Consider the following 176,475-nt stretch of genomic DNA (forward strand, 5'->3'; position numbering starts at 1 on the left):
CCACACAGGCCATGCCGAAAGTAGAAGGACACACGCCCTGGCTGACCATCACCGACGCGCAGGGCCAGCAATTTTCGGCCATCTACACCCATGACAAAGGCGGCGTGGCCTCAGCGCCCTTCCTGTTCGAAACCGGCCCCGACGACGAAGCCTACTGGCTGTTCAATCCCTTCGAGTTTATCCAGCAGGCCTTCAGTGCACCTGCCATGCCGGTAATTGATACCACCACGGAGAATGGCCGCCGCATACTCACCGCCCACATTGACGGCGATGGCTTCGTCTCGCGGGGGGAATTCCCCGGTAGCCCGTTGGGCGCCCAGGTCATCCAGGATGAGATTCTGTCACGGTATGAGGTGCCCCATACCGTTTCGGTCATCGAAGCGGAAGTTTCACCCGAGGGCCTATACCCGCGCGCCAGTAAAGAGGCGGAACGCATCGCCAGGGCCATATTCAGATTAAATTCGGTGGAAGTTGCATCTCATACCTACAGTCATCCGTTCTTCTGGCAATCGATAGAAGGTGGCACCGCCCCGAGGCTTGAAAACACACTGTATGGCTATTTCATGAACATCCCGGATTACCAGGCTTCGCTTGAACGCGAAATCGAAGGCTCGGTGCGATACATTAATCAACGTCTGGCCCCGGCGAACAAGCCCGTATCGGTGTTCCTCTGGACAGGCGACGCCCGGCCCGGCGCCAATGCCTTGAAACGGGTTCGGGAAGCTGGCCTGGTCAACGTTAATGGCGGCAACACCAAGCCATTGCCCTACGCTTCCGAGCTGGCGGAAACCTGGCCTGACGCCCGCCCCGTAGGCGATGAACTGCAGGTGTACGCACCGGTGATGAACGAAAACGTCTACACCAACAACTGGACAGGCCCTTACTATGGCTTTCGCAATGTGACGGACACTTTCCGCATCCTCGAAGTCAAAGGCCGACTAAAGCCTATGGGCATTTACTACCACTTCTATTCGGGCACCAAACCCGAGGCCCTCGGAGCCTTACATGAGGTCTACAAATACGCCCTAGATCAACCCGTCACACCGCTCTATCTCAGCGACTACGCCAAGCGCGTGCAAACCCTCTATTACTCGGCGTTGCTCAGGGACGATAACGGTGGCTGGCACTGGCGCGGTATTGGCCAACCCCACACCGTCACCATTGAGCAGGACCGGTTTCCCGACCTAGAGAGAAGCACTGGCGTCGCCGGTTTCCACGATGCTGCCGGCCACCGCTACGTGCATCTGACCGGTGATTCGCCCCGCCTGCTCCTGACCGACTCCGCCCCGAAAGGCCCCTGGCTGGCCCACGCCAATGGGGTACTTACCCAATGGCAGCGCGAGCAGGTAGCCGGGAAATGGCGGATAACGCTGGGTTTGCAAAGCCATCGGAACGTGGAATTCACCCTTGCCGGAACCCGCCGATGTACAACCAGCGGCGGTTCGGCACGGATGTCACGGTCGGGTGAACAGGTGCGGATTGTTCTCAGCAGCCGGCAAACAGAATCCCTGATGCTGGAGTGCCAATAGCGTTATGCGTCGGAACAGGGAGTCCTTTTTCAGCTTGCCCGCGCTGGTCCTTATGGGAGCGCTTATCGCGCTGGCGTTGTATCTGCTGTTTCCGCGACAGGCAGTGTTCGAGAACCCGGAGTACCTTGAAACGCCAGACGCCCTTTCCATCGCCTATCTGGAAGTGCTACTGCGTTCGGATTCAGACAACGTTCCCTTACGCCTCAGCCTGGCCCGGGCCCTGAGCACAACCGGCCAACTGGAACGCGCAGACCAGGTACTGGCCCCCTTGATGGCACAACAGACGGTGCCGGAGGAGGCCTTTGAGTTTTACCTGGAACTGCAGGCTCAACGCCTGTTTGCAATCCCAGAAGGCCCCCGGAGGGAGGCCCGGAAAGACCAACTCTTTGCCGACGCCCAGGCGCTGGTCCGCCAATCCTATGAACCGGAACGCATTCTGGAGCTCTTAAGGCCAGCCTCCAGCTGGCTGAGCCAGCCCCGTTACCTGACACTGCTGCAAGGCGTCGAGGACCGGATGACCAGCCCCGGCCAACGGCTTCAACTGGCCCGTGAAATCGCTCGGCTGGAGGAAGCAGAGGGTCGGCCTGGAATGGCTGCAGCGACCTTGCGCCCTTATATTGACACCGTCCGCCCCGAGGCCCGCGATGAGTTCATCGACAACATCATTCGCCTGGAGCTTGCCGGCGGCAATCCAAAAGCGGCGCTGGCACTCTTCAAGCAAAAGCTCCCGGACACCCGGATGTCGGAACCAGCACAGACCGAAGGTATCCGGCTGGCAAGACTGGCTGGTTCGGCTACGGACGAAGCCACCTGGATTCGGCAACGGGCGGACCGGCATCCCGACAACACAGAGTTCCAGCGAGAATTGCTGGCCTTTCAACTCGCCGCCGGGAATCTGAAAGCAGCGCTCAATACTATCCGGAGGCTACAGAAGACACCGGACAGACTCACTCGCGAAGATCGGCAAACCATTGCTCAAGTGCTGGAGTGGAACGGCCTGCCGCAGGAAGCGCTGCCTGTATGGGTGTCCCTCTATCAACAAACCGGTTCCGCGCAAGCCTTTCAACGATCGGTGGATCTGGCGCGCGGGCTCTTCCAGTGGGACACACTGCGAATGCTGTTAACCGAGGGGGCCAGGCAGGAGCGTTTGCAACCGGAAGGCTATATCACCCTGGCCGACGCATTGGTGGGTTCCGGGCGTTTCAATGATGCAAGGGAATGGCTAACGGAAGGCCGATCACGATTTCCCCGGTCCGACACGCTTAGGGAACGACTACTGACGCTGCTGGTTAACCTGCGTGATTTCCCCGCCGCCATTGAACTGCTGGAAAACGAGCCACGGTTATCCGACGCCGACCGCATACAACTGGCCTCTCTTTACTGGCGCACACGGCAACCTGAACGCGCCCTGGCGCTGTTGAATTTCGAGCCGCAAGACCGGCAACTGGCCGAGACAGTTCAAATCATGCGGATGGACCTGGCCAACAGCCTGGGTAGAACCGACATCCTGAAGCGGGATTATGAAAGTCTCCTGGCCAGAAGCGACTCTGAGCTTACGCCGAATTTAAAGGAGCGCCTGCTCAACCTGGCAGCCCTTTTCGAGGACTACCCAAGGGCCCTGTCGTTGAGCGAACATCTTTTCCTTGAAACCGGGGAACCCCGGTTCCTGGCCGCTATCGCTGAATACCAGTTGGCGCTCGGGCAATGGCAGGAACTGGAGCAAACCCTCGAACGCTGGCAAACGGACGTTCCCACTGCCCGCAACAACCCGCGCTACTGGTCACTTCGGGCATTGATTCACCAGCGCAACGACGAGGTCCTGGCAGCAAACGATGCCTACCGCGCCGCGTGGGAGTTGGCACCCGACGATGAGAACCTGATGATCAGTTGGGCCTGGCTGCAACTTGCCAATGCGGAACAGTTCGCCGACACCCTTCCGGCCCTGCTGGCCCGAATCGGTGATACACCTTCTCCCGCCGCCTATCCGGTCCTGGCCTACGGTTACAGTGCCCTGGGCCAGCCAAGACGGGCTCTGAACTGGTTTCGTCAGGGTATGGATACCCGCAGTGATGACATTGAGTGGCTTCTGGCGACGGCAAGACTGCTGGATCAGACCGGTGCACCCGGCACCGCAACCGATCTTCGCCAAAAGGCCGCGAAAAGATTACAGGAAGACCCATCCACCCGCTCCAGCCGCTCCAGCCGCTTTGCGGTGTACAGTGAGGAAGGGTTGCTCAAACTGGCCTGGCAAACCTTGGCGACCTTTCCCCGCAGCGGCGAAGTCGACGACCCTGACCAGAGGGGATTACGCGAAACCCTGGCGTACTTTGCGTCCAATCAGGGTGACACGCTGGTCGCGGAGGCCCTGCTACCGGCACCGGACGGCCGAAACGCAGCGGTGCGCCAACGCATCGGACAAACCCTACGGTCTGCGCCGGAAAACCGCGAACAACAGACAGGCCGCTATGTTCGGCAGCTTGATCGACTCAACAGTCCGATGACGGCGGAACAACAGAGGGTGACGATGCAGGACACGGTAAATCTACACCAGACGTTCAACCGTGCCATTCAAGTGGGCAGCCGCTGGCAGAACCTGGGTAACTTTACCGTTCAGCGCAGCGGGATAACCGGGCAGTTCAGCGAAGACGAGTTTCGCTGGAAATTGTCTGCCAGCACTCTCAAGGCGAGCGATTCCGGGCGACTGATAAGCACCCCCGGTCGCAGCAGTGAGACTTCTTTCGAGGTGGACAGGCGCTCAGGCAATAGCGCCTGGTCGCTATCGGTCAGCCAGTTGCCACGCTACCAGCAGGATGACCTGGCCATCAGCGCTGCCTTCGACCAGCAATGGTCTGACCGCATCGCCTTCGGCGCCGGCTACCATTTCCAGGAACGCACACCGGACAGCGCCGAAGCCTGGTGGCTGACCCGCCGCGACCGCGCCTACGCCAGCGCCAGCTACACCCCTTTCTCCCGGCTTAACCTGAATGCCCAACTTGAGCAACTGACGGTCAACAGCCTGGAGAACGATCAACTGGCGGACGGCTACGGGCTGGACCTGAATGCCACCTACACCATTTTTCGCAATGACCCGGCCTGGATTATCAGCGCCGGTTATCGAAACCAGCAGCTATCCCTGGCCGAAACCCTGCCCTCATCCACCCTTGCGGCACTGGATCAGCCACTGGAAACCGCCAGCCTGCTGACCGAGGAGTATGAACGTATCGGTGTGGGCACACGTTGGTTCCATGGCTCACCCCACGCTCTGTATCGCTCGACACCCTCACCCCGCGCATTTCTCGGTTTGGACGCCGGTTATGTATTATCCACTTCAACGGCGGAAATCGGTGTGGAAGTGGGCCTGGGTTGGCGGGTGCTGGGGGATGATGAACTAGCCTTGTCTGGACGCTGGTCGTCGGAAGGGCTGGACGGCAACGGCCGAACCGAATTCAATCTTACATACACGATTTACCCTGGTCGCTGAAGGAGACCGTTATGAAAACACTACGCCATAGCCTCTGGCTCACCCTGTTACTTCTGGCTGGCTGTTCGGTTATCCAGAGCCAGGAGGGCTCGCCGATTCCGGAGGATGGACAGTTTGCGGTGCTGCCGCTGATCAACCTGTCACAGACACCCCAGGCCGGAGACCAGGCCGCCAGTGTGCTGTCCGCGATCCTGAGAGCCAAGGGCAGCGAAAACGTGACCCTCTACCTGCCCGATGACCGCAACCCCTTGCTGTACGAAAGCAGTGAACGACAGCAAACAGCTCTCGCCACGGCCCGCAACGATGGCGCGGACTACCTATTCACGGGCACCGTGGAAGAATGGCGCTACAAAAGTGGGCTGGATGGCGAGCCCGCCGTAGGCATTACCCTGGAAATACGCAACGCAGACGACAATCGCGTCGTCTGGTCCGGCACCTCGGCCCGCACGGGATGGGGTCGTGAAAGCCTGAGCGTGGCGGCCCATAAGGTTCTGGACGAGCTGGCCAACGCCATGCCACTGATCGAAAGCCAATAATACCGCCTGAGCAACAGGGTTCACTATGGACGAAGCAGAGCAGATAACGGGCGAGAAGGTACGGGTACCCATTGCGCTGAAGTGGCTGGAAACCCTGCTGATTACCGCGTTTTTCCTGGCCTTTAGCGTTTGGCACCGGCCGGATGATCCGTTCTATCTGACGGGAAACTTTCCCTGGCCCGTGCTGGGACCGCTACTGGTAGGCCTGAGGTACGGCTTTTTCATGGCGCTGATTTCAGCCCTGATCATCATCGCCGCCCTGGGTTTTCACTTGCGGTTTGAGATCACCAGCGGCACCCGTGATTTTCCCTACGTGTGGACCACCGGGGTACTCGGCATCAGCCTGTTGGCGGGTGAGTTTCGGGACTACTGGGGCCGCCAGCAGCAAAAACTGGAAGCGAGCAACGACTACCGCGGTTCCCGCCTGGAAGAGTTCACCCGCAACTACTATCTGCTCAAGGTGTCCCATGACCGACTCGAGCAACAACTGGCCGGCAGCTCCAGCAGCCTGAGAGAGGCGCTTAGACGCCTGTACGCGCAGATTGGCGAAGCCGGTCAGGCCGGCCTGAATCAGGAGACGGCCTCATTGATGCTCCAGCTACTGGGGCGTTACGGACAACTGCAGATTGCCGGCATCTACGCCGTCAATAATGGCGTACCCGAACCGGAACCACTGGCAACGGTCGGTCGCTTCCGCAAGGTGGACCTGAAAGATCCACTGCTGCTGCACGCACTGGCGGAACGGAAACTGGTGTCGGTGCAGACTGAGTTCCGCCAGCGTATGGGCGACCTCGACACCGATCTGCTGGCAGCCATTCCCCTGATTGACTCCGAAGATCGCTTTATCGGCCTGTGTGTTATCGAGGCCATGCCCTTTTTCAGCTTCGAGGCTCGCTCGTTGCGACTGCTGGCGATCCTGGCCGGGCACATGGCAGACATCGCCCATGAACACTCGGAAATACAGGCCGGCGGATCACCGGAATGGCGTTACTTCCGGCGCCATCTGGCCCGTGCAGGCCGCGACGCGGAATTCTTCAACCTACCCGCAGCGATGGTGGGCTTGCCGCTGGCCGACAGCCGCAATGGCCAGTTGATTGCCGACCATATTCAAAAAGTCCGCCGGGGCCTTGATGTGATTGCCGAGCATCGGGCCGGCAATCAGCGCTACATCGTTGTTTTGATGCCGCTCACCGATGAACTGGGCCTGGCCGGCTATCTACAACGGCTGGACGACGGACTGAGGGAACAGCTGGGGTTGCATGCCAGTGACCTGGTGACACCGCAAACCCTGCAAGTCCGTAATCGGGCCCAGGCCGATGAGTGGGTGCAGGCCTTCCTGTTCGACAACCAGGGAGAGCACAACCAGGGAAAGAACAGCCATGGCCAATAGCTGGTTTGCACTGCTCGCCCTGGCGCTGGAAACCGGCGGCGTCACCGGACTGCTATCACCCACCGCCGGCAACCTTGAGCTGGCCGCTTACCTGATCGCCCATGCCATGGCCTGTGCGCTGCTCACCCTGATCCTGCTGCCATTGATGCCGTCGCGCTATCGCGGGCAGCCCATTACCACAGGTGTCTTCCTGTTCACCCTGCAGTTTGCCATCCCTTTCATTGGCAGCGTGGGCCTGGTACTGGGCATGTTGCTGGCACTGTATCTACCGCGGTCCAGTCGCGACATACCCTGGCAGGAAGTGGACATCCCCGAACTGCCATTCCAGCCGATCGATATGGATCTACAGGTGGTTTACAGCCAGGGCGGCCTTCGCCAGGTACTGCGCGAAGCCATTAGCACCGACAAACGCCTGAAAGCACTGATGGCCACTCGCCAGATGAACGACCGGGACGCCATTGAAATTCTGCGTGAAGCTCTGAAAGACCCGTCTGACGATGTGCGATTGCTGGCCTATTCCATGCTTGAGCAAAAAGAGAAAACCCTGGCCCAACGGGCCGGCACTCTCCAGCAGTCACTGCAGAACGCCGACGACCTGACCAGTGTTTCCCTTCAGCGGAGGCTGGCACAGGTTTGGTGGGAAATGGCTTATCTGGGCCTGGCCCAGGGCGGCCTGCGACACTACTACCTGGACAGTGCGGGGAAACTGCTACGACGACTGGTGGCCCGACGCTCCCAACACAACGACTGGCGCCTGCTCGGCCGTGTGGAACTCGCCCTGGGTAACATCGACAACGCGGAAGAGGCCTTCCGTTCGGCGCTTGCCGGCGGCTCGTCACCGGAATTGATCATGCCCTACCTGGGGGAAGTCGCGTACCTGCGCCGGGACTTTGCTCAGGTGCGCCAACATCTTTCGGCCTGCCCTCTTGAGCGTTTCCACCCCGCCAACCGACCGGTTATCGAGTCATGGTTATGACATTACCCAAAACCAGCGTAACCCCCAAAGCTGACATCGCCCTGTTGCTGGAAGGCACCTATCCGTTCATCCGGGGCGGGGTGTCCTCCTGGGTGCACCAGGTCATTACCGGCTTGCCGGAATACACCTTCGCCCTGATCTTTCTGGGCGGCGACCGCGCACATTACGGCGAGCAACAGTATGTCCTGCCAGACAATGTCACTCACCTGGAATGCCACTACCTGATGGACACCGAAGCTGCTGGCAAACCCCGGCCACGTCGGGGTAACAAGGCCGCCTTCGAGGCCCAGAAGTGCCTGCACGAGCAGTTCAAGTCCGAAAAGTCAGTACCGCCAGACATCCTCCACAAGGTGTTTGCCGACCTGGGCCAGAAGCAGGGTATCAGCCGTGACGACTTCCTCTACAGTGAAGAAAGCTGGGAGATGATTGACGAGAACTACCGTAAATACTGTACGGAGCCGTCCTTTGTCGACTATTTCTGGTCGATCCGTATCATGCACGCGCCATTGTTCCAGCTCGCCGAAGTGGCGCGAAAGATGCCGGCCGTGCGCATGCTGCATTCCATTTCCACCGGTTACGCGGGCTTGCTCGGCGCCATCGCCAGCGAGCAGCGGGGCATTCCCTTCGCGCTCAGTGAACATGGCATCTACACCAAGGAACGCAAGATTGACCTCTCCCAGGCCCAGTGGATTCACGACCCCACGGACCAGGTCAGCGGTACGCTGAATGAGCAGTTGGGATACATTCGCCGGCTCTGGATCCGTTTTTTCGAGGCCCTTGGACGACTGGCCTACCAGCAGGCGGACCCGATCGTGTCGCTATACCAGGGCAATCAGCAACGGCAGTTTCAGGACGGAGCACCGCCTGAACGTACCTGTATCATTCCCAACGGCATTGAGCCCACCCGCTTCGACGCCGCAAGGAAGGCCCGCCCCGACCACATCCCGAAAGTGCTGGGACTGGTCGGGCGGGTCGTTCCCATCAAGGATATAAAAACCTTTATCCGTGCCATGCGCTCGGTCAGCGAAACCATTCCCGACGTGGAGGGCTGGATCGTCGGTCCGGAAGACGAGGACGAAACCTACGTACGCGAGTGCAAGGAACTGGTGGATAGCCTGGGCCTCAACCAACGAGTGAAATTCCTGGGATTCCAGAACGTCAACGACATTCTTCCTCAGCTTGGGCTGATGGTACTGACGTCCATTTCCGAAGCGTTGCCGCTGGTAATCCTGGAGGCCCACGCTGCGGGCCTGCCCTGCCTGGCTACCGATGTGGGCGCTTGCCGCGAATTACTGGAAGGCGCCAGCGACGAAGACCGTGCACTGGGCGCCAGCGGTGCTGTGGTGCCCATCGCAGATCCTGAAGCGACCGCGCGGGAAGCGGTGCGGCTGCTGTCGAACCCCGAGCAATGGCAACAGGCTCAGAAAGCGGGGCTGGAGCGGGTACAGAAGTTCTATACCCTGGAAAGCATGTTCGGGGCCTACCGCTCCATTTACAACAAGGGGCTGAACGGCTAATGGCAGGCATCGGTTTCGAGATACGCCGCATCCTCAAGCGCGACAGTTTCCTGAACCTGTTCGAGGCCTACGGCCTGGCCGGTATCATCAGCTCCGGCCCCTGGGTGCTGTCGGTGCTCGGCGTCATGATGATCGGGGTGATCAGTTTCACACTGGCGGTATCTGATACCGAGGTGGTTCAGTTCCTGGTATCGGTGACCTACCTGATGGCCGTCTCCCTGACCCTGTCGGGCCTGTTCCAGCACGTCTTCACCCGCTGGGTGGCAGACCGGCTGTACGCCAAGCGCAATGACCTGATCCTGCCCAATTTGATGGGGCTGATCTGGGTCACTACGGTACTGTCATTGGGGCTGGGGTTGATGGCCATGGTGCTGTTCTTCAGCGACACTTCGGTGCTGTACCGCCTGCTGATGCTGGCCAACTTTGTCGTGCTGTGTAACCTGTGGCCGGTGACAATCTTCCTGTCCAGCATGAAGTCCTATCGTCGCATTGTGGTGGTGTTTGCGCTGGGTTACGCCACCGCCGTAGTCAGCTCCATGGTGCTGTCACAATTTGGCCTTGAGGGGTTGCTGGCCGGCCTTCTTCTGGGCCACAGCCTGCTTTTCTTCAGCTTCTTCTACACCATTATCCGGCAGTATCCGGGTGACCACTTCATCCGATTTGATTTTACCCGGCGGCGGCAGATTTTTCCGGCGCTGATCCTCACCGGCCTGCTGTTCAATGCGGCGGTGTGGGCCGACAAATTCATCTTCTGGTTTCACCCGGACACCTCACAGCCTATTATCGCCAGCCTGCGCGCGTCGGTGATCTACGACTTGCCCATCTTCCTGGCTTACCTCTCGATTATCCCCGGTATGGCGGTCTTTCTGGTTCGCATGGAAACCGACTTTGCCGAGGCCTACGAGCGTTTCTACAACGCGGTACGGGAGGGCGACACCCTGGAACGGATCAATCGCTTCCGGGACCAGATGGTCATCGTGGCCCGCAACGGAATCTACGAGATCTTCAAGGTGCAGGGGCTGACGGTCATCGTAATCTTCCTCTGGAGCGAGGAAATCCTGGCGGCCATCGGAATATCCCCTCTGTACCTGCCGCTATTCCACATTGACCTGGTCGCCGTTGGCATCCAGTTACTGTTGCTGGCGATCCAGAACGTGCTGTTCTACCTCGACGCACGAGGCATTAACGTCACTCTTTGTGCACTGTTTTTCTTCGGCAATATTGCGTTTACGTTCATCACCATCGAACTGGGAGCGTCTTTCTATGGCTATGGTTTTGCCGCCGCAGGCCTGCTCGCAGCGCTGACCGGCCTGTGGCTGCTGTCGCGCAAGTTCGACAAGCTGGAGTACGAAACCTTCATGTTGCAGGGACGGTAGCGCATGCTAGGCTGAAATGACCGGCACGTTTTCTTTTGGTTACAGCATTTGACACTATTTTAGGATTCAAGCGATACACGGGCGGAGCGTTCACTCATACTTTGGTTGGGGCGCACAAACCCGGAGTTTGATCGGGCGATCGCGCCAATCCTGGCTTCGAGAAAATCTACTATGCCAATGGGCCGCGAAGACATCGTAGAGACTGAAATTCCGGTATCCCAACTGGCAATAGGGATGCATGTGATTCGTCTGGACCGGCCGTGGGAGGATACCGATTTCCTGCTGCAGGGCTTCATTCTTCAGACTGAGGAAGATGTGCTTGCCGTGCAGCAACAGTGCGAAACGGTCATCGTGGAAGGACGTGTACAAGTCGCTCCAACTGCCGAGAGACACGCGCCGCTGAGCCGACGTAAAACATCAACTAAAACCAGCAAGCCCAACGTTTCTCAACAGCCTTCGGCCATCCCCAAGCGGAAAGTCACCTACGTCAATAAAGTGGACGCCAGCCGAGAAATGGCAACGGCACGGATGAACTATGCCGATGCCAAAGCCACGGCTAAAAACATCATGTCCAGCCTGCGGCTCGGGCGGACCCTGGAAATGAACCAGATCCACCAGGTGGTGGATGATTGCGTGGATAGCGTACTGCGCAACGACAATGCTCTGCTACTGCTCACCAAGATCAAAAACAAGGACGAATACACGGCCGAACACTGCATCAACGTATCAATCCTGTCAGCTGCGTTTGCCAAGCACCTGGGGCTGCTGGAAGGTGAGATTCGCACTGTGGCACTGTGTGGCCTGCTTCACGATGTCGGCAAGATGCGCATTGATGACGAGATCTTGAACAAGCCCGGGGCCCTCACGCCCGAAGAGTTCGCGGTGATGAAAAACCACACCACTTTTGGTCGCGATGTGCTTGCGGCACTCCCCCGACTGGCACACGCGGCCGTTGATGTTGCTTATTCCCATCACGAACGAATGGATGGCAAGGGCTATCCACGAGGCCTATCCGGGCAGCAGATTCCACTGTTCGCGAAAATCGTGGGGCTGGTCGACACCTACGACGCCATCACCAGCTCCCGGGTTTACGACAAGGGGCGGGCGTCCATGGAAGCGTTGCAGATTATCCACCGCAACAAGGGCGCCCAGTTCGATGCGGAGCTGGCGGTGGAGTTTATCCGCATGGTTGGCGTTTACCCGCCCGGATCCATCGTGGAAATGACCAACGGTGAGGTAGGCATCGTAGTGGCCACCCATCCCACCAGTAAACTCAAACCGCGGGTGCTGCTTGTGCGAGACGCAAACAAGCAGCCGCTGGCCATCTTTCGCGAAGCAAACCTGTTAAAAGAAACGCAGGACAGCTCCGGACAACCCTACAAGATTGCCCGGGAAGTGCCGGACGAGAGCTTCGGCATCGTAATGAAGGACTTCATCGAACAGGGCATTCTCAACCGTAAAGCACCGGACGTGTCAGCTTCGGTCGATGACGGCCATGGTGAGTCTTGAGATACAGGTCAGCTTGCCTTCCTCGTTTTCCAGCTTTATTTCCCAGACCTGCGTTGTGCCGCCGATATGAACCGGGCGTGCGGTTCCGTATACCCAGCCCTTGGTAACGGAGCGGATGTGGTTGGCGTTGATGTCCAGCCCCACAGCAATCTGGTTCTCCTTGCGCAAGCAATAATTGGCCGCCATGCTCCCCAGGGTCTCCGCCAACACCACTGACGATCCACCATGGAGAATGCCAAACGGCTGAACCGTGCGTTCATCGACCGGAATCCGGCCAATCACGTAGTCATCACCAATCTCCACGTATTCAATACCCATGGTCTCGACAGCGGTGTTTTTACTGGCTTCGGCCATTTGTTCGAGGGTGGGGATACTGCGGGTCCAGATTGCCATCGACTGCTACCTCCTAGTGTTGTGGGCCCTGTAAGCTGAGGGGCCCCAAAGCTCTTTAGTGTATACAGATAGGTAGCGAACGACCATAGGGTGGGTATCCAATAAACGTATGCCATCAGGCAAGATCAACCACACTCCAAATTGTTATTGATAATCGTTTGCATTAAAGATTATTACTGCTAGTCTTTCAGTGAGTCGATGCAAACAGGAGACGGTGTGATGAGCCGAGCAGCAACTCAACTGGCCGGCAACGCCAGCAGCATTTTTCAGGCGTGGCTGGATCTGAAACAGCAGTCCCGCCACGACACGAAGCGCCCAGCCACCCAGGCCAGTCACTCGACCGGCGTCAGAGCTCTTCCCAGGCCGGGAACGGATCGTTGAGCGTTTGCCAAAACGCCTTCCCTGCCAACAACTGCTCCTGATCCACCAGTAGGTCAGTCACACTTCGCTTTTCTTCTTCCCCAAGGTCTATCTCTGGATTGAGCACAAAGGGAGAAAGCTTGGCTTTCGAGTTTATTATGTTATAACATAACATTAATGTCGAAATCGGCAACTGAATGGGTAATGAAGGGAAAGGGCTGGTCCACAGGTCGCCTTCACCTAGCCGCCATCCACGGTTGGTTCTGGCGCTGGACTGGCTTTGAGCTACCTCTGAAACGCAATGTTATAACATTTAACACAACAAGGAGTTTGGAATGACAATTCAAGACAATTCGAAAGCCGAACGGAATTGGGCTCTTTCAGGCCGTTCATCCATGGCCATCGCCTTTTCCGCCATCCTGATCGCAGGGTGTGGCGGCAGCAGTTCGGATGACGATGATTCCCATGAGCATACCGACATCGATAACGCCGGCCGTCTAGCGCTGTTCGATACTGACGCTAATGCCGTAAAGGTGTTGGACATCGACGACAACGGTCAAACCCTGGCCACGTTTGAACTGACGGGGGAAGCCCCCAGACTGTTCAGCAGCCCCGATAGCCGCTATGGGGTCGTTATTCAGCGTGGCGACGATCTGGTTTCTTTTTTCGACAGTGGTCTGTATACCGAGGACCACGGCGACCACATGCATGATTACGCGGAAACGCCAACCATGCTCAACCTGACGTTGAACGATAACCGCCCCACTCACTACTCGCTGGGCGACGATCGGGGCATCGTTTTCTTTGATGGCTCAGACGCCGCCAGCTCCAAAGTCACCGTGTTCACCGACGAGTCGCTGGGAGGAGGAACCGCCGAAGCCTCCCTGGATCTGGACAACAACATGCACGGCGTTGCCAAACTTGCGGATAGCAAACTGTTCGTTACCTACCGCGATGCCTCTGTCACCGACACCACCTTGCCCAGCCAGGTCGAGCGCTACGATTTCGCCAACGGCGCATTCGCGTTCGAGGAACGCTACAGCGAAACCTGCCCCCGGCTCCACGGTGCAGCGGCCAACGATCACGTTGTCGCCTTTGGGTGCAGCGATGGCGTCCTGGTAATTGATCTGCACGGCGTCTCTTATCCGGCGACCAAGCTTGGCAACCCTGACACCCTGGAAAACGGCAGCCGGATCGGCACACTGGCGAGCCATCACAACGTTGAGGAAATGGTCGGCATTGCCGGTGATCAACTGTTTGTGATCGATGCCGAAGCGGCCACGGATAACTACAGCGAACTCGCGCTTGAAGACGGCGTTGGCCGTATCGCCCAGGGCTTTGATGCCCACGGCGAGGTTTTCTATGTCATGGGCGACGACGGCAAGCTGCGGATTTTCCATCCGTCCGACGAATGGGCCCTGGCCGCAACCCTTGATATCACGCCCCCTCTGGCGGAGACGGATGCGGCTCCAGCCATCGCACAGTCCGCGTCGGAAGACCGCTTGTTCGTGCTGAACCCCAACGATCAGACCATCATCGAGATCGACACGCACGATGGTGACATCGTTCGCACGATCACTCTGGACTTCGCCGCATCCGGACTGGTCTGGCTTGGCTTGCCAGACCACGATCACGATCACGATCACGATCACGATCACGAAGAATGACACCAGAGAACGCTCCATCCGCACACAATCCTGCAGTCAGAGGACCTCTATGACACACCGATACATTGGTGCCAGCGCTCTCGCGCTGGCCCTGTTCCCGCTCGCCACCATCCAAGCCAACCAGGCCAACGAACTGAACCCTGACGTCAGCGTGATCCTGGACGGCTATTACAAACAGAACCAGACGGCCCTGTCACACCGTGATCAAGGCTTTGGTCTTGGTCATACCGAACTGTCCCTGTCTTCGCCCATCGATGATCTGTTCGAGGGCCGTCTGACAGCGGTTCTGGAAGATCACGAAGGTGAAACCGAACTGGAGCTTGAAGAAGCCTTCCTGCAGACCACCGGCATGCCCTACAACCTTAGTGTTCGCGGCGGGCGGTTTCTGTCTCAGGTGGGTTACCTGAACAGTCGCCACCTCCACGAGGACGACTTCGTCGAACGCCCTGCCGTGTATCGAGCCCTGCTGGGAAGCCATTATTTCGACGATGGCCTGCGCCTCAACCTGTTACTTCCCACGCCTTTCTATTGGCAGATTGGCGCTGAGGCCTTTGATGGCGGCAGACTCTCTGAGGGTGACGAAGACATCGGCGTGTATACCGTCAATACACGAGTCGGGGGCGACCTCTCCCGGTCACAGAGTTGGCAGGCGGGCTTCTCGTATCTGAACAACCGTCAGACTCACAGCGAAGCCCACGAGGAGCACGACGACCATGATCATGAGGGAGACCACTGTGGGCACTCTCATGGTGCCGGCTACACTGGCGAAAACCTCTACATCACCGATCTGGTGTGGAAATGGGCCCCCGGAGGCAACAACCGCCAGCAGCAACTGACCCTGAGTGGTGAATACCTGTACGCCGACAACCTGAACGAGCATGCCACCTCGAACGATGTTCATGAAGGGTGGTATGCGTCGGCGGTATACCAGTTCGCCCCCCAGTGGTCCACGGGTGCCCGCTACGGACAGGTGGAACTCCAGGACGCTCACGGCGACCACTTTCATCATCAGGAACTGAAGGAAACGGACGTCATGCTGGCCTGGTCACGCTCGCACTTCTCAACGGTAAGGCTGCAGTACACGCACCAGGAGGCAGAAGGATTTGAGCAAGCCGACAATACCGTCATGCTGCAATACGTAATGAGCTTCGGAGCGCATGGTGCCCATGGATTTTAAGCGGTTACTATCGGGCGTCCTGCTGGGGCTGGTCATAACGCCAGCCCAGGCAACTCTCAACGTGTTTGCCTGCGAGCCGGAGTGGGCAAGCCTTGTACGGGCCCTGGTTCCGGATGCGGACATTCACACGGCGACCACGGCCATGCAGGATCCCCACTATATTGAAGCCAGGCCAAGCCTGATTGCAGCCATGCGACGTGCCGACCTTGCCGTCTGTACCGGCGCGTCGCTGGAGGCCGGCTGGCTTCCAGCTTTGATCAGCAGGGCATCCAACCAGGACGTGCAACCCGGGAAACCGGGATTGTTCTTTGCGGCAGAACAGGTCCACCTGCATCAGCCTCACCAACATGTAGACCGCAGCATGGGCGACGTCCATCCGGAAGGTGATCCACACATCCATCTGGACCCACAACGTGTGCCAGTGATCCTGAATGCACTGGCAGACAGAATCGTTGATCTTGCGCCCGAACAAACCAATGGTATCCGTTTGCGCCAGCAACAATGGAAGGTTCACTGGCATCTGAAAACGACGCAATGGCGTAATGCAGCGAGGCATTTGGAAGGCATGTCTGTGGGGGTTCAACACTCCACCTTCGGATACCTTCTGCGTTGGCTTGGCATTGACACTGCCATTGACCTGGAACCTAAACCGGGGCTGCCTCCAAGCGCATCCCACCTGAGCAATGTGCTTTCAGACCCGGCGATTCCAGAACTGGCGTTGATCCTGATTGCCACTTACCAGGACGAGCGTCCCGCACACTGGCTAGCCGAGAAGGTCGATCTTCCGGTTGAAGTGCTCCCCAGCACCGTCACCAATGACGCGGACACCGATCACCTTGCGGCGCTGATCAGCCACATCATTGGTCGCCTGGAACATTATCGTTCGCAGCGCCCGAACGAGAGTGCCAGCAATGACTAGCTGGTTGTGGCTACTGACACCCCTGGGGGCAAGCATGCTGATGGCCCTGAGCCTGGTCCCCCTGGGCTACCGGGTACTGGCGCGGGGCGTGGTGTTTGCAGACCTGGCGATTGCCCAGTGGGCGGCCCTCGGGTCGCTGGCCGGGATGTCACTGTTACCGGATCACACCGTTGCAGGTCTTCCTGCCAGCGGGCTGTTATTTGCGTTCATTGCCGTCGCGATGGTGCACCTGATTCTGAAATGGGTCCCCGAACACCGCGAGGCCATGATTGGCATTCTCTATGTCGCCGGGGCAAGCTTCGCCACTCTGGTGGTCAGCAACGATCCCCATGGGGCGCAGCAACTGGCCAGGACATTGAATGGGGATCTACTGTGGGTCACCGGCCCGGCGCTGATACCGCTGGTCACCATCACCGGTGCCGTGTTGTTGTGGCAGAGTACAGCGTCGGAACGCACACGCTCGTTGAGCTTTCTACCTTTGTTTGCGGTGGCCGTGACCACGACCGTCAACATGGCGGGAATCTACGTCGTGTTTGCAACCCTGATTGTCGCGCCGCTGATGCTTTGTTTTCTTCGTGGACATGGCCTTTTCGCAGCCGCAGCATACTGTTTTTCAGGACACAGCGTCGGGCTTTGGTTATCCGCCAGCCTGGATATCCCGGCGGGGCCTGCAATCGTGGTTTCTATTATTGCCTGCAGTCTGTTCGGAGCGATCGCTACCCAAAAGCTCCCTTCACTCCGTTCCTCTATATAGCCGGGTGTAGTCATGAATCAACTGCCTGGCCCGGCCCGCACTCACCAGTTTGTACAATCGGTCGGCTATGGCTTCCCGTAACTCAAACGTGTTACACGGTGATGCCTTTGAGAACGTAAAGAATAGGCCCTCCCTGCTGACAGGAGGCTCCAGCGCCTCAAACCGGTCCGCAACACCCAGGCTGTCCAGCTTCACCTGCCCCTGCAGCACTTCGTAGAGAACATAATCCACCCTGCCGGCAAGTGCCATTTTGAAAGATTGCTCGATGCTTCTGACCCCTTCGATTTGAAGGTTGTTGTCTGCGTAACGATCAAAGTTCTGCCCAAAGCTGTTGTTGATCAGCGTGCTGCCGCGCTTCCCCAGCAAGTCCGGCCAGTGGCGGTAGATGAATTCACCACCCTTGGGAACCCAGACAGCCGTGGGGAGATGTGTGATCGGAGGGAGCAGGTAATCCATGTAGCCGATACGCTCTGAGGTAATGAACGCGCCCGCGACCATATCGATATCACCCTTGCGAGCCATATGCTGAACCCGGGCCCAGGACCCCAGGTCCCGGACCACAACCTCCAGCCCCATGGGCTCGACGATTTCCCGTAACAGCGCCGATACGGCACCAACCAGAACCCCCTCCTTCTCTGTGCTTCGCCACAGCAGGGGTGGGTATTCGGGGTTACCACTCACCGTCAGCGTCTTGCAGTCGGTGTCCTCAGACGCCTGGACAGAAACTGGCACGGTCAGCACCCCAGTCCAGACACAAAGCGCACAGAACAGTCGCAACGTTGGTTCAAACAGTTTTTTCAACATCATTCCGCCATGAGTGTTCTGGTGCGATCGCTCGTCCACACGGTTGAATTCCAGCCGGATCACCGCAAGTAAGAAGGTTATAAGGCAGTTGTCAGAATACATCCCTTGATCAAAAAGGACAGGTTACATGAAAGTACTGATGGTTCTCACCTCGCACGATCAGATGGGAGATACCGGCCACAAGACCGGTTTTTGGCTGGAAGAGTTCACCGCCCCCTATTACGTTTTCAGGGATGCCGGCGCAGACATCACCATTGCCTCTCCCAAGGGTGGGCAGCCACCCGTCGACCCCAACAGTGAAACTGAGGATGCACTGACGGAAACCACCCATCGTTTCCAGCAGGACGCCCATGCCAAGGAAGCGCTCGCCAGCACGAAGAAACTGGCGGATGTGGATATGAACGACTACGACGCCCTGTTTTACCCCGGAGGCCATGGCCCATTGTGGGACCTGGTCAACGATGACAAGTCCGTCGCTCTGATCAAGGCAGCCTACGAACAGGACAAGGTCATTGGCGCCGTATGCCATGCCCCGGCGGTCTTCAGAGACGTCGAGATCAAGCCAGGGCAGAACCTGGTCGGCGGTCGCAACGTGACCGGTTTCAGCAACAGTGAGGAAGAGACCGTTGGCCTGACCAACGTGGTGCCATTCCTGCTGGAAGACATGCTGAAGGAGAAAACCGCCACCTACACCTGCGGGGATGACTTCACGCCGCACATCGTGGTGGACGGCAAGCTGATTACCGGGCAAAACCCGCCCTCCTCGGAAGGCACCGCCAAGGCGGTGATGCAGGCCTTGCAGCAGGGCTGATCAACGATCCTGAACCTGCTCCCCGGCGTGACTGATCAACACGCCGGGAGCGCCTTCCTCCAGCGTTTTCCGGATTGCGTCTGGCACTGGCGTCTTCGTCATTGTCGACGGCTGGATCAACACGTAGGTGATATCAGCCTCTGCCACCAGCAATCCATCTCCGTACCGATAGAATTCAAGGTGCACTGTGAATGAGGTGTTACCAATCCGGCCAGCTCGTATCCTGGCTTCCAACACATCATCAAATCGCGCCGGTGCCCGATAGTTCACGGTGAGACTCACTACCTGAATGTCCAGATCCTGATCCAGCAGATTCTGGTAATCCCCGAACAGAACGCGGATATATTCATTAACGGAAATGTCCACGTAATCCGCGTAGCGTGCATTGAACACCACACTCTGGGCATCGCATTCACCGTAGCGGACGCGAAACCGAAACCGGAATGGCAGGTCGGTCGATTCAGTCATGGTCACTCAGCCCCAAAACCCGAGAAGCCCCCAGCCTACCCCATCCAGAAATCATTTTCTGCCGGTACTGCCATTCAGCACCAGGTAGCAACCATAGCCGATCACAACACCCCAGAACGCAGACGACAGCCCGAACACCGACATGCCAGAGGCCGTCACAATAAAGGTGATCAATGACGCTTCACGATGGCTGGCATCTTCCAGCGCGGAAAACAGGTTGCCCGCAATAGCCCCCAGCAACGCCAGCCCCGCAAGTACCGCAACAAAGGCCGCAGGCAGTGAGGTGAACAGACTGACGATGGTACCGGCAAACAGGCCACCCACCAGATAGAACACGCCGTTAAACACACCGGCAACGTATCGACGGGAGGGGTCTTCGTGGGCATCCTTACCCGTGCAGATGGCGGCGGTGATTGCCGCCACCACCGTGGTGATACCGCCAAAGAACGCCATCGGCAGCGATACCAGGCTGGTCACCCCGATGATCGGTTTGGCCCTGACGGAGTACCCTGCCCCCTGCAAGATTGCCATGCCTGGGAGGAATTGCCCGGTCAGGCTTACCAGTACCAGCGGAATCGCCAGGCTCAACGTTGATCCCAGGTTCCACTCCGGCTCAATGAACTGTGGGACTGCAATACTCCAGCGCACGCCAGACAGTGATGCCCCTTCCAATACCACCGCCAGAATCACACCGGCAATCAACAGCAAAACCAGGGTGTACTTGGGAAACAGACGACGGAACACCACGTAGGAAAGCAGCATGCCAATCGCCAGCGCCGGGGTTGTTTCAATCGCGGTAAACGCCCCCACGCCGAACTGGAACAGGATGCCAGCCATCATGCCCGCCGCAATGCCCTTGGGAATGGCACGAACGAACGTGTCAAAGGTGCCTGAGACACCAATGATAAAAATGATGACCGCCGCCGTAATATAGGCGCCTACGGCCTCGTTCAGCGACAGTTCCGGAAACAGCGCCACCAACAACGCGGTGCCGGGCGCCGACCAGGCAGTGACGACCGGCGCCTTGAGCCAGATCGACAGAATGATGCCGGAGATCGCCGCCCCCATGGAGATTGCCCAGACCCAGGACGTCATCATCTGGTCGGAAATACCAGCACTTGCTCCGGCCTGGAAGAGAATGGCCAGCGGACCGGAGTAGGACACCAGAACGGCCAGAAACCCGGCCACAATGGCCGGCAGAGAAAGGTCTTTCAGAAATCTCGACATAAGCGCAATCCATTGTTGGTTTTATGATTCTGCTTAACGAAAAAGGGCCCCAGGCGCTTACACGCCGGGGCCAAGGAGGGTCAGACTGACTGTCTACCCTGGGGTCACATCAACACTCCAACGCTTTAGCTACCGCTAACAGCCATACCGTCGCTCGGAGCCACCGGCTCACGCCGGAAGCCAAATCCACGACTACCGACCAGAGCAATGGCCACCGTGGCAATGGCACCCGGCACCGCCAATGCGAGGAAGTTCATCTGGTGCGGCAGCGCCATGGCCAGCAGCGCGCCACCTAACAGTGGCCCGACAATAGCACCATTGCGACCAATGCCGGATGCCCAGCCCAGCCCGGTGGAACGGATACTGGTCGGGTAGTACTGGGCAACATAGGCGTAAAGCAGGATCTGGGAGCCGATGGTTGTCGCACCGGCAATGCCCACCAGGATATACAGGAACCACATCGGGCTTTCGTACCCCAACAGCACCAGTGACCCGGAGCCCAGAATAAAGAAAGACACCAGCACCGAGCGCAGCGACAGTCGGTCGGCCAACCAGCCACCGCCGACGGCACCTATGATCGCCCCGACGTTCAATACCATCAGGAACATCAGGCTGGAGCTCAGAGCATAACCGGCATTGGACATCAGCTTCGGCAACCAGGAACCCAGCGCGTACACCATCAGCAGACAGCAGAAGAACGCCACCCAAAACATCATCGTGCTCATTGCCCGCCCATCGCGAAACAGCTCGAGCACCGGGGCCTTGCTGTCGGTGGTTGGCGGCACCGTCAACACGTCCTGTTCGTTGATGTGCTTGAGCGGAGCTACCTGGGTCAGGATATCGCGGGCTTCACCCTCGCGTTTCTGTGCCATCAGGAAGGCCACCGATTCCGGCAGGAATTTCAGCATGAACGGCAGCATCAGCATCGGCACCACCGCCAGATAGAACATGATTTCCCACCCGTAGTTGGGCACGATCCAGATGCCCAGGCCGGCAGACATCATGCCGCCTACCGCATAGCCACTGAACATCAGCGCCACCAGAGTGCTGCGACTCTTCTTGGGTGAGTATTCACTCATCAGGGACACCACATTCGGCATAACACCGCCAATACCGAGGCCGGCAATAAATCGCAGGATACCGAACTGCCAGGGCGTGGTGGCAAAACCGTTAATAACCGTGGTCACACTGAACAGCACCACACAGGTGATGATGACTTTCTTGCGCCCGAGCCGGTCCGACAGCATGCCGAACCCCATGGCCCCGAACATCATGCCAAACAGAGCGCTGCTGCCGAGCAAACCGGCTACGTATGGGTTCAGGTCCCACTGGTCCATCAGGATGGGAAGCACCACCCCGTAGATCACCAGATCATAGCCGTCGAAGACAATAATCAGAGTGCACCAGAAAAGGACTTTCCAGTGGAATTTGTTGAATGTGGCGTTATCAATAACGTCGTTTACGTCGATGTTTCTCATGATCTCTCACTTCCGCTCTTGTTCTTGTGCGGAGCTGTGTAATGGGTTATCCCAGGTCACCACCTGCCACAGGCAGCACGGTACCGGTCATATAGGAAGACGCATCCGATGCCAGGAACAGGATAGGTTCGGCCTGTTCGTCCAGGGTTCCATAACGATTCATGAAGCTGTTTTCCGTGGTCTGGTCAATCAGCGTCTGATACCAGGCCTTCTCCTGCTCACTCTGCTCTTTTGCATTGCGCGGCGTCAGGCGCGGGGGCGCTTCTGTGCCTCCGGGGGCGGCGGCATTTACCCGAATATTGTGCGGCGCGTATTCATAGGCCAGGTTCACCGTCATCGCGTTCACGCCGCCCTTGGCCGCGCCATAGGGCACACGCATCAGCCCGCGCGTTGCCACCGACGATACGTTCACGATGACACCACCCTTCTGCTGAAGCATATGAGGCAGAACCGCCCGGCAGCACCACAACGTGGTAAACAGTGAACGCTGGATCTCCTTCTCGATCTGCTCCGGGGTGTAGTGTTCAAACGGCTGCGCCCAGATCGTACCGCCGACATTGTTGATCAAAACATCGATGCGACCGTACTGCTTCTGCGCTTCTGCCATAACGCTTTCAGCACCGTCCCAGGTTTCCAGGTTGGCCTGGACAGCCACGGCATCAGCACCCTGGTCACGCAACTCGGCGGCAACGCCCTGAACGTAATCCGCAACATCAACCAGAAGCAGCCTGGCGCCCTCGGCGGCGGCCAGTTCGGCCACGCGCTTGCCAATCCCCTGGGCGGCGCCGGTAATCACCATGACCTTGTCGGTGAAGCGGTCTTTCATGCGACCTTCTCCCTGGCCGACGGTGCACTGGGTGTGAACTTCTCGTAGTGGAAGGAGTTCGGTTCAATGCCCTTCTCACGGAAGAACCCGAGCACGGAATCCACCATGGGAGGGGGACCACAGAGGTAGACATCCACGTCGCCGTCGTTCACCGGCGCTTCGTCCATATGCTGAGTGACATACCCCTTTCGCGGATGGTCACTTTCTTCGCCGGAAACAACCGTCACGTAGCTGAAGTTATCCAGCTCCGCGGCAAAACGGTCCAGAATATCCAGGCACACCAGGTCATCGTCATTACTGACGCCATACACCAGATGAGTTGGCTGATCACAGCCATTGGCTTTCAGGTATTCCAGTTTTGCCAGCATGGGCGCCAGGCCGGTGCCACCTGCCAGCATCAGTATCGACCGTTCAACGGGACGCAGGTAGAAGCTGCCCATGGGGCCGGTCAGGGTCACCTTGTCACCGGTGCGGGCCTCGCCCACGAGCCACGAACTCATCAGCCCGCCCGGCACGTTGCGAATCAGGAAACTGAGATCACGGCTGCCAGGTGGCGAGCTGAAGGAGTAGGCCCGGGTCTCTTCGGAGCCCGGAACCTGAATATTCACGTACTGTCCCGGCAGAAAGGCAATGTCTTCATCGGCCGTGATTTTCAGCTCGATCGACGTGGGCGAGATCAGGTTCACCTCGGCCACCGTCCCCGCCACTTCCGCATTGCCGGTCTTGCACATGGTGGAAGCGACAGGCACTTCCACCACACAATCACTGGAGGGCACCATCTGGCAGGTCAGCACCATGCCCTGCTCGGCTTCCTCGTCAGACAGCGCTTCGTCAATGTATTCATCACCCATGTCGAACTCGCCCTGACGACAGGCACCCTTGCAGGTGCCGCAGACGCCATCGGAGCAGTCCATGGGCAGATTGATCTGCGAACGGTAGGCGGCGTCCAGAACCGTCTCGCCTTCGTTGCAGGACACAAAACGGGTAACGCCGTCTTCAAAGTTAAGCGCGATGTTATAACTCATGATGATGCTCTCCCCATCAATTACAGGTGATAAACGTCCAGCACCTGATTGATGCAATCGTTGTTCAGGACCATCCTCTTCTCCCGGATCAGCGGCTGGTCGCCGGTGACATCCAGGGTGTAGAAAGACGTTCCAAAGAATTCCGCTGTTTTCTTGTAGCGATAGGACTTGGTCAGCCAGTTAAACCGCAATGTCACTTCACTCTCGTTCTGGGACAGAATCTCCAGATTGCTGGTGAAATGGGTCGTGCGCGGCTCGGGCATGGAACTGGCGCCGGAACGCTCGGTTTTGATCCGGTAGATCCGGTCTTCCAGACCTTCCTTGTTGGGGTAATAGATGAGCGAGATCTCGCTTTGCGGATCTTCTGTCAGCTCATCGTCATCGTCCCAGGCCGGCATCCAGTAGGTGACGTCCTCGTGGTAGCACTCCAGCCACTTGTCCCACTCCCGGTCGTCCAGAAAACGGGCCTCACGGATGATGAACTGTTCGATATCGTGATAGCTCAGGCTCATGCGGAAGCCTCCTCTGAATCTGTTGAACTCGAAGCCAAAGGAATGAAACGGGCACGCTCGGCCTCGATGGCGCGAGTCATCTCAACCTGCCAATGCTTGTGGTGATTCACATACAGGCCTTCGTCGTCCGGGCGGGCGCCGCTCATGGTCGGCTTCATGTCGATCTGGTCGGCGTGCTCATCCGGGCCGTCGATCCAGTGAGCGGCACCGCGGCTCATATCGTTCCAACGCATGTCCTGGGCTTCGTAACCGTTCTGGCAGGCACGGAATTCTTCCAGATCGTCCGGAGTGCCCATACCGGTCACGTTGAAGAAGTCCTCGTACTGACGGATGCGCTTGGCGCGCAGCTCTGCCGGCTCATTCTTCGGGCCAAAGGCGTAAATGGTGACTTCCGTCTTGTTGACATCGATCGGCCGGGTCACACGGATCTGAGTCGAGAACTGGTCCATCAGGTAGACGTTCGGGTACAGGCACAGATTTTTGGTGGTACGAACGATGGAATCGGCGCGAGCTTCGCCGTAGGTTTTCTCCAGACGTTCCAGCTGGCTGAAGATCGGACGCACTTCCGGGTTCAGCAAGCGGGTCCACAACATCATGTGGCCGTTCTCGAAGGAGTAGAAACCACCCTCGGCAGACCAGCTCTTGGCATCCACCGCTTCGGTGCCGCCCTTGTCGTAATTACGCTGCCCCATGGTGGAGAGGTAGTTCCAGTGGACGGTGCCCACGTGGTAGCCGTCCGCACCGTTTTCGGCGGTCAGCTTCCAGTTACCTTCATAGGTGTAGGTCGAACTGCCCCGCAGAATTTCCAGGCCGTCTTCCGACTGATCCACGATGTTGTCGATGATCTTGGTGGTTTCACCCAGATGTTCCTCGAGCGGAAGCACATCGGCATTGAGGCTGCCAAACAGGAAGCCACGGTAATTGCCGAACTTCGGCATCTGCTTCAGATCGTGGGAGCCGTCGGTATTGAACTGCTCCGGGTAACCGCCCTTCTTCTGGTCTTTCGCCTTCAGCAACTGGCCGTCGTTCCGGAAGGTCCAACCGTGGAACGGGCAGGTAAAGGAGGTCTTGTTGCCACGCTTCTTGCGGCAGAGGGTGGCGCCACGGTGCGAGCAGGTGTTCAGTATGGCTTTGAGCTCGCCATCCTTGGTGCGGGTGATTACTACCGGCTGGCGACCCACGGTCACGGTGAAGTAATCGCCCGGCTCCGGAATCTGGCTTTCATGGGCGAGGTACACCCAGTTGCCTTCAAAGATGTACTTCATCTCCAGGTCAAACAGTTCCTGGTCGGTGAAGATACCCCGATCACACTGATAACGGCCGGTTTCCGGATCCGCGATCACCGCGTCGCGTACTTTGTCTGCAAGCTTGTCGAGTTTGCTAGTCATGTCGTTCACTCCGTCTTGTTCTTGGGTGGCGCTTAGGCAACGTCGGTTTCCAGGGCGCGACGGCGTGCGTGGCGTTCCTGGAGCTCGGGCTTGTCTGTCGCAACCAGAGTGACGTTGAACTCAACCTCGGTAATCGGTCCGTTCACGCCATGCTGTGCACCTGTTTCCGACTGCTCAACACGATTGGCGGCAACCACCAGTTCTTCGCGGGTGGCAAATGCAAAGTCGTCGTAGGTGTACTCGTCACCGGCAATGTTGATCTGCGTCGTCAGGTGCTTGTAACCCGGCTTCGACACAAAATAATGAATGTGCGCGGGGCGTTGACCGTGACGGCCCAGATGATTCAGCAACTGCTGAGTGGAGCCTTCCGGCGGGCAACCGTAACCGGACGGCATGATGCTCTGGGCGGCGTACCGGCCTTCGGCGTCGGTTTTGATACGACGGCGCAGGTTGTACTCGCTCTGCGATTGGTCGAAATAGGAGTAGGCACCCTTGGTATCCGCGTGCCAGATATCCACGACCGCGTTCGCCAGCGGCTCACCGTTTTCATCGGTGATTCGGCCCTTGATCAGGATGGCTTCGGCGTCCTTGTCGGAGCCGTCGTCCATGCGATCAAAGCCTTCGCTCATGGGGGCGCCGGCAACGTACAGCGGGCCTTCGATGGTGCGCGGCGTACCGCCGGTCAGGCCGGCCTGCTCGTCTTCGGCGTCCTGGCGAATGTCCAGGTAACGGTCCATACCCAGGCCCGGCGCCAGCAGGGCTGCCTCCCCATTTGCGCCCAGTTCACCCACGTAATATACGGCGCTCCAGAACTCCTCGGGCGTGACATCGAAATCTTCCACGATCTGGAAAATATCGTGCATGACGCGATGAACGATCTTCTTCATACGCTCATTGCCACCGTCCTTGTCGAAGCCGGCTACTTTCTCCAGCAGTTCCTTCACATCTGCGGATTGCATGGTCTTAACGGTCATTGTTGGTCTCCTCGGTCTTTTGTTGTTGTTGCTCCAGACATCCCAATCAATTGGCAACAAGTTCTGTGTGGCGCCTGAAAACATTGGGCGCCGGTATTGGCTGATTACGCCCGTTAGCGGTCATCCTCGCGAATGGATGACGGGTGACGGCACAGGGGCGCAACGGTGATATCCATGTACGGGAACAGCGGAAGGTTGCCGACCAGGTCCTGCAGCTCGGCGTTGTCCTCCACATCAAAAATACTGACGTTGGCGTAGCTACCCGCCACACGCCACAGGTGGCGCCATTTGCCCTTTTCCTGCAGGTCCTGGGCGTAAGCTTTTTCCCGGGCCTTGATGTCCGCTACCACATCGGCGGGCATGTCGTGGGGGATGTTCACTTTCATCTCAACTTTGAACAGCATGTGCTTTCCTCCGTTATCCATTCTTGCGGCGTACTTACGGCCGGCGCCCTATGCGTCTCTGCGATAGACCGCCAGCTTGTCTTCATCAATCTCGACACCCAGGCCCGGGCCCTGCGGCAGGTCCACGCCGTTGGAGTGGAAGTTCAGCGGGCGCACCACGATGTCGTCTTTCATCAGTAGCGGGCCGAACATCTCTGTTCCCCAGTGAAGGGTTTCCAGCGTGGACCAGGCGTGCAGGGACGCGGCGGTACCGATGGTGCCTTCCAGCAGGGTGCCGCCGTACAGTCCAAGCCCCGCAGACTGGGCAACCGTCGCCTGTTCCAACGCTCGGATCGGACCGCCTGCCTTGGCAATTTTCATGGCCACCGCACCGGCGAATCCTCCGGCCGCCAGGGCAAACAGATCCTTGGCGTCGGCTACGGATTCATCGGCCAGAATCGGGATATGGAATTTTTCGGACAGTCGTACCAGGGCTCCGAAATCCTTCATCGGAGTCGGCTGCTCCACCAGATCAATGCCCGCGGCTTGCAACTCAGCCATACCCTTGGCTGCCGTGGCTTCATCCCAGGCCTGATTGACGTCAACACGCACACTGGCCTGCTCCCCCACGGCTTCTTTGATAGCCGCCACATGGCGCACATCATCCATCACCGCGCGAGAACCAATTTTCAGCTTGAAATCGCAATGGCGTTGTTGCGCGATCAGACTGTGCGCCTCATCGATATCTTTGGCGGTATCACCACTGGCCAACGTCCAGAGCACCGGAATGTGCTGATGCAGAGCGCCGCCGAGCAGATCGGAAACCGGACGATTCAGGCGCTTTCCCTGCAGATCCAGCAGCGCGGTTTCAATGGCGGACTTGGCCAGGTTGTTTCCGCGGGTCGCACGGTTTAGCCTTACTCTAAGAGTATTGATGGCATCCGCTGGTTGATCGATCAGCAGTGGCTTGAAATACGTGTCGATGGTAAGTTTCACGCTTTCGGGGCTTTCCGGGCCGTAGGCCAGGCCGCCAATCGTGGTGGCTTCACCCAAACCTTCCAGGCCATCGGAGTCCTTCATCCGCACGATCACCATGGTCTGAACCCCCATGGTTGTCATGGATAGTTTGTGCGGCCGAATGGTCGGGATATCGACCAGGATGGCTTCAATGGACTGAATGGTGGCGGACATGTGCTCTCCGAATCGCAAGTTAAAATGCCTGTCATTCGGACAGTACGAAGTTTCACGTATGGGAACCAATATTGATTAAGTACGAAGCGATACCCTGGAGGTATGGATGGAGCTGAGACACTTGCGCTACTTCGTGGCGGTGGCAGAGGAACTGAACCTCACTCGTGCTGCGGAAAAGCTGTTTATCGCCCAGCCACCTCTGACCCGTGCCATCAAACAGCTGGAAGAAGAAGTGGGGGTTGCGCTGTTCATTCGGAAGCCCCGGGGGCTGGTATTAACGACCGGCGGTGAATACTTTCTTGAGCAGGCACGGCAGATTCTCGACAAGATGGCCGCAACCGTCAGCGACACCCGCCGGATCGCCCAACACCGCAAAACCGTTTTTTCCATCGGCTTCGTACCCTCCGTGTTCTACGGGCAACTGCCACTGATGGTCCGGCGCCTGCGGCGCAACAAGAACCTGGAAATCATCCTGCACGAACTGAAAACACGGGAGCAGGTAGATGCGCTGAAATCGGGGAAGATTGATATCGGTTTTGGCCGGGTGCGCATCGAAGACCCGGATGTTGATCAGGAACTGTTGTTCGACGAACCCATTATCGCGGCCATTCCCGCCGGCAACCCCCTGACCCGGCACCCACCGTCCATGAAGGAGCTGTCGGAATGGCCGATGATCACCTTCCCGTCCGGCCCGGGCCCGAACTTCGCCGATCTGACCCAGGGCCTTTTCCACCGTCGCGGGTTGCGTATCAACGTGATGCAACAGGTCAACGACCTGCAGACGGCGCTGTCACTGGTGGCTTCGGATATGGGGTTTACCCTGGTGCCAGAGCAGGTCCGACGGCTGAACCGGGAAGGTGTGGACTACATGCCTCTGGAAGATGACAACATCAGCGTACCGGTCATTGCGTCACGGCGACGGGGAGAAAACCCCAATGCGGTGATGCGGCTGGCGAACACGATTCTGGATGAGCTGGTGGAAAACCGGCTGACGGGCCGGTATCCGTGATTTCAGCGGGTCGTTCGCCGTACAGCCTCGGCCGCCTGCTGCAACCGGGGCAAATACACCCCCACCAGTGTTTCCATATCCACCCGCGCCGCATTGGTACTGATATTGATCGCGCCCAGCAGCTCGCCATTGCCGGCAAACACCGGCACCGCAGCGGAACGAAGGCCTGAGTCGAGCTCCTGATCCACAATCGAATAGCCCTGCTCCCGGACCTTCGCAATGTCTTTCTTCAGGGCATTGGCATTGGTAATGGAAGAAGCGGTATAGGGCTCGAGCTTCACGCGAAGAAGAAACGTCTCCAGCTCCGCTTCCGGCAACTGCGCCAGCAGCACCCGGCCCATAGAGGTATAGGCCGCCGGAAGTCGTGTACCCACCGAGAGGGTAATCGCCATCAGCCGGTGTCGGGCCGAAGAGCGCACCACGTACACCACATCGTCACCATCCAGCACCGCCAGCGAGGACGACTCCCCGAGTTCCGCCGTGATGTCCTCCAGGTATTGCTGGATGACCGCCCGATATTGGTTCGAGGCCTGGTAAGCATAACCCAGCTGTAAAACCCGGGGCGTCAGTTCGAACTGCCGGCCGTTGCGCTTCACGAATCCCAGTGCGTGGAGAGTGAGCAGGAAACGCCGCGCCTTGGCCCGGTCCATATCCGTCCGTGTCGCCACCTCGCTCAGGGTCATCCGTGGATGCTCAGCGTCAAACGCCTGCAACACTTCCAACCCTGACGCCAGTGCGCCTACATAATCCCGGTCTCCGGGCCTGAGAACCTGATCGTCCATTCCTACTCCTTACTCGCCTGAACACAGCCTGTTCGAATGGTAACAGCTCGTTCGCTATCCGAACATCCGTGCATTTTTATCAACTGGTGAAAATTTGTACTTGACGACGACAAAACCTTCGAGTCATTATGTTCGCATATTAAACTTATGTTCGTATATCGAACTTTTCAACAATGCACTGCACTGGAGATTCTGTAATGGCTGAATTTCTCTCTCTCAAGGAAGCCGTGAGCCGCTATATCAGCAACGGCGACACGGTCTGTATGGAAGGCTTTACACACCTGATCCCCTTCGCTGCGGGCCACGAAATCATCCGCCAGGAAAAGCGCGACCTGACGCTCATCCGCATGACACCGGATCTGGTGTACGACCAGATGATCGGTGCGGGTTGCGTCCGGAAACTGATCTTCTCCTGGGGCGGAAACCCAGGCGTGGGCTCACTGCATCGCCTGCGAGATGCCGTCGAGAAAGGCTGGCCGAATAAACTGGAGATCCTGGAGCACAGCCACGCTGCCATGGCCTGCGCCTATGAAGCCGGTGCTGCTGGCCTGCCACTGGCAGTGCTCCGTGGCTACGTGGGCAGCGATCTGCCAAAGGTGAATGACCAGATCAAATTCATCGAGTGCCCGTTCACCGGAGAGCGCCTGGCCGCCGTGCCATCGGTACGTCCGGACGTTGCTGTGATTCATGCCCAGCGGGCCGACCGCAAAGGCAATGTACTGATAGAAGGCATTGTGGGTATCCAGAAAGAAGTGGTTCTGGCCGCCAAGCGCAGCATCGTGACCGTTGAAGAAGTGGTGGACGATCTGGGCGCTTCGGTGAACGCCTGCGTGTTGCCGTCCTGGGCGGTTACGGCCATTGCCGAGGCCCCGAAAGGCGCCAGCCCGTCCTATGCGCTGGGCTACTACGACCGCGACAACGCTTTCTACAAAGAGTGGGACGGCATTGCCCGGGACCGGGAAACCTTCCAGAGCTGGCTGAAAGACAACGTATTTGAAAAAGGAGCTGCGTGATGAGCCTTGAATTTACCTCTTCGGAAATGATGAGCGTCACTGCCGCCCGCGCACTGACCAACGACATGACCTGTTTCGTCGGTATCGGCCTGCCCAGTGAGGCCGCCAACCTGGCACGCCTGACCCACGCGCCCGACGTCACCCTGATTTACGAATCCGGCACCCTGCAGACCAAACCGGACGTTCTTCCACTGTCCATCGGTGATGGCGAACTGTGCGAATCGGCGTTGACCACCGTCGGCGTTCCGGAGATGTTCCGCTACTGGCTCCAGGGCGGCCACATCAGTGTCGGCTTCCTGGGCACCGCCCAGATCGACCGTTTCGCCAACCTCAACACCACCCTGATTGGAGACTACCGCGAACCGAAAGTGCGACTGCCAGGCGGTGGCGGTGCCCCTGAAATCGCCACCAACGCGAAGGAAGTGTTCATTACCGTGAAGCATTCCAAACGCACCTTCGTGAAGGACGTGGACTTCGTCACCACCGTTGGCTTTGGACGTGACGGCACCGCACGGGATAATGTCCCTAATATCGGTCGCGGCCCCACGGTGGTGATTACCGATCTGTGCATTCTCAAGCCCGATCCGGACACCAAAGAACTGGTGGTCACATCCTTACACCCGAACGTAACCCGGGAAGAAGTGATCGAAGCGACTGGCTGGGAGATCCGGTTTGCGGAACAGCTGGAAACAACGCCGGAACCCAGTGCCAAAGAGCTGGACATCCTGCGTGACCTGAAAGCGCGCACCAACGCGCATCATGCCGGCCAACAGTGAGGACTATCATGACTGACGTTTATCTCTGCCACCCCCGCCGTTCGGCCATTGGCCGTTTCGGCGGCACCCTGGCCAGCGTTCGCCCCGATGACCTCGCGGCACATATCTTCAAGGCTGTACTGGAACAGGCCCCGGAACTCGACCCCGCCGCCATCGACGAAGTGATGATGGGGTCTGCAAACCAGGCCGGTGAAGACAACCGCAATATTGCCCGGATGTCTGCCCTGCTCGCAGGCCTGCCCACCTCCGTGCCCGGCACGACCCTCAACCGCCTGTGTGGCTCCGGCATGGACGCAGTGGGCACCGCCTTTCGCGCCATACGCGCCGGCGAAATGGAGCTGGTACTGGCCGGCGGCGTGGAATCCATGTCCCGCGCGCCCTATGTGATGGGCAAGGCTGACTCGGCTTTTTCACGGGATCAGAAGATCGAAGACACCACCATCGGCTGGCGCTTCGTGAACCCACTGATGAAGAAGCAATACGGCATCGACTCCATGCCGGAAACCGCGGAAAACGTCGCCGAGCAGTACCAGGTGTCGCGGGAAGATCAGGACCTGTTTGCCTTCCGTTCCCAGGAAAAAACCGCCCGGGCACAGAAGGAAGGCCGCTTCGCAGAAGAAATCGTGCCGGTATCCATTCCGCGCCGAAAACAGGACCCACTGGTATTCGATGCCGACGAACATCCTCGTGCAAGCACCCTGGAGAAACTCGCCTCCTTGCCAACCCCTTTCCGGGAAGGCGGAAGCGTGACCGCCGGCAATGCCTCCGGCGTCAACGATGGTGCTGCGGCTATGCTGGTTGCCAGTGAAAATGCGGTAAAAGCCCACGACCTAAAACCCATGGCCCGAATCCTGGGCATGGCCACGGCCGGCGTGGAACCGCGTATTATGGGCATTGGCCCGGTCCCCGCCGTTCGAAAACTGCTGGAGAAGCAAGGCATCGGCATTGACGACATCGACGTGATCGAACTGAACGAAGCCTTTGCAGCGCAAGGACTGGCCGTACTACGGGAACTGGGCGTTGCCGACGACGATCCCCGGGTCAACCCGAACGGCGGCGCCATCGCCCTTGGGCATCCACTGGGCATGTCTGGCGCACGACTGCTGCAAACGGCAGCCCACCAGCTGCAACACACCGGCGGCCGATACGCGCTTTGCACCATGTGTGTTGGCGTCGGCCAGGGTATTGCAACACTTATCGAACGCGTCTGAGGCAAGGAGCTACCATGGCTTTTCTGAAACACAACGGCCGCACTGTCTGTTACCGCCTGCTCGGTGACAGCACAAAACCGCTGCTGATGCTGGCACACCCTCTGGGCATGACGCAGGCCGTGTGGGACGACATGATCCCCGCACTGCTGAACAGCTTCCGGGTACTCACCTGGGACTTGCCAGGACATGGCGCCAGCGCGGCCTGGCCAGAGGCCAGTGACCAGATCACCCCTGAAGACTTGTCACAGGAGGCCCTCGTACTCGCCACTGCCGCCGAGGCACAGCGTTTCCACTTCGCGGGCACGTCCATCGGGGGCGTGATTGGCCAACAGCTCGTCAGCAAGCATGCAGACCGATTGCTGTCCGCCACACTCACCAACACCGGAGCCGTCATCGGCACCCCCGATGCATGGAACACCCGTTCTGCGAGCGTTCTGGAACTGGGCCTGAGCACCATGGCGGTGGATATTGTGCCGCGCTGGTTCGGCCCCAGCGTCTGCGAACAGCAACCAGCGCTGGTGGAAGGCTGGCGCGTGATCATGGGGCGCGGCGATAACCGTAGTTATGCCCTGCTGTGCGAAATGCTGGGGCGGGTCGACTTCCGCGAAATGCTCAGCGAGCAACGCGTACCACTCCGGTTAGTGGGAGGGTCCGACGACGTGGCCACACCGCCAGACACCCTGAGGGCGCTGGCCGACGCCAGCGGCGCGGCGGAGCCGGTCATTCTGGAGCAGGTTGGCCATGTGCCTTCCGTTGAGTGCCCGGACAAGCTAACCCAGATCCTGGTCAACAACCTGGCCTGATCGACATACAAGCCAGGCCCGTTCGTCTCCCGGCCTGGCTTTTACTCTCGCCAGCACCCAACTTCATTATACGGACACACCTCTGCACTCAGCGGATAGTGGCGCCGCCAAAAAAGCCTTAGCGTTTCAGCACAATCAGAACTATTGCCCTGCGGAAACACCACTATGGCCGACACCCTCGCGTTCGAACAGGAACCGACACACTCCGGAACTTCCAAAACCCCCATCTACGGCGCACTGATCCTGGCGTTAGTGGGCATCGTATTGTTGCTTGCCACGGCAGGCAGCCTCCTTCAGGTTGTTGCCGCAACTCTGACCCTGGGCCTTGTTGCCGCCGCTCTCGCCCTCTGCGTGAAATGGCAGCCAGAGGTTATCACCGTCCGTGAGGAAATACCGGTGCCCGTACCGGAACCTGTCGCAGAGCCGGTGCCGGAAACCAACCTGCAAGAACAACCGTTAGCCCCCGACCCCATGCTCATCAGCCACCTCGACGATTTGCGCAATAATGTCGAGGTCATCCTGGAAGAAATGGGCGAGGCCGGCAAACTCGCCAAGGCATCGGGCGCCAAAGTCACCCACAGCGCCAGCTGCATTTCCGACTCCGAAGCCTCCATCCGGGAACTGGCCGATTTCATGGGACGCATTGACGAGGTCTTCACCCAACTGGGTACACAGTCCGAGGAAATTGGCAGCATCGTCGGCAACATTCAGGATATTGCCAAACAGACCAATCTGCTGGCCCTGAACGCTTCCATTGAAGCCGCCCGGGCGGGGGAACATGGCAGAGGGTTCGCCGTGGTGGCAGACGAAGTGCGCCATCTTGCGGTTCGTGCCAACGAATCCAGCGAAGGCATTCGCGCCATCGCCAACAGCCTGACAACCACGTCGGTGGACGCGGGCAATGGCATGGAGAGAATCCGCGAGTCGTGCAACCAGTGCCTGGGCCAGTCCGGTGAAGCCTTACAGGCAATGAAGGATATTCAGGCCGGGGCCGTGGCCCGAATGGAAGTGGTGCAGGGAATTACTGATCGTCTACAAGTTCAGCGTGAGCTGACCCATCAGCTTTATACCGACCTCAGTACTGCACGCTGATCCGTGTTTCCGGGCCCTCCCTCCGCCGAGTGACAACCACAGACACTAGGGCCCGTTCTCACTGCCGGCTTTGAAGCGGCGATACAGTGTCGCTCGACCAATGCCCAGCCGTTTCGCTGCCCGGCTGACATTGCCCCCCTCAATAGCCAGCGCCTCGTCAATAACAGCACGTTCCAGGCTCTTGAGGGTACCGCCTCTATTCACCGTACGATTGCTTCCAACGGCCACGGTTGTCGGGGCCGCTATTTCTTCCGGAAAATGGCAAAGTTCCAGCACTTCATCAGGCTCCGCCAGTGCGTCGGCATGGGTCAGAGCGTAAATGAGCTCACGGACATTTCCCGGCCAGTCGTAACGGATCAATCCATCCAGACAGTCTTGTGAGAGCTCGCGACTGCCCTGTGTCAGAACCCGGCACCGGTCGACAATGAAGTTTTTCAGGTCCGAACGTTCCGCCAGCCTTGGCAAGCGTACTGTCATACCTTTAATGCGATAGAGCAGGTCTTCGCGGAAATCCCCGTTTTGGGCGGCTTCCGATAGGTTCCGATGGGTTGCGCAGATCAACTGGAAACGGACCGGCTTTGGTGTTGCACTTCCGAGACGGGTCACTTCCCGAGTTTCCAACACTCTCAATAACCGCGACTGAAGTCCCAACGGCATGTCACCAATTTCGTCCAGAAACAGGGTGCCACCATCCGCATGCTCAATCTTGCCAGGAGCACCCCCTCGCCGAGCACCCGTGTAGGCGCCCTCGGCATGGCCAAACAATTCGCCTTCAATCAGCGACTCCGGGATGGCGGCGCAGTTGATGGCAACGAACGTGCCGGAGGAAGACATGCTGCCACTATGAAGCGATTTCGCCATCACTTCCTTCCCGGTTCCGGTCTCTCCCAGTATCAGCACCGGCAATCCCTTCTCCATCGCTCTGCCTGCAAGGGTGGCCTGACGGCTGATGGCAGGATCACCAAAATCCGTGGAGTCCGGCAAACGCTTCGCCGGAGGATTCGCAGAACTGCGCCTGACGGTTTTTCGAGCATCGGTATTCACCGGGCGAAGCGAAAATGACAGCCCGGAGTGCATCCTGGCCGTCATCGGCTGCTTCCGACCACGAAACCCATCGACCAGCTCATCAAAGCGCAGGTCAAACAGATCCTGAAAGCACAACCTCTCATCCGTTGAGGCCAGCCCCGTCAACTCACGCACCCGCGGCGACAGGCCCAGCACCTGCCCCTCCTGCCCAAGCGCTACCAGTAGATCACCAGAGGCACGAAGATCATTCTGCTCCCAACCTAGGCTGACCATGAGCCAGGGCGACAACATCCCCATCAACTGGCGTTCGACCCGAGCCGAACACTGTTGCACCAACGAAAGAGCGCTTCCCGGCTCCAGCGGATTACCACGAGTAATATCGATGGCACCTAGTACCCGGCCCATGGGGTCGACAATGGGAGAAGCCGCACAATTGAATACCCGGTTGGCATGCAGGTAGTGCTCAACTCCAGAGACCAGTACAGGACGCCGTTCTGACACGGCACAAGACATCGCAGAAGTGCCGATGGTCGCCTCGGAAAGGTTGACGCCCTGCCGGAACGCACCGTTAATCAGAGTGTTAGCGCATCGCCCCGAACGTCGCGCCGCTAGAGCAACCCCTTTGTCATCCGTCAGTAGGACGGAATAGCCGGCGCCATTAACGGTCTGGCCTAACTGTTCCAACGGCTGGGTGGCCGCCTCCAGCAGGATTTGGTTGCTGTCCATGAGCTCCAACAGACCACTTCTGGACACAGTGTCGAATTGAACCCGTTCACTGACGTTTTTGCTCGCTGCGGAACAACGCTGCCAGGAATTGACAATAGCATCGTCAATCAAGCCCGTTGGAATCTGACCATGTTCGAAAAACGTTTCACGTGCCTTGGCTCGCCTGTGGTCGGCAGGAATAATGGCGTTCATAATGTTACCTCTCTCGCAGGGCTGATTATCTTCGTTTGATGCGACCCTGCGTTCTGGCCATGTCGGCTCTTGTTGTCATACCCGTGAAACTTTAACACGTTTATTTGTAACGATTGCGCGGAAATTCGTTGGTATGCCACGCACTGTCTCATTATGAGACAGTGTCTCCATGTTTCCCGAATTGAGACATTCATGACCCTACCCAACCCTGCCCCAGAAATAGCGATAAATACTTAACTAACTGTATATAAGATATTTTTTTGAAAATCCGATTTTCTGGCACGATCGTCGCTATCCGTTTTCGCGTTGACAAAAACAACACGATATCTGGAGACCAACCATGCGATCGACGCTGAAGAACACACCGTTCAAATCATTGGCCATGGGTTCTGCCCTGGCACTTACCACCGGCTTTTTCTCCGCCACGACCCAAGCAGCCGAAATTGCCACTGACCCAGGCGACTACACGCCACTGCCTGCGGGCGTGAACCTCGGCATCCTCTATGGCCAGTACGCAACCCGCGATACTGTCTACGCCGATGGCGACAAGGTACCGGTGGATGCTGGACTAAATACCATCATCGGCCTCGCCCGTTTCGTTCACTACATGGACATTGGCGGTGTGATCGTGGACCCACAGATCATCGTGCCTTTCGGCAAGGTGGAACTGGAGGAGCCGTTTGGCCCGCTTCAACCCACCTCGGAAAGCGGCGTCGGCGACCCCATCATTGGCGCAACTGCCTGGGTTCTCAACAACCCCGACGATCAACAATGGGTTGGCCTGTCCGCTTTCGCCTCCGTACCTGTCGGCCAGTACGATGACGACAAGGGACCAGTGAACATTGGCGAGAACCGCTGGAAGGGCATTTTTCAGGCGGCCTATGTCAAGCATTTGAGCAACAGTGTGGTTCTGGATCTGATCGCGGAGTATTCCGTGTACGGAGACAATGATGATTTCCTGGGCTTTAAACGCGAACAGGAAGACGCCCAGAGCCTGCAAGGTCACCTCCGCTACCTGTTATCCAAGCAAAGTCATGTGGCGCTTTCCTACTACCATTCCTTTGGAGGAGAAACCACCGTTGGCGGACAGGATCAGGACGACCGCGTCAACACCAACCGCTGGTTGGCCACCTATGCCACCTTTGTCGACCCGACCGTGCAACTGCAGGTCCAGGCCGGCCAAGACATTAACGTGGAAAACGGTTTCGAAGAGGATACCCGCGTGAACTTTCGCGTACTGAAGGTATTCTGAGCCCATATTCACAAGTAAGAGCCTGCTAACCCAGGCAATGATTCCGGAGAAGACTATGAGTCAGATGAGCGATCAAACAAAAGAAGCCATCGACCAGATCAACGGCCTGAGCCGCCGCAGCTTCCTGAAGGCCGCCAGCGGCCTCGCGGTGGCGGCTTCCGTAGGCACCGGGCTTCTCGGTGCTGCGAATGCCTTCGCCTCAATGCCAGAGGGCATTAAGGTAATGTCCGCCAGCGAATACCAAGTCATGCATCGGCTCATGAAGGTCATGCTGGTAACCGAAGGAACTGGCTTGGTTCCCGCCAGCGAAATTCCGGTCATGCAGACACTGGACGCCGCGCTGCTGGCCACCATGGAACCTCATATCCTTGAAGGCCTGAAAGGCGGTATCGCCTATTTCAACGACGGCCCCAAAGCCGAGTATGGCAAGCCCTTTGTGGACTTATCCGACGAGCAGGCCGCTACCTTCTGTGACACCTGGGCCGATTCCGATGAGGTGCCTCATCGGGCACTGGCCATGGGCCTGAAAAAACTGGTTGGCCTGTCCTACTGGGCGAACCCGCCAACTTGGGCACCTCTGGGCTACGGCGGGCCCGTAACGGATAAGTGGAACCTGGAATCGTTGGGCAACGCCCCTCTACCGAAAAGCTGAAAGGCGGGAGTAGACCATGCAAGAAACAATCAAAGCTAAAACGGTGCCTGCCCATGGTTTGCAGGTCACCCAAGCGTCAGATGTCACCAATGACAACATCGAACTCAATGCTGACGCCGTCATCATCGGCTCGGGTGCCGGTGGTGCCATTGCCGCCTACGAGCTGGCGAAAGCAGGCAAAAAAGTGGTGGTACTGGAAGCCGGCCCTTACGTGCCTTCCGAGAAATTTACCGAAATGCACGCTGTGTCTATGGACACCCTCTATGCCGATCATGGCGGCCAGTCCAATTCCGCGGGCGACATATCGATTCTGCAGGGTGCCTGTGTTGGTGGCTCTACCGTCGTCAATGCGGCATTGTGCTTTCGCACTCCGGACTACTATCTCGATCGATGGGCGAAAGAGTTCGGTCTAACCAACCTGACGCCCAAAGTCATGGCTCCTTACTTTGACAAAGTCGAAGCCAACCTCGGCATCGCCCCCAATAAGGCGTTTGAAACCAGTGCCGGCGCCCAACTGCTCAAAGGAGGCATGAAAAAACTGAACCTTCCCGAGGGCAACGCCAAACGCAATATCCGTAACTGCGCCATGACCGGCTTCTGTTTCGCTGGCTGCAAGTCAGACCGCAAACAGTCCATGCTCATTACTTACCTGCCCTGGGCCGTAGCCTATGGCGCTACGATTTATTCCGATACGCGAGCCACTCAGATCCTGGCCAACAACGGCAAGGCAACGGGCGTACTGGCGGAAATCGTCGATCAACAGAGCAAAACGGTTAAAAGCAAACTCAGGGTCAACGCGCCGATTGTGGTCGGTGCCGCCGGCCCGATCCAGATGCCGATCCTGCTGCAGAAAAGCAATCTGGCCAACGGTAACGGGCAGGTTGGCAAGAATTTCGCCTGCCATCCCACCATGTCAGTCACCGGCATGTTCGATGAGGATATCGATAATTTCTACGGCGCCACCCATTCCCTATACATGGACAAGCACACCATGCCAAAAGACGGTGGTTACCTGCTTCTGGACGCCATTCAGGATCCAGTAGAAGCCAGCTTCCAGGTGGAGCCTGGCACCGGAAAACCCTACGCGTCCTACATGTCCAAATACCGGAACACCGTTCGCCTGATCACCCTGATCCACGACCAGAACGTGGGCGAAGTGAACTGGAAAAACGGCGCCAAGGAGATCAAGTACTTCGTTGATGATGGCGATTTCGACATCATGAAGGAAGGCCTCAAGACCAACGCGAGAGTACTGTTTGCGGCCGGTGCCAAGCAGCTTTATATTCCTACTTCCCAGAAACTGACCATCGACAGCGTCGATCAGATCGATGCCGTGATCGACAGCCTCGACAACGAGCCCGCTCGCTATCGGTACACGTCGTTCCACCCCCAGGGCACCTGCCGCATGGGCGCGGACCCCAAGACCACCGTGGTTTCACCCATGGGCGAAACCCACGAGATAAAGAACCTTTACATCGTGGATGCGAGCCTGCTGCCTACGTCGATCGGCTACAACCCGTCGGAAACCGTGTACGCACTGGCACATTACATCAGCGACCAGATCAACCGGGCCCACGCCTGATCACGACGGAAACATTAAGGAGGACAGATCATGGATATGCCAGCAAACCCCGTGTGGCAGCAGCGCCTGTTCCTGGGATCATGGAAGAGCGGGAACGGCGAGCAGATCAACGTTACGGAACCCGCGACCGGAGAGGTTATTTCACAGCTGAAAGCCGCGACGCCGTCTGACGTTGACCGGGCTGCAACCACTGCCAGGGACGCCCAGACGCAGTGGGTGGCGGTTCCCTTTGATCAAAAAGCCGAGATCCTGCGTAAAGCCGCCACCCTGCTCAAGGAACGCGCGGATGAAATCAACGGATGGAATACCCGTGAGTGCGGCTCCATCGGTCCAAAGGCGGACTGGGAGTTGCAGGCCACCTATGAACAGGCTCAGATGGCGGCGGCCCTGCCAATGCAACCCAGTGGCGAAATCTTCCCGTCCAATATGCCAGGAAAACGAAACTACTGGAAGCGTGTGCCCATTGGTACCGTGGGCGTTATCGCCCCCTGGAACTTCCCTATCCTTCTTGCCATGCGGTCCGTATTTCCGGCGTTGGCCATGGGTAACTGCGTGATACTGAAGCCCGATCCCAAGAGCAGTATTTGTGGTGGTGTGCTGATGGCAAAAATTCTGGAAGATGCCGGGCTCCCTGAAGGAGTATTCCACGTGCTGCCTGGTGGCCCCGACGTCGGCCAGGCACTGGTTGAGCATCCGCTGGTCAAGATGATCTCATTCACCGGCTCAACCGCCGTGGGCAAGAAGATCGGTGAAACCTGTGGGCGAATGCTGAAGAAAGCGGCACTGGAACTCGGCGGCAATAACGCCCAGGTGGTGCTTGAGGACGCAGACTTGGACATCGCCAGCTCCTGCGGGGCCTGGGGCTCGTTCCTGCACCAGGGGCAGATCTGCATGCAGACGGGGCGTCACCTGGTGCATCGCTCGGTGGCGGATGAGTACATTGAGCGTCTGGCCGCCCGTGCTGGAAACCTCGCTTGCGGTAATCCTGCACAGGAGCAGGCTCACCTTGGCCCCCTGATCAATGAGGCTCAGGCAAAACGCGTCGAAGACATCGTCAATCGCTCGGTCGAGATGGGTGCCAGAATTGTCGTCGGCGGAAAACGCAACGGCAACTATTACGAGGCTACCGTCATGTCCGACGTTACCCCGGACATGCCGGTTTTCTCCGAGGAAGTCTTTGGCCCGGTAGCACCTGTGATGACCTTCGACTCTGATGACAACGCCTGCAGTCTGGTCAACGAATCACTCTACGGCCTGGCGGCAGCCATCCACTCGAGATCGACAGAGCGCGCCCTGCAAATCGCCAACCAAATCCAGGTGGGAATGATCCATATCAACGATCAAACGGTGAACAACGAGTTCCAGGTGCCCTTCGGCGGCCTGGGCAGTTCCGGCAACAGCGGCCGCTTTGGCGGACCTGCCAACATTGAAGAGTTCACCACCAGCCAGTGGGTCAGTGTGATGGAGGAAGGTATCCAATACCCCTTCTGATACTCGACCTGAACCTCGCTTTCCTTGTTGAGTGGCGATCCCTGAGGGGATGATCTGCTCTTGCCCGAGGAGCTCCCCTGCTCTTCGGGCTTTTTTATCCTTCAAATACCTGAATTTCAAAGTGTCGTTAATAGCGCTGCAACCACAGGACACCGGTGTGCAGAAAACGGATATTGCTCTTTCGCCTCGAAGACTCTAATGACAGAACCGCAAAACAAAAATTTCGAGGTGTTGAAATGAACAGGACCAAATCCCTTGCCAGCGCTGTACTGGCAACTACCCTGACCGCAGGCATGAGCCTTGGCGCACATGCCGCCGGCGATCCGGTAAAAATTGGCGTCATGCTGCCGTTCAGTGGCATCTACGCACAACTGGGCGAAGCCGGGCGCGACGGCCTGAAGCTGGCGCTGAAGGAAAACGCCGCCAACCTGCACGGCGCGGACATTGAATTTATTGAGCTGGATACCGAAGCCAAACCATCACGGGCTCCGGAACTGGCGTCGTCTCTGCTGAACCAACACGAAGCGGACTTTATAATTGGCCCGGTTCATTCCGGTGTTGCCATGGGCATGATCAAGATGCTTCGTGGCAAGGACACCGTGATGATCATTCCGAACGCAGGTGCGGCAGCGGCCACAGGCCCATTGTGCTCGCCCAACATGTTCCGGACGTCCTTCTCATCCTGGCAGCCATCCTACCCCATGGGCAAAGTCGCTCTGGAAAAGGGGTACAAGAAGGTTTATGCCATCAGCTGGAACTACGGCATGGGCCGCGAGAGCCTGGACGCTTTTGAAGAGTCGTTCACTGCCGGTGGTGGCGAGATTGTCGAGAAAGTGCTCCTGCCCTTCCCATCTACCAACTTCCAGTCCCACGTGAGCTCCATCGCGGATACAAATCCCGATGCTGTATTCACCTTCTTCGCTGGCGGCGGCGCCATCAAGTTCGTGAAGGACTACGATGCCATGGGCCTGCGCGGCAAGATTCCGCTGCTGGGGTCCGGCTTCCTCACCGAAGGCACTCTGCAGGCGCAGGGCGACGCTGCCGAAGGCGTGATGACCGGTCTGCACTATGCAGAGCAACTGGATGTTCCCAAGAACCGGGAATTCCGCGAAGCCTTCAATACCGAATACGGCCACTACCCGGACATCTACGCCGTACAGGGCTATGACGCGGGGCAGGCTATCGCTAACACCATCGACCAGCTCAAGGGTGACATTTCGGACAAGCAGGCCGTGATCAGCACCATGGAAAAGCTGACCATCGACAGCCCGCGTGGAGAATTCACCTTCTCCAAGGCCCACAACCCGATCCAGAACGTCTATCTGAGGAAAGTGAAGGACGGCGTGAACGTGGTGCAGAGCATCGCCGCCGAAGCGCTGGAAGACCCTGCCCGTGGCTGCAAGCTCTAAGCACGGGTTCTGAATCCCCCGGCAAAAGCCGGGGGCTCATCTGAAGCTCCCTTGCCCACACCTGAACTGACTTATCCGTAAAACCGTTGGGTATCACTATGTCTACCGAACTTTTCTTCGTGCAACTTATTAATGGTCTCCAGTATGGGTTGCTTCTGTTTTTGATCGCCTCCGGCCTGACCCTGGTGTTTGGTGTCATGGGCATCCTTAACCTGGCCCATGGCTCCATGTACATGGTCGGTGCCTATCTGGTGTGGTACTTCGTTGCGGTAACCGGCAGCTTTACGGTATCCGCCATTCTCTCGGCTGTCATCGCCCTCGGCCTGGGCATACTGATCGAACGGGTATTGATACAGCGGTTGTACAACCGCAACCACCTGGATCAGGTACTGCTGACCATCGGCATGATCTTCGTGTTCAACTCGCTGCAAAGCATTCTCTGGGGCAACGACCCTTATGGCGTCGCAGTTCCTGACGCGCTGAGCGGTTCCGTACCCTTCACCGACAACTCCAGTTACCCGGTTTACCGCATCTTTGCGGCATTCATCTGTATCGCCATCGCCGCCGCGCTTTATTTCGTGGTGAGCAAGACCCGCCTGGGCATGCTGATCCGTGCCGGAGAATCCAACCGGGAAATGGTGGAAGCCCTGGGCGTCAATATCAAAAGCCTCTACACCATCGTGTTTGCGATTGGCGTCATGCTGGCCGCGGTGTCTGGCATTATCGCCGCTCCCATGCGCTCCATTGTTCCGGGTATGGGCGAAAGCGTCCTGATTACCTGCTTCGTGGTGGTGGTCATCGGCGGCATGGGTTCGATCAAAGGCGCCTTTGTGGGAGCCCTCCTGGTGGGAGTTATCAGCACATTTGCTGCGGTACTGATGCCCACCATGTCCAACATGATTATCTACATCTTTATGATCCTGGTGCTGCTGGTGAAGCCCCAGGGCCTGTTCGCCAAGTAAGCGGGAGCCGAACATGATTTTCGAGAAACGCACCGAGCGCATCTTTCTGGCGATCTTCTTTGTGATCGCCCTCTGTATTCCTCTGTTCCTTGAGGACAATTCGTTCTTCGTCGGCAAAGCCACCACCATCCTGATCCTGGCGGTGTTCGTGATGTCACTGGATTTTCTGGTAGGGCGTGTTGGCCTGGTGACCTTGGGGCACGCACTCTTCTACGGCTTGGGCGGTTACTTGTTCGTGATCGTTACGCCGGAATACGAAGCCGTCAATTTCTGGCTCTACGCCCTGTACATCATGGGTATCAGCGCTGTGGTCGCTCTGGTTGTCGGTGTTGTGGTGCTGCGAACCTCTGGCATCTATTTCATCATGATCACCCTGGCGATATCGCAGATGGTGTACTACTTCTTCTTCGACTCCCTGGAGTTCGGGGGTAACGACGGTCTGTTCATTTTCATGAAGCCGGAAACCAGCATCTTTGGCCTGAACTTCCTGAACCTGGATAACCCCACGCACTTCTATTACCTGTCGCTGCTGGCGGTGTTGGTCACCCTGCTGGCCATCAAGATCATCCTGCGTTCGCGCTTTGGCCGCATTGTGGAAGCCAGCCGCCTGAATCCGGAACGCACCGAGGCCCTGGGCTATAACATTTTCGCGTTCCGTCTGATCAGCTACATCATTGGCAGCACCCTGGCGGCTTACGCCGGACTGTTGTTCGCCCTGCAGTATGGCTACGTCAATCCGCAATTCATGACCTGGGAAATGTCCGGTACCGCCCTGGTGATGTCCATCCTCGGTGGTATGGGCACCATCTACGGCGCCATTCTCGGCACCATTACCTATGAAGGTCTGCAGTATTTCTTCGAGCACATGAGCGAAGACTGGATGCTGTTCATGGGCGGCGCGATCATCCTGATGGTCCTGCTGCTGCGCAAAGGCCTGGCCGGTTACCTTGAAAAGCTGCTGGAGAAATAATCATGGCCAACGACATCATTCTGGAAACCGAATCCCTCAGCAAACACTGGGGCGGCATCAAGGCACTCAACGACATTTCCCTGCAGTTTCATGACCGACAACTGCACGGCGTGGTCGGTCCCAACGGCGCGGGCAAAAGTACGCTGCTGAATATGCTGTGCGGCACACTGAAACCGACCAGCGGCTGCATTTTCCACAAGGGCGATCAGATTGAGGGCATGAAACCCTGGAAGTTTGTGCGCCGGGGCATTGGCCGCAGCTTCCAGAAAACCAACATCTACGCCGATGTCACCTGCCTGGAAAACTGCGCCGTGGCCGCTCAACGCCGCTTCACCGGCAGCTTCAATCTGTTCGCGTCGCGTCATTCCAACAAGCTGGTTCGGGAAGCGGCTGAAAAAGCGCTGTGCCAGGTGGGGCTCGAAAGCCGCATCCACACCGTCGCAGCGGAAATATCCTACGGTGAGCAACGCCAGCTTGAGTTGGCGATGGTGCTGGCAACCGACCCCTGCATCCTGCTGCTGGATGAGCCTATGGCGGGGATGGGTCACGAGGAGTCCCAGCGCATTATCGAACTGCTGAACGAACTCAAGCAGACCTACAGCATTGTGCTGGTGGAACACGATATGGATGCCATCTTCGAGCTCTCCGACCAGTTGACCGTACTGGACAACGGCACCCATCTGATCACCGGCACCGTGGATGAAGTACGTAACGAGCCCCGGGTGAAAGAAGCCTACCTGGGCAAGGAAGACGAGGAGGAAGCGGCATGAGCAACAGTCTTCTGGAAGTTAAAAACCTCAACACCCTGTATGGCCGAAGCCACATCCTTCACGATCTGTCGTTCCGGCTGGATAAGGGGCAGTCCATGAGCCTGATGGGGCGTAATGGCATGGGCAAGACCACCACGCTCAAGTCCATTCTTGGCATCGTGCCGCCCCGCAGTGGTCATGTGTATTTCGACGGACAGGACATCAGCAACCTGCCGACCTGGAAGCGGATGCGCCGCGACATAGCCTATGTTCCCGAAGGCCGGGGCATGTTCCACAATCTGACGGTGAAGGAACACCTGCAAATGGCCGCCCGCCCCGACAGCAACGGCAACACCGGCTGGAATTTCGATCGGGTCATGGATACCTTTCCGCGCCTTCAGGAACGCCTGTCAAACCTGGGTACGGAGTTGTCTGGGGGCGAGCAGCAGATGCTAGCGATCGGCCGCGCGTTGGTCACCAATCCCCGACTGATGATTCTGGACGAGGCGACCGAAGGTCTGGCGCCGCTGATCCGCCAGGACATCTGGAACGTGATTGCCACCATCCGTGAGTCGGGCATTTCCACACTGATCGTGGACAAGAACATCAAGGCACTGAAAAAGCTCTGTGACCGTCATGTGGTGGTGGTGAAAGGACAGGTTCACTTTGATGGCAGCTCCGAAGAGCTGGACCAGAATCTGGAAAAGGTCGAAACCGCGCTCAGTGTCTGAATACCCTGATTGGGCTTAGCCCCAATCAGGCGTTTGGCACGCCCAGTGAATCCACAAAGTAGTCCAGCAGCATTCTCACCTTTGGCGACAGGTGACGGTTATGGGGATACACCGCCCAGATACCGTCATCGTCTTCCTGGTAATGAGTCAGAAGAGGTATCAGTGTACCCGCGTCGAGTGCCGGCCCAACGTAATAATCCGGCAGCTGGACAATACCAACCCCCTTCAGCGCTGCATCCAACAAGGCTCTGCCGCTGTCACAACGCACATTTCCACGAATCCGGACATTGCGGGGATGACCCGCATCCTGAAATCGCCAGTAACCCAGATTCCCCTGAAGGCAATTATGGTGTTCCAGCTCAGACAGAGAGTGCGGGGTGCCATGGACAGCGAGATAAGCTGGCGAGGCGCATACATACAGAGTCCGGGAAGCAAGACGCCTGGCCATCAGGCTCGAATCGTCCAGTTTACCAAGCCGTACCGCAAGGTCGTAACCTTCCGCCACCAGGTCCAGTTGCTGATTGGTCAGTTTCATTTCAACGTCGAGTTCGGGATACCGCAGTACAAAATCGTTGACCAGCGGTGCGATCGACTTCTCTCCGTAGGTTACCGGCGCCGTCAGTCGCAGCCGGCCCTGGGGCACCAGCTGCATATTGGTCATAGAGCGCTCCGCCTGTTCAAGGGCGTCCAGTATCTGGCGACAATGCTGATAGTAGATCTGCCCGGCCTCGGTAGTGGAGACGCGCCGGGTCGTTCGATAGAACAGACGGGTGGATAACCTGTCTTCGAGCGCGCTGATCTGTCGGCTGACGTGAGCGGTCGAGACGTCCAGGCGTTTTGCCGCCCGGGTGAAGCTCTCCGTTTCAGCCACCGCCACGAATTCGTTTACACCTTCCCAGCGCTGCATGTCACCACCCTACTTTTGCTTCAGCAATTCTGATTATTACACATGAGTAAAAGTGATTTCACGAACACGGTCATTATCAACATATGTGCAGCAAATATAATGACCAGATCATTCGGGCAGTGTCCAAATACAGATGCATCACAAACGGAGAGAATTATGAGCGAGATGATCAAATCAAAAGCAGCCATTGCCTGGGGACCGGGGCAACCACTCTCCATTGAAGAAGTGGATGTAATGCCGCCGAAAGCCGGTGAGGTTCTGGTGCGGGTGATCGCTACCGGCGTCTGTCACACCGACGCGTTTACGCTTTCCGGAGACGATCCAGAAGGTAATTTCCCCGCGATTCTGGGCCATGAAGGCGGCGGCATCGTTGAGGCCATCGGCGAAGGTGTCACGAGTGTCGAGATTGGAGATCACGTTATTCCCCTGTACACGCCAGAGTGTGGAGAATGTAAATTCTGCCTCTCCGGTAAAACCAACCTGTGCGGGAAGATCCGGGAAACCCAGGGCAAGGGCCTGATGCCCGATGGCACCAGCCGTTTCTACAAGGATGGCCAGCCAATCTATCACTACATGGGCTGCTCCACCTTCTCCGAGTACACCGTGCTGCCGGAAATCTCTCTGGCCAAAGTGAACAAAGAAGCGCCACTGGAAGAAGTGTGCCTGCTGGGCTGCGGAGTAACCACCGGCATGGGCGCCGTCATGAACACTGCCAAGGTGGAAGAAGGTGCCACCGTGGCGATCTTCGGCCTGGGCGGCATCGGCCTGTCTGCCATTATTGGCGCTACCATGGCCAAGGCCAGCCGCATCATTGCTATTGATATCAACGACAGCAAATTTGACCTGGCAAAGCAGTTGGGCGCGACCGACTGCATCAATCCGAAAAACTATGACAAACCCATTCAGGAAGTCATTGTCGAACTGACAGATGGCGGCGTGGACTACTCCTTTGAGTGCATTGGCAACGTCGACGTGATGCGTTCTGCCCTGGAATGCTGCCACAAGGGCTGGGGCGAATCCGTCGTCATCGGTGTCGCAGGTGCTGGCCAGGAGATTTCCACCCGCCCATTCCAACTGGTGACCGGTCGAGTCTGGAAAGGCTCCGCGTTCGGCGGCGTCAAAGGCCGCTCCGAGCTCCCTGGAATTGTCGAGCGGTATCTGCAGGGCGAGTTCAAACTCAACGATTTCATCACCCACACCATGGGGCTTGAAGACATTAATGAGGCGTTCGAACTGATGCACGAAGGAAAGAGCATTCGTAGCGTGATCCATTTCGATAAGTGACCGGCGCGGTCGCCTGCCGCCCATGGCAGGCGACTCACCCACGGAGTTCTTGATGAGCATCGAAAACCTGAGCAGCAACAAAAGTTTCGGTGGCTGGCACAAGCAGTACAGCCATCGGTCCGACACCCTTGGTTGTGTCATGCGTTTCGCGATTTACCTGCCACCACAGGTGGCTAGTGGGCAAAAGGTACCCGTCGTTTACTGGCTATCGGGCCTGACCTGCACCGACGAAAACTTCATGCAGAAAGCGGGCGCCCACCGCGTAGCCGCCGAACTGGGCATTGCCATTGTGGCCCCGGACACAAGCCCCAGAGGCGACGACGTCGCCAACGATGACGGTTACGATCTTGGCCAGGGGGCGGGGTTCTATGTGAATGCTACCGAGAGCCCCTGGAACACGCATTACCGCATGTACGATTACGTGCTGAATGAACTACCGGCACTGGTGGAGTCGGTGTTCCCAGTGACCGGCCAACGCTCTGTCGCGGGACATTCCATGGGCGGGCATGGCGCCCTGGTGCTGGCATTGCGCAATCCACAGACATACCAGTCGGTGTCTGCCTTCAGCCCGATCAGCAATCCGGTCAGCTGCCCGTGGGGCAAAAAAGCCTTTGCCGCCTATCTCGGCAACGATACCGGGCGCTGGGCTGCCTACGATGCCAGCTTGTTAATGCGCAAGGCACAGAAATTCGTGCCGGCCCTGGTGGATCAGGGTGACGCTGACAATTTCCTGGCCGAACAGCTTCGCCCCGAAGCCCTTGAGGCGTCAGCCCATATCAGCGGTTATCCGCTGGAACTGAATCTGCGCGAGGGCTACGACCACAGCTACTACTTCATTGCCAGCTTCATTGAGGACCATCTGCGATTCCATGGTCGTCATCTGGAACGGTGACGGAACCCTGCACCGTGCCGGAGATAAGTACAAAAAACGGATAGGGATGTTCATTAACCGGATATTTGCCCACGCCTGAATAACCGATAGTTCAAATGCCAAACAACAAGGAGAAGGCAAATGAACTATCGACATTCATTACTAGCGCTCGCTATTGCATCCGGTCTCAGCGCGGCCCCCGCCGTTCACGCTCTCGAACTCGGCGAGTTCAACGACACCAAATTCAGCATCGGTGGCTATTTCAAAGCCGAAGCCATCTATGAAAAAGTCGATGATGGGGATTCCCGCATCTTCGGCCGTTCCAACCAGTCCCGCGTTAACCTTAAAACAGTCACCCAGAAGGAAGGCCATACGATTGTCGGCTTTGTGGAAGGCGACTTTTACGGCGGCACCTTTCCTGGCGAGAATAACGACCTACGGCTTCGCCACGCCTTCATCAAGGTGGATCAGACCACCGTGGGGCAGACCTGGACCGGCCAGTTCTGGGCCGTTGCCTATCACGATTACCTGGATTTCCTGGGCGGGCCGCGAGGCACCCTGGGCGGGTTCAACTTCCGCACAAACCTGATTAGTCACGAGGTTGCCGGCTTCCGTTTTACTGCACAGGACCCGGTCAACAACGACGCCGACACGCCTGATCTTGCGGTTAACTACAACCTGAGTCTCGACGGTGGTCACCGTGTTATCCTCACCGCATCAGGTCGCGAAGTTGAAAATGGCGACTTCGTGGGTGGCGGCGCCATCGGCTCGAAGTTCATGATCGGGCCTCACAGCCTGAACGTGAATGCTCACTACGGTGAAGGACTTGGTGCATTCACCGGTGTTGGCGTAAACAACAGCCTGTCGTCACCGGATGTCGAAAACGACGACGCTGTCAGCCAGGCAGGGTTTGACGTTGGCTTTCGCTACGTCATCAACAACGAGTGGCGGGCAAACGTCGCCTATACAGCCGTCGAAGTGGATGACGACGCCGACACCAACTACGAAGCCCATCGCGTCAACCTGATCCATAACATCACCCAGGATCTGGAAGCCGGGATAGAGTGGCGAAAGTACAATCTCGCCTTCGGCCCGCTATTGCCGGAAGGCCAGCAGGTTGAGGTCATGGCCAAGTACAAATTCTGATCCGGACCTTCAGAATTGGTATCCTTGCCAACAACCCGAAAAACAGGTGCCCGCCGTCTCCAGGGTGCCTGTTTTCCGCTGGTACACGGCAGCACCAGTCATTCGAAAATGGTAACGTCCATGGCAGAAGAAAGCCCAAAGCGGCAAGGAATCGGTTCGCTGGAAATCGGATTGCATATCCTCAATTATATTTCCACAGCGCCAAAGCCACCCACCCTCAAGGAACTGTCGGGCGCCCTGGATCTGTCACCTAGCCGCGCCCACAAATACCTGGTCAGTTTGCTGCGAGAGGGCTACATCAATCAGGTGAATCACACCCAGTACACCCTGGGCAATTCCAGCCTGACCCTGGGCATTTCAGCACTCCGGCGCATCAACCCGATTCAGCTGAGTTACGAAGCCGTTGACCGGCTCAATGAGGAAACCGACAAAACCGTGTCGGTCACCGTCTGGAACGGCAACGGCCCACTGATCATCAAGTGGCTGGACTCAAGCCAGCCAATCTCGGTCAACGTGAGGCTGGGCGCCGAGCTATCGCCACTGAACTCAGCCTCAGGCAGGATTTACCTGGCCCACCTGCCAGCGAAGCGACGCAAGGAACTGGTGGACCAGTATTACAAGAACGCCAAGTCACTCCCGAAACATCGGGGCAAACCCATCACCCGGGAGGAACTGCAACCTCATCTGGAAACCATCAAACGGGATAACTACTGCGCGTTTTTCAGTGATTACCTCCCCGAAATCAATGTGCTCAGCCGCCCTGTATTCGATATCAACGGCAGCATTGTCACCGTCATCACCCTGTTGGGTCTTGATCGGGACACCGACATCAGCGAAGGCTCATTCCTGTTCGAACAGGTCCGGGAATGCAGTGACCGGGTTACCCGACAGATCTGCGGGCAACAACGGGAAGGTAATGGCCGGGATTAACCGGCCATTCGCAGGGTTTCAGAGGGCAACTCGCCGAAGGATTTTCGATAATCCGAAGAAAACCGGCCCAGATGACTGAAGCCATATTCCAGGGCGATCTCGGTGACATTCCGGCACTTTCCCTGCAAAAGGTCTTCCCGCAACTTCTGTAACTTCAACTGCTTGATGTAACACTTGGGGGTCGTCGCGAAGGCCTTGGAGAAAGCATTGTAGATGGATCGAACACTCATATTGGAGACACTGGAAAGCTCTTCTATATCGATGTTGCGATGCACGTTCTGTTCAATGTACCGCAGCATTTTACCCAGCATGGGCGTACAGGCCGCACCGTTCTCCTGGCTGGACCAGTTACTGGGAAATACTTTCAGCAGTTTCTTGAGGATAATTTCACGATAGGCGCCGCAAACCGGGTTTATGTCCTCGTCTTCGGCATCATCAAGCTCGGACAGCACCGCCTCCATGATATTGATCAGGGCAGGACATAGCCGAAGCTCCACGGGCGCCCGGGTAAAGCGAATGCCATCCTCCGGCAACCGACCGTGTGATAACTCACGGGCATTATTGAGTACATGCTCGGGAACCTTGATGATCAGCTTTTCGCAATCATCCGAATACTCCAGATCAATCTTTTCATAAGGGTTCACCATAACCGCCTGACCACTGCGAACCTTCATGCGCTCGCCCGCCTGATGCCAGACACACTCACCCCGAGTGACCACCTGAAAGTGATAGATGGACTCAAGTTCGGGGCTTTTTACCCGTACATGGTTACCGTAACTGAGTTGGGACATCCCGAACCCGGCAAATTCCCTGAAGCTGAGACTGGACTTCCGTTTCTGCTCTCCAAGCATTTCCAGGCGATGCTGCCCGATATGCTGGTTAACAAACGAAGACACCTCTTCCGGATGTGCCCCCTGAAGGACGGTAGCGCCCGCAAGTGATTGACCAAACATCTCTCGCCTCATTTACTTATTGTTAATGAGTTCACTTTATATAAATTCAGGTGATCAATCAACAACCAACAAAGACACCACCGAAACAGCATGCGTTAGGTCATCAAAGAAGAACGCGAGCATGAGAAATAACTGGGTATACGAGAGCGGCAAGAGCACCAACTCACAGCGGGAAGTCAGGAGGCCTGTTGCTTCAACAAAGTGGCGATGGTCGACGTGTATGGAGCATCGATGCCAAGATTGGCGCAACGTTTAAGTACAGCGCCCGCAATACTGTCCAGTTCAAGGGGGCGCCCCTTCTCCCTGTCTATCAGCATGGACGTTTTGATTGCATTGAAGGAACTGATCAACTCGAACATTTCGTGGAGATCTTCCTTCGTGAGGTTTACATCATCGGCCCTTGATGCCTCAACGGTTTCCGCCATCATGCCATACACAATCCTGCTGAACTCGGGACGATGAGTCAGGCTGCGGGTATCCAATCCTGTCAGTGCCGAGAGGGGATTTACACCATTGTTGATCACCAGCTTACGCCATAGCTCGTAGCGAACGTTGTCGGAAAGCGTGGTGGGAATACCCGAGCCGTCGAATGCCGCCGCGAGTTTCTCCAGCAGCAACGAGCGCGCGCTGCCGGGCTTACGCGCCGCAGGCCATTCGCCCATCACGATCTCAGCAACGCCCTCTGCTTCGACAACACCTGGCCGCACAATATGCCCGCCGATCCGCACCGCAAGCCCGCCGATGATCCGCTCGGCCCCGATGGCTTCTGCCAGCAATGGCTCATTATCAACACCATTCTGGAGGGACAATACAGGAACCCGGCCCTGCCTCAGCCAGGCTCCGAGCTCATCCACGACCGACTCGGTGGCTGTCGACTTCAGGGCAATGACAATGACGTCAAAGTCGTCAGGATGGAATCGGGCGACCAATTGCTGGTGGCTGAAGGCCTCTGGACGATGAATCAGTTCCCTCCCCCCGTAGTGGACCTTCAGGCCGTTGCTGACAAGGGCATCCAGATGGGCTCCGCGAGCAGTGAGCACCACCCGGTGCCCCGACTCCAGAAGCCTTGCTGCGTAGTAGCTTCCAATACCACCGGCCCCAACCATCAGTAGTTTCAGCATTCACGGAATCCTCTGCGTTTTCGACAGATTATTGCATCCATCCATAACCTGCGAGGGACTGGCTATTCTCATTCAGAGAGAAGCCAAACAGGCGCTGAGGTGCCTGCATTCCACCTAGACTGAAGGCGGTATTGAGCACACATAACGTTGGGTCGGCAACGGGGGCTTCGGCCCCCGGAGTAGAATGAGAGGCGCGCAGGTCAGATTTCGACATGGCTTTTACCCATCTGTGCTCATCTTCCCACTGACGAATCAGATTACGGAGATAACTGTCATGTGGCTGAGGATGATCCTCGTTATTGCCGACGTTTTCCAGCCGGTCCAGGCATATCAGCAACACACCCTGGTCTCTCAAGGCTTCCAGGCAATGACCAATATCCCTGTAGTGTTCACTGGTCATACCGGTGTTGAGCCGCAGTTCAATCACCTCCTCAGGCGCAAGATGCGTCATGCTTTCAGCCAGTTCCTTCAAACCCTGTTCCCGAGACCCGCTAACGGCGACATCAAACCCCCGTTCCGCCATTCCGGATTGCAGGCGTCTGGCAAGAATCCCCTCACCACACTGGTGAAAGATTTCCGGCTGTGCGCCCCCTTTTTTCGAGGTAATAAATGCCACGTTGACAACTACGAGATCGGGCCGTATCAGGCGGCGCAGGCTGGCCTGCCCTTTGGGGCCTGTCAGCGCTTCTGTTTCACAGGACAAGTACAGCACGGGCAGCTTGGTCATGTTACTCACCGGCAATAGGCGTTGGTTCGAGGACAGCGCTAGGGCCGTACTTTGCTGGCCGGCTCACCGGCTATCCCAAAATGGCTTTTAGGCATTTCGGTAATGATCACCCGTACGCGTTCAATCGGTGAATCAATTGAGCGTGACATGGCTTCCGACACCTCACGAATAAGGCGCTCTTTCTGTTCGTCCGTGCGACCTTCAAGGATATACAATTGGGCTATCGGCATTATGGTTCCTCACGCAAAATCAACAAGAATGTTCCTGACCCGCTCAGGGCTCGAGGACAAGAAAGCCGGGTGGATGGCCTGGCGACCAAACCATTGGCGAGTTCGAGGAAAATCAGCAGGGATATCCACGCCATAGAGCAGAGCCAGGGCAAACCTTGGGAACAGGGCGCACTCGGCCAAGGTTGGCCAGTTTCCGAGAAGGAAGTTTTCGTCTCGCAGCGCCATCTCCAGTGCGGGCAGCCCACTCAGGAATCCGCGTGTACCCCTGCGAATCCTGCCTTGGTCCCATTCGCTCTCCGGTTTATCGCGTTTCTCAAAAACCACTTCCCGCAGGGATCGCCCCAGAACATTATCCCCATACACAATCCAGCTTCGTGCTTCCGCCCTTCGGCGTGGAAAATCCGGGAGCAAAGCCGAGCCAGTTTCGGCCAGGTACTCAAGCATCGGGCCGGAGTCGGTCAGTACCAGGTCATCCTCAATCATCACTGGCACCGTTTGACTCGGCGATAACCGCTGCCACTCGACGAGAACATCCGGGTCTGACCTGTCCATGCTGTGCATCGCCCGCCCTTGCAAAGCCGCGGCAATCCGGACTCGCCAGCAAAACGGGCATTCGGGCTTATCAATCAGTCGTATCCTGCTCATTGGCGTGCCGCTCCCAAATCCCTCAGGTGCTCCCCCACAAAATCCAGCCTGTCCTGACCCCAGAAAATCTGGTCGCCGATAACAAACGTGGGAACACCCAGGGCACCTTTTTCCTGTGCTTCCTGCCAGTTCCGGTCAAGTTGGGTATGGAGTTCGGGATCATCGACCGCCCTGGCGAACGCCTCCCTGTCTAGTCCAACGCTTTCGGCAACTGAGGACAGGACCGCTGCATCCCCTATGTCCAGGCCGTCCGCCCATTCGGCGCGCATCACTGCCACCACATAGGGTTTGAGCAGTCCTTCCTTCTCTGCCAACAGTGAACCAGCCCCGGCACGGGTAGGATCCGTACTCTTCGGAGGTGGGGTCAGAGGCATGCCAAACCGACGTGCCCAGCGTGCCACGTCCTGCCTGGCGATAGGCATCTTGACCTTTGCCCGGTCCGGATCCGAGCGACCGTGCCATCCTCCCAGAGGCCTCCAGAGCAGATTGACTTGGTACTGGTCAAACAGCTCGAACATACGCTCGCTGGCCAGATAGCAGTACGGGCTGCGAAAGTTGAAATATAAACGTAGATCAATGGTATCGCTCATAATTCCCTGCTCCGTTGGCAGTGCCTTTGAGGCTTAGATAAACCTTCCGGTTACGGTCCCCAGCCCCTGATAACGCACGGTGATATTATCCCCAGGCTCCACCGTGATGGCGGCGGTTATGCCACCGGTCATGATGAAGGTGCCCGCGGGAATGTGCTCACCCCGCTCTGCCAGCAGATTCGCCAGCATCGCCACGCTGGAGGCCGGATGGCCGAGCACGGCGGCACCCGCGCCTACATCGACAACTTCACCGTTCTTCTCGACCACCACGCCCAGGGTTTTCAAATCCACATCCGCCACATCGGCCATCTGGCCGCCGGTGATAAACCGGGTTGATGAGGCGTTATCCGCCACGACACTCACCAGGTCGAACTTGAAGTTCTCATAGCGGGAGTCAATAACTTCCACGGCGGGAATCACAAAGTCCGTCGCCGCCAGCACTTGGCCGATATGGCAGCCGGGGCCTTTCAGGGGTGCCTTGGTGACGAAGGCAATCTCGGCTTCGATTTTCGGATGGATCAATTCCTGGGTGTTGACCACGCCGCCGTCCGGCACACTGAAATAGTCTGCCAGGAAGCCATAGATCGGAGTCTCCACACCCATCTGGGCCATCTTTGCCCAGGAGGTGAGGCCCATTTTCATGCCAACGATCTTGTTGCCACGCTCTTCCTTGCGGCGGCGTATTTCCCACTGCACGTCGTAGGCATCCTCGAAGGTCATGTCCGGGTAGTCATTGGTGACCTTGGTGATGTCGTGGGCCTGCAACTCGGCGTTTTCCACGTGTTCGGCCAGGGCCAGCACCTGTTCACGGCTCAGTGTCTTGCTCATGCGTTCTGCTCCTTTTGCGCCGCCAGCAGATCCAGCGCCACATCCACAATCATGTCTTCCTGGCCACCCACCATCCGGCGTTTGCCCAGTTCAACGAGAATATCCACAGTCTTCAGGCCATACTTCTGCGCTGCTACCTCCGAGTGGCGCAGGAAGCTGGAATAGACTCCGGCGTAGCCAAGCGCCAGGGTTTCACGGTCCACCCGAACCGGGCGGTCCTGCAGCGGCCGCACAATGTCATCAGCGGCATCCATCAGTGCGTACACATCGGTACCGTGCTCCCAACCCATCTTGTCGAAGGCGGCAATGCACACTTCCAGCGGGGCGTTACCCGCACCAGCGCCCATGCCGGCGAGGCTGGCATCGACACGGTCACAGCCTTCCTCGACAGCCACGATGGAGTTGGCCACGCCCAGCGCGAGGTTATGGTGGGCGTGGATGCCCGTCTGGGTTTCGGGCTTCAGGACGTCTTTCAGCGCCCGGAAGCGGTCGCGGATGTCGTTCATGTTCATGGCGCCGCCGGAGTCGACGACATAGAGGCAGGTAGCCCCGTAGTCTTCCATCAGCTTGGCCTGTTCCGCCAACCCTTGCGGGGTCTGCATGTGGCTCATCATCAGGAAGCCGACGGTGTCCATGCCCAGTTTGCGGGCGTGCTCGATATGCTGCTTCGACACATCCGCTTCGGTGCAGTGGGTGGCCACTCTGACGATTCTTGCGCCGGCGCTGTAGGCATTGTCCAGGTCGTGGACGGTGCCGATGCCGGGCAGCAGCAGGGTGGCGATTTTCGAGTGGGTGACTACGTCCGCCACCGCTTCGATCCACTCCAGGTCCGTGTGGGCGCCGAAGCCGTAGTTGAAGCTGGAGCCCTGCAGGCCGTCGCCGTGGGCTACTTCAATACTGTCGACTTTTGCCTTGTCCAGGGCCCGTGCAATGTCCTGCACGTTCTTGATGGAGTACTGGTGACGAATGGCGTGGCTGCCGTCCCGCAGGGTCACGTCGGAGATGTAGAGTTTCTTGCCGGGGTTATAAGTCATGGTTCAGTCTCCTCACTTGACCAGCGATTCGGCGATGCGCTCGGCAGTACCAAGAGCCGCGGAGGTCATGATGTCCAGGTTGCCCGCGTAGGCCGGCAGGTAATGGGCAGCACCCTCCACTTCCAGGAAGATGGAGGTCTTCAGGCCGCTGAACTTACCCAGGCCCGGGACGTTCATGGGCTGGTCTTCAGGAATCACATCAAACTGCACTTTCTGCTTGAGGCGATAGCCGGGCACATAGCGGTTCACCGCCTTCACCATCTCCTCGACGGAGGCTTCCACTTCGGCTTTGTCGGCGGCATCCGAAAGCACGTACACCGTGTCCCGCATCAGCAGGGGTGGTTCGGCCGGGTTGAGGATAATGATGGCCTTGCCCTTGCCGGCACCACCGACCACTTCGATGGCCTTGGAGGTGGTCTCCGTAAACTCATCGATGTTGGCGCGGGTACCGGGGCCGGCGGATTTACTGGAAATGGATGCCACGATTTCCGCGTAATGAGCCTTGGCGACTCGGGACACCGCCGCGACCATGGGAATGGTGGCCTGGCCACCGCAGGTGACCATGTTGACGTTGCCCTCGGCCAGATGTTCCTCCAAATTAACCACGGGCACGCAGTAGGGGCCGATGGCCGCCGGAGTCAGGTCGACCACGCGGATGTCGGGTTTGTGTTCCCGCAGCAGTTTGTCATTGTGAACGTGGGCGCCGGCCGACGTGGCATCAAACACAATGCCGATGTCGGCGAACTCGGGCATCTTCACCAGCCCTTCCACACCCTCGGCGGTGGTGGCCACGCCCATACGTTTGGCACGGGCCAGACCATCGGACTCGGGGTCAATCCCGACCATCACCCCCATCTCGATGTGCTCGGCGGTGCGCAGGATCTTGATCATCAGGTCGGTGCCGATATTGCCCGAGCCGATGATCGCCGCTTTGATTTTGTTGCTCATGATGTTGTCCTCTTCAATCCGGGTCAGGCGAAGCGCACGGAAGCACTGCCGATACCACCGATATCCACACGCATGTAATCACCGGCCTTGACCGGCTCCAGCGGAACCAGGGAACCGGACAGGATGACTTCACCGGCTTTCAGGGTGATGCCGAACTCGCCCAGGGTGTTAGCCAGCCAGGTCACGCAGTTCACTGGGGAACCCAGGGCCGCGGCACCGGCCCCGGCGCTCAGCACACTGCCGTTCTTTTCCACCACCATGCCGCAGGTCACGAGATCGACCTTGCGGGGAGAAACCGCCTGATCGCCCAACACAAACAGGCCACAGGAGGCGTTATCCGCCACCGTGTCCTGGATGGCGATCTTCCAGTCCTGGATGCGGGAATCGACGATCTCGAAGCAAGGCATCACACACTCGGTGGCGGCCAGCACATCGGCATTGGTTACCCCGGGGCCGCTCAGGTCTTTCTTCAGGATGAAGGCAATTTCGCCCTCGGCGCGGGGCGCAATCAGCCGGTCACTGATGGGCATGACTTCACCGCTGTTGAACACCATGTCGTCGGTCAGGTACCCGAAATCCGGCTGGTGCACGTTCAGCATGTTCTGCACCGCCTTGCTGGTGACACCGATCTTCTTGCCGATGACGGAGGCGCCATCCGCCAGCCGGCGTTCCAGCATGCGCAGGGAAATGTGGTAGGCGTCGTTGATGGTGATGTCTTCGCCACGGTCGGTCAGCGGTGCGACCGCCTCCCGGTTCAGCATGGCCTGGTAAAGCTCGTCACCGAAGGCCTGGATGCGTGTCTGTTCCATTACTCTGCTCCTGAAGCCACTTGATCGGCCTCGGTCAGGAAATCGTTCACCAGCCGGGCAAACCGGTTGGCATGTTCAATCTGGGTCCAGTGGCCGCAACGCCCGAATACATGCAACTGGGCTCGGTCGATCAGTTCAGCCAGTTTCAGTGAGGCGGCCAGCGGTATCACCTCATCTTCGCGGCCATGAAGAACCAGGGTTTCGTGGGGCAGCGCCCGGATGTCCTTCTCCTCGCTGGCCAGGTTGTCGACCCAACGCTGACGCGGTGCCGGGAACATGGCGGCAAAGGATTCCTGGAAACCGGGGCGGATACTGGCCTGATAGCGCATCTCCGCCAGTTCGTCGGTGAGCAGGCCTTTGTTGAAGGCAAACACATCCATCAGGCGACGCATGTTTTCAAGGGAAGGCTGGTAGCCCCAGACGTCATCCAGGCCCTCGGTGATCGGAAAGCTGACGCCGGCGGAGCCCATCAGCACCAGACGACGAACCCGCTCCGGGTACTCGATCGCCAGCGCCAGCGCCAGGCCGCCACCGAAGGAGTTGCCGACCAGATCCACCTGTTGCAGATCCAGTGCATCCATAACGCCGATGGCATGGGCCACCCAGCGCTCCCGGTTGTAGGTGTTGTCTTCCGGGCGTTGGGTATACCCGAAGCCGAGCATATCCGGCGCCACCACACGGCGATTCTTCGCCAGCTCCGGAATCACCAGGCGCCAGTTGGCCCAGGCGGTCACGCCGGGGCCGGAGCCGTGGATCATCATGACAGGAACACCGCCCTTGCCATGGTCATGGACGTTGGTGCGGTAGCCGGCGGCGGATATCTCACGCCCGATTTCCGGGCTGTTTTCAGGTGCAGTCATGGTTAGCTCACAATTTCACACAGATGTTTTTCATCTCGGTGTAGAACTCCAGGGAGTGCACACCACCCTCGCGGCCAATGCCGGACTGTTTGCTGCCACCGAAGGGTGTGCGCAGATCCCGCAGGAACCAGCTGTTGACCCAGATGATGCCAGCTTCGATCTGGCCCGCGACCCGGTGGGCGCGGGTAATGTTCTCGCTCCAGATTGCTGATGCCAGTCCGTAGGGAAGGCTGTTGGCCAGTTCGATGGCTTCCTCTTCGGTGTCGAATGGGCACAGGTGGACACAGGGGCCGAAGATTTCATCGGTAATCACCGTCGAACTTTCCGGCAATCCGGTCCAGATGGTGGGCTGAACCCAGGCACCACCGGCCAGCTCGGCCGGCATATCGGGAACACCACCACCGGTCACCACCGTGGCACCGTCATCAACGGCTTTCTGGTAATAGGACAGAACCTTCTCCCGGTGTTTGAGGCTGACCAGCGGACCCATATCCGCCTCGGCATCATCCGGCGGACCAATCTTCATGCCTTCCGCGGCTTCTTTCAGTCGGCCAACGAACTCGTCGAAGATGGAACGTTCTACATAAACCCGCTCAGTGCCAAGGCAAACCTGGCCACAGTTGGCGAAGGCTGAGCGCATGGTGCCCTCGATGGCCTTGTCCATGTCGCAGTCGGCGAACACCAGGCCGGCGTTCTTGCCACCCAGCTCCAGGGAGATATCCCGGATGCCCTTCGCGGCTGCCTTCATGATGACTTCGCCGGTGCCGGTTTCGCCGGTAAAGGTGAAACCATCCACTAGCGGATGCTCGGTGAGGAAAGCGCCGGCTGAATCCCCACCGAAGCCGTGAACCACGTTGAACACCCCGTCCGGTACGCCGGCGTCTTTCATCACTTCGCCCAGCAGGGCGGTGGTGGTGGGGGTTTCCTCGGAGGGTTTGACCACCACGGTGTTGCCACAGGCCAGAGCAGGCCCGACTTTCCAGGTCATCAGCAGCAATGGCAGGTTCCACGGGCTGATCACCCCGATCACGCCCTTGGGGCGGCGTACGGCGTAGTTCAGCGCGCCGGTACCGTCCGGCGTGGGCATTTCGAAGGATTCCGTGGGCACGTTCTTGATCATGTCCGCGAACACCTTGAAGTTGGCCGCGCCCCGGGGAATGTCGATGTGGCTCGCCAGGGATTTGGGCTTGCCGGTATCCAGGCATTCCGCTTCCAGGAACTCGTCAAACCGTGCGTTGATGCCGTCAGCCACCTTGTGCAGGATGCCGGTGCGTTCCTCCAGTGTCATCTTGCCCCAGGGGCCGCGCAGGGCCGCTTTCGCGGCTTTGACTGCGGCGTCCACCTCGTCACGTCCGGCTTCGTGAACTTTGCTGATCACCTTGCCGTTGGCCGGGTTGACGTTGTCGAACAACTTGCCGCTGGCCGAGCCAACATACTGCCCATTGATGTAGTGCTTGATGTCTTTCATTGCTGCCTATCCTGTTAAATTAGCCCTGTTGAGTCGGATATCAATCAGGTCAGAACCGTCAGGAACCGTTCGTTCAGTACCCGGTCGTGGTAGAAGATGGCCTTACCCAACTGCTCGGCCTGCCAAGTCACCGGTTTGTGATCCGGGTAGATGTAGTCACCACCACAGAACACCTCATTACGGTTACCGGACGGGTCGAAGAAGTAGATAGTCTTGCCGTGGGTCAGGCCGTGACGAGTCGGGCCGATATCGATGGAGGTATCAGTCATGGAGATCAGGTCCGCGGCGCGCAGTACGTCTTCCCAAGTCTCCAGGAAGAAAGAGGCGTGGTGGAACTTGCCCTTCTCCTCGTGGTGAATGAAGGCAATGTCGTGCTCCTTCATGGACACGGTCAGGAACTGGGCAATACGAGTGCCGTCGCCATCCAGAACCTGCTCTGCGAGATGGAACCCGAGCACGTTCACGAAGATGTCGTACACCGCCGCCAGTTCAGGCCCGTAAAACAGACAGTGATCAAACCGAACGGCCTTCATACCGTCCAGGCCACGGGGCCATGCTTCAGGGTTAACGTTATTGATGCCCCATTTGCCGGTGTAGAGCTTGTCGGCATAGAGTTCGAAGGCGTGACCGGAAGGCACGGTAAAACGAACCCGGCGGCCACAGTCTTTCAGATCACCTTCGGGAACCTGCTCAACATCAACGCCGAAGTCCACCAGGTCTTTCTCCAATTGAACCAGAGCGGCTTCGTCCACAACCTTAAAGCCCATAAAGTCACAGCCAGGCTCGTCCGCCTCGCGAAGTACCACGGAAAACTTGTCCACTTCGGTCCAGGCTTTGAGATACACACGGCCCTGGTCGTCGCGGTCGGTTTCGATAAGACCCATCAGGTCCGTGTAGTGTTTGACGGCTTCATCCATATCGAGAACACGGATCTGGACGTGGCCGGGACGCATTACACCTTTTTTCATGACAGTTACCTCAACGCTGTTGTTTTTGTCTGCTTGCTTGCGAGACCGGGCTGCGATGGCGGCCGGCACTCGATGGTCAAATCAGTCAGGGGATACACCCGGCAGGCCAGGACCTCCCTTTTTTTCAGGGCTTCCGGCGGAACATGGACCTTGCTCATCTTTCCGCACTCGAACTCTCCTGCCAGAACCTGGATCTTGCAGTAGCCACAGCCACCGCCCCGGCAGCCCACGGGCACGCACTTCATGCCCCGTTGTTCCATGGCCTTGAGCACACTCTGGCCTGCCTCGCACTCAAAGGACTTGCCGCTGCACTGCTCGGTAATCCGATAGACCTGAGCCATGCTTCACCTCCGGTCAGATCTTCTTGAACAGGGCCGAGCGCTGGGTTTCTTCCGCGCCGTCTGCCGCTGTCAGGAACTTCTCCATGAAGATGTCCCGCTCAAACAACCGGCCCTGCATCAATGCGGTAATCGCGGCATCGATCATCGGCGGCGGCCCGCACAGATAGGCCTTGTGCTCGGCAAAACGACCACCGAAGTGTTCCCTGGCCGCATCGTGTACATAGCCCCTGAATCCAGACCACTCACCGTCTTCGTCCGCCTGGCTCAGCGCCGGTACGTAGGTGAAGTTGTCGTTGTCCCGGGCCAGGCCTTCGAACAGCTCGCGGTTGTAGAGCTCGGCAAGGTTACGGGCGCCCTGGAACAGGGTGATCTGGCGGTCGTCGCCCTGCTCCAGCAGGTCAATGATCATGGATTGCGGGCTGGAGAGACCGGAGCCGCCGGCAATGAAAATCAGGTTGCCGGGCTGCGAACTGCGCACGAAGAACTGGCCGTATGGACCTGACAGATGCAGTTGCTCACCCACGTTCAGTTGCTGGTGAATGTAGGTGGTTGCGGCACCCCCCTCGACCAGTCGCACATGAAGCTCTACCTCACCCGCCTTGCTCGGCGGATTGGCCAGGGAGAACGCCCTCGCGCCATCCACACCGGGCAGTTCGATATTGATGTACTGGCCGGCCTGGAAGGTCATCTGGCGGTCCAGCTTCAGATGGATGCCCTTGATGGTTGGAGACAACTCGACGATGTCTGTGACGGTTGCGGTGTAGTCCTCCACCGGATAGCCCTCGAAGTCTTCGTCGACATCGATATCCGCCTCGATGGTGACGTCGCTTTCAACTGTGGCACAGCAGGCCAGCACCTTGCCTTCGTCCCGTTCCACATCCATCAGGGCAAACGGCGAGGCATCGCCGATTTCAACATCGCCCTCGATGACCTGGACCTTGCAGGTGGCACAGGTGCCATGGCCGCAGGCAAAAGGCAGCCAGACACCCTGGCGCAGGGCGGCGGCAAGGATGGTCTGGCCATCCTCGACCTCGATCTGCTCACCAATGGGTTCGATAGTAACGGTGTGACTCATAGCGCTACCCTCAGAATCCGGCGCCGGCAAGGCCGTTAAGGCCCGGCGTGGTTACCGTCAGCATGCTCTTGTGATCGATGCCGTTGTCTATAAGGCTGGCATCTGCATCCGGCGTAAACGGTTCATCATTCAGCAGCCACTGCGCCGCCAGGAAGTCAGCGTTCGCTGCATCCGGATGGGATGCCGTGGCCGGTTTCAGGATCTCTTCAACCATGGCTCCGAAGGTCATGTCCGGTTGCACCAGCAGGGCAAACGGAGCACAGAACATCAGATGATTCGGCCAGAGCACATACAGCAACTGCATGCCGTTGAAGTTCTCGACCTTATCCCGTGGTTCAAACTTGTAGTCGTATAAAGCGTTAACACTCATGGTGGTCACCTTGTTGTTTTTTGCGGGCGAATCACCCGGCGTCAGATGACACCGGGTAATCTCCGTATCAGGCCGCGTCCTGCTTGGACCCTTCAGCCTTGTCATCAGACGACTTGCCCTTGATGGACAACCAGCGTTTGTGGTCCGGCGAGCCGACATACTCGAAATTGTCCTCGCCAATATTGATGTGGTAGTACTTCTGAACCACCGTCTCGACGTCGCCGCCTTCACAGTTGCCCTGGTAGATCTGGTGTACCGGCAACCACGCCTGAACGTACTTCTCCGGCTCGTGCTTGAAGATGTCGCAGCAGGCTTCCGAGCAGAAGTGGTAACGCTCACCTTCGTAGTTCATCTGGCGGTGGCTGAGCTTGGTGGGCTCGCCCATCTCGGTAAACAGCGTCGGCACCTGGCATACCTGGCACAGTTGCGGCAGGGTGTTGTTGTAGAAGCGGCGGCCTTCAGCATGCTCTTTGGCCCAATGCTCGTAGCGCGGGCGGTAGTACTTGTCGAAAGTCTCCGGGTACTTCTCGGACATCCAGTCCATTTCTTCCTTGCCGGGAATCCAGGTATGGAAGTTGGTGGCCTGACTGTACTGGTAGAACGTGCCCCATAGCTGATGGCTGATGTGGTGCTTGGCATCGTTGGCCACATCCTGATATTTGGGCGGGCGGATGCCGTAGCGCTCAAGGTCTTTGAACAGGGCGCCGCCGTTTTGCTCGTAATACACTTCCCAGGCTTCCGACCAGGACATGACCTTGTTCGGCAGCATGTAGTCCATCATCATGCTGACCAGGCTCAGCAGGCGGAAACCGCGCCAGAACCATTTGTCGATCCAGCGCTGGACGATGGGCACGTTGTCCTCGTGCTGCTCGAGGATGAACTTGATCACCTCAAGACCCAGGGTCATGTGCCGCGCTTCGTCGGACTGCGCCGAGAAACCGAAGGTGACGGTGGCCATGTCGCCGTTGTAGGCAGCGCCGGACATGAACGGCACGAACAAAAGGTTAGTCAGCACATACTCGAAGGAGAACGAGATCGCGGTCAGGAACTCGAACGGACCGGCCGAACGGGCATCATCGAAGAACGACTTGGGCACCGACAGGAACCACACCCGGTCGTGCATGTAAGCCGCATCGTGCAGGCCATTAAAATGCTTGTTGTAATGGCTCATCGCATGCTGCTGGGTCTGGGAGTGGCGCAGCTCATCAATCGCCTGCATCTGACAGGCAACACGCGCCCCGGCCCCACTGAACTGGCGACCCACTTTGGCGTAGCCCTGGAAAGCCGCGTGTTCCAGGGGCGACACACCGGTCAGGAACAGTTTCAGCGCATTCACATAACGGGCGTCCGAGATGTTCTGGTGGCCGTTGTTCTGGGCAAAGGCATCGAAAATGGCGTACAGCTTTTTCTCTTTTTCAGCCTGGTACTTCCAGTAGGCGTCCATGGTCAGACGGAACGGATCTTCCCATTGGGACCAATCGGTAATCTTGATACCTTCAAAGTCCTCGTCCGGGAAAATGTCCTTCTTCTTTTGATAGGTTGGTTCCCAGGCCATGTCCCGGGTCAGGTACTGGTACTTGTCCTTGAGATTCAGCTTCTTGTTTTTAACAGCCATGATAAGTCTCCCAATTAGGTCCACTGAAGAATGAAGTGGTCGTCGTCTTCGTCGACATTGCCGCCGATACTGATCACGTCGATGAGCATTTCCTGAACATCCCATTCGCGACCGAGCTTCTCTTCCATCGTTTCCCGGTTGATCACCAGGCGCTTCTCGGCCTGGATCCGGATCATTGCCGGCTGGTGCTGAACTTCCGCTTCCGGATTGTCTTCGGCGATGGCTTCCACCAGGTAGCGGGCGTTGTCGTTGTCCTGAAAGGCAATAAATACGAGCTGGCTCATGCGGATACTCCCTGGCTCTGCAGCTGGAATTTCTTGAGACGGGTGGAGAGTTGAGCCCGGGTTTCATCCAGGGCCTCAATGCCGGTGCTGGCCTCGGCCAGGGGCTTGAGTGCGCTGTACACCTGAGGTTCCCACTGATCGATCCAGGCCTGGAGCTGTTCGCGGTTGGCATCGCTTTCCGCTGCCACAACCTTGATCATGGCGTTGGTCCAGCGCAGGGATTCCTTGTACCAGTCCCGCATGAATTCGGTGAGCATGGAAACATCTTCGGCATCCTGCTCGCCCAGCCACTGGTCCATCCTCTCGTACACCAGGGGAAACAGCAGGCCATCCACCAGCACGTTCTGGACCAGCGTCAACTCGAACCAGTCATCCACCACCAGGGTGTCTTCCACCAGCTTGCGCATTGGCTGCCACAGCTCGTCATCCATCCAGTAGCACTTGGATTCGTCCAGTGCTGCACCGGTACTGCCATCCAGCATCAGGGCAATTCGAGACAGGTACTGGCCAATGCCCAGGCGATCCATGGCGGTATATATGTGCATCTGCGAGACCGTCGTGGCGTTAACATCGCCCGCGATCTTGCTGTTGTTCATGTTGGCACCCAGCTCCACGTGGCGCAGAGGCACCAGCAACCTCAGGATCTGCTTCTGAGTGGCTTCGGGAAGTCGGGTCAGCAGATTGCGCTTTTCGCAGAACCCGAAGCTGGTCTCCGCGGCCTCCTGCATCTTGGCCCGGTTACCAACATAGGCGCCGTAGTAGAACTGGCGGGGATCGGTGACGGCGTACCAGTCTTCCATGCGGATCGACGTGCGTGTGGGGTCGTTCAGCGTGTGCTTTGAATCCCACAGCGGGCGGTAGTGAAAGTTGGTTTTGGCTTCCAGGTCATAGCTGGCTTCCTGGTAGCGGGAGGCCGGCTTGTCGCCGAAGCGACGGGCGATGTGCCCGTATGTCTGGCGGATGGGTTCCACCGAATTGGTTTTGATCTCAATGCTCATATCAACTTACCGTTTGTTGTTTTGAGTGGATGATCGATTTGGTGACGTTCAGCGGTGACCCTTCTCGCCGAAGCGCCACTTGACCATGTCCGCATCAATCTCGCGGATCATGTCGGAATCCATGTGAACGACATTGTTGTGCTTGCAGAAGATTTCGAACGCTTCGCGGGGAAGGACAAGCTCAACAAACAGTTCGGGATGTCCGATGGCAAAATCGAACTCTACGAATCTGTCCTCTGGCCCACTTCGGACCCGGATGTAGCGGGTCAGCTCGTCGAAGCTTTTTGCATGCTCAGTCATCGTTGACACCCTTGTGTTTGTTATGGGTTGCCACAGCTGGAGCAACCGCTGTGCCAAGCATCGAAACCTGCCGTCAATAAAAACCCAGACTTCTGTTTTAAAAGGCTTTATATAGAAAGGCGGGCGCTGATACAGAGTGGATTATCGAAGGGTGAGATCAGGAAGCCAGACGAATTTTTCATCATTTGATCAACATGAAATCGTGATCTGAGCAAATGCTCAGATCAGCAGCCAACCGTGACTTTCGCCTGAAATTTCATCATTTGATTGATTTGTGACAAGGATAGGGTGTTATATGAAAAAGGCGGCGTTCGGCTGCCTTCGCGCTGGACGACCTTTCCAGGACGCGACCCCATACAATTACAAACGGGGCTCCTGAGTATGGCTATTACCTACAAACCACAATTGCAGTATGTGGATTTTCAGGATCTTACGGAGCAGATCCGGTTCCAGAGCACGGAAGGCAAAATCTGGTTTGGCGAGCAACGCATGCTACTGATGCAAGTCAGTGCCATGGCCGCCTTTCGTCGCGAAATGGTGAATACCATGGGTATTGAGCGCGCGAAGGGCTTTCTCCTGCGCCTGGGATACCAGTCCGGACTGAAAGACGCCGAACTGGCCCGGAAGCTTCGCCCGCACTGCAGTGAACTCGACATCTTTCTCGCTGGCCCCCAACTGCATTCACTCAAGGGCATGGTCAAAGTCGTTCCCATGGAGATCGACATTGATCACGACTCCGGCAGCTTCTATGGCGAGCTGGAATGGGTTGATTCGTTTGAAGTGGATATCTGCCAGACAGAACTTGGGCAGATGGATGAACCGGTCTGCTGGTCACTGCTTGGATACGCCTGCGCCTACACCTCCTCGTTTATGGGCCGGGAAATCATCTTTCGCGAGGTCAGCTGCCGTGGCTGTGGTGACGAAAAATGCATGATCGTGGGCAAGCCTGCCGAGGAATGGGAGGACGCCGCCGAATTTGCCCAATACTTCAAGGCAGACACCATCATGGAAGAACTGTATGACCTCCAGAGCCAAGTCAGTTCTTTACGCAGCAGCCTCGAAAAGCAGGAGGGGCAGTATTACGGCATAGGCCAGTCCGCCTCCTACAACAAGGTCTGCAAGATGATCGACAAGGCCGCTCTGGGTAAAGTGTCGGTCTTATTGCTAGGCGAAACCGGCGTAGGCAAGGAAGTGATTGCCCGCAGCGTTCACCTTCGCAGTGAACGAGCCGAACAACCCTTTATCGCGGTCAATTGCGCCGCTATTCCCCCGGACCTGATCGAAGCGGAACTGTTTGGCGTGGAAAAAGGCGCCTACACCGGTGCCAACCAGTCCCGGCCGGGCCGGTTTGAACGAGCCAACACCGGCACCATTTTTCTCGACGAGGTGGTTGAGCTCACGCCCCGGGCTCAGGCCACACTGCTGAGGGTGCTGCAGGAAGGGGAGTTGGAGCGCGTGGGTGACAACCGCACACGGGCGGTCGATGTCCGGGTTATTGCGGCTACCAACGAAAGCCTTGAAAAAGCCGTGGAAGAGGGCCGTTTCCGCTCTGATCTGTTTTATCGCCTCAATGTCTTCCCCGTGAAAATTCCGCCGCTCAGGGAACGGCTGGAAGACCTGCCGCTGCTGGCCGAACATTTCCTCAATAAATTCCACTCTGAGTATAACAAGCGCACGCTCGGGCTCTCCGACAAGGCCCTTGAACTCTGCCTGCACTACCATTGGCCGGGAAATATCCGGGAGCTTGAAAACGTTATCGAGCGTGGCGTCATCCTGACCGACAACAATGAGTCCATCAGCCGCGAATCCCTGTTTGCAGGTGTTCCCGAGCCGCAACCTAGCCAGCCCCAGGGTATTGTCGACAGCCACGGACAACTTGTTGAAAAGACATCTGAAACGTCCAGGGGCGACTGGGCCAGCCAGATACTGGGCAATGGCATCGGCCTGGACGATGTCGAGGAAACGCTGATGCGGCGTGCCATGGAAGAGGCCAACCAGAACGTTTCCGGCGCAGCGCGTATCCTTGGTCTGAGCCGCCCCGCTCTCGCCTACCGGCTCAAGAAATCCGGCATTCTCGCCGAAAGCTGAACCACAACCGTCGCGCCATGACAGGGATGTCCACGGTTCGTTTTCTGGTTTGACGATATCAACAAACGCCCCACCCGTTTCATCATTTGATAAATCTCAATCCTATTAACTGCCCCACCAAACTTCCCTAAAGCTCTCTAAAACCGTCACCTTCACCATTAAATACAGACAGTTAACAGCGCGAAAACGTGCATGGCACACGCGTTGCTAAATCACCGTCAGTCGCGTTATCCACAAAAACAAAGACGGTGACATAAAATGCGAAATGCCCCCCTGCGCAAATGGCGCACTACCGGCGCAGCCGTATCGCTGGTCGGATTGTTTTCGGTTCTGTTAACGGGTTGCGAAGCGCCCCTGGATCTTGACGCGGTTCGAGATCAGTCGGGACAGGCCGTTAAACGGACCGATTTCTATCAAGCCATTGCTCGCAATGACGAGGTTATCGTGCTGACTGGCAACAACGGTGTTGTGTTGGTCAGCTCAGACAACGGAGAAAGCTGGAAACGGCAGACGCCAACGTCGGAAAGCTTCCTTGCGTTGGACGTATGCCCGGACAACAGCTTTATTGCGCTGACGTTCAACAACGAAATCTGGCATGGCGATACCAGCGGAGATAACTGGACGGCGCATTCCCTGCCCAGCCAGGAACAGATGATGACCGCCGCTTGCGCTCCGGACGGCAACTGGTGGGCAGCAGGTGCTTTCACCACTATTCAGGGCAGCGCTGACCAGGGTGAGACCTGGACTGAGACTTCACTCAACGAAGACGCCATCCTCAACAACCTCCAGTTCATCGATGCCGACCATGCTTTCATAACCGGTGAGTATGGCCTGGTACTCAAAACCACGGACGGCGGAGAGAACTGGGACTATGCCGGCTACCTTCCGGATGAGTTTTACGCCCATTCCAGCTATTTCCGTTCAGACAATGAAGGTTGGGTTGGCGGCCTGAACGGTTTCATCTACCACACCGCCGACGGCGGAGAGAACTGGGAGAAATCCCCCACCGGCATCAACGCCCCGATATTCGGTTTCGTTGCCGGCCCTTCAGGGTTATACGCCCTGGCGGATAACGCCACCGTATTGCAGCAGACGGGGCGATCCTGGCAGAAGATCTCCGCGTCCGACCAACCCCTGTATTTGCGTACCGGCCTGATTCTCCCCGACCACCGACTACTCGCCGCTGGTGGCCGTGGCCTGCTGCTGAACCTTGAAACTCCCGTGGCCCACTCGGCCAGCACTGACTGAGGAACTCCGCCATGCCTGGACTGCATCGATTCACCCATCTCCTGCATTCGCTGGAGCTATGGATCTTCAACAACCCGCGCAAGGTATTGAGCGTGATCGCCATCCTCACGCTGGCGTTCGCCCTGCGTATCCCCGGGCTGAAAATCTACACCGACTTCGCCGACCTGCTGCCGCAGCAACATCCCTATATCGAACTGCACAACAGCATCAAGGACAGCTTTGGCGGCGCCAACGTTCTTACGGTGGGTGTCGAATTCGAAGATGGCGACATTTTTACCAACGAGAATCTCGCCAAGATCGACCGAATCACCCAGGCCGTGGACAACCTGCCCGGGGTTAACCACAACCTTGTGTCCAGCGTGACTCACCGGAATTCCCGCAAAATCTGGCTTACGGAAGTCGGCAGCATCAACTCGGAACCCTACTACGACTCCACCTCCGGCGAGTACTCACGGGAAGCACTGGCTGCCATGAAAGCCGATGTGGCGGCCAACCCACGGGTGTACGGCCCCCTTGTGTCTCCAGATATGAAAATGGCCCTGGTCAAGGCGCAACTGATTGAAGGCAAGCTGGATTACGAAAAGACGTTTGCACAGTTACAACAGCTGCGTGAAGCGGAGGAAAGCGCGGGAGTCAGGATCTACGCCACGGGACAGCCAGTCCTGGTGGGGTGGGCCTACACGTACATGGAGCAGATCCTCCAGATCTTTATTTTCACCGTAATCACCATGCTGGCCTTACTCGTTTTCCATTTCCGCAAGGCCTACGGTGTGCTGATCCCCCTGGGCGGCGTTTTGGTCTCCACGATCTGGGGGCTTGGGATCATCAGCCTGCTCGGTTACAACCTGGATCCGCTCGGGCTGGTGATCCCCTTTTTGATTGCAGCCAGGGCGATGAGCCATGGCGTACAGCTCGTTGAACGCTACTATGCGGAAACCCGCGAACTGGGTAGTGGCCCCAAAGCCGCAAAAGCGACCTTTGACAGTCTTTTCCGCCCTGGTTCCCTGGGTGTTGTGTCGGATGCTATTGGCCTGTCGCTCATTGCCATCGGGTCCATTCCGTTGAATACCCATCTGGGCATCTATGCTTCCCTTTGGGCGATCACTGTTGTGTTCACGGTGCTGATCGGCGTGCCACTTCTGTTATCCATTCTGCCAACGCCCAAAGACCCGAACCTGCGCGAAACCGCCCTGCGCCATATCGGCGCCAGTTGCTCACGCACGGTTGCACGGCCAGGCGCGGCGAAAGTGGTGCTGAGTGTCGCGGCACTGGCGATGGCCGCAGGACTATTAGCGGCGTCCAACGTGCAGATTGGCGACTCGGAGCCAGGCTCTCCCATCCTGTATCCCGACCACGACTACAACGTTTCTTCCCGCGTGGTGAATGAGCGCTTCCCGGGCTCCGAGGAGCTCTACATCGTGGCGGAAACCGAAGAGAAAGGGGGCCTGAAACGTCCGGAGGTACTGGCTGCCCTTTCTGATCTGCAATCCCACATGCTGAAGGACCCGGAAGTGGGCGGCAGCAAAGGCCTGCCCGACCTCGTTAAGCAAGTTAACCGCCTGATGCACAACGACGACCCCCGTTGGTACCAGATTCCTCACGATGCGGGCTATGTCGGCGGGCTGATGTTTACCTACATGGCCTCCAGCCCGATTCCCGGGGCCCTTGATGAATTCAACGACACCGACGACCGCGTTGCCAACTTGGTGTTCTATTACAAGGACCGCCAGGGCGAGACCATCCGCCGTGCCATTCACATGGCCAAGGAATGGATCGCGGAGAACGGTGACAGCGTTGAGGGCCTGACCATCAAACTCGCGGGGGGAACCCTTGGTGTTGCCGCCGCAATGAACGAATCAGCCTTCGAGACCAATGTCATTGTTCTGCCACTGGTTTTCCTGCTGATCTTTGCCTTTGTCATGCTGTTCTACACCTCATTACACGCCGGGCTGATGATGCTGTTGGCGATGATTTTCGCAACCACTCTCACCTACGCCTATATGGGCTTTAATGCGCTCAATATCGACATCAATACCGTGCCGGTGATTGCCGTGGGTATCGGCGTCGGCATCGATTATTCCATCTACATGATGGACCGGATACGGGAAGAAATGGCCCGACTTGGCAACCTGAGGGACGCCGTCAGGCGAGCCATATCCACCACCGGCATGGCCATCAGTTTCACCGCGCTGACGTTGATGGCGGGCATCATCATGTGGGTCATTTTCTCAGACCTCCGATTCCAGTCTGATGCAGCATTGCTGCTGTGCGTCATGATCGTGATCAACGGCATCGCGGCCATGCTTCTGGTGCCTTCCTGGGTACTGGTCTTCAAGCCTCGCTTTGTTACCGATGTTTACGCCGACGAAGACGGCATTCTCCATGCTGATCGTCATCCACCAACACCATCTCCATCGTCCGGTTCCCCACGGGAACAAGAGGATGGGTTCGTGCCGGGAGAGCCGTACCGGGCCTGAGCCCGGTAGGACACTCCACTAAAACCTGTAACGAGGACATGCCATGCAAACAACAATAAAAGGCCTGAGGCTCTGGTGCTATACCCTTGCGGGAAGTGCCGGCCTGGCGCTGTTACCAATCAACTCCGCCGTCGCCCAGGAAGATACCCGGGTAAACGGCTTCTACGAGAATGCAACCTACGGCCGGGATGGCGTAGGGCTTTCAAAATTCCGCAACACACTACAGCTGGAAGCAGAGAAACGGGCTGGAGATGTCGGCATTTTCAGTAATGTCTCCGTCAACGCCACGCTCCGTGGTAGCTATGACGGTGTTTACGACCTTAATGATGACGAATACGGCCGCAATGCCGGTGGACCGGTCCGCCTGGAAAACCGGGCAGCGGGACCCAACGCCACCGTGCCCCACGGTGGCGGCCTGAAGCTGCCGAACTCCTTCAGTGAAGCGAACAACCCCAACGAAGGCATGATCGTGTTGGGTGAAAACCTGCATGATACCGACGGCGGTGTAGCCTTCGGCGTGCCGGTTCGCCCCTGTGACGAGGACGAACGAGGGTGTATCGACGGTTATTTGGACAAAGACACCAACGACATGCGATTCCAGGAGTTCAACGACCGCGCCGATTTCATCCGCGAACTCTACGTGGATTTCGATTACAACTTCTCGAACGGTAATATCCTCAGCACCCGATTGGGCAAGCAGCAAGTCATCTGGGGACGTACCGACCTTTTTCGGGTGTTGGATGTGATCAACCCGGTGGATTACTCCCGCAACAATATCTACGACGAACTGGAAGACATCCGGATTCCCATGTGGATACTCCGGACCGACTACCGCATGGGGCCAACCGAGGTGTTCGATGGCCTCGCCTTCGACGACCTTAATTTCCAGCTGGTATGGAACTTCGACAAGTTCCGCCCGCACGATATCGGCCAGTGCGGTCAGCCCAACGTTATTCTCGATGCCGGCTGCTTCTTCCGCGGCATGAACAGCCTCTGGGAAAATGGTGGCACAGTGGCCAACTTCGCAGGCGGCGAAGCGGCAACGGATTTCGGCCCCGGCCAGATCGGTATCCGCGAAGCGCACATGCCAAGCTGGAGCCTGGCGAATACCCAGGTCGGCCTCAAGATGGAAGGCGTTTATGGTGATCTGGGCTTCTCGCTCAACGCCCTGACCTATCGCTCCCAACTGCCCTCTCTTCGGGGCGGTATTCCCGCACAAAACGGCTTTACCGGTGAAACCGGTATATGGCCAAGCCTGATTGCCTTCGATATCCACTTCCCGAGGGTCAACCTGTTCGGTGGCTCCCTGGATTATTACGCCCAGAGTGTTGATACCGTCCTCAGGCTTGAAGCGGCCTATACCACCGGCGAGGAATTCGCCAATACGCTGGAGGAAGATCTCTACTCCGAGAGCGACGTGGTTCGCTACGTGGTCGGCGCTGACAAGAACATCTTCATTCCCCTCCTGAACGAACACCAGGCATTCCTGTTCTCCGGCCAGGTATTCGGTCAGCACATCCTGGATCACGAGCGCGAGCAGCGTCGGTTTGGTGAAGCCGGTATTCCCGACTGGAAAGAAAACTGGACAGGCACCCTGCTGATCAAAGGCTTCTACATGAATGGCCGCCTCAGCCCGCAGATCATCACCGCACATGATTTCCGAGCCGGGGCAACCGCGATCGCGCCGTCTGTTGAGTGGCTGGTCAGTGACAACTTCCGTGTCACGGCCGGTGCAAACATCAAGGTGGGTACCGGCGCGCGCAAATTCGATGACTGCCGTAGCTGCAACCCCTGGGATCCGTTCACCGCCACCTATCCGGGGCAACCGGCCGGGGAGTCTGCCGGCCTGGGTGGATACGAGCCGCTGGGCCGCTTCCAATCTGGCCCCATTGGAATGGCTCAGGAAGAAGACGAGCTTCAACTGACCATGCGTTACAGCTTCTGATATAGAGGAAACATCATGAAACGAGCATTCCGAAAATCCGTGTTTAATGGCCTGGTGATCGGTCTTACGGCGGGCGCCTTCTCCGCTGGCGCCTTTGCCAGTGACAAGGTCATCAACGAATCGTTCCATCCATACAAGGATCAAATGCCAAGCCACGAAGGGCTTAGCGCCGGCATGACCATCGACGAATCCAACGTGGCACAGTTCAAGGACGTGATCGATCCGGCCTTCTATACCTTCATCGAGAACGGCTGGACATCCATTGCCGTGGGAAAGACCACGTCCTTCGACCTGCACCCTGCCTATGTGGACGCAACCCGCAACGCCCTGGGTGAGGTTTCCCTGGGTGAGCAGGTCGGGGAAATTAACGGCTGGAAAGCCGGTCGCCCGTTCCCGCAGGAGCCGGATGCGGATGACCCCCGCGCCGGCGAAAAACTGGCCTGGAACTACAAGTACGGCTACAACTGGGGCGACAGTGCCGCCATCATGCCGTTCTACTGGAAGTACCGGGACATGGAATCAGCCAAGGTGGAGCGGACCATCAAATTCAACTTCCACTTCCTGAATTACAAGGGCCGAGTGATACAGGAACCCACCCCGGAAATCACGCCCAACCCGTCTGACCTGTTCCGCGCCATCTATGTACAGGTACTCGACCCAGCGGACGTCCGCAATACGCAACTTCTGATTCACCGGGCCGCCGACGACCTCAAACGTGATAACTCCTGGCTCTATTTGGGCTTCCAGCGCCGCGTGCGCCGCCTGGCCACAGGCCAGGTTACCGATGCCTTTCTCGGTTCGGACCTGATGATCGAAGACTTCGAGGGCTACAACGGCCGCATTTCCGACATGGACTGGACCTATAAGGGCACCCGTTACATGCTGATGCCGTTCTACAACCACAACGAGCTGAAGCTGGACGAAGAAACCCACAGCGACAGCAATGGTTACCAGGTGGTGGCTTTCAGTGGCAAGGGCGGCTGTTTCCCGGACATCACCTGGCAGCTCAGAAAGGTGTACGAAGTGGAGGCGAAACCGGTGGATGAAAGCCATCCGCTGTCGAAACGTATCCACTACATGGACGCCCAGACGTTCACCATTCCCCGCACCGTCGCCTATGACCGTAAGGGCAGCCTGTGGAAAACCTTCACCATCGGACAGGCCCATCCAGACCACCACCTGCCCAAGAACGAGGGTACCGGTGTATCCATTGACGACAGCTTCAGCATGATCGACGTGCAGGCCAGCCACTGCACCACCGGCCAGTTCAAGGGCCAGGTCGACCCCGAGCTGTCCCCCCCCAATATGTTCAACGTGCAGCATCTCCGCGCAACCGGCAGCTAAGCCTGGTGCTAGCCCTTGGGCCCGCTTTGGCGGGCCCCTTTTTGGTTTCGGAGGATAAGATTTATGTCCCGATATGAGCCCCTACCCGACGCCCTCCACGAAGACGACCAACTGCTGGTACTCACTGACAGCAAGGGTGCCATTACCTACGCCAGCAACGCCTTTTGCAGAACCTGCGGCTTCTCGAAACAGGAACTGAAAGCCATGTCTTTCAGCAAACTGCGGCACCCCGACATGCCCGGAGCGCCGCTGAACGACCTGTGGGAAACCATTGGCCGCGGAGAATCCTGGATGGGCATGATCCGCAACCGTAGGGCAGATGGGACCAACTGGTGGCTGGATGCCTTCGTTAGCCCGATTACCGACACGGACGGAACACTGTTGGAATACCAGGCCATTTACCGGTTACCCGATGAAGCCACCATTCGGAGAACCGAACAGGTTTACCATGCCCGCAGCCAAGGCCGGCAGCCCCTTGCCCTCAGGATTCCACGGCTGCCCCCTGCTACCCTGCAGTGGCTGGTCGCCAGCCTCTGTTTTGCCCCCGCCACAATGGCTGGAATGTTCGGCACTCCAACGCTGGCGGTCCTCTTGTTCCTTCTTGGCAGCACACTCTCCCTCGGCCTCTTCTACCAACTCAATCGCCCACTGGCGCGGCTGTTCACGCGTTGTCGAGCTGTTGTCAGCCATCCCATCAAGCAACTGGTCTACACCGGAAACGCCGGCGTCGCGGGCCAGATTGAGCTAGCTATGCGGCTGGTGGAAGTCCGGCTGAAGGTCATGGTGGCACGTATCAGCGACAGCGGCGGACAGATCGAAGACAATGTCCTGCGGGCCAACTCTCTGCTACAAGGCGGTTCCGAGGCCTGCGGTCAGCAGCAATCAGCACTCTCCTCCGTGGCGACCTCCATCGAGGAATTCACCGCTACCATTCGCGAAGTTTCGGAGAATACCCAGCAGGCTGCTGGTCTCAGTGCGCGAAACCGTGATTCCGGGGAAAACAGCGCCCGTTCTGCAGCCGCCGCGCGCGACAGTATTCTTGCCCTGGCGAGTGAGCTCGAGGAAACCAGCCAAACCGTGGAGGAACTTGATCAGAACAGCCAATCGATTGGCCGGATTCTGGATGTGATCGTCGCGATCGCTGAACAGACCAATTTGCTGGCCCTGAATGCCGCCATTGAGGCCGCCCGGGCCGGCGAAAGTGGGCGCGGTTTTGCGGTGGTTGCCGATGAAGTTCGTTCCCTGGCAAAGCGCACCCAGGAATCCACCAATGAAATCCAGCAAATGATCACTGCCTTGCAGGAAGGCTCCCGCCGGGTGGTCGAATCCATCGCACAGGGAAAACAGCAGTCCGAGAGGAGCGTGGAGCAGGTATCCGCCACCGCAGAGGCAATCCGTAATATTGTGGCGGGCATTGCCGAAAGCGACGGCCTGAACCAGCAGATTGCGGCTGCCAGTGAGCAACAGAGCCAGACCGTTTCACAACTGAACGAGGAAATTCACGACATCCATCAACTGGCCATCAAGACAAGCGAACAGCTTCAGGATACCGTCGAAGCAGGCCAGGCGGTTGGCTACCATGTGGGGCGCCAGCAGCTGTTAGTACGACACCTGGTACCTGGGCGGAGGGGCTAACCGAAATGCGTAGAAATCTGGAATACGGGCGTCCCTGCCCGGACTTTAAGAATGGTTTTGTGCCCTATCAGAAATGAATCACCGACCGAATACTCTTCCCCTCATGCATCAACTCAAACGCCTCGTTGATGTCCTCCAGGGTCATGTTGTGGGTGATGAACACATCCAGCGGAATATCCCCTTTCTCGGCCTTTTCCACAAAACCTGGCAGCTCCGTCCGGCCCTTCACGCCACCAAACGCGGAGCCTTTCCAGACCCGGCCGGTGACCAACTGGAACGGCCGGGTGCTGATTTCCTCACCGGCACCGGCCACGCCGATGATGATGGATTCACCCCAGCCTTTATGACAGCACTCCAGGGCTGAGCGCATCACGTTGACGTTGCCGATACACTCAAAGGAGTAGTCCACACCGCCGTCTGTCATTTCAACGATGACTTCCTGAATCGGCTTGTCGTAGTCCTTGGGGTTCACTACGTCCGTGGCGCCCAGCTGTCTGGCGATATCGAACTTGCCGGGGTTGATGTCGATGGCGATGATGCGGCTGGCCTTGGCCATGGTGGCGCCAATAATCGCCGCCAGGCCGATTCCGCCGAGACCGAAGATAGCGACCGTCGCGCCTTCTTCCACCTTCGCTGTGTTCAGCACCGCGCCGATACCGGTAGTGACGCCACAGCCCAGAAGGCAGACTTTGTCCAGTGGTGCATCCTTGGGTATCTTCGCCAGGGAAACTTCCGGCAATACCGTGTATTCCGAGAAGGTGGAGCACCCCATGTAGTGATAGACAGGCTCACCCTTGTAGGAGAAACGGGAGGTACCGTCCGGCATCACTCCCTTGCCCTGGGTTTCGCGCACGGAACCACACAGGTTGGTTTTGCCGGACGTACAGAACTTACATGTTCCACATTCGGCGGTATAAAGAGGGATCACGTGATCACCCACTTCGACGGAGGTGACACCTTCACCAACCGCCTCAACAATGCCGCCGCCTTCGTGGCCGAGGATGGCCGGAAAATTCCCTTCGGAATCGGCGCCGGACAGCGTGTAGGCGTCCGTGTGGCAGACGCCGGTGGCGACGATACGCACCAGCACTTCCCCTTTCTGGGGCGGGGCGACGTCAACGTCCACAATTTCCAGCGGTTTGTTGGGGGCAAACGCCACCGCAGCACGGGATTTAATCACTGGCAGACTCCTTGAACGTGGTTCGGAATAAAATGTCTCGGGTTTTACGGGTTTGACGCTTACTAGACGACCGGTCTAATATACCAGCCATGACATCGAACGACACCCGCAATCACATCATCCACACCGGCGCCGACCTGATTGGTCAAAAAGGCTTCGGCGCGACGGGCATCAATGCCGTGCTGACCGCCGCCGGTGTACCCAAAGGGTCGTTCTACCATTACTTTAGCAGCAAGAACGATTTCGGGTTGGCTGTCATCGACACCTTTGCGCAGGAATACGACACCAAGCTGGATCGGATTCTGAACGACCACACCCGCTCGGCGGTGGACCGCCTTAGGGCCTACTTCGACACTGGTCTGGAAACCATGACCAGCTGCGAATTCACCCGGGGCTGCCTGATTGGCAATCTTGGCCAGGAACTGGCCGGGCAGAACGAAACCTTCCGCAGGCGCCTGGACACCGTTTTCCAGGGTTGGGAAAAACGCTTTGAGCGTTGTGTTGAAGAGGCTCGCCAGGCCGGCGATATCGATGCATCCATTGATCCTGCCGACGTCGCCAGCTTTCTGCTTTCCGGCTGGGAAGGCGCCATCCTCAGAGCCAAGGTTCTGAAGTCTACCGAGCCTATGGAGCGGTTTGTGCGGGTCTTTTTCCGCCAATGTCTTGGCCTTCACTGAACGCCCACATTTTTTTCAGTCATTACTAGTAGACTGGTCTAATTACACTCAGTTAATCCTCAAGGAGAGTGATCAATGAACAACGTAAACGACGCACTGTTTCAACCGCACGATCTCGGCACCCTGACGCTGCCCAACCGCGTTCTGATGTCTCCCCTGACCCGTTCGCGCTCCAGCCAACCTGGAGACGTACCGAACGACATGAACGCGCAGTACTATCAGCAGCGTGCCGGTGCAGGACTGATCATCAGCGAAGCAACCCAGGTGTCACCTCAGGGTAAGGGCTATGCATTCACGCCAGGCATCCACTCGGAGGAGCAAATCGAAGGCTGGCGCAAGGTCACCAGTGCGGTGCACATGGCGGGCGGACGCATTCACATGCAGCTCTGGCACGTTGGCCGAATTTCCCATACGGCGCTGCAGCCGGATGGCAACAAGCCTGTAGCACCATCGGCGATCAAACCCGAGGGCGCCAAGACCTTCATCAGCGCCGACTCCGGCATGGTGGACGTGCCCGAGCCCAGGGCTCTTGAAGCCGGCGAAATGGCGGACATCGTGGAGCAGTATCGCCAGGGCGCGCTGAACGCCAAAGCGGCCGGGTTTGATGGCGTTGAAGTACACGCCGCCAACGGATACCTGCTGGACCAGTTTCTCAAGAGCGGCAGCAACCACCGCAGTGATGAGTTTGGCGGCTCCGTTGAAAACCGGATGCGCCTGCCACTGATGGTGATCGAGGCCGTGATCGACGTCTGGGGCAAGGACAATGTCGGCGTTCGGGTCAGCCCGACCGGCAGCTTCAACGCCATGTACGACGAGGACCCGGTCGAAACCTTTGGTGAATTCGCGAAGCGGCTGAACGACCTGGGCATCAGCTACATCGAGGTCGTGGAAGACTCGTTCCAGGGCAACCATGCGAACGGCCGCCCGGAATCGGTGATCGATGCCATCCAGGCTGGATTCCACGGCACTTACATCGCCAACGGCGCCTACACCGCTGAGGAAGCTCGCAAACGGATCGGCAATGACCGCTGTGATCTGGTGACCTTTGGCCGTCCATTTATCGCCAACCCCGATTTGCCCGAGCGTTTCCGCCAGCATGCGGAACTGAACAAATGGGATGACAGCACCTTCTACGGCGGCGATGAGCGCGGCTATACCGATTACCCGACGCTGAAGGAACTTGAACCCAGCGTCTGAACATCACTTTCACACGAGTAAGGAGTCAAACCATGAGCAATACCAACGACCCAATCAATAGCAAAGTCGTGATTATCACCGGCGCCAGCAGTGGCCTGGGTGAGGCAACTGCCCGCCGCCTGGCAGCGCGAGGAGCCCGGCTGGTGCTTGCAGCCCGTCGCGAAGACCGCCTGTCCAAACTGGCAGAAGACCTGAAAGCCGAGGGTGCTGAAGTCACCTGGAAGGTTACCGATGTGACTGACCGAAACCAGGTGGAGTCACTGGCTGCCACCGCGAAAGAAACCTTCGGCCGGATCGACGTACTGATCAATAACGCCGGCCTGATGCCACTGGCACCGCTGGACGCCCTGAAGGTCGATGAGTGGGACCAGATGGTGGACGTCAACATTAAAGGCGTGATGTATGGCATCGCGGCTGTGCTGCCGACCATGCGGGAACAACACAGCGGGCATGTGATCAACCTGTCGTCCGTTGCCGGACACAAACTGTTCCCCGGCGCCGCTGTGTACTGTGCCACGAAATACGCGGTGAAGGCGCTGTCTGAAGGCTTGCGCATGGAAGCCGGCGACGAGATCCGCAGCACCAATATCTCACCGGGCGCCATCGACACCGAGCTGACCAGCACCATCACTGACCCGAACGCCAAACAGGCAGCGGATGAACTCTACAAGGTGGCGATTGATTCCGATGCGGTGGCGCGGGCCATCGTCTATGCCATCGAACAGCCTGCGGACGTGGATATCAACGAAATTATCCTGCGGCCAACGGCTCAGGAGCTCTAAGGCTGTTGCTTGCTGAACGCTGTCGGCGTGCATCTGGTTGATGCCGCCGACAGGCGGGTGTGATACTGGTTGTTCCATTCCAGACGGACACACCAAACATGACCACTGTGCAGCAGGCCCTGGCCCGCATTATCGATACCTGCCAACCGGCCACACTGGTGGTTTGCGGCGAGATCGCTGGTGAGGTTGGGGATCACTGGTGCCGGCACCACAGCGAGTCGGCCATGACCACCCTGGATACCAGCGCCCCCAACGATGCCTTCCCTCTGCCCGAGACCCAGGACCTGGCCCTGGTGACCAACACGCTCGAACACCTGAACCACGACGAGGGCCAAGTACTGCTGGGCCAACTGCGCAACTACGGCACCCACCAGATTGCCGTTGTGGTGAAAGACTGCCCCGGTTGGTCGTTTACGGACTTCATCGGGCTGGGCTTCCGCCGGCAGGCTGAGCTTGGTGACGAAGACAGCCCACTCACGCTCTACACCTACAACATCGACAGCTACAACCACAAACGCGCCTGGAACAATCCCGACAACTGGGCCAATCCTGAAATGTGGGACAAGGCCTGGTGGTAGCGGCCACGCTTACAGCGAGGCCACCACGTCAAGGTTGTGGCGACAGGCGCTCAGATAGGATGCCCCGAAAAGGTTGTAGTGATTGAGGGTGTGGTACAGGTTGTAGGTGGCCCTCTTGGTGTCGTAGACATCCGTTCTGGGGTAGACCCGGTCATAGGCACGATAAAAAGCCGAGGAGAAGCCACCAAACAGCTCTGTCATGGCAATGTCCGCCTCCCGGTCACCGTAATAAACCGCCGGATCAATGAGCCAGGGCCCGGCGCTGTCGAACAGGACATTCCCGGACCATAGGTCGCCGTGGAGCAGGCTTGGGTGTTCGCAATGCTCATTCAGAAACCGGGCGAGCTCGTCGCCCTGACGCTCAAGCACCGCTTCAAACTCTTTCCGGACATGGTCATTGCGGATCATGCCTACCTGCACACCCAGTCGATCTCTCAGGAAAAACGCCCCCCAATCGTCCGTCAGGCGGTTCTTCTGGGGTGACATCCCAATCATGTTGTCGGCGTCGAATCCGTACTCGGGCTGACGTACCGCATGCATTTGCGCCAGGCCTTCGCCAAGCGCGGCCATGGCTTCCTCGCTCGCCGGGCCGGAGTGGATCTTCGGAATCACCAGTTCGTGGGCTGAGACAGCTTTCACCTCCGGCACACGCAATCCGCTGACACCGGCCGCCCTGAGAGTGCCTGCCAAAACCTCAAGACCTCGCGCTTCGCACAACAGCGCATCGGGAAAGGACGAGGGATTCTGTTTCACGAAATCGGTCATACCACCAGTATAACCATGATCGGAAATCGCCTCGCAAACATCCTTGGCTTTGTCACAGGCTTCATGGATCATGGAGCTGCAAGGCCATCCCACACAGGAATAGCCCGATGACAGGTTTTAGCAAGCGCACGGCAAACGAACAGTTGAATCAAGAGGCGGACAAGGTTCACCGCAGAGATGTGGGCGCCCTGCTCGACCGCCAGCAGGCCATCGAGGACAAAGTCAGGAACAGTGGCAAACTGAGCCGGTTCAGCACTGACATCCGGCTGATGTTTTCCATGCTCAGGGACTACTGGCAGGGCAACTATCGCGAAGTACCCTGGAAAAGCATTGCGGCGATCGCCGGTGCCCTTGTTTACGTACTCAATCCCCTGGATTTGATTCCGGACCTGCTGCTGGGATTCGGCCTGCTGGACGACGCCGGTGTGGTGGCCGCATGCCTGGCCCTGGTGGAATCCGACCTGCTTCGTTACGCAGCGTGGAAAGATCTTAAAATAGAAACACAAACGCTTACGGATAGCGATTGATTCAATAGTGGACTACCGTTAATCTTCGAAAGCCCTCTGAATCACAAAACCCTTTGGAGCTAATGTGGATTTTGCCACCCTGATCGGCCTTGTTGGGGCCATCCTGCTTATAGCCTCAGCCGTCATTCTTGGCGTGTCGCCGGATGTTTTTATCAATCCCCCCTCCATACTGATTGTGGTCGGTGGCACCATGCTGGTTGTGCTGGCGAAATTCAGCTTCAACCAGTTTTTCAGCGCCTTCAAAGTGGCCGCTCGAGCGTTCAAATTCCGTTTGCCGGACACCCGTGAAAGCATTGATGAACTGATTGAGGTAGCCAATGTTGCCCGCAAGCAAGGCATGCTCGGCCTGGAAGAGCGCGAAGTTGGCTCGCCGTTTCTCGGCCAGGGAATACAGATGCTGGTCGATGGCCAGGATGCTGAAACCATCAAACACCTGCTGTCCAAGGAGCGCCTACTGACGCTGGATCACAACCGGTCTGGCGCAAAAGTCTTTACGGCAATGGCCGATGTGGCCCCTGCCATGGGGATGATCGGAACCCTGATCGGGCTGGTGCAGATGCTGTCCAACATGGAAGACCCGAAATCCATCGGTCCTGCCATGGCGGTTGCCCTGCTAACCACACTCTACGGCGCAATGATTGCCACCATGATCGCCACCCCCATCGCGGACAAACTCTCGCTGCGAATGACTGAGGAAGCGCGTCTGCAATCGCTCTATATTGATGCGCTGGTTGCTATCAAGGAAGGCACCAATCCGCGGATTATCGAACAGATGCTGTCGAGTTACCTGACCCCGAAAGAACGTGAGAAAAACTCAGAAGCCGAGACCGCAGGCGTTTAGCCATGGACGAATTACCAGAAGAGGAAAAAGCGGGCATTCCCGCCTGGGTAGTGACATTCGCGGACCTGATGTCGCTGCTGATGTGCTTTTTCGTCCTGCTGTTGTCGTTCTCCGAGATCGACGCACAGAAGTTCAAACAGATCGCTGGTGAACTGTCGAAAGCGTTTGGTGTGCAGCGCGAGGTGCCCGTCCTTGAGGTACCCATGGGCACCAGCCCGATTTTCGATCAGTTTTCTCCGGCACCGCCCGAGCCCACCGTCGTCAACGAAGTCAAACAGACAACCACCGACGAGCAGCCCGAACTGGAAACCCTGAAAAGCCCTACGGATGTGGCTGTGGAATCCGCCATCCAGGAAGAGCTCGAGAAGACCCTGGAACAGGTTCGATCGGTTCTTGAGACAGCCATCGAAGACGGCCGGGTCAACCTCATCCAGGACAATCATAGAATCATTGTTCGCGTTGAGGAGAAGGGGGCGTTCCCCTCCGGTTCGGCGGACCTGACCTGGGAGTTTGAAGGTCTGTTGCTGGAAATGGCCGACATACTGGTGCAGATCCCCGGCAAGCTGACCATCGAAGGCCATACCGACGATGTTCCCATCCGTACGCAGCGGTTCTACAGCAACTGGGATCTATCCGCCGCCCGGGCGGCAGCGGTTGCCAATGCGCTCCTCGCCGAGGGTAATCTGAAGCCTGCCCGGCTGGCGGTCACCGGTCTCGCTTATACCGAGCCACGAGTACCAAACACCTCTTCGGAGAACCGCGCCAAAAATCGCCGGGTGGAAATCATTATCGATCTGTCCGGACCGATCGAGGAACAGGAGATGCGGTTAAGGGAACTCATGAACCCCGAAGCCGATGTGTCTGCTGCACCGGATTCCCGCAGTTCCGACGACTCCGACCAGGACGAATTACTGTGGTAGACGGCCATATTGGTGCACTCGGCCCATCAATGCACCATTAAAGAGCGCAAACACCCCGTCTTCAACTCAACCCCGCCCAATTTCAGAGCGGAAAATCACCTAATCGACTACCCGCTCTGAATTTGCCTCAAAATGGAACACTCCTTGCTTGGTGTGCACGCTATCAATGCACAACCCGCCCGTGACAGGTGGATAAAACCAAAAAATCAGGAGCAACCAACCCGTGGACATCACGAGTGCAGTACATACCCTGACCGAAAGCGCCAACACACTGTTCATTCTGATCGGTGCCATCATGGTACTGGCCATGCATGCTGGCTTCGCCTTCCTGGAAGTCGGCACCGTGCGCCACAAGAACCAGGTGAATGCCCTGGTAAAAATCATGACCGACTTCGGCATCTCCGCCGTGGCCTATTTTTTCATTGGCTACTACATCGCCTACGGCAGCCACTTTATGGCCGGCGCTTCAGAGCTAACGGCCGCAAATGGCTATGACCTGGTCAAGTTCTTCTTCCTGATGACCTTTGCCGCCGCCATTCCCGCCATCGTCTCCGGCGGTATCGCCGAGCGTGCGAAGTTCTACCCCATGCTTATCGCCTCCGGGCTGATCGTGGCATTTGTATATCCCTTCTTCGAGGGCATGATCTGGAACGGCAACTACGGCTTCCAGGCCTGGCTGGAGAACCAGTTTGGTGCAGCCTTCCACGACTTTGCCGGCTCGGTCGTGGTGCACGCCGTGGGCGGCTGGATCGCCCTGGCCGCCGTGCTCCTGCTGGGCGCACGTAAAGGCCGTTACCGCAATGGCCGCGTGGTGGCGTTTGCCCCCTCCAACATTCCATTCCTGGCGCTGGGCGCCTGGATTCTCACCGTCGGCTGGTTCGGCTTTAACGTGATGTCCGCCCAGACCCTGGATGGCATCAGCGGCCTGGTGGCGGTGAACAGTCTCATGGCCATGGTGGGTGGCGTTCTGGTGGCCATGCTGGTCGGCCGCAAGGACCCGGGCTTCATCCACAACGGACCGCTCGCCGGCCTGGTGGCGGTGTGCGCCGGTTCGGACCTGATGCACCCGGTCGGTGCGCTGATTACCGGTGGCATCGCCGGCGCCATCTTCGTGTACATGTTTGAGTGGGCCCAGGACAAGATTGAGCGCCTGGACGATGTATTGGGTGTATGGCCCCTGCACGGTGTGTGCGGTGTATGGGGTGCCATTGCCGCCGGCATCTTTGGCCAGGAAGCGTTCGGGGGCCTGGGCGGGGTCAGCCTGATGTCGCAGATCATCGGTTCGGTTGCCGGTGTTGTGGTGGCTTTTGTCGGCGGCCTGATCGTCTACGGCATTGTTAACGCCATCTCCGGCCTGCGTCTCACAGAAGAAGAGGAATTCAACGGTGCGGATGTCAGTATTCACCGCATTGGCGCTACGTCCCTGGAATAACCCTTGCCCGCCAGCCGCCTTTCCCGGCGGCTGGCAATGCTTTTTATTGACACTTCCCTCCGTCTGGCCTTTGCTTAAATAACCCGTTCCGGTGATAAACCCACGGTTTGCCGCCAGAGTGGCCTGCCTTTTGCTGTTCCTTTACATCATGGGAATGGCTGAATACCGACCGCCCACATCCGGTGGACGGCGTGTTCAGGAGAGGGTCATGGTTATGTTGATACAAACCCCACCCGAGGGTATCTACGACGAACTGTTCGACCAGAATAATCGGGTACGACCCAGCTGCAGGATGCTGGAGGACTGGCTGATCCGATCCGACGAAGCCCTGTTGGCCGAGAAGCGCCGCGAGGCAGACGTGCTGTTCCAACGCCTGGGCATCACCTTTAACGTCTATGGCGAAGACCAGGGGGCCGAACGGCTTATCCCGTTTGATCTGATCCCACGAGTAATCTCCGCCAGCGACTGGCAACGTCTGCAAGCTGGTTTGCGCCAGCGGGTGCAGGCGCTGAACCGCTTCCTGTTCGATATCTATCACGAGTTCGAGATTATTCGCGCCGGTGTCATCAGTGCTGAGCAGGTATTCGCCAATCCCCAGTACCAGCCCGGCATGCAAAACCTCAAGCTGCCACGTAATCTGTATTCCCACATAGCCGGCATCGATTTGATCCGCCACAACGACGGCGACTTCTACGTGCTGGAGGACAATCTCCGCTGCCCCAGCGGTGTCTCCTACATGCTGGAAAACCGGCGCATGATGATGCGCCTGTTTCCAGAACTGTTTGCCAAGGCCCCGGTAGCACCGGTTGAACATTACCCGGCCCTGTTGGGCGAAACACTGCGCGCAGCGTCGCTAAATCCCAACCCCACCGTGGTGGTGCTAACCCCCGGTCGTTTCAACAGTGCCTATTTTGAACACGCCTTCCTGGCCCGGCAGATGGGTATCGAACTGGTGGAAGGGGCGGACCTGTTTGTACGTCGCAATAAGGTCTACATGAAGACCACCGTCGGCCCCCAGCAGGTGGACGTGATTTACCGGCGGGTCGACGACGACTTCCTCGATCCGCTGGCTGGCAACCCGGATTCCATGCTGGGTGTCCCCGGGCTCTATGCAGCCTACCGCACCGGCAATGTGGTGCTTGCCAACGCCATGGGCACCGGCGTCGCCGACGACAAGGCCATTTACCCCTTCGTACCCGAGATGATCCGCTTCTACCTGGGTGAAGAACCGATCCTGAAAAATGTCCCCACCTGGCAGGGCCGCAAGCCAAAAGACCTCAAGTACATCCTCGACAACCTGCCAGACCTGGTGGTCAAGGAAACCCAGGGCGCTGGTGGCTACGGCATGCTGATCGGCCCCAAGGCCAGCAAAAAAGAGCTGAGCCATTTCCGCTCGCTGTTGCGGGCCAGGCCAGACAACTACATTGCCCAGCCCACACTGAGCCTGTCTACCTGCCCGACGTTTGTAAACGAAGGCGTAGCGCCCCGACACCTCGACCTGCGGCCTTTTGTGCTTTCGGGCAAGAAAGTGCAGATGGTACCTGGTGGATTGACCAGGGTGGCCCTGAAAGAAGGGTCGCTGGTGGTGAATTCATCCCAGGGCGGTGGCACCAAGGACACCTGGGTACTGGAGGGCGAGGAATGCTGAGCCGAGCTGCATCAAGTCTGTTCTGGATGGCCCGCTATCTTGAGCGGGCGGAAACCCAGGCCCGTCTGCTGGACGTCAGCCTCACGATGGCGTTGATCGACGTTCCCGAAGACCGCGAGGAACAGCTATCCGTGCCATTGCTGGTGACCGGTAGCCGCGAAACCTTTCACGAGCTCTACCCGGAAATCACCCCCCAGAACCTGATTGATTTCCTTCTTCTGGACGACCGCCACCCTGCCAGTGTGTTCAGTGTGATCCGCAGCGCCCGAGATAACGCCCTGCACGTGCGAGGCAATCTCTCCGCAGATGTCTGGGAGAGCATTAACCTGGCCTGGATGGAGCTGAAGGAATTACGCCATAAAGGGGTGACCGAATCCAACGCCAGCCGGGTGTTTGACTGGACCCGCGAACGCTCAAACGTGTTCCGTGGTGCAGCCTATGGCACCCTGCTGCGCAATGACGCCTTCCATTTCCTGCTCCTGGGTACGTTTATCGAGCGTGCAGACGCCACCGCCCGCGTGCTGAACATCCGCCACCACATGGCCACCAAATCCCTGGAAGGGCACCCCACCCAGTCGTTCTTCGAATGGACGGCGCTGCTGCACTCGTTGGCCGCCTTTGAGGCCTACCAGAACACCTACGGCCACAATATCGAACCGATGAATGTGGCCGAACTTCTGATTCTCAAACCGGATGTTCCCCGTTCGCTCCACGCCTGCCTGGAGGAAATCGCGGATCTTCTGGAGCAGATCGAAAGCGGCGAGGCCCGCCGGGCCCGGCGCCTGGCCACAAGCCTGTATGCCAACATCCGCTACGGCGACCGCGAGTACATTGCCGAGCGCGGCCTGAATGAGTATCTGACCGACTTCCTGCAACGCATTCAACGTATCGCCGGCCAGATCCAGAAAGACTACATGGGGTGGAAACAATGAAGCTGAATATCCGCCATGACACCACCTATAGCTACGACGAACCCATGCACAAAGGCATCCAGTATCTACGCCTGACACCCCGTAACACACCCCAGCAGAAGATACTGGAGTGGCACCTGAGTGCCCCCGGCGAAACCAGCCAGATGACAGACGGCTTCGGCAATATTGTTACCGTCATGACCATGGACAAAGCGACCAGGGAGATCACCCTGACTGCGGAGGGCGTGGTTGATCTTACGGGCAAACCATTGACCAAAGACGACTCACCGTTTCCGCCCGAGGTGTTCCTGCGCCACACCCCATTAACCGACGCCGACAAGGCCATAAAGGCCTTCGCAAGCCAGTTCTCCGCCAACAAGCGCAGCCTGGTGCGAATGATGAACCGTATCCTCGAGCACATCGAATTCACGCCCGGCGTCACCACGGTGACCCACACCGCCGCCGAAGCCTTTCAGCAGAAGGCGGGTGTGTGCCAGGACCATACCCATGTATTCATCTCCTGCTGCCGCCACATTGGGGTGCCGGTGCGGTATGTCAGCGGTTACATCCACACGTTCAGCGATGACCACCTGGCCACCCACGCCTGGGCCGAGGCCTGGCTGGGCCACAACTGGCATACCTTTGATGTGGTGAACCTGCTCAATGTTGCTGAAAGCCATATCAAGCTGGCAACCGGACTGGATTACCGGGATGCAGCACCGGTGCGGGGTATTCGCAGCGGCGGCGGCATGGAGCACCTGCAGACCCGTGCCTGGGTCACCCTGGCCGGGGAAAGCCAGTAACAAAAAGCTGTGCAAATTCCACACGCCGCTCCATGCTTTCTGCGCAGAAACGGGTAAACTGAGCGCATTCAGTACGACCCGAGGGTAGCCCCATGACCTATTGTGTGGCGATGCGCCTGGCCGACGGCCTGGTTTTCGCATCCGACTCCCGCACCAACGCGGGCTTTGACCAGATTTCGACCTTCCGCAAAATGCATGTCTTCGAACAGCCGGGGGAACGGGAACTGGTGATTCTATCGGCGGGCAACCTGGCCACCAGCCAGAGCGTTATCAGCCTGCTGGAAAAACGCGCCGGCTCCGAAGACCCCAATGTGTTCTCCACCGCCTCCATGTTCGAGACGGCAGAGGTTGTCGGCAGAACCATCCGCGAGGTTATTCACCGCGACAACCCCGAGGGCAAAGTGAACCATGTGGACTTCAGCTGTTCACTGATACTGGGCGGCCAGATCCGGGGCGAACAGGTACGCCTGTTCAACATCTACCCCGAAGGCAACTTCATTGAAGCCACTGAAGAAACGCCTTATTTCCAGATTGGCGAGTCGAAATACGGCAAGCCCATCCTCGACCGCGTCGTGAACTATAATTCCTCGCTGGACCGGGCCTACCAGTGCGCCCTGATTTCCTTCGACTCCACCATGAAGAGCAACCTGTCGGTGGGGATGCCGCTGGATGTCGCCATATACCGCAACAACGAACTGAAGCCCTGCTTCGTCGACCGGGTGGACGAACACAACGATTACTTCCACCAACTCCGCCAACAGTGGCACCGGGGCATCCAGGAACTGATCAGCGGTCTGCAGCCGCCGGCGATCCGCTAGCTCAGTTGCGGTAACCGGTCAGTTCCATATACCCCACACCATCGTGGGAACCTGTCACCGTCACCGGGCTTTCCCAATACGGGTAGAGCCCGGCGTTCCAGTAGTCGCCGGGCGGCGCGGCAACCTGTATATCCACGTTTTGCTGTGGCATCCGCAGATGCCACTCCACAGGAACCCTGCCCTGCGGCGAGGATTGCCAGTCGAGTGGGCTCAGGCTGATGTCGTTTCCGTTCAACGTTTCAACCTGCCCATTGGCGTTTATCCAGCTGCCAGACACGAAGGCGCCTTGGTCTTCCCGCAGGCGAAACGCCATCAGTTTATGGCCGTCATCCAGATGCAGGGCGAACCAGTCCCAGCCCTGCTGGCCAGCCTTCAGGAACTGACTGCTCCACTCGCGATCGAACCAGCCCTTGCCGGAAACGGCCAGGGTTTCATCGCCAAGGGTCACCGTACCCTCAATGTGCAGATCCACCAGGCTGAAATACATTGAGCCCTCGCCACTGGCGGATTTGGCACTGAACCCGTTTTTCCCATGGGGTACCGGTTTGCCGGTGTTGCTCAGGCGCAGATCGTAGCGCCAGTTACCGCCCTCAACCTGCAAATGCCACTGTTCGGAATCCGGTTGCGATACCAGCCGCCAGTCATCCAGCCATACCTGTAACGGGTCCGCCCTGGCCCCGGCATGCCCCAAATCACCCCGGGCCAGCTTTTCTTCAAACCAGTGCTCACCCTCAAATGACACGGCGGCGTGTGCCATCCACGCCGCGTCCAGGGGCCAGGCACTGGCCTCTGGTGGTTCCGCATTGGCGGGTCGCGGTTTCAAAGCCTGACGGAACTGTGTCCACTGCAGCCCCAGCGGTCTGCCGTCCTGGGTTTCCAGGTTAGCGGTCAGGTACCACCATTCAATACGGTGTTGCGGATGGGGCCCCCAGTCCTCGGGAAAAGTCAGGGGGTCGCCTGGCTCCGGCTGCTGGAATTGCGATTTCTCCACCTCGCCTGTCTGCTGCGCAAGCCCGGCGAATCCGGTGTCGTTCTCCAAATCCGTACAGCCCGCAAGGACGACCGCCAGTAGGCCGGCAACAACGCCGGTTTGGATATTCATGGCTCCACCTGTTTAATGCTGTCCATGTGGCCAAGCTGCCGGCGCATCAGATGGGCGATTATCAGCCCTGTCGCCACGGCCACCAAACCCAGTTCAATCCAGAACAACGGGTACAGGTCCATCGGCAATGACCACCCAAAAGCCAGCGGGTTGATGCGACTGACCAGCACCCAGGTCAGCCACACGCCCAGCGGTAGCGCAGCAATGGTCACCGTGAGGGTCAGCGCCACCGACAGGCGCCGGAGCTGACGCCTGACCTTCGATGCAGGCAGTCCCCAAACGCCCAGCAGCTGAAAGTATTTCACCCGGGTGGTGAAAAAGACCCATCCCATAATCAGCAGGGCCATCGCCGCCAGCAACAAGGTCAACAGGCTGATGGCGCGAGTAAGCAGGAACGTCTGACTGAAGACCTTCGACGCCAGCGCGCGGATGTTGTTGTTGTCCCTGATGGTGAGTTCCGACGTCTGCCAGGTGTCCGACAGGCGCCCGCGGATGTCGGACATCGCCACGCTGCCGGGCGTCACCGAAAAGCTTTGGAAGTGGGGCTTGAATGCCGCCGGCAGCGCAGAACCAGCCATCAAAATTTCCCCCGCAGGCCGCCCGTAGTCGGCGTAGATAGCCACCACTTCTGCATTGCGATTGGTATCCGCTACTCTGATGTCGAGCATGTCGCCCACCTCAAGCCGGTAGCGCCGGGCCAACTGCTCATTGATCATTACGCTATCGGTCTCAAGCTTTTGCCAGGGCTCCTCAACACTTTCCAACAGAGACCATTTTGTCACCAGATCACTGATTGGCATCAGGGCAAACAGGTCCACCGCAATACGCTCATCGACAAGGCCGCGTTGGCTCCCGGAATCCGCCCTCGCAATGTGTGCCTGGCCACGAATCACACGATGCCACGGCCCGATACCGTCCAGGCTCTGCAATTGCGCAGCCGCCATGTCGGCGTCTGCATTCGCAGGCACCTCCACATAGAACTCCGCTTCCAGGCGCTGGGCCAGCCAGGTTTCGAAGGTGCCCTCAAAGGTCGTCACCAACGCCTGCACCGCCAGCACCGTGGCCATGGCAAATTGCAGTGCCACCACCGGCAACGCCAGGTGCCGGAACATCACCGCCAGTTCCCGTTGCCGCCAGCGGGCAAGTGGGTCTTCTCTTCGTGAGCCAGTGCGATTGGAAAGCCGTTGGGCAAGCAGCGCCAACCATCCAGGTGTCAGCCAACCGGCGCCCGCGAACACCATCGCCGTCGCGACAAAGACCCAGGCCAGGGCCGGGGCCAGGGCAACCCCCACCAACCCGACCAGAAACATCAGGAAGGCAATCGTTCGCCCCCGGCCCTGGCCAGCCATCGCCCGCCAATGCGCCGGGACCACCCAGTCCACCAGACAGACCGCCAACACCAGAAAGACCACGATGGCGGCGGCCCTCCAGGGCAGTGCTTCTTCAGCACCGGCATAGACGGCCACATCAAACAGGCTGTCGAGGGCCTGGCCGAAACCGCTACCCAGCATCCCGGCAAGCCTTGCCCCCAACCATAACCCCGGCACAACGCAAATACCGGTCAGCACCAACAGCTCCAAGGTCAGCCACTGCGTTATCCGTTGGCGAGGCACTCCGAACCGGTGCAGCAGGGAAAAGCTGCCGTGCCGTTGAGCAATCCCCAATCGATGTACGCTGCGCACCAGAAGGCCCGTAATCAGAAGCACCAGGAGGCTCAGGGCATCCAGATTCAGCAGGAAACTGTCCGCCAGTTCACCGGTGGGTGGGCCCATGGAAAATTCACGCAGAATATAACCAGTTGGTAAATCCCTGTTCTCATCCCGCGCCAGCAGGTAAAGCCGGCTGCCGTACCCTTCTTTCGAAAGTTCTGCGGCCTCGCTGATATCGAGGAAAGGCGCACCATCCAACGTGTCGGCACCACTGCCGAGGCCAGTGTCACCGAAACACCCCATCGCCAACGGGTCGATGCCGATCACCCGCCCTTCCGGCGGCGGTCGCTGCAGCTCCAACCAGGGCGCCACACACACGCCGGCCATACGCAGGGCAGCAAAGTCATCCACACCCACCGGTCGCCCATCCGAGCGAATCACATGAGCGCGAGCCGCCACCGCATTCTCGCTCTGCAACAGACTATTGCGGGCCTGGTCGGTCAGTACCGTCACCCCGGTCCAAAGCATGGTTGCCAGCACAATCATCAACGCCAGAGCCAACAGCTGGATGGGGTGGCGGCGGTAGTGGCTGACGAAGGCGCGCGCAAGCATCATTGGTCAAACAGTCGTGCTGAGATCAAGCAAGTGGTCGCAGCGGGACGCCAGCTCCCTGTCGTGGGTAGCAAGGACCAGTGCACAACCGGTTTGCTGTTGCACAGTGAACAGGCAGTCCGCCACCTCATCAGCGGTGTGACGATCAAGGCTGCCGGTGGGCTCGTCCGCCAGAATCAACGCCGGAGCCATGGCGAATACCATGGCCAGTGCCGCTCGCTGGGCCTGGCCACCTGACACCTGATCCGGGTAACGGTCAGCTTCGGCCCCCACACCCAGGCGCTCCAGCCACTCACGCTCGCCGCCAGCATCGTGGCCGGCCAAATGGGAGCGCAGGCGAACGTTGTCCAGCAGCGAGAGCGCGGGCATCAGATTAACGTCCTGGAACACCACGCCAATGGTGCGCCGGCGGAGTTCTGCCCAGCGCACTTCGGCGCCTGCGCCAGTTGCTGCAAAGGACTCACCCGCGACGGCGATGCGTCCGTCATCCAGTGTCTGCAGGCCACACAACAGGTTCAACAAAGTGCTCTTACCGGAACCTGATCGTCCCACAACCGCCAGGGACTCCCCCGAACAAACCGACAGGGACAGATCCGCCAGCACGGACACCCGCTGGCGACCGCTGATATAACCTTTACTTAACCCTTCAACGGCCAATACCGGACTTCCCATCATGCGCTCCGCTGGACAGTATCTTTAAGTACTATACAACCCGAATGCCCTTATGGATCCGGGCCGGGACGTTGGTGAATTTGGATTTAGAGGCAGAAATGCTACGACTTTAGTCTTAACTCCCCTCACTTTTTTGTTGAAAATCTGATCTAATTCGCCCCTCTTTACTTGTGCTTACATTACCTACATATTTTTACCGCCTGGATACATTGAGTTACCGGGCCACCAAAGATCTCGCCTCATGGATAGCTACAAAGAACCCCTGAAAGCCCTGGCTCGCCCCTATCGCAAGGCGGTATTAAAGGCGTTGCTGGTTCTCACCATGCTCGGGGGCGCCCTGTTTGCCATGCTCAACCTGCTCACAGGCAGTTATCCGTTAGCCATCGTCGAACTCGCAATGGGTGCATACGCCATTCTCGTTTACAGGGCGGTACGCAACACACAGCATCTTGAGCGCTGGATCATTGCTTACGCCATCCCGTTTTTCACCGCCATGATGTTCGCCATGACCATCCCCAGAGCCTCGGCCACCGTACACGCCTGGGTGCTCCTGATTCCGATCGTCTCTCACCTGCTGATGGGCCGTCGACTTGGCCTGGCTATATCCGTGTTCTACATGAGCGTCGCCGGCATTATTTTCCTGCTCAGGTATCACGATGAGCCGGCCATGATGCAAGCGCTGCCAGTTGCCAACATTGCCGTCATCTCCCTGTGTATCCTGGTGTTCTCCCACGTCTACGAAGTGACCCGGGAACAGTCACAGCGCCAACTGCTCAAGATTGCCCAGACCGACACCCTCACTGGCCTTGCCAACCGGGCCAGGCTCAGTGACATCTTCAAACGGGAGCAACAGCGCAGCCGACGCTATAACACGCCGATGACCCTGCTCGCGCTCGACCTCGATCATTTCAAAGAGGTCAACGACCGCTATGGCCACGACACCGGCGATCTGGCCCTGCAACACGTTGCCCGTATTTTCCGGGAATGCCTGCGTGCAACCGATCTGGCGGCACGCCTGGGAGGGGAAGAGTTTGGCATACTGCTGACCAATACCAATGGCCAGCAAGGCCTGGAGGTGGCTGAAAAAATCCGTATTGCGGTCGCCTCTACCCCATTGACCGTCAACAACGACGTTATCCGTCTGACTCTCAGTGGTGGCGTCGCGGAGTTCGGGCCAGACGGCGAAACGCTGCGCCAGTTGGTAAGAGAAGCCGACAAACGTCTGTACGAAGCAAAGGACCGGGGCCGCAATCTGATCATCCCGGCGGAGACAACCGCCAGCCTTCTGGAACCGCTGGAGTCAGACACCCACCGCGCATGAGACAGAATGCCGCATCCGACTGAAGACATTCCCGCAGTAGCACCGTCGAAAACCCGCTAGAATGCATGCCATGGAATGGCTGACTCACTCACAAACCGGTTTTCAACAGGCGGCGCGCTACCTTCTCACCATGCGTCTGGCCATCGTGGTCATTCAGTTGGTCGCCGTTGCCATCGCCGACACCATGGTCACCCTGGCCCATCGGCCAGAAGCCCTGTTGATCTGCCTGCTCTACACCGTACTGGCAACCCTTGGCTGGCTCTGGTTTACCCGCCGGCCTCCCCGTTTGACGGTTACGGTCAGCCTCGGGCTCGCCCTGGATCTTTTCCTGATCAGCGCCTGGCTATTCCTCACAGGAGGCTATACCAATCCGCTTGTCTCGCTGCTGCTGCTTCCCATTGCCGTTGCCATCATCCTGGTCCCCTTGCGCGAAAGCATTGCTCTGACGGTCATCGGTTTTGGCTTCTACACCGCCATGGTGCTGTGGCACACGCCGCTTACCCACGAACATCACAACGCCAACCTGACCCAACTGCACCTTATGGGCATGTGGGCCACCTTTGCCATCACTGCCACCATGCTGTTGCTGGTGGTTGGCTCACTGGCCCGTCGGTTGCGACAGAAACAGGGACAACTGGCCGAATTCCGGGAGAACCGGCTCAGGGATGAACAGGTGATTGCCCTGGGCCTGTCCGCCGCGGCGGTGGCGCATCGGCTGGGTACGCCGCTGAACACCATGGCCCTGCTGGTGGACGAAATGAAATCCGTGCACACCGACCCTTCGCTTGCAGACGACCTTGGGTTGATGGAGAAGCAACTGGGCCTTTGCAGCAACCACCTGCACCAACTGTCTACTGCCGCCATGCAGGCCAAGGCCGCGCAGCAGGAAATCCTTCCGCTGCACTTCTGGATGATGCGGCTGCGGGAGTCAGCCACGCTGTTGTGGCCGGCGTCGCCCATCCACTGGCAGGCGCCATTCCCCGACCAGCCCGTCGCCGTGGATGCCACCCTGGACCAGGCCATACTGAACCTTCTGGCCAACGCCCTGACGGCCAGCCCATCGTGGGTCGCGGTCAGCGCGGGGGACAGCGACGAGGGACGGGTCGCAATCGTGGTTGAGGATCATGGCAAGGGTCTGGAACTCTCACTGCAGAACACCGCCGGCGATGGCGTTGTAGACTCCGAACATGGCCTGGGCGTAGGGCTGTTCCTCTCCAACGCCACCATCCAGCGCCACGGCGGCACCCTCAAAGCCAGGGCCGACCGCACGGGCACCACCATGATCATCGACCTGCCACAAGCGCAAGCCCATACCCAGGGCGACAAGGAGGCGGAATGAACGGCCAGCCGACCTGGTTGCTGATCGACGATGACGAAGCCTTCGTGCAGGTGCTACAGCGTTCCCTGAAGCGCCAGAACATCGAGGCCACGTGTGCCCTCAACCGTCTGGAGGCCATAGCAGCACTGGAATCACAGACCTTTCATCGCTGCGTGCTGGATCTCAACCTGGCCGGCGAAAGCGGCCTGCAATTACTGCCGGAGCTGCTGGCCCTTCAACCCGAACTGGAGGTGCTGGTACTGACGGGGTATGGCAGCATCGCCACCGCCGTGGAAGCCATGCGCCGGGGTGCCGTCAACTACCTGTGCAAACCGGTCACACTGAGCCAACTGACGGCCGGTTTCAGCCCACTGGACGGCCCACCGGCAACCCGTGAAGAACCCCCAACGGTGGAGGAAATGGAGTGGGAACACATTCAACGGGTGCTGAACGAGCACGACGGCAATGTATCCTCAACGGCCCGGGCGCTGAACATGCACCGGCGAACCCTGCAACGGAAGCTTCAGAAGCATTCCCGCTGGCGGAATCAGTGATGCTATGAACACGCAGCGTTGGGTGCGGGTTAAACGGCGTCAGGCCAGGCGCCGTAGCCAGGTTTCACGCTGCAGGTAGATCACCATGATAACGGCTTTCACCACTTCATCCGCAACAAAGCCGGCAAACACACCCCAAAGGCCAAACCCAAGATAGAGCCCAAAATACCAGGCCACGGGCACCCCGACACCGGCAAAGCCAATCAGGGTGATCACCATCGGTGCGCGGGTATCGCCACCGGCCCTCAGAATGCCCGGAATAATCATGGTTAACGCCGTGGCACCGCTGTAAAGAACGCTCAAGGCCACCATCCAGATCACCCGCTCCCGGGTTAAATCGCTGATTTCGTAGAACTGCAGGAACAAGGGGGTAAGCAATGCCACGATCAATGTCAGCAACGGCAGCACCAGCAACACCATGCGGATACCCATGGCGGTGTAGGCTCGTGCCCGCTGCGGATGCCGGCCGCCCAGCGATTCCCCCAGGGCAATGCTAACGGCCTGCTGCAATCCGACACCCGGAGCCAGCGAAAACCCACGAATAATCGACGCCACCAAAAAGGCCGCGTAAGCTTCCGCACCCACCCGGTTAAACATCATGGTGTAAATAAACGCCGACCCTTGCCACAAAAAACCATCCACGGACAGCGGATACCCCAGGTACAGGATTCGCCTGAGCCGTTGCCACGCCAGCCCGGAGACGTCCCTTACCCGGGCATTGACCGCCGGATGGCGGAGAACGGCGCGTAGCATGAACACCGCCTGAAACAACCACGCCAGCACAGTGGCGATTGCAACACCGGGAAGCCCCAGAGGCGGAAACAGGGGCTCGGTTACGCCCTGAATGGCACCGCCAAACAGCAACAGGTAGTTACCCAGGGCGTTAAGCACATTGCCATACAGGGCCAGTCGCATGGGGGTGCGGGTGTTGCCGAGGGACTGGAGCACATACATGGCCACATGGGCAATTACCAGCGCAGGCAACCCCAGCCCGATGATCCACAGATAGCCATAGCCAATGCCCGGCAGCCCGGAGCGCTCCGTCGGAGCACGGAACAGGTCCGTAGTCAGCAAAGCCAGAAGCGACTCGCCAAAGACAATATAGAGAGCCCCAATGGCCATGCCCGTAAACAGGCCGGCGGTCAGCAGGGTTGCCAGGGTCTCACGGATCTCGGCGTGCTTCCGGGCGCCACGCAACTGGGCGGTAATCACGGCACCACCCTCGGTCAGGGCCGCGTAGCAAAGTACCACCAGGAAATTCAGCTGCAGGCAGATTCCCAGCGCTGCGATGGTCTGCTCACCGAACTGACCCACCATCAGGTTGTCCACCACGCCGGTGAGCTGAAACAGATAGAACTGGATAATGATGGGCCAGGCCAGGGTCATCAACCGCTGGCGCACGGGGCCTGAACTGGGGACCATAGGCCGTTCCGGAAAGGGTATTGCCAGATACTAACAAGCCGGGGCTGGCTTGCAGTCCTCCCCAAACGCCTTTTGGGGGGCGTAGGTTGCTCCTGGGCTATCGGTTGCTGAAAACAACACCCAGGATTCCTCACCGCCGCTTTTGCGGCAGTTTTTCCGACAGTCGCGATTGTGGCGCCGTGGGTGCGGCGGGTCGTTGGGCGACTGACCGCTTGAATAGTGAGTTTCAATCCACGACGAAGAGCTTTGCGCCCCGCTCGGTCGAGGAGCGATGAAGCTCGGCGTTGTCCGCTACCTGATAACTAGAACCCGGCTTGAGCACAAAGCAACGACCGTCCTTTAACTCAGTATGGAGCTCACCTTCCAGGCAGAGCAGGATATGCCCTTTGGCGCACCAATGATCAGCCAGATAGCCGGGGCTGTACTCGACCATACGAACCCGGATATCGCCGAAAGTGCGGGTCTGCCAATAAGCAACTCCCTGCTCCCCTGTGTGTTCAGTCCTCTCAACTTCAGACCAGTCAGTAACCCCAAAGGGTAGATCCCTTATGTCCAATTTGCTTCTCCTTAAGCACATGACGTGAAGCTGTGGGAAAATTATCCGGCAATAGCGGCTGGGCTTTTGGCTTGAGGCCGCTGGAGGCCAACTTTTTACACATTTCTAGGCTTGTTTGGTGTAAACCAATTTCCATGTCACCAGTCCAGCTCCTCATCGCATTCATCCACGGAGTTGTCTATCCCCTCCCGAATAGACTCCCGCATACCTGGTACGGAGAGCAGACAAAGTGATTCCTGAATTGCCGACCAGTCTTCCTCGGAAACCAGGACGGCTTTGTTCCGCTTACCCATGATAACGATTGGTTGGTGGGACTCGGCAGTCTCGTCGATCAACCGATATAGGTTGTTACGCGCCTCAGTTGCTGTGATTCCGGTCATGACGCACCTTTTGTGTATTCAACTTTTAACCAACCGTACGCCTTTGGGTACGTACGCCAAGACGAACGTCCTGTATTTCAGTAAGCTCACGCTCATCACGACAACGCCAAAGATATCGCCTGTAAGACGCTCACAACTGTCAGGAACCCACCAATTACGGTAAGCCTTCTGTTAGAGAGATCGACCCCTTGAATCAGGATAAAGCTACCAACCGCGCCGCTGAAAAAACCTCCACTGAACTGAGAACCACCAACCGCAAAGACAAACACCAAGTAAACCACTGCCAGGAAATACAGCAATACTCGTAGCGATTTGACCTCAAAACGCTTGTAGTAGGCCTTGTCTTCTGGGGAAAGTTCTTCCTTGCTCACTGAAAACTCCCTTGAGCCTCTAACTCTGAGGTGACCGGCGCCAGAGCGTCAGCGGGCGAACGCCGTCGACGCGAACAATACACGTCACTTGTTACATGGCACACGGACTCCACACAACAAAGACCTTAAGCGCCGCACTGCTTTTGCATGTCTTCAACTTGTTTCTCAAGGCTTGGAATCTGAAGAGTGACACCGTCGTGATAAATGGTCTTGCCTTTCCATTCAGGCTTTTTATCAAGTGCTGTGCGAAGAGCAGAATCCAATTTTTTGAGTGATTTTGATTCTGTGCAGAGACACTCATAGAGGTTGGCATCAGTACTACGGCACTCCCCGGCAGCGCCCATCAGGGCAGACAGCCCATCATCAATCTCTTGGAGTAAAAAAGCGTCTTCATCCTTGACCTGAATGGTCTTCCCGGCGGCATTAGCGAATGCTGGCAGAAGGGCAACCAAGAAAATAAGACCTAAACGCAAACTGAATCCCATACTCAACTAACTCCCTGTTTAAATTGATCTCAAAAGCATCAATGACTATGCAACGTAACAACTCTTTAGAAGCCGGGTTACCCGGCAATTTGTTGCAGCCTCCAATACTGAATGCCAACTCCCAATATTTTTGGCAAACCGCGCCCACACACCAAACCCAAGAGCGCCGGAGACAGGCATTTAACGCTGAGCGCACCGGTGGCCTTTTTGGAGCAACGCGGAGAAAGGGACATCCGCGTGGCACGCCTTGTTACCTGCATTTTTCGCATTTACTCACAGTAGTTCCGACTCAATACATCAAACTATTTCTAACAGGAACTCCGAATTCTTGAGCTACTTTTCCAGCCAGCAATTCGGCATCTTCCGCATAGTCCGTGCTGGGGAAGCCGCCAATCACCCAAGAGTTTGCACCGGGATAGAAATGTCGAGAATCCTTTTTATGCCTCACTCTTACGAGAACGCCGGGGCCGGTTGCCTCGATTCCACGCTGATTAGTCATTGGCATGGCCATGATTTGGACTTCTCCGAAATCCAGGATGGGGACTTTTTTGGAAGGCTTAAACTCACTACCCGGCCACCTCATTTCATTCACAACCATTTGAGTAGCGGGGTCCCAACGTTTTCGACGTTCTTTAAACACCAGAGTAATTCCAGCTACGAAAGGCGCCAACCAAAACGCGATTACTAACAACAAAGCTGGCCAGGGTGCTGCAAAAATACCGAAGACGGGGAGTAATGAGGCAATCAAGAGCATCCACCCTAGCAGCTTATAGTTATCCTGATAGGCGACTACTTGATGATTCGGAATGTCCATTTCCAATCTGACGTCATTGTTCAGCGGATTCGTCACTTGATCCATTCCACAAACTCCACTCGTGGTCATTGCTCATCATTACTTGGTGCAACGCGATATGATTGCCAGTCAATCTATTGCGGACATTGTTTTCGGATTCTAGCCGGGCAAACGAACGTCTGACGCTTTTTCGCAATCAAATCCTCAAGTCCCCATGTTTCTGTATAAACGTAACGCCCGACATCACCGGTGACAAAACCAGAGCGAAGCGAAGGTTTTGGTATTCGGTGCACGGCCTGGTTACACCTCACTTTGGTCAGTGAAGCTGGCTAAAAACTTCCGGGTGTTGCTCAGCTATGCGCAGAAGCGCAACCGCAGGACCCTGTGGCTCGCGCCGCCCCTGTTCCCAATCCTGAAGGGTTCGCACACTCACGCCCATAAGACCGGCAAATGCTGACTGCGACATGTGCAATTTCAGCCTGATCTCTTTGGGTGGTGAAGGTTCTGAAAGCTCATGCGTTCGTAGAGCCAATTTACCCTTCTTGAACTGCTTGATTTCATTAATACCATCGAGAATCTCTGCCCCAAGGTTCCTGTCACCCATTTTTGATTGCCTCCGCTATCTGCTTGAGCGTATGGCCAGGAATGCTGGCGCGCTCTGATTTACTGTACAGCGTGAGCATCCATATCTCGTGGTCAGACTTCTTCCAGTAATAAATGGCTCTGATACCACCGCTCTTTCCCGAACCCGCCGGTGCCCACCGAACCTTGCGAACACCACCTGAACCTTTAATCAGATCCCCGGCATCCGGCTTCTGCAAAAGGTAGCTCTGAAGTCCTCGGTACTCTTCATCCGTGAGGTAGTTCGACAACAACTTGGTGAACGTTGAGGTTTCGATGCATAGCATGACCAAAATATACGGCAATGCCGTATAATAATCAAGACTGCATCAGTGAGGTGTAACGCTGAGGTAACCGACGCCGGAGCGCCAGCGGAGGGCACCATAAGCGGTACGCTTTTGGTGCCCTCCGCTGGAAAAAATGCTTTTAGTGGCAATGATAGGGCTGTGAGCCTGCGTGACAGCATTGCCCGGGAGGACTGTCTTTCCGGCAACCGCCCCCATGGGCGAACGCCGTCGTCGCGAATAATACAAGAACCAAAGTTAGCATTATTTTTTTCATGGCCATTCTCCAGGATTAAAGTGCTAGCGCACCGAAAACCTCCATGTTTATTGCCCTCCAACTATATTGGCACCACCTGAAAAATGTAGACGAAATATACGTAAAGCACCATAACAGCGGCTTTGCGCAGCGAAGAAAAAGCCTTCCTGTGGAGGTCCAGACAAAACATCCCAGAAAATTAAGGACTAGCTAGTCCGGCGCTCTCAGCTTCTGGAAATGTCCACCATGGAAAAAACCGTATCCAGATACTCCCGAAAACCCTTCATCGCTCCATTAAAAGCTTGCTAAAGATATTGCAGGCTCAGATCGAAACCATCACCCGACAGATCGAACGGGAAGTCGCCAAGGTAGACCGCTGGCGTATCAAAACGGAGATCCTGACCAGCATGCCGAGCGTCGGCAAAGTCCTCGCCTACGCCCTGCTCAGTGAGCTTCCAGAACTCGGTTCTCTCAATCGAAAAGAGATAGCTGCACTGGTCGGTGTCGCGCCCATCAACCGGGACAGAGGTAAGCTCAATGGCAAACGAAGAATACGGGGAGGACGCCATAGAATCCGCACAGTCATGTTCATGGCCATGCTCTCATCCATCCAATGCAATCCGGGTTTCAAACGCTTCTACGAGCGTCTGAAGGCTCAGGGAAAGATCCCAAAAGTCGCCCTCGTTGCCTGTATGAGGATGATGATTGTGGTGCTCAATACCATGGTCAAAAACCAGGAATCCTGGCGGAGCGAAATGGCTTAATTTATGGAATTGACACCACAGTCACTTGTTACAGCGACCGCAGCACTTGCGCTTAGTGCGTCGAAATGATTATCGCTGATCTCCAGTTGTATGCCATAACGACTTTACAAGCTAATCCGTCAAACTTTATGCGCTTTGATTCAAGCTCACTCCTCAATTTTGAAAGAATCTGTCGCAGCCACCCCCTTACAAAAAGGCCAGCACCACCGATCAGTCCTACAACCAAAGAACGCATGTTGGCATTGCACCGAACTAATGTTTCAAGGGCCTCTTCGACAGCTTCAACCGTTCTCACGCTGAATGAGTCTTTTAACCTTGCAATTTCAGAATCATGGCCAAACAACACTTCAATAATTTTGAGCAGATCTTCTTTTTCCGAATTAGACAACGACATTTTAAATCACTCCATTGATTATAAGTCTTTCAATCCTTTCTCCCGAAATACTTTCTGTTTTTATCACTAGAATTTGATCCGATTTATCTTTGTCAACAAGGACGATAAACGATTTTTTCTTCCCAAATGCCCAGTATCCAGTACCACTGGAAGTGTCAAAAATTCTAACCTCCTCGGGAGATATATCGAGATCAATAACAAACTTCTTAGATTTTTTTAATTCAGATATGTAGCTTTCTGGCTCAGGCCCGCTTTCTTTGATGCCAAATAAATACAAAGGCCAACTACGAATATCGACTCCTTTATAACCGAAGTCTTCGCTTGTCAAAATTTCAAGGGAAAAATACGAGCGGTCGGGGAACATCACAGTTATGCCAGCGCCTGGAATTATTTTTGCGCCTTCTAATTCAGCAACCGGAACATTTAAGCGACCGACGAGGCCAGAGGCTAACATTAAGGTTGGCCCGTAATCCTTTTTCTCGTACTGAAACTTTATAGCCTCATTGCCTAAGGCGGAATTGAGAGAAAGACAAAAAAGCAGAAAAAAAAGTGCAGAACGGTAGATCATTGAAAACTCCTTTTTCAATTTAGCACGCAATATTATTGAAAGCCGGAAAGGATCGCAACCTCACCCTGTCAACTCCAGTTCCATTGAGTCGCTGTAACGCCGAACGAAGCGGCGCGTCTCACGCGTCCGCCTTCCGTGCCTTGTTAAATTTTCAATGTTGGAGGTCGTTCTTCATTTCCTCTAAGACTTTCTTTTTAACTTCCATGAGATCTTCCGCGCTTCTCTCAGAATCTCTGGCAACCCTTAAGGTTTGGATTATTGCTTCTGAAGCATCACTCTCTGACAATATAAGGGCACTATAAAATGAAGGCATGAGATCAGATAGCTCTGGGTTTTTTCCGCCAACATAGAAGTCTAGGTCAGATAAGTATCTCGAATATGCAATTCTACGTTCTGTTAACAAGTCGTGCCCTTGCGCACTATCCAGCTCCATTCTCTTCAACGATCTCTGGTTTTTCGACCTCTTATCCTCAAGAAAATAATTTGCTAGTTGGGTCAAAAAAACGCCTCCAAGGGCTCCGATCAATGTGTACATTGCAGAATCCATACACCTCCCCAATTTAACGCCCGGCTCACGCGCCGGTTTGGAGCCGCGAAGCGGCGGAAAATCGGTCGCAGTGCAGCCGATTGTTAGGCATAGTTCCAAGGAGTAGATTTCGATATTTCAGCCCATGGGTCTGTACCATTGAAGCCACCGACATATAGAACCTCGTTGTTCCTCACCACCCACTGCATGCCATGCTCCTGCTCCCACTCACAGTTTAACTCCATCCAGATAACAGGCTCATCGCCATACTCTGGTTCCGGAATGATCAAAGTCGATGGATAAATCAACGAAAGTACAGACTTGTAGTTATCGAATGACTTCAATGGCTCACCAATATCGGCCAAAAACCCATTGCAGTAACGTATTGAGGCCTCGCAAAGGTCCTTTATAGTCGCCTCCGGCAAGGCATTCAGATACTCCGCACAGGCTTTGACATACTCAAGAGTAGCCTCCTCTTCTACACCGAACTGGATATACTTGCCGAAGAGCTCAAACCAGACTTCGCCCTGCGGGCCTGATACAGAGCTTTCATAGATATTTCGTAAGAGTTCCATCGAGCTCTCCCTTGCCTAACAGCGTATTATACGAACCCGTTCGTATATCACCCATTCGTATAACTCCAATTCCGGCCGCCCCTTCCAATCCAATAAATTTCTTTAGAATCAACATCTAAACAGGAAACACCACGGCTACCGCCGGTGTTATACGCCCTCCTTGGTCTCTAACGCACCCACGAATAAGGGCGTATAACTCCACAATGCTCTAAACCAGCTTCAACAGTATCAGATACTTATAACGATTTGCCGCCCCTTGCCTGGAGTTTTGCGAACCGGTTCGTATAACTCCAGGCTGCGAGGTCGATTTTAGACCAAGCCCGTTCGCCAATCAGGGGCCATGGGTAACGCCGAATTTCCGGTGTGGAACAGGCTCACGCAACGATAATGCTAAACTGGCCGCAGACTCACACCATCTCCAAAGGCAGGACAGCGCATTGAGCCAACTGAAACCTCTCGTTTCCAGGGAATGGCAGGCCTTCTGGCTGGCCATCGGTTTCCTGACACGCATCCCCATGCTGGTGCGTATCGACTATTCCCCCCGCCTGATGAATCAGTGCAGTGTCTATTTCCCTCTGGTTGGGCTGGTGCTCGGCGTCATTTATGCGGGGCTGTACATGGCTGTGGTGCAGCTTTGGAGCCCGCTGGTCAGTCTAATTCTTATTCTGGGTTTTCACCTGTGGATTACCGGCGCGTTCCACGAGGATGGATTGGCCGACAGTGTCGATGCGTTGGGCGGCGGGTATACCCTGGAAGCCAGGTTGCGGATCATGAAGGACAGCCGCATCGGCACCTACGGTACGGTGGCGCTGGTGGTTGCGTTGGTGCTGAAACTTGCGCTGCTGGATGAAGCTCAACCGGTGTGGCTGGCGCTGATCCTGGCCCCGATGGTGTCGCGTCTCGCGCCACTGATGATCATGGGCTTCCTGCCGTATGTGACCGACCCGGACAAGAGCAAGAGCAAACCGGTGGCCGAAGATTTCTCGCGTTCACGGCTGGCGATTGCCACCGTGTTCACCGCGATTGTCTCTCTGGCCCTTATCCCGTTTGAGACCAAAGCTCTGCTGTGGCTCGTTATCGCTACGCTGGGTACGGCTATTGTCTGGGGCGGGTACCTGCGCCGGCAACTGGGTGGCTATACCGGCGATACCCTCGGGGCCAGCGTGGTGTTTGCGGAACTGGTCCTGCTGCTTGGGCTTGCGATGTAAAGGTTCAACGGTCAGTTCCGAATCCGGCGAGTTTTTCCGGGTTTCGCTGGTACACTTTCCATCATGGACACATTAAACGATGACCTTTGCTACCAGGCACTGAAAACCCGTGACGCCCGATTCGACGGTCGCTTCTACACCGCTGTGTTGACCACCGGGATTTTCTGCCGCCCCATATGCCCGGCGGTGACGCCCAAGCGGGGGAACGTGCGTTTTTACCCGTCTGCAGAAACGGCCATGGCCAACGGCTTTCGACCCTGTCTGCGGTGCCGGCCAGAAGCGGCACCTGGTAGCCCGGCTGCTGCCGGGGTTCACACCACCGTGGCCCGGGCAGTGCGGCTGGTGGACGAAGGTGCTCTGGATAACGGCTCCGTGGCGGAGCTGGCCGAGCGGCTGGGCATTACCGACCGCTACCTGCGCCAGCTCTACAAACGCCACACCGGAGCCACCCCACAACAACACGCCCAGGCCCGGCGCTTACTGCGGGCCCGGCAGTTGATTGTCGACAGCAACCTCAGCATGACGGAGATCGCGGAGATTGCCGGTTTCAGAAGCCTGCGCCGCTTCAATCACACCCTGAAAGAAGCCTACGGCAACGCACCGACGGCATTCCGCAGAGGTCTCAAGCCACCGCTCAAAGCCACACAGAACGGTGCAGACGATCTTTTTCTGCCGGCACACGACGACCTGGTTCTGTTCCTGCGGGCCCGGCCACCGTTCGACAGTGAGCAGTTACTGACCTTCTTTCGGGCACGGGCCATTCCGGGCCTGGAAGCGGTTGGCGCGCACCACTACGCGCGATCGCTCTGCATTGCTGGGCAACCGGGGCTGGTCATCTGCCGCCCAAGCGACAATCCCCCGGGGGTGCAGGTTATCCTTCGTGGGCCGGCACGGCAGTCCATTCTGGAGGTGAGTGCGCGGATACGCCGTTTGCTTGATCTGGATGCGGACCTGCCCGGCATCAGCGAACACCTGGCGCAGGACCCGCTATTGGAACCACTGGTCGCACGGCATCCCGGCCTGCGCGTTCCGGGCAGCTGGGAACGGTTCGAGTTTGCCGTCCGGGCCATTCTTGGGCAGCAGGTGTCCCTCTCCGCGGCTCGAACCCTGGCTGGGCGGCTGGTGGCTCGTTATGGCCAGGCCCTTCCCGACGATCTTGCCGGGGGCACGGGTATTACCCATAGATTCCCGGAACCGGCAGCACTCGTCGGCCAGCCGTTGAACAAACTGGGTATGCCCGGCAGCCGTACAGACACCCTGGCACGAATCACCGCCCGGTTTGCCGAACCCGGTTTTGCCGAGCAGGATGGCAACACCCTGCTGGCGCAGTTGGCCCCCATGCGGGGCATCGGCCCCTGGACACTCCACTACCTGGCCCTGCGCGGCCTGGGGGATCCAGACGCGTTTCCCGCCAGCGATCTGGGCATACTCAAGGCTTCGGCCCATCTGGGCGGCCCGCAAGACGCCAAAGCCCTGACGCGCCACGCCGAACGCTGGCGGCCATGGCGGGCTTACGCAGCGCAGTACCTGTGGACATCACTGAACACCCATCCACCCCGGCAGGAGACACCATCATGACAACTCAAATTCATGTCAGCCGCTTCCCCAGTCCCGTTGGCCCCCTGAGGCTGGCCACGGTGGATGACCAACTGGTGCACCTGGACTTCGACGACAACGAAGAGCGCATGCACTCGCTGCAAAACCGCCGGTTCCGGCAGCCGGAGTGGCGCGAGCAACCGAACAGCGCCCCCGGGACCATTATCGAGTGGCTGAACGCCTACTTCTCGGGGGTGATCAAGCCCCTGCCGTGGAAGGACATCCGCTTGACCGGCACTGAGTTTCAACAACAGGTCTGGCAGGGGCTGACCGGGATTCCAGCGGGTGAGCACCGCTCGTACAGCGCGCTGGCAAACACCCTGGGCAACCCGAAGGCGGTGCGTGCCGTGGCTCGTGCCAATGCCCTCAACCCCATTGCCATTCTGATCCCCTGCCACCGGGTGATCGGAGCCAATGGTACGTTGACGGGCTACGCTGGCGGCCTGGAGCGCAAGGCGTGGTTGCTGGACCACGAATCGCGGAACCTGAAGAGGGTTTAACCCCACGGGGCTGTGCATTTGTGACGATAATGGCGACAATCACCGCACGGATTTACCTTGCAAGGATCAGGAGCCCAGCCCCACATGTCATCGCAATCGCCTGTCGCCCCCACACAGGGCAAGCCGGAAGACAAACGCGCGCTCTGGTCCTGGGCGCTCTACGACTGGGCCAACAGCGCCTTTTTCACCATCATTCTGACCTTTGTCTTCGCTCAGTACTTCAGCGTGTCAGTGGTGCAGGACGAGGTAAAAGGCACGGAAGCCTGGGGCAACATCGTTGGCATTGCCGGTGTGTTCATCGCAATCCTGGCACCGATATTGGGGGCCATTGCAGACCAGTCCGGCCGTCGCAAACCCTGGTTTATCAGCTTCACCCTGCTTTGCGTGGTCTCCTGCGCCATGTTGTGGACGGTCACGCCGGAGCAGAATCAGTTCTGGAACGCAGCACTGTGGGTTGGCCTGGGCACACTCGGTGCCGAGTTTGCGTTCATTTTCTACAACTCCATGCTGCCGGATCTGGCAAGCCCGGCGCGAACCGGGCGCTGGTCAGGCTGGGCGTGGGGGCTGGGTTACACCGGCGGTGTGCTAAGCCTTATCGTGGCGCTGTATGGCTTTATCGAAGCCGATGCCAACCTGTTCGATCTCAATCGGGACAACGCTGAGCATGTGCGTGCCACGTTTGTGCTGGTAGCGGTGTGGTATCTGGTATTTGCCCTGCCGGCCTTTATCTTTGTTCCGGACCGCCCATCCACCGGCCTGGGAATTGCCGCCGCCACCCGCGCCGGGTTCCGGCAACTGAAGGAGTCCATCGCCCAGGTTCGCCAATACAAGGACATCGTGCGCTTCCTGATCGCCCGCATGCTCTACACCGATGGCCTGGCCACTATCTTTACCTTCGGCGGGGTGTACGCGGCGGGTACCTTCAATATGGGCTCTACGGAAGTGCTGCAATTCGCCATCGCCCTGAACGTCACCGCAGGCCTGGGTGCACTGGGATTCGCCTGGGTGGATGACGCCCTCGGCGGGCGCAATACCATCCTGCTGTCACTGATCGGGCTGGGCTGCAGCGCCCTGGCCATTCTGGTGGTGGACGGCGCCACCGCGTTCTGGGTATGGGGCATGATCCTGGGCATCTTCGTGGGGCCGTTGCAGTCCGCCAGCCGTTCCCACCTGGCCCGCATCGCCCCGCCGCACCTGCAAACGCAGATGTTCGGCCTGTTCGCGTTCTCTGGCAAAGCCACCGCGTTTGCTGGCCCGCTGTTGGTGGGTTGGGTCACGGCCGTCACTGACAGCCAGCGCTGGGGAATGAGCACCATTCTGGTGTTCCTGGTGATTGGCTTCCTGCTGATGTTGACCATACCGGCCAGCGAAACACGGGAATCGGAAGCAACCGGCTAACACCTTCAGGGCGCGGCGCTGGCTATCCATCCGATAATGGCGACCGCGGCCAACAGTCCGAGCCACAACCACACGCCGCGATGTACAAGTTGGATAGCCGCATCAATGGTCTCGGCCGATGCCGGTTCACCCTCACCAAGCACGGGCCGTTGCTTGATGCCTGAGGCGTAGGGCGCAGGGCCACCGAGTACAACACTCAAAGCCCCGGCCCCTGCCGCCATGACCGGGCCGGCGTTCGGGCTGTCCCAGGCCGGCGCCTGTGCCCGCCAGCAACGAAAGCCGCCACGGACATCGCCAAGCAGGCTGTAGGTCAGCGCCGTGAGGCGAGCGGGTACCCAGTTCAATACGTCGTCCAGCCTCGCCGCAGCGCGGCCAAAATACTGGTAGCGATCAGTTCGATACCCCCACATGGCGTCCAGGGTGTTCACCAGCCGGTGAAGCAATACGCCCGGAACGCCGGCTACGAGAAACCAGAATAGGCTGGCGAACACGGCATCGGCGCCGTTTTCCAACATGGACTCGGTCGCGGCTATCGCAATGCCATTGTCATCAAGCGCCGCTGCATCACGACTGACGATACGGCCAACCTGCTCCCGGGCATTCTCAAGATCGCCCCCATGCAACGCGTCAGACACTGCCCGGCCGTGCTCCGTCAGGCCACGAATGGACAGGGCGAAATACAACACCACAGCCTGAACCAGCAGGTATTCCCAGTTCCCCAACCACCAGCGCAACCACTCGGCTGCCGCCAGTACGGGTATCACAGCGATTAACAGGGCCAGGAACCCGAGAACCATCGATCCTGCCATTCGCTCAGGTAGACGATTCATTCTCTGTTCGAGGAAGGCGGCGACATGCCCAAAACCAACGAGCGGGTGCCACCGACGCGGCTCACCCAACCAGCGATCCAATACAACGGCGATAAAACAAGCTGTCACGGCGAGAATGAAGGCGTTCAAATCAGCAATGTCTCTTCGAGCGGGCGGTGGGTTGTCGTGATCGAAAGGAAGTCTAACCGAGTGGCTGCTATCCTTGACACTTTTTCAGGCCGGGTAGACCATCTTCGGCTCCCGACACTTTGCCACCTCAGGATCCAACCATGCCGCTGCCTTCCTGCTGGACACAGCCGTTGCCACCCTCCGACACCCATTTTTGCGAGCGGGCACGGCAACGCCAACACGTGCTCACCAAGCCCCGGGGGTCTCTGGGGCAGCTGGAAGACGTAGCGATTACACTGGCGGGCCTTCAGCGCACGCAACATCCGCAGGTCGACCCTGTCCGCATCGCTGTTTTCGCGGCGGATCACGGCGTCTGTGCGGAGGGCGTATCCGCGTACCCCCAGGAAGTCACCGCCCAGATGATTGCGAACTTTGCCAGCGGGGGTGCGGCTATCAGCGTGTTGGCTCGGGAACTGGGAGCCTCGCTGGAAGTGGTGAATCTCGGAACCGTCGGCGACGTTCCGCCGTTGACCGATGTACGTGATGAGCAGATCGCAGCGGGCACCGCCAATCTTGCCACAACCGACGCGATGACGCCGGGCCAGCTTGAACAGGCGCTGGCCAGTGGTGACAGGGCCGCCGCCCGCGCCGCGGATGACGGGTGCCGACTGTTTGTGGGCGGCGATATGGGCATCGGCAATACCACCAGTGCCACCGCCGTGGCCTGCGCGTTGCTGGAACAAAGCCCGGAAAACCTGGCTGGGCCGGGCACGGGGCTGGACGCAGCCGGCGTGTCTCGAAAGTGTGAGGTCATCGCCCGGGCGCTGGCCAGGCATGGCAACAACCGCGACCCCCTGGCGGTGGCGGCCTCCCTCGGCGGGTTCGAGATTGCTGCGCTGGCAGGCGCCATTCTGGGTAGCGCGGCGCGCGGCATTCCCGTACTGGTGGACGGATTCATTGTTTCCGTTGCCGCCTTAGTAGCTGTTCGCCAACAACCACAACTGCGGCAGTGGCTTGTGTTTGCCCATCGTTCGGCGGAGCCGGGGCATCAGGCCGTGCTGGACGCCATGAATGCCAGGCCGTTGCTGGATCTGGGCATGCGACTGGGTGAAGGCAGCGGCGCTGCGGTGGCGGTTCCGCTGCTTCGCAGTGCCTGTGCCCTGCACAACCAGATGGCCAGCTTCGCTGACGCCGGCGTGACCGACAAGAACGAGGACTGAAGCGGGGATGACCAATAACCAGAACACCACTGCGTTTTTCGACCTGATCCGTCATGGCGAACCTGCCGGCGGGCCCATGTTCCGGGGCAGCAAGGATGATCCACTGAGCGACAGCGGCTGGCAGCAGATGAACGCGGCTATCAGGGACGATGACCAGTGGGATGTGATCATCACCTCCCCACTGCTGCGCTGCCGCCTCTTCGCAGAACAGTTGGCGGAGCAACGTCAGATTCCGTTGCACCAGGAGCCACGGCTGCGGGAGATTGCGTTCGGTGATTGGGAGGGCAGAACCTCCGAGAACATCATGGCCGATACGCCCGAGGCGCTGAACCGCTTCTGGAGCGACCCGGTTCGTTATCCTCCGCCCGGTGGTGAGGCTATCACCGAGTTCCGGCAAAGGGTCAGCAGCGCCTGGCAGGATTGGCAAACCCAGGCGGCAGGCAAGCGGGTACTCGTGGTGTGCCATGGCGGCGTGATTCGCATGCTCCTGGCGGAGGTAATGGGTATCCCCACTGAACGCTCTTTTTCAGCGTTAACGGTTCCCTACGCCTGCCGCAGCCGTATCCGCGTGGACATCTCGGAGCATGGCCTGCTCAGTTGCCTGCAAACGCACGGCGCATAATCAGCCTTTCAACGTTTGCGGCAGCCCTGCCACGCTCATCAGCACCTGCTCGCAACAGGTGGCAAGATCCTGGTTGAGCCAACCCAGTTCATCGCAGAAACGGCGGGTGAGCGGGTCCATGCCGATGGTACCCAGGCCCACTTCATTACTGACAATCACGATCTGGCCCGGATAGTTCTCCAATACCCGCAGGAAGGCGGTACGCTCACGGGCAAACACTTCATCGCCGGCAAACAGCAGGTTGCTCACCCACAGGCTCATGCAATCCACCAGCAACAAGGGGGGCTGTGGTTCCCTGGCGTAACCATCCAGCAGGGAGGCCAGCTTCAAGGGCTCTTCTGCCAACCCCCATTCCGGCGGCCGATTCTGCCGGTGGCGGGCCACCCGCCGGGTCATTTCTTCATCGTCGGCGGTCGCCGTTGCAACATAAACCACCGGTGAACCGGCGTCACAGGCAATACGCTCCGCCAGCGCGGTTTTGCCGGATCGAATGCCCCCAAGGACCAGTGTATGAATAGCAGACAAAACCCATCCTCTCGTGTGTAAACCAACGCTATCTTGCCCAACATCATGGCCGTAAAACAGCGCCACTGCTATATTGCGTGATAAATTCCAGAGGCGTAACCGGTGCGAAAAGGAAGCGAACAATGCAGGCAGAGCTGATCGAGATACGCAACCACCTGGCCCAGCACGCCCCGTTTGATGAAATGCCGGAGAATGTCCTGGACCGTATCGTCTCCAGCATCGAAGTCGCCTATTTCCGCGCTGGCACAGACATTCTCACGCTGGGCGAACGAAACACCTACCTGCACTATGTGCGCAGCGGCGCCGTCGAGATTTATCGCCGCTCTGGCGAGCTATACAACCGCATTACCGAAGGTGAGATTTTCGGTCAGTTTGGTCTGCTGATGAACAAAACCGTGCGGTTTCCGGCCAAGGCTATTGAAGACTCCCTGATCTACCTGATTCCCGACGAAATATTTCAATATTTGTGGGAAAACGACGAGAACTTCACCGATTTTGTCGAAATTGAAGACCATTCACGTCTTCGGTCGGCACTTTCACGGCGGGAGAAATCGAATCAACCGATGACAGCACGGGTGACCCGGCTGATTTCCCGCGAGCCCGTGATGGCGCCCAACACCGTGCGCCTTCAGGAGGCCGCCCGAATCATGACGGACCGGGGAGTGTCGGCCCTCTTGCTGATGGACGAGAGCGGCAAACAGCCCCGGCTTTCAGGCATCATTACCGACCGTGACCTGCGCACCCGCGCCCTCTGCGAGGCACTGCCGTCGGAAACACCCATCAGCGACATCATGACGGAAGAGCTGATCACCACCCGTTCCGACGCCTTCATTTTCGAGGCCATGCTGACCATGCTGCACAACAACGTGCACCACCTGCCGGTAATGGAGGGTGACAAGGTGCGGGGTGTGATTGCACTGTCGGACATCGTCAAACACGAATCCCAGAGCAGCCTGTATCTGGTCAGTAACATCTATCATCAGCAGGATGTGAAGGGCCTGAAGCGCCTGAGCAAGGACGTGCCCAACACCTTTGTGCGCATGGTCCGTGAAGATGCGAACTCCCATATGATCGGCAGTGCCATGGCTGGCATCGGGCGCACCTTCAGCCAACGACTGCTTGAGCTGGGAGAGGAGAAGCTGGGGCCACCACCCGTGCCTTATTGTTTTATGGCACTCGGCTCCATGGCCCGGGACGAGCAACTCGTTGTCACCGACCAGGACAACGCCATGGTGCTGGACGACAGCTTCGATCCGGCCCAGCACGACGAGTATTTCCTCGCCCTGGCGAAGTTCGTCAGTGATGGCCTGGCAGAGTGCGGCTACAGTTACTGCACCGGCGATATCATGGCCACCAACCAGAAGTGGCGACAACCGCTGCGGGTGTGGAAGGAATACTTCGCCGACTGGATCGAAAATCCCAAGGCGGAGGCGCTGCTCAATAGCAATATCTTCTTCGACCTGGACGGCATCCATGGCCGCACCGAATATACCGAAGAGTTGAAAACCTTCATTGCGGATAAAGCGAGCAATAGCCAGCGCTTCCTGGCCATGCTGGCCCGCAACGCCCTCAACCGCACGCCACCGCTGGGCTTTTTCCGTACGTTTGTGATGGAGGAAAGCGGCAAGCAGGCCAAAACCTTCAACCTGAAGCGTCGCGGCACGGCACCGGTGTCGGATCTGATCCGGGTGCATGCCCTGGCCTGTGGCTCACGGGCACAGAATACCTTCAACCGGCTCAAGGCCATTGGGCAAACCAAACTGATCCCGGAAGATGGCGTTGATAACCTTCGGGATGCCTTCGAGTTTATTGCCATAGTACGTATTCGACATCAGGCCCTCTCCATCGAAGCAGGAAGAGAGCCAGACAACAATGTGCGGCCGGAAGACCTTTCGCCATTCGAGCGCAGTCACCTGAAAGACGCTTTTCAGGTGGTCGGCCAGGCACAAAAGTTCCTCAAATTCCGCTACAACCCCCAGGCTACCCGGAATGTCTGATGGTAAGGCAGCACAGATCGACACTTTGTCCTGGCCCGAACAGTACCGGGAACTGGCAACACAAACGAAAGACCCGCGACTGAAGACGTTCTACGAGGCAGGTTGTGTGGCGCCGGAAACGCCTCTGAGCGACGTCCCGTTTGTAGCCGTGGATTTCGAAACCACCGGCCTGGACCCTGACAGTCACTCCATCGTCAGTATCGGTGTGGTGCCCTTTACCCTTGACCGTGTGCAACTGGGTGGTTCGCGGCACTGGCTGGTGAAACCGCAACTGCCGTTACACCAGACCTCTATCACGATACATGGCATAACCCATGCCGATATCGACAAGGCCCCGGATCTGGCCGACGTACTGGACGAATTTCTGGAAAGCATGGCCGGGCGCGTACCGGTGGTGCACTACCGCAATATCGAACGTCCGTTCCTGAACATGGCACTGAAGTGGCGAATCGGGGAGGACATACGCTTTCCGGTGATGGATACCATGGCCATTGAGGCTTACCTGCATCCGAACCGGAAACGCTCCTGGTGGCAGAAGTTGAAGGGTCAGCAGCCGATCTCAATTCGGCTGGCAGACAGCCGGCGGCGGTATGGGCTGCCACACTACCCACCGCACAATGCCCTGGTGGATGCGCTGGCCAGCGCCGAGTTGCTGATGGCGCAGGTCCAGCATCACTTTTCGCCAGAGACCCCCATCGGGGATCTCTGGCTGTAACGGGTTGTCTTAGTTGGAAGCGGTACGGCTGGCTTCTTTCACTTCACTGATCAGCGCGCCATAACCTTCCTTCTCCATGTTCTCCAACGGGATGAACCGGAGCGCGGCCGAGTTCATGCAGTAGCGCAGCCCCGTTGGCGCCGGGCCGTCGTTGAACACATGCCCGAGGTGGGAATCCGCATAGCGGCTACGGATCTCCGTACGGGTCATGAAGAAGCTGTTGTCCTCTTTCTCCACCACCATGTCCGGGCTGATCGGCTTGGTAAAGCTGGGCCAGCCAGTGTTGGACTTATACTTGTCACGGGAAGAGAACAGCGGCTCGCCGGACACAATGTCCACGTAGATACCGGCCCGTTTTTCATCGTAATACTCATTACGATAGGCAGGCTCGGTGCCATCCTCCTGGGTGATTTCGTACTGCGTCTCGGTCAACCGTGCCTTGAGTGTTTTGTCGTCAGGCTTGGTGAACGTGTCCGGATTGAATGCCTCAACCCGGCTGAGGTTCATGCCGGTGTTGCCCTCAGATGCTTTGTTAACAGTGGCCTGTGCGGAACCACCGTTGTTCTCGGGGCGATACTGCGCATAGTCCACTTTCTCGTCATCACCCCAGACTTTCTCGATAAACTGGTAGCGGCCGGAGTTGAAGGTGTAGAACTGGTAGCGCACCGGGTTCTTCTTGTAGTAATCCTGATGGTATTCCTCGGCATCGTAGAACGCTTCGAAAGGCACCACTTCAATCTTGACCGGATGATCGTAACGGCCGGATTCTTCCAGTGCCTTTATCGAGGCTTCGGCGGCGCGCTTCTGGGCGTCGTTGTGATAGAAAATCGCCGGCCGGTACTGTTTGCCCCGGTCCACATACTGGCCTTTCACGTCGGTCGGGTTGGCCGTACGCCACAGAGCCTGGAGCAGGCCTTCGTAGGTGATCGCGTCAGGGTCGTAGTACACCTGGACCGCCTCGGTATGGCCTGTGCGGCCACCAGCTACCTGTTTATAGTTCGGGTTCTTCTCGTCGCCGCCACTATAACCAGACACCGCCTCAACAACGCCGGGTACTTTCTCTTCATACGCCGCTTCCACGCACCAGAAACAGCCACCAGCGAACGTAGCAACCGCCAGGCCTGGGTCATCCGGGGCGTATTGTGATTCCGTCCCTTTGGAGGCGCCAACCTGGAAACCGGTCAATGCGAACGCTGCCGCAATAGACGTCAGTAACAGATACCGTTTCATAACCTTAACCTCTTGCCTTTTGAATACTGAGACCAGTTTGCACGGGATTCATCACATCACTTTCTCCAGTTTATTACGTTTGTATAACGCCGGAGAGATCACTATGGATGCAGGCAGCCTATTCGGGTGGCCCTACCGGTAAGCGTATGCAGAAGGATGCCCCGCCGGAGCTCAGGTTCTCAACGCAGATATCACCGCCCTGAAGACTCATGATCCTACGGGCGATAGCCAGCCCCAGGCCGGCGTGGCCGGAACCGCCGGACGATTCACCCCGGTAGAAAGGATCGAAAATGTGGGGCAGGTCCTCCTCCGGAATACCGGGGCCACTGTCGTGCACACAGACCTGCGGCAGCCCATCCGCCTGCCCGAACACCACTTCAATGCGGCTCTCTGAGGGACTGTAGGCAATGGCATTGCCGATCAGGTTGTCCAGTACCCGCTCGGTCATGGCCAGGTCCGCGTACGCCAGGGGGAGGTCCGGGTCGCCATCCACCACAAGTTCCAACTGCCGGGTGCTGGCTTCCTGTCCATGTTTCTGGACCACATCGTGCACCAACTCCGCCAGCGGAAAGGGTTCCGGCACGGGCTGCTTTTCCCGGGCCTCGAGAGCAGCAAGCTCAAACAGCTCGTCCACCAGACGGCTCAAGCGTCGGCCCTCCTTGAGGGCAATGTCGAGAAAGCGGTCCTGCTCTTCCGCGGTCAGCCGGTCACGCCTGAGCTTGAGGCTTTCGATATAGCCCTGCATCGAGGCCAGCGGCGTACGCAGGTCATGGGACACCTGGGCCACCAGTTGCCGGCGCTGGGCGTCTTTTTCCGTCAGCAATTCGATCTGGGACGCAATGCGGCTGGCCATGTCATCAAAGGTGGCACCCAGGTAGTCAATTTCGTCGCGCACCACTGGCCGCCGGCCCCGCCAGGTGCTCTGTAGGGCCTGTCGACTCATGTCACTGTGCTCGAAATCTTCCACCAGCCGGGTCAGCAAGGTCAGCCGGCGTGTCAGCAGCCGGAAGACCGCCAGCCCCGCAATCATCACCACCGCCAGACTGATAATCAGAGCCCAGGCGCTCAACTCCACCAACTGGCCACCCCGGGCCATGGTTTCCGCAGCATCGTATTCCTCGCCGCGCAGCACCACATAGAGATACCCTTCAGGGTTTTCAACCGACGGCACCGGCGTTACGGAAAAGACTTTCTGCCGGTCATGGCTGCGGGGGTCGTCGCCCAGTACCGGGTAGCTGTCCATATCGTTCATCAGGCGGCGGATGGGTTCGAGCGAGACCTGCTTGCGTTTGATCTTCGCCGGATCAGCGGAGTAAGAGAGAATGGTGCCGTCCAAATCCAGCAGGTAGATTTCAATGCTGGGATTGATGGTCATGTACAGCGCAAAGAGTTCTTTCAGGGCGCCGCGGTCGAGTTCCCCTTCACTGACCAGATTCCTGTCTGCCACCAGGTCTTTCGCCAGATCCCGGTGCAACTCCTGATTAACAGACGCGTTGTACTCCCGCAGGGAATACAAGCTGAAAAAGGTGTACAGCAGACCAACGGCCAGCAGGAGCAGGAAAAGACCTAACGTCAGCCGGGTGTAGAGTGTCTTCAGCATGGTTCAGTCCCGGAAGCGATAGCCCACCCCCCAGACGGTTTCGATAAACTCCGGGCGCGCCGGGTCTTGCTCAATCTTGCCGCGCAGACGGTTAATGTGGGTATTGACGGTATGCTCGTACCCTTCGTGGTTGTATCCCCAGACCTTGTCCAGCAGCTGAACCCGGCTGAAGACTCGTCCCGGGTGGCTGGCAAAGTGCCAGAGCAGGTCGAACTCGCGGGCCGTCAGTTCCACCTCCTGTTCCCATACGAACACTCGGCGCCTGGCCGGATCGATACGCAAACCTTCAGTGTCCAATTCACCCAACTCTTCGGGCCCGGACGTTTCGCCTGACGAACTCGACATGGCGTCCACCCGCCGGAACAGGGCTTTCACCCGTGCCGACAGCTCGGCCACGCTGAAGGGTTTGGTGAGGTAATCGTCCGCCCCCATCTCCAAGCCCAGTACACGATCCAGCTCCGTGCTTTTCGCTGTCAGCATCAGCACCGGCACATACCCGGGGCCGGAGCGAATCTCCCGACACACCGAGAGACCGTCCATTCCAGGCAACATCAGATCAAGCACCACCAGGTCGATGTCCCCTTCGCGAAAACGCTCCAGCCCGGTATCGCCCCGGTCACAGAGAACAGCATTCATGCCAAGGTCCGCCACGTGCATTCGCACCAGCTCCCCGATACCCGGGTTATCCTCAACAATCAGTACGTTTCGTGTCATAAGTTACTGGCTCTGGAAGCTCGCAAATTACCGTTAGTTGATACCAGTGTAGAGCCAAAAGTTCACAAATGTATCACGCCGATATCAGGCCTCCAGGCTGCCCAGCAGGCGTTGACGGATAATATTGTCTGCTTCATCCATAATGCGGCCAATCAGTTCCTCACAACTGGGAATGTCGTGAATCAGTCCCGCCACCATGCCACAGCTCCAGGCGGCCTCATCCATCTTACCTTCCTGAAGCACCAATCTGCCTTTCACACCGGTGACCAGATGGCGAATGTCATCAATGGTTTCGGTGCCGGCTTTCGCGTGCTCGATGCGGATGATTTCTTCCACGGCAGCGTTGTTCATTACCCGCTCGGTGTTACGGAGGTTCCGCATAATGAGGCGGGTCTGGAGTTCGTCCGCTTCGACAATGGCCTGCTTGACGTTATTGTGGATGGGGGCGTCTGTGGTGGCCAGAAAACGGGTACCCATGTTCATGCCCTCTGCACCCAGTGCCATCGCGGCTACCAGGCTGCGACCGTCCGCCATACCACCTGACGCAACAAATGGAATGGTGAGTTCTTCCGCAGCGCGGGGCAGCAGGATAAAGTTGGGAATGTCATCCTCGCCCGGGTGGCCGCCACATTCGAAGCCGTCCACACTGACCGCATCGCAACCAATTTTTTCGGCCTTCAGGGCATGGCGCACCGAGGTGCATTTATGGATAACCTTGATACCCGCGGCCTTGAGCTGCGGCATGTATTGCTCGGGACTGCGCCCGGCGGTTTCCACCACCTTGACGCCACCGTCGACAATGGCCTGGATATAGTCCGGATAGGGGGGCGCCTTGAAGGATGGCAGGAAGGTCAGGTTTACTCCGAAAGGCTGGTCGGTCATCTCAGCACAACGTGCAATTTCCCGAGACAGGTCTTCCGGGGTAGGCTGGGTCAGCCCGGTGATTATACCAAGACCACCGGCGTTGGAGACGGCTGCTGCCAGCTCTGCATAACCCACGTGATGCATACCACCCTGGATAATCGGGTGACGGATACCAAACAATTCGGTGATTCTGGTCTTCATAGCGGGCTTCCTATTTTGTCGTTAGAATGAAATCGAGTACCGATACGAGGTTGCAGTGACAGAAAAAACAACAACAAGGGCGACACCAGCAGATGCCTTCCGGCGTGCACGGAGAATGTGGCTGAAAGGTGAACGAATTCATCTGGCATCGCTGTCTGCAGAATTGAATATTGGCAGGGCCACCCTGTTTCGCTGGGTTGGCAACAAGGATTTACTGCTGGGGGAAGTGCTCTGGTCACTCTACGAACCCCTGAGGCTGGAAGCGCTGAACGCAACACCGGGGAACGGCGTCGACTTTGTCGTCGGGGTATACCGTCACATTAACTCCACCCTGTTGCACTCTGAACCTTTGCGGCGGTTTATCCGCGAAGACCCGGAGTACGCACTCAAAATCCTGACGTCATCCCAGTCCACGCTTCACAGCCGTACTGTTGAGGCCAACACCCGCACCCTTCGGGATCAGATTGCGGGCGGACATATTAATCCACCCCTGAACGTGAACAGCCTGTCCTACTTCATGGTGCGCCTGGCCGAATCCTGCCTGTACAGCGACATCATCAACGGTCGCGAACCTCGTGAAGAGGAGCTGGAGGACGCCTGTACCGCTGTTCGTGTAATGCTTGGCGGAACGGCCTGACGAATGGTGGCTGGCCCCGAGGCGGGGGTACCTTTTCTTCTGGGAAAAATAACTCGCTTCGCTCAAACATCTTTTTCCCGGCAGAAAAGGTACCCCCACCCCGTGACCGACCTGGCTTCAATCCAATTGCCATTAGAGCTGTAACGAACGCACCTCCAGAAACTCCTCCAATCCCCACTTACCAAACTCACGCCCGATACCGGAGTGGCCGAAGCCGCCAAACGGCGCCAACGGGTTGAAGTCCCCGCCGTTGACGAACACCTGACCGGTGCGCAGTTTGCCTGCCACTTTTTTCGCGTGGGCGTCATCGGCCGACCAGACAGCTCCGGACAGGCCATAGGCCGTGCCATTGGCGATCTCGATGGCCTCGGCTTCGTCCTCATAAGGAATCACGCACAACACAGGGCCGAAAATTTCCTCCTGGGCAATGCGGCTGTCAGGTTTGACGTTGCCGAACACCGTGGCCTTGACGAAGTAGCCCTTGTCGCAGCCTTCCGGAGCTTCCGGGCCGCCGGCAATCAGGGTGGCGCCTTCTTTGATACCGATGTTGATAAAGTCGATGACTTTGTCCCGCTGCTGGGCCGAAGCCAGCGGGCCCAGGCGTGTGGTTTCTTCCAGCGGATTGCCCGGCGTCATTTTCGCCACCGCATTAGCGGCCAGTTCGCAGGCTTCGTCATGCTTCTGGGCCGGCACCAGCATGCGGGTCAGCGCGGTGCAGGTCTGGCCTGAGTTCAGCAGGCAGTTGTTAACAGTTCCCTTGACCGCTTTCGCCAGGTCAGCATCCGACAGGATAACCGAGGCGGACTTGCCGCCCATCTCCAGGGCAAAGCGCTTGAAGTCATCGGCAGCAGCGTGGGCAATCAGGCTGCCTGTGCGGGTGGAACCGGTGAACGACACCATGTTGACGTCCGGATGTTTGATCAGGGTGTCGCCCACGGTGTGGCCTTCGCCGCAGACCAGGTTGAAAACACCCTTGGGCAGGTCTGTCTGGTCCAGAATATCCGCCAGGATATAGGCACTTTGGGGGGCGATTTCAGACGGCTTGAGCACCACCGTGCAACCGGCGGCAATGGCCGGAACCACCTTGAGGATGACCTGGTGCAGAGGGTAGTTCCAGGGGGTGATGCATCCCACGACACCCACCGGCGTATACTGTACCTCGGAGTTGCCGACCTGTTCGGCAAAGGTGAATTCCGGCAGCATTTTCAGGTAGCTTTTGGTGATGGTGGCCGGCAGCCCCGCCTGAATACCGGTGGCCAGTTTGATAGGCATCCCCACTTCCCTGCACACGGTTTCGGCTATCTCACCCGCCCGTTCTTTCAGGCCGGCATGCAATTGCTCCAACACGTGCAATCGCTTTTCCAGTGTGCTTTCCGACCAGCTTTCGAAAGCAGTGCTGGCAGCAGCGATGGCCTTTTCCATTTCCTCGCGACCGGAGGCGGGAACCTTGGCAATCACGTCGCCAGTGGCCGCTTCGTGAACATCAATGGTCTCTCCATTCCAGTTCTGCCATTGGCCGTTGATGTAGTTTTTGCTGAGATCATTCATGGTTCTGCTCCTGAATCAGTCGAACACGATCACGCCACGGGCGTTCTTGCCAGCCAACATATCATCGAAGGCCTGGGGTGCGTCATCAATGTGGTAAGTGCGGGTGACAAGTTCGTCGAGTTTGAGTTTGCCCGCTTTGTAGAGCCCCAGGATACGTGGGAAATCGTATTGTGGACGTGCGGAGCCCAGCCAGCTGCCCTTGAGGGTTTTCTCGTCGGCTGGAAGCGTCAATGTGGTGATAGAAGTTCTATCCTTTGGGTCTGAAACGCCCACCACCACGGCGGTACCACCCCGACCCAGGCATTTGTAGGCCTGTTCAACCACTGCGCCGGCGCCCACGCATTCGAAGGCGTAGTCCACGCCGCCCGTGAGTTTTTTCACGGCTTTGGCGCCGTCCTCCACCTCGCTGATATTGACGGTGTGCGTGGCACCGAACTCACGGGCCATTTCCAGCTTTTTCTCGTTGTTGTCCACTGCCACGATCATTTCCGCGCCGGCGGTGACGCAGCCCTGAATGGCGTTCAGCCCCACGCCGCCTATACCGAATACCGCCGTGCGGGACCCCGGTTCAACGTTGGCGGTGTTGAACACGGCACCAACGCCGGTCATCACCGCGCAGCCCACCAGAGCGGCGTTCTGCATGGGCACGGATTCATCCACTTTGACGCAGTTGTCCACGTGCATGGTGGCATATTCCGCCATCACGCCGCAGGCGCCGAACACGTTGAGATCCTCACCATCCGCGCCTTTGGTGCGAACAGTGCCATCGGGCAGGGTAAACATTGCTTTCCGGGCGTTTTCACAGAGCACCGGGCGGCCACGAACACACTGACGGCATTTGCCGCACATGGAAATAAAGGAACTGACCACGTGGTCGCCTTCCTTGAAGGCGGTGACACCCTCGCCCACTTCAATAACAACACCGGCGGCTTCGTGACCGAGCACCAGGGGCGCGGGGTAGGGAATTTTGCCGGTGGTGGCGGACTGGTCACTATGGCAAACGCCACAGGCTCCGATCCTGATGGTGATTTCGTCCCGCCTCGGACCTTCCACGGTAATGGTTTCCACCTGAACGGGTTGGCCCCATTCGCGGCAGACGACGGCTTTGGCTTTTCTGTCCATTCTGTTTACACCACCTCGAAAAGACCAGCCGCGCCCTGGCCACCGCCAATGCACATAGTTACGACCACATACTTGGCACCACGGCGCTTACCTTCGATCAGGGCATGACCGGCCAAACGAGAGCCCGTGACACCGTAGGGATGGCCAATGGAGATAGAGCCGCCGTTGACGTTCAGCTTTTCCATGGGAATGCCCAGGCGATCACGGCAGTAAACTACCTGCGACGCGAAGGCTTCGTTCAATTCCCACAGGTCGATATCGTCCATCTTCAGGCCATTCCGCTCCAACAGGCGTGGAATCGCGAAAACAGGGCCAATACCCATCTCATCCGGCTCACAGCCCGCCACCGCGAAGCCGCGGAAAATACCCATGGGCTCGATGTTGTTCTTCTCGGCGTAGGTGCTGTTCATCACCGTACACACGGACGCACCGTCAGACAGCTGGGACGCGTTACCGGCGGTCACGAACTGGTTGTCTCCGCGCACCGGATTCAGGCCTTGCAGACCCTCCAGCGTGGTGTTGGGGCGGTTGCACTCGTCACGGGTCAGGGTGACGTCCTTATAACTGACATCACCCGTCTCCTTGTCCTTCACCATCATAGTGGCGTCAAAGGGCACGATTTCATCGTCAAACCGACCCGCTTCCTGAGCTGCGGCGGTGCGCTGCTGGGAGATCAACGCGTACTCATCCTGAGACTCACGGCTAACGCCATAGCGCTGCGCGACAATGTCGGCGGTCTCAATCATCGCCAGATACAGCTCGGGCTTGTTCTTCATCAGCCAATCGTTGGTAGCGTGGAAGCTGTTGAGCTTCTCGTTCTGCACCATGGAAATGGATTCGACGCCACCCGCCACCATGGCCGGCACCTTCTCCGACACCACCCGCTGGGCGGCAATGGCGATGGACTGAAGGCCGGAACTACAGAAACGGTTGATCGAAAGCCCTGCCGTCGTCACCGGCAGACCGGCACGAATCGCCGCCAGCCGAGCGATGTTCTTGCCCTGGGCGCCTTCATGGAACGTGGCGCCGAGGATGACATCTTCAACAATGGACGGATCAATACCCGCACGCTCAACAGCTTGCTGAATAACGTGACCAGCCAGGTCCACGCTGTGGGTGTTGTTCAGTGCGCCACGGTAGGATTTACCAAGACCGGTACGGGCAGTGGAAACAATAACGGCATCAGACATAACAAACTCCTTCGTAAACGTGTAGGTGGCTCAAACCTCGGGACCAGCCACCACACCAGCAGGCCAGGCTTTTAAAGGTCCGAAAACTTGCGCCCTTCACTGACCAGTTTTTGCAACAGGGCTGCTGGCTTCCACTGCTCGCCCCCCAGGTCATCATAGAACTGCTCAATAGTGCCAAGAATGACGTCCAGGCCAATCTGGTCCGCCCAGAACATCGGCCCACCCCGATAGGCCGGAAAGCCGTAGCCGTAGATCCAGGTAATGTCGATATCCAGGGACCGGTCCGCGATGCCCTCTTCCAGAATCTTGGCACCCTCATTGACCATCACGTACATGCACCGCTCCAGAATCTCCTGGTCGGTGATCTCGCGGGACTTGATACCCTGCTCCTGACGGAACTCGGCAATAACCCGGTCCACCTCCGGATCGGGAATCGGCTTGCGATTACCCTCTTCGTATCGGTACACGCCCGCCTGGGTCTTCTGGCCAAGGCGACCCTGCTCCGCCAGCTTATCCATCCAGCTCGCTGGCACATCTTCACCTGCCTTGCGACGCTCCTGACGGATGCTGTAGCCAATATCGATACCGGCCAGGTCCGACATCGCAAACTGCCCCATGGGGAAGCCCAGGTCGGTCAGTACCTTGTCCACCTGTTGCGGGCTCGCACCTTCGTTGACCAGCGCCATGGCCTCAGCACCCCGCTTGTGCAGCATGCGATTGCCGACGAAGCCATAGCAGTTGCCCACCATGACCCCGACCTTGCGAATCTTCTTCGCCAACGCCATGGCGGTGGCCTTGACCTCATCAGAGGTTTTTTCGCCGCGCACAATTTCCAGCAGCTTCATCACGTTGGCGGGGCTGAAGAAATGCAGGCCAATCACGTCCTGCGGACGTTTCGTCGCCGCCGCAATGTCATCAATACTGAGGGTGGAGGTGTTGGACGCCAGAATCGCACCCGGTTTGCAGGCGTCGTCCAACTGACCGAAGATCTTCTTCTTCAGGTCCATGCTTTCAAACACCGCCTCGATCACCAGATCCACGTCGCTGAAATCGTCATAGGTCAGGGTGCCGCTGATCAGGCTCATGCGTTCCTCAACCTGGGCCTGGGTGATACGGCCTTTCTTCGCGGTGCTCTCGTAGTTTCGGCGAATCACCGCCAGACCCTTGTCCAGCGCCTCCTGCTTGACCTCGGCGATGGTCACGGGTATCCCGGCGTTGGCGAAGTTCATGGCAATGCCGCCGCCCATGGTGCCGGCGCCTATAACGCCCACTTTATGGATGTCACGAACAGGTGTTTCCTTGGGAAGACCTTTCACTTTGGAGACTTCCCGCTCGGCAAAGAAGGCATGAATCAGGCCCGCACGCTGCGGGGACTCCATGCACTCCATAAACAGTTCACGCTCACGCTTCATGCCGTCTTCAAAGGGCAGGCTGAAGGCGGCTTCCACCGCATCCACGCACTTGAACGGGGAAAACTGGCCCCGCGCTTTCTTCTGCAGGCCAGCGCGGAACTGTTCAAACACCTCGCTACCCTTGTCGGCCTCGAGTTTATCGGTCAGATCCCGTACGCGACGGACCGGTTTGCCTTCGTCCGCAATTTTCTGTGCGTAGGCCAGACCCGCAGCCTTGATATCACTGCCGTCCTCGACCGCATCAACAATGCCCAGTGTCAGAGCATCGTTAGCGCCCACGAACTCGCCGGTGGTAATCATTTCCAGGGCCTTCTGGGCGCCCGTCAAACGCGGCAGACGCTGGGTACCACCTGCCCCCGGCAACAGGCCCAGCTTCACTTCCGGCAACCCCACCTTGGCACTGCTCAAAGCCACCCGGTAATGGCAACCCAAAGCGGTTTCCAGGCCTCCGCCCAGCGCAGTGCCGTGAATAGCCGCGACAACCGGCTTGTCGCCGTTCTCATACTGTTCGATCACAGCAGACAGGCCGGGCTCCTGCATGGGTTTGCCGAATTCGCGAATGTCGGCCCCGGCAATAAAAGTGCGGCCTTCGCACACCAGCAACAGTACCTTGGCGTCGGCGTCTTTCTGGCCCTGCTCCAGTGCAGCCACCAGGCCGGAACGAACCGCATGGCTGAGGGCGTTCACCGGCGGATAGTTCACGGTGATCACGCCAATGGAGCCTTCCCGGTTATAAGTCACGACCTCAGACATAATATCTCCTCGCCATATATGGAATGTAGTTTTAACAAGCGAAACATAGTCACGATTTAATACAAGTTTTAGGCAGGTTTCAACCATGAACTAAAATGCAGGCATAAAAAAACCCCAGAACGAATTCTGGGGTTTTTCGAGAAAATCGGCTCGGGGAAGGCCCGGACGGGGATCTCTCTCCGAAACACGCTGTAAATACATCCCTGTACGCTCGGCTCCGCCATCCATGGCTCCGCACGGTTTCGGAGAGAGATCCCCGTCCGGGCCCACGATTTATCAGTTAGCCCGCAAAATCAAACACCAAGCGATTCAATATCGCTGGCCAGCATCGCCAGTTGGTGAGCAATGGATTCCCGCAGCTTTTCCCCGGAAATCAGATAGGAAGGCGCCGCACAAGTCAGCGCCATAATGGTGCCGTCCTGCAGGTGAATGGGCACACCCGCAGAGTTGATGTTGCGATCCCACTCGCCGAGCGACAGGCAGAAGCCATACTTTTTGTAGTCTTCCATCGAGCGTTCAAGGCCCTCCTGCTTCTCCGGCCAGGCGTCGCCATATTTGGCTTCCATGGCGTCAGTAATCACCTTGCGGCCTTTATCCGAAATGGCACAGTAGTAGGCTCGCCCGGCCGATGTGGTGGCCATGGGCAGCTTCAGACCGATGTCCATACGCAACAGCGATGCTTCCGGCGGCAGACGATTTTCCACATAGATCATGTGCAGACGATCGCGGCAAGTCAGGCCTACGGACATGTTGGTCTGACGGGCAAACTCGTCCATGTAAGGCTTCGCCAGCTGGCGCACTTTAAGGTTGGAAACGTAGGCGTAACCAAGAGCCAAGACACCGGAGCTGAGCTGGTACTTTTCCAACTGGGCGTTATAACTGAGGTAACCCAGCTTGGTCAGGGTGTAGGTCATACGCGAAACGGTGGGTTTCGGCAGCCCGGTCAGGCGCGCGATGTCCTGATTGCCCAGAATCACCGAGCCCTGGCTAAAGGCGCGAAGCACATCCAGGCCACGGGAAAGTGCCTCTACAAACTTGCGATCTTTCTCAGGCTTTACCGGTTCACCATCACCGGATGCTGCCAGGAGTTCCGGCGGGGTGGCTTGTGCTTTTGTCATAAACGGGCGTCCTCCAACAGCTGCGCCTGATCCGCTGTGCCCGGGCTACCGGGGCTATGCTCGGATAGTAAGAAAAGATGCGGTATTTTAATCGCTGCAGATATCAAGTACCAGAAACCATTATCAAAAGTCGTGCCAAATATGAAACACTCTTCCTTTATGTTTCAATTCTCTTCCAATATCGCGACACAAGCCCCCAGGTTTACGGATAGTTTGCGGTATATTATTCTGCAATGTGAAACTTGGTAACTGAATTAGAAGCCGATGACAACCCCGGAGAGCACATGAAAGTTCTATTTGTAGCAGGAGACCCCAAACCGGAGCGCTGGACCGTTCCCATAAAGGAGCTGCTTCCGGAAGCCGAGGTTCACGTATGGGACGCCAACGGCCCGGCGGTGGATGCCGATTACGCCATTGTCTGGCAACCACCGGAACAACTGTTTGAGCGCGAGAAAAAGCTTAAAGCCGTGTTTAACCTGGGCGCGGGAATCGATGGGTTGCTGGCCGTGCCCCATCTGCCGCCTCAATTGCCCATCGTGCGCCTGGAAGATGCCGGCATGTCCGCGCAAATGGCGGAATACGTGTTGCATCAGCTACTGGAAGCCAGCCGGGGCATGGAAACCTACCGCGAGCAGCAACGCCAGGGTATCTGGAAAATCCATCGCCCGATCAAGCGCAGTGAGTGGCCCGTAGGCGTCATGGGCCTTGGCCATATTGGCAAGCGGGTGGCGCGCACCCTCGCCGGCCTGGATTACCGGGTCAACGGCTGGGCCCGCAGCAAGCACGACCTGGACGGCGTCTCGACCTTTTCCGGTACCGAAAACCTGACCGATTTCCTGCAATCAACCAGGGTTCTGGTGAACACTCTGCCGCTGACCGAAGAAACCCGGGGCATCCTCAATCACCGGCACCTCAGCCAACTCATGCCCAATGCCGTAGTGATCAACGTGGGCCGGGGAGAACACCTGGTGGAAGAGGACCTGATCAAAGCCATCGAAGACGGCCATGTCGCCCGGGCGTCCCTGGATGTGTTTCGCCAGGAACCCCTGCCCGCGGATCACCCCTTCTGGCAGCGACCGGAGATCACCATTACGCCACATATCTCGGCGCGCACCCTGAGGGATGCCACCCTTGAGCAGATCACCGGTAAGATCCAGGCACACCATAACGGTCAGCCGATTTCCGGTATCGTGGACCCCAGCCGAGGCTATTGAAACCCTATACATTCGCGCCGGTCAGCCTGCGGCCGGCGCCACCACAAATATCCCCCACAGCATCAGCAATAACAACGGAATGGAGAGCAGGACAAAAGCGCCGTTCCAGCCAAACGCCACCACCCAGCGTGACACCTGCCCGAATCGTGACAGCAGCATAACAGCCGGGCCGAACGGCGACAGCATCATGGCGAGGGAGAATCCAATCACCAGGGCGACCGCAATCGGCAGGGGGTTCACACCCTCGGCGACCAATTGCGGCATCAACCCCGCCTGAACACTCAGCACAGTAATCGGGATGATGCCGATGGCTGAGAGCATCGGCATCATCAATAACCCCCCCACTGCCAGTAAAAATACGCCCAGCTCACCAGTCGCCATGCCTGCCAGGGCATCCGCCGGAATCACCGAGACCAACGCCACACCCAACCCGGCGGAGCCTGCGAAGATAGACATTTCGTTGCTCATACCGAGCATATTGTCGGTGGCTTCCCGTACCGCCATAGCTGGCGAGCGATCGTGCCAGAACATATAAAGAAGGGTGACCACTGGCACCGTCAGCATGGCGGCCACTGACACTTTCAGTTCCGTTAACTGCACCAGCAGGCCCATCGCCGTAAAGATGATCAATACCAGCAGCAACAGCCGCCCGCTTCCGGCCGGCCAGGTTTCCAGCGGTTCGCGCTCACCGCTGACCCGACGAAAACGCTTGTGCTCCAACCCCCATCCCACCAGAACCAGCAACACCGCGCTGCCAATGCCATAGGGCAGCAGGCCCGACCAGCTCAGGGAGGGGACTTCACGGGTAATAATGGCGACCGCAACACTGGTTGGTGCTACCAGCGGCACCAGTGCAAATCCTCGCAATGTACTGATCAGCACACTGCGCAACCAGCGCACCCGCGAAGCCCCGGTAATACCCCGCTGCCGCAGGGTATCCGACAACGTGCCGCACAGCAGGTTCATCACGCCGAAGCTCAGCACTGATGCAATGCCACAACTCACTACCGCGTATTTCGGGTACAGCAACGCCGGGCGACCACCCAGCAACACGTCGTGTATACGCTGCAGCACCTCAAGCCGTCGAACCAGGCATTGCATCATCCCCAGGCTTCCCAGGAACGCTGCATAAAAGGCAGCGTTGGACGCGGCACGAATCAGATCGTCGGCGGCCAGTTGCCGGACAAACCCCAGATAACCGATCACAACCAGCGAGATCAGGAACAGGTAACGGGAATACGATTGCAGCCGCCTCAGCGCCAGCGTGAAATAAAGCACAAACAACACACCCGCAAAGGCACTGACCTTTAGGCTGGAAAGGCAAAGCGCCAAAAGTTCCAGAATAACCGCAGCAGGAACCAGGAAACGGCTCATCGCAGATTACTGACCTCGGTTGGTGGTATCGGTTGCATTTCAAACAGACCCGGATTAGTCTTCAACAGTCAATATACAAAACTTAGTTCCGCTATACGAAACTATATCAACACTAATGACATGACAAGCCCACCCCTTCCCTCCTTACAAATGGAAGATCACAATGGGAACCATGTCTGATCAAATGGGAGATGCCATGAGCGCTTTCATCTACGATGGGCTACGAACACCCTTCGGTCGACACGCCGGCGCATTGGCCAGGGTTCGCCCTGACAACCTTCTGGCCAGCGTTATCAAAGCGCTGGTTGAGCGCAACGCCTTTGCCCTTGAGGCCTACGAAGACGTTATTGCCGGTTGCACCAACCAGGCCGGCGAGGACGCCCGTAACCTGGCCCGCCATGCCGGGCTGTTGGCCGGCCTTCCTGTTGAAACCGGCGGCCTGACCGTTAACCGCCTGTGTGGCTCTGGTCTGGCAGCCATCATCGACGCCGCCAGGGCGGTTCGCTGCGATGAGGGCGAGCTGTTTGTCGCCGGTGGCGCTGAAAGCATGAGCCGGGCACCGTTTGTGATGGCCAAGAGCGAAAGCCCGTTCAGCCGCGACTTTCGTGCCTTTGACAGTACCATCGGGGCCCGCTTCCCCAACCCTCGCATTGAGGCCGACTTCGGTGCCGACACCATGCCCGAAACCGCCGACAACATTGCCAGGGAGCTCAACCTCAGCCGGGACACCGTGGATCAGTTTGCCGCTCAGAGCCAGGCCCGATACGACGCCGCACTGAAAGATGGCTTCTATAATGAAGAGATTATGCCCATTGACGTGCCTCAGGGCCGGAAAAAACCACCCGTCAGCGTGAACAGCGATGAGCATCCGCGGCCTCAGTCCACCCACGAGGCACTGGCCGGCCTGCGCCCACTGTTCGAAGGAGGCGTGGTGACTGCCGGCAACGCCTCGGGCATCAACGATGGCGCCGCCGCCCTGATCATCGGCTCTCGCAAAGCCGGCGAAAAGGCCGGTATTCAGCCCCGGGCCCGTATTGTATCCGCAGCGATTGCCGGTGTTCCGCCACAGGTTATGGGCTACGGCCCGGTACCCGCCAGCGAGAAGGCCCTCGCCCGCGCGGGCCTCGGCATCAACGATATGGACGTCATCGAGATCAACGAAGCCTTTGCGGCCCAGGTTCTTGGCTGCACCCACAAACTGGGCATCGACCCGACCGATTCCAGGCTGAACCCCAACGGTGGCGCCATTGCGGTTGGTCACCCCCTTGGGGCGTCCGGTGCACGGATTGCATTGACCGCCACCCGCCAGCTTGAACGCAGTGGCGGACGTTACGCATTGATCAGCATGTGCATTGGCGTTGGCCAAGGCATTGCCGCTGTGATTGAACGAACAACCGACTAATTTTCTGAGGAGACACACAATGGCTTCCGCACCCTGGGATGACCTGCTGCAGTTCGACAAGCAACTGGATGAAACCGAGCGTCAGGTACGTGACAGTATCCGTTCGTTCTGCGATCAGCGCCTGATGCCCGGCATTACCGAAGCGAACCGGCATGAGAAGTTCGACCGTTCCATTTTTACCGACATGGGCGATCTGGGCATGCTCGGCGCTACCCTGCCGGAAGAATACGGCGGCCCCGGCCTGAACCACGTGTGCTACGGCCTGATTGCACGCGAAGTGGAACGGGTTGATAGCGCCTATCGTTCAGCCCTGAGTGTCCAGTCGTCACTGGTTATTCACCCGATTCACGCCTTTGGCCAGGAAGCCCTGAAAAAACGCATCCTGCCCCAACTGGCATCCGGCGAAAAAGTGGGCTGCTTTGGCCTGACCGAGCCCAACCATGGGTCTGACCCGGGCAACATGGAAACCCGTGCCAAGAAAGTCGACGGCGGCTATCTGGTCAGTGGCTCCAAAACCTGGATCACCAACTCGCCCATTGCCGATGTTTGTGTGGTCTGGGCCAAGCTCGAGGGCAAAATCACCGGTTTCGTGATCGAACGCGAAGGTGCCAAGGGCCTGGACACGCCGAAGATTGAGGGCAAGTTTTCCCTGCGGGCTTCCGAGACCGGGTCCATCTTTATGGACGAAGTCTTTGTCCCGGACGAGAACAAGCTCGACGTGGAAGGTCTGAAAGGTCCTTTCAGTTGCCTGAACAAGGCCCGTTTCGGCATCAGTTGGGGCTCCATGGGCGCTGCCGAGTTCTGCTGGCATACGGCCCTCAATTACACGCTCGAGCGCAAGCAGTTTGGCAAGCCTCTGGCAGCCAACCAGCTGATCCAGAAGAAGCTGGCGGATATGCAGACCGAGATCACCCTGGGCCTTCAGGGCGCCTTGCAACTGGGCCGTATGATAGACGCCGGCACCTACTCGACAGACGCCATCTCCATGCTCAAGCGCAACAACTGCGGCAAGGCCCTGGACATCGCACGGGTAGCCCGTGACATGCACGGCGGCAATGGTATCGCCGACGAATACCATGTCATCCGCCACGTGATGAACCTGGAGGCGGTGAATACCTATGAAGGTACTCACGATGTCCACGCCCTGATTCTGGGCCGCGGACAGACCGGGATTCAGGCTTTCAGCTGATCCTGCTGCCCATAGCTCCAAAAAGCAGAGCTCCGGCTCTGCTTTTTTTATGCCCACAAAAAAGCCCCGGAGCGGGGGAGCACTCCGAGGCAAGGATGCATAAAAGCACCTTAGAATTGGTTTATGTCAGACGTTTATCGATCAGAAGCTCAATTTCGCGGAGGCCATGACCTGCTCATACTGCATGCTGCTACTGGTGGCAATCTCACCGAAATCCCAATAGGCGTACTCCAGTCCCAGCGTCAGATTGCGGTGGGCAGACCATAGTATGTTGGCGTGAACCGAGGTCGACGAGTCGAAGTAACTCAACGTTCCGGCAGGCGGTGCAACCAGATCATCAACAATTTCCGTGTGCGAGACCGTCAGGGTGCTACGCCATGCAGGCGACCAGAAGTGGCGATAGGCCGCTGTGGCACCATAGGTCTTGAGAGGTTCGACATCGCCTTGGGCGAGAGCTGCCAGATCCACGTCCGGGTACGTCAGCAGGCCCATGTACCGGCCGAGCGCGCCATAGCTGTACTGCAGGCGCAGATCATCACGGCCAACCGTCGGAATGCGGGCACTCAAAGATACGGCTCCGTCAGTTATGGTTTCATCCGCTGCGTTGTCTTCAAAATTCCGCAGCAAACCGGCAATGGAGTAAAACCCGTAGTTACCTCGGATCTGGTACCGCATTGCGAGATCCGGGTAGGACTGATCGTCGTAGGAGTTGCCGTAGTAGCCGTCTTCGGGATTCTCCAGGGAAACCATCAGCTTCCCGCCTGGCGCAGCCATGTTGTAGCGAATCATAGGCTGGGTTGCGTAGATAAAAGCCGCTTGCTTGCCCTGATCAAGGATTTCCGGCATGGCCGCCAGGTCGGTGAACGTGGTGTAGGTCTGACCAAAATCCCAGCCGTTCCAGGAACCGTAGGCCTGGCGCAAACGGGGGGAATAACTGTTGGACACGATCTCGTTACCGGTTTCATTCATGCCGTCGTTAAGGTCCTGGTTAAAGTCCATCTCCAGGTAGGTGGTCAGCGTGTGACCGACGACATCCTCGGTTTTGGTGCCGATACTGATCCGTGATTCCCGGGCCGAGAAACCGGTCTTCCAGTCGCTTTCATCCGAAGCCGCGGCACTCGCGAAGGTTCTCGGCAAACCAATGCTGTAGCTGTTCAGGCTGCCATTCCCGTGGGAACCAAAAATAGCGTCGGCCTTGATAAAACCACCGAATGAAATCGTTGTGCTTCCAATCTTGATCCCGTCGCCGTCTCGCAGCAAATAGGGGTTGTCTTCTGTCAATTCAGGCGCGGTAGACACGGCGCCTTCCAGTTTGTTTTCCAGCTGTTGGACCCGCTCTCGCAGTTCGTCCAGCTCAGTGCTTTGCGCCAGCGCGGAGCCGGAACCGATGGCCATCAGCGGCAGCCCGGCAATAACCACGGCTCGGAGCAAGGGACGCACCTGGGAAGGTATTGTTGTTGTCATCTCAAACCTCTTAACGGAGTTGATTTCATGTCGTTGTTATTGGACGTTCCGGTGCCGGCACTGGGACACACCAAATCAATCACGCTGTTTCACTGTGCGGTATTTTGTGATTGTTAGGTTTCGCATAGCAGTACCAGCTTCCGTGTTTTCGAATATAGACAATACTTTTGTTATCAACAAGTGAGTGAAACCAAATTTTAATGAAATCGGTAATTACTCTGTGTTTTGTTGTTTCATTAGCATTGACAGACGAGCAACCCATGAAAGATCATTGAGTAATTCTGCTATGCGGTATATATTTTCGCTGTAATGCATTAACGAGGTTGATTCGATGAACATGAACTACACCGCCGAGGAACTCGCCTTCCGTGACGAAGTGCGTGCGTTCCTGGATGAAAAGCTGCCGGCCGACATCGCCGCCAAAGTGAAAGGATTCCGCCGCCTGTCCAAAGAGGACCATCAGCGCTGGCAGAAAATCCTTTGCGAGCAGGGCTGGTACGCGACCCACTGGCCGGAAGAGTACGGCGGTGTAGAGTGGACGCCCGTGCAAAAGCACATCTGGGACGAAGAATCCTGCCGTTACGGCGTTCCCCGCTCCATCCCGTTCGGGGTGAATATGGTGGCGCCGGTGATCATCAAGTTCGGCAGCGAGGAACAGAAGCAGACGTACCTGCCGCGCATCCTCAGCGGCGAGGACTGGTGGTGCCAGGGGTATTCCGAACCCGGCGCGGGCTCTGACCTGGCGTCTCTTAAAACCCGTGCTGTGCGTGATGGCGACCATTACATTGTTAACGGCCAGAAAACCTGGACCACCCTGGGCCAGCACGCCAACATGATCTTCTGCCTGGTGCGTACCAACACCGAGGTCAAGAACCAGGAAGGTATTTCGTTCCTGCTCATCGATATGGACACACCGGGCATTACCGTGCGCCCCATCATCACTCTGGATGGTGAGCATGAAGTTAACGAAGTGTTCTTCGAGGACGTGAAGGTGCCGGTTGAGAACCTGGTGGGCGAAGAGGATAAAGGCTGGACCTATGCCAAGTATCTTCTGACTTACGAGCGCACCGGCCTGGCCGGTATCGGTATGTCCAAGGCAGCACTGTCGCACCTGAAAAACCTGGCATCACGCCGCCTGAAAAACGGTCGGCCGCTGCTTGAGGACCCCTCATTCAGTCAGCGCATCGCCAAAGTGGAAATCGACCTCACGGCAGCCGCCATCAGCAACCTGCGTATTATTGCCTCTGTTGAAGGTGGCGGTGTGCCGGGTGCGGAAAGTTCCATGCTGAAAGTAAAAGGCACCGAGATCCGCCAGGCCATCAATGATCTCGCCCGCCGCGCGATCGGGCCCTATGCCCTGCCGTTCCTCGAAGAGGAGATGAATATGGATTACGAGGGCGACTTCCTGTCGGATAAAGATGCCGCTCCCCTGTCGGCCCAGTACTTCAACAACCGCAAGCTGTCGATCTTCGGCGGATCCAACGAGATCCAGAAGAACATCGTGTCGAAAATGATTCTCGGGCTTTAAGGAGACGACCATGGATTTCCGACTTAATGAAGAGCAGCAGATGCTGCAGGACACCGTGGAACGGCTGGTGCGCGGTGAGTACAGTTTTGAAAAACGACTGGCGTTCAGTGAGACGGAACTGGGCTTCAGCGCCGATTTCTGGCAGCAGCTTAGCGAGCTGGGCCTGACCGCTGTACCTTTTTCCGAGGAACTCGGTGGCTTTGGCGGCAGCGGTGTGGAAGTTCAGTCCGTTATGACTGAGCTGGGCCGCGGGCTTTGCCTGGAGCCATATGTGCAGTCCATTATTCTGGGCGGCGGCCTGATTGGCCAGGCAGGCAACGACCCCCAGAAAGACACCTGGCTGGCCGGCATCGCCAGCGGCGAACTGAAAGCCGCTGTAGGCCTGCAAGAGCCCCAGAGCTTCTATGACCTGAATAACGTGGAAACCCGTGCCGAGAAAAACGGCGAGGGCTATGCTCTGAACGGCCGCAAGGCCGTGGTGATCAGCGGCCACTGTGCCGACCTGATCGTGGTGTCCGCACGCACCTCAGGCGACGCCCGCGATGCCGACGGCATCAGCCTGTTTGCCCTGAGCCCGGATACCGCTGGCGTTGAGCGCCGAGCTTACCCCACTATCGACGGCTCCCGCGGCTGTGACATTACCTTGAACAACGTCCAGGTCGGTGCCGACGCGTTGCTGGGAGAAGAAGGCAAGGCTAGCGGGGTGATCGAGTATCAGGCCGGTCGCGCCATCGCCGCCATCTGCGCCGAGGCTGTGGGTGTCATGGAAATGGCCAATGAGCTGACTCTGGATTACCTCAAACAGCGCAAGCAGTTTGGCGTGCCTATCGGCCGGTTCCAGGTGTTGCAGCACCGTATGGTGGATATGATGTCGGAACTGGAGCAGGCTCGTTCCATGGCAATTCTTGCCGCCAGCGTCGCCGACAGCGAACCCAGTGATGAACGCCGCCGCGTGCTGGCCGCCGCCAAGAACGTGATTGGCCGTGCCGGTCAATTCATCTCCGAGGCCGGCATTCAGTCCCACGGTGGTATCGGCATGACCTGGGAGTATAACTTTGCCCACTACGCGAAGCGGCTGATCGCCATCAATCACCAGTTGGGGGATGACGATTACCATCTGGAGCAATACGCCACTTTGTTGCAGGCAGGCTGACAGCTGAGGCTCTCATCATGACGACAACCGACGATCAGTCATCACAACGGGATCTGAGAAAAGCCGAATGGAAGGTCCGTACCGAGCTGGCCGCCGCCTATCGCCTGGTGGCGCTGTTTGGCTGGGACGATCTGGTGTTCACCCACCTTTCGGCACGGGTGCCAGGGCCGGATCATCATTTCCTGATCAACCCCTATGGGCTTCTGTTCCATGAAATCACCGCGTCGTCACTGGTGAAGGTGGATAAGGATGGCCAGGTGGTGGAGTCTGGCGGCCTCGCCCGTGTAAATCCGGCCGGATTCACCATTCACAGTGCCGTTCACATGGGCCGCGAGGATGCCGGAGCGGTGATGCACCTGCACGCGCCGGATGGGGTGGCTGTGTCGGCGCACCGGGATGGTCTGTTGCCCCTGAGCCAGACGGCGATGCTGTGCCTGAATCATCTGAGCTATCACGATTATGAAGGTGTGGCACTGAACCTGGATGAGCGCGAGCGGCTGATCAGGGATCTGGGTGACAAGTCGATGATGATGCTGCGCAATCACGGCGTGCTGACGGCGGGCAAGGACGTGCCGGAGACGTTCACCTATCTGTATTTTCTGATGAAGGCCTGCGAGATCCAGGTCAAGGCCCAGAGTTGTGGGCCAACCTGCATGCCGTCAGAGCAGGCCATTCAGACAACCGCTGACCAGTCTCAGTCGCTGGGTAGTGCGGCGGCATTGACCTGGCCCGCATTGGTTCGGCTTCTGGATAGCAAGAATCCCGGGTACGCTGTTTGAGTCTCTGACTTTGCACCTTGTGCACCATGGAAGCAGATATGCTCTCTGTTGAATTAAACGATCTTGAACATTTTTGCGGCACTACCATTGGCCACAGCCCTTGGAAAACCGTCACCCAGGAGATGATTCAGGCGTTTGCGGACGCCACGGGCGATCACCAGTGGATTCATCTGGATGTTGAGCGGGCCACGCGGGAAACGCCGTGGAAAAGCCCCGTCGCCCATGGGTTTCTGACAGCGTCGCTGATTCCACTGCTGAATCAGGAGGTCATTGACGTGCAGGGCAAAGGCGCCAGCATAAACTACGGCATCAATAAGCTGCGCTTTCCTGCGGCGGTGAAATCCGGGGCGGATATCCGTAGCAAGATGGAATTGCTGGATGTGTCCAGGGTGGATGATCAGCGCACGCTGGCCACCTACCGAACCACCGTGGAAATCCGTGGAGAGGACAAGCCTGCCTGCGTGGCAGAGAACCTGGTGATGTACGTGGCCTGAGCGGTCAGACGCCCGAAGCAACACTAAAAAAGGGGCCCTTGGGCCCCTTTTCTCATTCAGATGGGTGCTGAACCCCCATCACTTGATCTCTTCCCGAACAATCTCGCCGTCTTTCACCACGGCCAGGGTCGTCTCCGTCACGAAACCACCGTTTTCGGTGACTTCGGTGACTTCGTACGGGTTCTTGCGGGTGTCCATGTTTTTCAGGGCATCGCCGATCGCAGCACGGATGGTTTTCGGGTCGGTGGACTCGGTGGCGTCCATGGCTTCCACCAGGGCGTGCAGCGCCAGGTAGTTGTAGGCGGCTTCGGATCCGGGCATTTTGTCGTACTCGGCCTTGTAGCGCTTGATGAAGTCTTTGGCCGCCGGGGTGTCATAGACGCTCAGTGGAACCACGCCGATGGCGCCTTCCACCATGTCCAGGCCACCGGCTACCTGGGCCACTTCGTCAATCTTGGCCTGGTCCATCACGATAAAGCCGCCCTGAAAGCCCATCTGGCGGGCCTGTTGCACCACCAGACCGGTCGGCTCGGAGGCGCCGCCCACAAACATCACGTCCGGGCTTTCTGAAATGATACGGCTGACGCCGGTAAAGAAATCCGCCGATTTGTTGTAGTCCATGGGGTTGTCAGAAACCACTTCTCCCCCTTTGGACTCCCACTCTTTCTTGATCATGGCACCCCAGATTTTGGCGTATTCGTGGGTTGCGCCGCCCATGCCCAGCTTCTTGCCCTCGTGCTCAAGGGCGTAGTCGGTAAAGGCCCGCACGTAGCCATCAAAGGTAGGAGGAATACGCAACGTCAGGCTGTTGCCCTTTTCGGTGATGCTGGGCACGCTGGAGTAGGCCATCACCAGAAAATTGTCTTTCTCGTTGAAGTCCTGGAGGGCAAAAATACCACCGGAGTGAGGCACGAACACCGCCGACACGTTGGACTCCTGCTTCAGTCGCTTGGCATTGGTCGCCGCCTGCGCCGGTGAGTAACGATCGTCCAGGGGGACCAGGTTGACCGTGGTCTTTTCGCCGTTCAGGTCAAAACCGCCCGCCGCGTTGATTTCCGCCACCGCCATTCGCAGCCCGGACAGCGTGTTTTCACCGTATAAAGCAGCGCCGCCACTCAGCGGGCCGGTGAATCCGATGTTGACTTCGCCCGCCATTGCACCGGCGGACAGGCTCATCCCAAGGGTTGCCGCCGCGACAGCCTGACCCAGTTTTCTGACTATTTTCATTGTTGTCTCCTGGTTGTGTTGTGCGTGTCACTCTGATTGTTGTTGTAGGCCGGTCAGGCCCCGATATACGCCTTGCGAACCTGTTCGTTGCCCAGCATCGTCTCCCGGTCGCCTTCCATGACCAGATGGCCGTTCTCCATAACATAAGCACGGTGGGCAATCTTCAGGGCCGCAAACGCATTCTGCTCTGCCAACAGCACGGTTGTGCCCAGGCTGTTGATTTGTTTGACGGTTTCGAACACTTGCTTGACCACCAGGGGAGCCAGGCCAAGGGATGGCTCATCCAGCATCAGCAAGCGGGGGCGGCTCATCATGGCGCGGCCGATGGCCACCATCTGTTGCTGCCCCCCGGACAGAGATCCGGCAGGCTCATCGGCCTTGTCTGCGAGGATCGGGAACAGCTCCAACACTTCGTTCAGGCGCTTGCGGTTGCCCTGCCGATCACGTCGGTGCACGTAGGCCCCCATCATCAGGTTCTGCATGACGCTCATCTGCGGAAACAGTTTTCGGCCTTCGGCACACTGCACTACGCCGCTGGCGACGACCGCACTGGCTTTCATACCGTTGAGCTGTTTGTCTTCGAACTGGATCTCGCCGGCCGTCGGCTTTACCAGGCCACTAATGGCATTGAACAGGCTGCTTTTACCGGCGCCATTGGCCCCGAGTAGAACAACCAGCTCCCCGGCATCCACCGTCATCGAAATATCGGTCAGTGCCTTGAAGCTGCCATAGCAGACGTCGACATGGTTAAGCTGCAGCATCTTCGTCACCTCCCAGATAGGCTTCGATCACCACCGGGTTGTTGCGTACTTCTTCCGGCGTGCCCTCGGCAATCTTTTCACCGTGATCCAGCACCATGATCTTGTCTGCCAGGCTCATGATCATGTCCATCTTGTGCTCGATCAGGCACACGGTGAGTCCTTTTTCATCCACCATTTTCCGCATCAGCGCGGCGAATCCGACGGTTTCTTCCGGATTAACCCCGGCCGCCGGCTCATCCAGCAGGACGATCTTGGGGTCGGTCGCCAGTGCCAGGGCAAAGGCCACCCGCTTGCGTTCTTCCTGGGTGATGTCGGCAATAAACTGCCCGGCAACGTGGGCAAGGCCCACAAATTCCAGGGCTTCCATGGCCTTGTCCCGCGCCGCCTTCTCTTCACGTTGCAGGCGTTTGCTGTTGATCAGCACGTCCCACAGGCCGGATTTCGTCCGCAGCCGGTGCCCCACGATCAGGTTGTCCAGCACGGTTGCCTGCTCAAACAGGTTGGTCGTCTGGAAGGTCCTTCCCACACCCAGGCGTGCGACCCTGTCGCTGGGCAGGTTAGTGACGTCCACGCCGTCCAGCAGGATACGGCCGGAGGTGGGCTGGTGCAGGCCTGAAATAAGGTTGAAAAAGGTGCTCTTGCCAGCACCGTTGGGGCCGATAATGGCGTTGATCCTGCCGGCTTCGAACTCCACCGACACATCGCTCACCGCCGCCAGACCGCCAAACATTTTGGTGACGTTTTCTACCTTAAGCATTGCTCTCTGCCTCCCGGTTCTGTGCGGTGTTGACCTTGTTCTCCTGGCGCTTTTTCGTAGGCGCCAGTGCCTGGGACTTGCGATGCATCCAGGTCAGGAAGGAGCCGGTAATGCCCCGGGGGAAGAAGATCACCAATAGCACCAGCAGCGGCCCGAAAATGATCATTCGGTACTCTTCCAGGAACTGCAGTGACTGGGTAATCCACACAATGCCCACGGTGCCCAGCAACGGCCCCATAATGGTGCCGATACCGCCCACCAGCAGATAGGTGATCATGTCGAAGGTGTGGTTGATATTGGCCTCTTCCGGGCCGATGAAACGGACCATCCCGGCATACAGGGCACCTGCCAGACCGGCATAGGTCGTGGACAGTACAAAGGCGAGGACTTTATTGCGCATCAGGTTGATCCCGAGGGACTGGGCCAGTTCATCACCGTTGCGGATGGCAATGAAGGTACGACCCAGCAGGGACTTGGACAAACGCCCCATGAACCAGATTGCGAACACCAGGAAGGCCAGCACCAGGTAGTAGAACGGGGTGGTGTCTGTAAAGTCCACCAACCCAAAGCCATAGGGTGCGGCGATATCTCGGACACCGATGGCACCATGGGTCAGCTCTTCCCACTTGTCGATCAGCAGGTAGATGATAAAGCCCACACACAGGGTGAATATCGCAAAGTAATGCTCTTTCAGGCGCAGCGAAACGATGCCCACGAGAAACCCGAGCACCGCCGTCATCACCAGCGCACCCAGGAAGGCAGGCCAGAAACTCCAGCCATAGTCGGCAGTCAGCAGGCCAAGGGTGTAGGCTCCGATGGCAAAAAAACCGCCGTGGGCCAGGTTCAGCTGGCCGCAAAAACCGGTAATGATGTTCAGGCCGTAGACCGCGATCGCCCAGACAAAGGCGGTCGCCATCACGTACACCTGGTACTCATTCGCGGCGACCAGCGGGAACAGTATGGCGAAGGCCAGCATCAGGTACTTGGCGGCTGGCGTCATCAGCAGGGAAGCGACTTTGAACATGATCAGTGCGCCCCCTTCGCGAACAGGCCCTGTGGACGAACTGACAGAATCAGCACCAGCAGACCAAAGGCAATAATGTCTTTATAGGACGTCGAGATGTAAAAGCCGCCGAGGGCTTCAGCGAAACCGATAATCATGCCGCCGGCAATGGCGCCAGGCACGCTACCCATGCCACCGAGTATGATAATGACGAAGGCTTTCATGATGACCAGGTGCCCCATGGCGGGATACACCAGATTGATGGGCGCATAGAGTGTGGCGGCAAACGCGGCCAGCATGCCCGAAATCGCAAACGTCATCATCGCCACCCGGTTGGCATCAATGCCCACCAGGAAGGCACCTTCACGACTCTGCGCCATGGCGATAATGGTCGCCCCCGTCATGGTCTTGCGCAGGAAAAGCTGCAGGGCCACTACCAACACGAACGCCCCCGCAATGATCAGCAGGCGCTGTTCAGGAATAATCAGTCCGTCGAAATTCATGATGCCGGTAAATGGCGATGACATACGGCGGAAGTCCGACCCCCAGAACATCTGCACCACCGCTTCCAGAAACAGCAGAATACCAATGGCGGCGATCTTGTCGTGGATCGGTGGCGAATGCCTCAGTGGGTGGAACACCAGACGCTCACACAGTATCGCCAGGACAGCGACCACCGCGGCCGAACCGGCCATGGCAATCCAGTAGTGCGCGCCCAGGTCCACCATGAAAAAGTAGGACATGAATGCCCCGACCATATAGAGCGCGCCATGGGCAAAATTGGGGATATGAAGTATCCCGTAGACCAGGGTCAGGCCCAGGGCTACGAGACCGTAGATACTCCCCAGGGTTAACCCGTTGATGATTTGTTGTAGGAAAAGGCTCAAGTGTGCTCCTCCGCTGTTTTGTTGTTGTTGCGAGTTATGCGGTTTTGGGCAGGGCCTTGCGACCCATCTATCAGCTTAATGAAACAATTGCACCGAACGTCTCGTATGTCAATATTTAGAACGTTATTCCGCAGTGCGGAATAATTAGCATGAATTAACGCTTAGGCTTTAGCCTTCCACTCTTCTTCCTGCAGCGCTCGCCACATCAACTTGCCCGTGGGTGATTTCGGCAACTCATCCACGAACTCGATGATTTCTGGCACTTTGTAGGCAGCCATCTGCTCCTTACACCAACTGACGATGTCCGCTTCGGTGGTACTGGTCTCCGCATCCGGTGTCAGTACGATGCAGGCTTTCACAGTCTCACCGCGTTTGGGGTGGGGCGATGAAATGACGCACACTTCGTGGATGGCCGGATGCCGGTACATCAATCCTTCCACTTCCGAGGGCCACACCTTGAAGCCTGATGCGTTGATCATCCGTTTGACCCGGTCCACCATGAAGAAATAGCCCTCTTCGTCGTAATAAGCGAGGTCACCGGTGCGGAAAAAGCGTTTGCCGTCGATGTCCACGAACGCCGCCTCGGTTTCAGCCGGGCGATGCCAGTACCCCTGGGTTACCTGAGGACCATTGGAAACAATCTCCCCCACTTCGCCCGGGCCTTTCTCTTCCAGGGTCTCAACGTCAATGATGCGGCTATCCACATCGAATACCGGAATACCCAGGCACTGGGGCTTGGGATGATCCGACGGGTTGATGTGGGTGGCGGCCATGGTTTCCGACAGGCCATAACCCTCGATGTAATCCAGGCCGGTCATGGCTTTAAGCTTGGCAGCCACCGCTTCCGGCATTGCCGCTCCACCACCGCCAATGGTGTTGAGGCTGGAAAGGTCGTATTGCCCGATGTCCGGATTCGACAGAAAATCCACCGCCATGGTGACAATGTTGGTCCAGCCGGTGACCTGGTAACGTTCTATCAGCCGGGCGGCGGTTGTGCGATCCCAGCGCGTCATAATGATGGTAGTTGAACCACTGTAGATGGGGCTGTTCATGGAGCCGGTCATACCGGTCACGTGGAAGAACGGCAACGTCGCCAACTGGACAGTGTTGGCGGTGCTCAGATTCCAGAACGCCCGGTGAACCGCTGTGGCCATGACACTGCGGTGCGTATGCATGCATCCCTTGGGCGCGCCGGTGGTCCCGGAACTGTAGGGGATCACCGCCAGGTCGTCCGGGCCTGCGGTGTGCTCTGCCGGCTTGTGATTACCGGCCAGCGCCTGTTCCCAGCTCACCACGCCGGGTACGTCTTTGGACCAGGCCGGTGCAGCCACCTCTGCCGGCAAATCCAGGTCGGTGTCCTTATTGATGTAGGTGTTATAGGACGCCACCACCACCCGCTCAAGATCCGTGCTGTCCAGCATCGGCAGGATAAAGTCGGCCAGTTCCTGACCGGCCAGGCACACCCTCGAACCGGTATCGGCAATGTAGTGTTCCAGCTCTGCAGCCCGGTTCATCGGATTCACCGGAATCACCACGGCGTCGGCTCGCAGTATGGCGTAGTAGGCAACGGCATACTGGGGGGAGTTCTGCATGTAGAGCAGAACACGGTCACCTTTCTTCACTCCTTGAGCCTGAAGATAGCCGGCCATCGCTTCCACTTCCGTCAGCAGCTGCCTGTAGCTCATGGGCGCATCGTAGTAGATGGTCGCTGTATGGTCCGGATACCGCAGGGCAGATATTTGCAGGTTGATGAAAACGCTGGTGTCAGGCAGTGTCATGCTCTTTGGTAATTCTTTTGGCCAGACGCTGTGGTGGCGTGTAAATGTCATTGTTGTCATCCCCTCAGTCAATTCAGTGAGCCGCAGCGGCGGCCAGATCGAATATTCCAGTACCACCGGGCAGGGCTTCCCGGTGACGCAATGGCGTTATCGCAATGGCTTTTTCCCGCAGCACGGTGACGTCTTCATCCGGTGCCGTAATGTGCCGGGAACTGCGATCGAACCCCAGCCACCAATAAGGCAGGCTACGGGCATCCTGCCCTGCCAGCAGGCGGGGCCGCTGAATGGAGCCGGTGGATTGGTTGCACCATTGCGCTTGCCGGATCACACCGGCGTCGCAGGCCGGAAAGTTCACATTCCAGGCCCGGTTTTCGCCCGGTTGCCAGAGCTTGCGGATTACCTGCTCGCCGAACGCCGACACCGGCGACCAGTCAACGCCTTCCCGGCTCAGGAAGGCCTGGCTCAGCGCAATGGCGGGTATGCCCATATGTTCGGCGCTGAGCACCGCGCCCACGGTTCCGGAGTACTGCACCGAATCACTGATATTGGCGCCGCAGTTCACACCGGACAGCACCAGATCCGGCGGGTTATCACCAAACCAATGGGCCAGCGAGTACAACACACAGTCTGCGGGGGTACCGGACACGGCATAGCGTTTCTCACCGTTTTCATACACCCGCAGCGGGTCGTGAATGGAGATGCTCTGCCCTGCGCCACTGCGATCATGCTCCGGCGCCACCACCCAGACTTCTTCCGCCAGATTGCGGGCAATCCGTTCGAGAATCGCCAGCCCAGGTGCGTTGATGCCGTCATCGTTGGTGATCAGGATGCGACGGACCATCGGTTCCGTGATTGCAGCAGTCTGGCTCATGACCGGTCTCCTTCACTGGCTATTTTCCAGCCCGCTTCCGCCAGCTGGCTTGCACGTTTGCCAACCTGCAGGGCATCGGCATTGGCGGCATTTCCCTGCAACGCGCGGGCATAGACCCCCTGAACAATCGCCGCCAGACGGAACAGGGAAAACGCCAGGAACACATGCCAGTCCGCAATGCCATCGCGACCGGTCTGTTGGCAGTAACGGGCAATGGTTTCCTGCTCAGTGGGAACGCCCAGTGCCTCCAGATCCTCCCCCAACAAACCGCGGGAACCTTCCATGTCCGAAGGCAGGTGGTACGGCAGGCAGTAATAGGCAAGATCCGCCAGCGGATGACCAAGAGTAGACAACTCCCAGTCCAGAATGGCGATCACGTCCGGTTTGTCCGGTGCCAGCATCAGGTTGCCAAAGCGGTAGTCACCATGGGCAATGGCGGACTCATCGGTGGACGGCAGGTTCTCCGGCAGCCACTCCATGAGTTTGTCCATGGCGGGCATCTCGTCAGTTTTGGACGCCAGGTACTGCTTGCTCCAGCGCGCGACCTGCCGAGCGACATAACCTTCGGGTCGACCATAATCACCCAGGCCCACCGCATTCACGTCTACCGAATGCAGTGCCGCCAGGGTATCAATGGCCGACAGGTGCGCCGGCATCCGCTCCTGACGATTCAGCGCCCGCAACGCCGGGTGGTTGACTATGCGGCCTTCCAGAAAGTCCATGACGTAGAACGGCGTACCGATGATGTTGCTGTCTTCACACAAAGCCCGGGTGGCCGGCACGGGCACGCTGGTGTGTTCGGACAAAGCGCGCATGACTTTGTATTCCCGCTCCACCATGTGAGCGGAGGGCAGTGTTTTCCCGGGCGGCTTTTTGCGCAGAACGTATTGGCCGCTGTCGGTGTCCAGCAGAAACGTGGGGTTCGACTGTCCGCCCTGGAATTGCTGTACGTCCAGCTTGGTACCGAAACCTGGTATGGCTTGCTGTAGCCAGGTACGGAGGCTGTCTTCATCAAATTGGTGGGCTGGCAAAACGTCTACCAACTCTGGGTTCATGGTCATCTTTTCTGTTGCCTTCATTTATTACATAGTTGCCCGGCATTGGGGGGCAGCGGCCGGCGGGTGGGGGTGTCTTTCTTCCGGGAAAAAGAACTCGCTGCGCTCGGACACCTTTTTCCCTGCACAAAGGCACCCCCACCCACCTGCCTCGGCGTGCTTTCGGTGATGCCTTCTTAACAAATGGTTTCGCCGCCGTCGGCTACGATGACCTGTCCGGTGACGTAGGCACTCGCCTTTGTTGACAGGAAGACGGCCAAGCCGGCGATGTCGACCGGGTCACCGATTCTGCGCAGTGGGGTTTTGTCTTCGGCGCGTTTAACGCGGACCGGGTCTTCCCACAGGGCTTTGGCAAAGTCGGTTTTGATCAGGCCGGGGGCGATGCTGTTCACTCGAATACCCTTTGGCCCCCACTCCACTGCCAGATTCCGGGCCAGCGCCGCTTCCGCTGCCTTGGAAACACCGTAAGTACCGATGGTGGTATTGCCGCGGATTCCGGCGATGCTGGACAGAAGAACAACCGCACCTTCACCCTTCTCGGCCATCTGCGGCAGCACCATGTTGGTGAGCCAGAAGGTGCCTTTGACGTTGGTGTCCATGATCTTGTCCCAGGCTTCGTCGGTCATTTCGGCGGTGGTGCCGTAGACCGGGTTGGTGGCGGCGTTGCACACCAGCACATCGATAGAACCCCAGGCTTCGTTGGTTTTATCCACCAGGTTCTGCAGGTCTTCCTTCTTACCCACATGGCAGGGAATGGCGATGGCTTCGTAGCCCTGCTCTTTCAAATCGTTGGCGACCTGTTCACAGGCATCGGCCTTGCGGCTGGAGATGACAACTTTGGCACCCAGGCGAGCCATTTCTTCGGCGATGGAACGGCCGATGCCTTTAGTGGAACCGGTGATCAGGGCAACTTTTCCGGTCATATCAAAAAGCGGATTTACCATCATTCGATCCTCATACACTGAAGCATGGGAGTGGCCGTGGTGGTGTCCTTCCGGGACTGTGCAAAACAGGGATGTTTTGCTCAAGCCTACATGGACGTATTCACGGCGTGTCCCGGAAGGACACCACCACGGCCGCTCTCCCCCTGATTCAGAGGTTATTGGTTTAGCGGTATTGGCGAAGTTCGATCTTGGCGACAGAATCCAGATGCACCTCATCCGGCCCGTCCGCCAGCCGCAACGTCCGCACCTTGGCCCAGGCTTCGGCCAGGAAGGTGTCCTGAGACACACCCGCGCCACCGTGAACCTGAATCGCCCGGTCCAACACCTTCAGCGCCATGCTCGGTGCGATCACCTTGATCATCGCAATCTCCTGACGAGCCACCTTATTACCAACGGTGTCCATCATGTGCGCCGCTTTCAGGGTCATCAGCCGAGCCTGTTCAATCTCCATGCGACTGCGGGCAATATCCTTGCGAATGGAATCGAAACTCGACAGCGGCTTACCGAAAGCCTCGCGGGCATTGGCACGCTTGCACATCAGCTCGAGGGCACGCTCGGCAACCCCGATGGTGCGCATACAGTGGTGAATACGGCCCGGCCCAAGGCGGCCCTGGGCAATTTCAAAACCACGGCCCTCACCCAACAGAATGTTGTCCACCGGCACCCGCACATTGTCATACTGAATCTCAGCGTGGCCGTGAGGGGCATGGTCGTAGCCAAACACCGTCAGCGGGCGGATCATCTTCACGCCCGGCGTGTCCAGCGGCACCAGAATCATCGACTGCTGCTTGTGCTTCTCAGCCCCCGGATCGGTCTTGCCCATAACAATGGCGATTTTAGAGGTGGTGGTCATGGCACCGGACGACCACCACTTACGGCCATTGATCACATACTCATCGCCTTCGCGACGGATTTCACAGGCAATATTGGTGGCATCGGAAGAGGCCACGTCAGGCTCGGTCATGGAGAAGCAGGAGCGGATCTCGCCATCAAGCAGGGGCTTCAGCCACTTGTCCTGCTGCTCTTTGTTGCCGTAGCGGGCGATGGTTTCCATGTTGCCGGTGTCCGGCGCGGAGCAGTTGAACACTTCCGGCGCCATGGCCGAGCGCCCCATGACTTCACACAGATGGGCGTACTCATAGTTGGTCAGACCGGCGCCGAATTCACTGTCGGGCAGGAACAGGTTCCACAGCCCCGCGGCTTTCGCCTTGACCTTCAACTCCTCGACGATCGGTACCGGCGCCCAGCGATTCTCCGCCTGCTCGACCTGCTCATGGTGCTTGTGCTCATTCGGGTAAATATGGGCGTCCATGAATTCGTGAAGCTGCGCCTGCAGTTTTTTGGCTTTGTCAGACAGCTCAAACATTCCAGTACCTCATTGGTTGAAGGATCAGATTGGCACGCCTTCCGGTTTCTCACTCCCGGAGCGAATGCGGAAGGTGCCTTCGGCGATGGCCAGGAGGTTACCCTTGTCGTCGTGAACCTCTCCGGTGCTGTTAAAAATTCGGGTGCCGCCGGCCCGTTTGCGGCCGGTGACCCGGATAGTCCCACCGGAACACTGCCCGGTGAACGTTGTCGTCAGCGACAGGGTAATGGCTTTGCGTATCCGGCCGGGATACGGACAGTAGGTGCCGGCCTCCGCCATTGCGATATCCAGCAGCGAGGTCAAAACACCGCCGTGAATCACGCCGCCCAGATTAAGGTGGCAGGGCTGCAGTTCCAGGCCAATCACCGCTTCGTTCTCCTCCCAGGACACCTGGTGATACCCCAGCAGATTGTGAAATCCTGGCAGGTCCTGGCCACCACGAATATGCAGGCTGTCTTCACTCATTACACTTTCATTCCAGGCAGGTTCAGAGAAGCGGTGTTGCCGCCGTCTACGGGCAGAGACTGACCAGTGATGTAGCTGGCGTCATCACTGGCCAGGAACAGAATGGCGGCGGCAATTTCTTCCGGCGCACCATAGCGCCGCAATTCACACCGCGATCCAAGCTTATGGGCTTTCTCATTGGCGCGGGCATAGTCAAAAACAGCCTGGGTCATTCCGGTTTCCACCAGCCCCGGGCACACCGCATTCACGCGTACATTGTCGTTACCCAGATCGCAGGCAGCAGTCATGGTGAGGTTAACCACACCAGCCTTGGACGCGCTGTAAGCGTTACCACCGGCACCGGAGCGAAGACCGGCCACCGAGGCGGTATTAACAATCGAGCCCAGCTTGCGGGCCTGCATGTGGGGCGCCACATGCTTTATAAACAGCATGGTGCCAATCAGGTTCACCGCCAGCACCTGTTCCCATTCGCCCCGGTCGTTACCGGTAATATCGGGGTGACCACCACTGGTGCTGGCGATGCCGGCAACGTTGCACAGCACGTCAATGCGACCGAAGGTCGAGACAGTTTCGCCCACCAGTGCGCTGACCTGCTCCTCATCAGCCACGTCTCCAATGCGACGCAGGGTTTCCGCTCCCTCGGGCATCAGGCCCTCGGTATCCAGCAGGCCCGCTTCGGACATATCCATCATCACCACCTGTGCGCCCTCCCGCGCCAGGCGAACCGCCGTGGCCCTGCCGATACCACTGCCGGCCCCGGTGACGATGGCTACCCGCTTGTCGAAACGCCCCATGCCGATGCTCCTTTTTATAGTTTGTTGCGTCGTCGCGAATTCACCTTCTACTGTAATTTGTCACGCCTTCCGGTTTTGAGTCAATATATTCGGAAGTAAATTTCACTAGATAAAACACCGGAACTACAATAGGCGAAAAAATGAAAAACACGCAGCACATGCCCGTCTATGCCCCCACCGATCCCGATGAGTCCATGGACGCCATTGGCCAACGCATCCAGCACCTCGCCCTCGAACGCCCGGACCATATCGCACTCATCGATGGCGAGACCCAGCTCAGCTGGCAGGCGCTTGTCAGGCAAGCCAACCGCATCGCCAACCGGCTGCGATCCGCCGGCCTGAAACAAGGTGACGCCGTAGCGGGTTTGTCAGAAAACAGCATCCATTATGTTGCTCTGTACCTGGGGACGTTGGTGGCCGGCGGTTGCATGGTGCCGCTTTCAGGCATGGCGAGTGGCAGCAGCCTGGCACTGATGCTGAATGACTGCAGAGCCCGCTTCCTGTTTGTTTCCAAGAAGAACATCGAGCTGTTTGAAGGCATTGCCGACAAGCTCGATACGCTCGGGCGCGATCAATGTATAGCGCTCGATGGCCACAGCCCGGGAATGCGCCTGGACCTTGCGTCCTGGCTGGGCGATATTGGCGCGGAGGCGCGCCCGGCCACGGTCACCCTGGATGATCCGTTCAATGTCATTTACAGCTCGGGCACGACCGGCACCCCCAAGGGCATTCTTCACGATTACCGTTTCCGCCAGCGCCAGATGGTCCGAATGAGTCGCTTCGGGCTTGATGGCAACGCCGTTAACCTGGTGTCCACGCCGATGTACTCCAACACCACGCTGGTGTCCGTACTGCCAACTCTGTTCTACGGCGGGACCCTGGTGCTGATGGCAAAGTTCGATGCCCGGCGGTTCCTGGAAATGGCCGAACGCTACCGCGTGACCCACGCCATGCTGGTGCCGGTCCAGTACCAACGCATCCTCGCCGATCCGGAATTCAATCGCTTCGACCTGTCCGCGTTCCAGCTCAAGTTGTGCACCAGCGCTCCCCTCAGGGCGGACGTCATCCGGGAAGCCATGGAGCGCTGGCCGGGCAACATCCGCGAGGTGTATGGCCTGACCGAAGGCGGCATCTCCACCAGCCTGGACTGCGCGGCCCACCCGGACAAATGGGACTCCGTGGGAAAACCCACCGAAGGCGCGGAAGTTCGGGTAATTGACGAGGAGGGCAACGAGCTGCCCCGGGGCGAGACCGGGGAGATCGTGGGCCGCGCCATCTCCATGATGCGGGGATATATCAACCGCGAGGAACAGACCCGGGACATGCTCTGGACCAGCCCCGAGGGCCTGGTCTTCTATCGCAGCGGTGATATGGGCCGAGTCGATGAAGAAGGTTTTGTGTATATCCTGGACCGACGCAAGGACATGATCATCTCCGGCGGTTTCAACATCTACGCGGTGGATCTCGAAAAGGTACTGCTGGCCCATCCGGCCGTCGCCGACGTTGCGGTGATTGGCATTCCCAGCGAACAATGGGGCGAAACCCCGCTGGGGCTGGTGGTGCTCAAGCCCGGCTGCACAGAGGATGAGGCGGAGATCCTCGAGTGGACCAATGGTCAACTGGGCAAGGCCCAGCGCCTGACGGCCATTGAATTCCGCCCGGAGCTGCCCCGTTCCACCATTGGCAAGGTGTTGAAGCGCGATCTGCGGGCGCCTTACTGGCCCTGAACTAGCCCTTGCCCATGCGCGCAAGGGCGGCCCGGCAATCCTCCGACCGTAGTCTGTCGGCAAACACGGAGCGTTCCCTCTCAAGGGCCTCGCTCACCGCTTCCCGCCAGGGCGCCTTGATGAGGAGCTTGGTGGCCCGCAGGGCTTCCCGGGGTTTAGCCGCGAGCGCGTCAGCCTGTGCCAATGCTTCATCCACCGCCAGCCCATCATCAACCACATGACTGACCAGGCCACATTCCCTAGCTTCCTCGCCGTTCAGAGTGTCTCCCATCAGTAGCAGATCCGCGGTACGCCGGGAACCCAGATGCAACGGCATGGTCACGGTAGAAGCCGCCTCCGGCACCAGCCCCAGATCCACAAAGGCGGTTTTGAAACGTGCGGAGCGGCCAGCGATGACGGAGTCACAATGCAACAACAGGGTAGTGCCGATCCCGATGGCAAGTCCTTCCACCGCAGCAATGATGGGCGTATCGCACACCATCAGGGCTTCGATAAAAGCCAGACCCGCAGAGGGCTTGGGATTCTTATCCGTAGCGCGGGCGCGGAAATCATCGAGATCATTGCCGGCGGTAAAAACACCACCGTCACCGCTGAGCACAATGGCATGCACGCTTGTATCTGCCGCTGCTTTGCTCACACCTTCGGCCAGCGCCTGGTACATATCGCGAGTCAATGCGTTTTTTTTGTCCGTCCTGCTGATCACCAGGTGGGCCACACCTGGCTGATTTTGGGTGATGATCACGATGAATGCCTCCATGAACTAAACTTTGGTAATGGAATATCGGCAACCATCCTATTGCAAAAAGCAAAGTGTGTGATAGATTCAGATACACGGATTCATTCTGCAGTCACTAATTCCGCACAGTGAAATCACGAACAGGACGTCCAACACAATAATGATCGAGGTCCAGCAATGAAGATACTAACAACCGCCAGAAAAACCCTGATCACGTACGGTTCTGCCCTAACCCTGGGCCTGACCGCCGCACTGGCCAGCGCTCCGGCAGCTGCCGCTGAAGAAAGCTTTACCTGGAAGGTCCAATCCCATTGGCCTGGCTCCAGCAGTTCCTATGAAGACAGTCTGGTTCGACTCAAGACCATTCTTGAAGAGCGCACCGATGGCCGTCTGGAGCTGGAACTTTACGAAGCAGGCTCGCTGTTTAAAGCCAAGGAAATCTTCAACGCTGTCAGCCGGGGCATCCTGGAAATGGGCACCATTTCCCCGGCTTACGCCCAGGACAAGATCACCCTCGCGGGTATTGCCTCGGGCCTGCCGTTTGCCTTCCGTAATGTCTGGGAAGCCGCCTATTTCCATCAGGGCCTCGGGTTCGAACAGATGCTTCGCGATGAAGCGGCCAAACACAATGTCTATTGGGCGACTGACAAGGTCTACCCGACCGAGATGGTGGTCAAGCAGCCTATTGATAGCTGGGAAGACTTCACCAAGCTGAAAATCCGCTCCTCTGGTGCGCTGCAAAGCTTTCTGACCGACGCCGGTGCCGCCGCATCCTACATCCCGGGCAGCGAACTCTACTCCGCCCTGGACTCCGGCATTGTTGACGGTGCCCACTGGGGGGCTTCTCAGGGCGCATTCAGTATGGGCCTGTATGAAGTGGCCAAATACCACGTGCAGCCAGCACTGAACATTGCCGGCACCGACGTCATCATTGTCAGCCAGAAAGCGTTGAACAAGTTGCCCGAGGATATGCAGAACATCGTCAAGCAGGCCCTTGAGGAACAGTTCTGGTTCCGTACCAACGAGTATCAGTACAAGGAACGCATCACGCTGGCCAAGGCCATCAGCGAACACAATGTTCAGGTCAACACCTTGCCGGAGGACGTTCAGAACCGTCTGACCCAGACCGCACAGACGTTGTGGGATGAGGAAGGCAAGCGCAGCGACAACGCCCAGAAGGCGCTGGACATGCTGAAAGACTACCTGTCAGAGCTTGGTTACCTGTAAACGCCTGACACCTGAAACCGGCCGGGCCAGCTTTTCAGGCCCGGCTTTGCTTTTGAACGAACCGTTTCCCGGAGAATACCAATGGGTGTGTTGAGCGCATTCATGAGAGGGGTTACCCGTCTCAATGATGTCATCGGGCGCGGGATAGCGCTGATCGTTTTTGCCATGTTCGCATTCCTGATCATGGAGGTGGCGTTTCGCTACCTGTTCAACTCACCCACGGTATGGACCAACGAACTGACCCAGATGCTGTTTGGCATCTACGCCGTCATGTCCGGGGGTTACATCATGGCTCACCGTGGCCATGTGAATGTTGATCTGCTGCACTCACACCTTCCGCCCCGCGGCCGTGCCGTGCTCGACATTCTGACTTCAACAATATTCTTTATATTCACCCTGGCCCTGCTTTACTTCGGCTACGACATGGCCAGTGAGTCCATTGCCAGCTGGGAAACCTCCTATTCCGCCTGGAACCCGCCTATCTGGCCGGTGAAAGCTGCCATTCCATTGGGCACTGGCCTGCTGGTTCTGCAAGGCATCGTCAAGTTACTGGAAGATATCGCAGTGGCCTTCAACCTCAATTACTACACCCCCGAACCCCAGGACGACGCCAAAGGAGAGCCATTGTGAGCATTGAAATCCTCACGCTGCTGTTCTTCGGCTCCCTGCTGTTTTTCCTGCTTCTGGGCCTGCCACTGGCCTTTGTGCTGGGCGGCGTATCCGTTGTCTTCCTCTACTTCACCTGGGGATTCGACTCCTTCTACATGGTGTCCTCGCAGATCTGGGGCACCATGGAAAGCTTTACCCTGGTGGCGATCCCCCTGTTTGTCTTCATGGCGATGATTCTGGAGCGAACCGGGGTTGCCAAAGACCTGTACCGCATGATGCATCTTTGGTGCGGCGGCCTGCGGGGCGGCCTCGCGATTGGCACCCTTGGCATCTGCGCCGTTTTTGCAGCCATGGTCGGCATCAGTGGCGCGGCGGTCGTCGCCATGGGCACCATCGCTCTGCCCTCAATGCTTGAACGGGGCTACGACAAGAAGATGGCCCTGGGTGTGATCAACACCGGTGGGGGCTGGGGCATACTGATTCCTCCCAGCATTCTGATGATCCTCTATGCCCTGATTACCGGTGTGTCGGTGGGCAAGATGTTCGCTGCCGGCATCATGCCCGGTATTCTGCTGATGGTACTGACCGCCATCTACATCCTGGTGCGCTGCCACCTGCAGCCCGAACTGGCCCCGGCGCTGCCCAAGGAAGAGCGTGGCACCTGGCCGGAGAAGTTGCGTGCCCTGCGGGCGGTACTGCTGCCCATCGGTGTTGTGATCATGGTTCTGGGCTCTATCATTGGCGGCATTACCACGCCAACCGAAGCCGCCGCCATGGGCGTGCTCGGCGCCCTGATATCCGCTGCGGTGTACCGTCAGTTCAAGTGGAGCATCCTGCAGGAAGCGGCGATCCGCACCTTCAAGCTCACCGGTATGATCATGTGGATCCTGTTCGCAGCCCACGCCTTCAGTGCTGCCTATCAGAGCATGGGGGCCCAGGATCTGATCGAGGGGCTGATGAATATGATTCCCGGCGGTCCCTGGGGCATCATCGTCGCCATGATGGTGATCGTGTTCCTGCTGGCCATGGTGCTGGACCCGGTTGGCATCATGTTGATCACGCTGCCGGTATTCATGCCCATCGTTGAGTCCCTGGGATTTGACCCGATATGGTTCGGCATCCTGTTCGTGATCAATATGGAAATCGGCTACATGACGCCGCCTTTCGGTTTCAATCTGTTCTATCTGAAAGGGGTGGTGCCGCCGAGCATCACCATGAAGGATATCTACTCATCGATCATTCCCTTTGTGATTGTTGAAATTGTTGGCCTGGGGTTGATCATGATCTTCCCGCAAATTGCCACCTATCTGCCGGATCTGCTGTTCTGAGCCGACCCTGATCATGGTCGATCATAACCCGGCATGGGTTGTTGCAGGCGGTTTGACAGAGGACTACCTTTAGGGAATCCCGATCAATGGAACCGGGATTCCCAATCACAAGGAGACGTTCTCATGAACCGATTCAGCCCTGCCTTAGCGCCCCTGCTTCTCCTGCTCTTGCTTGCCCCCTTCGCGGCCCAGGCCGAAACCCTGACCGACCAGACCATTCGCTCATTCATCAGCAGCCTGGAAACCCTTCAGGGGATGGAGAGTGAATTCGATGAGATGACGGAGGATTTCCCGGCCGAGAAAGGTGAGCGCGGTGGCGAGATGCCAGACATGTCGCGAATATTCTCATCGTCCATCGAGCGCATGAAGGGTCATGACCTATATAACCGGCTGGAAGACGTGGTGGAGCAACACGGATTCGCCAATCCCGAGTCGTGGGCGAAAACCGGTGACCGCATTTTCCAGGCCTGGAGCGCCCTGGAAATGGGCGAGCAGTCCAACACCATGAATCAGGAAATGGCCAAAGCCATGGAAGAGATCAACAACAATCCACACATGAGCGAAGCCCAAAAACAGCAGATGCGGGACATGATGGGTGGCGCCATGTCTGCCATGGAAACGGCAAGCAACGCACCGGAAGCCGACAAGCGTGCCCTGCGACCGCACCTGGACGCACTGCGCGCCGCAACCGATTCAGACCGTTAAGCAGCACACGCCCCGAAACAAAAAAACCCGGCCGCGTGTGGGCCGGTTTTTTTTCAATCCCTGACGGCCTTTACGACATCAGGTTGTAGACAAACACGATCGCAACCGCCACCGGTGTTACGAAGCGAACCAGGTTGTACCAGAGCGCAAAGCTGCCTCCGGAAAGGGCCAAATTGCTCTGCAACGACTCTTTCGCCACGCACCAGCCGACAAACAGCGCCGTCAGCAGGCCGGACAGCGGCAGCATCACGTTGGCGGTAAAGAAGTCGAGCAGATCGAAGATGGTGTTGCCCTCGAAGCGCTCGAACATGCCCAGGGGCGCGAAGCCGGACCACTCATTCAGGGACAGGATGGACGCAATACCCAGCAGCCAGCAGGCAACCCCCACCACCACCGTGCTTCCCACGCGGCCAACGATCAGTTTGTCTTCCAGCCATTCAACCACTGGCTCCAGCAGTGAAATAGCGGAGGTCCAGGCCGCGAACAACAGCAGCACAAAGAACAGGGCACCAAATATGCTGCCCATCGGCATCTGGCCGAAGGCCAACGGCAGAGTCTGGAAAATCAGGCCAGGGCCCGCACCGGCTTCCAGGCCATTGGCAAAGACCACCGGGAAAATCGCCAGGCCGGCCATCAGCGCCACCACGGTATCCATGATGGACACGGTCACTGCAGTCCGCCCGACCGACACATCGTCTCCCAGATAGGAACCGTAAGCCATCATGATGGCCATACCCAGGCTCAGGGTGAAAAACGCATGGCCCAACGCTACCAGTACGCCATCCATGGTCAGGGCGCCAAAATCAGGTGTAAACAGGAAGGCGACAGCAGCACCGAAGTGGCCGGTGGTAGTGGCATAGCCCACCGCAACCAGCAGCAACACGAACAGGGCGGGCATCAGGATGGTGACGGCTCGCTCCAGGCCGGATTTGAGGCCACGGGCCACCACGAAAATCACCAATGCCATAAAGATGGTGTGCCAGATCAACAGTGTAACCGGGCTGGCCAGCAGGCCGCCGAACAGCTCACCGATGGCTTCCGCGCTCTGGCCGGTAAAATCGCCCATGGCCGCGTGACCAACGTAGGACGCCGCCCAGCCCCCGATGACAGAATAGAACGACAGGATAATGAATGCTGCCAGCACACCCACAATGGCAGAGATCCGCCATACCGGTGACGCCAGGTTGCGCTCGGCCACCAGGCGGAAACTGGTGATCGGATTATGTCGGCCACTACGGCCGATATAAACCTCCGCCATCATGATGGGGATACCGACGATGGCGATACACAGCAGGTATACCAGTACGAAAGCGCCACCACCATTTTCGCCGGTGACATAGGGAAATTTCCAGATATTGCCCAGCCCGACGGCCGAACCGGTCGCGGCCAGGATAAAGGCCATCCGGGAGGACCATAGCCCACGATGGGCCGGGGTAGATTTGGAACCAGTCATTGTTTCATCCTGTGCTTTTGGCTGATGAATCGATTAGAAGAGGTATGCCGAAGGCCTGCTTCAGCAGATGGGGCGGGATTTTGCCAGCAGTATGCGCAGGATGCCAGCCAGGGCCGGCACCGGGATGTAAACATCTCCGGGGCCGGCCGATAATTAGCCGTTTTTACTCACGAACCGGGAGACCAGATCTTTCAGCCCGCGGGACATCTGGCTCAGACTGTTACTGCTGTCCTTGGCGGAATCCGCCTGCTGGGTACTGTGATCGGCCAGTTCGGCAATATTGACCACCTGATGGTTGATCTCCTCGGATACCTGGCTCTGCTCCTCAAAGGCCGCCGACATGCTGATGAAGCTGTCCGAAATATCATGGATCGAAGACACGATTTCCTGCAAGGACGTTTCTGCCTCCCGCACCTTCTCCAGGCCCTTGCCTGCATCCTGCTCCCCTTCACGGGTGGCCTGAACGGCTTGTTCCACCTGGCTACGGAAGTCGTCAATGACCTGCTGTATACGTACTGTGGAATCCCGGGTGCGGCGGGCCAACGACCGGACCTCGTCCGCCACCACGGCGAACCCTCGACCCTGCTCGCCAGCACGGGCGGCTTCGATGGCCGCATTCAGTGCCAGCAAATTGGTTTGTTCAGCAATGTCTGAGATCAGGCTGGCGGCCTCACCAATGCTTTCTGTTGAGGCACCCAGTTTCTGGATGGCCGTGCCAATGCCGTTCACCCGGGTGACCAGCTGTTCGATGGCCGTCAGGGCCTCACCGCTGCGCTTGCTGCCGGTGGCCGCCATCCGGTTGGCTTCTTCCGCCACTTTGGCGTTGCCATTCACGGTTTCAGTCACTTCCTGGATCGACACCGTCATTTCGTTAACGGCCGATGCGGTCTGGTCGGTCTCGGCCCGCTGTTTGGCAATCGACTCGGCGCCCTCGCTGATGTAACGGTGGCTCGCCCTGGCATGCTCATACAGTAGCTCCGCCTGGTCATCAATACGGGCCAGGGCGGTACGAATCCTCGCTTTCTCGCTCATGATCAGCATGGCCATCTGCGAGAACAGGCCGCTTTCATCACTGTAGGTCCGTGCCACAACGGCATCACGGAAGGCGTCAGGGCGCAGGTCAAGCAGGCTCTGCAGGCGGGCGGTTATGGACCTGAGGGTCAGCCCCGCTGCCAACACATGAGCTACCACGATCACGCCGATGGCCATCCCGGAATTGCCCAGCATGGTCAACGCCACCAGGCTCAGGACCAACGACAGGGCAAAGGGCCATCCTGACCGCAAGACAGATGCAATCCGACTTTGGACACTGACGACCGCCTTGCCGGCAGACAGCTTCGGATAGAGTTTTTCAGCCCGCGCCACTTGCTCACGGGTTGGCGAGACTCGTACCGACTCGAAGCCAATCATTTTTCCGTTTTCAAGAATCGGGGTCACGTAAGCGCTCACCCAGTAGTGGTCACCGCTCTTGGTGCGGTTCTTGACCACCCCCATCCAGGGTTTTCCGGCCTTGAGGTACTCCCACATTCCCTGAAATACAGCCGACGGCATATCCGGATGACGGATTACGTTGTGGGGCTGGCCGACCAACTCCTCTCGAGAGAAACCGCTAATGTCGACGAACTCGTCATTGCAGTACGTAATGACGCCTCTTGAATCGGTGGTGGTAATCAGTCGACCGCTTTCGGCCATTCGGACTTCACGCTGGGTAACCGGAAGGTTTTTTCGCATTACAGGCTGTCTCCCTGACATGGCCATTCCACATTTGGTTTGGCAATTATGGCAACTCTAAGCGTAGACGCCGTCAGCAAACATTGTGAAATATCCGATATCCAGAGGATGTCAGAGTGAACCGGGACGACCGTTTACAGACAACGGGGAGTACCGTTACACCGCCAGCCTTGCCCGCGGATGAAAGCGCGCATTCAACCACAGCGACAGGGCGATAACACCGCCTCCTATGGCCAGTCGCAACAGGTCGGCATCCCGGTTCCAGATCACCAGATTGACCAGCAACCCGGCGGGCACCAACATGTTGTTCATGATTGCCAGAGTGCCGGCATCCACATGGCATGCCCCCCGGTTCCACAGGAACAGCCCGATACCGGACGCTGCCAGGCCCAACCAGGCGAGAATGCCCCACTGCAATGAGGTCGTGGGCAGACGACTGGCGTCGCCAAAGATCAGGAAGGATGGCAGGGCAATGATCAGCGCCCCGAAAAAGAAATAACCAAACGTACGGTAGGCCGGCAGTTCCGTCGGGAAGCGCATCATGGTGTGCTTGTAGCCGACCTGGCCCGCCGCAAAGGTGAAGTTGGCCACCTGCAACAGCAGGAAGCCAGTGATAAAGCCCTGGCTCAGGCCGTCGTAACGGATAATCCCCGCACCCAGCGTTGCCACGGCTGCGGCAACCAATGCAATCGGCGAAAAGCGCCGGTACAGGGCGTCATCGATCAGGGTGACGTACAGTGGCGTGAAAATGGTAAACAGCAGAACTTCCGGCACGGTCAGGTAGCTGAACGAGCGGTACAGGCACAAATAGGTCACACCGAACTGCAGCATACCGGTGACCAGTACACCCAGCTTCAAGCCTCCGGGAACCCCACGCCAACGGGTCAGCGGCAGAAACACCAGGGCGGCAAGCACCACACGGGTCAATACCGCGAAATCGCTGTCCACACGCCCGGCCAGAAATTCGCCAATCAGGCTGAACGAAAACGCCCACAGGACTGTTACGAAAATCAGAAGACCCATATTACCCGCACCTGAAACATTGGAAGGCGGCACTTTACCCGCTACTGCACTGGGTTGTACACAGTGCCACGGAAACACCCTATGACATCCGGAGTGGAGAATGGGGTACCATCCAGCGCTCCTGACAGTTTCCAATTTATCTCTCCGGCCCGGGCTCACGATTCCATGGACGAAACCCACCAGCCATTACCAGAAGTCCGCCAGCCTCTGGTCCAGCGCACACTGACCGAGTGGCGCACGCTGGCCGTCCTGGGCGGACCGATCCTGATTGCCCAGGTGGCGCAGATGGCCAACGGGGTCATTGATACCGTGATGGCAGGCCACGCCAGTGCCGAAGACCTCGCGGCCGTGGGCATTGGCAGTAGTCTGTGGATGCCGGTGTTCCTCTTTTTCATGGGCCTCCTGGGGGCCCTGCAGCCGATCATTTCCGGTTATAACGGGGCGCGCACCACCGAGAAGATCATGCCCGCGACCTGGCAGGGGCTTTATATCGCAGCCGGCGGCACGGTGATCATGATCCTGCTGCTGACCAACGTGCACCCGGTGCTGGATGCCCTGAATCTGGAAACCAACACCGCCCGTATCACCCAGGGCTACCTGGACGCCTTCGCCTGGGGCATTCCTGCGATGTTGATGATCATGGCACTGCGAGGGCTGACGGACGGGCTGGGCCATACCCGGGTGATTATGGCCTTCTCGGTGCTGGGAACCCTGATCAACCTGCCCCTGAACTACATCTTCATTTACGGCAAACTCGGCCTCCCGGCCATGGGCGGCATCGGCTGTGGGTGGGCCACCTCCATCTCCAACGGCGTTGCGGCCCTGGCGTTGCTGATCTACCTGAACCGCAGTGCGGTGTATCGCCGTTTTCATCTGCTGGCAGACTGGGCCAAACCGGACGCAGCGGGCATCCGCTATATCCTGCGCCTGGGCATCCCCATTGGTTTTACCATCTTTGTGGAAGCCAGCATGTTCTCGGTCATAGCCCTGTTCCTGGCACCGCTGGGGCCAGTGATTGTGGCGGGGCACCAGATCGCGCTTAACGTGGTATCGCTGGTGTTCATGCTGCCGCTGAGTATCGGAATGGCGCTGACCCTGCGGGTGAGTTTCCTGGTGGGTGCCAAGGCGCCGGATACTGCCCGGCTCATCGCCCGCAGTTCGCTGATTCTGGCGTCAGCGGTGGCGCTGGTATTTGCCGTGCTGCTGTTTGTGTTCGCAGAAGGAATTGCAGCGCTCTACACCGGTGAGCAGGACGTTCAGGCCGTGACGGTGACACTGCTGGTGTATGCGGCCTTCTTCCAGATTGCCGATGTGATTCAGGTGACCTGCATCAGCGCCTTGCGGGGCTACAAAGACACCAGCATTCCCATGCTCATCATGCTGTTTTCGTTCTGGGGCGTTGGATTGCCGCTGGGGTGGGTGCTGACCTTTACCGACTGGTTGCTGCCTGCCATGGGGGCCGCTGGTTTTTGGGTGGGGCTTACCTGTGGGCTGGCGTCCGCCAGTATCCTGTTGGGGCTGCGATTGTTTCTGTACTCGCCAAAACCAGAGTAGTCTTGCCGGGGCGATCACGCAGGGCTGGCGACCATGTCGTCCGCGTAGACAATACGGTCGCGCCCGGTGTCCTTTGCTTCATAAAGTGCTTCATCCGCCCGCGCCAGCCAATCATCAGGTTTTTCGCCAGCCTGGAGCAGGGCAACGCCAAAGGAGGCGGTAACCTGCCCCCCGGGGTGGCGCAGGAACTTGTGCATGATGTGCTGCAGGTTGTGCATGACCGCCTTCAACCCGGTTGAATCCACCCCGGGCATCAGCAATACAAACTCTTCACCGCCAAAGCGGAACAGTTGATCGGACTTGCGGATGTTCTGTTCGATCAACGCCACCATTTCCACCAGCACGTCATCCCCTACGTTGTGCCCATACTCGTCGTTGATCTTCTTGAAGTAGTCGATATCCAGCAACACCAGGGCGTAGGAGATGCCGTTTCTGGAAGCGCTGGCAACGGCCATTGCCAGCTCCTGATCCATGGAGCGGCGGTTTTTGACGCCCGTCAGGGGGTCGATTGTGGCCAGGTGTTCCAAGCGCTCCCGCTGGTTCTCGTTGCGATGGGCAAACACATAGGCGCAGCAGCTGACGACCATAGCCGTGGCGGCGAAGGTCCACATCTGGACAAGAGAACTGAAGGCCACGCCATGCACCATCAAGGCAACAACGGCGGCCAGATTGATAAAAATTGCGTAGCGGGGTTCCGTCAGGAAGAAGCTTGTCACCAGGCACGGATATAACCAGAACAGCCCAGGCTCTCCGACCAACGCTCCGACTGTCACCGCCCCGCCGCAGGCCACAAGGGCCATTGCAAAACCACTGCGAGCGGTATCGCCTGTTATCCAGGCGTAAATCATTCCGGCGGTGATCGCCAGCATAATACCCAGATCGACCACCCCGGCCAGCACGTTGCCCTGGACAAACCGCATCACCGCAAAGGGGGTTATCCCCAGAATGGCACTGATGGCCAACAACGTGATGATGGACAGCCTGAAATCTGTTTTCAGACGATAGAGCATAGTGACAGTACATTCCTACCAAGGTCTTATTAGCAAACTATCATAGCGCAAGATCCGATTACGGAAGCTGAACGCAACGAAATTTAACAAACGCACAAATGAAATACTTTGTTAAATCAAAGGACGCAGATTCCCATATCACCGCAAACGTCCCATTCCCGACCGTTCAACAACTGGAGTTGGTATCGGCTTAAGGGGTAAACTTAAGCATTATTATAATAAGCACCAGGAAGCCATTGAGTGCAGAACCTTCTTCGTATCGCACCCGGCGCATTGACCATTGGAAAGCCCTTGCCCTGGACGGTCTATGACGCCGATGGCAATGTTCTGCTGAGACAGGGCTACGTCATACAGAATGACATTCAGCTGGAGCAGTTGTTCGAGCGTGGCCTGTTCCAGCCCCGGGTGATTGAGCGCCCCGACGAGGATATTCAGGAAGATATCCGTCTCCGCAACCCGTTTGCGGATTATCCCGTATTACTGCAAACCCTGGAATCCTCGCTAAACGCCATTACTAACCAGGATGACAGTGCCCGCCAACGGGTACTTGGCCTGTCACGAATGATTGACCAGATGTGCCAGGAATCCCCGGAGGCCAGCCTGGCACTGGTGCACCTGTACTCGATCGAGCCCACCATCCATGAACAGATACTGTTCTATGCCGTTCTCTGTCAGTTTACTGCACGCCGGTTCGGCCTCGATGACAAGCGGATCGCCGTACTGATCAGTGCTGCGCTAATGGCAAACCTGGCTCTGGTGCCGGTGGCCGACAAACTCAATGCTTCCAACCGGGTATTGACCGACGAGCAGCGCGCGGTGATACGCAAACACCCCGAACGCAGCGTTCAGGCACTCAAAGAGGCCGACATCACCAGCCCACTGCTACTCAAAATCATTGCGCAGCACCACGAACAGGCGGACGGTTCGGGCTATCCCAATGGGTTGAGTGGTACCGACATACGGGGTGAGGCGGAAATCCTGGCGCTGGCGGAACGCTATGTGGCAATGATAACGAAGCGGGCTTATCGCGAACGAATGAACATAACCGAGGCCCGCAAACTGATCGCTTCGCTGGCCGACGGCAAACTACGCCCTGCCATTCCGCGGGCTCTGCTGGCCATTCTGACCGATCATCCGCCAGGAACTCTGGTGAGGCTCGCCAACAACGAAGTGGCGGTGATTGTCCGGCGCCCGCACCGTCACCGTGGCCCGTTTGCCAAAGCCATCATTGGTCCCAGGGGCAACCGTTACAGCGGCACCTTTGAGCGGGACTGCAGCCAGCCGGATTTCAATATTATCAACGTTGAACAGCCCGAAGTGATGCCCTCCATGGACTTCGGGCTACTCTGGGGTTTCCACTAACGCTCTACGCGCTCTGTATTATCTCAAGCCCAACGCCTGGGCGTGATGCTCAAGATGGTCATCGATGAACGAGGCGATGAAGAAGTAGCTGTGATCATAACCCCGGTGCATTCTCAGATTGATGTGGTGATGCACCTTCTCACATGCCTCGACCAGCGCCTCGGGATTGAGCTGACTTTCAAGGAAGTCATCCGCTGTACCCTGGTCCACCAGCAGCGGTAAGCGTTCGCTGGCGCCGGGAATCAACAGCGTCGCATCCCACTCTTCCCAGGTTTTCGGGTCGTCCCCCAGATAACCGCTGAAGGCTTTTTGACCCCAGGGGCACTCGCTGGGGTTGGCAATCGGCGCAAAAGCAGACACGGATCTGTACTGCCCGGGATTCTTCAGCGCCGCGATCAGTGCCCCGTGACCACCCATGGAATGACCACTGATACTGCGATCCTCTGTCACCGGCAAGTGGCCTTCCACCAGTTGCGGCAATTCCTTCACCACATAATCGTACATTCGATAGTGAGGGGCCCAGGGTTGGCGTGTGGCGTTCAGGTAAAAACCGGCGCCGCTGCCAAAATCGTAACTGTCGTGCTCGCCGGGCAGGTCCAGACCACGGGGGCTGGTGTCAGGGCACACGATGGCAATGCCCAGCTGCGCCGCTTTTTTCTGGGCCCCGGCCTTCTGCATGAAATTCTGGTCGGTACAGGTCAGCCCCGACAGCCAGTAAAGAACCGGCACTTTTTGAGGGTTGCTGCCCACGGCAACAGGAGGAAGGTACACCGCAAACTCCATATCGCAGTCCAGGGCTGCCGAGTGGTGCTGGTAGCGCCGGTGTTCGCCGCCAAAACAGACGTTGGTGGAGAGCAGTTGCATGGGTACCTCTCAGTCGGAAAATTCACAGCCTTCTGACTACGCGTATTTCGGTACTTCTATGCCATAACCGGCCTTTGCAAACTCTGCCAGGATGGCAGTGCGGGTCACAATACCGATCAAACGATCATGGTCAACCACCGGGTAGACCTTGGGCTTGCCTGCGCCCAGGTTCTGGGCCAGATCCACAACAGACATTTCCGGGGATATGGTGACCGGATTGCGAAACATAACGTCGTCCACGATCGGGTCGCCTTCGTGGTGGTAGTTGCTCACCAGCAGGGCGTGGATGCAGTCCTGTTCGGAAACAAACCCGATCACCTTGCGGTGGTCATCCACGACCGGCAGCCCAGTGACGTGGTTGTGAAGCAGTGTTTTGACCACTTTGGTTAAGGGCGTTCCACGACGAATGGGCTCGATGTGGTTCCACATGACATCGGATACTTTTAGCGATTGCATTGGCAGACTCCCTGACCAGTCATATTCTGGATTCGTCCCTCTTTAAACATAGGCAATGGGGGCGAAAACTGGAAGTATAAACCCGCAACCGGCCATCTCTTTCTGCGGGCACCGGCCGTCAGCCGTTGCCCTGCCTCGGCTGTTGCGCCATGGTTTCAAAGCCGATCTGGGCAAACCGCGACAACAGAGGTTCCGGAAGATCGTGCCCCATGCCGTCAATCATCTCAACGCGGGCATGAGGCATCAGGTATCCCAACTGCTCCGCAGCCACCGGCCGCACCAGCGGGTCGGCCTTGCCATGAATCACGGATACCGGCACCCGTATGCGACGCGTGGCTGATGACAGGCTTCCAGTGGCGAGAATGGCACGGGTCTGGCGGAGAATGCCGGCGGGATGATAGCTGCGCCGGAACTCCCGTACGATCCGGTCCCTCACTTCCTGTTCGCGAGGTGGGTAGCCCGGACTCTGAATCGCTCTCCAGAACTCCAGGGAGCGTGCGACAACTGCGGCTTCATCATGCCCCTTCGCGCCAATACCTGCCAGGCGCCAGATCAGCTTTGATTTTGGCATTGGCAGGCGCGGGCTGTTGGTGGAGGTCATGATAAGGGTTGCCGAGCGCACGCGTTCGGGGCGATTCGCAGCCACCAGCTGGCTGATCATGCCGCCCATGGAAACACCCACCAGGTGAGCGCTGGTCAGGCTGAGGGCGTCCATCACCTTACAGACATCGTCCGCCATGTCATGCAGGGTATAGGGCGCGGCGATCGGCAGGCCCATCCGGTGCCTTGCCATGACCGCAACCGGATGACCCTCCAGGCGATCCTTCAGGTGCGATGACAGCCCGATGTCGCGGTTATCAAACCGGATTACCCGAAAGCCTTCACGAACATACTGGTCCAGCAACGCCTCCGGCCAGAGCGTCATCTGCGCCCCCAATCCCATCACAAAGATCACCGGCTCCCCGGCGGGATCTCCCCGGGTTTCCACACAGAACGACAGCTCGCCTGCCTGGACGTGAAGGGTCTCGGGCATGGCGTTGACCGACGTATCGGCAGAACTCCAATCAGAGTGGCTTAGGGTTTCCGGCATTGAGGGACTCCTGAGATAACCAGTCCACAGCTTAACCCGAGAGGCTACGAATCCAATAGCTTTGCAGACCCACGTCGCGTCAGAACAGCTAATTCTTTGCAGCGAATATTTACAGATAAAAATAAGTATATAAACTCAATGAGTTATACGCTTCCGCCGAGCTCAGATCTGTACTACTCAGATCCATATCGCCGGTGTCGCGGAAGCTCCTCAATACCAAGGCACAAACACAGGGAGATTCCCATGGAAGCCTTTGAGTCGTTTATTAGCAGCATTAACGCACTGGTCTGGGGCCCGCCCATGCTGGTGATGATTCTTGGTGTCGGCCTGTTTCTGAGCATTGGCCTGAAGCTGATGCCGGTATTAAAACTGCGAGCCGGTTTCCAACTGATGTGGAAAGGCCGTACCGGGGCCGAATCAGAGGGCGAGATTCCTCCATTTCAGGCCCTGATGACCGCACTGTCGGCCACCGTCGGTACCGGTAATATCGCCGGCGTTGCCACCGCGGTTTTCCTGGGCGGGCCAGGAGCCCTGTTCTGGATGTGGCTGACCGCCCTGGTCGGGATGGCGACCAAATATTCGGAAGCGGTACTGGCGGTACGGTTCCGGGAAGTGGACGAACGCGGCGCCTACACGGGTGGCCCGATGTACTACATTCGCAACGGCCTGGGCAAAAAGTGGGCCTGGCTGGGTGTGCTGTTTGCCATCTTCGCGGCGGTGGCCGCGTTTGGCATTGGTAACACGGTGCAGGCCAACTCGGTGGCCGATGTTCTGGAAACCAACTTCAACCTGCCGCACTGGGTGACCGGCCTTGTGTTGATGGTACTGGTAGGCCTTGTGCTGATCGGTGGCATCAAACGCATCGGGCAGGTGGCGAGCACGTTGGTGCCCTCTATGGCCATCGCCTATATCCTGGTTGGCCTGATGGTACTGGCCATTAACGCCGAGCAGATTCCGAACGCTATCGCCATGGTGTTTACACACGCGTTCAGCCCGGTTGCCGCCGAAGGTGGCTTTGCCGGCGCCGCCGTCTGGGCCGCTGTCCGCTTTGGTGTGGCCCGCGGCATTTTCTCCAATGAGGCCGGTCTCGGTTCCGCCCCTATCGCTCACGCGGCAGCCCAAACCAAGAACCCGATCAACCAGGGCATGGTCGCCATGCTGGGCACGTTCATCGACACGATCATCGTGTGCAGCATCACCGGCCTTGTCATCATCAGCTCTGGCGCCTGGACGTCAGGTGAGACCGGTGCGGCACTGACCTCACTGGCCTTTGAAACCGGACTGCCCGGGTTTGGCAATTACGTTGTCGCCATCTCCCTGGCGATTTTTGCCTTTACCACGATTATCGGTTGGTCGTTTTACGGCGAACGCTGCATTGAGTTCCTGTTCGGCGTCAAAGCCATCGTGCCGTACCGCGTGATCTGGATACTGGCGATACCGGTCGGTGCCACCATCAACCTTGGCCTGATCTGGCTGATCGCCGACACGCTCAACGCCATGATGGCGCTGCCAAACCTCGTGGCCTTGCTGCTACTGAGCCCGGTGGTGTTCAAGCTCACCCGTGAGCATTTCGAGAAAGAGCGGTCAGTCGGCGTTAGCTGATACGTAAGTGGAGTCGGATGAGGCAAATCAAGACCCCTTGGTTTTCTCCCATCCGCCTCCACTGTTTATCGTATAGACTGAATTTTGTGCCGGCGCTTCGTCTGGCCGGGCTTTCGTATCATCAAAGGAGGAAACGCGATGAGTTTACGTCTGGGAGATACCGCACCGGATTTTGAGCAGGATTCCAGTGAAGGCAGGATCGACTTTCACCAATGGCTGGGCAACAGCTGGGGCATACTGTTCTCGCACCCTGCCGATTTTACGCCAGTGTGCACCACCGAGCTCGGCCTGACGGCCAAGCTGAAAGACGAATTCGCCAAGCGTGACGTCAAGGCAATCGCTCTGAGTGTGGACCCGGTCGATTCCCACAAGGATTGGATCAAGGACATCAACGAAACCCAGGGTTGTGCCGTTAACTTTCCGATCATTGCCGACCACGATCGCAAGGTGTCTAACCTTTACGACATGATCCACCCCAGCGCCAGTGAGACGCTGACCGTGCGATCGCTGTTCGTGATCGACCCGAATAAGAAAATCCGCTTGATGATCACCTACCCGGCCAGCACCGGTCGCAACTTCAACGAAGTGCTGCGGGTTGTAGACTCGCTGCAGATGACCGACATTCACAAAGTGGCAACACCAGGTAACTGGGAACCCGGCGGCGATGTGGTGATCGTGCCGTCCCTGCAGGATGAGGATGAAATAAAAGAACGTTTCCCGAAAGGCTATCGGGCGGTGAAGTCCTACCTGCGGATGACGCCGGACCCGGGATCGAACTGGAGTGGCGATTAAGCGCTGAACGCGCAATCCGCTGAAACGAAAAAGCCGGGCTGATGCCCGGCTTTTTTATGCCTATCGTTCCTGGCCTCAGAATGCCGGAACCACGGCTCCCTCGTACTGCTTCTTGATAAACGCCTTGACGTCATCCGTTGTCAGCACCTTCGCCAGCTTCTGGATTGCCTCATCGTTGGCGCGGCTTTCATGAGCAACCAGAATGTTCACGTACGGCGATTCAGCCCCCTCAATAACCAGCGCATCTTCCGTCGGATTAAGGCCGGCTTCCAACGCGTAGTTGGTGTTGATGAGCGCCAGATCCACCTGGTTCAGGATACGCGGCAGGGTAGCAGCCTCCAGTTCCTTGAATTCCAGGTCTTTCGGGTTATCAGCGATATCACGCGGCGTAGCGGTGATCTTGCTGCCGTCCTTCAGGGTGATCAGACCGGCTTTTTGCAGCAGAAGCAATGCACGGCCACCGTTGGTGGGATCGTTGGGGATCGCCACTGTGGCCCCGTCTTCAAGCGCTTCCAGAGAGTCGATCCGGCTTGAGTAGGCACCAAACGGCTCAACGTGGACACCCACTACGCTGACCAGGTTGGTACCACGGCCATCGTTGAATTCGTCGAGGTACGGCTGATGCTGGAAGAAGTTCGCGTCCATCCGCTTCTGATCCACCTGCACGTTAGGCTGGACATAATCGGTAAACACCTTCACATCCAGCTCCACGCCCTGCTCCGCCAGCTTGGGCTTAACAAATTCCAGGATCTCGGCGTGAGGTACCGGCGTTGCCGCCACGGAAAGCTTTTCCGCAAGGGCTGCGGAAGAGAATGTCGCAATGGCAGCCACTGCCACCAGGGTCTTTTTGAAGTTCATAAGCACGTTCTCCTGTTGTTTAAAATATCATTCAGACCTCGGAAGCCAGCAAAGACTCCGGGCCCGTGGCGGGAAAGCCCTTCCGAAAACGTGGAGCGCCAGGGATGGCGCGACCGAGCCCTACAGGGACGTATTTACGGGCGTTTTTCGGAAGGGCTTTCCCGCCATGGGCTTGCACCCAAACTGAGCCTATTTGCGGCTGAAATACAGAACGAGACGGTCGCCCGCCATCTGGAGCAATTGTACAAAAATGACCAACAGCGCCACTGTAATCACCATTACGTCAGTCTGGAATCGTTGGTAACCGAAGCGGATCGCCAGGTCGCCAAGACCGCCACCGCCGACTACGCCGGACATGGCAGCGTAGGACACCAACGTAATGGCTGTGACCGTAATACCGGCGATGATGCCCGGCAGGGCCTCCGGCAACAAGGCTCCGAATACAATTTGTTTTACAGTCGCGCCCATGGCCTGGGTAGCCTCGATGATTCCCCTATCCACTTCGCGCAACGACGTTTCGACCAAACGGGCAAAGAAAGGAGCACCGCCGGCCACCAGTGGCGGAATCGCACCAGCCACGCCAAGAGACGTACCGATCAACATCACCGTGAACGGGATCATCACGATCAACAGTATGATAAATGGCACGGAACGTAGCACGTTCACTACGAAGGACAGCACCGCGTAGGCGATGGGCTGCTCCAGCAATTGGCGCTTGCCAAACAGGAACAGCAGCACGCCTACCGGCAGGCCGATCAGCACGCTGAACAGCAGCGACATGCCCACCATCACCAGGGTGTCCCAACTGGCCCAGCCGATCTCGGTCCAGTCCACGTTGCTCAACAGGTCTCCCATCAAGGCTTCCATCAGCGCAGCACCTCCACGTGAACGTCCGCCGCCTCAAAGGCCTGCATGGCGGTATCGAGATTGCCGCCCACCAGCGAGAGGGTCAGCTGGCCGTAGGGCGTGTCCTTGATGTGGTCAATCCGGCCGGAGAGGATACTGAAATCCACGCCGGATTCCCGCGCCACGCTGCCCAGCAGTGGCGTGTAGGTGGATTCGCCACGGAAGGTGAGACGCAGGATGCGGCCTTTGGCGTGCTGCAGGTCCTGCTGCATTTCCTCATGGTCGATGCTTTCGCTCTCGAAGACAAAGTCCCGGGTGGTGGGGTGTTTCGGGTGCAGGAAGACATCACTGACCGCACCCATTTCAACGACTTCGCCGGCATCCATCACCGCTACCCGGTCACAGACACGGCGTACCACGTCCATCTCATGGGTGATCAGTACGATGGTCAGGCCGAGTTCGCGGTTGATGTCCGCCAGCAACTTCAGGACCGATTGGGTGGTTTGCGGGTCGAGGGCGCTGGTGGCTTCGTCGCAAAGCAGGATCGTCGGGCGGCAGGCCAGGGCGCGGGCGATGCCAACACGCTGCTTCTGTCCACCCGAGAGCTGCGATGGGTACTTATTGGCCTGATCCACCAGGCTGACCCGTTTCAGCAACTCGTCCACCCGGTCACGAATCTCGGTGCGGGAATAAATGCCCGCGAGTTTCATGGGGAAGGCAATGTTGTCCGCCACCGTTTTCGAGGACAGCAGATTAAAGTGCTGGAATATCATGCCCACCTTGCGACGGAAGGCCCGTAGCTCGCTGGCGTTGTAGCCGGTGATGTTCTCATCGTCAATCAGGATGCGACCACCGGTGGGTGGCTCCAGCAGATTGATCAGGCGCACGAGGGTGGACTTGCCCGCGCCGGAGTGGCCGACGATGCCAAACACCTCGCCGGTGTCGATGGTCATACTGGTGGGGTGTAGCGCGGGGATCGCCCGCCCACCTACCTGGTAGGACTTCTGTACCTGGTCAAATACAATCACAACGTTGCCTTGTGAACGCTTTGTCAGCGCCTTGTGGGTGCAGAGGTAAAACGCGCGATTATAAACCAAACCGATGGCAAACCCGAATCCGCCACCTTGGTAAATCCCCTTACACCATTTGCCACCTGACACGAAGACCACGACTGAACTAGACTGATTCATTACAAGAACATGACCAACACTCCCGAGGCGCGCGCAATTTTGACCACAAAAACCGAGACTCCGCCCTCAAGGATGAACTCGACCCAGGCATGGGTGACCTACCTCAGCAAAGTGGAACTGCCGGTACTGGCAAACACTCTTCGCAGAATTGGTGAACTGACTGACAGCAGTAACAGCACGGTTAACGAGCTTGCAAACGTTATTCTCAACGACGCCCAGCTCACTTCCCAGGTGCTTCGGCTGTCCAATACGGTGTTCTACAACCAGACTCGCACCCAGGTAAGCACCGTAAGCCGCGCCATCACCCTGATCGGCTTCGACGCCGTGAAGTCCATGGCCATCTCGTCCCTGATCGTGGACTCCCTGCTCAAACGCAACGACCGCCCACACCTGCTTCGCTGCCTGGCCCGCGCCATCCACGCCGCCGTCCAGGCCCGTTGCCTGCTGCCAAAGCGCAACGAGCACGCCCTGGAGGAAGTGTTCATCGGGGCCCTGCTGATGAACATTGGCGAGTTGGCTTTTTGGTCCTGCGAGACCGAGCAGGCCAGTGAACTGGAATCCCGGCTGCGTGAGGGGGAGCCGACACTGGAGGCCCAGAAAGCCGCGCTCCACACCACCTTTACCGAAATTACCCGTGGCCTGGTGGACGCCTGGTCACTCGGCCCCTTTATTCGCGAGGTGGTTGCGCCCGGGCAGGCCAATTCGAAGGCCGCCAGCCTGGTGCGCCACTCCGTTGAGATGGCAAGACTGTCCGAGAATGGCTGGCGCGGCGACGACATGGAAAAGGTCATGGAAGCCCTGGGGCAGGACATCGGAGAGAACCCTGCAGCCGTTCGGGACCAGCTCAAGGTGAATGCCGGAGAAGCCGCGCGGGTCGCGGTGTCGCTGGGCATTCCCCAGGTGACCGCGCTGATGCCTGGCAGCCAGGGCAGCTCCGGCGAGGAGGCGGTGCGCGCACCAGAGGTGGACCCCAACCTGCAGTTACAGATTCTCCGCGATCTTACCCACAGCCTTACCGACAAACCGGACATCAACGAAGTCTGTCAGCTGGTCATCGAGGGCATTCACCGGGCAATCGGCATGCAGCGGGTTGTGTTGCTGATGAGCGACCGCAGCGGGCTTGAACTGGTGCCGCGCAAGCTGGGGGGCAGGGGCACCGAAGCCTGGAAGGACAACTTCACCATCCGCAAGGATGGCACCGGTCCTCTCGGGGCGCTCTTACCCCACGCTGATTGCAGTGTCTATCTGCCAAAATCGAA

General features: G+C 57.9%; 170 protein-coding genes. 82 read left to right on the top strand and 88 right to left on the bottom strand.

Features of this window, described 5'->3' with window-relative positions:
• From AXW11_RS06060 to AXW11_RS06095, 8 genes are all read left to right on the top strand, one after another.
• A partial coding sequence (locus tag AXW11_RS06060; RefSeq protein WP_502690940.1) for a polysaccharide deacetylase family protein occupies positions 1-1,529 on the top strand: 1,529 nt, incomplete at its 5' end.
• A 4-nt stretch (positions 1,530-1,533) separates the two neighbouring features.
• Positions 1,534-5,010 carry a tetratricopeptide repeat protein gene (locus AXW11_RS06065; protein WP_075195443.1) on the top strand — a complete coding sequence of 1,159 codons (3,477 nt, stop codon included), beginning with the start codon at positions 1,534-1,536 and terminating at the stop codon, positions 5,008-5,010.
• A gap of 11 nt (positions 5,011-5,021) precedes the next feature.
• Entirely contained in the window at positions 5,022-5,546 is a 525-nt protein-coding gene (locus tag AXW11_RS06070) for a hypothetical protein (RefSeq protein WP_036202378.1), read from the top strand.
• A 25-nt stretch (positions 5,547-5,571) separates the two neighbouring features.
• Positions 5,572-6,936, top strand: coding sequence for a PelD GGDEF domain-containing protein (locus AXW11_RS06075; RefSeq protein ID WP_075195444.1), 1,365 nt, complete (start codon positions 5,572-5,574; stop codon positions 6,934-6,936).
• Complete coding sequence (locus AXW11_RS06080; RefSeq protein WP_036202376.1) at positions 6,926-7,912, top strand: tetratricopeptide repeat protein; 987 nt, start codon at positions 6,926-6,928, stop codon at positions 7,910-7,912. Before AXW11_RS06075 ends, AXW11_RS06080 begins: the two co-directional genes overlap by 11 nt.
• Positions 7,909-9,429 (top strand): GT4 family glycosyltransferase PelF, encoded by a 1,521-nt coding sequence (gene pelF / locus AXW11_RS06085; protein WP_036205546.1) that lies wholly within the window; start codon positions 7,909-7,911, stop codon positions 9,427-9,429. The genes AXW11_RS06080 and pelF overlap by 4 nt, the downstream gene beginning before the upstream one ends.
• A complete protein-coding gene (gene pelG / locus AXW11_RS06090) occupies positions 9,429-10,805 on the top strand; it encodes an exopolysaccharide Pel transporter PelG (protein ID WP_041333591.1) in 1,377 nt (458 codons plus the stop codon). Before pelF ends, pelG begins: the two co-directional genes overlap by 1 nt.
• Positions 10,806-10,976: 171 nt before the next feature.
• Entirely contained in the window at positions 10,977-12,314 is a 1,338-nt protein-coding gene (locus AXW11_RS06095; protein ID WP_041333588.1) for a cyclic di-GMP phosphodiesterase, read from the top strand.
• Here AXW11_RS06095 and AXW11_RS06100 read toward each other — a convergent pair.
• Complete coding sequence (locus AXW11_RS06100) at positions 12,279-12,707, bottom strand: hotdog fold thioesterase (protein ID WP_036202370.1); 429 nt, start codon at positions 12,705-12,707, stop codon at positions 12,279-12,281. The two genes, AXW11_RS06095 and AXW11_RS06100, sit on opposite strands and share 36 nt — an antisense overlap.
• A 219-nt stretch (positions 12,708-12,926) precedes the next feature.
• Between AXW11_RS06100 and AXW11_RS06105 the strand changes: the two genes are divergently transcribed.
• The 6 genes from AXW11_RS06105 to AXW11_RS06130 all read left to right on the top strand — a co-directional run bounded on the left by AXW11_RS06105 (position 12,927) and on the right by AXW11_RS06130 (position 17,584).
• Positions 12,927-13,088, top strand: coding sequence for a hypothetical protein (locus AXW11_RS06105; protein ID WP_159265582.1), 162 nt, complete (start codon positions 12,927-12,929; stop codon positions 13,086-13,088).
• Positions 13,089-13,264: 176 nt separating this feature from the next.
• Complete coding sequence (locus tag AXW11_RS06110; protein ID WP_075195446.1) at positions 13,265-13,351, top strand: DUF1826 domain-containing protein; 87 nt, start codon at positions 13,265-13,267, stop codon at positions 13,349-13,351.
• Between the two features lie 51 nt (positions 13,352-13,402).
• Complete coding sequence (locus tag AXW11_RS06115) at positions 13,403-14,734, top strand: SdiA-regulated/phytase-like domain-containing protein (protein WP_258955187.1); 1,332 nt, start codon at positions 13,403-13,405, stop codon at positions 14,732-14,734.
• Between the two features lie 49 nt (positions 14,735-14,783).
• Positions 14,784-15,911 (top strand): hypothetical protein, encoded by a 1,128-nt coding sequence (locus tag AXW11_RS06120; RefSeq protein ID WP_075195447.1) that lies wholly within the window; start codon positions 14,784-14,786, stop codon positions 15,909-15,911.
• Complete coding sequence (locus AXW11_RS06125; protein WP_075195560.1) at positions 15,901-16,830, top strand: metal ABC transporter solute-binding protein, Zn/Mn family; 930 nt, start codon at positions 15,901-15,903, stop codon at positions 16,828-16,830. The genes AXW11_RS06120 and AXW11_RS06125 overlap by 11 nt, the downstream gene beginning before the upstream one ends.
• Positions 16,823-17,584, top strand: a complete 762-nt coding sequence (locus AXW11_RS06130; RefSeq protein ID WP_143071132.1) for an ABC transporter permease family protein — start codon at positions 16,823-16,825, stop codon at positions 17,582-17,584. Before AXW11_RS06125 ends, AXW11_RS06130 begins: the two co-directional genes overlap by 8 nt.
• Here the strand turns inward: AXW11_RS06130 and AXW11_RS06135 are convergent.
• Entirely contained in the window at positions 17,564-18,427 is an 864-nt protein-coding gene (locus AXW11_RS06135) for a substrate-binding periplasmic protein (protein WP_256713585.1), read from the bottom strand. The genes AXW11_RS06130 and AXW11_RS06135 overlap by 21 nt on opposite strands.
• A gap of 88 nt (positions 18,428-18,515) precedes the next feature.
• Here AXW11_RS06135 and AXW11_RS06140 point away from each other — a divergent pair, with 88 nt between their 5' ends.
• Complete coding sequence (locus AXW11_RS06140; RefSeq protein ID WP_075195449.1) at positions 18,516-19,199, top strand: type 1 glutamine amidotransferase domain-containing protein; 684 nt, start codon at positions 18,516-18,518, stop codon at positions 19,197-19,199.
• Here AXW11_RS06140 and AXW11_RS06145 read toward each other — a convergent pair whose 3' ends face one another.
• The 10 genes from AXW11_RS06145 to AXW11_RS06190 all read right to left on the bottom strand — a co-directional run bounded on the left by AXW11_RS06145 (position 19,200) and on the right by AXW11_RS06190 (position 28,671).
• Positions 19,200-19,667 (bottom strand): acyl-CoA thioesterase, encoded by a 468-nt coding sequence (locus AXW11_RS06145; protein WP_075195450.1) that lies wholly within the window; start codon positions 19,665-19,667, stop codon positions 19,200-19,202. It lies immediately after the preceding gene.
• 51 nt (positions 19,668-19,718) lie between these two features.
• A complete protein-coding gene (locus AXW11_RS06150) occupies positions 19,719-20,894 on the bottom strand; it encodes a benzoate/H(+) symporter BenE family transporter (RefSeq protein WP_075195451.1) in 1,176 nt (391 codons plus the stop codon).
• Positions 20,895-21,019: 125 nt separating this feature from the next.
• Positions 21,020-22,372: an MFS transporter gene (locus AXW11_RS06155; RefSeq protein WP_075195452.1), complete on the bottom strand. Its 1,353-nt coding sequence runs from the start codon at positions 22,370-22,372 to the stop codon at positions 21,020-21,022.
• A gap of 46 nt (positions 22,373-22,418) precedes the next feature.
• The gene (benD, locus tag AXW11_RS06160; RefSeq protein WP_075195453.1) at positions 22,419-23,198 is read right to left on the bottom strand and encodes a benzoate diol dehydrogenase BenD; all 780 of its coding nucleotides are present in this window, start codon (positions 23,196-23,198) and stop codon (positions 22,419-22,421) included.
• Positions 23,195-24,223: a benzoate 1,2-dioxygenase electron transfer component BenC gene (benC, locus tag AXW11_RS06165; protein ID WP_075195454.1), complete on the bottom strand. Its 1,029-nt coding sequence runs from the start codon at positions 24,221-24,223 to the stop codon at positions 23,195-23,197. Before benC ends, benD begins: the two co-directional genes overlap by 4 nt.
• Positions 24,224-24,243: 20 nt before the next feature.
• Entirely contained in the window at positions 24,244-24,735 is a 492-nt protein-coding gene (benB, locus tag AXW11_RS06170; RefSeq protein ID WP_075195455.1) for a benzoate 1,2-dioxygenase small subunit, read from the bottom strand.
• The gene (locus AXW11_RS06175; protein ID WP_075195456.1) at positions 24,732-26,123 is read right to left on the bottom strand and encodes a Rieske 2Fe-2S domain-containing protein; all 1,392 of its coding nucleotides are present in this window, start codon (positions 26,121-26,123) and stop codon (positions 24,732-24,734) included. Before AXW11_RS06175 ends, benB begins: the two co-directional genes overlap by 4 nt.
• 32 nt (positions 26,124-26,155) lie before the next feature.
• The gene (gene catA / locus AXW11_RS06180) at positions 26,156-27,097 is read right to left on the bottom strand and encodes a catechol 1,2-dioxygenase (RefSeq protein WP_075195457.1); all 942 of its coding nucleotides are present in this window, start codon (positions 27,095-27,097) and stop codon (positions 26,156-26,158) included.
• A gap of 113 nt (positions 27,098-27,210) precedes the next feature.
• A complete protein-coding gene (gene catC, locus AXW11_RS06185; RefSeq protein WP_075195458.1) occupies positions 27,211-27,501 on the bottom strand; it encodes a muconolactone Delta-isomerase in 291 nt (96 codons plus the stop codon).
• 48 nt (positions 27,502-27,549) lie between these two features.
• A complete protein-coding gene (locus AXW11_RS06190) occupies positions 27,550-28,671 on the bottom strand; it encodes a muconate/chloromuconate family cycloisomerase (RefSeq protein ID WP_075195459.1) in 1,122 nt (373 codons plus the stop codon).
• A 106-nt stretch (positions 28,672-28,777) separates the two neighbouring features.
• On the opposite strand from AXW11_RS06190, the gene AXW11_RS06195 reads away from it, so the two are divergent.
• Positions 28,778-29,680 carry a LysR family transcriptional regulator gene (locus tag AXW11_RS06195; protein WP_075195460.1) on the top strand — a complete coding sequence of 301 codons (903 nt, stop codon included), beginning with the start codon at positions 28,778-28,780 and terminating at the stop codon, positions 29,678-29,680.
• A 2-nt stretch (positions 29,681-29,682) separates the two neighbouring features.
• Here the strand turns inward: AXW11_RS06195 and AXW11_RS06200 are convergent, their stop codons facing one another.
• Entirely contained in the window at positions 29,683-30,462 is a 780-nt protein-coding gene (locus tag AXW11_RS06200; RefSeq protein ID WP_075195461.1) for an IclR family transcriptional regulator domain-containing protein, read from the bottom strand.
• Between the two features lie 197 nt (positions 30,463-30,659).
• Here AXW11_RS06200 and AXW11_RS06205 point away from each other — a divergent pair, with 197 nt between their 5' ends.
• The 5 genes from AXW11_RS06205 to AXW11_RS06225 all read left to right on the top strand — a co-directional run bounded on the left by AXW11_RS06205 (position 30,660) and on the right by AXW11_RS06225 (position 35,357).
• Positions 30,660-31,475, top strand: a complete 816-nt coding sequence (locus AXW11_RS06205) for a CoA transferase subunit A (protein ID WP_075195462.1) — start codon at positions 30,660-30,662, stop codon at positions 31,473-31,475.
• A complete protein-coding gene (locus tag AXW11_RS06210; protein WP_075195463.1) occupies positions 31,475-32,251 on the top strand; it encodes a CoA-transferase subunit beta in 777 nt (258 codons plus the stop codon). The genes AXW11_RS06205 and AXW11_RS06210 overlap by 1 nt, the downstream gene beginning before the upstream one ends.
• A gap of 8 nt (positions 32,252-32,259) precedes the next feature.
• The gene (gene pcaF / locus AXW11_RS06215) at positions 32,260-33,462 is read left to right on the top strand and encodes a 3-oxoadipyl-CoA thiolase (RefSeq protein WP_075195464.1); all 1,203 of its coding nucleotides are present in this window, start codon (positions 32,260-32,262) and stop codon (positions 33,460-33,462) included.
• A 14-nt stretch (positions 33,463-33,476) separates the two neighbouring features.
• Positions 33,477-34,265 (top strand): alpha/beta fold hydrolase, encoded by a 789-nt coding sequence (locus AXW11_RS06220; protein WP_075195465.1) that lies wholly within the window; start codon positions 33,477-33,479, stop codon positions 34,263-34,265.
• A gap of 165 nt (positions 34,266-34,430) precedes the next feature.
• Entirely contained in the window at positions 34,431-35,357 is a 927-nt protein-coding gene (locus AXW11_RS06225; protein WP_075195466.1) for a methyl-accepting chemotaxis protein, read from the top strand.
• A gap of 45 nt (positions 35,358-35,402) precedes the next feature.
• Here AXW11_RS06225 and AXW11_RS06230 read toward each other — a convergent pair whose 3' ends face one another.
• Entirely contained in the window at positions 35,403-37,301 is a 1,899-nt protein-coding gene (locus AXW11_RS06230; RefSeq protein WP_075195467.1) for a sigma-54-dependent Fis family transcriptional regulator, read from the bottom strand.
• A gap of 340 nt (positions 37,302-37,641) precedes the next feature.
• On the opposite strand from AXW11_RS06230, the gene AXW11_RS06235 reads away from it, so the two are divergent.
• The 9 genes from AXW11_RS06235 to AXW11_RS06275 all read left to right on the top strand — a co-directional run bounded on the left by AXW11_RS06235 (position 37,642) and on the right by AXW11_RS06275 (position 47,099).
• Positions 37,642-38,553: a transporter gene (locus tag AXW11_RS06235; protein WP_075195468.1), complete on the top strand. Its 912-nt coding sequence runs from the start codon at positions 37,642-37,644 to the stop codon at positions 38,551-38,553.
• Positions 38,554-38,608: 55 nt separating this feature from the next.
• A complete protein-coding gene (locus AXW11_RS06240; protein ID WP_075195469.1) occupies positions 38,609-39,205 on the top strand; it encodes a gluconate 2-dehydrogenase subunit 3 family protein in 597 nt (198 codons plus the stop codon).
• 16 nt (positions 39,206-39,221) lie between these two features.
• Positions 39,222-40,787, top strand: a complete 1,566-nt coding sequence (locus AXW11_RS06245; RefSeq protein WP_075195470.1) for an FAD-dependent oxidoreductase — start codon at positions 39,222-39,224, stop codon at positions 40,785-40,787.
• A gap of 30 nt (positions 40,788-40,817) precedes the next feature.
• A complete protein-coding gene (locus tag AXW11_RS06250; RefSeq protein WP_075195471.1) occupies positions 40,818-42,278 on the top strand; it encodes a benzaldehyde dehydrogenase in 1,461 nt (486 codons plus the stop codon).
• A 236-nt stretch (positions 42,279-42,514) separates the two neighbouring features.
• The gene (locus AXW11_RS06255; protein ID WP_075195472.1) at positions 42,515-43,687 is read left to right on the top strand and encodes an ABC transporter substrate-binding protein; all 1,173 of its coding nucleotides are present in this window, start codon (positions 42,515-42,517) and stop codon (positions 43,685-43,687) included.
• 98 nt (positions 43,688-43,785) lie between these two features.
• Positions 43,786-44,649, top strand: a complete 864-nt coding sequence (locus AXW11_RS06260) for a branched-chain amino acid ABC transporter permease (protein ID WP_075195473.1) — start codon at positions 43,786-43,788, stop codon at positions 44,647-44,649.
• 13 nt (positions 44,650-44,662) lie between these two features.
• Positions 44,663-45,619, top strand: a complete 957-nt coding sequence (locus tag AXW11_RS06265) for a branched-chain amino acid ABC transporter permease (RefSeq protein WP_075195474.1) — start codon at positions 44,663-44,665, stop codon at positions 45,617-45,619.
• A gap of 2 nt (positions 45,620-45,621) precedes the next feature.
• Positions 45,622-46,389, top strand: a complete 768-nt coding sequence (locus AXW11_RS06270) for an ABC transporter ATP-binding protein (protein WP_075195475.1) — start codon at positions 45,622-45,624, stop codon at positions 46,387-46,389.
• Positions 46,386-47,099 carry an ABC transporter ATP-binding protein gene (locus AXW11_RS06275; RefSeq protein ID WP_075195476.1) on the top strand — a complete coding sequence of 238 codons (714 nt, stop codon included), beginning with the start codon at positions 46,386-46,388 and terminating at the stop codon, positions 47,097-47,099. The genes AXW11_RS06270 and AXW11_RS06275 overlap by 4 nt, the downstream gene beginning before the upstream one ends.
• Before the next feature lie 25 nt (positions 47,100-47,124).
• Here AXW11_RS06275 and AXW11_RS06280 read toward each other — a convergent pair whose 3' ends face one another.
• Positions 47,125-48,006 carry a LysR substrate-binding domain-containing protein gene (locus AXW11_RS06280; protein WP_075195477.1) on the bottom strand — a complete coding sequence of 294 codons (882 nt, stop codon included), beginning with the start codon at positions 48,004-48,006 and terminating at the stop codon, positions 47,125-47,127.
• 165 nt (positions 48,007-48,171) lie between these two features.
• Between AXW11_RS06280 and AXW11_RS06285 the strand changes: the two genes are divergently transcribed.
• From AXW11_RS06285 to AXW11_RS06300, 4 genes are all read left to right on the top strand, one after another.
• Positions 48,172-49,290, top strand: coding sequence for an S-(hydroxymethyl)glutathione dehydrogenase/class III alcohol dehydrogenase (locus tag AXW11_RS06285; RefSeq protein ID WP_227662382.1), 1,119 nt, complete (start codon positions 48,172-48,174; stop codon positions 49,288-49,290).
• Between the two features lie 52 nt (positions 49,291-49,342).
• A complete protein-coding gene (gene fghA, locus AXW11_RS06290) occupies positions 49,343-50,182 on the top strand; it encodes an S-formylglutathione hydrolase (RefSeq protein WP_036202357.1) in 840 nt (279 codons plus the stop codon).
• Between the two features lie 120 nt (positions 50,183-50,302).
• On the top strand, positions 50,303-51,307 hold the full coding sequence (locus AXW11_RS06295; protein ID WP_075195479.1) for a porin: 1,005 nt from the start codon (positions 50,303-50,305) through the stop codon (positions 51,305-51,307).
• A 120-nt stretch (positions 51,308-51,427) separates the two neighbouring features.
• On the top strand, positions 51,428-52,237 hold the full coding sequence (locus AXW11_RS06300; protein ID WP_036202351.1) for an IclR family transcriptional regulator: 810 nt from the start codon (positions 51,428-51,430) through the stop codon (positions 52,235-52,237).
• Here AXW11_RS06300 and AXW11_RS06305 read toward each other — a convergent pair.
• The 20 genes from AXW11_RS06305 to AXW11_RS06400 form a co-directional block, all read right to left on the bottom strand.
• Complete coding sequence (locus AXW11_RS06305) at positions 52,234-53,190, bottom strand: AraC family transcriptional regulator (RefSeq protein ID WP_075195481.1); 957 nt, start codon at positions 53,188-53,190, stop codon at positions 52,234-52,236. The genes AXW11_RS06300 and AXW11_RS06305 overlap by 4 nt on opposite strands.
• Positions 53,191-53,366: 176 nt before the next feature.
• On the bottom strand, positions 53,367-54,311 hold the full coding sequence (locus AXW11_RS06310) for a ketopantoate reductase family protein (protein WP_036202345.1): 945 nt from the start codon (positions 54,309-54,311) through the stop codon (positions 53,367-53,369).
• Between the two features lie 28 nt (positions 54,312-54,339).
• A complete protein-coding gene (locus AXW11_RS06315) occupies positions 54,340-55,038 on the bottom strand; it encodes a class III extradiol ring-cleavage dioxygenase family protein (RefSeq protein WP_041333577.1) in 699 nt (232 codons plus the stop codon).
• 38 nt (positions 55,039-55,076) lie between these two features.
• Positions 55,077-55,268 carry a 2-hydroxymuconate tautomerase gene (thmT, locus tag AXW11_RS06320; protein ID WP_007152856.1) on the bottom strand — a complete coding sequence of 64 codons (192 nt, stop codon included), beginning with the start codon at positions 55,266-55,268 and terminating at the stop codon, positions 55,077-55,079.
• 9 nt (positions 55,269-55,277) lie between these two features.
• A complete protein-coding gene (locus tag AXW11_RS06325) occupies positions 55,278-55,913 on the bottom strand; it encodes a glutathione S-transferase family protein (RefSeq protein WP_075195482.1) in 636 nt (211 codons plus the stop codon).
• Positions 55,910-56,503 carry a 2-hydroxychromene-2-carboxylate isomerase gene (locus tag AXW11_RS06330; RefSeq protein ID WP_075195483.1) on the bottom strand — a complete coding sequence of 198 codons (594 nt, stop codon included), beginning with the start codon at positions 56,501-56,503 and terminating at the stop codon, positions 55,910-55,912. Before AXW11_RS06330 ends, AXW11_RS06325 begins: the two co-directional genes overlap by 4 nt.
• Before the next feature lie 33 nt (positions 56,504-56,536).
• Positions 56,537-57,331 (bottom strand): 2-oxo-3-hexenedioate decarboxylase, encoded by a 795-nt coding sequence (gene dmpH / locus AXW11_RS06335; RefSeq protein WP_075195484.1) that lies wholly within the window; start codon positions 57,329-57,331, stop codon positions 56,537-56,539.
• Positions 57,328-58,365 (bottom strand): 4-hydroxy-2-oxovalerate aldolase, encoded by a 1,038-nt coding sequence (dmpG, locus tag AXW11_RS06340; RefSeq protein WP_075195485.1) that lies wholly within the window; start codon positions 58,363-58,365, stop codon positions 57,328-57,330. Before dmpG ends, dmpH begins: the two co-directional genes overlap by 4 nt.
• A gap of 12 nt (positions 58,366-58,377) precedes the next feature.
• The gene (locus tag AXW11_RS06345) at positions 58,378-59,313 is read right to left on the bottom strand and encodes an acetaldehyde dehydrogenase (acetylating) (RefSeq protein WP_041333571.1); all 936 of its coding nucleotides are present in this window, start codon (positions 59,311-59,313) and stop codon (positions 58,378-58,380) included.
• A gap of 23 nt (positions 59,314-59,336) precedes the next feature.
• On the bottom strand, positions 59,337-60,122 hold the full coding sequence (gene dmpE, locus AXW11_RS06350) for a 2-oxopent-4-enoate hydratase (protein ID WP_075195486.1): 786 nt from the start codon (positions 60,120-60,122) through the stop codon (positions 59,337-59,339).
• Positions 60,122-60,982 carry an alpha/beta fold hydrolase gene (locus AXW11_RS06355; RefSeq protein ID WP_041333570.1) on the bottom strand — a complete coding sequence of 287 codons (861 nt, stop codon included), beginning with the start codon at positions 60,980-60,982 and terminating at the stop codon, positions 60,122-60,124. The genes dmpE and AXW11_RS06355 overlap by 1 nt, the downstream gene beginning before the upstream one ends.
• Before the next feature lie 7 nt (positions 60,983-60,989).
• A complete protein-coding gene (locus AXW11_RS06360) occupies positions 60,990-62,450 on the bottom strand; it encodes a 2-hydroxymuconic semialdehyde dehydrogenase (RefSeq protein WP_041333567.1) in 1,461 nt (486 codons plus the stop codon).
• 44 nt (positions 62,451-62,494) lie between these two features.
• A complete protein-coding gene (locus AXW11_RS06365) occupies positions 62,495-63,418 on the bottom strand; it encodes a catechol 2,3-dioxygenase (RefSeq protein ID WP_075195487.1) in 924 nt (307 codons plus the stop codon).
• 5 nt (positions 63,419-63,423) lie between these two features.
• Positions 63,424-63,759 carry a 2Fe-2S iron-sulfur cluster-binding protein gene (locus AXW11_RS06370; protein ID WP_041333564.1) on the bottom strand — a complete coding sequence of 112 codons (336 nt, stop codon included), beginning with the start codon at positions 63,757-63,759 and terminating at the stop codon, positions 63,424-63,426.
• 13 nt (positions 63,760-63,772) lie between these two features.
• Positions 63,773-64,834, bottom strand: coding sequence for an NADH:ubiquinone reductase (Na(+)-transporting) subunit F (locus AXW11_RS06375; protein WP_041333561.1), 1,062 nt, complete (start codon positions 64,832-64,834; stop codon positions 63,773-63,775).
• Between the two features lie 10 nt (positions 64,835-64,844).
• Positions 64,845-65,204 carry a phenol hydroxylase subunit P4 gene (locus tag AXW11_RS06380; RefSeq protein WP_041336570.1) on the bottom strand — a complete coding sequence of 120 codons (360 nt, stop codon included), beginning with the start codon at positions 65,202-65,204 and terminating at the stop codon, positions 64,845-64,847.
• Positions 65,205-65,271: 67 nt separating this feature from the next.
• Positions 65,272-66,819, bottom strand: coding sequence for an aromatic/alkene/methane monooxygenase hydroxylase/oxygenase subunit alpha (locus AXW11_RS06385; RefSeq protein WP_075195488.1), 1,548 nt, complete (start codon positions 66,817-66,819; stop codon positions 65,272-65,274).
• A gap of 14 nt (positions 66,820-66,833) precedes the next feature.
• Positions 66,834-67,103 carry an MmoB/DmpM family protein gene (locus AXW11_RS06390; RefSeq protein ID WP_041333559.1) on the bottom strand — a complete coding sequence of 90 codons (270 nt, stop codon included), beginning with the start codon at positions 67,101-67,103 and terminating at the stop codon, positions 66,834-66,836.
• Positions 67,100-68,101 (bottom strand): aromatic/alkene monooxygenase hydroxylase subunit beta, encoded by a 1,002-nt coding sequence (locus AXW11_RS06395; protein WP_041333558.1) that lies wholly within the window; start codon positions 68,099-68,101, stop codon positions 67,100-67,102. Before AXW11_RS06395 ends, AXW11_RS06390 begins: the two co-directional genes overlap by 4 nt.
• Before the next feature lie 48 nt (positions 68,102-68,149).
• Positions 68,150-68,401, bottom strand: coding sequence for a phenol hydroxylase subunit (locus tag AXW11_RS06400; protein ID WP_041333555.1), 252 nt, complete (start codon positions 68,399-68,401; stop codon positions 68,150-68,152).
• A 381-nt stretch (positions 68,402-68,782) separates the two neighbouring features.
• Between AXW11_RS06400 and AXW11_RS06405 the strand changes: the two genes are divergently transcribed.
• From AXW11_RS06405 to AXW11_RS06430, 6 genes are all read left to right on the top strand, one after another.
• The gene (locus AXW11_RS06405; RefSeq protein WP_075195489.1) at positions 68,783-70,489 is read left to right on the top strand and encodes a sigma-54-dependent Fis family transcriptional regulator; all 1,707 of its coding nucleotides are present in this window, start codon (positions 68,783-68,785) and stop codon (positions 70,487-70,489) included.
• A 258-nt stretch (positions 70,490-70,747) separates the two neighbouring features.
• On the top strand, positions 70,748-71,737 hold the full coding sequence (locus AXW11_RS06410; protein WP_041333553.1) for a WD40/YVTN/BNR-like repeat-containing protein: 990 nt from the start codon (positions 70,748-70,750) through the stop codon (positions 71,735-71,737).
• Positions 71,738-71,748: 11 nt separating this feature from the next.
• On the top strand, positions 71,749-74,214 hold the full coding sequence (locus AXW11_RS06415) for an efflux RND transporter permease subunit (protein ID WP_075195490.1): 2,466 nt from the start codon (positions 71,749-71,751) through the stop codon (positions 74,212-74,214).
• A gap of 43 nt (positions 74,215-74,257) precedes the next feature.
• The gene (locus tag AXW11_RS06420; protein ID WP_075195491.1) at positions 74,258-76,159 is read left to right on the top strand and encodes a DUF1302 family protein; all 1,902 of its coding nucleotides are present in this window, start codon (positions 74,258-74,260) and stop codon (positions 76,157-76,159) included.
• A gap of 15 nt (positions 76,160-76,174) precedes the next feature.
• Positions 76,175-77,503, top strand: a complete 1,329-nt coding sequence (locus AXW11_RS06425) for a DUF1329 domain-containing protein (protein ID WP_007152875.1) — start codon at positions 76,175-76,177, stop codon at positions 77,501-77,503.
• Positions 77,504-77,566: 63 nt separating this feature from the next.
• A complete protein-coding gene (locus AXW11_RS06430) occupies positions 77,567-79,138 on the top strand; it encodes a methyl-accepting chemotaxis protein (RefSeq protein ID WP_085681858.1) in 1,572 nt (523 codons plus the stop codon).
• Between the two features lie 67 nt (positions 79,139-79,205).
• On the opposite strand, the gene AXW11_RS06435 is transcribed toward AXW11_RS06430, so the two are convergent.
• Positions 79,206-80,318, bottom strand: a complete 1,113-nt coding sequence (locus tag AXW11_RS06435) for an S-(hydroxymethyl)glutathione dehydrogenase/class III alcohol dehydrogenase (RefSeq protein WP_091641578.1) — start codon at positions 80,316-80,318, stop codon at positions 79,206-79,208.
• A gap of 89 nt (positions 80,319-80,407) precedes the next feature.
• On the opposite strand from AXW11_RS06435, the gene AXW11_RS06440 reads away from it, so the two are divergent.
• From AXW11_RS06440 to AXW11_RS06455, 4 genes are all read left to right on the top strand, one after another.
• A complete protein-coding gene (locus tag AXW11_RS06440) occupies positions 80,408-80,995 on the top strand; it encodes a TetR/AcrR family transcriptional regulator (protein WP_091641575.1) in 588 nt (195 codons plus the stop codon).
• A 75-nt stretch (positions 80,996-81,070) separates the two neighbouring features.
• Entirely contained in the window at positions 81,071-82,192 is a 1,122-nt protein-coding gene (locus AXW11_RS06445; RefSeq protein ID WP_091641572.1) for an alkene reductase, read from the top strand.
• Positions 82,193-82,224: 32 nt separating this feature from the next.
• Complete coding sequence (locus tag AXW11_RS06450) at positions 82,225-82,974, top strand: SDR family oxidoreductase (protein ID WP_041333548.1); 750 nt, start codon at positions 82,225-82,227, stop codon at positions 82,972-82,974.
• A 98-nt stretch (positions 82,975-83,072) separates the two neighbouring features.
• On the top strand, positions 83,073-83,552 hold the full coding sequence (locus AXW11_RS06455; protein ID WP_041333546.1) for a DUF6231 family protein: 480 nt from the start codon (positions 83,073-83,075) through the stop codon (positions 83,550-83,552).
• 9 nt (positions 83,553-83,561) lie between these two features.
• Here AXW11_RS06455 and AXW11_RS06460 read toward each other — a convergent pair whose 3' ends face one another.
• Positions 83,562-84,389, bottom strand: a complete 828-nt coding sequence (locus AXW11_RS06460; protein WP_174447631.1) for a fructosamine kinase family protein — start codon at positions 84,387-84,389, stop codon at positions 83,562-83,564.
• 35 nt (positions 84,390-84,424) lie between these two features.
• Between AXW11_RS06460 and AXW11_RS06465 the strand changes: the two genes are divergently transcribed.
• From AXW11_RS06465 to AXW11_RS06500, 8 genes are all read left to right on the top strand, one after another.
• Positions 84,425-84,844 (top strand): YkvA family protein, encoded by a 420-nt coding sequence (locus tag AXW11_RS06465; RefSeq protein WP_075195505.1) that lies wholly within the window; start codon positions 84,425-84,427, stop codon positions 84,842-84,844.
• 64 nt (positions 84,845-84,908) lie between these two features.
• Positions 84,909-85,685, top strand: coding sequence for a flagellar motor protein PomA (gene pomA, locus AXW11_RS06470; RefSeq protein WP_075195506.1), 777 nt, complete (start codon positions 84,909-84,911; stop codon positions 85,683-85,685).
• Positions 85,686-85,687: 2 nt separating this feature from the next.
• Positions 85,688-86,605: a MotB family protein gene (locus tag AXW11_RS06475; protein ID WP_041333542.1), complete on the top strand. Its 918-nt coding sequence runs from the start codon at positions 85,688-85,690 to the stop codon at positions 86,603-86,605.
• A 223-nt stretch (positions 86,606-86,828) separates the two neighbouring features.
• Entirely contained in the window at positions 86,829-88,037 is a 1,209-nt protein-coding gene (locus AXW11_RS06480) for an ammonium transporter (protein WP_091641569.1), read from the top strand.
• Positions 88,038-88,251: 214 nt separating this feature from the next.
• Positions 88,252-89,685, top strand: coding sequence for a circularly permuted type 2 ATP-grasp protein (locus AXW11_RS06485; RefSeq protein ID WP_091641618.1), 1,434 nt, complete (start codon positions 88,252-88,254; stop codon positions 89,683-89,685).
• Complete coding sequence (locus AXW11_RS06490) at positions 89,679-90,617, top strand: alpha-E domain-containing protein (protein ID WP_036202232.1); 939 nt, start codon at positions 89,679-89,681, stop codon at positions 90,615-90,617. Before AXW11_RS06485 ends, AXW11_RS06490 begins: the two co-directional genes overlap by 7 nt.
• A complete protein-coding gene (locus tag AXW11_RS06495; protein ID WP_091641566.1) occupies positions 90,614-91,399 on the top strand; it encodes a transglutaminase family protein in 786 nt (261 codons plus the stop codon). The genes AXW11_RS06490 and AXW11_RS06495 overlap by 4 nt, the downstream gene beginning before the upstream one ends.
• Positions 91,400-91,491: 92 nt before the next feature.
• A complete protein-coding gene (locus AXW11_RS06500) occupies positions 91,492-92,217 on the top strand; it encodes a proteasome-type protease (RefSeq protein WP_036202227.1) in 726 nt (241 codons plus the stop codon).
• Between the two features lies 1 nt (position 92,218).
• Here AXW11_RS06500 and AXW11_RS06505 read toward each other — a convergent pair whose 3' ends face one another.
• Genes AXW11_RS06505 through AXW11_RS06515 form a run of 3 tightly spaced genes read right to left on the bottom strand, consistent with a single transcriptional unit; the run spans position 92,219 to position 96,252 of the window.
• Positions 92,219-93,319: a lipocalin-like domain-containing protein gene (locus tag AXW11_RS06505; protein WP_091641564.1), complete on the bottom strand. Its 1,101-nt coding sequence runs from the start codon at positions 93,317-93,319 to the stop codon at positions 92,219-92,221.
• Complete coding sequence (locus AXW11_RS06510) at positions 93,316-95,583, bottom strand: FtsX-like permease family protein (RefSeq protein WP_227663891.1); 2,268 nt, start codon at positions 95,581-95,583, stop codon at positions 93,316-93,318. Before AXW11_RS06510 ends, AXW11_RS06505 begins: the two co-directional genes overlap by 4 nt.
• Before the next feature lie 3 nt (positions 95,584-95,586).
• The gene (locus tag AXW11_RS06515) at positions 95,587-96,252 is read right to left on the bottom strand and encodes an ABC transporter ATP-binding protein (protein WP_075195511.1); all 666 of its coding nucleotides are present in this window, start codon (positions 96,250-96,252) and stop codon (positions 95,587-95,589) included.
• A gap of 241 nt (positions 96,253-96,493) precedes the next feature.
• On the opposite strand from AXW11_RS06515, the gene AXW11_RS06520 reads away from it, so the two are divergent.
• The 3 genes from AXW11_RS06520 (at position 96,494) to AXW11_RS06530 (ending at position 99,445) form a co-directional block, all read left to right on the top strand.
• A complete protein-coding gene (locus AXW11_RS06520; protein WP_036202215.1) occupies positions 96,494-97,573 on the top strand; it encodes a GGDEF domain-containing protein in 1,080 nt (359 codons plus the stop codon).
• 70 nt (positions 97,574-97,643) lie between these two features.
• Entirely contained in the window at positions 97,644-98,912 is a 1,269-nt protein-coding gene (locus tag AXW11_RS06525; RefSeq protein WP_091641561.1) for a sensor histidine kinase, read from the top strand.
• On the top strand, positions 98,909-99,445 hold the full coding sequence (locus AXW11_RS06530; protein ID WP_075195513.1) for a response regulator transcription factor: 537 nt from the start codon (positions 98,909-98,911) through the stop codon (positions 99,443-99,445). The genes AXW11_RS06525 and AXW11_RS06530 overlap by 4 nt, the downstream gene beginning before the upstream one ends.
• A gap of 39 nt (positions 99,446-99,484) precedes the next feature.
• Here the strand turns inward: AXW11_RS06530 and AXW11_RS06535 are convergent, their stop codons facing one another.
• From AXW11_RS06535 to AXW11_RS06570, 8 genes are all read right to left on the bottom strand, one after another.
• Entirely contained in the window at positions 99,485-100,867 is a 1,383-nt protein-coding gene (locus AXW11_RS06535) for an MATE family efflux transporter (RefSeq protein WP_091641558.1), read from the bottom strand.
• A 226-nt stretch (positions 100,868-101,093) separates the two neighbouring features.
• Entirely contained in the window at positions 101,094-101,423 is a 330-nt protein-coding gene (locus AXW11_RS06540) for a DHCW motif cupin fold protein (RefSeq protein WP_091641555.1), read from the bottom strand.
• A gap of 137 nt (positions 101,424-101,560) precedes the next feature.
• Positions 101,561-101,803, bottom strand: a complete 243-nt coding sequence (locus AXW11_RS06545; protein ID WP_091641552.1) for a type II toxin-antitoxin system Phd/YefM family antitoxin — start codon at positions 101,801-101,803, stop codon at positions 101,561-101,563.
• A 95-nt stretch (positions 101,804-101,898) separates the two neighbouring features.
• Positions 101,899-102,174, bottom strand: a complete 276-nt coding sequence (locus AXW11_RS06550; RefSeq protein WP_091641549.1) for a hypothetical protein — start codon at positions 102,172-102,174, stop codon at positions 101,899-101,901.
• A gap of 125 nt (positions 102,175-102,299) precedes the next feature.
• On the bottom strand, positions 102,300-102,659 hold the full coding sequence (locus AXW11_RS06555; RefSeq protein WP_091641547.1) for a hypothetical protein: 360 nt from the start codon (positions 102,657-102,659) through the stop codon (positions 102,300-102,302).
• 289 nt (positions 102,660-102,948) lie between these two features.
• A complete protein-coding gene (locus tag AXW11_RS06560) occupies positions 102,949-103,518 on the bottom strand; it encodes a hypothetical protein (protein ID WP_091641544.1) in 570 nt (189 codons plus the stop codon).
• A 250-nt stretch (positions 103,519-103,768) separates the two neighbouring features.
• Positions 103,769-104,056 (bottom strand): helix-turn-helix domain-containing protein, encoded by a 288-nt coding sequence (locus AXW11_RS06565; protein WP_091641542.1) that lies wholly within the window; start codon positions 104,054-104,056, stop codon positions 103,769-103,771.
• Positions 104,049-104,360 carry a type II toxin-antitoxin system RelE/ParE family toxin gene (locus tag AXW11_RS06570; protein WP_091641537.1) on the bottom strand — a complete coding sequence of 104 codons (312 nt, stop codon included), beginning with the start codon at positions 104,358-104,360 and terminating at the stop codon, positions 104,049-104,051. The genes AXW11_RS06565 and AXW11_RS06570 overlap by 8 nt, the downstream gene beginning before the upstream one ends.
• A gap of 567 nt (positions 104,361-104,927) precedes the next feature.
• Between AXW11_RS06570 and AXW11_RS06575 the strand changes: the two genes are divergently transcribed.
• Positions 104,928-105,377, top strand: coding sequence for a transposase (locus AXW11_RS06575; RefSeq protein ID WP_213479931.1), 450 nt, complete (start codon positions 104,928-104,930; stop codon positions 105,375-105,377).
• A 52-nt stretch (positions 105,378-105,429) separates the two neighbouring features.
• Here the strand turns inward: AXW11_RS06575 and AXW11_RS06580 are convergent, their stop codons facing one another.
• From AXW11_RS06580 to AXW11_RS06595, 4 genes are all read right to left on the bottom strand, one after another.
• Positions 105,430-105,771: a hypothetical protein gene (locus AXW11_RS06580; RefSeq protein WP_091641535.1), complete on the bottom strand. Its 342-nt coding sequence runs from the start codon at positions 105,769-105,771 to the stop codon at positions 105,430-105,432.
• Position 105,772: 1 nt separating this feature from the next.
• Positions 105,773-106,339 carry a hypothetical protein gene (locus AXW11_RS06585; protein ID WP_091641532.1) on the bottom strand — a complete coding sequence of 189 codons (567 nt, stop codon included), beginning with the start codon at positions 106,337-106,339 and terminating at the stop codon, positions 105,773-105,775.
• A gap of 151 nt (positions 106,340-106,490) precedes the next feature.
• Entirely contained in the window at positions 106,491-106,886 is a 396-nt protein-coding gene (locus AXW11_RS06590; RefSeq protein WP_143071131.1) for a hypothetical protein, read from the bottom strand.
• Positions 106,887-106,969: 83 nt separating this feature from the next.
• On the bottom strand, positions 106,970-107,440 hold the full coding sequence (locus AXW11_RS06595) for a DUF6985 domain-containing protein (RefSeq protein WP_091641526.1): 471 nt from the start codon (positions 107,438-107,440) through the stop codon (positions 106,970-106,972).
• Positions 107,441-107,877: 437 nt separating this feature from the next.
• Between AXW11_RS06595 and cobS the strand changes: the two genes are divergently transcribed.
• The 4 genes from cobS to AXW11_RS06615 all read left to right on the top strand — a co-directional run bounded on the left by cobS (position 107,878) and on the right by AXW11_RS06615 (position 112,142).
• Positions 107,878-108,648 (top strand): adenosylcobinamide-GDP ribazoletransferase, encoded by a 771-nt coding sequence (gene cobS, locus AXW11_RS06600; protein WP_041335616.1) that lies wholly within the window; start codon positions 107,878-107,880, stop codon positions 108,646-108,648.
• A 63-nt stretch (positions 108,649-108,711) separates the two neighbouring features.
• On the top strand, positions 108,712-110,226 hold the full coding sequence (locus AXW11_RS06605; protein WP_041335613.1) for a DNA-3-methyladenine glycosylase 2 family protein: 1,515 nt from the start codon (positions 108,712-108,714) through the stop codon (positions 110,224-110,226).
• On the top strand, positions 110,223-110,744 hold the full coding sequence (locus AXW11_RS06610) for a methylated-DNA--[protein]-cysteine S-methyltransferase (protein WP_041335611.1): 522 nt from the start codon (positions 110,223-110,225) through the stop codon (positions 110,742-110,744). Before AXW11_RS06605 ends, AXW11_RS06610 begins: the two co-directional genes overlap by 4 nt.
• 84 nt (positions 110,745-110,828) lie before the next feature.
• Positions 110,829-112,142: an MFS transporter gene (locus tag AXW11_RS06615; RefSeq protein WP_091641524.1), complete on the top strand. Its 1,314-nt coding sequence runs from the start codon at positions 110,829-110,831 to the stop codon at positions 112,140-112,142.
• A 5-nt stretch (positions 112,143-112,147) separates the two neighbouring features.
• Here AXW11_RS06615 and cbiB read toward each other — a convergent pair whose 3' ends face one another.
• Complete coding sequence (cbiB, locus tag AXW11_RS06620; RefSeq protein WP_091641614.1) at positions 112,148-113,089, bottom strand: adenosylcobinamide-phosphate synthase CbiB; 942 nt, start codon at positions 113,087-113,089, stop codon at positions 112,148-112,150.
• 152 nt (positions 113,090-113,241) lie between these two features.
• Here cbiB and cobT point away from each other — a divergent pair, with 152 nt between their 5' ends.
• Both cobT and AXW11_RS06630 read left to right on the top strand, forming a co-directional pair.
• Positions 113,242-114,300, top strand: a complete 1,059-nt coding sequence (cobT, locus tag AXW11_RS06625) for a nicotinate-nucleotide--dimethylbenzimidazole phosphoribosyltransferase (protein ID WP_041335609.1) — start codon at positions 113,242-113,244, stop codon at positions 114,298-114,300.
• A gap of 7 nt (positions 114,301-114,307) precedes the next feature.
• Positions 114,308-114,922: a histidine phosphatase family protein gene (locus tag AXW11_RS06630; protein WP_036202161.1), complete on the top strand. Its 615-nt coding sequence runs from the start codon at positions 114,308-114,310 to the stop codon at positions 114,920-114,922.
• Here the strand turns inward: AXW11_RS06630 and cobU are convergent, their stop codons facing one another.
• On the bottom strand, positions 114,923-115,438 hold the full coding sequence (gene cobU / locus AXW11_RS06635) for a bifunctional adenosylcobinamide kinase/adenosylcobinamide-phosphate guanylyltransferase (RefSeq protein WP_036205535.1): 516 nt from the start codon (positions 115,436-115,438) through the stop codon (positions 114,923-114,925).
• A gap of 131 nt (positions 115,439-115,569) precedes the next feature.
• Between cobU and AXW11_RS06640 the strand changes: the two genes are divergently transcribed.
• Positions 115,570-117,444: a putative nucleotidyltransferase substrate binding domain-containing protein gene (locus AXW11_RS06640; RefSeq protein ID WP_036202158.1), complete on the top strand. Its 1,875-nt coding sequence runs from the start codon at positions 115,570-115,572 to the stop codon at positions 117,442-117,444.
• Positions 117,437-118,159, top strand: a complete 723-nt coding sequence (locus AXW11_RS06645; RefSeq protein WP_041335606.1) for a 3'-5' exonuclease — start codon at positions 117,437-117,439, stop codon at positions 118,157-118,159. The genes AXW11_RS06640 and AXW11_RS06645 overlap by 8 nt, the downstream gene beginning before the upstream one ends.
• Positions 118,160-118,168: 9 nt before the next feature.
• Here AXW11_RS06645 and msrB read toward each other — a convergent pair whose 3' ends face one another.
• The 4 genes from msrB to AXW11_RS06665 form a co-directional block, all read right to left on the bottom strand.
• Positions 118,169-119,389 (bottom strand): peptide-methionine (R)-S-oxide reductase MsrB, encoded by a 1,221-nt coding sequence (msrB, locus tag AXW11_RS06650; protein WP_091641521.1) that lies wholly within the window; start codon positions 119,387-119,389, stop codon positions 118,169-118,171.
• Positions 119,390-119,507: 118 nt separating this feature from the next.
• Positions 119,508-120,989 (bottom strand): sensor histidine kinase, encoded by a 1,482-nt coding sequence (locus AXW11_RS06655; RefSeq protein WP_091641519.1) that lies wholly within the window; start codon positions 120,987-120,989, stop codon positions 119,508-119,510.
• Positions 120,990-120,992: 3 nt separating this feature from the next.
• A complete protein-coding gene (locus AXW11_RS06660) occupies positions 120,993-121,703 on the bottom strand; it encodes a winged helix-turn-helix domain-containing protein (protein ID WP_036202148.1) in 711 nt (236 codons plus the stop codon).
• An 84-nt stretch (positions 121,704-121,787) separates the two neighbouring features.
• Positions 121,788-122,768 (bottom strand): NAD(P)H-dependent flavin oxidoreductase, encoded by a 981-nt coding sequence (locus tag AXW11_RS06665; RefSeq protein ID WP_075195530.1) that lies wholly within the window; start codon positions 122,766-122,768, stop codon positions 121,788-121,790.
• Between the two features lie 115 nt (positions 122,769-122,883).
• On the opposite strand from AXW11_RS06665, the gene AXW11_RS06670 reads away from it, so the two are divergent.
• Positions 122,884-123,405, top strand: a complete 522-nt coding sequence (locus AXW11_RS06670; protein WP_174447638.1) for a QsdR family transcriptional regulator — start codon at positions 122,884-122,886, stop codon at positions 123,403-123,405.
• A 132-nt stretch (positions 123,406-123,537) separates the two neighbouring features.
• On the opposite strand, the gene AXW11_RS06675 is transcribed toward AXW11_RS06670, so the two are convergent.
• The 5 genes from AXW11_RS06675 to AXW11_RS06695 all read right to left on the bottom strand — a co-directional run bounded on the left by AXW11_RS06675 (position 123,538) and on the right by AXW11_RS06695 (position 130,548).
• Positions 123,538-124,953, bottom strand: a complete 1,416-nt coding sequence (locus AXW11_RS06675) for an aldehyde dehydrogenase family protein (protein WP_041335598.1) — start codon at positions 124,951-124,953, stop codon at positions 123,538-123,540.
• Between the two features lie 15 nt (positions 124,954-124,968).
• Positions 124,969-126,075: a zinc-binding dehydrogenase gene (locus tag AXW11_RS06680; RefSeq protein WP_041335596.1), complete on the bottom strand. Its 1,107-nt coding sequence runs from the start codon at positions 126,073-126,075 to the stop codon at positions 124,969-124,971.
• 5 nt (positions 126,076-126,080) lie between these two features.
• Entirely contained in the window at positions 126,081-127,265 is a 1,185-nt protein-coding gene (locus tag AXW11_RS06685) for an acetyl-CoA C-acyltransferase (protein WP_091641516.1), read from the bottom strand.
• A 71-nt stretch (positions 127,266-127,336) separates the two neighbouring features.
• Complete coding sequence (locus AXW11_RS06690) at positions 127,337-129,430, bottom strand: 3-hydroxyacyl-CoA dehydrogenase NAD-binding domain-containing protein (protein WP_091641513.1); 2,094 nt, start codon at positions 129,428-129,430, stop codon at positions 127,337-127,339.
• 293 nt (positions 129,431-129,723) lie between these two features.
• Positions 129,724-130,548 (bottom strand): IclR family transcriptional regulator, encoded by an 825-nt coding sequence (locus tag AXW11_RS06695; protein WP_041335593.1) that lies wholly within the window; start codon positions 130,546-130,548, stop codon positions 129,724-129,726.
• Positions 130,549-130,832: 284 nt separating this feature from the next.
• On the opposite strand from AXW11_RS06695, the gene AXW11_RS06700 reads away from it, so the two are divergent.
• Positions 130,833-131,762: a 2-hydroxyacid dehydrogenase gene (locus AXW11_RS06700; protein ID WP_091641511.1), complete on the top strand. Its 930-nt coding sequence runs from the start codon at positions 130,833-130,835 to the stop codon at positions 131,760-131,762.
• A 21-nt stretch (positions 131,763-131,783) separates the two neighbouring features.
• Here AXW11_RS06700 and AXW11_RS06705 read toward each other — a convergent pair whose 3' ends face one another.
• Entirely contained in the window at positions 131,784-133,136 is a 1,353-nt protein-coding gene (locus AXW11_RS06705) for a hypothetical protein (protein WP_041335590.1), read from the bottom strand.
• A 196-nt stretch (positions 133,137-133,332) separates the two neighbouring features.
• On the opposite strand from AXW11_RS06705, the gene AXW11_RS06710 reads away from it, so the two are divergent.
• Together AXW11_RS06710 and AXW11_RS06715 are read left to right on the top strand one after the other, a co-directional pair.
• Positions 133,333-134,538, top strand: a complete 1,206-nt coding sequence (locus AXW11_RS06710; protein ID WP_091641611.1) for a 3-oxoadipyl-CoA thiolase — start codon at positions 133,333-133,335, stop codon at positions 134,536-134,538.
• Between the two features lie 19 nt (positions 134,539-134,557).
• Positions 134,558-135,727, top strand: a complete 1,170-nt coding sequence (locus tag AXW11_RS06715) for an acyl-CoA dehydrogenase (protein ID WP_091641508.1) — start codon at positions 134,558-134,560, stop codon at positions 135,725-135,727.
• Positions 135,728-135,868: 141 nt separating this feature from the next.
• Here the strand turns inward: AXW11_RS06715 and AXW11_RS06720 are convergent, their stop codons facing one another.
• Positions 135,869-137,191 carry a DcaP family trimeric outer membrane transporter gene (locus tag AXW11_RS06720; RefSeq protein ID WP_227544296.1) on the bottom strand — a complete coding sequence of 441 codons (1,323 nt, stop codon included), beginning with the start codon at positions 137,189-137,191 and terminating at the stop codon, positions 135,869-135,871.
• 331 nt (positions 137,192-137,522) lie between these two features.
• Between AXW11_RS06720 and AXW11_RS06725 the strand changes: the two genes are divergently transcribed.
• From AXW11_RS06725 to AXW11_RS06740, 4 genes are read left to right on the top strand one after another with little or no spacing between them, the layout of a single operon-like run.
• On the top strand, positions 137,523-138,719 hold the full coding sequence (locus tag AXW11_RS06725; RefSeq protein WP_091641505.1) for an acyl-CoA dehydrogenase family protein: 1,197 nt from the start codon (positions 137,523-137,525) through the stop codon (positions 138,717-138,719).
• Positions 138,720-138,729: 10 nt separating this feature from the next.
• Positions 138,730-139,872 carry an acyl-CoA dehydrogenase family protein gene (locus AXW11_RS06730; protein WP_075195539.1) on the top strand — a complete coding sequence of 381 codons (1,143 nt, stop codon included), beginning with the start codon at positions 138,730-138,732 and terminating at the stop codon, positions 139,870-139,872.
• A 17-nt stretch (positions 139,873-139,889) separates the two neighbouring features.
• Complete coding sequence (locus tag AXW11_RS06735; RefSeq protein WP_091641502.1) at positions 139,890-140,651, top strand: class II aldolase/adducin family protein; 762 nt, start codon at positions 139,890-139,892, stop codon at positions 140,649-140,651.
• Between the two features lie 38 nt (positions 140,652-140,689).
• Positions 140,690-141,145, top strand: a complete 456-nt coding sequence (locus tag AXW11_RS06740) for a MaoC family dehydratase (protein ID WP_036202105.1) — start codon at positions 140,690-140,692, stop codon at positions 141,143-141,145.
• Positions 141,146-141,223: 78 nt separating this feature from the next.
• Here AXW11_RS06740 and AXW11_RS06745 read toward each other — a convergent pair whose 3' ends face one another.
• The 12 genes from AXW11_RS06745 to AXW11_RS06800 all read right to left on the bottom strand — a co-directional run bounded on the left by AXW11_RS06745 (position 141,224) and on the right by AXW11_RS06800 (position 153,053).
• Positions 141,224-142,372, bottom strand: a complete 1,149-nt coding sequence (locus AXW11_RS06745) for an ABC transporter substrate-binding protein (RefSeq protein WP_075195540.1) — start codon at positions 142,370-142,372, stop codon at positions 141,224-141,226.
• 53 nt (positions 142,373-142,425) lie between these two features.
• Positions 142,426-143,133 (bottom strand): ABC transporter ATP-binding protein, encoded by a 708-nt coding sequence (locus tag AXW11_RS06750; RefSeq protein ID WP_007155440.1) that lies wholly within the window; start codon positions 143,131-143,133, stop codon positions 142,426-142,428.
• Positions 143,120-143,890 carry an ABC transporter ATP-binding protein gene (locus tag AXW11_RS06755; protein WP_036202098.1) on the bottom strand — a complete coding sequence of 257 codons (771 nt, stop codon included), beginning with the start codon at positions 143,888-143,890 and terminating at the stop codon, positions 143,120-143,122. The genes AXW11_RS06750 and AXW11_RS06755 overlap by 14 nt, the downstream gene beginning before the upstream one ends.
• Positions 143,883-144,914 carry a branched-chain amino acid ABC transporter permease gene (locus tag AXW11_RS06760; protein WP_085681908.1) on the bottom strand — a complete coding sequence of 344 codons (1,032 nt, stop codon included), beginning with the start codon at positions 144,912-144,914 and terminating at the stop codon, positions 143,883-143,885. Before AXW11_RS06760 ends, AXW11_RS06755 begins: the two co-directional genes overlap by 8 nt.
• Positions 144,915-144,916: 2 nt before the next feature.
• On the bottom strand, positions 144,917-145,780 hold the full coding sequence (locus tag AXW11_RS06765) for a branched-chain amino acid ABC transporter permease (protein ID WP_007155443.1): 864 nt from the start codon (positions 145,778-145,780) through the stop codon (positions 144,917-144,919).
• 161 nt (positions 145,781-145,941) lie between these two features.
• Positions 145,942-147,609 carry a long-chain fatty acid--CoA ligase gene (locus AXW11_RS06770; protein WP_091641499.1) on the bottom strand — a complete coding sequence of 556 codons (1,668 nt, stop codon included), beginning with the start codon at positions 147,607-147,609 and terminating at the stop codon, positions 145,942-145,944.
• A 22-nt stretch (positions 147,610-147,631) separates the two neighbouring features.
• A complete protein-coding gene (gene surE, locus AXW11_RS06775; RefSeq protein WP_075195566.1) occupies positions 147,632-148,411 on the bottom strand; it encodes a 5'/3'-nucleotidase SurE in 780 nt (259 codons plus the stop codon).
• Positions 148,412-148,425: 14 nt separating this feature from the next.
• Positions 148,426-149,490, bottom strand: coding sequence for a phosphotransferase (locus AXW11_RS06780; RefSeq protein WP_085681910.1), 1,065 nt, complete (start codon positions 149,488-149,490; stop codon positions 148,426-148,428).
• 170 nt (positions 149,491-149,660) lie between these two features.
• On the bottom strand, positions 149,661-150,428 hold the full coding sequence (locus AXW11_RS06785; protein WP_041336842.1) for an SDR family NAD(P)-dependent oxidoreductase: 768 nt from the start codon (positions 150,426-150,428) through the stop codon (positions 149,661-149,663).
• A 163-nt stretch (positions 150,429-150,591) separates the two neighbouring features.
• Complete coding sequence (locus AXW11_RS06790; protein WP_041335708.1) at positions 150,592-151,794, bottom strand: acyl-CoA dehydrogenase family protein; 1,203 nt, start codon at positions 151,792-151,794, stop codon at positions 150,592-150,594.
• Between the two features lie 24 nt (positions 151,795-151,818).
• Entirely contained in the window at positions 151,819-152,259 is a 441-nt protein-coding gene (locus AXW11_RS06795) for a PaaI family thioesterase (RefSeq protein ID WP_036202088.1), read from the bottom strand.
• A complete protein-coding gene (locus AXW11_RS06800; protein ID WP_036202087.1) occupies positions 152,259-153,053 on the bottom strand; it encodes an SDR family NAD(P)-dependent oxidoreductase in 795 nt (264 codons plus the stop codon). Before AXW11_RS06800 ends, AXW11_RS06795 begins: the two co-directional genes overlap by 1 nt.
• A 140-nt stretch (positions 153,054-153,193) precedes the next feature.
• Here AXW11_RS06800 and AXW11_RS06805 point away from each other — a divergent pair, with 140 nt between their 5' ends.
• Entirely contained in the window at positions 153,194-154,780 is a 1,587-nt protein-coding gene (locus AXW11_RS06805; protein WP_041335705.1) for a class I adenylate-forming enzyme family protein, read from the top strand.
• 1 nt (position 154,781) lies between these two features.
• On the opposite strand, the gene AXW11_RS06810 is transcribed toward AXW11_RS06805, so the two are convergent.
• Positions 154,782-155,522 (bottom strand): enoyl-CoA hydratase/isomerase family protein, encoded by a 741-nt coding sequence (locus AXW11_RS06810; RefSeq protein WP_041335703.1) that lies wholly within the window; start codon positions 155,520-155,522, stop codon positions 154,782-154,784.
• Positions 155,523-155,693: 171 nt separating this feature from the next.
• Here AXW11_RS06810 and dctP point away from each other — a divergent pair, with 171 nt between their 5' ends.
• The 4 genes from dctP (at position 155,694) to AXW11_RS06830 (ending at position 159,385) form a co-directional block, all read left to right on the top strand.
• Complete coding sequence (gene dctP / locus AXW11_RS06815; protein ID WP_036202083.1) at positions 155,694-156,743, top strand: TRAP transporter substrate-binding protein DctP; 1,050 nt, start codon at positions 155,694-155,696, stop codon at positions 156,741-156,743.
• 81 nt (positions 156,744-156,824) lie between these two features.
• Positions 156,825-157,373 (top strand): TRAP transporter small permease subunit, encoded by a 549-nt coding sequence (locus AXW11_RS06820; protein ID WP_036202080.1) that lies wholly within the window; start codon positions 156,825-156,827, stop codon positions 157,371-157,373.
• Entirely contained in the window at positions 157,370-158,680 is a 1,311-nt protein-coding gene (locus AXW11_RS06825) for a TRAP transporter large permease (RefSeq protein ID WP_007155586.1), read from the top strand. The genes AXW11_RS06820 and AXW11_RS06825 overlap by 4 nt, the downstream gene beginning before the upstream one ends.
• A gap of 123 nt (positions 158,681-158,803) precedes the next feature.
• Positions 158,804-159,385, top strand: a complete 582-nt coding sequence (locus tag AXW11_RS06830; protein WP_091641494.1) for a hypothetical protein — start codon at positions 158,804-158,806, stop codon at positions 159,383-159,385.
• A gap of 70 nt (positions 159,386-159,455) precedes the next feature.
• On the opposite strand, the gene AXW11_RS06835 is transcribed toward AXW11_RS06830, so the two are convergent.
• The 3 genes from AXW11_RS06835 to AXW11_RS06845 all read right to left on the bottom strand — a co-directional run bounded on the left by AXW11_RS06835 (position 159,456) and on the right by AXW11_RS06845 (position 163,592).
• Positions 159,456-160,838 (bottom strand): sodium-dependent transporter, encoded by a 1,383-nt coding sequence (locus AXW11_RS06835; protein WP_041335701.1) that lies wholly within the window; start codon positions 160,836-160,838, stop codon positions 159,456-159,458.
• A gap of 153 nt (positions 160,839-160,991) precedes the next feature.
• On the bottom strand, positions 160,992-162,569 hold the full coding sequence (locus AXW11_RS06840; RefSeq protein WP_036202065.1) for a methyl-accepting chemotaxis protein: 1,578 nt from the start codon (positions 162,567-162,569) through the stop codon (positions 160,992-160,994).
• A gap of 156 nt (positions 162,570-162,725) precedes the next feature.
• Complete coding sequence (locus AXW11_RS06845) at positions 162,726-163,592, bottom strand: EamA family transporter (protein WP_041335698.1); 867 nt, start codon at positions 163,590-163,592, stop codon at positions 162,726-162,728.
• A 165-nt stretch (positions 163,593-163,757) separates the two neighbouring features.
• Here AXW11_RS06845 and AXW11_RS06850 point away from each other — a divergent pair, with 165 nt between their 5' ends.
• Positions 163,758-165,146 carry an MATE family efflux transporter gene (locus tag AXW11_RS06850; RefSeq protein ID WP_036205529.1) on the top strand — a complete coding sequence of 463 codons (1,389 nt, stop codon included), beginning with the start codon at positions 163,758-163,760 and terminating at the stop codon, positions 165,144-165,146.
• Between the two features lie 14 nt (positions 165,147-165,160).
• On the opposite strand, the gene AXW11_RS06855 is transcribed toward AXW11_RS06850, so the two are convergent.
• Entirely contained in the window at positions 165,161-166,156 is a 996-nt protein-coding gene (locus tag AXW11_RS06855) for a GGDEF domain-containing protein (RefSeq protein WP_036202060.1), read from the bottom strand.
• A 240-nt stretch (positions 166,157-166,396) separates the two neighbouring features.
• Between AXW11_RS06855 and AXW11_RS06860 the strand changes: the two genes are divergently transcribed.
• On the top strand, positions 166,397-167,518 hold the full coding sequence (locus AXW11_RS06860) for an HD-GYP domain-containing protein (RefSeq protein ID WP_091641492.1): 1,122 nt from the start codon (positions 166,397-166,399) through the stop codon (positions 167,516-167,518).
• A gap of 18 nt (positions 167,519-167,536) precedes the next feature.
• Here AXW11_RS06860 and fghA (AXW11_RS06865) read toward each other — a convergent pair whose 3' ends face one another.
• The 3 genes from fghA (AXW11_RS06865) to AXW11_RS06875 all read right to left on the bottom strand — a co-directional run bounded on the left by fghA (AXW11_RS06865) (position 167,537) and on the right by AXW11_RS06875 (position 169,928).
• Positions 167,537-168,382, bottom strand: a complete 846-nt coding sequence (gene fghA, locus AXW11_RS06865; protein WP_036202054.1) for an S-formylglutathione hydrolase — start codon at positions 168,380-168,382, stop codon at positions 167,537-167,539.
• A 36-nt stretch (positions 168,383-168,418) separates the two neighbouring features.
• Positions 168,419-168,838, bottom strand: a complete 420-nt coding sequence (locus AXW11_RS06870; RefSeq protein ID WP_036202051.1) for a CBS domain-containing protein — start codon at positions 168,836-168,838, stop codon at positions 168,419-168,421.
• A gap of 118 nt (positions 168,839-168,956) precedes the next feature.
• A complete protein-coding gene (locus AXW11_RS06875) occupies positions 168,957-169,928 on the bottom strand; it encodes an alpha/beta fold hydrolase (RefSeq protein WP_052479576.1) in 972 nt (323 codons plus the stop codon).
• Positions 169,929-170,171: 243 nt separating this feature from the next.
• Here AXW11_RS06875 and AXW11_RS06880 point away from each other — a divergent pair, with 243 nt between their 5' ends.
• Entirely contained in the window at positions 170,172-171,530 is a 1,359-nt protein-coding gene (locus AXW11_RS06880) for an alanine/glycine:cation symporter family protein (RefSeq protein ID WP_041335696.1), read from the top strand.
• Between the two features lie 138 nt (positions 171,531-171,668).
• Positions 171,669-172,322: a peroxiredoxin gene (locus AXW11_RS06885; RefSeq protein ID WP_041335694.1), complete on the top strand. Its 654-nt coding sequence runs from the start codon at positions 171,669-171,671 to the stop codon at positions 172,320-172,322.
• 75 nt (positions 172,323-172,397) lie between these two features.
• Here the strand turns inward: AXW11_RS06885 and AXW11_RS06890 are convergent, their stop codons facing one another.
• The 3 genes from AXW11_RS06890 to AXW11_RS06900 form a co-directional block, all read right to left on the bottom strand.
• On the bottom strand, positions 172,398-173,180 hold the full coding sequence (locus tag AXW11_RS06890) for a MetQ/NlpA family ABC transporter substrate-binding protein (protein WP_041335692.1): 783 nt from the start codon (positions 173,178-173,180) through the stop codon (positions 172,398-172,400).
• A 189-nt stretch (positions 173,181-173,369) separates the two neighbouring features.
• A complete protein-coding gene (locus tag AXW11_RS06895; protein WP_007155138.1) occupies positions 173,370-174,047 on the bottom strand; it encodes a methionine ABC transporter permease in 678 nt (225 codons plus the stop codon).
• Positions 174,047-175,054, bottom strand: coding sequence for a methionine ABC transporter ATP-binding protein (locus AXW11_RS06900; protein WP_007155139.1), 1,008 nt, complete (start codon positions 175,052-175,054; stop codon positions 174,047-174,049). The genes AXW11_RS06895 and AXW11_RS06900 overlap by 1 nt, the downstream gene beginning before the upstream one ends.
• A 201-nt stretch (positions 175,055-175,255) precedes the next feature.
• Between AXW11_RS06900 and AXW11_RS06905 the strand changes: the two genes are divergently transcribed.
• Positions 175,256-176,475: HDOD domain-containing protein (locus tag AXW11_RS06905; protein ID WP_286792040.1), on the top strand; the 1,220-nt coding region annotated here is incomplete at its 3' end.

The sequence above is a fragment of the Marinobacter sp. Hex_13 genome, from assembly GCF_001566815.1.
Lineage (GTDB): Bacteria > Pseudomonadota > Gammaproteobacteria > Pseudomonadales > Oleiphilaceae > Marinobacter > Marinobacter salarius.

What these genes read in the sequence shown, in the direction of transcription:
- AXW11_RS06070 (WP_036202378.1), top strand. Translation starts at nt 5,022, where the DNA reads ATGAAAACACTACGCCATAGCCTCTGGCTCACCCTGTTACTTCTGGCT.
- AXW11_RS06475 (WP_041333542.1), top strand. Translation starts at nt 85,688, where the DNA reads ATGGACGAATTACCAGAAGAGGAAAAAGCGGGCATTCCCGCCTGGGTA.
- AXW11_RS06410 (WP_041333553.1), top strand. Translation starts at nt 70,748, where the DNA reads ATGCGAAATGCCCCCCTGCGCAAATGGCGCACTACCGGCGCAGCCGTA.
- AXW11_RS06610 (WP_041335611.1), top strand. Translation starts at nt 110,223, where the DNA reads ATGACAACTCAAATTCATGTCAGCCGCTTCCCCAGTCCCGTTGGCCCC.
- AXW11_RS06465 (WP_075195505.1), top strand. Translation starts at nt 84,425, where the DNA reads ATGACAGGTTTTAGCAAGCGCACGGCAAACGAACAGTTGAATCAAGAG.
- dmpH (WP_075195484.1), bottom strand. Translation starts at nt 57,331, where the DNA reads ATGAGCAAGACACTGAGCCGTGAACAGGTGCTGGCCCTGGCCGAACAC.
- AXW11_RS06520 (WP_036202215.1), top strand. Translation starts at nt 96,494, where the DNA reads ATGGATAGCTACAAAGAACCCCTGAAAGCCCTGGCTCGCCCCTATCGC.
- AXW11_RS06450 (WP_041333548.1), top strand. Translation starts at nt 82,225, where the DNA reads ATGAGCAATACCAACGACCCAATCAATAGCAAAGTCGTGATTATCACC.
- AXW11_RS06675 (WP_041335598.1), bottom strand. Translation starts at nt 124,953, where the DNA reads ATGAATGATCTCAGCAAAAACTACATCAACGGCCAATGGCAGAACTGG.
- AXW11_RS06460 (WP_174447631.1), bottom strand. Translation starts at nt 84,389, where the DNA reads ATGATCCATGAAGCCTGTGACAAAGCCAAGGATGTTTGCGAGGCGATT.
- AXW11_RS06590 (WP_143071131.1), bottom strand. Translation starts at nt 106,886, where the DNA reads ATGGATTCTGCAATGTACACATTGATCGGAGCCCTTGGAGGCGTTTTT.
- AXW11_RS06495 (WP_091641566.1), top strand. Translation starts at nt 90,614, where the DNA reads ATGAAGCTGAATATCCGCCATGACACCACCTATAGCTACGACGAACCC.
- AXW11_RS06820 (WP_036202080.1), top strand. Translation starts at nt 156,825, where the DNA reads ATGGGTGTGTTGAGCGCATTCATGAGAGGGGTTACCCGTCTCAATGAT.
- dctP (WP_036202083.1), top strand. Translation starts at nt 155,694, where the DNA reads ATGAAGATACTAACAACCGCCAGAAAAACCCTGATCACGTACGGTTCT.
- AXW11_RS06705 (WP_041335590.1), bottom strand. Translation starts at nt 133,136, where the DNA reads ATGAGCCGTTTCCTGGTTCCTGCTGCGGTTATTCTGGAACTTTTGGCG.
- AXW11_RS06065 (WP_075195443.1), top strand. Translation starts at nt 1,534, where the DNA reads ATGCGTCGGAACAGGGAGTCCTTTTTCAGCTTGCCCGCGCTGGTCCTT.
- catC (WP_075195458.1), bottom strand. Translation starts at nt 27,501, where the DNA reads ATGCTGTTCAAAGTTGAGATGAAAGTGAACATCCCCCACGACATGCCC.
- AXW11_RS06665 (WP_075195530.1), bottom strand. Translation starts at nt 122,768, where the DNA reads ATGAAGACCAGAATCACCGAATTGTTTGGTATCCGTCACCCGATTATC.
- AXW11_RS06430 (WP_085681858.1), top strand. Translation starts at nt 77,567, where the DNA reads ATGTCCCGATATGAGCCCCTACCCGACGCCCTCCACGAAGACGACCAA.
- AXW11_RS06270 (WP_075195475.1), top strand. Translation starts at nt 45,622, where the DNA reads ATGGCCAACGACATCATTCTGGAAACCGAATCCCTCAGCAAACACTGG.
- AXW11_RS06500 (WP_036202227.1), top strand. Translation starts at nt 91,492, where the DNA reads ATGACCTATTGTGTGGCGATGCGCCTGGCCGACGGCCTGGTTTTCGCA.
- pelF (WP_036205546.1), top strand. Translation starts at nt 7,909, where the DNA reads ATGACATTACCCAAAACCAGCGTAACCCCCAAAGCTGACATCGCCCTG.
- AXW11_RS06200 (WP_075195461.1), bottom strand. Translation starts at nt 30,462, where the DNA reads ATGGACGATCAGGTTCTCAGGCCCGGAGACCGGGATTATGTAGGCGCA.
- AXW11_RS06555 (WP_091641547.1), bottom strand. Translation starts at nt 102,659, where the DNA reads ATGGGATTCAGTTTGCGTTTAGGTCTTATTTTCTTGGTTGCCCTTCTG.
- AXW11_RS06630 (WP_036202161.1), top strand. Translation starts at nt 114,308, where the DNA reads ATGACCAATAACCAGAACACCACTGCGTTTTTCGACCTGATCCGTCAT.
- AXW11_RS06770 (WP_091641499.1), bottom strand. Translation starts at nt 147,609, where the DNA reads ATGACATTTACACGCCACCACAGCGTCTGGCCAAAAGAATTACCAAAG.
- AXW11_RS06565 (WP_091641542.1), bottom strand. Translation starts at nt 104,056, where the DNA reads ATGGGTGACAGGAACCTTGGGGCAGAGATTCTCGATGGTATTAATGAA.
- AXW11_RS06115 (WP_258955187.1), top strand. Translation starts at nt 13,403, where the DNA reads ATGACAATTCAAGACAATTCGAAAGCCGAACGGAATTGGGCTCTTTCA.
- AXW11_RS06510 (WP_227663891.1), bottom strand. Translation starts at nt 95,583, where the DNA reads ATGATGCTTGCGCGCGCCTTCGTCAGCCACTACCGCCGCCACCCCATC.
- AXW11_RS06485 (WP_091641618.1), top strand. Translation starts at nt 88,252, where the DNA reads ATGTTGATACAAACCCCACCCGAGGGTATCTACGACGAACTGTTCGAC.
- AXW11_RS06710 (WP_091641611.1), top strand. Translation starts at nt 133,333, where the DNA reads ATGAGCGCTTTCATCTACGATGGGCTACGAACACCCTTCGGTCGACAC.
- AXW11_RS06535 (WP_091641558.1), bottom strand. Translation starts at nt 100,867, where the DNA reads ATGGTCCCCAGTTCAGGCCCCGTGCGCCAGCGGTTGATGACCCTGGCC.
- AXW11_RS06250 (WP_075195471.1), top strand. Translation starts at nt 40,818, where the DNA reads ATGGATATGCCAGCAAACCCCGTGTGGCAGCAGCGCCTGTTCCTGGGA.
- AXW11_RS06560 (WP_091641544.1), bottom strand. Translation starts at nt 103,518, where the DNA reads ATGGATCAAGTGACGAATCCGCTGAACAATGACGTCAGATTGGAAATG.
- AXW11_RS06120 (WP_075195447.1), top strand. Translation starts at nt 14,784, where the DNA reads ATGACACACCGATACATTGGTGCCAGCGCTCTCGCGCTGGCCCTGTTC.
- AXW11_RS06285 (WP_227662382.1), top strand. Translation starts at nt 48,172, where the DNA reads ATGATCAAATCAAAAGCAGCCATTGCCTGGGGACCGGGGCAACCACTC.
- AXW11_RS06870 (WP_036202051.1), bottom strand. Translation starts at nt 168,838, where the DNA reads ATGCAATCGCTAAAAGTATCCGATGTCATGTGGAACCACATCGAGCCC.
- benD (WP_075195453.1), bottom strand. Translation starts at nt 23,198, where the DNA reads ATGAAAGACCGCTTCACCGACAAGGTCATGGTGATTACCGGCGCCGCC.
- AXW11_RS06130 (WP_143071132.1), top strand. Translation starts at nt 16,823, where the DNA reads ATGACTAGCTGGTTGTGGCTACTGACACCCCTGGGGGCAAGCATGCTG.
- dmpE (WP_075195486.1), bottom strand. Translation starts at nt 60,122, where the DNA reads ATGGAACAGACACGCATCCAGGCCTTCGGTGACGAGCTTTACCAGGCC.
- AXW11_RS06570 (WP_091641537.1), bottom strand. Translation starts at nt 104,360, where the DNA reads ATGCTATGCATCGAAACCTCAACGTTCACCAAGTTGTTGTCGAACTAC.
- AXW11_RS06790 (WP_041335708.1), bottom strand. Translation starts at nt 151,794, where the DNA reads ATGTTTGAGCTGTCTGACAAAGCCAAAAAACTGCAGGCGCAGCTTCAC.
- AXW11_RS06365 (WP_075195487.1), bottom strand. Translation starts at nt 63,418, where the DNA reads ATGAAAAAAGGTGTAATGCGTCCCGGCCACGTCCAGATCCGTGTTCTC.
- AXW11_RS06235 (WP_075195468.1), top strand. Translation starts at nt 37,642, where the DNA reads ATGCGATCGACGCTGAAGAACACACCGTTCAAATCATTGGCCATGGGT.
- AXW11_RS06525 (WP_091641561.1), top strand. Translation starts at nt 97,644, where the DNA reads ATGGAATGGCTGACTCACTCACAAACCGGTTTTCAACAGGCGGCGCGC.
- benC (WP_075195454.1), bottom strand. Translation starts at nt 24,223, where the DNA reads ATGAGTTATAACATCGCGCTTAACTTTGAAGACGGCGTTACCCGTTTT.
- AXW11_RS06655 (WP_091641519.1), bottom strand. Translation starts at nt 120,989, where the DNA reads ATGCTGAAGACACTCTACACCCGGCTGACGTTAGGTCTTTTCCTGCTC.
- AXW11_RS06280 (WP_075195477.1), bottom strand. Translation starts at nt 48,006, where the DNA reads ATGCAGCGCTGGGAAGGTGTAAACGAATTCGTGGCGGTGGCTGAAACG.
- AXW11_RS06155 (WP_075195452.1), bottom strand. Translation starts at nt 22,372, where the DNA reads ATGAGAAACATCGACGTAAACGACGTTATTGATAACGCCACATTCAAC.
- AXW11_RS06750 (WP_007155440.1), bottom strand. Translation starts at nt 143,133, where the DNA reads ATGCTGCAGCTTAACCATGTCGACGTCTGCTATGGCAGCTTCAAGGCA.
- AXW11_RS06720 (WP_227544296.1), bottom strand. Translation starts at nt 137,191, where the DNA reads ATGACAACAACAATACCTTCCCAGGTGCGTCCCTTGCTCCGAGCCGTG.
- AXW11_RS06265 (WP_075195474.1), top strand. Translation starts at nt 44,663, where the DNA reads ATGATTTTCGAGAAACGCACCGAGCGCATCTTTCTGGCGATCTTCTTT.
- AXW11_RS06455 (WP_041333546.1), top strand. Translation starts at nt 83,073, where the DNA reads ATGACCACTGTGCAGCAGGCCCTGGCCCGCATTATCGATACCTGCCAA.
- AXW11_RS06425 (WP_007152875.1), top strand. Translation starts at nt 76,175, where the DNA reads ATGAAACGAGCATTCCGAAAATCCGTGTTTAATGGCCTGGTGATCGGT.
- AXW11_RS06220 (WP_075195465.1), top strand. Translation starts at nt 33,477, where the DNA reads ATGGCTTTTCTGAAACACAACGGCCGCACTGTCTGTTACCGCCTGCTC.
- AXW11_RS06805 (WP_041335705.1), top strand. Translation starts at nt 153,194, where the DNA reads ATGAAAAACACGCAGCACATGCCCGTCTATGCCCCCACCGATCCCGAT.
- AXW11_RS06615 (WP_091641524.1), top strand. Translation starts at nt 110,829, where the DNA reads ATGTCATCGCAATCGCCTGTCGCCCCCACACAGGGCAAGCCGGAAGAC.
- AXW11_RS06830 (WP_091641494.1), top strand. Translation starts at nt 158,804, where the DNA reads ATGAACCGATTCAGCCCTGCCTTAGCGCCCCTGCTTCTCCTGCTCTTG.
- AXW11_RS06080 (WP_036202376.1), top strand. Translation starts at nt 6,926, where the DNA reads ATGGCCAATAGCTGGTTTGCACTGCTCGCCCTGGCGCTGGAAACCGGC.
- AXW11_RS06355 (WP_041333570.1), bottom strand. Translation starts at nt 60,982, where the DNA reads ATGACTGCACCTGAAAACAGCCCGGAAATCGGGCGTGAGATATCCGCC.
- AXW11_RS06490 (WP_036202232.1), top strand. Translation starts at nt 89,679, where the DNA reads ATGCTGAGCCGAGCTGCATCAAGTCTGTTCTGGATGGCCCGCTATCTT.
- AXW11_RS06605 (WP_041335613.1), top strand. Translation starts at nt 108,712, where the DNA reads ATGGACACATTAAACGATGACCTTTGCTACCAGGCACTGAAAACCCGT.
- AXW11_RS06725 (WP_091641505.1), top strand. Translation starts at nt 137,523, where the DNA reads ATGAACATGAACTACACCGCCGAGGAACTCGCCTTCCGTGACGAAGTG.
- AXW11_RS06175 (WP_075195456.1), bottom strand. Translation starts at nt 26,123, where the DNA reads ATGACTAGCAAACTCGACAAGCTTGCAGACAAAGTACGCGACGCGGTG.
- pcaF (WP_075195464.1), top strand. Translation starts at nt 32,260, where the DNA reads ATGACTGACGTTTATCTCTGCCACCCCCGCCGTTCGGCCATTGGCCGT.
- dmpG (WP_075195485.1), bottom strand. Translation starts at nt 58,365, where the DNA reads ATGACTTATAACCCCGGCAAGAAACTCTACATCTCCGACGTGACCCTG.
- fghA (WP_036202054.1), bottom strand. Translation starts at nt 168,382, where the DNA reads ATGCAACTGCTCTCCACCAACGTCTGTTTTGGCGGCGAACACCGGCGC.
- AXW11_RS06735 (WP_091641502.1), top strand. Translation starts at nt 139,890, where the DNA reads ATGACGACAACCGACGATCAGTCATCACAACGGGATCTGAGAAAAGCC.
- AXW11_RS06645 (WP_041335606.1), top strand. Translation starts at nt 117,437, where the DNA reads ATGTCTGATGGTAAGGCAGCACAGATCGACACTTTGTCCTGGCCCGAA.
- AXW11_RS06375 (WP_041333561.1), bottom strand. Translation starts at nt 64,834, where the DNA reads ATGAGTCACACCGTTACTATCGAACCCATTGGTGAGCAGATCGAGGTC.
- AXW11_RS06305 (WP_075195481.1), bottom strand. Translation starts at nt 53,190, where the DNA reads ATGTTTGGTCAATCACTTGCGGGCGCTACCGTCCTTCAGGGGGCACAT.
- AXW11_RS06100 (WP_036202370.1), bottom strand. Translation starts at nt 12,707, where the DNA reads ATGGCAATCTGGACCCGCAGTATCCCCACCCTCGAACAAATGGCCGAA.
- thmT (WP_007152856.1), bottom strand. Translation starts at nt 55,268, where the DNA reads ATGCCGATAGCCCAATTGTATATCCTTGAAGGTCGCACGGACGAACAG.
- AXW11_RS06730 (WP_075195539.1), top strand. Translation starts at nt 138,730, where the DNA reads ATGGATTTCCGACTTAATGAAGAGCAGCAGATGCTGCAGGACACCGTG.
- AXW11_RS06195 (WP_075195460.1), top strand. Translation starts at nt 28,778, where the DNA reads ATGGAGCTGAGACACTTGCGCTACTTCGTGGCGGTGGCAGAGGAACTG.
- AXW11_RS06800 (WP_036202087.1), bottom strand. Translation starts at nt 153,053, where the DNA reads ATGGGGCGTTTCGACAAGCGGGTAGCCATCGTCACCGGGGCCGGCAGT.
- AXW11_RS06230 (WP_075195467.1), bottom strand. Translation starts at nt 37,301, where the DNA reads ATGAACGCCATTATTCCTGCCGACCACAGGCGAGCCAAGGCACGTGAA.
- AXW11_RS06210 (WP_075195463.1), top strand. Translation starts at nt 31,475, where the DNA reads ATGAGCCTTGAATTTACCTCTTCGGAAATGATGAGCGTCACTGCCGCC.
- AXW11_RS06885 (WP_041335694.1), top strand. Translation starts at nt 171,669, where the DNA reads ATGAGTTTACGTCTGGGAGATACCGCACCGGATTTTGAGCAGGATTCC.
- AXW11_RS06745 (WP_075195540.1), bottom strand. Translation starts at nt 142,372, where the DNA reads ATGAAAATAGTCAGAAAACTGGGTCAGGCTGTCGCGGCGGCAACCCTT.
- AXW11_RS06835 (WP_041335701.1), bottom strand. Translation starts at nt 160,838, where the DNA reads ATGACTGGTTCCAAATCTACCCCGGCCCATCGTGGGCTATGGTCCTCC.
- AXW11_RS06780 (WP_085681910.1), bottom strand. Translation starts at nt 149,490, where the DNA reads ATGACCATGAACCCAGAGTTGGTAGACGTTTTGCCAGCCCACCAATTT.
- AXW11_RS06685 (WP_091641516.1), bottom strand. Translation starts at nt 127,265, where the DNA reads ATGTCTGATGCCGTTATTGTTTCCACTGCCCGTACCGGTCTTGGTAAA.
- AXW11_RS06095 (WP_041333588.1), top strand. Translation starts at nt 10,977, where the DNA reads ATGCCAATGGGCCGCGAAGACATCGTAGAGACTGAAATTCCGGTATCC.
- AXW11_RS06325 (WP_075195482.1), bottom strand. Translation starts at nt 55,913, where the DNA reads ATGAGCAGGATACGACTGATTGATAAGCCCGAATGCCCGTTTTGCTGG.
- AXW11_RS06855 (WP_036202060.1), bottom strand. Translation starts at nt 166,156, where the DNA reads ATGCTCTATCGTCTGAAAACAGATTTCAGGCTGTCCATCATCACGTTG.
- pelG (WP_041333591.1), top strand. Translation starts at nt 9,429, where the DNA reads ATGGCAGGCATCGGTTTCGAGATACGCCGCATCCTCAAGCGCGACAGT.
- AXW11_RS06370 (WP_041333564.1), bottom strand. Translation starts at nt 63,759, where the DNA reads ATGGCTCAGGTCTATCGGATTACCGAGCAGTGCAGCGGCAAGTCCTTT.
- AXW11_RS06255 (WP_075195472.1), top strand. Translation starts at nt 42,515, where the DNA reads ATGAACAGGACCAAATCCCTTGCCAGCGCTGTACTGGCAACTACCCTG.
- AXW11_RS06530 (WP_075195513.1), top strand. Translation starts at nt 98,909, where the DNA reads ATGAACGGCCAGCCGACCTGGTTGCTGATCGACGATGACGAAGCCTTC.
- AXW11_RS06110 (WP_075195446.1), top strand. Translation starts at nt 13,265, where the DNA reads ATGGGTAATGAAGGGAAAGGGCTGGTCCACAGGTCGCCTTCACCTAGC.
- AXW11_RS06845 (WP_041335698.1), bottom strand. Translation starts at nt 163,592, where the DNA reads ATGGGTCTTCTGATTTTCGTAACAGTCCTGTGGGCGTTTTCGTTCAGC.
- AXW11_RS06240 (WP_075195469.1), top strand. Translation starts at nt 38,609, where the DNA reads ATGAGTCAGATGAGCGATCAAACAAAAGAAGCCATCGACCAGATCAAC.
- AXW11_RS06275 (WP_075195476.1), top strand. Translation starts at nt 46,386, where the DNA reads ATGAGCAACAGTCTTCTGGAAGTTAAAAACCTCAACACCCTGTATGGC.
- AXW11_RS06125 (WP_075195560.1), top strand. Translation starts at nt 15,901, where the DNA reads ATGGATTTTAAGCGGTTACTATCGGGCGTCCTGCTGGGGCTGGTCATA.
- AXW11_RS06345 (WP_041333571.1), bottom strand. Translation starts at nt 59,313, where the DNA reads ATGAGCAACAAAATCAAAGCGGCGATCATCGGCTCGGGCAATATCGGC.
- AXW11_RS06715 (WP_091641508.1), top strand. Translation starts at nt 134,558, where the DNA reads ATGGCTTCCGCACCCTGGGATGACCTGCTGCAGTTCGACAAGCAACTG.
- AXW11_RS06075 (WP_075195444.1), top strand. Translation starts at nt 5,572, where the DNA reads ATGGACGAAGCAGAGCAGATAACGGGCGAGAAGGTACGGGTACCCATT.
- AXW11_RS06420 (WP_075195491.1), top strand. Translation starts at nt 74,258, where the DNA reads ATGCAAACAACAATAAAAGGCCTGAGGCTCTGGTGCTATACCCTTGCG.
- AXW11_RS06760 (WP_085681908.1), bottom strand. Translation starts at nt 144,914, where the DNA reads ATGTTCAAAGTCGCTTCCCTGCTGATGACGCCAGCCGCCAAGTACCTG.
- AXW11_RS06260 (WP_075195473.1), top strand. Translation starts at nt 43,786, where the DNA reads ATGTCTACCGAACTTTTCTTCGTGCAACTTATTAATGGTCTCCAGTAT.
- AXW11_RS06380 (WP_041336570.1), bottom strand. Translation starts at nt 65,204, where the DNA reads ATGAGTGTTAACGCTTTATACGACTACAAGTTTGAACCACGGGATAAG.
- AXW11_RS06505 (WP_091641564.1), bottom strand. Translation starts at nt 93,319, where the DNA reads ATGAATATCCAAACCGGCGTTGTTGCCGGCCTACTGGCGGTCGTCCTT.
- AXW11_RS06190 (WP_075195459.1), bottom strand. Translation starts at nt 28,671, where the DNA reads ATGTCCGCCACCATTCAGTCCATTGAAGCCATCCTGGTCGATATCCCG.
- AXW11_RS06205 (WP_075195462.1), top strand. Translation starts at nt 30,660, where the DNA reads ATGGCTGAATTTCTCTCTCTCAAGGAAGCCGTGAGCCGCTATATCAGC.
- AXW11_RS06330 (WP_075195483.1), bottom strand. Translation starts at nt 56,503, where the DNA reads ATGAGCGATACCATTGATCTACGTTTATATTTCAACTTTCGCAGCCCG.
- AXW11_RS06670 (WP_174447638.1), top strand. Translation starts at nt 122,884, where the DNA reads ATGTGGCTGAAAGGTGAACGAATTCATCTGGCATCGCTGTCTGCAGAA.
- AXW11_RS06415 (WP_075195490.1), top strand. Translation starts at nt 71,749, where the DNA reads ATGCCTGGACTGCATCGATTCACCCATCTCCTGCATTCGCTGGAGCTA.
- AXW11_RS06385 (WP_075195488.1), bottom strand. Translation starts at nt 66,819, where the DNA reads ATGGCTGTTAAAAACAAGAAGCTGAATCTCAAGGACAAGTACCAGTAC.
- AXW11_RS06660 (WP_036202148.1), bottom strand. Translation starts at nt 121,703, where the DNA reads ATGACACGAAACGTACTGATTGTTGAGGATAACCCGGGTATCGGGGAG.
- AXW11_RS06310 (WP_036202345.1), bottom strand. Translation starts at nt 54,311, where the DNA reads ATGCTGAAACTACTGATGGTTGGGGCCGGTGGTATTGGAAGCTACTAC.
- AXW11_RS06880 (WP_041335696.1), top strand. Translation starts at nt 170,172, where the DNA reads ATGGAAGCCTTTGAGTCGTTTATTAGCAGCATTAACGCACTGGTCTGG.
- AXW11_RS06595 (WP_091641526.1), bottom strand. Translation starts at nt 107,440, where the DNA reads ATGGAACTCTTACGAAATATCTATGAAAGCTCTGTATCAGGCCCGCAG.
- AXW11_RS06300 (WP_036202351.1), top strand. Translation starts at nt 51,428, where the DNA reads ATGGCAGAAGAAAGCCCAAAGCGGCAAGGAATCGGTTCGCTGGAAATC.
- AXW11_RS06690 (WP_091641513.1), bottom strand. Translation starts at nt 129,430, where the DNA reads ATGTCTGAGGTCGTGACTTATAACCGGGAAGGCTCCATTGGCGTGATC.
- AXW11_RS06895 (WP_007155138.1), bottom strand. Translation starts at nt 174,047, where the DNA reads ATGGAAGCCTTGATGGGAGACCTGTTGAGCAACGTGGACTGGACCGAG.
- AXW11_RS06145 (WP_075195450.1), bottom strand. Translation starts at nt 19,667, where the DNA reads ATGACTGAATCGACCGACCTGCCATTCCGGTTTCGGTTTCGCGTCCGC.
- msrB (WP_091641521.1), bottom strand. Translation starts at nt 119,389, where the DNA reads ATGAAACGGTATCTGTTACTGACGTCTATTGCGGCAGCGTTCGCATTG.
- AXW11_RS06695 (WP_041335593.1), bottom strand. Translation starts at nt 130,548, where the DNA reads ATGACAAAAGCACAAGCCACCCCGCCGGAACTCCTGGCAGCATCCGGT.
- AXW11_RS06360 (WP_041333567.1), bottom strand. Translation starts at nt 62,450, where the DNA reads ATGAAAGACATCAAGCACTACATCAATGGGCAGTATGTTGGCTCGGCC.
- AXW11_RS06755 (WP_036202098.1), bottom strand. Translation starts at nt 143,890, where the DNA reads ATGCTTAAGGTAGAAAACGTCACCAAAATGTTTGGCGGTCTGGCGGCG.
- benB (WP_075195455.1), bottom strand. Translation starts at nt 24,735, where the DNA reads ATGAGCCTGAGCTATCACGATATCGAACAGTTCATCATCCGTGAGGCC.
- AXW11_RS06840 (WP_036202065.1), bottom strand. Translation starts at nt 162,569, where the DNA reads ATGCGAAAAAACCTTCCGGTTACCCAGCGTGAAGTCCGAATGGCCGAA.
- AXW11_RS06515 (WP_075195511.1), bottom strand. Translation starts at nt 96,252, where the DNA reads ATGGGAAGTCCGGTATTGGCCGTTGAAGGGTTAAGTAAAGGTTATATC.
- AXW11_RS06315 (WP_041333577.1), bottom strand. Translation starts at nt 55,038, where the DNA reads ATGACCAAGCTGCCCGTGCTGTACTTGTCCTGTGAAACAGAAGCGCTG.
- AXW11_RS06785 (WP_041336842.1), bottom strand. Translation starts at nt 150,428, where the DNA reads ATGGTAAATCCGCTTTTTGATATGACCGGAAAAGTTGCCCTGATCACC.
- AXW11_RS06105 (WP_159265582.1), top strand. Translation starts at nt 12,927, where the DNA reads ATGAGCCGAGCAGCAACTCAACTGGCCGGCAACGCCAGCAGCATTTTT.
- AXW11_RS06875 (WP_052479576.1), bottom strand. Translation starts at nt 169,928, where the DNA reads ATGCCGGAAACCCTAAGCCACTCTGATTGGAGTTCTGCCGATACGTCG.
- AXW11_RS06405 (WP_075195489.1), top strand. Translation starts at nt 68,783, where the DNA reads ATGGCTATTACCTACAAACCACAATTGCAGTATGTGGATTTTCAGGAT.
- AXW11_RS06150 (WP_075195451.1), bottom strand. Translation starts at nt 20,894, where the DNA reads ATGTCGAGATTTCTGAAAGACCTTTCTCTGCCGGCCATTGTGGCCGGG.
- AXW11_RS06700 (WP_091641511.1), top strand. Translation starts at nt 130,833, where the DNA reads ATGAAAGTTCTATTTGTAGCAGGAGACCCCAAACCGGAGCGCTGGACC.
- AXW11_RS06400 (WP_041333555.1), bottom strand. Translation starts at nt 68,401, where the DNA reads ATGACTGAGCATGCAAAAAGCTTCGACGAGCTGACCCGCTACATCCGG.
- AXW11_RS06390 (WP_041333559.1), bottom strand. Translation starts at nt 67,103, where the DNA reads ATGAGCCAGCTCGTATTTATTGCCTTTCAGGACAACGACAACGCCCGC.
- AXW11_RS06740 (WP_036202105.1), top strand. Translation starts at nt 140,690, where the DNA reads ATGCTCTCTGTTGAATTAAACGATCTTGAACATTTTTGCGGCACTACC.
- AXW11_RS06680 (WP_041335596.1), bottom strand. Translation starts at nt 126,075, where the DNA reads ATGGACAGAAAAGCCAAAGCCGTCGTCTGCCGCGAATGGGGCCAACCC.
- AXW11_RS06640 (WP_036202158.1), top strand. Translation starts at nt 115,570, where the DNA reads ATGCAGGCAGAGCTGATCGAGATACGCAACCACCTGGCCCAGCACGCC.
- AXW11_RS06140 (WP_075195449.1), top strand. Translation starts at nt 18,516, where the DNA reads ATGAAAGTACTGATGGTTCTCACCTCGCACGATCAGATGGGAGATACC.
- AXW11_RS06445 (WP_091641572.1), top strand. Translation starts at nt 81,071, where the DNA reads ATGAACAACGTAAACGACGCACTGTTTCAACCGCACGATCTCGGCACC.
- AXW11_RS06395 (WP_041333558.1), bottom strand. Translation starts at nt 68,101, where the DNA reads ATGAGCATTGAGATCAAAACCAATTCGGTGGAACCCATCCGCCAGACA.
- AXW11_RS06245 (WP_075195470.1), top strand. Translation starts at nt 39,222, where the DNA reads ATGCAAGAAACAATCAAAGCTAAAACGGTGCCTGCCCATGGTTTGCAG.
- AXW11_RS06850 (WP_036205529.1), top strand. Translation starts at nt 163,758, where the DNA reads ATGGACGAAACCCACCAGCCATTACCAGAAGTCCGCCAGCCTCTGGTC.
- cobT (WP_041335609.1), top strand. Translation starts at nt 113,242, where the DNA reads ATGCCGCTGCCTTCCTGCTGGACACAGCCGTTGCCACCCTCCGACACC.
- AXW11_RS06580 (WP_091641535.1), bottom strand. Translation starts at nt 105,771, where the DNA reads ATGTCGTTGTCTAATTCGGAAAAAGAAGATCTGCTCAAAATTATTGAA.
- AXW11_RS06225 (WP_075195466.1), top strand. Translation starts at nt 34,431, where the DNA reads ATGGCCGACACCCTCGCGTTCGAACAGGAACCGACACACTCCGGAACT.
- AXW11_RS06585 (WP_091641532.1), bottom strand. Translation starts at nt 106,339, where the DNA reads ATGATCTACCGTTCTGCACTTTTTTTTCTGCTTTTTTGTCTTTCTCTC.
- fghA (WP_036202357.1), top strand. Translation starts at nt 49,343, where the DNA reads ATGAGCATCGAAAACCTGAGCAGCAACAAAAGTTTCGGTGGCTGGCAC.
- AXW11_RS06795 (WP_036202088.1), bottom strand. Translation starts at nt 152,259, where the DNA reads ATGAGTGAAGACAGCCTGCATATTCGTGGTGGCCAGGACCTGCCAGGA.
- catA (WP_075195457.1), bottom strand. Translation starts at nt 27,097, where the DNA reads ATGACCGTTAAGACCATGCAATCCGCAGATGTGAAGGAACTGCTGGAG.
- AXW11_RS06440 (WP_091641575.1), top strand. Translation starts at nt 80,408, where the DNA reads ATGACATCGAACGACACCCGCAATCACATCATCCACACCGGCGCCGAC.
- AXW11_RS06295 (WP_075195479.1), top strand. Translation starts at nt 50,303, where the DNA reads ATGAACTATCGACATTCATTACTAGCGCTCGCTATTGCATCCGGTCTC.
- AXW11_RS06890 (WP_041335692.1), bottom strand. Translation starts at nt 173,180, where the DNA reads ATGAACTTCAAAAAGACCCTGGTGGCAGTGGCTGCCATTGCGACATTC.
- AXW11_RS06545 (WP_091641552.1), bottom strand. Translation starts at nt 101,803, where the DNA reads ATGACCGGAATCACAGCAACTGAGGCGCGTAACAACCTATATCGGTTG.